Source organism: Limnobacter sp. (assembly GCF_043511195.1).
GTDB lineage: Bacteria > Pseudomonadota > Gammaproteobacteria > Burkholderiales > Burkholderiaceae_B > Limnobacter.
In genome coordinates, this window is the sequence record NZ_CP121330.1 from 1718965 (window position 1) to 1946576 (window position 227612).

The following is a 227612-nucleotide window of genomic DNA, read 5'->3' on the forward strand; positions in this document are numbered from 1 at the left end:
CGATAGTGTACCGGTATAGAATTTACGTATAACGCTGATCGATTCTTTGCTTTCTGCAACGGTGCGCTTAGTTCTTCGGCTGATCGCATTTTTTGCTCTGCGTTGCGCTTCAGCTAATAGTAGCGGGCTGTCGTGAGCGAATTTTCCTGATGCATCAGGCTGCATCGTTATGGCCGATATATCATTCTCCAAATCTGATTTTTTTGCATTGCAAGCGAGACAGGAATTTAAAATCAAGTTCCATGACTGATTCATTGAATTTTTAGGAACGAACCGTCTTCCAATCACGTGCTCAATGTTGAACCCTTTAGGTTTTAGCTGGACATAGCAATAAGGGCACACGACATTTCTTAGAACTGTCGCAACATCACCCCTAAAATGAGACTCCTCTGGCATGCAACCTCACATATCTACTTTCGCTAAATTCAAGCATCGCAAGTTGGCTTTTAGCGGAATTAGCTTTGATAAATGGTCAGGTTTGGTGATTTCTCATCTAGCCCAAACCAATTAGCGAACTGATAGTTCAATGTTTTTTCCAGTCCTTGCCAGCATGTCGACAAGTGCGTCAATGGTGAACTTCATAGATTTTTTATTGATCACATCTGACACGCGTGGACGTGATACTCCAAGAATTTCAGCGGCCTCAATTTGTTTTAGCTGATTGTCGTCAATCCACTTCGCCAGTTCACCCATTAACGAATTTTTGATTGCCAGCTTCTCGGAAATGATCCGCTGAGAGTTTGCTTTCAGGACGGAAGACTGTTCTGGACTGAATCCCAAATCCGCAAATACATTACCACCTGCTGGTGTGACATGTGCTGAGTTAGTTTCGATTGTCATTTTGATTTCCTTTCTGCCAAAACTGCTCGGTATCTGGCCGATGCAATGTCCTTGTCTTTCTTCGAAGTGGTCGACGTCTTCTTCCTGAAACAATGCAGCACGTAAACAGCCTCCGGGAACTTCGCTACGTACATTACCCTGAACCACCCATCATCTAGGTTAATTCGAATTTCTTTGGTCCCGGCTCCGACAACATCGAATGGCTTCCAATCGTCCGGGTCGAGTCCTGCTTGAATCAGGCTTAGTTGGTGGCCAGCTTCCTTCCGAGCGCTCTCAGTGAAGACAGCGTTGTCCTTGATGTCCGTAAGTGAGGAACCACGCCAGTCAATTGGTTTTTCATTCATTAAACACTTCTTCCTAGTGTATCAAATTTTATACATATTGCAAGATGCATCTAAATTGCTATCGTTTTTTAATCTCAGATAATTCATAAGTAAAGTGTTATCAAAAGCCTCAACGATCGTTGCCCCGAACCTGTATTGCATTGCCTCCTTACCGCAATTCTTCCAGTATCCGGTAGGCCAAGTTGTCCCCTCAATAGCGGTGTTCATCACGGCATGAGTTTCTTCCTTGGCCAGCTGTTCAGCAATCTGATCTCCGTTTTCAATTAGGTCGAGGATTCGCTCGCGTGATCGAATTGAAATGAACCAGGTGATCAGGAGGAATGCATCCTTCTTTGCGTTATCCTCAAGAACTTTAATGGATGCGAGGTCTAAGGGCCAGGTGATTGGATCGTGTATGGTTAGGAGAACGGATCGCATCTGCTTTGCTTGGTCGCTACTTCCCAGTGCAATTTCTACACAGCGTTTTGTAGCAGAAGTAAGTGCATCTTGACGTTTTTGCATTCTAATTTCTCCAGTTTGCTAAATATCGGGTTATTTCATTTCGTACTATCAAATAAATCTCGCGAGAATTCACCCAAAAAGGCCGTTTTTTCGCGGGAATCCCGCGACTCTTTTCTTTCTCAAATCATGCAAAAACTGGTTTAGCGAGAAATGTGCAAAAAAGCGGCTGTTTTTCGCGGGATTTCCGCGATTTCTTCATTCTCTGAAAATTTCACGGAAAACTCTCGCCGCGATGAAAGCAGTAACAACGATCTCCCAGCTAAGGCCGAGCCATTCAAAAGCTGAATTCATATCACCTTCTCAAAAAACTATCCAATTTGTCGGTTTGTTTGGATATTGGATCTGTCTTGAATCTACTACCAGTTTTCTTTCGAATTCGAATGCTTCTTTATACGAATGACAGGATCTGATGATGTGTCCGTCAAGCAGGACATCATAAACTCTCCACTTTTGAGAATGTTGCATTTGCCCCGATGTGTAGTTTTCTTCATTGTGTGCGTCGTGCGTAAACGAAAAACTCTCTTGCCTTATTCTGGCGATAATTTGGGTGTCCATGTTCGTTCCTGTGATTAAAAAGATTTCACCTTAACTGAATTCTGGAGCCTGTCAAATTAATATTAATTTTTAATAATTATTAAAATTGGCTATTTATGCTGAGTAGTTTTATAGATGTTTGTGATTAAGTATTATTTTTATTGATGCATACTTTTTTATTGATGCTTGACGGATAGATAATTATTTATTACTGTATTGACAGGGTTGGTTTTTGTGTTATACCCACAGATTTTTTGATGCTGTCAGACATTTTTCTGACCGGTGACCAAGGTGAAAACCCTCGGCGTGTCGAGGCCGCAGGCTCGAATTTCAATTACCACTGTGGTGGTCTTTAGCAACTTTAGTTGTGCACTATTCGGCCTTGGCCGCATTTCAATGCGATCAAGGCCACAGCCGCGATCGCTTCTTTCGGCGATCAGCATAAACCACGGTGCCAATGTTCACGAGAACATTGGCATCTCGTGGTCCTCATGATGCAACGCATGCAGACGTGGCCGCTTTTGCTTTTTGCGCACGAAAAATTACGGAACGCACCCGAGTGCATCCGGAATTTTTTGCCCGCAAATAAGCACATCGCTGTAGTCGCGTCACTTTTATTTTCGCGCAGCGAAAAAAAGTGACGCGACGCAGATTGCGCCGCGCCACCGCGCCAGCTCTTGCTGAGCGCGGTCAGACGAAAAGTGACGCGCGAGTTTTCGCGCCCGCTTTTCGCAATTCAGGCCGCTTTTTTAGCAGCCTTGTGCCAATCCGGCACACCCCAACTCGATCAGGAAAGGGTCCATCCCACCTGGTTGCCTATCTCGCTTTTTGTGAGATTTCTACTGCGTCCATTCGCATTTTTCGACCACCGGAGGAGGTCATTTTTAAGCGCAATTTTGCGTCAAGCAACCGTGCCAAGCACGAATGTCAGGCCAAGGAGGAGGTGGCCAAAGTAGTTGTGGAACCGCTGGTTTTAAAAAAACCGGTGCCGAGTTTCCCCGGATGGGGCTTTTTTGCAATAGGCAGAAAAGTTCGGACGATTTTAACAATTTGAAAATCGGACACGACCACAAATACATGCCCCCGCGCGAGATCACAAGGTAAGCGCCGCACATTTTCTCCAAGTAAGTCGTTTTTTGGTGGTCGAGGCCACGATTGGGGGGAGTGTTCGTGTCTAGTTTTTAAATTAATGATCGAATATGTTGAGGGGTTAAGATTAAGTGGTAAATGAAAAGAAAATGTCTTTAGCGAAAAGCGCCAAGGAGCTTGCGAGAGCTGCGGGTGGCTCTCACTCGACCGTGGACGCGCGAACCAGAATTATTATGCAGCTAGTTAATAATCTGAAGTTCGAACAAAATATACAAATTCGAAACATCTCTCAGCTAAAAGAAAAAAATATTGAGAATTGGTTGAGAAGTGGTCGAGAAAAAGGATTATCTCCCAGAACTTTACAAAATCGGCTCACGTCAGTCCGAGCGGTTTTGAAAGCGGCGGAGCGGTATGACACCATTTCCAGACTTGAAAATACAGCAAAAAAAGTTGGTTTTGCCGGGGCCTCCCGTGACGGTGTTCGAAAGCCACCTTCCGATCAGCAAATAAATCTGATGCTCTCTAAAGTGAATCATCAAGGTGTTCGTCTCTGTTTGGAAATGATGAATGAGTTTGGTTTGAGGCAGAAAGAGGCTGTTATGTCCGCCGCCTCCCTTGAGAAATGGCTCCGGGACATAACCAATGATCGTCATGGTCGTTTTCAGCTTATCCAGGGATCAAAGGGGGGAAGGCCCCGCGAGATTTGGCCCAATAATCCTCAGTATGCCTCCGCATTGGTTTCGAGGGCTATTGAGTATGCCCGCCAGAACGACGGGAAGCTGGTAGCTGGCGATTTAAAACGGGCGTTGGGGAAATTCAATAGGGAGAGCGCGAATGCTGGTTTCAAGGGGATCCACAGTCCCCATAGCCTTCGCTACGCCTTCGCGCAAAGAACGATCAGCCGCGTAACAGAGCAAGGCTGGGATAAGCGCTTGGCTTTGTCTTTTACCTCTCAAGTCTTGGGGCATGGGGACGGGCGGGGACGATGGATCGAGCAGGTGTATTCGAGGAGCTAATCCTGGTCGTACCAGTCAATTTGTGGGGGGTTGCGTGGATTCAAAAGTATGTTTTCCTATTCATACCTTTCAATTAGCTAAAGGATTTGAAATGCAAATTTTTAGATATTGCTTCGTTCCCCTGTTGTTTCTTGCTGGTGCGTGCGGGGAGAAAGTAGCCGACCTTTCTGAAGTGAAAACTGAACAAGTGATAGACAAGAAGCAAGCGGCAGCATTGAAGGCTATTAAGGAATATGAGGATTATTTAAAGAGCGACCAATACAAAATTGACCAGGAAAAGAAGCGGGCGCGGGTTGAGGCCCAGCGCCAACGGATGCGGGAATTTATGGAATATGACCCTGCTCAGACGAAAAAATCACAAGGAACTGAATAATGAAGAAATTGAACGTTTTTGTGTTGTCCGCCTTGACATTGGCTGCTGTGGCTTGTGGGGGTGGTGGCGACGGTTCTTCGCCAGGTATTGGAAGTGGGGCACAGGTAAACCTTTCGGAATATCGGTTAGATAGCAACAATAATCTTTTTTTGAATCGAAACAATGGGGAAAAGGTTTCTGGAATTGTCCTCAAAGAATTCCTTATTCAAGGGCAGGGCGTAAGCGGGAAAGGACTAGGTACGCCTTTTGACAGTGGTGTGCTTCAGGGTGACAGCGAAACGCTGGGAATTGCTCACTACCTGGTTCGAACCTTCGAGTTTGCACAGGCGAATTTTCCGAATACATTCTCGAACTCCCCGAATTGCGAAGCTGGGGGACCAAAGGCATTACCTGTGACCGTGACGGATGAAAACATGTCTGGTAGTTATAACAACGGAGACAGTGTAAACACTGGCACTTGCTCAAACTCAGATAACACACTTCAGTTTTTAGGTGGCTATGGCGTATCCGATCTCGCGTTTACCGGTACGGTTGCAGTGAATTCGGTTTACACGATTGGCGGAACATTCTTCACTGCTGGTGTGACTTCAGTGGGCAATGATTTCCAGATCGAAAGCACAGAGTCAGGGGCGGTTGGCATCACATCGGATGCAAGCAACGAAAAGATTGTAGAGTTCACTGGTAGTTATGGCACTGATTATTCGAACCTTGTTGGTGGTAGCTTCCAGCGGGTAGCGGGTAGTAGTCATCAAAATCGATCTATCACAGTGACCTACATGCCGGGAAGCACCTACCAGGTAGAGGGTGGTTACGATTTTGTTGGCAACTTTGATGCCGTGTTCAACCAAACGAATTCATCTTTCGAGTTCGGGGTTCGTAATTTTGATATTAGCGGTTCCGCACTGGATGGGGATGTGGACACTGGTTCGTTCGAGGTCAACGGTGCCGGAAACACAAAGCTTGTATTCACTATTCGCAATGACGGAACATTGATTTTTACTGCAGATGAGGACGGAAATGGCTCGGTGGATTTCACTAGCACACCTGTGCAGGTAAATACGGTTCTTCAAAACTTCACATTTTGAGGAGTGGTACTCGTTCATGTAAATGTCGAGCGCGTTTGCAAAACGCGCAAGCTGTTCACCTTGACTGCGTCCGATATCGTTTCTTAGTGATTCCTGTTGGACATAAAGCGTAGGCGGAGGTGTTAGCCATAGCAATAGTGGAGGTCAGAGCAACATTAGCAAAGGTAGAACCGGCGATTTTTCGCAGCATAGTGCGATTAAATCTATGTTCAAAATTTAAATTTGTCACGGGTGTGGCTTGTTATTTTTATATTCGTGTTGGGGTGAATGTGACGAAGCACGACCGCGAGTACGGTCACGGTCTGGAATTAGGGAGTGAGCGGTATGCGAGGCGCTTGGTCAGCTCGGGTATTAACGAACGAGGTTTAAATTTAATAGGTTTTTGCAAAAAATAAAGATCTACATTTTTAGCTTTGTGGCTCAATTGTTGTTGTTGAATAACTAAGTTTTAATTTCCAGCATGTTTGTGTAATGCTTGGTTAACAGTTGAAAAGATTAAATTAAAAATGTTTTCCGTAAGATTAGAATAAATGAATATCACTGTTGTGGTTAGCTAAATCAAATTATGTTGCTATTTGGAGTTCTTGATGTCCCTAAATATTTTCACCGGTGAGGTTGAGCGATTCCTCTTGACACCCAAACCAGAAGTTTTAGTTATTCGGGGGGAGTGGGGGATCGGCAAAACCTTCAGTTGGAAGAAACATATTCAGAGGATGGCGAAGTCTGGCTTGCCCACTAGCCGGTACTCTTACGTCACGCTGTTCGGTGTGAATTCCCTTAACGATTTAAAATTTCTAATTTTTCAGCAGAGCATATCAAACGAGACCGTTGGCACAGTAGCAAGCATCGAGTCCTTTAAGGAAAACGCTTCTGGGTTCTCAGAATCCTATGGTCGCAAAGGATTAGGAATTTTTGAAAAGCTCCCTTATGTTAGGGATTTTGTAACCGAAATTCGTTCCCTGGCTTTTTTGTCATTGAAAAACACTTTAGTTTGTCTTGACGATGTCGAAAGAAAGGGAAAGGATCTGGAACTACGAGAGATATTGGGGGTAGTCTCTCAGCTGAAAGAGGAGAAGGGCTGTAAGGTAGTGTTAATAATGAATCAGTCTGGGTTGGACCAAGAAAATGAAAAACAGTTTGAGAAGTATCGAGAGAAAGTCGTTGATGTAGAAATTACTTTTGCACCGACGACTCAAGAGTGCGCTTCGATTGGACTCGACGAGTTAGACGACTTGGACTCCAAATTAAAGCCGCTTGTGATAAAGCTTGGCATAAGAAATATTCGAATAATCTCAAGAATCAAACGATTAATACGTATCATTGCACCGCATCTGACTTCTTTTGAACCGGAAGTATTGCGCCAAGCAATCCATACCTTAACTGTCTTTACGTGGTGCTATTTGTCGGACGATTCCACATCTCCTAATTTCGAGTTTGTAAAGAGGGGTAGACTTGGACTTTTGGGACTAAACAATGATAAATCGACACCAGAACAAAAGGCATGGAGAAGCCTTTTACATGAATACGGCCTCATTACCATTGATGAATTCGATTTGGTGATTGCGGAAATTGTAGAGGCTGGGTACGTGAATGTTGAAAAGCTAAGTAGATCTGCAGCCACACTCAATCAACAAGTAGTTGCAGATAAGGGCGATAAGTCCTTTGGTGAGGCGTGGCGTTTGTATCATGATTCTTTTGACAATAATCAAGAGCAAGTCATAGCGATGATTTTTGAAAGGTTTAAGGAGAACGTAAAGTTCATCACCCCGCTCAATCTAAATGGCACCGTGACCCTTCTGAGAGAATTGAAGCGTGGTGATTTAGCGGACCAATGTATTGATCACTACGTCTTCCATAGAAAGGATCAACCCACACTGTTTGACCTAGATAACTATGCGTTTGCTGCAGACATAACAGACTCAACCATCATCGAACGATTTGGAAAGGAAATCGTTTCTTGCGAGCCTACACTACCCCTTCGAGATGTTGTGGCTCGAATATCCAGCATACGAGGATGGGGAAAGAAGGATATTGATGTCATGTCATCGGCTACAGAGAATGACTACTATGAATTATTCAAGTCTGAGAAAGGTGAACATCTTAGAAGTTATGTTAAAGCGTGCATTCAGTTCACCCAAATTGCTGGTGTTGGGGAGAGGGAGCGACTAATTTCAACTACAGCATTAGCAGCGTTGAAGAGAATCGCATCTGAAAGTGAAATTAATAGAAGGCGTGTCGCAAGTTATGGAGTTGAAGTTGATGCAACATAACTAGGTGTTCAAGGCGGATTAAGCAGACTGTGCTGCTACCGCTCCGCTGCTTCATCGCTTACTTTTCGTTAGAGGCTAAAAACTATGTTGCCCATCTTCGTCTGAAATTCATATTCCGATGATTGGTACGTGGAAATGGAGCAAGTCTGATTACGACACACCGCTTTTGTTTCACTTGCATGGAGTAAAGGCTAGTCTGAAGCTAGATGACTACGACGCTGGAAAACGTGATCGAGGGATGGTCTGGGACGCGCATCTGCTTTTGGAATTCACCAATCCACTTCCAGAGCTTGTCCGTGGGCTGAGGACCTCTGGAAAGCTAGCCCAGCGCGCGGCAGAAGAAATTTATGGTTACTACTTGCAGGTCCACGATCAATTCGAGGGAGTCTTACGTACTGCTGGCGGTGTTACCAACTTGATGCAGCAAGCTCCCATGTCGATTGAGGGCTTTTTCGAGAAAGAAGGAATCGGACGGAAGGGCTGTCAATGGTGTTTGGAAGGCGAGAAGCCGAAAACATTTTCGCCCAAAATCACCAAGAACCGCCGAAGCTTGAACCCACTTTTTCGCAGTGACCAAATAATTTCGAGAACGAAATGGCAGCGCCTCCAACTTGCCATCGACAATCAAGACTTTCCTGCACCCGAGATGCTAGAGTTGCTGCGAATTCGGTCACAATTGCAGTGGCGGCAGAAGAAGATACCAACCATCGAGGCAGCCATTCTGGTCGAAACACTATTGCGTGAATATGCCGAGAAGGTGCTTCTATCACTCGGCTTTAGCAAGAACCGAGTTAAAGCGCTTCGGGATGAACTAACATTCAATACGTTTCTCAATATTGTATTGCCCTTGTCACTGACACGCAGCGAGGCAAAAAGGATCGAAGAGAACATTCGCAAAGTCGACGTTCTGCGTAAGGTTCGAAATGACCTCGTTCACGGAAACATTCGAGAAGAAGATATCGATGAAAACAATGTCCGTAGCGGTATAGAAGGAGCGTTGGTCGTAGTCGCCTTCATCAGAAGGAAGATCAATCGTCCCTAAACCTGTCTTGGCATGTGCGCAGAGACGGGCCGTTCCCAGCGCTTTTTGCTGACTAGAGAGAGTTTTCCACAGCCCCAAGTTGATAAGAAAAAGTAGAAAGATGATAGAAAGCGAAAAATTCCATTTTTCATCAATGAAATCAGCATCATGAAAAGGGCGGGAGGAAAGCTATACCGATAATCCGGAACGCCATACCGACGGCACGGAATGCTATACCGACGGACACGGAACGCTATACCGTTGAGTTTGGCCAGCAATCTGCTGGCCCTTTGTGGAACGCTATACCGATGGCTGGAGCCAGATGGCAAGTTGAAGTCTGCCCTTTTTGCTGTCTTCAATCTTGTGTGTTGAAATTATTTCAAGCCGCTCTAGTTCTTTACATGCGTCCGTTAGCGCCTCTCGAAACTTACGCATTGGGCTCCTGTACTGCATTTTGTCCTTTAGCCAATCGAGGGCATACCTTTGAATGGGGTCGGCCGACGTTGCTACTAGCCGTTGTATGGTTTTGGCCATATCCTTACCACGTCTTATCCGCATCCTCTTATTGAAATCAATGAGACTGTATTCTCGGTTGCCAAACATTTGCACCCATCTTGGATCCAGTTTGTAACGGTATGTCTCTGACTGATCACAGTAGCTAAACTCAGCAATGATACGAAAAGACAGAGTTTTACCGATGCTGTATCTAGTTGTTCCGTCTTTCTTCTTTGCTTCAAGGAACATTGTTGCTTCAACAAGCGCTTTGATCCGGCGATGCAACCAATCGTATTGCTGCTTTCCTGTTCCGCGTTCGAGCTTACGTAAGACCTCAGCTCGAACAATCGGCACCAATGTACCAATTGGGAAAGGTTGAGCGAAGGCAATTAGCGCCATGATTAGGTCGCCATCTGCCTCGTCGAGTTGCTCGCCGGTGTATTCGATAACGCAGTCACGTCGAGTCACCATCGTGGCTTGTCGGTGAAAAATACGCCTCCCTTTTGCTATTGGTGCGAAAAGGCTCGATCGATTCAGGTGATTCGGAAATGCTCCTAATGAAAAGCCAGGAATCCAAAGCTCACGTTGTTTCGAGCAGGCCTCTTGTTCCAAATTCTCTTCTGCGTTCTGTGACCACTGCCTCACAAGATCAAGTGTTTGAGAGAAATCATTTCTGATAGCGTGTGGCTGGTGGCTCATTGACGCACCTCATTGCGTCGCGCTATCTCCTCTGCCTTCGTTGGTCTCCCGCGCCGCTTTCCGCCCATTTTTCTAATGCGTTCATCGGGAATGGGTACTTGTCGCTTACCAGTGGTGATGTAATGAACTAGGTCAATCAAGAGTACATGAAGGCCCAACCCAGGCTCTTTACGCACCCGGATTGGAAACACTTTTCGCAGAATTTGCGCCCGGATAGTTGGTTCATTTTCCCGCAGGATATCTGCTACCTGCTTGATATTGAGTACGGGGGGATATTCTGAATAATAGTAATTTACGAGCGTTGTTAGCTCGATTTTTTCATTTTTCATGTTCTTGCCTTTTTGAGGCGGCAAGGTGCGGCTTTGCTGGTTGAGCGAGAGTGTGGCAGCACCTCGCCTGATTCTATTTTCCGCTTCTGGAGCGGGCTAAAAAGACTCAGGCGAGGCTTGAACGTGGAGGGGGTGGGTATGGGCCTTGCGCCAGGCCGAGACATCCACTGGTATCGCAGTGTAGATTATTGAATGGTGTGGATCTGGCGAAAATCCTAGGCTTAAATAATGACAAAACAAATGCTTCAAATCTACTGGCTACTCGGTTTTGTGCCTTCAGTCCTTTTTTGGAAAACAACAACCACGTAAAAAGGACGCTTGAAAAAATTACGAATGAGCAAGAAACGCTCATGTCAAAGTTCGCTGAAGACTTGGCTAGTAGCCATATCAGCCCGAGCATTGCGCCGATAGCAACCCACTGACTCACCAGCACGCCGAACACAAAAATTAATGCCCTCGCGCCGGTGCGGCCTTGCAATTTTTGCTGATCAAGAAATCGAAAACTCACTTAGCCGTTTCCAATCTGTTGGCCAGTTTTTCCGAACTCAGGTGGGTGTACCTACTTAGCATGGTCAGAGTTTTGTGCCCGCTCACGGCTGCCATGTCGAGTACTGAAAAATCTCCCCGCTCAGCAAGCCGTGAAATACCCTCATGTCGGATGTCATGGAATGTAAAGTCATCAATCTCGGCGCGCTTTCTAGCGCCGTGGAATGCGTGAAGTAAGGTCAATCGATCCACTTTAAATACCTTTCCACCCAGCGAGCGCGGTATTTTTTGCAGTGTTTGAATTGCTATTGGGGATAGTGGCACTGAGCGAGCTTCGCCATTTTTTGTATCCCTTAGCATCACAAATTTTCGTTTCCAATCTATGTCTTCCCATTGCATGCTCAATAGTTCACCCTGACGCATGCATGTTTCTCTTGCAAGGGCAACCAAAGGCCAAAGATCAGCGTTTCGACTTTTCCGGCATTCTCTCTCGAATTCTGACCATTCCGCATCAGTCAATCGACGGTCGCGACTTTTGGACTCTGCTGGCTTTCTGATTTTCAGTACTGGATTTCCGTTAGGTAAGTTAATTCCACATTCCATTTCTGCAAATCCAAGAATCTTTGAAAGTAGGTAGAGCTCCTTGCGAACGGTAGTTCCCGAAACTACTTTTAGCCGTTCGTCTCTGTATTCTGCAATCAATCTCTGATCCAGGTCAGCTACTGACTTTTCACCCAGCTTTTCTTCTAAATGTTTTGCCTGAAATTTCCAAGCCTCTTTTCCGTCGGCTCTTTTTTTGTAGTGAAATTGCGCGTATTCGTTCTTAAATCGCGTGATGAGTTGACAGAGCGTCGTTCTCTCAGCTATTTTTAAGACACGATACACTCCGCGAACCATCGACGATTCAGTGTTTGAGGCCCATGCCTCTGCTTCGATTTTAGTTTCAAACGTGGCTGACTCTGTTGGAAAACCTTTTCGTCGCACTTGAGCTTGCCATTGCCCAAACCCTCTTTTTCTGATCGTTGCCATACGCCAATCCTCAAAAAATGTGCCAAAATTGTGACATAAAATTCAAATAATTATCGTAAGTATATGATATTAAATAAAAATAAACAAACCTAAGCGCGCCTGGAAAGCGTGTATAGGTTCATAGCCTATCGGGGGTTCGAATCCCCCTCTCTCCGCCAGAAATTACAAAAAGCCTTGAACTGTGTTCAGGGCTTTTTTCATTTCAGGGCGGCAGAGAAGCAAAGTCCCTGCGGACTTTGCGTGGGGGAGTCGAAGCTTTTCGCCTACGAGCGAAAAGCCGGGAGAATTGACACTACCAGTGACGCGTAAGCGGCGCGCAGGAGTGGCATAGGTGAGAAGCTTTGCCCATGCAAAGGGCAAAGCCGGGAGAATCGACCATGCAAGAGACGAACTTGAGTGAGGCTCGCGGCAGGGGCGCGTTAAAGTGGCAAACTAACGGTCATCGCTAGCAGCATTAATTCAGGAGCACCCCATGCCGAGCCCCAACAACACCCCCGTCAAAATCCAGGTTTGGACCGATTTTGTGTGTCCATTCTGTTTACTTGGCGAATCGATTATCGAGCAGGCTGTCGAAGGTTTGAATGTGGAACTGGAGTGGATGCCCTTCGAGCTGCGCCCCTACCCAACACCCACGTTGAAACCCGAAGATGAATATTTGCCGCGTGTGTGGAAGGCATCTGTTTATCCCATGGCTGAGCGTTTGGGTGTACCGATCAAATTGCCTACCGTGTCACCACAGCCATACACGCGCAAGGCGTTTTTGGGTTTGCAATATGCCAAGCAGCAGGGCAAGGGCAATGAATACACCACTGCGGTGATGAAGGCGTTTTTTCAGCAGAACAAGGACATTGGCGATACCCAAATCCTTAAAAGCATTCTTCAGGATCTCAACCTTGATCCCTCTGGTCTGGATGAATTCGTGAATTCTCCCCAATCCAATGCGCAGCACGATGCCGATCTTCAACACACCCAACAAATGGGCATTCAGGCGGTGCCTTCACTTTTGGTTGGAAATCAGTTTTTCTCGGGTGTACCCAATGTTCAAATGTTGCGTGAGGCAATTCAGCGCGCGCAAGGGTAGGGATACTTCGGGTTTTCCGGCATGGTGTGTGCGGGTTATCCTGTACGCCAAATCTGCACCCACCACAAAAGGTCACCATGAATTTATTTTCCAAGCTTCAGCAGCGTGCCGCTGAAGGCAAGCCCCTGCGCGTTGGCATGATCGGTGCCGGCAAATTTGGCTCCATGTATCTTTCTCAAGTACCGCGAACACCTGGCATTCACATGGTGGGCATTGCCGATTTGTCACCAGATCGAGCACGTGCTGCGCTTAAAAACGTGGGCTGGAAAGAAGAGACCTACAACGCGGCCACATTGGAACAGGCCGCCAAGCAGGGCAACACCGCGATTATTGACGACGGCATGAAGTTGATTGAGTCGCCTTTCGTGGACATTGTTATTGATTCAACCGGCAACCCGGCCGTGGGAATTGCCCATGTGCTGGCCTGTTGCGAGTTTAAAAAACACATTGTGATGGTGAATGTTGAGGCCGACGCGTTGGCGGGTCCTTTGCTGAAACGCAAGGCCGACGAAGCAGGAATTGTGTATTCACTGGCCTACGGCGATCAGCCTGCGCTGATTTTCGAGATGGTGGATTGGGCGAGGGCTGCCGGTTTTTCGGTGGTGGCCGCAGGCAAAGGCACGAAGTACTTGCCCACGTACCATGAAAGCACACCCGACACCGTGTGGAACCACTATGGTTTAACGGCCGAGGATGCAGCCAAAGGTGGCATGAATGCGCAAATGTTCAACAGCTTTCTGGATGGCACCAAAAGTGCGATTGAAATGGCAGCGGTGGCCAATGCCACGGGTTTGGCCGCGCCCAGCGGCCTGAAGTTTCCCGCTGTGGGTGTCGACGACTTGGCGCGAATCCTGAAGCCACGTGAACACGGTGGCATTCTGGATCAGCGCGGCCAGGTGGAAGTGATTTCCAGTGTGGAACGCGACACGCGCCCAGTGTTTAGGGATTTGCGTTGGGGGGTGTATGTCACCTTCGCGGCCGACAGTGAATACGTGGCCCGTTGCTTCAAGGAATATGGTTTGATCACCGACCCCAGTGGGCAGTATTCCAGTATGTACAAACCCTTCCACTTGATCGGGTTGGAACTTGGCCTTTCAGTGGCATCCATCGGTGTTCGGGGCGAGGCAACCGGCGCGCCCATTTGCTGGCATGGCGATGTGGTGGCCACAGCCAAACGGGATTTACAGGCGGGTGAAATGCTGGATGGCGAAGGTGGTTACACCGTGTACGGCAAGCTGTTGCCTGCGCAGGAATCGTTGGCCTTGGGCGGTTTGCCATTGGGCTTGGCACATGGTGTGAAGTTGCTGAAACCCGTGAAGGCGGGCCAGCCGGTGAGCTGGAATGATGTGGCGTTTGATGCCAATTCCACAGCGGTGAAATTCCGCCGTGAAATGGAGCAAAGCTTTAGTTAAGCTTCTTTGGCAAAACTCATTTTGCGAAAATCTGGTCCATGTTGGCAAAGGCCTTGAACTCAAGTGCATTGCCGCATGGGTCCATGAAGAACATGGTGGCTTGTTCACCCACCTGGCCTTTGAATCGAATGTAAGGCTCAATTACAAACTTGGTGCCCGCCGCTTTCAGGCGATCCGCCAGTTCATTCCACTGTTCCATGGTCAAAATGACACCAAAATGCTTGGCTGGCACGGCATGGCCGTCTACGCTGCTGTTGGCTTTGCACCCCACTTCTTCGGGTGCCAGGTGTGCCACCAATTGGTGGCCATAAAAGTTGAAATCCACCCAGTGTGGTGCGCTTCGCCCTTCCTCACAGCCAATGACTTCGCCATAAAATTTGCGGGCCACAGCAATGTCGGTGACCGGGAAAGCAAGGTGAAAGGGTTGAAGTGTGGCGTGTTTGGCTTGGGCTGAGGACATGTGAATTACCGGGAAATGAGTGGTTGGTCATTCGCACACTATAGGGTTGTTCGGGTTTCCCGGCCAATCGTGGAAACCCGAATATTACTGACACAGCTCAGAATGAATTACGGCGTCACAATGTTGAAATTGCCTGTGGCTTTTTCGAGCATGCCGAAGAACTGACCCAGTTTGATCGTGCTGCCATCGATTTTGGTTTGATCCGAAAACAGCAAGTCGGTGGCGCCAGCTTCACCGGTCATCATGTTCAGAAAGAATGGCTTGCTCAAGGTGAGCGTGGCCGCAGAGTTGTTCTCTGGTTTGCCTGCGCGGTGGTGCAACACACTGTTGTTGATGCGCAGCACGTAGCTTTCCTGTGTGTCTGAAAACACTAAATTAATTTGAATGTCTTCATCCTCGGCTTTCTCGCTGTTCAGTGAAGCCGCCATGGCTTCCAGAAAGCGCTCAGTGGGTGTGTGTTTCAGCATGTCGAGAAATGCCGTGCGTTTGAAGCCTTCTGTGTAACCGCCTTCGCGCAATTCAAGTGCACCCGTCAGGTAAAAATTGCGCCAGGGCGCAGACTCGGCCATGTAGCCCATCTGGTCGAAACTCTTGGCCAACAAGCCTTTGGCGCGTGCGTTCTCGGGTTCTGCGTACACGGCATGTTTCAACAACTCGGCTGCCCAACGGTACTCCCCTTTGTTCACGGCATCTTCGGCCTTGTTCAGCAATGCATCCATACCACCCGCTACATCGACATACCTTTTTGCGGCTTCAACCGGGGGCAGGGGGTTCAAATTGGCAGGGTTGGCATCGAACCAGCCCATGTAAAACTGGTACACCGCTTTGACGTTGTGCGACACGGTGCCGTAGTAACCGCGCCCGCTCAGGAAGCTGTTCAGGGCGGGTGGCATGGCCACTTTTTCCGCGATTTCCGTGGAGGTGTAGCCCGCATTCATGTGGCGCACAGTTTGGTCATGAATGAAGCGGTACACATCGCGCTGTTTTTCCATGAAGCTGCGCACGTTTTCAGCGCCCCACACGGGCCAGTTGTGCTGGTGAAACATCACCTCGGCATCGCCTGCATAGGCAATGGCCTCGTCCATGTAAGCAGCCCACTTCAGGGCGTCGCGCACCTTGGCACCGCGAGGGGTGTACAGGTTGTGCAGCGTGTGACCAAACAGTTCAGCACTGCCGAATGCCTTTAATGTGGGCAGATAAAATACAAATTCTGAAGGGGCCTCGCTACCCGGCACGTTGTGGAACATGAATTCAAGGCCATCGAGTACATGGGTTTCCTTGGCTTCTTTCACCACCAGTGTGGGCGGCAATATGCCCACCTTGCCATAGGCCACGGCTTTGCCCAAACCGTTGTCGATCAAGCCTTCAGGGCTGCGTGGCAGGCGCTTGCCGTACATGTAAATGGATCGGCGTGCCATGGCCATGCCCACCAGCAGGTTTTCGCTGGTGGCCTCTTCCATGAAGCCGATGGGTGCCACCACGGGCACCTTGCGTGTAGCAACTTCTTCGGCGCTGAGTACACCCAATGCACCGCCAAAGTGGTCCACATGGCTGTGGGTAAACACAATGGCAGTCACCGGTTTATCGCCCAAGTGCTTGCGCGCAAAGGCCATGGCTGCGCGCGCAGTTTCCTCGCTGGTCAGCACGTCAACTACAATCCAGCCTTTCTCGCCTTCAATCAGCGTCATGTTCGATAAATCGAAGCCGCGCAACTGGTAAATGCGATCAGCCACTTTGTACAAGCCAATCTGGTTGTTCAGGCTGGCTTGCCGCCACAGGCTGGGGTTCACTGTGCCGGGGGCCTTGCCTTCAATGAAATTGAATTCGTCGTAATCCCAGATAACCTCACCTTCGTCGTTCAGGACTTTGCCAGTGGGTTTGGCGATCAAGCCCTTTCGGGCATCGGCATTGTTGGCGGTGTCCACCAAATCTGTGTTCTCGGCAACTTGGGCATGAAATGCCTGCGTGTATTCGCTGGCTGCACTGTTGGGGTCGATGGGAGTGGGTACCTTGGAACAGGCTGCCAACAGGGCGAGCGCGACCAAAGCAGGGGTGAACCATGCTGTAGGTGATTTCATGCTGTCTCCGGAATATTTTTTGACTCTTCCTATTACAGCATAAAAAGTGGCACTGTGCGTGTCAGTAATCTAGTCGCTCATCAACTGAAGAATTTGTTGGTCGCCGTGATGACAAACACGGTGGCCAGAATGGCAGGGATCCAGAATGCAATGGCGGCATGGGTGTACCGTTCAAGCCAGCCGCCTGAGCCGCCACTGGCCATCTCTGCTGCCATATTGTGGCGCTTCCATTGCCATGTCACGAGCAGACAAATGAGCAGGCCGTTGAAGGGCAGTATGGTGTCGTAAAACACATCCACCAACACATCGAAAAGCGATTTGTTGGCCCCAGCGTAAAACGCAAATTCAGCAAGCCATTTCACCTGCCCAAAAGACAAAGCGCTGAATACGGCACCCACCAACACCCCCGTGATCACCAATGCCAAAGCCTTGTTGCGAGTCTGCCTGCTCTCGGCTTTCAATGCGGCCACGGGTACTTCAATGATGGACACCAGCGAAGTGATGGCCGCCACGAAGGCCAACAAAAAGAATGTTGCTGCAATAAAGCTGGCCATGGCATAACCAAACTTGGGCACCATGGCCATGAAAATATTGGGGAAGAACGAGAAGATCAAACCCACAGAGGAATCGCTGAGTTCGCTGGGGTTGGTGTTGGGGTAAATGGCGAAAATTGCAGGCAAGGTCATGAGGCCCGCCACCAGCGCCACACCTGTGTCGGTGCAGGCCAGCATTTTTGCAGATTGAACCAGGTTGTCTTGTTTGCGCAAATACGAGCCATAGGTGATCAAAATGCCCATGCCAAGCGACAGGGAAAAGAAGGCCTGCGACAAGGCACCGTTGACCACGCTCCAGGTAATTCGGTCCAGTTGCGGGGTGAAGTAGAACTTCAAGCCGGCGCTGGCGTTGGGCAGCGTGAGTACAAACACGGCCAAACCGATCAGCATGATGAACAACATGGGCATTAGCAGCCGCGAGGCTTTTTCAATCCCGTCGCGTACACCACCTTTCAGCACCAGAACCACCATGCCAATGACTGCTGCCAGGTAGGCAAATATCCATGGGCTGGTAATAAAACCGCCGAAATATACCGGTGTGGCCAGTTGGTCCAAGCGACCGGAAAGCACCACCAAAAAATATCCCAGTAACCACACAGTGAGCACGGTGTAAAAGACTGCGATCATGAAGGGCGTGATCAGTGACAGCGCACCTGCCAACACCCAGCCCTTGTGCCCTTTGGAAATTTCCCGGAATGCACCCAAAGGGCTTTTCCCCGTGGCGCGTCCCATGCTGAGTTCAGCGAGTATGAGCGGAAGGCAAATGGCCACCACGAAAAAAATGTAAAGTAACAGGAACGCGCCGCCACCATTTTTTGCAGCGGCTACGGGAAAACCAACCAGGTTTCCGATACCCACGGCTGAGCCGGCGGCCGCCAGTACAAAGCCGATTTTGGAACTGAACTGATCCGGGTTGTTTTGCATGGTGGCCTGTTTTCCTCAATATAAAAAGGACAAAAATTGGGACTGATTGCCGAATTATACGACCGTCATGTGTTGCCGACCTTGCTCGATTTCGCTTGCGGCATGAAAGCCATTAACAGGCAACGCCAAAAAGTGGTGCCCAAGGCCACGGGCAAGGTGCTTGAAATCGGCATTGGCACCGGCCTGAACATGCGCCATTACGATGCAACAAAGGTTGAAAAAATCATTGGCCTGGATCCCGCAATGCAAATGCATCGGTTGGCCAAAAAGCGCATTGCGCATACCGATTTGAGTGTTGAGCTGATGGGCTTGCCAGCCGAGACAATTCCTTTGCCCGATGCCAGCATTGACACCATTGTGATGACTTACACCCTGTGCACCATTCCCGAACCGGTACAGGCTTTGAAGGAAATGCGCAGGGTGTTAAAGCCTGGCGGTAAATTGCTGTTTTGTGAGCACGGAGTGGCCCCGGATGAAGCCGTGCGCAATACGCAAAACCGTTTGCAACCGGTGTGGGGCAAGTTGGCTGGTGGTTGTCACTTAAACCGCGATATTCCAGCTTTGTTGAAAGCTGGTGGCTTTCAAGTCAGTGAAATTGAAACCATGTATGTGCCAGGCCCCAAAGCATTCACCTACAACTATTGGGGCGCGGCCTATTCTGAAGCCAGTTAGACTTTTATTTGTGCCGGGTAGCCAGCATCGCTGATTGTTTTGACCAAAGTCGCTGCAGGCAAATTGCTCTGAATCTGAACCAGCTTTTGCGCCAGGTCAATTTGCACTGTTGCGGCCACGTCTTGCGCTTTTACTGCGCGTTCCACATTGGCGGCGCAACCGCCACATTTCATTTTTTCAACTGTAAGTTCAATCATTTCAAGTCTCCGGTTAGTTCAATACAACTGTAGTCTGAACCTTCCAATCATGGTAAGGTCAAGGCATTGACCTTGACATTATGGCAAGGTTGACAATGCTTCAATCAAATCGCAGAGAGCAAGCATGAATAATAAATCATCCAATACCATTGACATCGCTGTAGGCGGAATGAGCTGCGCTTCTTGTTCTGGCGCAGTTGAAAAAGCCCTGCTGGCCACACCCGGTGTGATCAGCGCCACCGTGAACCTGGCCACCGAGAAAGCACGCGTTCAACTAAGCAAACCAGAATTGCTATCCGCAGTGTTGGCTGCAGTCGAGAAGGCCGGTTATGAGGCCAAGCCAATTCAGGATACGCAGCAGTGGCCTCAACTTGCTGCGGGTGCAACACAAACCAGGCAAACCGACAAAGAGGGGCTGATGGTGCTTTGGGGTGCCTTGCTGACGCTTCCGCTGGTGTTGCCTATGGTGGGCATGTTATTTGACAAGCACCTCATGTTGCCTGGCTGGGTTCAATTGCTGTTGGCCAGCCCGGTGCAGTTTTGGCTGGGTGCGCGGTTTTATCGCGGCGCCTTAAAAGCCATTCAGAACCGAACCGGCAATATGGACTTGCTGGTGGCCATTGGTACATCGGCGGCGTTTGGGTTGTCGGCTTACATGATGGGAGAGGGCAACCCGCACTTGTACTTTGAGGCCTCGTCAGCCGTAATCACCTTGGTAATGTTGGGCAAATGGCTTGAAGCGCGCGCCAAGCGACAAACCACCGCAGCCATCGCAGCCTTGCAAGCATTGCGGCCCGACACCGCCACGGTGCTTCAGAACGGGCAGGAAGAAGTCTTGCCAATTGCCAGTGTGGCGGTGGGAATGCGGGTGGTCGTGAAACCCGGTGAGCGGATTCCGCTTGATGGCCATGTACTGGAAGGCGAGGGTCATGTGGATGAGGCCTTGATTACCGGAGAAAGCCAGGCTGTTGAGAAATCGCCAGGTAGTAAAGTGACCGGCGGTGCCGTGAATCTGGATGGACGCTTGTTGATTGAAGTAAGCGCGGTAGGCGCTGAAACCACATTGGCCAAAATTATTCGTTTGGTTGAAGACGCCCAAGCTGCCAAGCCCGATATTCAAAAATTGGTGGACAAAGTCAGTGCCGTGTTTGTACCCGTGGTGTTGATGATTGCAGCGCTTACATTGCTTTACTGGGTGTTCCTCGCCGAGGGCGGCAATCTTGAATTGGCAATTTTGAATGCCGTGGCGGTGTTGGTCATTGCCTGCCCATGTGCGCTGGGTTTGGCCACACCCACTGCAATTATGGCGGGCACTGGCGTGGCAGCACGGCATGGTATTTTGATTAAAGATGCACAGGCACTGGAGTTGGCCCACCGCATTAACACCGTGGTGTTTGACAAAACCGGCACACTGACCGAAGGCAAGCCTTCTGTGGGCGCCGTGGTGCCACTTAACACCAATGGCTTGAATGATTTGCTGGGCAAGGCCGCCGCCGTGGAGGCGGGCAGTGCTCACCCCTTGGCATCGGCCGTGTTGAACCATGCGAAGGATCAAGGTATTGCATGGCAAGTGGCCATGCAGTTGCAAGACAAACCTGGGCGTGGTGTCAGCGGCATTGTGAACGGCACACGTGTGTATGTGGGCACGGCGCGCTGGATGCGTGAATTGGGGGTCACTGATTCGGCTTTGAATACGGTTGCAACGGGCCTGCCCGACAATGCGCCCACCCACGCCTGGGTGGCTGAAGAAGACAACGGTCGTGTGGCATTGCTCGGTGCCCTTGGGTTTGGGGATGCATTGAAGCCGGGCGCCCATGCCGCTGTGAAAAATTTGAATATCTTGCAGGTGAAGTCGGTGCTGCTGACTGGCGATTCAAGGGCCAGTGCGCAACGTGTTGCGCAGGCGCTCGGTATCTCAGAGGTTCAGGCCGAACAGTTGCCCCACAACAAGAGCGAGGCAGTGGCGCACTATCGTCAACAAGGCCAGGTGGTTGCCATGGTGGGCGATGGCATCAACGATGCACCAGCGCTTGCTGCCGCCGATGTGAGTTTTGCCATGTCCAGTGGCACCGAAGTGGCCATGCACGCAGCTGACATTACGCTGATGCGGCCTGACCCGGCATTGGTGGCTCAAACCATTGACATCTCTCGGCGCACTTACAACAAGATCAAGCAGAATCTTTTCTGGGCATTTGTTTACAACGCGGTGGGCATTCCCCTTGCGGCCATGGGTTTACTGAACCCGGTGGTTGCGGGTGCTGCCATGGCGCTGAGTTCAGTCAGTGTGGTCAGCAATGCCTTGTTGCTGACACGCTGGAAACCCAAATTGTCAAAACCTGAAACGGTGGAGTCGTGAATATGTACGCTGAATGGACACGCAAGGAATGGTTCACCATTGGTGAGGCAGCCATGGAGTCGGGTATCACCGCCAAAATGATTCGTCACTATGAGCAGGTGGGTTTACTGCCCGAGGCCAATCGCACTGATGCGGGTTATCGACTTTACAACGATCGAGATCTGCATCTGTTGCGTTTTATACGGCATTCCCGAGACCTTGGTTTTTCAATCAAGCAAATCGAAGAATTACTCGGCCTGTGGCAGGACAAATCGCGCCCAAGCCGGGAAGTGAAAAAATTGGCGCAGTCGCATCTGAATGCGCTGGAGTCAAAAATTCGGGAATTGAATGCAATGAAGGCCGAGCTGGAGCGCTTGGTGCATTGCTGCAAGGGTGATTCCCGCCCGGATTGCCCAATACTCGAGGGCTTGGCAGCTGGGTAGCGCTTGAGTGCCTCCGGTGCTTACTGCACCAAAATCAGTTTTGAAGCATCTGTTGAATGACACTTTTCAATACGCGGGCAATGTCGTCGGCTTTCATGTGCGGATCGCGAATGGCCCGAATTTGCAGACCATCAAACAAGGCCATCAAGATGGTTGATTTCGCAGCAAGGCTGAATTCGCAGGGTGGCGAATCTTTCAATGGCTGAATGCCTTTGATCAGGTGGGTTACCTTTTCACGAATTACCGCGTCGGTGCATTGCACTGTCGCGGCAATTTTTGGGTTTCGTGCCGCCTCGGCCAAAATTTCCGTGTCCAGTTCACTGCGGTCAATGCGCCGTTGTACACCTTCGTCCACCGTGCCAAGCATGGCTTTCAGAATGTCTTTTTCACCCTGAATTTTTGCAATCCGCTCAAGCGCCTGGTCAAGGTCGCGCTTGACCATGGCTTCAATAATGGCTTCCTTGCTCTGAAAGTAATTGTAGATGTGGCCCGCACTCATGCCGAAGGACTTGGCAATTTCCGACATGCTGGCGCCGTGAAAACCACTTTTTCTGAAACATTCAGCAGCAGCATCCAGAATTTGTTGGCGGCGTAGTTCCGCCTTGCTGGTTGTGGTTTTAGCCTCGTTGATCATTGCTGATTCCTCCCGTTTGGTCGCCGCTTGCCAGGTCGACATTTTCTTCAGCCCGCTTTTTGCCAAACAGGCGAGTCACTATCACGAAGAACATGGGCACAAAGAAAATACCCAACACGGTTGCAGAAATGGTGCCACCCAATACACCGGTACCAATCGCATTCTGGCTGCCTGAACCTGCACCTGTCGAAATGGCCAAGGGCACTACACCCAGGCCAAAGGCCAGTGAGGTCATGATGATGGGGCGCAAGCGCATGCGCACCGCGTCGAGTGTGGCCTCCAGCAAATCACGGCCCTGGTCGAATTGCTCCTTGGCAAACTCAACAATCAGAATTGCGTTTTTCGCGGACAAACCCCCCGTGGTCAGCAAGGCGACCTGGAAGTAAACATCGTTGGCCAAGCCGCGGCCGCTGGCCGCCAGCAGGGCACCCACCACGCCCAAGGGCACAATCAGCATGACTGCAAATGGGATGGACCAGCTTTCGTACAGCGCAGCCAAACACAAGAACACAATCAACAATGACAATGCGTAGAGCAGGGGGGCTTGCGAACCGGATTGCCGCTCTTCGTATGACAAACCTGTCCACTCAATGCCCATGCCCTCTGGCAGGTTTTCAGCAATCGCTTCCATTGCATCCATGGCGTCGCCCGAGCTCATGCCTGGTGCCGCCTGCCCTTGAATTTCAACCGCAGGCAAACCGTTGTAACGCTCAAGGCGTGGCGATGCCATTGACCATTGAGCCGATGAGAAATTGGAGAAGGGCACCATCTCGCCATCGTTGTTGCGCACGTAGAATCTGTTCAAGTCCTCGGGCAACATGCGGAAAGGTGCGTCGGCCTGCATGTACACGCGTTTCACCCGCCCCCTGTCAAGGAAGTCATTGATAAAACTGCCACCCCAGGCCGAGGTGAGTGTGTCGCTAATTTCCGCAACACTTACACCGAGTGCACCCGCCTTGGCATTGTCAATATCGAGTTGGTACTGCGGTGTGTCGGCGGTGGCGTTGGGTCGAACACCAGCCAGCACCGGGTTTTTCGCGGCTTCGCCGATCATGCTGTTTCTGGCCTGCAGCAAGGCATCACGTCCCAGCCCTGTGCGGTCTTGAATGAACAAATTGAAGCCAGATGCATTGCCCAATTCCCGAATGGCCGGTGGTGCAAATGCAAAAGCTTGTGCTTCAGGCCAGCTTGCAAATTCTTTGGATGCGCGTTGAACGATGCCTGCCGCAGAGTTTTCTTTGCCGGGACGCTCGCTCCAGTCACGCAGGCGCACAAAGCCGATACCCGAGTTTTGGCCTGTGCCCGAGAAACTGAAACCTGCCACGGTGAACAGGGATTTCACGTTGTCGCCTTCCTGGTTCAGGAAGTAATCTTCCATCTTGGCCAGCACTTGCAGGGTTTGTTCTTGGGTAGCACCTGCGGGTAATTGCACCTGCGTGAAAAACACACCTTGGTCTTCGTCGGGCAGGAACGAAGTTGGCAGGCGGGTGAACATGAAGGCCGCAACCGCCAGCAAACCACCGTAAATAATCAGGTAGCGCCCCGACTTGTGCAGCATGCGCCCCACCATGCCTTGATAGCGGGCATTGCTGGAATCAAATTTGCGGTTGAACCAGCCAAAGAATCCTTTTTTATCTTGAGCATGACCCTTCTCAATCGGCTTGAGCATGGTGGCACACAGTGCAGGTGTCAGTACCAACGCCACAAGCACTGACAAGGCCATGGCCGATACAATCGTGATTGAAAACTGTTTGTAGATGACACCGGCTGAGCCTGGGAAAAACGCCATGGGTACGAATACAGCCGACAGCACCAAACCAATACCCACCAATGCACCGGTAATCTGATCCATCGATTTTCGTGTGGCCTCCAAAGGCGACAAACCTTCTTCTGCCATCACACGTTCCACGTTCTCAACCACCACAATGGCGTCGTCTACCAGCAGGCCAATGGCCAGTACCATGGCGAACATGGTTAGCGTGTTGATTGAAAAGCCGAATACTGAGAGCACCGCAAAGGTACCCAACAACACCACGGGCACTGCAATGGTTGGAATCAGAGTGGCGCGGAAGTTTTGAAGGAACAGGTACATCACGAGGAAAACCAGAATGATCGCCTCAATCAGTGTTTTAACCACGCCTTCAATCGAGATCTTCACGAATGGCGTGGTGTCATAGGCGACGTCCCATTCCATGCCCTCCGGAATCAGGGGGGTAATTCGCTCCATTCCTGCAATCACAGCCTCTGCTGTATCAAGCGCGTTGGCACCAGAAGCCAGGCGAATGCCGATGCCCGAAGCATTGCGACCATTCCAGCGCGGCAAAATATTGTAGTTTTCGCTGCCGTAGTCAATTCGTGCCACGTCTTTCAGGCGCACGGTTGCACCATCTTCAGTGGTTCGTAAAATAATCTGCTCGAAGTCTTTTGGTGTTTCCAGCAAAGTCTGTGCGGTAATTGTCGCCGTCAATGATTGGCCTTTCACCGCAGGGGCTCCCCCCAGCTCACCGGCTGAAACCTGTGCATTCTGGGCCCGCACTGCGTTGCGAATATCGCCTGGCGTTACCTTGAACTGGTTCATCTTGTCTGGGTTCAACCAAATGCGCATGGCATAAGGACTTCCGAATACCTGTACTTCACCCACGCCGCTGACCCGGCTGATGGTGTCTTGTACGTTGGTGGTAATGAAGTCGGCCAGTTCCGTTGAAGTGTAGGCACCATCGACAGCGGTAAAGGCAATCACCAGCAGGTAGCCCGCTGCACTTTTGGTGACCTGAATACCCTGACGTTGCACGGCATCGGGCAACAATGGAACCGCCAAACTCAATTTGTTTTGAACTTGAACCTGCGCAATGTCCGGGTTGGTGCCGGGCTCGAATGTGAGCTCAATTCGCAGTCGGCCGGTCGAGTCGCTGGTGGACTTCATGTAGCAGAATCCATCCAGACCGGTCATGCGTTGCTCAATCACCTGGGTGACCGAGTCTTGCAGGGTTTCAGCAGAGGCACCGGGGTAGGTGGCTTGAATGGTTACAGCAGGCGGCGCAATGGCGGGGTACTGCGCAACAGGCAAACTGAAAATGGCCAGCGCACCGGCCAGCATGATGACAATGGCGATCACCCACGCAAAAATGGGGCGATCAATAAAAAATCGGGACATGCTACTACTCCTGCCAGGCGTTGTTTACTTGTTCTCGGAGTCGGAAAGGACTTCAACTTCCTGACCGGCGCGAACTTTCTGGATACCTTCAACAATCAGGCGATCACCTGCCTGAAGGCCCTCGGCGATCAGCCATTGGTCGCCAATGGCTCTGGCGGTTTCTACACTTCGTTTTTCGACTTTGTTGTCCTGACCAACAACAAACGCTGATGGCGCACCGGTTGCATCACGCATGATTCCTTTTTGCGGAACCAGAATGCCGTTTTCGCGGATGCCTTCCTCAAGCGAGGCCCGCACATACATGCCGGGTAACAATTGCAGTTTCGGGTTGGGGAATACGGCGCGCAAGGTCACGGTGCCGGTGTTTTGGTCCACGGTCACATCGCTGAATTGCAGCTTGCCCTCTTGGGCATAGCTCGATCCGTCCTCCAGTTTCAATGTCACTTTGGCAGCGTCTTTTCCGGCGCTTTTCAGCACACCACTTTCCAGGTCACGTTTTAGCTGCAGTAATTCACTGGTCGATTGCGTCAAGTCAACATAAATTGGGTCGAGCTGTTGAATGGTGGCCATGGCATTGGCTTGCCCCTGCTGCACAAGCGCACCGGGGGTAATGCTTGACCGGCCAATTCGGCCACTGATGGGTGCGGTTACCTTCGTGTAGCTCAGGTTGATTTGAGCAGACTGAACCGCAGCTTTGGCTGAGGCCACATCGGCTTCAGCCTGCTTCAGTGCGGCAAACGCATCGTCACGTTCTTGCTGGCTGACTGCATTGAGTTTTGCCAGCTCTTGAAAGCGGTCGTTGCGAATTTTTGCACTGGTCCGGTTGGCCTCTGCTTTTTCAAGCATGGCTTTGGCGCTGGCGTATTCGGCTTGGTAGGTGGAAGCATCAATTTGATACAGGGAGGTACCGGCTTTTACATCGCCACCTTCCTGAAACTGACGCGCCTTGATGATGCCGTTGACCTGTGGGCGAACTTCGGCGATCAGGTACGGGCTGGTTCTGCCTGGTAATTGGGTGTACAGCGACACGGGTTTGGCCGCTACTTCAAAAATTCAAACTTTGGGCAATGCCGGCGTGGCCGCAGCATTTGCACCGCCTTCTTGACTGCCGCAGCCAGCCAGAGTTAACGTGCCAACAGTCAATAAAGCGCTGGTGGCTAGCGCCATTTTTCTTTTAATAATCATGGTACTACCTCGATATAAGCAATGCGGAAACAGTGTGTAGACAAGATGGCTGAATGAACGTTCATTTTTTCATTGAAGAAATTGTATGTCAATTCAGGGTAAACACCTGAGCAGGAACGGGATTTGCTCCAAAGCCATGTTGGGTTTCTAATGTGACAACAGCCTTCTATTTCAGGGAGAACTTTTTGGACCTTTCGTCAATCATGATTGTGGGTGGTGGTGCAGGCGGCCTGGAGCTGGCCTGCAAGTTGGGGCGAAAGCTTGGTCCAGACCGCGTTACCTTGGTCGATGCCAAGATGTACCACATCTGGAAGCCCTCGCTGCACGAGGTTGCAGCCGGTACGCTGGACATTCATCAGGAGGGTTTGTCCTATCCAATGTTGGCCCACAACAATGGTTTTAATTTTGTACTGGGTGCCATGGAAGGTTTGAATGGTCGTGACAGACAGGTTGAAATTGCAGCGGTTCGGGACGATGTGGGCGATGAGGTATTGCCCAGGCGCGTGTTGCAGTTTGGAACGCTTGTGATTTCTGTGGGCAGTCAATCGAATTATTTCGGTGTGAAAGGCGCGCAAGACTTCACTATTTCTCTGGATGGGCCGCAACAGGCCGAGAGTTTTCGCCTGAAAATGCTCAAACACTTGGCGACACTTGATTTGCGTAAAAAACTCGATCCGTCTGCAAGTCTGGACATCGTCATTATTGGTGCCGGTGCCACAGGCGTTGAGCTGGCCGCAGAGTTGCGCGAGGCCAGCCATGTGCATAGCCGTTATGGATTTAGCCGGATTGATGCTGCACGCGATGTGACCATTACCATTCTGGAAGGTGCGCCCAGTATTTTGCCCGTGCTACCCGAGAGCGTGTCCAGCGCAGCCTTGCGCCTTCTGGAGCAACGACACATTACGGTAGTCAACAACTGCAGGGTGGTTGAAATTTCATCCAAACAGGTAGAGGACGCCAGTGGCAATCGTTACAAGGCCGATTTGTGTGTGTGGGCCGCCGGTATTAAAGCACCCGGGTGGCTGGCCAATTTGGGTTTGCCAGTGAACCGCAACAACCAGCTGGAAGTGGAGGGCGATTTGCGGGTGAAAGGCGAGCAGCACATTTTTTCGCTCGGCGATTGCGCAGCCTGTGTGCAACCCGACGGCAGCATGGTGCCACCACGCGCCCAATCGGCGCACCAGCAGGCCGACTACATTTACAAAACAATTTTGAATGCAGAACGTGGCAAAGCCGCGCCCGGGAAACCCTATTTGTACAAAGACCATGGTTCGCTGGTGTCGCTGGGTTCGCGCAGTTCAGTGGGCAGCTTGATGGGTGGCTTGTTCAAGGCCAGCAGCATGTTTGTGGACGGTTTCTTTGCGCGCAGCATGTATGCAAGCTTGCACCTGATGCACCATTACGCGGTGCTTGGTGGCCTGAAAACATTCTTGTTGGCCATGGCTCGCTTTCTGTTGAAGCGTGCCACACCGTTGGTGAAACTGCATTAAAACTGAATCAGTGGGCGCGCAGATCATCAACGGCAAGTTTGCCGAAGTTCGGGCTTAACAGGTAGTGCACCAACTGCTCACCTGTTGTTTCCGGGCTGCTCAGCGAGTTGGTGTTTTTTAACTCGATGAAACGTTGTTTGTTGGGAAACAGCAATTCATCCGTTTCCCGAATTTGTGTTTGCATGCCAGTGTCGATGACGCCGGGTGCCAGGCTGCAAATGGCCACATTTGGGCTTTGGTCTTGTTGAACCGTCTTTGCATGCATGTCGAGTGCTGCCTTGGTGGCGCAATACACCGACCAGCCAGGGTAAGCGCTTTGCGCGGCCCCACTGGATACATGCAGTATTCGTAGTTTTTGATGACTTTGCATTTTTTGGGTGAGCAAGGCGCTCATGGCCAAAGGCACGGTGACATTGAGTTGTACGCTGCGAGAAATATCCAGCGTTGCCTGTGAACCCAGGGGGCCGATCGGAGACACCAGTCCTGCATTGTTGATCAACAGCAGTTGTGTTGTATTTGCAATGAAATCATTCAGATCACGGCTGGATTCCAGCCAATCAAGAGAGGCTGAACTGGCCAAATCAAGGCTTATTTGCTGCAAAAGCGTGGGGTATTGCAGTTCAAGCGCATCGCATTGTGAGCGGGAAATGCCCAAAACCGCATGCCCCCGTTCCAGCAATGCACGTGCAATACCCAATCCCAACCCTTTGCTGTGACCCGTCAAGATGGCTTTGATCATGGTTTTTGATTCAGTTTCAGAAACAGGATAGAGCTGGCCAGCAGCAAAGTGACCGCATTGGCGACCACGACAGGCCATTGTTGCACCAACAAGCCGTATACCAGCCAAAACAGCACACCCAAACAAAAACACGCGTACATGCCCAAAGAAATACTTCGGGTGTCGCGTGTTTTCCAGCAATACACCACCTGTGGAATGAATGAAAAGGTGGTCAGTGCTGCTGCCAGAAAGCCCAGTGTTTGGGCCCAATCAATTTGCATCAGTCAGCCTGGATTTTCTGGGCTGTTTCTTTGTAGGCAGCCAGGCGCCCACCACCAATGGCGATGGCCTTATTGATTGCCGCACGCGCTTCGTTTTTGCGGTCGAGCTTGATCAATGTTTCGGCCAGGTTGTTCCAGGCGTCCGCCATGTCGGGGTATACGCCCACTGCCTTGCGGTAGTGTTGCTCGGCTTCAACATAATTTTTGGCGCTGTAGGCCAGGTTACCCAAGCCAAAGTGAAACCACGGTTCGGTGGGCCATGCTCTTGCACCTTGCTGGTAGGCTTGGCCGGCTTTTTCAGGGCTGGAGCGCTCAAGTGCAACGGCCGAATTCAAGTAGCCTTGCGCATTCACGTAGGCGGGTGGCTCAACGGTGGTTTTAATCACCGTGAAGCCCCAGTTCTCGGAACGTTCCCAAAGTTTCAGGAAAGTCGCCACAGGGATCAGCTCACGTTCTTTGGGGCCGGATCGTAAAATCATGTTGTTGCTGCCAGGCTCGTAACCGATTACCACGGCGTAATGCCACTGTGGTGCAATGGGCAATGACAGATTCAGCAAAACCACCACTGGCGCGCCAGCATTCAGGGCGTTAAACAGCGCGGGTAGTTTGGGTTCTATCTGGTAGCTCAAGTAGCCCAAGCGGCGTGGTGCGGCCAGCATTTCAAGTTGCAAGCTACCTTGGCGACCCGGCAAATAAACCAGTTCAGCCAGTTTGTTGGGTTCAGTGTTTTCACCGGCGTGGTTAAGCACCATGGCCAGTGTGGATGGGCCACAATAAAACTCTTCCTGCGCGAAAAACGGCACATTTTTGAGTTCAACAGGGGCTTGAGTCTGGACGGTATTTTGAAGGTCTTGCGGGACTGTTGGCAAAATTGAACAAGAGGCCAACAGCCCTACAAGTACTGCTGAACCCGCCAAGCGGGTCCAGCCGGTACTAGAAAAACTTAATTTCATCGAACGGAACGGGTAAACGGGAATACCTTGGTCAATCCAAGAATGTCGGTTACCAACAAAATAATGAAGACAGTAAATAGTACACCAACAATGCCGGCACCTGCAGGTGCGTTTTCAATGTGAGCTGCCAGTTTCTGTGCTTCTTCTTCGGTCATTGAATCAACACGGGCCTTGGCTACCTCTGGGCTTACGCCATGAGATTGCAGGGCTTTGGCGATGTCTTCGCGATCAAAGAATTGCTTGAGTTCAGAGCGGTCTTGCTGGTGCATGGCCACTGCTTCCTCAGTGCTCACGATCGCTGCGTGGGCAGGTGCCACGATAAAGCTGCTTGAAAAGCTCAACAAAACTGCCATTGCCGTTGCGCGCATAGTTTTAGTCATTTTATTACTCCATCATTCTTGTGTGTGGGAAAGACCATCATAGAGTTAAACAAGCTTTATTGCTCGTTTATTCCGAGTCAACCAAACGAGGGTCGAAGCGTTTTAGTTGACATCACCGCAAGGAGGATTTGTGATGAAAACTCGATTGTTCAGAATTTTTTCGGCCAGTTTTGCTGTTTTGACTGGTCTTGCTCTGGCTCCCATGCAGGCGCATGCCGTCAATATATCAATTGGCGTGGGTGGGGAAGTGCTTCCCGGCGTGTATGGGTCTGTCAATATTGACAATGGGCGCTACCCGGCATTGGTGTACGGCCAGCCTTTGATTGTGACTCGCCCTTCGCGGATCCTGGCGCCAGTCTACTTGCACGTGCCACCCGGACATCTCAAGAAGTGGGGCCGTTACTGCGGTCGCTATGACGCCTGTTCACGCCCTGTGTATTTTGTAAGGTCTCGCGACTACTACGACTCCAGCCCGCGCTACATTGAGCAGCGATATGTGTATCGGGACCGCATCACCTACGTGGACCGCGGGGGCTATGATCGCCGTGACCACTACGACCGCCGCGATTACGACCGCCGGGACTATGATCGCCGTGAATACCGTCGCAACGACGATCGGCATGATCACCGTGGGCATGGCGGTAAACACTGGAAAAATGACAACCGTGGTGGTCATGGGCACGGAAAACATGGCCGAGGCCGGGATGATTAATCTGTAAGTTTTAAGTTTTGTTTTGCCTCTTAAAGTCGGCTTTATAGTCGGCTTTTTTTATGGTCTCCCGGATTGAAATAACAAATAAATCATTAAAAGAGCATCTTGTTTGTAAGTAAAAAACGGACACAATATTGGTGTAATTCTTTTCAAGCAATTGTTTGGTGGAGTTTGATTTAGATATCGCGATAATCTTCATCTACTTGAAAGATAAGTGAAATATTTTTCGTTTACCCAAATAAAAGGGTAAAATTGATCCTATTCATTCCTATTGTTCTCAGTGTTGAATGGCAAAGTGATTAAGTAAAAATTGGTTAACACCTTTTGACTAACCCATTCGACAAAGATCCCATCATGGAAATCAAATCCGATTTACGTCAGCGTGGTGCGCTCATGGTTGAGCTGGTGCTGACACTGCCCATTTTATTGGCCGTTGTTTTCGCGATTGTGGAGTACTCGGTGCTGTTGGGTGCCATGTTGATCATGAACAACACCACCAGTGAGGCAGCACGTCAAGCCACTGTGTATCGAAGCGGCTTCTCGGTCGGTGATTACGAGACCCTTGCACGAGATGCACTTGCAGATTTGTTGCCCGCGTATGTGGGGCCTTTTCGTGAAAGTGTTGTGCCATCTGTGAATTCTTTTGCCTGTGGCGATTCCACCTGCCTTCGAGTTCGCCTCGATTATCCCAATTACAGCCGTAACCCTTTGGTGGGCAATTCCTTCTTTATTCCTTTGCCCGAGAACTTGTCCGCCCAGTCCACAACACGTGTGGAGCCCAATGATGGTTAAGCCAAATTCACACCAATCACAACGCGGTGCCTATTCAATTTTGACCGTGTTTGTGCTCATGATGAGTGTGGGCGCCTTGGGCGTTCTTGCCGTGGGCCACACGGCTTGGGAAAAAACCCGCCTGCAGGGTGTTGCTGATCTGGTTGCTTTAACCGCTGCACGCCAAATGGCCAACGGCCCTGAGTTTGCTGAAGCACAAGCCATTGCACTGGCCAACGGCGTGAGTGAAGACGATGTGTTGACCATTGAGTGCATTATCGACAACGCACCCACCAACGATTGCGACAACTCCATCACCAGCAGGGTCCGCATTGTCCGCCCGGTTAACGGACTGTTTGTGTTTTTGCCTGACCGCGAGGTCGCTGTTCTTGCAGAGGCAACAGTGGCCCCGACAATAGTCGGTACGGTTGCGTCATCCCTGGCGTCGGTTAGCACCAGCCAGTCCGCTTTATTGAATGGCTTGTTGACTGCATTGGGTGGGGGGGCAATCAATTTGAATGTGGCCCAATGGGGCAGCCTGCTAAATAGCAATATTCGTGTTGATTTGCTGGCACTGGCCACTGAGTTGGGCGTTGGCAATGTGAATGACCTGCTCTCGCTGAACGTATCGGCGCTTGGACTACTCCAGGATGCGTTGTTGGTGGGCAATGCGACTGACGCCGAAAAAATGCCGGTTGAAGGATTGCTGAGTGCACTGAGTGGCCCATTGAACCGGGTCAATTTGTCGGTGGGCGATTTGTTGGCGCTGGACTTGTCGGGTCGAACCAACACGCCGCTGGAAGTCAATTTGGGTGAACTTATCCAAGTCACGGTGCTGAACTCAGTGCAGGGGGTGGGCTACGTTCTGCCTATTTCCTCAGGGCTTCTCAACCTGGATGTCGGAGTGAACATTCTCGAGGCGCCCCAAGTGTTTGTGGGTCGAAAAATGCCCTTCAAGGACCCAATAGCAAGTGCAAAAACCGCGCAAGTTGCCTTGAGTGTTCGTATTCGACAGCCTTTGAACCTGAATTTGGCGCTGATTAGTCTCAGTGCATTGGACATGCGCTTGCAGATGCGCGTGGCGGGCGGTTTGGCTGAGGTCAATCAATTGACATGCCGGTATCCTCGGGCTGAAAACAATGTTCAGATGACCGTGGTTCCCTCCGTGGCGGATGTCTGCATTGCGCAAAGTTCTGCAAACTTGAATACCACCGTTGGCGCGCTGAATTGCGGTGCGCCAGCGAACATTCTGAACGTCACCTTCTTGGGCTTGGTGAATGCGGGGGTCACCGCTGGTGCAAGCACAAGCCTTAGGGCTGATCCCGTCAACTTGAGTTTCGACGGTGTTGCTCCTTTCCAGGAAACAGTGGATCTTGATTTGGGTCAAACCCTTGGCAATTTGTTGTCAAATACCCAACTAAACTTAGGGGTCAACCTTCCTCTTGTTGGGCCATTGATACAAGCGACTGTGGATGCATTGGTCAATACGCTACTAATTGCTTTAAGGCCAGTTTTGAGTCCGATTCTCGGTGCTGTTGGGGACATACTGGATGGATTGCTTCAAGTTCTTGGTATTGATTTGAACAATGTGGTGGTCAATGTAGATTCCATGGATTGTCAAAGCGTGGTGTTGACCCGATAAAAGAAGGTTGCAACGGGACGGCGTTAATCCACGGGCACAGCTTCGATTTTTTGCAGGCCGTACACTGCAGCCAGGCCGGTACCTGCCAGCACGACCAGCCCCCCGATGAAAGTGTGCCAACCCACAGTTTCGTCCAGAAACAGATTGCCCCACAACACGCCAAATACGGGTGTCAAAAACGTCACGGTCAGCGCTGATGTGGGGCCAATGTCCATCACCAACCTGAAGTACAGCAAGTAGGCCACACCACTGCAAAGAATACCCACACCCAGAATGGCAAGCCAGCTACTGACTGCCGGTATTTGTTCGGGCAGGTTGAATGGCACAAAAGGCAGCAAAATGAATGAACCCAAAAGCAGGCAGCCAAATGCATTGGTTAGCGGATCAATGTCGTTGCCCAAATACTTTGCCATGTTTGTCGCAATGCCGTAGCAGGCTGCGGCACCCAGTGCGGCAGCCACACCCAGTTCTGCGCCTTCGGTATTCAATGTGGTTGCATCAAAGCCTACGATGATTGCAACGCCCACCAGGCCCAAAACAAGCCCAAGCAAGGCCATGGGGGCAGGCACAGCGCGGGTCCACACCAGTGCCACTAGTGCGGCCCATATTGGGGCTGTGGCGTTGATAATTACCAGCACCGATGCTGTTACGGTCAATGAGGCATAAGCCACCAAGGTGAAAGGCAGGGCAGAAGCGAACACGGCAATTGCAGCAATCAGCTTCCAGCGTTTTGCGACCTGGGTTTGTTTTCGGGTAATTGCGAACAACCCCCCAAGAAACACGGCACCAAACGCAACCCGAAGCGCCGCCATGAAAGCAGGTGCCATGTCGGCCGCCGCAATTTTGTAAAATACAAATGACGAGCCCCAGATCATGGACAGCAACAACAATCGTAGCGCACTGGCTTGACTCATGGTTTTCAGCAGGTAGTGAGTGAATGCGCAAGTATGCTGAAGTATTCAATGTTCGTGAGGCGACCCGAGAGCAATTCCCGAAACAATTGAATAATTTATTACGACTAATGTGCCTCGTCTTCCATTCGTTTTCTGAAGTCGATCGAGTCGCCATCGGCCAGTAGCTGAGTAATTTTTAGCGGTGCACCGTTGGCGTCAAGCGTAAGCAAGCCAACGCCGCTGCCATTGACCAGCCGTTCTCCACGGCTGCCGTGGTCAGGTTTGCGCGGCACTATCCGCATTTTGCGGCGTTTGGTGAACCAGTTCAGCGGTGACCAGGGCGCGTACAGCCACCGGTTCAAACGATCGAGAATGTCGAGCAGTTTGCGCGGAAATTCGTTTCGAAATCCGCTGCTGGTAATTTGCCAAATATTGGGGCTGTTTTTCTTGCTCCGAAGCTCGACCTCGTAAGCAAATGAGTAGTGCACGTCGCCCGACAAAATTACAAAATTTTGTGGTGTTTTTCCATGCCGAAACAGGTTCAACAAGGTGCTGGCAGCACCCCGGTGAGCCATCCAGTTCTCGGCGTCGACCATGAGCGGTTTGCCAAACCAGGTGAATACTTTCTGGATGGTTTCAATCAACTTGACCCCGAATATCGGTGCAGGTGAAACCAGCAACACTGCATCATGACCCAGCAACCTTTGCTGTAACTCCGACAGGGCCTCCCAGTCCATCAAGCCCGAGGGGTGAGCAGGGTTGAATTCTGAGCGCCAGCGATTGGTTCGCGTGTCGACCACCATCAGTGCTGGCTCAGTGTCCCACTTGTATTGCCAACTGCGGAAGGCAATCAGTTCAGTGATCAGTTCTTCATGCGCTTCTTCGCCGGGCAATTGAAGTGCTTCGTCGCAGCGATTCATCATGTCGTCGGAAAAGTTTTCCGGTGCATTGCCCCATGCCTGGCAGACAAGATAGGCCACCAGAGCATTGCCAACGATGCGGCGTGAAAATGGTTCACTGTAGGCAGTGGCTTCCCATTCTGCACTCAGGTTCCAGTCATCAGTAATGTCATGGTCGTCGAACATCATGGCCACAGGGATGTGGGCCATCAGGCGGTGTACGCAATCGAGTTCGGCGACAAATTCTTCCATGGCCTCAAGTTGCGCTTCATAGCGTTCAGCGAACTCGGTGGGCACGTCCACAGGAATGGTCATTTCTGTGTAGCGCCATGGGATGGGCGACCACACCAGCAGGTACATGGCCATGACTTCGGCCAGCGAAATAAGGTGATTGCGTGCATTGTCTGTGGTGAATACCGGTTTTTTTACACCTGTAAACAGCACCGTACGAATGTCTTTGTTGGCTTTTGTTTTGGGCAGCAACTGGTCGCGCGTGTAGTAATGCGGTTGCTCACGGTGAAGGGTGTGGCTGGTCTCCAACTGTGTGCCGGGCAGGTGTTCTGCGGGTGAATTCAATTCATCAAGCAAGCGGTGTATGGCCACCAGCATGGGGCCAGCCACATCGTCGGTGTAAATTTGATCGCCGCCCATCATCAATAGTGCCGGCCACTCGGTGGGTGTGTCAGCCAGTTCAAGCAAATGCTGGTCGGCCCGAACCAGTCCGTCGCCCGCAGATGTGCCTTCCTTGCGTGCGTAATGGGGCTTTCGACACGAGCCGTGCAAAACACTTTGAACCCGGCTGTGAATGACAAAGCCCAGCGTGCTTTTACCGGGATAAAGCAAGTGGGGGGATTCTTGGGTCAGGTTGATCCACTCACCGTCTGTGTCGTTTTTGTAGCTGAGTTCATAGCCCACCCAGCTGTCAGTGGGCAAGGGCATACTCAGGGGCAGATCGATCAAATGAACGTAGAAATGTTCTGCCACCTTCAGTTCACGGCAATGCCCGCGAATTTCATGCACTTGAGAATCGTGTTTGTCTGGAAACAGGGCAAGCCGCCATTGCACGGGCTTGGAGGTTGCCAACCACAGGGTAATTCGCTCGCTTTGCATGCGGCGCAATACAGGGCCGGCCAGAAGGGTGTTGATGCTCATACTGCGACTGGGGTGAGGTGGGGGAAAAATACACAATCCCTATCAACGTTTTACTATTAATTTGGTGGACAGCTTTCCTGCGCTTTGGCCTTGCTGCCAGCCTTTTGAATACACGCTTTCAATTGATCAAGGTTGGGCAAAGTTTTGCAGTGCGGTGTGTCGCTCAGTGCTTGTGTGCCATCAAAGCCGCAGGCGTAATAGGAGGTCACCGGGTTGACTGCTTTGTTGCTGACCTTGTTGCAGGCCGGCTTCAGGGTGTTGTTGATCCAGTCGTCGTAGCTGCGGGAATCATTTTCGAAGACCGCCTTGTCAGCATTCAGTTGGTCGGCTTGCAAATTGAAGGTGTTCACATCCTCGTTAAAACCATCCACCGCGTTCTTGTCCGGTTTGCCTGTGTTCAGATTTGTTTGCTGATTCCGCAGGGCAACACGTCGTTCGTTCAGTAGTTTTTCGCTGCCACGCAGGTCGCTGGCGCGTTGTTCAAGGGTGTTGAATCGTTTCAGGCCTTGTTGTTCAAGCTGCAGGCAGGTGCGCAATTCACTTTCGTCAACCAGGGGCGGGGTGGGGGTTTGGGCGTGTACCGTGTGGCTTGCCAACAGGATCAGCATTGCCCCGATATTGAGTTTCAGCATGGACATTGGTTTTGGCGAATCAGGTTACAACTGTTTGATGCTAGCAGATGACCCCTGCCTCGCCTTCTTGAAACCAGCAATAGGCAAATTAAATCACTTGATCAATTGATTTAATAAGTAGGAATAATTATCATTACTGTTCATTAAAAATTACGAGTGTTTTGTGAATGAACAAGGCTGGCGGCGTGAATCTTTGGGTAACTAATCGAATTTTGAGCGCACTGCTTGGCGGCTATGCATTTACCTGGGGCTTTGCTTGCTTAGGTATCGCTGGGCTGGCGGCATTGGGGGTCGATTTTCACGAGGCTGAAACCGGAATACTCATGCTGGCATTTTTGGTGTTTCTTGGCGTATTTCTGTGGGCATTTGCCTGCCGCAGTGTGGCCCGTGTATGGGCTGTATTGGCTGGGGGTGGGGCTGTGATGACTCTGTCGGCCTGGTTGATTCAACAAACCATGTTGTCTTGAAGGGGTAGTGGGGTGTTAAGTAATTTCCGTTTGTCCATGACTTGGGTGCACACCTGGTTTGGTTTGGTGTTGGGTTTTGTGTTGATGGTCTGTTTTTTCTTCGGATCACTGTCGGTGTTCGACCGTGAAATAGACCGTTGGGCCATTCCCGAAACACGCTTTGAAGCTCAGCCCATGCCCTCGTTTGACAATATATTGTTGCCCGCCTTGCAACAGCTTGAACCCGATGAGGTGGATTACGCCACGAACATGCCAAGGCTGCACGACCCAGCCAAAGGCGAAATGACTCCGCGCACTGAATTGCCTGTCGACGAATACTGGGCCTATGTGACCCACCGCGACCCCGTTTTGGCGGCTGGCGTGGGTTACGGTGTGCCACTGGCCAAAAACCCCGAGGATCACAATCACATTCACAAAAATGTGACGCTTGATCCGCGCACGGGTGCAGTGTTGCCAGACGACAAACTGAAAATTGGCAGCCACTGGTTTTACCCCATGCACTACAGCCTGCAGTTGAAGTGGAAAAATTTGGGTATCTGGATTGTGGGCTTGGCCGCTTTGATGATGCTTGCGGCGCTGGTCACGGGTGTCATCATGCACCGCAAGGTGTTTCGCGAATTCTTCACGTTCCGGCCCTGGAAGCGAACTCAGCGCGCAAGCCTTGATTTACACAACCTCACCGGTGTGGTGGCCTTGCCATTTCATTTCTTTTTTGCATTCACGGGTTTGGTCATTTTCGCCAGTTTTTATTTCTTGCCCGTGACCAGCACCATGCTCGATCCGCTTCACAAACAGCATGAAATTCACGAGGCTGCCTCCACTGGGTTGCCGCATGATGCTGCGGGTGTTCCCGGCACAATGAGCAGTGTGGATGCCATGGTTGAAGAGGCCAAGCGCCGTTGGGCAGACCGCGACATGGCCGGGGAAGTGGGATTCCTGGTGATGCACCATGTGGGCGATGCCAACAGTTATGTGAGCATTTACCGCGCAGGCAGCGACCGGGTTGCCTTGGTGGGAGAGGGTATTCATTTTAAAACCAGCACCGGGGAAGTGCTTAGTGAAGACCCGCCACGCACGCCTGTTTCAGAGGTGAATGAATTTTTGACAGGCCTGCATTTGCAGCACTTTGAACACTGGTTCCTTCGCTGGCTGTATGTGTTGGGTGGCTTATTGGGTGCTGTGTGTATCGCAACCGGCTTTGTTTTCTTTGTTGAAAAACGCAAGACTCAGCACGCAAAAAGTGGCAGCAATGCCAGCCGAGTGGTCGACTCGCTGGCAGTAACCACCGTAACCGGTATGGTGATGGCCGCAGTGGGCATGTTGGTGATGAATCGCATTTTGCCACCCGACATGTTGGGCAAAGCCGATTGGGAAAAAGCAGCTTTCTGGACCGTTTGGGCTTTGAGCTTTCTGCACGCTTATGTTCGCAGCGCACCCGTAGCGCTCGGCTTGTTCAACCCGGCCTGGCGCGAGCAATGCTGGGGCCTTGTGGCACTCAGCATTTCAGCTGTGGCGTTGAATTGGGCCACCACCGGAGATCATTTGATCAAGACTATTTTTACCGACGCCTATTGGCCCGTTGCAGGTGTTGATTTAAGCCTGTTGGCATGTGCCTTCATTGGTGGCTGGGCGGCGTTGAAACTTGCGCGGCGCGAGCGTGGCATACCGGCATTGACTTCAAAAGGCGAGAAGCAGACTGAATCCAAAGCGGGCGAGGTGGCCCATGCCTGAAGCACTTTATCTAACTGCCGCTGCCTTGCTCAGCATGGTGGGAATGGCTTGGCTGGCATTGTCCATGGACGTGCATTGGGCTCAAGTGAAGCAGATTCCATTGGCTGAAAGTCGTCCACCCCGCGTGGCACTGAAGGTGTTGGGTTACACCGCGTTGTTGGTGTCACTGGTGGTGTGTTTGGTGGCTGACAGGTCTTCGATTGCCGCGCTGGTGTGGATTATGTTGATGGTTGGGGCGGCTGTGGCGGTGGCCTTTGCGCTTGCCAACAGGCCGAGTGTATTGAAGGTGGTATGGCCTGTTCGCATTTCTTGATTCAATGAACTGAACGGTGTTCAACTATCGTCCAGTACGGCGTCAGCTGCCTGATTTGAACAGGAAGTGTGTTTGCAACTGTTTCCAGCACGTAGTCGGTGTTGTTCAGCGGGAACACTCCCGAGATCAGCAAATCAGCCACTGCTGGATCGCATCTTATAACGCCGGGCCTGTGCCGTTGTAGTTCTTTCAGGAAGTTGCAAAGCGATTGCCGTTCAGCAATCAACAGGCCTTTGGTCCAAGCATGCGCTGAATTTTTGATTGTGGCGGGAGTTCCCACTTTGTGTGAGTCAAATTGCACTGCCTCTCCAGCTTTTAGGCGCAAAGGCTGGGCGCCCAAAATTTTAGGACTTACTTCGACCATGCCTTCCTGAACTGCAACATCCACGGAACCCAAACTGTAGTGGCTGTGTCGCTTCACAGTAAAGCGTGTGCCGATGGCCCTGGTCACCCCTTCCCGAACCCGCACTTGCAACGGTGCCGGGTTGGTTGAACTTTGCTTTGCACTGAGCAGTTGTATTTCGCCGGTGTGCAGCACAACCTCTCGCACTTGCGATGTGAAATGAATGCCCACTGCGCTTGCTGAATTCAGGGTAAGCGAACTGCCATCGGGTAATTCGAGTGTTCGTATTTCACCTTTTGTAGTCCGATATTGAGCCAAGTGAATTTTGCTTTGCGGCGTATTGCTTAAGGCAAATGCGCTTGTGCCGGTGATCAGCAGAGCACCCACTGACTTCAACCACTGGCGTCTTCTTTGTAATTCCTGGTTGGCCAAGTGCTGCACATTGCGTGTCAACGCTGCCGGAATTTTGCTCAACTTGCCTAAGTTGTCAGTCAATTTATTCCAGGTTTCGGCGTGCGTTGGGTGAGCAATCAACCAAAGCTTAAAGGCTTCCTTGTCTTGCTCGCTGCATTCACCTGAACTGAGTGTGACTTGCCACTCCAGTGCTTGATCCAGCACTGCCTCTGGGATTTGTGTTGCCTGGCTATTCATTGCGAGTCCAGTTTTTCTATGGCGAGGTGGCAAGCCTTGAGCGCCGTAAACATGTCTTTGCGCACCGTGGAGAAAGAAATACTTAACTTTTTGGCAATTTCGCTGTAGGTGAGCTCGTCGAGCTGTGACATCAAAAACACGTCCTGGCTTCGTTGGGGCAAATTGCTCAGGGCGGCATCTACTGCAATCAGTGCCTCCAGAACCACGCGCTGTTCCTCAGGTGAGGGTTGTTGCCATTCGGGGTGGGCTTGCAGACTTTCCAGGTAGGCACGCTCTACGGCGATACGCCTGAAGCGGTCAATCATCAACCCTTTGGCGATTTGGACCAAATGGGCACGGCTGCTCTCGGGCGGTGGCGTATGCCCGTTTTGTAGAACCCGAATATAGGTGTCTTGAGACAGGTCAGCGGCTTGCTCACTGCACTGGGTTTTCTTTCGTAGCCACTGGAAGAGCCACGGTTGATGCGCTTCATACAGCGCATGAACCGAGCTTTTGAATGTGTCGACGGAAGAATAGGCCACAGTAGGTGATTCATTTAAACAATAATCATTCTCATTCTAATTCAATCTTCAAATTTTTCGCAAGTTGTGAATGTTTTGATGACACTTTTTGCATTTCATTCGGAATACCAATAGATGACCCGTTTGCAGGGGTGTTGAACCTTTTTGAATTTGTTGTAACCGAGGAGAAATTTGATGTCGACCCAAACCGGGCGCCTGGTGCGTTTTGCACGGCGTCGCTTACCTCACCTGCTTGCCGCAGCAATCGCAGGTGGTTCTGCGTTTGCCGCTATGCCGGTGATGGCCCAAGCTGCCAATACCAGTATTCAAAGTTTCAATATTTCAGGCGGTCAGCTGGACCGTGTCTTGAATGAATTCGCCGCAGCCAGCGGCGTGGTGTTGTCGGTTGATGCGGCAGTGACCGCGGGCAAACAAAGTCAGGGCTTGAAAGGTGAATACACGGTTGTCAGTGGCTTTCGGCAAATTTTGATTGGCAGTGGTTTACAGGCTGTTCAGCAAAGCAATGGAAGTTATTCCTTGCTGCTTGTACCTAGTGGTGCTGGTGCCAGCTCGGGGGCGTCCGTTCTGCCAAACGTACGGGTAGATACCACAGGTGAATCGGATTCCCCGGTTGGCCCCGACTTTGGTTATCGAGCCACACGTTCGCGGTCGGCCACCAAATCCGACACGCCACTCATCGAAACACCTCAGGCCATTTCCGTGATCACGCGTGATCAGATTACTGACCGCGACAACGTGACAGTAAGCGAATCTTTGCGCAATGTGGCAGGTGTTACTGCCAATGAATTTTTCGGCCGAAGAGGGCGCGATGATGTCATTATTCGCGGCTTCACCCAAAGCAATTTTTTGCTGCGCGATGGCTTGCGACAGTACACTTTGCAGTTTTTTGGCAATGAGCCCTGGGGTCTTGAGCGAATTGAAGTGATCAAGGGGCCAGCGTCGGTGTTGTATGGCCAATTGCCACCCGGTGGTTTGGTCAATGTGGTGTCCAAGCGCCCGCAGTTCACTGATTCCAGCGAGGTGTTATTGGGGTATGGGTCATATGACTCATTGCGCCTGGGGCTTGACTTAAACCGCCGTGCCAGTGAGAACAGTGATTTCGCCTGGCGTTTGAATGTGCTGCGATCTGAGGGCGAAGATGCAATTGATTTCGTGGATCGCGAACGCACCTATGTTGCCCCATCATTGACTTGGCAGCCTTCTGCCGCGACATCACTGACCTTCCTCGCGTTGGCGCAAGACAGCAAGCAGGTTCGTCCGGGTGCTCTGCCTGCCGTGGGCACATTGCTGCCCAATTCGAATGGGCAAATTCCACTTGAACGGTTTATCGGTGAACCCGAGTTTGAGGGCGATGGGGAACGTTTCCGCGAATTTCAAATTGGCTATGTGTTTGAACACAAGTTCAAGGAGGGTTTAAGTTTTCGCCAGAACTTGCGTCACTCCGATGCCCGCGTTGACTCCAAAATCATTTTCCCCGGTGCCTTGCAAGCCGACCAACGCACATTGACGCGGCGCCCCACCATATTCGATCAGGAAGTTCGATCTTTGGTTGTGGACAACCAGGTGGAATGGCAGTTTGGTGAAGGGCGCTTGAAGCATACCTTGATCGGTGGTCTCGATTATTTTGGCTACGACCAGGACCAAATCAGTTTGGGTGGAACGGTGGGTGCCATCGACCTGTTCAATCCAGTCTACGGCAGCCCTGTGACCATCACTGGTGAAACATTCAGCCTGCTGGAAAGTGGCAAACAATATGGTTTGTACTTGCAGGATCAAATGAAGCTGGATGAAAAATGGGTGGGTGTGTTCGGTTTGCGACGTGACGAAGTGAAGATTGATTCATTTGAGCGGTTAAGCGACACCCTGACAGTGACCGATGCCAGCAAAACCACCGGGCGTGCTGGCTTGCTGTACTTGGCCGACAACGGCTTGGCGCCGTACATCAGCTACGCCACCTCGTTTGTTCCAGTTGCGGGTGCTGATTTCTCAGGCAATCCATTCAAGCCCGAGGAAGGCGAGCAGGTGGAGTTGGGTGTGAAGTACGAGCCAGCTGGCAAGAATTTGTCCTTTACCGCCGCGGTCTACGATCTTGTACGCAGCAATGTCAGCACCACCGATCCGAACAATCCCGGGTTTAGCATTCAGGTTGGCGAGCAACAACACAAAGGCATTGAACTGGAAGCTGTGGGGCAAATTGCGCGCGGCATGAGTTTGTCCGCAAGCTACAGCTACATTGACGCCGAGGTGACGGTGAGCAACACGGGCAACCAGGGCAACAAACCCACTGTGGTACCGTTGCAAAACAGCAGTCTGTGGTTCAAGCATGATCTGCAAAATGCAGACTGGGCGGGTTGGTCTTATGGTGCAGGTGTTCGCTATGTTGGGCGTTCCTTTGCCGATGCAGCCAATACTTTGACCGTGCCCAGCTTCATGTTGTTCGATGCGGCCTTGTACTATCGCCTGGAGAACTGGCGTTTGGCTCTACACGCAAAGAACCTGACGGATGAGCGTTATATTTCATCTTGTTTCAGCACAGGTGCTGCCTGCTATCCTGGTGAGTACAGAACGGTGAGCGTGTCTGCGAACCTCGCGTTTTAAGTCAATCGAGAATCACTGAAACTTCAAGCAGGCGCTGCAAAGGTTTGCAGCGCCTTTCTTAATGCAGACTTGCTTGGGTTCTGCACATATACACACTGAATGCCGCGCTTCTTGCAGTGTTCCTTCACCCGAAAATAAGCTTCATGGCTTACGCAGCCAGACTGGCAAATTACCAGGTCGGCACTGTTCAGTTTTGCATCCAGTTGGGCAATGCCTTCTTCTTGCCCGCCATCGTGATGCATGAAAGTGGCACCACGGGTTTCCACGGTTTGCCTGTACAGTGGCACTGCCGATGGGCGCCCGCCGACACACAACACACAGCGATTTTCCAGCGGCTTGTTGCAGGGTTTTGTACAGGCGGGTGTTGAGGCCTCCGCGGGCTGAATGGCAAAAGCAGTGGGGCGTTTGGCCAACAAGGCTTCCAGTTCTTTCACGCGTGCGTGAATAGAGGACAATTCAAGCTGGTGGGCAGCTTTGAGCGAGGAAACCCGCGCACGCATAACTTCAACCTCGGCCACCAGTTCGCTGCTTGATTCCATGGGTTTGGTTGTTGCAATGTTCAATGCAAGTTGCAGTTTTTGCATTTCACCCTGTTGGCTGGCCAACTCGGTTTGCAATGCTGAAATGCTGTCTTGCTGGCGTTGTTGGGTTTGAGTGTGGGTGTTCTGCAGGGCAAGGTATTTTTCTTCCAGCTTTTTGTTGCTAGCCAGTGCTGCTTTTAATTGTTCTTGCAGCGCCGTTTTGTGCCGTTCGTGAGTTTGTCGTTCACAACCCGCCTGGTGTTGCAGCATGTGGGCATGGCCCAGCACTTCAAACTCCATGGCAGCATCGCAGCGGGGGTGACTTAACACGCTCCAGAACACGCCGGGAAAGTTGGCTGCTTCCTTGTGTTCAGTCCAGTGAGCCCACAAGGCCTCTCGGGTTTTCAGGCTTTGTACTGCGCGCAGCTCATGTTGAAACTTCATGTCGAGCTGTTCTTGTACCAATTTTCCAAAGGTCGATTTGGTTTTGCAGGCCACCACCACTGCACAATGTGTTTCATAGTCGCTGGCGCGGCTCTCCGTATGTTGCAAATGTTTGGCGGCCAGTTTTTTCACCACTGTCATCGGCAGGCAAATACCCACCACAGGGTATTGCGCGGTGCCACACATTTCCCACAGCCTTCGCCGTCTTGAGCCCACCGGGCTGGGTGTACCGTGAATGGTCGTTTTGACTGCGAACAGGGGTGTGGCGGCTTGGCCAAGATAGGGTTCGGGAGGCAAGGACATGATCAACTGAAATTATTGTTAATGATAATCATTATCAATAAATGCTGCTGTTTTGACAAGCAATACCCACCTGAAAAGTTCAGGTGGGCGAAAGCAATATTAAAAGTTTGTGCTGTAGGTCAAGTTAAATGAACGGCCAGCGCGTGGAGCAAAAGTTGAAATGTAGCCATCGTAGATGTTTTCATCCGTGAGGTTTGCACCGCTTAAGCGAACGCTCCAGTCGCCTGCATCATAAATGACACCGGCGTCCAGCTTGGTGTAGGAGGGCAACTCGACATCCGCTGCGGTCAAAGGACCGGCCGGGTCATTGGGCAGGCCAGATACGCGGGCGTCGGCGTAGCTTACACCTGCAGTAATGCTCCAGCGGGACAAACCAAAGCGACCCAGATTGAATTTGTTGAACAAACCAAATGCATTTTCAGGAACACCCGCGAGTTGATCGCCCACAGGCAGTCGATTGTCCTGGGTAATTTTGGCGTCAATGTAGTTGTAGCTGGCAATCATTTCCCAACCTGGCATCACTTCGCCGAACACCTCCAGCTCGAAGCCTTGGGATTGTTGTTCACCCACTGCAATATTGAAACCAATATTGGCAGGATCAGTCGTGGAAACATTTTGGCGTGTGTAATCAAACAGCGCTGCATTGATGGTCATTCTTGGTGTGAAGTCGTACTTCACGCCAATCTCGTATTGCTCACCTTCTTGAGGATCAAAGTCGTTGCCATTGATATCGCGCCCACTGTTGGGTGTAAAAGATTTACTCCAGCTGGCGTAATAAGAAACATCATCGCGTGGTTGCCACACAAGGCCTGCGCGTGGAGAAAATGCAGAGTCAGATTTTTCGGTTTTGGTGCTGCCTGCAACGCGGTCTTGGCTAAAGGTTTCCAGTTCATCGTATCGACCGCCCAACAGGGCTTTGAATCCATTGCCGAAGTCCATCAGGTCCTGAAAGTAAATGGCCTGCGTGTTGCTGCCAGAATCAGTACCCGGAAGCAACTCTACAATTGGACCGGTGGCCTGACCGGGATACTGTGGGTTGAAAATATTCAATGGTGTGTAAGGCGCCACGCGGAAGTTAAAGCCTGTGGTGATTTTTCCATATTCGAAACCGACCAGCCAGTTGTGCGCAATATTGCTGGTTTGCTCCAGGCCAGACAGCTCAGTTTGGGAAATTCGGGAACGATCATAAGACTCCACCTGCCGAACACGGCGAGTCAGCAAATTGGTTGTGGGGTCGTAGCTGGTGCCCTGAATGGTGCTGTCGTCGCTGTATACGTTGTTGGCATAAAAACCCTGGCGGAATTTCCAGCCGTTCTCCAGCTTGTGTGTAAAGTCGATGCGGGCCAGGTCGCGTGTCAGCTTGCCACCCGCACCCAATGGGTTGGTCGGGTCGCCAAGTTGAATGTCAGTTGGAAGTTTGAAAAAATCGGGATGGCGAATAAAAAATGGCTCACGTCCTGGGCGATCAATGTTTTGGGTCAGCAGTTCGAATTCAACCGTGGTGTCTTCGGAAATATCCCACGCCAACACGGGGCTGACCATGGTGCTGTTGCCACTCAACTGGTCTGCGAAAAAACCGTCTTTTTGCAAATCGGCGGTCAGTCGATAGCGAACACTGCCGTCTTCATTGAGCGAGCCTGTGCTGTCTAGGCTGGTGCCCAGCAGGCCAAAGCTGCCAATGGTCGTTTCAAGTGTTCTGCTGGTTTCAGCTTCAGGGCGTTTGGTCACAATATTCACCAGGCCCGACAGTGAGCCTGCGCCACCGTACAACACCGAAGCCGGGCCTTTCAAAAATTCAATGCGCTCAATGTTCACGGCTGATTGTGGTGTTTCAAACCCGCTTTCGCGAAAGCCGTTGTAGGCACTTGCCGCGCCTGCGGTGTTAAAGCCGCGCAGGTAAAAACTGATGGCGTAGGGGTTGCCTTGTACACCTTCCTTGTCCACGCCGGCAATGTAGTCGGCGATTTCGTCCAGTGCGCGAGGCGCCAAATCTTTAATGGCTTGTTCACCGATGACGGTGACCGATTGTGGCGTGTCGCGCAGTGCGATATCTGAACGTGTGGCTGTACTGCTTTGCGTGGCCCGGTAACCAATGACTGGGCCTGTTGCTGATTCCTGTTCTGCCTGTGCAGCCACGGACACGGTGGGCAGGGTGCCACCACTGCGCACAGGCGCCGCGCGCAGCACAAAGCCGCCACCTTGTTGTGTGCTGGCCTCAACTCCGGTGTTGCTCAAGATCATGTCCAGCGCAGCTTGGGTATTGAAATTACCCCTGGCACCCTGGCTTTGTTTGCCTGCCACCAAACCCTGGCTGTAACTGAGGTTCACGTTGGCAGTGCGTGCGAATTGCTCCAGTGCAGCACCCAGTGGGCCCGCCGCAATGTTGTAGCTTTGTTCGGCTTGCTGATTTGCAACGCTTGTCTGTGCGAAAGCAGGTGCATGCAAGGTGGTGCCCAGGCCGATGCTGAGCAGGGTGGCCTGTACAAGGCTTGCCAGCGGTTTCATGCGCAGGCCGTGAAAAGATTTGGATGTGTTCATTGAACGCTCGAAAAAGTCAGGGTGATTGAAATGAATAAATAGGGTTTCACCTCACTTGACGAGCGAAAACTCAAATCCCCTCAATGCTCACCCAGAATTGGGTGCGGTAAGTAAGCTTCAGCTTTTCAGTGCGCGCCAGAAATTGCAGTGTGTTGTCGATTTGCTGAATCTGGAAAATGCCGGAAACACGCTGGTCTGCAATGCCGGGGTGGCAACGTAAAATGCCGGTGCGGTAGCGGGCCAGTTCTCTGATCAAATCCTCAAGGCGCATGTTCTCGGCTGTGATCACACCTTCCGCCCAGCTTGCAGGATCGATTGCTGTGGTGTGCAGTTTTTCGGTGTGTGTTTTGCCAAGCCAGTGGTGTTCACCGGTTTGAACCAAGGCGGGCACAGTGCCACTGGCTGGAAACAAACGCACAGCGCCTTCCTGAACAGCCACTTTTGCACCGTCGTTGTACAGCCGTACCGTGAACCGGGTGCCGATTGCCTGAATTGGACCGAAAGGGGTATCTACAAAAAAAGGTCGCTTGCTGGGCTGGTTCACATCAGCCCCGGTGTCGATCCGAATTTCGCCACGCTGCAGCGTGATTCGGCGCGTAGGGCCAGTCAGGTGGGTACTCACAGCCGTATCGGTGTTCAAGGTCAGGGTGGTTCCATCACTTAAGCTTAGTGTGCGCTGCTCGCCCACCGAGGTGCTGACATCTGCAACCATGCGCTGCCAAGGTGTGTGGTCGCGCGCCAGCCACCCACTGCCAATTGCGAGTGCGCCAAAGCCAAGTACCTTCAGCACGCGCCGGCGTTGCTGTGTTTCCGCAAGGCGTTGTTGCTGAAGAGAGTTCAGGGTGGCGTGGGCAAGTTTGGCAGGCACCTTTGAATGCTCAACCTTGAATGCAGACACGCGTTGCCAGGCCTCTCTGTGCGAAGGGTGTCGTTGTAACCATTCAGTGAAACGGGCCAGCGTGGTTTCAGTGGGTGTGTTGTAGTGCAGCTTGACGGTCCAGGCGATGGCCTCGTCAACAATATGCTTGGGCAACATGTTCATGATTCAAACCGCAGGCTGTAGCATTGCTTCAAAGCCCTGGAAATATAGCGTTCTGCTGTGGCCAGCGACACCTGCAATTCCTTGGCGATTTGCGGGCAGGTGTAGCCGTCAAGCTGGGCCAGTAAAAACGCTTTCCGCACGGGTGGTTTCAGAGCATCCAGTACGCGATCGATTTCCATCAGTGTTTCAAGAAACATCAGTCGTTGTTCGGGGGCGGGTGTTTCTGCCTCGGGCATGGCTGCCAGCGTTTCCAGCCATGCCTTTTCAAGTGCACGTCTGCGCCAGTGGTCCACCATTAAATTTTTTGCAATGGTGGAAAGGTAGGCGCGTGGTTCTCCCAGCGGCTGTGTGTGCTGGCGGGTTAGAACCCGCATGAACACATCTTGGGCCAAATCGGCGGCATCGAAACTGTTACCCATTTTGCGCACCAGCCAGGATTGTAGCCAGGCATGGTGGTTGGTGAACAGGCTGCGTGGATCGGTATGGCTGGCCATGTTGTTCAACCTTTCCTGCCGAATCTGGACAGCACCATGGTGAGCACGCTGCCCACGCTGAACAAACCGAACCATTCAACCAGTGCATGCGAAAGTGTGTTGTTTGTTGTGAGTAAAAGCAGCGCGAAGACCAGCCACACAAAGCCTGCGCAACGCCTTACCGAGGGGCTGCCCAGGCGTTGAAGCAATTGGAATGCGGGATCGCGTTGGTGGCGATACATGCCACTTGCGATGAACGCGAGCGCACAACAAATTAAAATGAACGCGAGAGCCAACATGTCAGCCTTCCTTTTTGCGATGGCAATACCGGGCCAGCACCGCCAGCAGCATTGCTGTCAACAGGGCGGTGGCATCGAACCCGGCCAGCACCCAGTCCTGATGCATGTGCGCATTGAACAAGTGCCGTGTCGATGTTGTGGCCGCCAGCACTGGAAGCAGGGCGTAAAGCAATGCACCAGCAACACTTAGCCACAACACTGCTTTTTTGCTTGGCAAAACACTGGCCACGAGAATGGCGGCAAGCCAGGCGGAGAACAAACACACCACTTCCACTTCACTTCGGCCTGCATAGTCCGTTGGCAGCAGACGATTGGCCAGAAAGTAAACCGGCAAAGCCACCGGAAAACCCAGCACCACGCCCACGTTCACGGCTTGCACCCAACGCAGGTCTTTGCGTTGCGTGTTTTTCTTTTCTTTCTTCTGGCGAGACTTCACCCAATAGAACACACCGGTGGCCACCATGGCACAGCCCATCAAACCTGACACCACATACAACAGCCGAAGCCAGGGGCCTGCGTACAAGCCTTCATGCAAGCCCAGCATGACATCGCGAAATCCGCGTGCTGCCGATCCGGTTTGTGTGCGATGCAAAATCAATTCGCCTGTGCTGGCATTCAAGGTCACGATTTCTGCACTTCTCAACAATGATTCCGAAACACCTGAATTGAATGCAATTCTGCTGGCCTCATCGTTGGGCGCTTCCACTTCAATGCCCGAAATACGCTGCAGTGGCATGTGTTTTTCAGCTTCTTCCAGCAAGGCTGGAACGGGAAGCATGGCTGAGGGTGTTCCTGAAGGTTTTGCATCGGGCAGTGATACAAATACCTCGTGAAAAAATTGTTGTTTGTTGTCCTGCCCAGGGCCGTAGAAGGTGGAAATGATCCAGGGAAAACAAACAAACATCATGAACACCAAACCGGAGTAGGTGATCATGAGTTGAAAGGGCAGGGTGGTGACACTCATCAAATTGTGCATGTCGAGCCACGAGCGCGCGCCTTTCTTGGGCCGAAAGGTAAAAAACTCGGTGAAAATTTTCTTGTGAACGATAACGCCAGTCACAATGGCCACAAACATGAACAGGGTGGCCACGGTAACCACCCAGTCGCTGATGGTGCGCGGCAGGTAGTGCAGCTTCCAGTGCATTTGGTAAAGCAATTGCCCGCCTTTTGTTTCTCGCGTGGCGAATGGCTGGCCAGTGTGTATGTCGAGCAGTTCGGTTTTGCGTGCCCCTTCATCTGGCAGTTTCCAGTGCACTTGCAGGTAGGGTTGATTGCGGTTTTTCGGAAGCTGAATTAACCAGCTTTCAGCATTCGGCGCAACCGAATTCAAGTAATCAAAACTGGTTTGAATGGCTTGGCTCGGCTCTGAAACGTATTGTGCTTCGGGCAGTTCCGGTTTCATCCACCGGTCTATTTCCGTGTCCAGATAACCCAGCGTGCCGGTCACAAACATGAAGTACAACACCCAGCCCAACAGCAAACCGGTCCAGGTGTGAAGGGCAGACATGCGTGCGCGGAAAGACAGCTTCATAACAGGCCCCCGTGTGTGGCCCACACTGCCGCTCCGCTGATCAATAGTGCAGCAAAGGTCTCGAGGCTGAGTCGCTTCAATGACAGGCGTGTAAAAGCCCAGATAAAAACTGCGAGATAAATCAGGAACACAATTTCAATCGCAGTCAAAACCTGGGTGTGTCGTTGCCCCGGTAAAACAGGTGTGAGTAATATGGTTGCCCACATTGAAATGAAATAGCCCCCGATGGTCGCGATTAGCAGACGAACCGAAATATCGAAAGGTTTGCCGTAAGAAAGGGACTTCATGGGAGTGGAATTGAATTAAGTTGCATATAGCAATATTAATGATAATTATTTTTATTAAATGAAATGCATATTTCTGTTCAAACCAACGATTTATTTGATGTTTGTTTCAAGTGGGAGAAACAATGTTCCCGCTGCCGAGTGTGGCAGCGGGACGAGGCGGGGACTTACTGACGAATCAAATGATCAAATGCCGCCAGGGAGGCATTGGCACCTTCGCCCATGGCGATGATGATCTGCTTGTAAGGCGCTGTGGTACAGTCGCCTGCGGCAAACACGCCTTCCATGCTGGTGTGGCCTTTGTGGTCCACCACGATTTCGCCGTGCTTGCTCAATTCCAATGTGCCTTTCAGCCAGTCGGTGTTGGGCAGCAAACCGATTTGAACAAAAATGCCTTCCAGCTCAACCTGCTTTACTTCATCAGTTGCACGGTCTTTGTAGCTCAGGCCATACACCTTGGTGCCGTCACCGTTTACCTCGGTGGTCAGCGCATTCAAAATCACCCGCACATTTGGCAAGCTGTTCAGTTTTTTCTGCAGCACCGCGTCGGCTTTCAACTTGGTGTCAAATTCAAATAGGGTCACTTCTTTCACAATGCCGGCCAGGTCAATGGCGGCTTCAACACCGCTGTTGCCACCACCAATCACCGCCACGCGCTTGCCCTTGTAAAGGGGGCCATCGCAGTGGGGGCAATAGGCTACGCCTTTGTTGCGGTACTCGGCTTCACCGGGCACGTTCATTTCGCGCCAGCGTGCACCGGTGCTCAGAATAATGGTTTTGCTGGTCAGCTTGGCGCCATTTTCCAGCTCCACTTCAACCTTGCCATCCGCAAGTTTTTGCAAGGCTTTGGCGCGTTGCAAACTCATCACGTCAATGTCGTATTCCTTCACGTGTTGTTCCAGTGCAGCCACCAGTTTTGGGCCTTCTGTTTCTTTCACGGAAATGAAGTTTTCAATGCCGAGCGTATCCAATACCTGGCCACCAAATTTCTCGGTAAGCACGCCGGTTTTCACGCCTTTGCGCGCGGCGTAAATTGCAGCGGCAGCACCTGCTGGGCCACCGCCTACAATCAACACATCAAACTCGCCTTTGGCGTTCAGTTTGGCCGCGTCTTTTTCAGCAGCACCAGTGTCCAGCTTGGCGATAATTTCTTCCAGCGTCATGCGACCTGAGCCAAAACTTTCGTTGCTGTCACCTTGGGTGCCCTGAAACACGGTGGGCACGGCCATCACCTTGCGTTGCTCCACCAGTGGCTGGAACATGCCACCATCAATCATGGTGTGGCTGAAAGCCGGGTTCAGCGCGGCAATGGTGTTCAATGCCTGAACAACATCCGGGCAGTTGTGGCAGCTCAATGAGATCACGGTTTCAAAGTGACCGCCATTTGCGGGTGCCTGCAAACCCTTGATTTGTTCGATCACGTCTGCTTCCACCTTGGGTGGGTGTCCACCCACGTGCAGCAAGCCCAGTAGCAGCGATGTAAATTCATGGCCCATGGGCAAACCGGCGAAACGCACGCGGCCTTCTTCGCCTTGCTTGGCAATCGAGAAGGAGGGGCGCAGGTTGTAGTCGCCGTCTAGGCGCACGGAAACCTGGTTTGAACACTCTGCGATTTCTTGTACAAGCTGTTCCATATCGCGTGCTTTGTCGCTGTTGTCGAGCGAGGCCACCAATTCAATGGGGTGCCGCAGCATCTGCAGATAGGTCTTCAGTTGTTGTTTGATGTTTGCGTCGAGCATGGGGTACTCCGGGGGATGTTCTTCATGTGTTTTTGAACATGGGGCCGCTCCCTTGTGGGGAGCGGTTTACTACTACCAATTCAAAGGTGATTTGAATTTAGATCTTGCCAACCAGGTCCAGTGATGGAGTCAAAGCGGCGTCGCCTTCTTTCCACTTGGCTGGGCAAGCCTGGCCTGGGTTCTTGGCGATGTACTGGGCGGCTTGAATTTTGCGCTTCAGTTCAGATGCGTCACGGCCAATGCCCAGGTCGTGCACTTCCATGACCTTGATCACGCCCTGTGGGTCGAGTACGAATGTACCGCGCAGTGCCAAACCTTCTTCTTCAATCATCACGTCGAAGTTGCGTGTGATCTGGCCGGTGGGGTCACCGATCATTGGGAAGCGGATTTTACCGATTGTTTCTGTGGCGTCAGCCCAGGCTTTGTGGGTGTAGTGGGTGTCGGTGGACACAGAGAACACTTCCACGCCCATGGCTTTCAATTCTTCGTACTGGTCAGCCAGGTCGCCCAATTCAGTAGGGCATACGAATGTGAAGTCGGCAGGGTAGAAGAAGAAAACGGACCATTTGCCCAGCACGTCGGCTTCGGTCAGGTTGATTTCTTTGCCATTCCAGTATGCAGTGGCTTTGAACGGCTTGATTGTGGTGTTGATCAGAGACATTTGCAGTCCTCCAAAAAGTTAATGAACAGTAAGTAATTTAAATTCAAAGTGATTTTAACCAAAATTTTGTGCGATTGCAAAATATTATTGGAAAAATTCTAGAATAAATTTTCACTATCGTTCAGTGAACTTTTTATTGTTTGCTGCAAGTGATTAATGCAAAAGGGAATATGTCTGGCAGTTACATTCCATGCCACAAGCCTGAGCAATCTCTGTCCACGACTTCTCAATGTTGGCGACGACTACGGCAAAGGTGGGATCGATCTCGGAATGCTGTTTAAGCATGTTCAGGTTGTTGATGATCTTGCGTATTAACAAGTGCCTGCTTTTGCTTGCGGGGTGGTGCGGATCAAGACTTGATTGGGACCAAGCTGACATTAGAGAGAATGTGGCAGCAATAATTGCGAATGGATGGTGCGGTGCGGAAATTTTCATGGCACAGTTTTGTGACTGGTAATGGGCCGATCTTGACAGCGGTGCAAAATCTTGTCAATATAAACGAAAATAATTCTCATTAATAAAAATTTAAGCGCTGATTCAGCTTGGTTTTTCATGCACAGTGATAGCAATTCCACATTTCAGGAACACGCTCTGGATCTCGAGTTCGTTCATTGCTACGGCAAACATGTGGATTGGTTGGCGGGCTGGTTTCGACGTCGCTTAAGTTGCAATGACGTGGCCTGCGAGCTTGCCCAAGACGTCTTCGTGAAGTTGTATGAGCAGCGACAAAAGTTGCCAGCCATTCGTGAACCTAAAGCCTGGTTAGCCACAATGGCACATGGTTTGTTGGTTAACCATTACAGGCGGGCAGATCTGGAAAAAGCATATCTTGCTTCGTTGGCGGCTCATCCCTGCGAACATACACCTAGCCCAGAGCAAAAAGCCGTCTTGTTCGAAACACTGCTGGAGCTTGATCGATACTTGCGAGAATTGCCATGGAAAGTTCGCAAGGCTTTTTTGTTGGCTCAACTGGAAGGCAAAAAGCAGCAAGACATCGCGCTGGAATTGGGTGTTTCGTTGAGCATGGTCAAGAAATACATGGCCCAGGCGCAACAAAGCTGTCTGAACTTCGAGCAAGGTGCCAAACATCTTTCAAATATCAATCCAGAGCAGCGAATAGTGTCTTCCCGGGCCTTGGCAGCCATGCCGCGTTTCAGTCGCCGTGCCCTGCTTAAATCACTGGCTGTTTTGTTCGGTACCAGCGGGTTGTTTTATGGGTATCGTCGCAGCGATTATTCCGCGGACTTGCTAAGCGCCAAGGGCGAAATTCAAACTCACACCTTGCCCGACGGCAGTGAAATCACGCTTGATTCCGACACTGCGGTGGAACTTGCATTTACAACAACTCAAAAGTTGATTGTGTTACGGCGTGGGCGAATCATGATTCGTACAGCAGGTGTCTTTGATTCACAACAACCAAAACCCGTGGTGCGAACCCGGGAAGGATATGCCCAAGCCTTGGGCACTGTATTTTCTGTTGAACAAAAATTACGCACTACTAAAATCGAAGTGTTTGAAGACATGGTTCAATGGCAACCATTGATACAAGGCACAAGACACCTGTTGAAGGCTGGTGAGCAAGCGGAGTTTGGGTTTGATGGTCTAGTCATGCACGGCGAGCTTTCAGCAGACAGGGCAGCCTGGGTGCGTGGCCTGTATGTTGCCAATTCTGTTTCCTTGAAAACATGGGCCGCTGAAATCAGCCGTTACAGAGCCGCGCAAATTCATTGTGATGCCGCAGTGGAAAACTGGCTTGTCTCGGGTACTTTCCCGCTGAACAAGCCAGAAGTTGCCCTGGCCGCGCTACAGGACGCTTTGCCGGTCCAATTGATTCAGCACCACAAATTGGCTGCAAGCCCTGTGTTGTTGGTGGCTCGCGATCACACCCAATAAATTGTTGTCTATCACTGTACTTTTTTGTTTTTCAATTGACATATGGGTTGAACCTTTGTTTCAACCCATTTGGTGAATTGGAAAAATAATTATGTCTTCTTCATTTGCATTGCCCCGCAAGCTTTCTCCCGTTGTTTTGGGTTTGCACCTGGCCATGGCCGGTGTTGGTGGGGCCTCGTTTTTTGCAAGTGCCTCGGTGTTTGCCCAACAAAGCACAGTCAATATCCCGGCAGGGGTCCTTTCAGCGTCTTTGAATTTGCTGGCCCAGCAGCAAGGTGTGGTGTTGTCTTATGACCCATCTTTAACCAATGGTCTTCGCAATTCTGCCTTGACCGGTCAGTACACCTTCGAGCAAGCGGCCACGCAATTGTTGGCGGGTACTGGTGTGGCTTTGCAGCCAACATCGACTGGCTATACCTTGGTTAAAAATTCTCCAACTGGTGCCGCAACCTTGAAGGCAGTGACCGTAACCGCCGATGGCGAACCTGTGTACGGCGCACCTGCAGCAGCCGGTTTTTCTGCAAAGAATGCAAAAATTGGTGTTCTGGGTGAACGTTCATTGCGGGAAACGCCGTTCTCTGTGAATGTCATTTCAAGCGAACAACTTGAAAGTGCCAGTGTGAACAATCTCGCCAATCTGGTGCGGCTAGACCCTTCACTGACCAGTTCGTTCTCCGCGGTGGGTTACTACGACGCGGTGTCCATTCGCGGCCTAAGCTTGAACAACTGGACCAACTATTACAAAAATGGCCTGTTGTTTGCCAACCAGGCGAAAACCCCGTTTGAAAACATTGAGCGCGTGGAAGTGATGCGCGGCTTGACGGGTTTCTTGCAAGGTTTTGCTGCACCGGGCGGCGCGATTAACTATGTGACAGAGCGCCCAACACCAACTTGGCAGCGAAAGGCTGAAGTTGTTGTGGATGAATTTGGCACCTTCATGCCTGGTATCGATGTGGGCGGTCCATTGACCGAAGATGGTCGGGTAGGTATTCGGATCAATGCCGCTGGCGGGCAAGAAAATTATTTTGTAGATGAAGTTGAAACTGATCGCGGGTTTGCCTCGGTTGCGCTTGACTGGTTGGCCACAGACAGGTTGACCATACAACTCGATGCACAGGTAGACCAGCGTGAGGGCACCACCCAACCATCGCTTGAACTCAACACCAACGGGCAGGTTCCACAGGGTGTTGACCCATCGCGTTACCTGGGGCAACCCTGGGCCACGTACGACACATTAACCCGCGAATATGCACTGGCCGCTGATTTCAGAATCAACGACAAATGGAAGGCATCGTTCAAGATCAATGATGCACACCTGTATCGTGACGACTTCAGCGCGAATATCGGAAATATTCAACCCAATGGCGATTTTGACATTGAAGAATACAAATCGCCCGGTGAAACGCGTGATTCACGCAATATGGAATTTGCAGTTCGCGGCGACGTGAACTGGGGCACGGTGCGCCACGAACTGGCAGCCGGTTATACACAACGTAAACTGGTTGCCGCTTTTGGTGACGGCGTATTTCAGGTGGCCGGGACGTCGAATTTGTATAACCCAGTGATAATTCCCGACCCGATGACCCAGGCGCCCGACACTTATGTCGCGTTCGTGAATCGCGACAAGGGCATGTTTGTTTCTGATTTCATTACTTTTAATGACCAATGGCAGGCTTTGTTGGGCCTGCGCAGTTCAGATGTGGAGTTTTTCTCGGTTTTCAGCCCCACTGTGTACGAAGACACGGTAACCACGCCAACTATGGCCTTGATCTACAAGCCGGTGCCAAGTACATCAATTTACGCAAGTTACCTGGAAGGCCTGGAGCAGGGCGGTACCGCACCGAACACTGCGAACAACCGAAACGAGCAATTAGAACCAGTTACCGCTGAGCAAACTGAAGTCGGCATAAAAACCGAGTGGTTCAATGGCAGCTTAATCACTACAGCTGCCTTGTTTGAGACAGAAGTACCGCTGAGTTACCTGGACCAGGCCAGCAATGTATTTGGGTATTTTGGAATTCGCCGCCATCGTGGGCTTGAACTGACAGGTACTGGGGAAATTTGGGAAGGCGGGCGCATCAATGCCGGGCTTGTGGCGCTGGATGCGAAAGCATTGAATACCGGCACACCCGCCAATGATGGCAAGGTTCCGCAGGGCGTGGCGGAACGGCAGGCTACCTTGTGGCTAGACCAGGCCACCAGCGTGCAGGGTTTGACCGCACAGTTTGGTGTGCGCCACGCAGGCAAGCGCGCTTTGAACGCCAGTAATTCCGTTTTTCTTCCTTCATGGACTGTCGCCGACGTGGGCCTGCGCTACACCACAAAATTACAGGGCAAAAATGCAACAGTGGGTGTTCTGGTTCAAAACGTAACAGACAAAACTTATTTCAATGAAGGCACGTTTCGCAACATCTACTTTGGCAGCAAACGCGCTGTCAGCCTGACTGCAAGCCTGGAGTTTTAAGCCTGTATACCCTTTTTGTTGAATGCTCGTTAGAACTAGGTCGCCCGAATTTATTCAGACCTATTTTTAATCGGGCATTCAAGGAGATAGCGATGCACAAGAGAAAAACATTCATTCAATCCACATTGGCGGTTACCTGTGCGGCACTGTTCGTTGCAGCGTGTGGAGGCGGTGGCGGTGATTCTGCCGGAACGGGTACATTGCGTACCGCAATGACCGATGCACCGTCTTGTGGTTACGACAATGTCTTTGTGACCGTTGATCGCATTCGGGTGAACAACAGCGCCAACGCAGAGCCCGATGGTGCGGGCTGGTCGGAAGTGGTGCTGGAACAGCCGCGTCAAATTGATTTGCTTGATTTACAGAATGGCGTGATCGAGGAACTTGGCGAGGTCACCTTGCCTGTTGGTCGGGTGCAGCAGGTTCGTTTGGTATTGATGGACAATGCCACTGCCGATCCTGCCGACATTGAATTTGATCCCGACGCAGACCCAAGTCGCGCACCCAACCATGTGGTATTTAGCGCTGGTGGTTTCGAAGATTTGAAAACACCGAGTGGCGAGCAAAGCGGTGTGAAGATCAATGTGGGTATTGATGTGGCCGAGGGGGAGGTGGCCGATTTGCTGATTGATTTTGATGCATGTCAGTCGGTGGTAGAGGCCGGTGGCTCAGGCAACTTTTTGCTGAAACCGGTGCTCACAGCGATTCCCCGTTTGTCGTCGGGCGTGCGTGGTTCTGTGGCCGATGCCCTGGTGCCCGAGGGTGTGAGTGTTTCTCTTCAGCAAGATGGTGAAGTGGTTCGTGCCACTGCGCCAATCGAGTCAACAGACCTTGATGAGAACGGCAACTTCATTCTGGCGCAGGTTACGCCCGGCACCTATGATTTGGTGTTCACAGCGCCTGGTTTCGTCACCAAAGTGGTCACCGATGTGGTGGTACCCGAAGGCGAATTGGTGAATCTGGATCCAGATTCAACTACCGCGGTTGACGAGAATGAAATTGTGTTGCTGCCAGCAACTGTTGAAGGTGATGCGGTTGGTACAGTGACCAATACCGACGATATGAAGCCCGCCACTTTTGTGGACATTACGCAAACCTTGTCTGTGGGTGCCACAGTGCTGATCAATTCGGCTCAGCTGTCGTATGAAACGTTTGATTCGGCTGGCGTGGTGACCGGCATGGGAGACACGGCTGGCTACTCATTCACCTTGCCGGTGGATGCGCCTGAGGTAGCGCCGTACACATCAACTGGCACGTTCAACTTCACCATCGACACCGCAGTGGAAGGGGATTACATGGTCATGGCCATTGCCGAGCCCGTGGATTTAACACCGGTGGTACAAACTGCAGCAGCCAGTTTTGATCCCGGATTTGTGGGCACCGTAGATGCGCCTCGTGAAGTCATCACCAATGACTTCGATTTCTCAAGCGCACCAGCATCTTGATTATTCAACCCTGGTGTTGAGCCAGCCCCGCCCAAAGCAGATTAAACATGGTGTTGATCACCGTGGCTTTGGGCACCAGGGGCTGGGTTAACCACCACTTCGCCAGTTGTTCACCCGCGCCCGACAAGGCGTGGGCTGTGGCTACAATTTCTTCGTCAGACACCACACCTTTCAGATCACTCAGCAACGTTGCAATGCGATTGACTGTGTCAAAACGCAGTTGACTGGCTGCAACCGAGGCGGGTCCTGCCACTGCGGCACCACTGTCGTAGAGAAAACGAAACGCATCGCGCTCGCATTCAACAAAGGCAAAATAGCCCTCGATACCTCCACGCAAGCGACCTTGTAAACCTTCGCCTTTCAAGGCGTGATCAACAATGTAAGCATTGAGCACGTCGCGGGCTTTTTTCAGGCATGCCAGGTACACGCCGTCTTTGTTGCCAAACAGTTTGTACACCACTGGCCGGGTCACACCTGCAGCCTTGGCAATGTCTTCCATGGCCGTGCCTTGGTAGCCGCTTTCCACAAACATCCGTTGCGCAACATCGAGCAATTGACGCTCTCGATCCTCAGGTTTCATGCGGGTTTGCGCTTGTTTTAACATGTTTAACTCGTTGAATTTACAGTGGAAAAACTACACTAGACATATTACAACTTCTTAAATTAATCTTTGGTTACAGTAATGTAACCTAAGGGTCGAACACAAGACCCCACGCTAAAAGAGAGAGACATGAGGACGACAAACTGGGGTGGGGCCATTGTATTGGCTTGGGCTGTGCTATTGGGCGGGTGCATGGGTGATTCTGGTTCGCCCCAAACCGACAGCCCCACAATGACCAATCCCAACGAGGAAGAATCTGATACGCCTGTGGATTCAGACAATCCTGGTGATTCGGACGATGATGGCGAGGGTGACGGGAGTAACAGTGGTGGGGGTTCGCCACCCCTGTTTCCCAAAGACCCGGTTGTTCGAACCGAGCCAGCAGGAACAGGTGCAGCACCAGCGGGTGCCGAGCGTTGTGATCCACTGGACCCAGCTTATTGCCTGTTCCCGTTTCCAAACAATTACTTCACGACAGCCGACACCCAAACTGACACCAAAATGCGGGTGAATTTGAATGTGTTGGCCATGCCTAAAAATATTGTGGGCAAACCAATTGACCCCACAGACTGGAACCGCAACGACGGATTTTCTCCAGGACAGCCCATCTTGGCGCGCGTGCCTGGTCTGGATTTACAAAAAACGGGTGCTGTACCCATTACCCATATCGAAGCAAGTTTGCAGCGCAATCAGCCGATCGTATTGATCGACACGCTGACTTTGAAAAAGCAGCTGATTTGGGCTGAGCTTGATGCCAACACTACGCAAGGTCAATTGAATTTGCCCAGTGCTGAGCCCGGCCCGGCTCTGGTCATTCGTGTAGCCAAAAACCTGGAACCGGGTCGCCGTTACATTGTGGCCCTGCGCAACCTGAAAAACAGTGCGGGCGACAACATCGAGCCCGGTTCAGTGTTCAAAGCCTATCGAGATGGTTTGCCCTTGGCCAACGCGGCACAAAATGCGCGCAAGCCGCTGATGGAAAATATATTCAGTGTGTTGAGCATGGCCGGGGTTGAACGGGACAACCTTTACCTGGCCTGGGATTTCACAGTGGCCTCGGGTCGCAATCTCACGGAGCGCTTAATTCATGCGCGCGATGTATCCATTGAAGCCACTGCACAACAATCGCCCAACTTCACCATTGATGCCGTTATTGAAAACCCGGAAAACGGATCCGCCAGTGAAATTACCGCCCGTCGAATTCGGGGGCATATTGATGTGCCGTGTTTTCTCACCAGCCCCAATTGTTTGTCGGGCGGCACTTACAACTACCCACTGGTGCCCACGGGCAGCCCGGCCACCGCATTGCCCCAACGCAACCCGTTGACACCGAATGCCAGCGTGCCTTTCATTTGTTCAATCGCCCGCAAGAATCTGGATACCGGCGAGCCAGCGCGTGCCTCGTTGTACGGCCATGGTTTGTTGGGCTCGCGCGATGAAGGCAACACCTATGATTTGAATGTGCGGGCCATGGCCGAACGCCACAACTTTTTGTTCTGCATGGTGGACTGGGCAGGCTTGGCCACGGGCAACCAGCCTGACGACCCGGATGACAACCGCAAGTACGATCCATTCTGGGATGCAGCTGGTGGTGACCTGGCCAGCACTGTAGCGATGTTGGCCGATTTTAGTGGTTTTAACCGTTTAACCGATCGCCTGCAGCAAGGGTTCCTGAACTTCACAATGCTTGGGCGTGCCATGATTTCCGTGAATGGTTTTTGCACGCATCCTGCTTTTCAGAAAGACGGCAAATGCCTGATTGACCGCAGCGAACTTTTTTACGATGGCAATTCGCAAGGCGGCATCAACGGTGGACCCGTCACTGCCATTTCACCGGATATTCAAGCCGCGACACTGGGTGTGCCGGGCATGGCGTATTCCACCTTGTTGCAGCGGTCTGTTGATTTTGCACCGTATGCCCCGGCTTTTTACGAGGCTTATCCGGCCTCGCTGGATCAACAATTCATTCTTTCGCTGATTCAAATGCTGTGGGACCGGGGCGAGAACAATGGTTACGCCTGGAGTTTGGTGCCAGGCCGGGAGTTGCCCGGAACCCGCCCGAACAAGCGCGTGTTGCTGATCCCGGCGTTTGCAGATCATCAGGTGTACATGAACACTGCCGAGGTCATGGCACGCACCATTGAAGCGCCCTTGCAATGCCCGGCGGTGGTGGGTGGGCCTTCCGCCCAGCGCGGGCCAGCGGTGCTCAAGCAAGTGCACCCCGCAGTGCGTGCTGAACAGGAGCAGTTCCCGAATGTGTCGTTTGGTCGCAGGCACCCCGATGATCATCCTTATTTTGGTTTGCCCTGCATCAAAAAGTATCCCCATGTGGGCAATGCCCTCACCGTGTGGGACAGCGGCCCCATGACCAACGCCGATGGCTCGGCCAACCCCAATGGCAGTGCGCCCCCACCACTGGACAACCGGCCAATGGCCAGTGGTTACGGTGCCGATCCGCACGGGCATCCGAGAAATGAACAAAAAAATATGGACATGAAGGCTGCTTTCCTGAAAAAGCAGGGTGCATTGATTGATGTGTGCAACGGCATGCCTTGCAGCTCTCGCGGGTTCAACCCGTCATTGAAATAGTGGGGATGTGGCAATGAAAATAATTCAATGGAATGTGATGGGGCTCTGCCTGCTGTTGTCAGCGTGTTTGGGTTCGAACAACGACCCGGTGACCGCATCGAGAACCGACACCAATGAAAATTCCTCGCCGGTGATTGTGGGCCCGCCGCCTGGCAACGGTGGCGGCAATGGCGGGGGTAACGGCGGCGGGAATGGCGGTGGCGGTAATCCCAATTTACTCGACACTTCCCAGTTTCGTGCCGCATCGGCCAAGCGCAACATTGACCCAACACCCGCACAAATTCAGGGTGTGGTCACCAGCAGCACGCCCATTGTTGGCAAGTTGCAGCAATTCAACCTGGGTGGTTATGGTGGTTTTGAGTTCAATGGCCCTGAAGATTTTGTGAATTTTGACATTGGTGGTCCACCTGCCAACGGCATCGGTGATGGCACCTTCGTACGCGTGTTTGTACTTGAAGGGCAGACCGAACCAGCCAACCGTGTGGTGTTTGTCACCATCGACGCCATTGGCGCGGGCAATGTGATTCAAAACAAATTGAAAGCAGCGGTTGCGCAAGCTGCAAATGTGCCGCCCAACAACGTGTTGTTTGCCCAAACGCATTCGCATTCCGGTGCCGATTTGCAGGGGCTTTGGGGCGGTGTGCCGGCAAGCTGGTTGAGTTGCGAGCAGGCGGATCCGGCACAAGCCTGCGACCCGGCCTTGAAAGGTGGCCTGTATCAATTGGCTGCAGAAGCAGCTGCCGAGGCAGTGGCCAATTTGAAACCTGCTTACCTTGATTTTGCGCAAACAGTGCTCGAAGGTGAGGCCCGATTGAACAACTTCAGGCGCTGCGATCCCGATGACTCAAGAACGCCTGACCCCACGCTGACCCTGGTGCAAGCCCGCACGGCGCGTGGTGATGTGTTGGGGTCGGTGTTGAACTACTCGGCACACCCCACTGTCTTGAATTCCAGCAACCGCTTGGTTCACACCGACTGGGTGGGCGGTGCCTTGCGCACACTGGAGCGCAATTTCAATTCCACTGTGCTGTATTACAACGGAGCAATTGCCGATTCCTCACCGCGTGCGCCAGCGGCGAATGACCCTTATGAGAAAGCCAACGCCATGGGGGTGGCTGTGGCACAGGCGGCCATGAATACCTTGCCGACGCGCAAGAAGGTGGAGGGTGGTTTGTTGGTGAACCACGCCACAGCCTTTTTGCCGGTGACCAATCCTTTGTTTGTGGGGGCCGGTGGCTTGCGCAGTTTCAATGGTTATTACAACTTCACGCCGCTGGGCGAACAGTTGGCCGCCAACATTCCTGGTTATGAAAATTTTCCACAAGCAGCCTTGTACGCTGAAACACCTGTCAGCAGAATTCAGCTGGGGCAGGGCGAAGGCACAGTGCTGGAACTTGTAACGATTCCCGGCGAGGGCTCCAAAGGCATGGCAGATTCCATTCGCGCACGAAGTAGCAACCCGATGATGTTAATGGGCCTGACCCACAATTCGCTGGGTTATATCCTGACGGAAAACGAGTTTGGAAATGGCCTTTTTGAATGCCAGTCTTTCTACGAGGAAACGGTGTCGCTGGGGCCTTTTACAACCCCAGCGTTGAACTTGCAGGCTTACGATCCGCTGTTTGCGCCGTAAGCCGGCTTGGTATTCAGAACTTGGACTTGGCCTTGTCGAAGGCCTCTTTGATGTTGTCCCAGGCGCTGTTTGCACCATCCTTCAAACTTTCGAAGGCTTCAGCGCTGGCACCTTTCAATTCTTCAAGTTTCGAACGACCTTGGGCCAGTTTGGCTTCCAGTGCGTCGATTGATTCATTCAACTCTTGCTTGGCATCAGCTGACTTACCGTCGGCCTTGGCCTTGAGTTTGTCCAGGTCTGCTTTCCATTCGTCCAACTGGGCATTCAGTTTTGCCTTGTAGTGTTCGAGGTCTGCCATGGTGTGTACTCCTTCATGTTTAAAACTGGAAGTATTAGGGTAACAACACTTTGTGACTGAAAGTACGCTCATTCGAAGAGCGCTTACTCTAATCATGAATCGCGGCTGTTGAAATTGCTTATGATGTTGCTATCTATAGTGGGCGGCTCAACAACCGCAATGCAGTGAAGGGCTGTATCTTCCATGTCTTTGTTCGAAACCACTGAAGTATTGGTTTTTTTCAACGTGCTGTTGCAGCAGTTGGGTGCCCCTGTGCCTGCAGTTCCCACGATGATTCTGTCGGCCAGTTTGTCGGGGCAGTGGTCTGGCATTTTTTTGCTGGCTTTCGTGGCCACGTCTGCTTCGCTGATTGCCGACTGGGTGTGGTACCTCGCAGGGCGCTATTACGGTTACCGGGTCTTGGCAGTGCTGTGCAAATTGTCGATCAATCCTGAATCGTGTGTCAGTCAAACCGAGTCCAGGTTTCGCGTGTGGGGGCCTTGGTCACTGGTGGTGGCCAAATTCATTCCCGGTTTTTCGACCGTAGCGCCCCCTATTGCCGGTGCCGTGAAAATGCCAATTCTCAGCTTCACGCTGGCCTCGGCCTTGGGCGCGTTCTTGTGGGCCATGGCTGCCTTGTTGGCGGGCTGGCTTTTCAAGGAGCAAGTCAATTCGATCTATGCCGCATTGCAAGACAATCTGTTTATTGTGGGCGTGGTAGCTGCCCTGATTTGCAGTTTTTGGCTGATGTGGAAGCTGGCTCGAAGGGACGCTTTTCAATCTCGCCTGAAAATGCCGAAAGTGCCTGCCGTGGAAGTGCTGGCCTGGGTCAAAGCCGGGCAATCCAACCTGCGTTTAATCGATCTTCGCCCAGCCATTGTTCAGGAAGCTGAACCCATGGCAGGCTGGTTGCCCGCCAACGCCGAAAGTGCACTGGCTGCCGCACGCGCCTGGCCAAAATCTGATTTGATTGTGACCATGTGTGCCTGCCCCGACGATGTCAGCGCAGCACATGTGGCTGGGCTGTTGCGCAAGCAAGGCTACAAGCGAGCCAAGGCCATGCAGGGCGGATACGAGGCCTGGCTGGCCAGCAAGCAATCGAATTAAGCGTTTGGGCTCCACAGCCGCAATAATCGCCGCCGAATTCAATTCAAATTCCTGTAACCTTTGTGGCTTGCTTAGCGTAATAAGCCTTGTGACTTTTGTTTTATTCCAACTATTCATTTCATTACGGAACCTGACCATGCGTTTGTTGACCAAAGCCCTGCTCGGCGCTTTCAGCTTTGCCCTTGTTTCAACCCCCGTTATTGCCCAAGAGGTTATTCAATTTGGCGTGGGTCTGTATCAACCCGACAAAGACAAAAACGACGCAACTTACACCCCATTGGCCCAATACCTGGAAAAGAAGTTGGGCAAACCAGTGAAATTGCGCACCGTGAGCAGCTGGGAAGGGTTGGCGAAATCATTGGCCAACGGTGAAACCGACATTGCACTCATGGGCCCATGGGGCTATGTGCTGGCCAACAACGAAGCCAAGGCACAGGCTGTGGCCACTATTGAATACGAAGGCAAGCCAGAATACTTTGGCATCATGATCACGAATCCGAAAAGCGGCATTAAAAGTGTGGCTGATTTGAAAGGCAAAACATTTGCGTTCGGCGACAAAGGTTCTACATCGGGTTACCTGATTCCCTTCCATTACTTTCAAAAGCAGGGCATTAATCCTGACACCTATTTCTCGAAAGTGATCAACACCAGCCACCAGGCCATTCAAACCCAGGTCACCCAGGGTGCGATTGATGCAGGTGCCGATTACAACCGCAACCGCGATGCCATGATTGCCGACGGTCTGATCAAGGCCGAAGATTCAAAAATCATCTGGACTTCCGACCCCTTGCCCAACGATGCATTTGCCGTGAGCAGCAAGTTGTTCGAGGACAAAGCTTTTGTGGCCAAGTTGCAAGAGGCTTTGGTGGGCATTGGTGCCGAGCTGAAAAACCAGCCCAACCTGCTGCCCCCGCGCTACACAGGATTTGCGAAAAAAGACAACAGCTATTACAAGCCCATTCGTGATGCAGGCTTGGCCACCGGCCGCCTGCAGCCCAAATAAGGGAAGCGCTTTCACACCATGAATTGGATGCAGTTCAAGCTTCACTTGCGAGGCCGGCTCGGTTTTTTCGGGCTGGTTTTTTTGTATTCGCTCATTGTTTTTGCCTGCGTGTACAGCCTGGCCACGGCGGGTGATTTGACCATGGGCCGTAATCCTGTCGCCAACTTCATTAAAACTGCCACGGAGTTTGCACGCCCCAGTTTTGTGGATGTGTGGCTGGGTGACCCCACCTATGAATACACAAGCGACGATGGCACCGTACTGCGCACCGAGAACCGGCAAGAAGTTGAACAACGGTGGTTGGTGCAACTGGGCTTTGCCACCTGGACCACCTTCAAAATTGCCACGCTGGGCTCATTGTTGGGCGCTATTTTAGCCTTGCCTTTTGGTGTGCTCAGCGCAAAGAACATCAAGGCCCCCCGTTTGCTCACTGCATTGTCACGGCTGGTGCTGGACACGTCCCGATCCATTCACACTTTGGTATTCGGTTTGGTGTTGGTGGGCATTGTTGGCCTTGGCCCCACGGCGGGTATTTTGGCAATCGCCTTTCACAGCCTGGGCACTTACGGCAAGCTGTTCGCTGAATCCATTGAAACACTCGACATGGCTTCCATTGAAGCGGTAAAGGGTGTGGGCGCCAGCCCTTCTCAAACCTTTTTCTGGTCGGTGTGGCCCAGTGTGTTGCCGCAATGGGTCAGCAGCCACCTGTACCTGTGGGAATACAATATTCGTGATTCCACCATTCTGGGCATCATCGGTGCCGGTGGTTTGGGCCTGTTGATTTCCGAAGCGGTGTCGCTGTTTCAATGGGGCAGGCTTTCTACCATCCTGATCGTGGTGGTGCTCATGGTGACTGCATTTGATGCCATCAGCCGCAGAATTCGGACGGCCTTGCTATGAGCAGCAACATCATTGAAATTCAGGGTCTTGAAATGGTGATTGCCGGGCGGCGTATTTTGAAAGTGGACTCACTTCAAATTGCGCATGGCGAGAAGGCGGCCATTCTTGGACGCAATGGTGCAGGAAAATCCACTTTGCTGCGTTGTTTGAACGGATTCGTGAAGCCCACAGCCGGTCAAATTGTTGTCAATCAACGTGCTGTGTATCCGTTCAAGCGCGAGCGCGATTTACGTGCAGTGCGGGCCGAAGTGGGGCAAGTACTGCAAGGCTTGCATTTGGTTGCGCGTTTGAGCGCGATGGAAAACGTGCTGGTGGGTGGTTTGGCCCGCATGCCACGGTTGCGCAGTTGGGCACGTATTTTCACCACCGAGGAAACACAGCGTGCGCAGGCGGCATTGAAGGCTGTGGGCATGGCGCATTTGGCTGACAAGCGGGCCGACAAACTTTCCGGTGGCGAGCGGCAAAAAGTGGCCATTGCCCGCATGCTGATGCAACAGCCGCAATTGGTCTTGGCTGATGAACCCACTGCTGCGCTGGACCCAACCGCTGCCGATGAAGTGTGTGAATTGCTGGTGAAAGCCAGTGAAAAGGCCACGTTGATTACCGTGGTACACAATGTGAGTTTGGTGCCATTGTTGAGTCACCGGGTAATTGGTCTGAAGGCCGGTGAAGTGGTTCTCGATTGCGCCAGCCATGAGTTGACGCAAGAACAATTGAACAGTTTGTACGAGTAAAAGATGAACGACAGTGCCGGGCGCAGTTGCCCCATTCGATACCAATACGGTGCTGCAAAAATTGCGCAAGCCCCCTTGATTGCCTGCGATGTCTTGTACGTGGTGGGTGGTGTGTATGGCAATGCGCACGCGCTGGACACCATTGAGCAACTGGCCGCACATGAGACCGGTGAAGTTCGCATTTGTTTCAACGGTGACTTCAACTGGTTCAACAAATCGCCTGAGGATTTTGTTCACATCAACCAGCGCGTGTTGAAACACGATTGCATTCTGGGCAATGTAGAAGCCGAGTTGGGCGAGCCTTTGGACGTGGCCGATTGCGGCTGTGCTTACCCTGAGAATGTGGATCAAGGTGTGGTGGATCGATCCAATTTTATTCACACCGAATTAAAACGGGTTGCGCAACAGCAGCCCGACTTGTTGCATGCCTTGTTGCAAAAACCGTTCTTTGCCCGTTATGCCGTGGGTGGGTTGCGGGTGGCCGTGGTGCACGGCGATGGCGATTCATTGGCAGGCTGGCACTTTGATCCGGTGCATTTGAAACGCGCAGAGGAAGCAGGGTGGCGCGCAGGCTTGTTTGAAAAAGCGCAGGTGAATGTGTTCACCAGTAGCCACACTTGCAGTGCAGCTTTTCACATTGAGCCCTTGAAAAACGGGCAAACAGGTTTGATCAGTAACAATGGTGCGGCGGGCATGCCCAGCGCTGAAATGGACGGCCTGTTTACCCGCATTTCGGCCCAGCCTTTTTTAAACAGGGCACTTGTATTTCAGTCAATTCAGCTGCACGGCATGCACATTGAACAGATCCGTGTGCAGTTCAACCAGTCGGCCTGGCAGCAGCACTTTCTAAGCCAATGGCCAGAAGGCACTGCTGCGCACACCTCTTATTTCAAGCGAATCAGCGAGGGCGTTTAAACGGCACTCAATGCGTTTAAACACACGCCACTGAGCCATCCGAGCGTGGGTCGGCTGCGCCTTCCATCATGCCGTTGGGGTGGCGCACCACCGCACCCGCATGGCCCATGGTGTCGCTAAACGCCTCGGGCAATACTTCCAGCACATGGCCTGCATCTCGCAATTGTTGAACCAGGTTTTCATCAAACCGGTTTTCCAGTTTCAAGGTGGTGCTTTGTTCACCCCAGGTGCGGCCCAGTAACCAGCGCGGGGCGGTTACGGCAGTTTGCAATGCCTGATTGAACAGGGCGTAGCGGCTGAACACAGCGGCCTGTGTTTGCGGCTGACCTTCACCGCCCATGGTGCCGTACACCATGCTGCGGCCGTCTTTAAAACGTGCCATGGCCGGGTTCAGCGTGTGGAAAGGTTTGCGGCCCGGTTCAAGGCAGTGCAGTGCGTTTTCTTTCAATGAAAAACTGATGCCCCGGTTTTGCCACATCACACCGGTAGAGGGGCACACCACGCCTGAACCAAATTCCCAGTACACACTTTGAATAAAGCTGGCGGTGCGGCCTTCGCTGTCAATGCAACCCATCCAGATGGTGTCGCCTTGCCAGGGGTCTTGCGGCCAGGGCAGGGCTTGTCGCATGTCAATTTTCTTCGCGCGTTCAGCCAAGGCCTCGCGGGTCAGAAAATCGCTGGGGTTCACGGTCATGTAAGCCGGGTCGGTGCAATAGCGGTCGCGTACAAGAAAGGCCTGCTTGGTGCTTTCCACCATGCCGTGCAAATAATCAAAACCGTCGGCCTGCTGCACACCCAGCGTGTCGAACATGCCCAGAATCATCAGCGAGGCCATGCCCTGCGTGGGCGGCGTCATGTTGTAAATGGTGCTGTTGTTCAGCTCGGTTTGCAGCGGGGTTACAAACTGCGCATGGTGATTGTTCAAATCAGCAAGGCTGATCGGGCTGCCTACGCGGGCCAAATCTTCGGCCATGGCCTGGGCCAGTTCACCGCGATAAAAGTCATCCAGCCCCACCTGGCCCATGCGTGCCAAAGTGTCGCCCAATGTTTTTTGTTTCAGCACACTGCCTTCTGCAGGTATCTGGCCATTGGTCAAAAAATGTTCAGCGAAGCCGGGTGCCGTTGAAAGTTCATCAAACTTCACGCGGGTTAAACGTGCCTGGCTGCTGCTGACAGCAACGCCCTGGTGTGCATGGGTTACCGCATCGCTCATCAAGCGGCTCAATGGCAATTTGCCACCCCACTGTGTGGCCACTTCGTGTGCCTTGATCCATCCGCCCACAGTGCCAGCGGCAGTGAGCGCAGCCAACGGCCCACGATTGGGAATGGCATCAAAGCCCTGTTCGGTGTAAAAAGCGCGTGTGGCTTTTGCGGCGGCTTTGCCACAGGCATCAATTCCCATTGGTGCTTTGCCCGGTTCGCTGAGCAACCAGAAGCCATCGCCACCAATTGAATTCATGTGTGGGTACACCACGGCAATGGCAGCAGCGGCGGCAATCATGGCTTCGGCGGCATTGCCACCTTCTTTCAATACATCGCGGCCAGCTTGGGCAGCCAAATGATGGGGGGCTACAAATACGCCACCAAGAGCGCGTTTGGTGTGAATCATTTTTTATAACTCCTTTGGTGTTCAAACCAACACGCCGTAGAACATACGCACGGCGGTGATGAACAGAAAAAATGCAAATGCCATTTTCAGGCGGGCCGCAGTGGTTGCATTGGCCATGCGTGCACCCACAGGTGCCATCCACATGGTCATGGGTACAATCAGTGCAAAGCCGATTAAATTGATATAACCAATGGTCAATGGTGGCGTATTTTCAACGTTCCAGCCATTGAGTAAAAACCCGATTGCGCCGGGAATGCTGATGACCATACCAATGGCCGCAGCTGTACCCACAGCCCTGTGCATGGGCACATTGAATGCATTCAGAATCGGCACGCTCAAGGTGCCACCCCCAATGCCCATCAAGGTTGAAAAGCCACCAATGAAGGTTCCCATGATTTGCTTCACAGGACTACCCGGCAAACTTTCCGCCACGGGTTTGGCTTTGCTTCGAAATGCCATGTTGGCTGCCACCAAAAGTGCAATGCTTGCAAACACAACTGACAACACATCGCCCGACACATAACCACTTGCAAAACTGCCAATGATCACGCCGATGAACAAAGGCAGCACCAGGCTTTTGAACAGCGGTTCGTCCAGATTACCCTTGGCCTTGTGGCTTTTTGCCGAGATGAATGAAGTAGGAATGATGGTGGCCAATGAGGTGCCCACAGCCACATGCATTTTCACGCTTTCATCCACGCCCAGCAGCGTGAATAGGTGGTACAGCACCGGCACAATCACAATGCCGCCACCCACACCCAACAAGCCTGCCAGCAGGCCTGCGATAGTTCCAGTGATGGCAAGCGCCACCACCAACCCTGCCAACCACGGCAGGGAGTATCCACTTAACAATTCCATGAAAGCTCCTTGCCTTTATTACCAGCCAATGGCTTTGGGTAGCCATGTTGCGACCGATGGGAATACGAATATGACTGCCACAGCCGCGGCCTGCAACAGCACGAATGGCAGCACACCCACATAGATATCGCGTGTGGTAATGCCCGGCGGCGTAACACCCTTGAGAAAGAACAGTGCCCAGCCAAAAGGTGGAGTCAGGAAGGACATTTGCAAATTCATTGCAATCAAGATAGCCAGCCAAACCATGTCGGTGCCATAACCAATGAACACGGGCAGAAACATAGGCAGGGCAATGTAGGAAATTTCAATCCATTCCAGGAAGAATCCCAACACAAAAAGCAAAGCCATCAGGAAAAGCAGGGCACCCACCTCGCCGCCGGGGATCATGTCGAACAGGCTGTGCACCATGTCTTCACCGCCGAGTCCACGGAAGGCCAGGGCGAATGGTTGCGCACACAACAGGATGAAGTACACCATCGCAGAAATCGTCAAAGTGCCGTGCATGGTGTCCTTGAGCAGTTGCCAATTCATGCGCCCAAAACCAACTGCAATCAGCAGTGCACCCAGTGCGCCCATGGAAGCGGCTTCTGTGGGGGCTGCAACGCCACCTACAATTGAACCCAACACTGCGAAGACCAACAATACAGGTGGCAAAACGTCCCGAATCAGTTTTCTGCGTAGCTCGGCTTTGTTGATTTTCTGGCGTTCTTCCAGGGGCACAGCAGGCACCAGTTTGGGCATGAACATACCCAGCAGAATTAGGTAGGCGCAATAAATACCAGCCAACACCAAACCGGGAATGAGTGCTGCGGCAAACAGTGTTCCAACCGATTCACCCATGATGTCGGACAACAAAATGAGAACCAGACTGGGTGGAATGATTTGCCCCAAGGTGCCCGAGGCGCAAATGGTGCCGCAGGCCACACTGGGTGCATAACCACGCCGCATCAAGGTAGGCAAGGTAAGCAAGCCCACCGTAACTACAGTTGCGCCCACAATGCCTGTGGAAGCACCCATCAGCACACCCACCAGTACGATTGCCAGACCCATGCCGCCTTTCAGGCCGCCCATGGCGGTACCGATTGTGTCGAGCATGTCCTCGGCCACACGGCTTTTCTCCAGCATCACGCCCATGAATACAAACAGCGGAATCGCCAACAGCGTGTAATTGCTGACCACACCGTACAGGCGGGCAGGCATCAGGTTAAACAGCATGGGGCCAAAGCCGATATAGCCAGCGACAAAGCCGGACACTGCCAAGGCAATGGCCACTGGAATGCCGATGATCATCAGGCCTAAAAAGCCCGCGATCATGCCCAGCACAATCCATTCGTTTTCCATCACGCCACCTTTGCTTCTTTGATTTGCACAGCAGCTTGCAAAAGATTGGCAAGGCTCTGAATCATCAACAGGCCAAAGCCCAGGGGCAGAAATATTTTGAGCAGGTAGCGGTAAGGCAAGCCACCGGGGTCGGGCGAACCTTCAAGCATGTCGTAAGACTGAAGCACGTAGGGCACTGACAAATACACAATCACGAGGGCCACTGCAAAGGTGAGTACTGCACTGGCCAGATCAATCCAGCCTTTGCCGAGCGGACCAAACCGTTCATAGACAAAATCGACGCGCACATCGGCTTTGTGTTTCATGGCATAGGCAAGGCCGAATAGGGCAATGGGAGAAATCAGATGCCATTCAAGTTCCTGAAGGGCCACAGGACCAATTGAAAACAGATAACGAAGAATGACGTTGGCGGCTACGAGTAAAACGAGGGCAAGCACGCACAGGCGTGCAAGCCCCCCAACGAACTCGACAAATGCCTCGAGTTTGGGGATGGCTTGCTTCATGACAACAATCGCTTGTTAAAGGTTTAGGAAGGTTTTTTCGCTGAGTGCAGCCCAGGACTCATGCTTCTTTTTGAATGCCATGAACGAGGTGTGCACTTTCTTGGCCAAGGGGTCGGAGGCGGCCACGCTTTCCAGTGTGTCCATGGTGGCTTCTTTCAGCTTGTCCACAATGGGTTTGGGCAAGGCTTGCGCTTTCACGCCCTGGTTTTTCACCAGGTCTTCGAGCGCCTCGGCGTTCACCGATTCTGACCAGGCCAGGCTTTCCATCACACTGGCTTGCGCAGCCATTTGCACCATCATTTGCAAATCTTTGGGTAACTTGTCCCAGGCTTTTTTGTTGATCAGTAATTCGGTGACGTTGGTGGGCTCGTGCCAGCCGGTGGTGTAGTAGTACTTGGCCGCTTTGTGCAGGCCCAGGCGGCGATCCTGGAATGGTCCGACGAATTCAGCAGCGTCGATCACACCGCGCTCCAGCGCCGGAAAAATTTCACCACCGGGCAATAGGCGAACATTCACGCCCAATTCGCTGTACACCTTTCCAGCCAGACCAGGAATGCGCATTTTCAAACCATTCAAATCGCCAACCGTTTCAACAGGTTTGCGGAACCAGCCTGTCATTTGCACGCCTGTATTACCCATCGGCATGGCAGTCAAACCAAAGGGTGCATACACCTCTTGCCACAGCTTCATGCCATCACCGTGATACAGCCAAGCCATCATGCCTTGGGTGTTCATGCCAAAAGGCACTGTGGTGAAGTATTGCGCTGCAGGGGCCTTGCCCGACCAAAAGTAGGCGTTGGCCGCGTTCATTTCCACAGTGCCTGCGGACACAGCATCAAAGCCTTCCAGTGCGGGAATCAGTTCGCCAGCGGCGAAGTGTTGAATTTTCAGGCGACCACTCGACATCACTTCTACTTTCTTGCAAAAGTCGGTGGGGCTTCCAGGGCCTGCGACGTAAAAAGGCGAGCCAGGTGGGTAAGCATTGGTCATTTTCATGGTGACCTTTGCATTTTGTGCATTTGCAATACCGGGCACAGCCAAGGCTGCGCCACCTGCTGCTGCGGTGGCAGCACCTGAAATAAACTTGCGACGATCAATTGAGGTCATGGAACACACTCCTGCTGCTTGGAAAACAAAGGGTTCGCCGACCGCACAAATGGCGATCGGTCATAAGCCTTCTTTAGCGAAAGGTGTGCCAGCCTTGAGATATTTTAAGTAATTGAAAATAAATGATATTTTATGGATCAGGGTTTACCCTCTGTCGCGGTGTCATACCCCACAATGAAGCACGCAGAATGCTGAAAGGGATTCCATTTGTATACCTTTTGTTTACTTTTGGCGTCGAATCGATCGCAATTGATACATTGAAAAAATCAATCGGAATCAGATGGATTTGAAAACAGACACTTTGGTGTCGAATGTATTCATGCACCTAAAATGTGGCGCTGCACCACAACAGGGCTACCATTTTTACAAACGTGCGCCGCCTCGGCGGTGCTTCACGCGTTTCAACAGGTTCTTGCATTCCACTGAAATGATGTCGGGTTGACCGAAAAGATATTTCTGAGCGAAGGCCAAAAAGCTCTCTTGCGTGTCGGTCAATGTGTGAATGTGCAGGCTTTGTAAATCCGACATGATGTACAGGCTCGCCACCTCCGGTTGAGCGGCCAATTCATTGGCCACAGCCTCTATCACATGGCTTTTCACCTTTAGGTCGACGAAAGTGCTGGTTACCTTGCCAAGTTTCTCCGGGTTCACCACGGCTGTGAATTGCTCCACCGTGCCTTCCTCCAGCAAGGCTTGCACGCGCGTACGGGCATGGGCGCGTGAGCAGCCCAATTGACGCGCAATGTCAGCGAAAGACAACCTGGAGTCTTTAATCAGAAGGCTTAGCAGGGCAGCATCGAGTTCATTCATGGGAAATTCCGGTGTGGATTTGCCATGAAGGATGCAAGAGCTGTACCTGGCTTGTAAGTTGATTCAGCGAAGCAAGAGTGCAGGCACCTTGGTTGCTCTCAGCATGTCTTCAGTTTTGCTGCCAAAGAACAATTTACGCAAAGGCGAGTGCGTGTAAGCACCCATCACCAACATATCGGCCTGGTGAATTTCCAAACCCTGAATCATTTGGCTTACCACATCGCCCTGCACGTGGCTGAACTCGGTCGGCACGCCAGACTCACTCAAGGTTTGTGCGGCCTCCTCAAGCAGTTTGATCCCGCTGTTGTTCTTCTCGCCACACATCAGCAAGGTGCCTTTCATGCCTTTAAACAGTTGGCTTTGAAGCACGGTTTCAACACCGCGTTTGCTCACGGCGCTGCCATCGAATGCAAACAGGAAGCGTGCTGGTACTTTGAATTCGTCGTGAACCCCAAGCACAGGCTTGTTCAACGAACGCACCGCTGCTTCGAAAGTGCGGCCAATGTCGCGGTTCGATGCCTCTGATGTTTCACCACGCCTGCCAATGATTGCAATGCGTGTTTCGTTCTGAAGCTCAAGCAGGCAGTTCACCAGCGTGCCGTGCCGAAGCCGGGAATCGGCCTGCGCTACACCGTGATCGAGTGCGCGTTTTCGCAGTTCATTGAGAAACAGGCGGCCTTGGTCTCGGGCCTTTTTGGTTTTTTCACTGTCGCTGCTCAAAAGTTTGTTCAGCAAAGTTTCCTGTGCGTCAAACCCGATCGCCCCGCTGTGGTCTTCGCCGGAACCTTGTTCCAGGTGGCGGTCGATGGCATGCAGAAACTCGACAGGTGCATTGATCTGCCTGGAAACCCAACTTGCGCAATCCGCCACGGCAGTTGCATATCTGGAGCGGTCCACACAGGCAACAATTTTACGTTCTTCCATGTTTTTTCTCCTTAGTGGGCGCCCATGCGCTCCAGCGCATCGTCTTTGTCGTGAATGGCGAATTTGTCCACCAGCGTGCGGCTGGCTTCGTTCATGCCGATGACTTCCACTTCGGTGCCTTCCCGCTTGAACTTGATCACCACTTTGTCGAGTGCGCTGACCGCTGTGATGTCCCAGAAATGCGCGCGGCTGACATCAATCGTCACCTCATCAATCACTTCCTTGTAGTCGAATGAATTGATGAAAGTTTCGGCTGAGGCGAAAAATACCTGCCCGGCAATCATGTAGGTGCGGTTGCGTCCTTCATCCTGGGTGCTGGACTGCACACGCAGAATTCGGCCCACCTTGTTGGCAAAGAAAAAGCCCGACAGCAATACCCCCACCAACACGCCTTGCGCCAGGTCGTGGGTGCCCACGGTGACTGCGACGGTGGCCAGCATCACGACACTGGAGCTTTTCGGGTGTTCGCGCAGGTTCCGAATGGAGGCCCAATTGAAAGTACCGATCGACACCATGATCATGACCGCCACCAAGGCGGCCATTGGTATCAGCGCTACATAGTCGCCGATGAATACCACCATGATCAGCAGAAAAACCCCAGCGCATAAAGTGGACAAACGCCCACGCCCACCCGACTTCACATTGATGACCGACTGGCCAATCATGGCGCAACCGGCCATGCCGCCCAAAAAGCCTGCTGCAATATTGGACACGCCTTGGCCCACGCACTCGCGGTTCTTGTCGCTGGGCGTGTCGGTGAGGTCGTCGACAATTTGCGCGGTCATCATGGATTCAAGCAAACCCACCACAGCCAGGGTCAGTGAAAACGGAAATACGATTTTCAGTGTTTCAAGGGTCCAGGGCACGTCGGGCAAAAGGAACACGGGCAAGGAGTCAGGCAGTTCACCCATGTCACCCACCGTGCGAATGTCCAGCCCCACGGCAATGCTGAATGCGGTCAGCACCACGATGGCCACGAGTGGAGAAGGCACGGCTTTGGTGAGGTAGGGGAGCAAATAAATAATGCCCAGGCCCACAGCCACCATGGCGTACACATGCCAAGTCACGTTGATCAGTTCGGGCAGTTGTGCCATGAAAATAAGAATGGCCAGTGCGTTGACGAAGCCGGTAATCACAGAGCGCGAGACAAACCGCATCAACTTGCCCAGTTGCAACACACCCGCAAGAATTTGCAGAACACCCGTAAGCAGGGTAGCCACCAGCAGGTATTGCAGACCGTAATCTTTCACCAGGGTGACCATAACAAGGGCCATGGCGCCTGTTGCGGCGGAAATCATGCCGGGACGTCCGCCTGTAAAGGCGATCAGAACGGCAATCGAGAATGAGGCATAAAGGCCCACTTTCGGGTCTACGCCTGCAATGATGGAAAAGGCAATTGCCTCGGGAATAAGCGCCAGCGCAACAACAAGGCCAGCCAAAAGATCATTTCGGACGTTGGATAACCAGTCCGCACGGAAGTTCTTCATCATTTTTAATCAATCAATATTTTGGAAAAGCAGTGGGTGCCCGGCAACTCGGGGAGGCCAGACCAGTAGAAACTACGAATATGAACTTGAATTTTTACAAGGGTAGGGGCGGGATTTGTTAACAATGCAGGCGCGAAGGATAACCGCAAGCCAATGGGTGTGTCAAACCAGACCCAGGCATGTTAATTGACTAAAAATTCATCAACTTTTTAGATATGTTCTAATAGAGCCGTTCACGAAGTAAACAAATGGAGCAGTCACCATGTCGACAGAAACCGAAAATACCGAGTATGAACACACCGAACACAAGTTAACCTTGCGCAATTTGCAGGTCTCGGATTACCCAGATATCAAGCGAATCATGGAGGCGGTGTATCACAGTGCCGGTGGCGCATTGCCCGAGGCCAAGTTTCGTTCAATTCTGAAAACATTTCCCGAAGGGCAAATCTGTATTGAAGACGATGGCAAAGTGATCGCCGCCGCCTTTGCCGTGGTGGTTGATTACGACAAGTTTGGTGACAAGCACACCTACATGGAAATTACGGGCAACATTTACGCCACCACCCACGACCCCAAGGGCGATGTGTTGTACGGCATTGATGTGTTTGCGGATCCGGATTACCGCAACATGCGCCTGGGTCGCCGTTTGTATGAGGCACGCAAAGAGCTGTGCCAAAATCTGAACTTGCGCGCGATCATGGCGGGTGGTCGAATTCCCGGCTACAAAGAACACATGAAGGACATGTCGCCCCAGCAGTACATTGCGGCGGTGAAGCGCAAAGACATTTTCGACCCGATTTTGACTTTTCAGTTGAGTAACGATTTCGAAGTGAAGCAGGTGTTGAAAGGCTACCTGCCCGAGGACAAAGAGTCGCAGGGTTATGCCACGCTGCTTGAGTGGTTCAATTTGTATTTCGAACCAGAAAAGCCCATGTTGTTTGGTGCGCCCAAAACAACTGCAAGAATTGGTTGCGTGCAGTGGCAAATGCGCGAATTCCACAATGTTGAAGATGTGGTGAAGCAGGCCGAGTACTTCATCAATGCTTTGTCTGATTACCGTTGCGATGTGGCCTTGTTCCCCGAATTTTTCAATGCGCCCCTGATGGGCCTGGCTGGCAACGGCAATTCACTGGAGGCCATCCGCCACCTGGCCACCTACACGGATCAAATTCGCGACGAAATGAGTCGCATGGCGGTGAGCTACAACATCAATGTGGTGGCGGGGTCCATGCCGGTGATGGAAGACGGTGCGCTGTACAACGTGGCCTATTTGTGCCGCCGCGATGGCACAGTGGAAGCCCAGTACAAAATTCACCCCACACCGCATGAAAAGCGCGAGTGGATGATGGAAGGCGGCAGCAAGTTGAGTGTTTTCGACACCGACTTCGGCAAGATCGGCATTTTGATTTGTTATGACTCCGAGTTTCCGGAATTGTCGCGCGTGCTTGCTGACAAAGACATGCAAATTTTGCTGGTGCCTTTCTGGACCGACACCAAAAACGGTTACTTGCGTGTGCGCCGTTGTGCACAGGCCAGAGCCATTGAAAATGAATGTTATGTGGCCATTTCAGGCAGCTTTGGTAACCTGCCCAAGGTGGACAATGTGGACATTCAGTATGGTCAAACCGCTGTGTTCTCACCCTCTGATTTCGCATTCCCGCACGACGCCATCATGGCTGAAACCACACCCAACACCGAGATGACCCTGATTGTGGATGTGGATCTGGACAAACTTCAAACGCTGAAGAATGAGGGCTCAGTGCGCAACTACCTGGACCGCAGGCGTGACTTGTACAAGGTGGTTTGGCTAGGCGACAATTGAAGATTCAAACAAGGCCCCCAGTTTTGCAATCGCCACTGCGGTGTCGTCTGTCACCGGGTGGCCGCAGTTCAGGCGAATGCAATTTTTGTACAATCCACTGGCTGAAAAAACCGCCCCCGGCATGTAGGCTACCTTGCGGGCAATGGCCTTGTTGAACAGTGCCGTGGTGTCAATGTCGCCGGGCAGTTCAACCCACAACACAAAGCCGCCTTTGGGCTCAGAAATTCGGGTTCCCTTGGGGAAGTACTTCAGCACCAAACTACCCATGGCGCGCACCTGTGTTTCAAACTGCTGTCGCAGTGTTCGCAGGTGCCGCTCAAACGATCCTTTTTCAAGATAGTGCGCCACGGCCACTTGGGTAATCGGATTGGTCGAACCGCTGAGTATTCGTTTTTTCGACAACACCTGTGCGGCGTATTTACCACCGGCTACATAGCCAATACGAAGCGACGGACTCAGCGATTTCGAGAACGAGCCACACATTAAAACGCGGTCGCTTTGTTTGCCAGCCTTCAAGGGGCGTGGGCGAAACCGTTCGAAGTACAAGTCGGCGTACACATTGTCTTCCACAATCGGAAAGTCGTATTTCTCGGCCAACTCAAGCAATTTTTTGCGGTTGGTGTCGGGCATCACCGAGCCCATCGGGTTGCTGGCAGTGGGGCACACAATGCAGGCCGCAATGCGGGTTTGTTTCACTGCAATTTCCAGTGCTTCCAGCGACATGCCATGCTCCGGGCTGCTTGGAATTTCCAGCGCACGCAAACCCAGCGACTCGATCATTTGCAAGAGCAGGTAATAACCGGGCGATTCCACTGCAACAATGTCGTTGTGTTTGGCCACGCTTTGCAAGGCCAGGCTAAGGGCTTCTGTGCAGCCATCGGTGATCACCAGTTCATCGCGCTTTAACTTCATGCCCATTAACTCGAACCGTTGTTGCAGCTGCTGCACCAGTTCCGGCTGGTTGGGCTCCACATGGCTGCCCAGGGTTAGCAGGTCGGGGCGAGTGCGGTTAACCGTGGCATAGCTTCGGCGCAGGGTGGCAATGGGTAACAGCTCGTGTGCAGGGAAAGCCACGCCGAGTGGCGATACATCGTGTCGTGTGCTGCTTTTCAAAAGCATGGCGATTTGATCCGCCACTTCCAGGTTAACCGGGGGTTCCAGCACAATGGAGTCGGGCGCCTGGGTGCAGCTTTGAACGGTGGGTGCATTGCGGGCCTGCACGTAATAGCCCGATTTTGCCACTGGCTGAACATAGCCACGGTCTTCAAGCAGGTTCAATGCTTTTTGTACGGTGTCGATGGAGTAGTGCCATTGCTCAGACAATTTGCGGATGGAGGGCAGTTTGTACCCGGCTGCAAAGTGATTGTTTTCAATCAAGGCTTGCAGGTTCAAGGCCAGGGTTTCGTATTTGCGAGAAGTGGTGTCCACGGTTTAAACCTCGCTTTGCTTTTTCAGTTGCCACACCATGAACACACCGGCCACCATCAATGCCGCCGCCAGGTACAGCGAACCCCGGCAGGTGCCGGTGCGCTCGGCGATGATTCCGGCCAAAGCGGGTGCGGCAATTTGCGACACGCCATAACTCAATGTCATGCGTGCCATGGCCTTGCTGGGGTTGGCCGGAAATTGCCGGCCCGCAATGCTCAAGGTCAAATTCACGATGCCTGCAAAGGTGCCGCCAAACAGCACGGCGCTGACCATGTTGGCCCAGTAGCCGTCGATAAAACCAGCCATGAGAATCGAAATAATTTGCAAAATGTAGGCAAGTACCAGCGCTTCGAACACGCCGGTTACACGCGCAACGCGATCCCAAAAGAAAGAGGAGGGAATTGCGGCCAGCCCCACCACAACCCAAACCCATGGACCTTTGCCCTGTAGTTCGGGCAGGGTTTCTGCAATGGCCACAATGAAGGTGGCGCTGATCACATAGCCAAACCCTGCGCAAAAGTAGGCGCCCAACATCAACCGCATCCACTTGGTGCTGGGTGGTGGAACATCGGCCACCTGGGCCTCGGTGCTGCCGGCTTTGGCGGGTTGGGGCATCCAGATCCATGCCGGTACAAAAAACAGCACCCCCACCACACCCAATACCCACCACTGTTGGTCCCAGGCCAGGTGGTCGACCATGGCCATCACCGCCAGGCCAGACAACACCAGGCCCATACCAGCCCCGGCAAAGTGCAGGCCCAACTCGGTTTTCAGGTTCTGGCGGGCCAGCCAGTTCATGATCAAACCCGATGCGATCAACATGCCTGCCGTGCTGGACACGCCAGAAATAAAACGTAGAAACATCCACATGTTCACATCGGTGGTCAGGCCCATGGCAATGGTGCTGAGCACAGCCACGATCAAGCCCAAGCGGTACAGCAGGTATTTGTAAGTCAGGTTGCTGAGGGTGGAGGCCAACAATGCGCCGCTGATGTAGCCAATGTAGTTCACCGTGGCCAGCCAGCCGCCATCAAAGGCGCTTAAACCCGCCTGTTCCCGCATGATGGGAAGCAGGGGCGTGTAGGAAAAGCGTGCCAAACCCACGGTCAGAATGAGGGAGCAAATGCCTGCAGCAATGACTTGCCAGCGTTCTAATTTCATGGGGGCCACCCGCACAGAATTCTAGTTTCAAAAGCAGTACAGATTTTTTTAAATTTAATCTGTACTGCACATTATTTTATTATCCTGAATCTGTACTGAAATTGCAAAAGTTCTTACAGTGAGTGTTCCATTTTTACTCCACGAGAGGAGTTCGCCATGCAGCACTTTCAAGCAATCGCCTTGTTTGCGTTTTTAAGCATCATTACGCCCGGGCCCAACAACCTCATGATCATGACAAGCAGCATGAATTTTGGTGTTCGAAAAAGCCTGCCCCATTTCTTCGGCATCATCGTGGGCTTCCCTTTGATGCTGCTGGCCATGGGCCTGGGTTTGAATGCGGTGTTTGAAAGCCTGCCGTGGTTTCACACGGTGCTGTTGGTGTTTAGCCTGTTGATGATGGTGTATTTGGCGTGGCGAATTGCCAGCTTTTCACCGGCTGCAGATTCACTGAAGCCAGGTTCCAAGCCCCTGAGTTTTGTAAATGCGGTGCTGTTTCAATGGGTGAATCCCAAGGCCTGGTTCATGGCGACCGCTGCTGTGGCCTTGTTCCCTGCCAGTTCAAACGCACCCTTGCTGGATGTGCTCACTGTTGCCTTGATCATGGCCAGTGTGGGTATGGTGTGTGTGGGAGTGTGGCTGGTGTTGGGCGCACGCCTGCGAACATTCATCAACAGCCCTGCGCGCCTGAAGTGGTTCAATGGAACCATGGCTGCCAGCTTGGTGCTGTTTTTTGCATACAGCACCGCGCAGGCCGTGTAATTGATCAGGGCAAAGACAAACGCCAAATGTTCCACGTGGTGGTGCCGAACTGCCGCGTGAAGCTGCCCTTGTTGTAGGGCAATCCGTATCGCGCCGCCATGGCCTGTACCCGGGGTGACATTTCCGCATAGCGGTTGGCAGGAATGTCGGGGAACAGGTGGTGCTCAATTTGGTGGCTCAGGTTGCCCGACAAAATATGGAATAGCTTGCCGCCTGTGATGTTGCAACTGCCCAGCAACTGGCGCACATACCAGGCCGCGCGCGTTTCGCCTTCCACTTCTTCCTTCGTGAAGTGGTGCACACCTGCCGGAAAGTGGCCACAGAAAATAATCACATTCGACCAAATATTGCGAATGCCATTGGCAATCAGGTTGGCGATCACGGTGAAGCCTGTTGCAGCCAGCGCAATGTTCACAATGTCAAAGCCAAAGTAAATCGTGAATGGCAGGGTAACGGCCGCACCCAGCAAAGGCCAGCACACATAGTCTTTGAGCAATTGGTGGCGCACCTTCCAGCCAATACGTTTGAGCATCGGAATAATTTCCCTGAAACTTTTTTTGCCCGCCAGCAGCTTGTCCGCTTCCAGATCGTGCAAGGCCACGACCCACTGGAACATCATCATGAGAATGAAGTTAATCCCCGGGTTGAACAGGTACTTGGCATGCCAGCGCTGGTCGTCGGTTACACGCAGCACGCCGTAGCCAATATCGGGGTCTTTGCCGTGTACATTGGTCCACGTGTGGTGCACCACATTGTGGCTGTGCTTCCATTGGTCAGAAGGGCAGACGTTGTCCCATTCCCAGGTGTTGGATTGAATATTGGGGTCGCGCATCCAGTCGAACTGGGCATGCATGATGTTGTGCCCCAGCTCCATGTTCTCAATGCTTTTTGAAACCCCCAGCATGATCGCACCCAGCAGCAGCACTGCCCAGAATTGTGGCCAGCCCGTGAAGGTCCAGTCGCTCATGGGCAGCAGGAAAAAGCTGAGAAACACAACAATGCGCCCGGTCAGCATCAGTGTGCGCTGCCACTTGATCACTGAAAGAATGTAGGCGCGGTCTTTGCTACCCAGTGAGTCTGCAATTTCATTGCGTATGACGTCCATTTCGCGACCGAATTCTTCAATGTCGCTGGCGCTCAAATGTTTTGGCATGCCCATGTGTGTCTCCTGCTTACACTTCGATTTCTGCGTCGCCCACGGCAGCGCACACGCAAATCTGAATCACTTGCCCGGTTTCGTTAATCAGTGCGTTGGTGCGCAAGTCGCGTACACAACCACTGGCCAGCTTCACGTCGCAGCCATGGCAAATGCCCATGCGGCAACCATGCTCCGGGTTCAAGCCGGAATCTTCGGCCAGGCGAAGCAGGTTGGTTTCACCGTCTGAATTCGCGTTCACATTGCTGTTCAGGAATTTCACAACCCCGGTTTTTACCTCGGTTGGGACACCAGCCAACTGCGCACGAAAACGCTCGGTGTGTACCTGACGGCTTAGCCCTTCGGCTTCGTACAGCTGCTCGATAGAATCCAGCATGGTCTGCGGGCCGCAGGCGTACACATCGCGTTTGCGCCAGTCCGGGCAAAGCTGTTCCAGTTGTTCTTTCGAAAAGTGCGGGCGCTTGCCAGTGATTTCCTCTGGCTTTTGACCCGGTTCACGGGTGTGCACCAGGTTTAACTTGTACAGCTTTTGTCGATCTGCAACTTCTTTCAGTTCACGCCCAAAAATCACATCGTAGGTGTGGGGCGCATAGTGAATGTGCACGGTGTTGGGCATGCGTTCTTGCAGTACCAGGCTGCGCAGCATGCTCATAATCGGCGTAATGCCACTGCCTGCAGTAATGAATAGTGGCAGCACGGGTTGCGCATCGGGCAGGTAAAAATCGCCTTGTGGCACGCCAATCGGCACATAATCGCCCACTTTCAGTTTGCGCACCAAGTGGTGCGACATGCGGCCGTTGTCGATGGCTTTCACGGTGATCGTGAAGCAGCCGTCGTTGCGCTCTGGTGCGGAGCTGATGGAATAGGTTCGTGTGAAGTGTTGGCCGCCAATGGGCACGCCAATTCGCAAATGCTGGCCGGGGCGGTGGCTTCGCCAGTTCAGCCCGGGGCGCAGCGTAATGGTGCGTGAATCGGAGGTTTCGTCCCACACCGCTTCAACCCGGGCCTGTAAAGCATGTGTGCTCCACAGCGGGTTGACCAGTTCAATGTAATGGGAAGTTCGAAGGGGGAATGCAAAGGCGTCAGAGACTTTCGTCACGAGGCCAGTGATCTGTTTGAATAACGTGGGTCCTGCCTGAGCCTGCATTCTGTCTCCTCGTTTTTGTATTGTAAAACGAGTGTGCACTGAAACACATTGCAAGTCATTCCGCACTGCACCAGCAGTCGGTGTTTTTCTGACCTAGCGATTTCTGCCGTAAGCGTCGTGCGACGAAACCCACTCATCGGCCAGTATGGCCGACAACAAAGACAAATCGCCCGCAAGCACTGTAGCACCCACGATCTCCGACAGTTTTCGTGCTTTGCCTGTGCCCTCGCAGCCCAGCATTTTCAGGCATTCAGATTGTGTGGCCAACCCAGTTCCGCCGCCTTTTGTTGCACAAATTACGGAAGGCAATGTGACAGAAAAATACAAATCCCCATCGGCTGTAATATCCATGAACACCATGCCGGTGTGGCTTTCCACCACATTGGCCTCGTCTTGCCCGGTGGCAATGAACAGGGCTGCAATGCCATTGGCCGAGTGGGGGCCACTGTAGGCACTGCCCGCAAGTTGAGCACCAATGGCGCTGCGCTGGCGTTGCTTGAAAATCGTTTCAGGCGTGGTGCGGGCCAGGCGTTGCAGCACTTCACGCTGAATGGTGGCTTCTGCGATTACCCGTTTACCCCGGCTGTGCAACAAATTCATGTGGGAATGTTTTTTGTCAGTTTCTATCGCGCCGCTCAGCGCAAAGTAACTGATTGCTTCTGGTGAGTTTTTCAAAATCCACTGGCAGGCAGCGTGGGTGGCCTTGCCACACATGTTTTGCCCGGCTGCGTCGCCCGTGGTGTAGTTAAAACGTGTGTACACCATGCGGGCCACTTGCCAGGTTTGAATGTGTTCAAGTTTGCCAAAGCCTGTGGTTTTCTCTGCCTCGGCTTTCACGGTGAGCAGGTTTTCATTGATCCAATTTAAAAATCGTTTTGCAGCCCGCGCATCTTCAAATTCAAACAAGGGTGCGCGCTGCATGAATTCCTCAGCCACTGTTACTTTCACACCGCCCGATTCACTCACCATGCGCATACCACGGCTGTAGCTGGCCACCAGCGTCCCCTCCGTTGTCGCCATGGGCACGTAAAACCAGCCTTGCGCATGTTCGCCGTTGATCAGCACTGGCCCTGCAACACCCACCGGCATTTGCACCACACCAATAAAATTCTCGGTGTTGCTTTTCAGGCTTTCAGGGGGAAGGGAATAGGTGCCAGTGTGTTGCAGCGTGGCACCGGTTTGCTGCGTTAAAAACTCGCGGCGGGCCTTGGCAGCGTCTTCGGAATAATTGTCGTCAAATCGTGGAATGGGTGTGCGGGTCATCAGTGGTTTGCCTTTATTTGCGCTTGGATTTCGTGGTGCGTGTTACTGCTGCAATCGATTCCTCGTAACCACTCACCAGTTTGCCAATGTTTTCCAGTTTGGCCTTGAGCACATCGAGTTCCATTTGCGTGCGGTCCAGCTTCATGGTCAGGTGGGCATTGTCTTTTTCCAGACCCACCATGGCCTTGCTCAGCTCCCGGTTTTCCTGTTCCAGTTCTTTGTTGGCCTGGTACATTTTCAGCAGGTTGGCCTGCAGGCCTTTTACCTTGTCTTGAACGCCGTCCACAGTTTGCTTAATGCCACTTTCAAACTGGTTGACCTGCTCAACCACTGCATTGATCAAATTCCCGGCAGGAAGACTGGACGCCCTTTTTTGAGCCACTGATTTCAGTTTTCGCAGCGCGTTGCCGCCTTTTTGTGCCACACCCATGTTGTGTCTCCAGATTATTGTTTTTTGAATTTGCCAGCAAAGAGTATCAAGATTATGGAATTTGGTGGTGCAGAACCTTTCAATCCGGACAAACCGCCCTGTTCCGTTTGCTGTTTGATCGTTCGTTTGATATATTTTTAAATCAATCGATTGAATTAATTTTCCGGATTTTCCCATGCTTCAAGACACGCAGCAGTCGGCACGGCAAAAGCTGGTGCTGGCCGCACTCGCCACCTTCGCAGAGAAAGGCTATGAAGGTGCCTCGACACGCGAAATCGCTGAGAAAGCAGGTGCCAATATTTCCTCCATCCGCTATTACTTTGGCGACAAAGCGGGCCTGTACCGGGCCGCTTACACTGAGCCTTTGTGTGGCACACCGTTTGAGCAGGTCATTCCCGACCTGAACAGCACCGATGTGGACAAGGCGCTAAGGCAGCTTTTCAGGGATTTTCTGGAACCCCTGAAACACGGTGAAACCTTACGCCTGGTGATGAAATTGCATTTCCGGGAAATGATTGAACCCACAGGTGCCTGGGAGCATGAAATTGATGCGGAAATCAAGCCGCAGCACATGGCCTTGGTGAACATGCTGACCGCGTATTTTGGCTTGAACAAGCCCGACCTGGATATTCAGCGCCTGGCCTTCGCCATGATGGGCATGGCTGTGAATTTCTATGTGGCACAAGACGTGGTGGATGTGGTTTGTCCAAAGCTGATGGGCAGTGCACGAGCAATTGACACCTTGAGTGAACGCCTGGCTGGGTACGCCCGCGCCATGCTCGACAGTGAAAGCAAACGACGCAAACAGGATTGCAGCAAATGAAAATGTCTACGGTTTCGAAGAAATACCCGGCTGCCTTGTTGGTGCTTACTGTGTTGCTCAGCGCTTGTTCGTCGGGCACAGGGGAAGCCGAGACTGGCGCAGGCTCAGAAACGGAAGTTCCCGGCAAAGCCAGCTTGTCGGTTGAACTGGCTGCGGTGGAGGAAAAAGTCATTCCACTGAAAATGTCGGTGAACGGCAGCCTGGCTGCCTGGCAAGAGGCCATCATCGCATCGCAACTGAATGGTGTGCGCATTGACTCGCTTCGCGTCGAAGTGGGCGACAAGGTCAAGAAAGGTCAAACCCTGGCGGTGTTCGACCAACAAACCGTGAATGCCGATTTGGCACAGGCCCGTGCGGGTGTGGCCGAAGCGCAGGCGCTGTTTGATCAGGCCAAACTGAATGCAGACATGATTCGCAACATCACAGACCAAGGCGCAGTGAGCGCGCAAGAACGCAATCAGATTCTGGCCGCTGAAAAATCGGCCCAGGCCCGTTTGTTGTCCGCCAGGGCTTTGCAAACCCAACAGGAAATTCGCTTGCGCAACACCACTGTCACTGCGCTCGACGATGGCGTGATTAGCGCTCGAACCGCCACGCTGGGCGCAGTGCCCGCACCGGGGCAAGAGTTGTTCAGGCTGGTGCGCCAGCAACGCCTGGAATGGCAGGCTGAGGTCACTGATTCTGAATTGGCTCGAATTACCGACGGCATGGCGGTGACCGTGTTTAACAACGATCAAGCCCTGAAAGGCAAAGTGCGCACCATCAGCCCGGTGATCAATGCGCAATCGCGCACAGGCATGGTGTATGTCGATGTGCCCGGCGCCTATGCCAAAGGCCTGAAGCCCGGTATGTACCTGCGTGGTGAATTTGATCTGGGCGAGCAAACCGCCACGGTAATACCTCAAACAGCCGTCATTGAACGCGACGGGTTTACCTATGCCTTCACGCTGGACGAAGCCAGCAGCAAAGTGCAGCGCATCAAGTTGCGGGTGAACAAAGCACAAGGCGAATTCATCGAAGTGCTGGAAGGTTTGAAGCCGGGCGACAAAGTGGTGAAAGGCGGTGTGGCCTTTCTGGCGCATGGCGACTTGGTGAAGGTGGTTCAGTGAACGTTTCGACCTGGTCCATTAAAAATCCCATTCCTGCGGTGATGCTGTTTTTCCTGCTCACCGTGATGGGCCTGTACAGCTTTTCCAGCATGAAAATTCAGCAGTTTCCCGATATTGAACTGCCCACGGTGCTGGTCACAGCAAGCTTGCCCGGCGCATCGCCTTCACAGCTTGAAAACGATGTGGCCCGTAAAATTGAAAACTCGCTGGCCACACTGCAACAACTCAAACACATTTACACCAAGATTCAAGACGGCATTGTCAGCATCACAGTTGAATTCAATCTGGAAAAAGATACACAGGAAGCGGTCGACGATGTGCGTTCCGCGGTGTCGCGTGTGCGTGCAGATTTGCCAACTGATTTGCGTGACCCGGTGGTCAACAAACTGGAGTTAAGCGGCGCACCCGTGCTGGCCTACACCATTGCATCCACAGCGTTTGATGAAGAAGGTTTGTCCTGGTACGTCGACGACACCATTACCAAAACCCTGTTGAATGTGAAGGGCGTGGGCGCGGTAAGCCGGGTGGGTGGCGTGACGCGTGAAGTGGTGGTTGAGCTTGATCCCCTGAAAATGCAGGCCTTGGGCGTGAGTGCACTGGATGTGTCGCGCCAATTGCGCAATACCCAACTGGAAACGGCCGGTGGCCGGGCCGACCTGGGTGTGGGCGAACAACCTTTGCGCACCATTGCCACTGTGGACAATGCGAACCAGTTGAAAGAAATTTCGATTGTGCTTAGCAATGGTCGCCGGGTTCAATTGCCTGAAATTGCCACCATCAAAGACACCATTGCAGACCGGCGATCGGCGGCCTTGCTCAATGGTCAAGACGTGGTGGGTTTCGAGATTACCCGCAGCAAGGGTGCCAGCGAAGTAGAGGTGGGGCAGGGCGTTGAAAAAGCGCTCGCCGACCTGAAGGCGCAGCGACCCGATTTGACCATTGTTGAAGCCTTCAATTTTGTTGAGCCAGTGAAAGAAGATTTCAACAGCTCCATGAAAATGCTCTACGAGGGCGCGTTCCTGGCGGTGGTCGTGGTGTGGTTTTTCCTGCGCGACTGGCGTGCCACGTTTGTTTCAGCAGTGGCCTTGCCGCTATCAATTATTCCTGCATTCGCTGGCATGTATTACCTGGGTTTCAGTTTGAATGTGGTTTCGCTGTTGGCCATGTCGCTGGTGGTCGGTATTTTGGTGGACGACGCCATTGTGGAAGTGGAAAACATTGTTCGCCACTTGCGCATGGGAAAAAGTCCGCTGGATGCGGCCCGTGAGGCGGCCGATGAAATTGGCCTGGCCGTGATCGCCACCACATTCACCTTGATTGCCGTCTTCTTGCCCACCGCATTCATGAGTGGCATAGCCGGTAAATTTTTCAAGCAGTTTGGCTGGACAGCTGCTTTGGCAGTGTTTGCCTCGCTGGTGGTTGCACGCATGTTAACGCCCATGATGGCAGCCTACATGTTGAAATCAAAAGGCGAGGAGCATGAGAAGAATGAGCCCGGAAAACTGATGCGCCGCTACCTGGGCTGGGTACGCTGGGCGTTGGCTCACCGGCTTGTTACCTGCATTGCAGCCGGTGCGTTTTTCATCGGTTCGGTCATGTTGATTCCCTTGTTGCCCACCGGTTTCATTCCGCCCGATGATTTGTCGCAAACCCAGGTTTATATTGAACTGCAACCCGGCAGCACTTACGAGCAAACCCGCAAGGCTGCGGAAAAAGCGCGTGAACTGATTAGCAAGGTGGAATATGTCCGCAGCGTTTACACCACCATTGGCGGTGGTGCGGCGGGCACCGACCCCTTCATGATGACCGGGCAGGCCGAGGTGCGCAAAGCCACGCTTACTGTGCTTCTGGACCCCCGTGGTGAACGCGCCGTTCGAAAGCAGGTTACTGAAACACAAATGCGCGAAGCGCTTAGCAACCTGGCTGGCGTGCGCTACAAAGTGGGGCTGGGTGCTTCAGGCGAGAAGTATGTGTTGGTGTTGTCGGGCGAAGATGGCGAGGCACTGTCGAGAGCGGCCAGCGAGGTCGAGCGTGATTTGCGCACCATTGCGGGCTTGGGTTCAATTGCATCGAGTGCCGCACTGGTTCGTCCTGAAATCTGGATCAAACCCGACTTCGCCAAAGCTGCTGACCTGGGCGTTAGCACCGCAGCCATGGGCGAAACCTTGCGCGTGGCCACCGTGGGCGATTATGACGCCGCATTGCCGAAGCTTAACCTGCCACAACGGCAGGTACCCATTGTGGTTCGCCTGGACGACGAAGCCCGCAAGGACTTGAGCGTGCTTGAACGCTTGGCCGTTCCTTCCGCAAAACCGGGTGTGCCCAGTGTGCCTTTGAATCAGGTCGCCACTTTGGGTATGAATGCAGGTCCCTCGGTGATTGACCGTTACGACCGGGCCCGCAATGTGAACTTTGAAATTGAGTTGCAGGGGCAGCCTTTGGGCGACGTGACTGCGGCGGTTCAACAACTGCCCAGCTTTAAAAACCTGCCACCGGGTGTTGCCCAGCGAAACATTGGCGATGCCGAAGTGATGGAAGAACTCTTCGCCAGTTTTGGCCTGGCCATGCTCACCGGGGTGTTGTGTATTTTCGTGGTGCTGGTGTTGTTGTTCAAAGATTTTTTACAACCCGTTACCATTCTTGCCGCATTGCCACTCAGTTTGGGTGGTGCATTTGTTGGTTTGCTAATGGCTGGAAAAAGTTTTTCGATGCCCTCGCTGATTGGTTTGATCATGCTGATGGGCATTGCCACCAAAAATTCGATTTTGCTAGTGGAGTACGCCATTATGGCGCGCAATGAAAAAGGAATGAGCCGCCTTGATGCGGTGGTGGATGCCTGCCACAAGCGGGCTCGCCCCATCATCATGACCACCATTGCCATGGCCGCAGGCATGCTGCCCATTGCAATTGGCACGGGCGACGCTGACACCAGCTTCCGAAGCCCCATGGCCATTGCGGTCATCGGCGGCTTGATGACCTCCACTTTCTTGAGCCTCTTGGTGATTCCCGTGGTGTACACCTTGATGGATGATTTCGAGCATGGCATGAAGAATTTTTATCAAAAATTCGGTTCAATCTTTAAGCAGTCTGGAGCACGCAAAACATGACAGCAGCAGATCGGTGCACAACGCAGACCCACTTCGAACCTAAGCGTAAAACCCCTTAGGTAGATTTCTGCTGCGGCTATCCACCAATGCGGGAATACATCCAGCAGAGCATCCTCTGAAGTACTAGAAATATAACTTCAGGGGACATGTTTTGAACCGCCATAAACTACAACAATTTCTTTGGCCGCTGCTTCTGTTGGCAGTGGCTGCCTGTTCTTCGGAATCGGATGGTACCTCCGCCGGTACTTCTGGCACCAACACGCAGGCCTCGGGGTTGGCGTGCAACAGCAATGCCAATGCAGCCGATGGAGCACGCTGGATGTCGGCTTGGGGCGTTACTCATGTAACCGGTACTGCACCTTTGGACACCACAGTGCGAAACATTGCGCGGGTTACAGCCAGTGGCAACGCCATTCGGGTTCGATTCATTAACCTGAGCGATCAACCCATGCAAATCGGTGCGGCAGCAGTGGGCATGCGTGAGGGGGCAACGGGTGCCAACCTGAAATTGAATACCAGCAAGGCAATCACCTTCAATTGTGGGCAAACCAGTGCAACCATTCCACCGCAAACCGAGTCGTTTTACAGCGATCCAATTCAGTTCAAAGTCAACAACCAAGACGACTTGGCGGTGAGTTTGTATGTGAAAGGCGCGGACAACCCTGGTGAGTTTGGTGCCACATGGATTGAGTCTTACAAATTGCCTGATGGATCGGGCAACCAAACGCTCGAGGATTCAGGCGCGGGTTACGGCCTGATTGACGACAGCCGCTTTTCAACGCCCCCGGGCTTGCCACTCCTGTGCAATGGTTGCACGGTGTATGCGCTTCGTGACATTGAGGTGCTGACGAAAGATGCCAAGGGCGCCATGGTGTTTTTGGGCAGTTCCAGTTTTCATGGTTTTAACACCACTCAGAATGGTTTCAAGCGAGTGGGCGATTTGCTGTCTGTTCGCATGTTGAACGAAATCCCGGTTGGCCAACGCGACACCATTGTTAACCGTGGCATTGGCGGCGACACACTGCAAAACGCCAGTGCAACAAGGCTTGAGCGGGATGTGTTTGATACCGCGGGTGTAAGCTCGGTGGTGGTGTGGGTGACCAACGATTTATCCAGCCGAAGTGCTGATGAAATTATTGCCAATTACCAGGAGCTGATTGCGAAAGCCCATGCCAAAGGCATCAATGTATATTGCCCCACCTGGATTCCCGGTGCGCAATCGTTTCAGGCCAATTTGAGTGGCGAGCGCGCCAAGCTGAACGACTGGATTCTGAACAGCGGCGAATGCGATGGGGTTGCCGATTACAATGCAGAAGTGGAAGCCCCTGGTGGCCTGACTTTCTTGCCGCAATACAACAGTGGGGATTCCATTCACTCCAATGATGCAGGCCATGCCTTGTGGGCGGCTGCTACACCATTGGCTGAATGGGTCAAAAAGACGAAGCCTTAAGATTTGGCGCGTTTAACTTTAAATGCGGTGGTCCATTCGTTGTACAAGTATTTGAAAAAGGCACCGATCAGGGTCATGGAAGGTTTTGCTTCCAGCCCATCGGCCAGCCGGAATATTTGTTGGTAGTACCAGGCTTGCGCACCCAGCACATTGATTAATTTCAGCGGCAGTACCGGGCTGACTGGCGAAAATATACCTTTGTCAGTCAGTTTCAACATGTTCTCGAAATTCGCCGCGCGATCAATTTTTCCGTTCATCAATTGCTTGGGCGTATCCGGGTGTGTGCACAGCGGGCGACCCAGCCCGATCACATCGCAAACACCATCATTCAACGCTTCTTCCATGGCTTCGCGGCTTCTGAACCCGCCTGTCACCATCAAGGGCATGGTAGCCACTTCGCGAATTGCTTTTGCATAATTCAGAAAATAGGCTTCGCGTTTTTTGGTGCTTTCGCGCTGTGTGGGTTGCTCATCCTTTATGGAATCGGTCGCACCGGTGTGGCCCAGCAAACGCGGTTGCTCGTAGGTGCCGCCTGAAATTTCAAGCAGATCAATTTTTTCGGCGTTCAGCCACTTCACCACCTGCAAACATTCCTCATTGGAAAATCCACCTTTGCGGAAGTCATCTGAATTCAGCTTCACCGCAACCGGGAAAGCAGGGCCCACTGAATTGCGCACGGCGCGCACCGCTTCCAGCAAAAAGCGCGCGCGGTTTTCCAGGCTGCCGCCCCATTGGTCAGTGCGTTTGTTGGTAATGGGCGAAAGAAATGACGACAGCAAATAGCCGTGTGCGCCATGTACCTGCACACCCGTGAACCCGGCATCTTTTGCAATGCGGGCCACACGCGCAAAACGCTGAATCAGATCCAGAATTTCATCCTCACGCAGTGCCCGTGGTGGTGCGTAGTTGCCCAGCAACTCCAGTTGAACTTCAGACGGTGCCACCGGTTTCGTGGTGACGTAGCGTGGCGATTGCCGCCCGGCATGGGAAATTTGCATCCACAACTGGTTGCCGTTGCTGGTGCCTGCCTTGGCCCATGCACGCAGTGCGTCCATGCCTTCAGGGTCGCCATGTTCAGGGGCAGGGTCAATGGATACATTGCCGGGTCGTTCCAGAATATTCCGGTCAATCAACACATTGCCGGTAATCAAAATACCAGCACCACCTTCTGCCCAACGCTTGTACAAGGTGGCATGTCGTTCGGTGGCTTGAAGCCGGGCATTGGCCACACCCTCGGTCATGGCGGCTTTGCACAAGCGGTTTTGAATGACCACGCCGCATGGCAGTGTGAAGGGTTGTTTCAGTTCAATCGAGTTCATGGTTTAGCCAATCCAAAGCAGTGAAAGTGACAGGGCACCTGCATAAAAAACAGCCAGGGCCAGTGCGCCAGTAATTTGTTGAATAGTTGATTTTTTACCCAGTACATTCCACAGCCACAGTGCGCCAATCGCCAACAGCATTTCAGGAATCAAAGGGTAAATTGCAAAGCCCTGCACTTGGAGAACATCTTGTGCATGCCACAGGTTCATGGGCCGGGCTGCCCATTCCCAAATCAGGAAACCACCCAGCGACAGCATGGCCACCACGGGGTAGGGTTTGCGTGTGGCCAGTGCCAGCCAGCAGACCTGCCACAGCAACATAATCCAAAGTCCCATGAAATACAGCGGCACTGCACCGCCGAGCCGGGGAATTCCATGGTCTGGAAAAGTCAGGGTGCCCATGCGTTCAACCAGCATCCAGTCTGCGCAGGGCAGGGCGATCGACAAAGGCAATAAAAATTTCCACAGGCGCACCCATTCGCCATGACCCCGCAGTGCGCCAGCCAGGGGCAAGGCAATGTTGTAAGCCAGCGCAAACACCACCAAGGCCACACCCAGTGAATTACCTGACGTATTGAGCGCAACCGGAATTGCGATTGCAAAAAATGCAGCGTGAAACACCAATGCGTCGCGCACGCCTTTCGAGTCGACCGTGGTCATTGTCTGGCAGCGCCCCGTATCAATGCGTTCAATATATTGATGATTTCCTCACTCAATGTGGGAATGTCAGGCGGGTTCTCCAACGTCAGCCATTCAGCCAGCAATTCATTGATACCACCCACCAAAGCCACGCTTACCAGGTGATAATTTCGCTTGGGCAATTCTCCCTTCTCCGCCAAATTGTTCAGGTAAGCCTCGATCAGGCCAGCCATGTCGTGAATGGCCTCACGTCTGCGAGCTTCCATTTGCGGGCTGACACCGACCACCTCCAGCACTCCCACGCGTGCATGTCGGCTGTCTTCCAGGTAGTGGTGAACCATGGCGCTTACACCAAGGGGGATTTGTTCAGACAGGTTCAAGTTTGGTGCTGACATGGCCTGCAACACGCCAGCCCGCAAATCTGCGATGATGTTGTTGTACAGCGCACGCAGAATGGCTTCCCGGCTGTCAAACAGTTGGTAGAAGTGGCGTGCCGTTACCTTGGCTTCGCTGCACAAGGCTTCAATGGTGGTGCGTGCATAGCCTTGCCTTGCAAACAACTCCAGTGCTGTAGCCAGCAGGCGTTCTTTTCTTTCCTCGGCACGCTGCTCAGCGGCAACGCCCCCGTAAGCCCTTGTGGGTGTTTTGCTCATTCAGGTTTCACTTTTGACAAGATTTCTTGTCCAAATTATAGTGAGCTTGTTTCACAAAGCGCAACCACTGATAGGGTGCTTTCTTCCAAGGCACCGCCCCTGCGTCGCGCACGGGCAGTCTGGAATTCGGAAAATTTGTGTCGCCTGCCTAGTTACTTGATGTAGCTGCAGCAATAATCCACAGGCGTTTTCACTTTCAACTGAAACTTGGCATTGGCTGGTACTTCAAAGGACTGGCCGCCCTGAATATTTTTCCAGCTTTCACCGGGCAGGCAAACATCCATGTCGCCAGCCAGAATTTCCATGATTTCTTTTTCGGCGGTGCCGAATTCATAGTCGCCGGGCAGCATCACGCCCAGGGTTTTTTTCGTACCGTCGGCAAACAACACAGTGCGGCTGGTCACTTTGCCGTCGAAGTAAATATTGGCGGCTTTTACCACCGTCACGTTCTCGAATTGAGCCATTTGATTTCCCCTTATTGCAAAAAATTCGGATGCTGAATGATGCCTTAATTTCGGTGAAATACAGCCCCGGGCTTGCCAGAAAGTCCTGCTTTGCTGTGCGGGCAAAGCACCCCCCAAAATGGGTTGGTTTGTTGTTTTTTACAAAAACCCTTACAGCTTGTAAGTAAAAACCTTACAAATTAGGTATATTTGCTACCTACAAATGGTTAACCAAAAAGGGTTAATCAACCTGTGGCTCATTCCATTAAAGGTTTTGTATGTCGAACAACTTGCTTGAAAGCATGGACTCGCTTCCCGAATTGAACGCAATCGATTTGTCGCTGGCTTCCTCATTCATTCCGGGTGAGTTGTTTCAAAGCATTGTGTCATTGATCACGCAAATCGATTTGTCACTGTACGGCATGAACAGTCAATTTGATGCTGCGACCGCTGCAATTTTTCCGACTGATTTCTCTGATTTCTCCCAGTCTTCTTCGCCCATAAACTCCGCCGCAGCATTTGCAGAATCCATTGTGGTTCAGAACGCTGACTTTGCTTGATTCAAGGAAAACAACATGAACTTTGACAGCCCAGTAGTAGCCTCCGTGACCAATATTGACGGCGATGTATTTGTAAAGCGAAACGGCATTGAAGCGCCATTGCGTGAAGACATGGTGTTGCAAGCCGGTGACGTGTTGCGATCCACCAGCAACTCAATTGCAGTGCTCAGCATTCCCGGCACTCAGCAGCAAATCCCGGCGTTCCTGGAAATTTCCAATGGTGGCGTGGCCACTTTGGCCTTCGATCCCGATGTTGGTCCGAATGGGCAAGTGGTGATTTCATCCAATGCAGGTGATGGCCTGGGCAACGTCACACTGGTGTCTGAATTCGATGGCGAAAATCAGGCCGCTGTGCTGGACGGGCAAGAGGCCAACGGCGAAATGAGCGGCTTGTTCGGTGCTGGCTTGTTCGGCGCAGGTGCAGGCCTGAGTGCCTTGCCAGTTGCCGGTGCAGTGGGCGCCGCAGCCTTGTTTGCGGGGTCTGACGATGACAACAGTGGTGGCGGCAACAGCGGTAACACACCGGGTAACTTGCCTGCTGAAAATGCAGGTGGCCTTGCTGAAACAGTCAGCGATCTGACCAATAACCTTGGCGAATTGACCGAACCAGTGCCGGTGGTGGGCGACGTTGTGAATGCGGTTGGAAATGTAATTGAGTCCACACTGGTGGGCAACAACAACGGTGGCTTGAACGGCATTGTGACTGGTTTGACCGATGGCTTGACCACTGGCCTTGAGGGCACACCCCTGGCACCGGTGTCGAATGTGCTGGACACGGGCTTGGGTACCTTGACTGATCTTTTGGGAGTTGCGGCCAATCAGGTGAGTGGTTTTGGCGAAGGAACACCGCTGGCACCCGTGTCGGATTTGGTAGCCAGCTTGTTGGGAACCACTGGCCCCAACACCGATGATGGTGTGGGTGGTGTGGTTGGCACGGTGGTGAATGTTACCGACAGCGTGGGCCAGCTGCTTGAACCCGTGCCTGTGCTTGGTGATATCGCTGGCACACTGGGTGGTGTTGTTGATTCCGTGGCCACCGGCAACAACGAAGGCGGTTTGGGCGGCATTTTGAGTGGCTTGGGCGGTGGCCTTGAAGAAGGTTTGTCCTCAACGCCCCTGGCGCTGATCGGCGAGGGCGGCAACACCTTGTTGAATACGGTGGGTGGATTATTGGGCGGTGTCGGCGATTCTGTTTCATCGGTTGGTGCCAGCACACCTGCTGCACCGCTCACCAATTTGATTGGTGATCTTGCCGGTTCACTGGGGGGTGATGTCAGTTCTGCGTTGGCCAATATTCCGTTCCTCGGCGGCGCATTGGATGGTTTGACCAGTGGGCTAGGTGGCAGCAGTGTGTTGGGCGACATTCCGCTACTCGATGGTCTCACTTCGTCGATAAGCTCAAGCAGCGGCGCCGAGGGTGGCTTGCTCGGTGGCTTGCCACTGCTGGGTGATTTGACCAAAACCCTGGGATAAAACCAGGCCTGCACATACTTACATTGCTTATCAGAATATCTCGGTTGATGTAATATTGATTGGATTGCCAGACTCGGCCCACTTGATCTACGGACAGCCCATGAAAACCCGCATCACCGAGATGTTCAATATTCAATACCCGCTGGTGTGCCCCGGCATGACCTACGTGGCCAATGCCGATTTGGTTGCAGCCACTGCCAATGCAGGCGGGCTGGGCATTCTGGCCATTGGTCATTTGAATCCCGAACAAACTCTGGCTGAAATTCGCAAGGTGCGTAACCTGACCTCCAAGCCGTTCGGCATTGGTTGCGCCCTGATCATGCCTGGCGCGCTCGACAATCTTGAAGTGGCCCTGAACGAAAAAGTGCCTGTGATTAATTTCAGTTTGGGCAGCCCTGCGGATGTGTGCAAACGCGTGCACGATTATGGTGGCAAAGTCATCGCCACGGTGGTGAATGCCAAACACGCGCTGAAAGCCGAGCAGTCGGGTGTCGATGCCTTGTTGGTCACCGGCCATGAAGCGGCCGCACACGGTGGCGCAGTGACTTCACTGGTCCTGGTGCCTGCAATTCGGCAGGTCACAAAACTGCCCATCATTGCTGCAGGTGGTTTTGGCACAGGCGGTGGCGTTGTTGCTGCACTGGCACTGGGTGCCGATGGCGTGGCCATGGGCACACGCTGGGCTGCTTCCAAAGAAAGCCCGGTGCATGCCAACACCAAAGAATTGATTGTGAAAAAAGAAGTGGAAGAGACCATATACAGCAAGAACTTCGACAGCATTCCTTGCCGGGTCATGACCACACCCAATTCCAGAAAAGTGATGTCCAAAGCGTTCAATCCGGTTCGTGCCATGTGGCGTGCCTATTTGGCGGCACGGGAAATGAACAAGCCTTTGCTCGGTATTATCAAAGACGTATTCAAAATGGGATTGGAGCAAACGCTCACCGTAACCTTCTACGGTGCAGCAGTGCTTCAAATTAAAAAAGCCACCATTGATGGCAACCACACGCAGGGTGTGCAGTTGATTGGTCAGGTGCAGGGTCTGGTACAAGACGTGCCCTCAGTTGAAGAGCTGACTCAGCGCGTGATGAAAGAGATTGATGAAGCCTTGGCGCAAATCAATCTGCTGGCGGGAAATGCTTCGACGAGTACACCAGCCACATCCGAGAAAATCAGTCGCATCGCTTGACCGGAATTATCAATTTTTTGTCGGCATTGACGTGTTTCTTTTTGCCCGGCTTCCTCTATGATCAAGTAACAAAATCATAAAACTTGCCCCAAGCGAGTTTGAAATCAGGAGGAGCAGATGAAGACAGAGCACGACTACATCGTTGTGGGTGGTGGTTCCGGTGGCTGTGCCATGGCGGGTCGCCTGAGTGAAGACTCAACGCTTGATGTCTGCCTGCTGGAGGCAGGGGGTGAGGGCACCGGCAATCTCATCAATATTCCCAGCGGTGCGGTGGCCATGCTGCCCACCAAAATCAACAACTGGGCATTCGAGACCACACCGCAACCTGGCTTGAACGGCCGCAAAGGTTACCAGCCGCGCGGTAAAGCGCTGGGTGGTTCTTCAGCCATCAATGCCATGGTTTACATTCGCGGCACTGCTTCAGATTACGACCGTTGGGCAAACGATGAGGGTTGCGCAGGCTGGTCTTACAAAGACGTGCTGCCTTACTTCAAACTCAGCGAATGCAATGAACGAATTCGCGATGCCTACCACGGCAACAGCGGCCCCTTGAATGTGGCCGACCTGCGTTCTGATAACCCGTTTCAACAGGTTTATCTGGAAGCGGGCAAGCAGGCTGGCTTCAAAATCAACAATGACTTCAATGGTGCTGACCAGGAAGGTGTTGGTATTTATCAGGTCACCCAGAAAAACGGCGAACGCTGGAGCGCAGCGCGTGCCTACCTGTTCCCGCACATGCACCGAAAGAATCTGACTGTGCACACCAAAGCCATGGTTCAGCGCGTGTTGTTCGAGGGCAAGCGTGCGGTGGGTGTTGAAGTGTCCATCAACGGGCAAGTCGCCGTGTTGAAAGCGCGCAAGGAAATCATTCTGACTGCGGGCGCAATACAAACGCCGCAACTGCTGATGGTTTCTGGTGTGGGCGATTCCGCCGAGCTGGCACGCCAGGGTATTGATGTGATTCACCACCTGCCAGGCGTGGGCAAAAATTTGCAGGATCACCCTGATTTCATTTTTGGTTACTCGACCAAAAGCCTCGACACCTTGGGTTTGTCGCTTCGCGGTGGCATCCGCTTGCTGCGTGAAATTTTCCGCTACCGCAAACATCGCCGGGGTGCACTCACCAGCAACTTTGCCGAAGGTGGCGCGTTTCTGAAAACCAGCCCCGAATTGAAAGACCCCAATGTGCAATTGCACTTTGTGGTGGCCATGGTCGATGACCACGCCCGCAAAATGCACATGGGTCATGGCTTTTCTTGCCATGTGTGTTTGTTGCGCCCGCGCAGCCGTGGCAGCCTGACTTTGCAGGGCAACACCATGGACACGCCACCGTTGATCGACATCGGTTTTTTGAACGATTCGCGCGATCTGGATGAGTTGGTGGAGGGTTTCAAACTGACCCGCAAAATCATGCATGCACCCGCATTGGCCAAGTGGATTGTGAAAGACAAATTCACCGAGAATGTGCACACCGATGATGAAATTCGCGAGGTGTTGCGCAACCGGGTGGACACGGTGTACCACCCCACAGGTACTTGCAAAATGGGCACCGATTCCTTGGCAGTGGTCGATTCGCAGTTGCGTGTACACGGGCTTGAAGGCTTGCGCATTGTGGATGCATCGGCCATGCCCAGCCTGATCGGTGGCAACACCAATGGGCCAGTCATGATGATGGCTGAAAAGGCAGTGGACCTGATTCGCGGTGTGTCGCGCGTGCCTGCACTGGAGCAGGCCGAGCACAATGCAAGAGCGCGTCAGGAACACCTGGCTCAATCCCTGATTCCTCAACCGGTGTAATTGTTTAATGAATCAACCTTTTGAGTTTTTATTCAGGGTGCGCTACAGCGAATGCGACCCGCAAGGCGTCGTATTCAATGCCCGTTACGGTGACTACGTCGACTTGGCACTCACGGAATACATGCGGGCTGCCATGGGTGGCTACAACGAACTGGTGCACATGGGGTTTGAAACCCAAGTGGTTCGCTTGCTCACCGAATGGAAAACCCCTGCGCGATTCGACGATGTGTTAAAAGCGAGTGTGTACCCGAGCCATTTCGGCAACACCAGTTTCACTTTGACCTTTGAATTTATAAACGCCGGCACCAATGTTTTGGTGGCCACTGCACAAGCCACTTACGTGTTGGTGGACGCGAAAGAATTCACCAAGCAAACAATTCCGGCTGAAATAAAAAGCGCCCTGCAAGAGGGCGCTGTGGGCAAGCAGATCAACCAGGCTGGCTAATCAGGCTGCCAATGAATAACGTTGAATGACGCGTGCTCGCTTGCGGGGGTGAATGTTGATTTTCTGCGCATTCTTGCCAGCCACTTCCAGCAGCCTTGGGTTCATGATTGCAAACCATAGGGGTGGTACATAAGCCGCCAGAAACATGCCGAAGTAACCGGATGGCAAGCTGGGCAGTTCCGGAAAATCTCGCAGTGACTGATAGCTGCGTGCCGGGTTGGCATGGTGGTCCGAGTGGCGTTGCAACTGAAACACAACAAGATTGGATACCAGGTGGTTGCTGTTCCACGAATGGTGCGGGGCGCAACGCTCGTACTCGCCGTTGGGCAACTTCTGGCGCATCAGGCCGTAATGTTCAATGTAATTGGCGCTGGTCAACTGAAAGGCACCCCAAAAGGCAACCACAGCCAACACAGGCACCATGGGCCAGCCAAACATGGCAATCAGCGCTGTGTAAAGAATCACCGTCATTATCCCGGCCTGAAGCATTTCATTGCCCACATTCCAGCGGCTTTTTCCTGCGCGTTCCAGGCGTTCACTTTCCAGCTTCCAGGCGCGTTTGAAGGCACCAGGAATTTCACGCAGCATGAATTCATAAATGTGCTCACCCATGCGTGAAGTGGCCGGATCTTCTGGCGTGGCCACATCGCGGTGGTGCCCGCGGTTGTGTTCAATCGAGAAGTGTCCGTAACCACCTAGCGAGAGCGTAAACAGCGCCAGTGCTTTGTCCAGTTTGCGTTTTTTGTGGCCCATCTCGTGGCCCAGGTTCAAACCAAAACCCAGAAGTGAACCTGTGGTAATGGCCACTGCCAACCAGTGCAGCCAATGCAGGTCGTGCGTGGCCAGAAACACCACATTGAACAGGAATCCAAAAGTAATAATCGGCACCAGCAGGTAAGTGATTACGCGGTAGTAGGCTGTATCTTCCAACTGGGGTACGGCTTGCTCGGGCGGGTTTTGTTTGTCCTCGCCAAAAATGAAATCAAGCACGGGCAGGCCGATATAGAAAAATGCCAGAAACACCCAAAGCCATTGCGTGTGGCCGGTGTACAAATACATGATCGGGCCCAGCGGCGCTGCAAAGGGCGCAATCACCGAAAGCAGCCACAGGAATTTCTTGGGATCTTTGTATTGAGTTGCGGGCATTGTGTTTGACGTCATTTTTTGTGCACCGGGTTATTCAGGATGATTTCATCTTAGGCGCGCAAGGCGATGGACAACACCGCACAGGGTGGCATAAGATCGTCATAAAGTGACAAAAACAAAACCACACGAGACAAACACTTGCCCCAGTCCTTGCACGATTTCACTGCAGTCCTTTCGCCTGCGCTGCACCCGGTGTATGCGCGCTTGCTGTGTGCCGAATTGCAGCGGCGTGGCTTTGCGCCAGCCGACATTCTTGATGGTTTGCCCCTGAACTGGCAGCACCTGCATGAAAGCAACCAGTTCATGAGTTTTGATCAAATGCGGCAACTCATTGAGCGCGGCGTGCAGCTTAGCCAATGCCCCTGGCTTGGCCTGGAGGTGGGCTTGCGAACCCCGGCCTCTGCTCACGGCACCTTGGGTGCAGCCATGATCGCCAGCAAGAATTTGCCCAGTGCCATGTTGCTGTTGCAGCGCTATGCCGGTTTGCGCCAAAACCTGGCCAATTTGCAGTTTGAGCTTGAACCCGACTTTGCAGCCGTGCTGGAAGAGTGGGTGGACTTGGGGCCCGTGCGTGAATACCTGCACTGCCAATTGCTGGGTGGTTTGGTGCAGTTGTTAACTGCAATGACCGGGCAAGAGCTTCCACAACAGTTGCGCATTGAATGGCCGTTTGATGAACCCGCATGGGCGCATGAATACCAGCGCATTGCGCAGCACAACAGCTTTGGTTTTTCTCAATTGCGTGTGGTGCTAAACAGCACACTGGTGAACAGCCCAAGCCTTGCTGCCGATGACGAAGCCTTGCAGCGCCTTCTTCGCGACTGCGACTTGCAGCTTCAACGCTTGCAGCAGGGCGATACTTTGGCCCAGCGCGTGCGCATGCAGTTGCAGAAAACAGAAGGCCCCATGCCCACCTTGCAAACCATGGCCGCCAAAGAAAACCTGACCGAGCGCACCTTCATGCGGCACCTTCAGGCCGAGGACACCAGTTTTCAGCAATTGCTGGACGAGGTGCGGCAAGAGCGCGCCTGCTGGCTGCTGGCGAACACCCACAACACGGTCGAAGACATCGCCTATGCCTTGGGTTACGAAGATGCCTCCAATTTCAGCCGAACCTTCAAACGCTGGTGTGGGCAAACCCCCAAGGCGTATCGCCAGGAACATTCATCGTGAAAGTAGCAGGGTCACCATAAATAATTTCTTAATGACGTAATATTCAGCTAAATTCGTAATGTTTTTGATGAATCAACCACCGAGGAATTGAAATGCCAGCAGCATTGTCCAACCACGCGCACACCAAGCTACTCGAGCCATTGAACCTGGGTTTCACCACCTTGAAAAACAGGGTCATCATGGGGTCCATGCACACCGGGCTTGAAGAAGAAGCGCCCGAGAAGCTGGCTGCTTTTTTTGCAAGGCGTGCGCAAGGCGATGTGGGCTTGATGATTACCGGTGGTTTTGCAACCTCAGAAACTGCTGTGCTGTGGCCCGGAGCAGGCCGAATGACCAGCGAGCAAGATGCCACACGCCACCGCACGGTGACCGATGCAGTGCACGCCGCGGGCGGAAAAATTGCCATTCAATTGCTGCATGCAGGTCGACAGGCCTACAACGTGAACATGGTTTCGGCTTCTGCCAAGCAATCCCCAATTTTTCCATTTACACCGCGAGAGCTCACAGCTGCTGAAGTTGAGCAGGAAATTGATGGCTTCGCCAACTCGGCCGCGTTTGCAAAAATGGCGGGCTACGACGGTGTCGAAGTAATGGGTTCCGAGGGTTATTTGCTGAACCAGTTTTTGACCGAGCGCGGCAATGAACGCACCGATGAATGGGGTGGCACTTTCGAGAAACGCATGCGTTTTCCGCTCGAGGTGGTTCGCCGCATTCGCGCCAAAGTGGGGGTTGAATTCATTATCGTGTACCGCATGTCGATGCTCGATTTGGTGCCTGATGGTCAAAGTCTGGACGAAACACTGCTGCTGGCCCGCGAACTGGAGAAGGCCGGTGTCACCATTCTGAACACAGGCATTGGTTGGCACGAAGCAAAAATTCCAACCATTGCCACGCAAGTACCGCGCGGCGCATTCACCTGGGCAACCCGCAAAATCAAGGAAGTGGTGTCCATTCCAGTTGCAGCGTCGAACCGCTTGAACATGCCTGGTGATGCCGAGCGCGTGTTGCAAAATGGCGATGCTGACACGATCGCCATGGCGCGCCCGTTTTTGGCCGACCCGGACTGGGTGCTGAAAACCAAAGAAGATCGAGTCAATGAAATCAACACCTGCATTGGTTGTAACCAGGCTTGCCTTGACCATACCTTTGGCGGCAAGCGTTGCAGTTGCCTGGTGAACCCGCAGGCCTGCCACGAAACAGAATTGATTTTTGTGAAAACCACAGCGAAGAAAAAAGTGGCGGTTGTGGGTGCTGGCCCGGCGGGTATGTCGTTCTCGCTCACCGCTGCACAACGCGGCCATGCCGTAACGCTGTTTGATGAAGCGCACGAAATTGGCGGGCAGTTCAATATTGCCAAGCAAGTGCCCGGCAAGGAAGAGTTTCACGAAACCATTCGTTACTTCAGCACCATGCTGAACAAGGAAGGCGTGACATTCCAATTGGGCAAGCGTGTGAATGCGAATGATTTGAAAGAATTTGATGAAGTGATTTTGGCCACTGGCATTATTCCTAATGTGCCCAGCCTGCCCGGTGTTGAACATCCCAAAGTCATGGGTTATCTCGACGTGCTGAAACACGGTAAAGCTGTGGGTCAGCGCGTGGCCATTGTGGGTGGGGGTGGTATTGGTGTGGATACCGCCGAGTTTCTAACCCATCACGAAAGCGAGCAATCGCCTTCCACTAGCATCGACGATTTTTGCGAATTCTGGGGCATTGATCGCGATCAAAAAGCACGTGGCGGCATTGCCGGTGTCAAGGCCAATCCAGAAAAAGCCACACGCCAAATTACCATTCTTCAACGCAAGCCCAAGAAGATTGCAGGCCCCGGAAAAACCACGGGCTGGATCCACCGTGCAGCGCTTGAAGCCAAAGGCGTACGCTTGTTGTCGGGTGTGGAATACATCGGTGTTGAAGACGCCGGTTTGCGCATTCGCACCCCCGATGGCGCCGAACACTTGCTGGAAGTGGACAATGTAATTGTGTGCGCAGGCCAGCACCCGAATCGCGAACTGGAAGAATCGGTGCGCGCCTTGGGCATGCCGGTGCACATTATTGGTGGCGCTTTCAAGGCGGCTGAACTCGATGCCAAGGAAGCGATTAACCAAGGTGCCCGCCTGGCCGCCGTGCTGTAAGCAATCAGTGTGACCAACAATCACGTTGTTTTTCCCACCGCGTACACGCGAACGCTTGCGCGGGAGCAGGGGCTGGACCACAAAGGCCAGCTTCTGTTGTTGAAGGGCACGCGGCTGGCCCCGGCCGATTTGCTGGAGCTGAACAAGTACATTGATGCCGACACCCAGGCCGTAATTGTGCGCAACGCCCTGCAATTGAGCAACAACCCGGCCTTGGGTTTGCGCTGGGGTGCCAATCTGCATTTGTCTGCACATGGGCCTTTGGGTACTTTGATTGCGTCGTCACCCACCTTGGGCCATGCCTGGAAAGCCACCGAGAAATTTCATGACATTCGTGGTGGCTTCGCCCGCATGGAAGGCCACATTGCCAGCGATCACTTCGCAGTAATTATCAATATGGGCATTGCACTGGACGAAGTAGGGCGCTTTTTATGCGAGGCTGTGCTGGCGACCATGGTGAATCACCTGGGCATGATTATTGGAAATTCCCGCCCCGCATTGCGCGTGGAGCTGGCGTATTCTGCCCCAGCCTATGCCACGCAATACCCGGGGTTTTTGCATGCACCTTGCCTGTTCAACAAACCCAAAACAAAAATTGTGATTCCCCATGGCTTGGCCTTGATGCCCAATCCAATGGCCGACCCGGAAACCCACGCCATGGCCTTGGCGCGCTGCGAGCAACTGCTGCTTGAACAGCGCAGGCCCAGCAGCTGGTCGGCACGGGTTACCGAGCTGATTCGCGGCAACCCAGGCCAAATCTGGACTTGCGAGCAAGTGGCCAAGCACTTTCATTTGTCCTCGCGCACCTTGATGCGCTACTTGCGCGATGAGGAAACCAGCTATCAAACCCTGCGCGATTCTGAACTGGCCCGGCAGGCCAAACTCAGTTTACTGGTCAGCAATAACTCGGTTGAGTCGGTGGCGCTGAGCTTGGGTTATCAAGAAGTGTCGAACTTTCGCCGCGCTTTCAAACGCTGGTTTGGCATGTCCCCGATAGAGTTCATTCAGCGCAACAGGGTAAATTAAGACAAGCTGTCACTATTTACCCCCATTCTGTCCAGCTTTGCCCTCGCCGAATTTGGTTTGCCCACGCATGATGAATTCTCTTTATTGAATTCATCACAAGGCACGCATGTTCACCAATTACTTCAATGAAACGCATGAAGAAGTGCGCCGCAACATTCGGCGTTTTGTCGAGCGCAATATTCAGCCCCACATCAATTCTTGGGAAGAGGCTGGCACCTTCCCCCGCGAAATTTACAAACTGGCTGGCGATGCCGGCATTCTGGGCATTGGTTACCCAGAGGAATTCGGCGGCAATTCCGAAGGCGATTATTTCATGAGCCTGGTGGTCACTGAAGAACTGCTGCGTGCAGGTTCGGGTGGTTTCTTCTCCAGCTTGATGTCGCATGGCATTGCCCTGCCACCGATCGCCAAATGGGGTAGCCCCGAGATGAAAGCGCGCATTGTTCCCGAAGTGCTGAGGGGCGACAAAATCATCGCCTTGGCGGTGACCGAGCCCGGTGGTGGTTCTGATGTGGCCAACTTGAAAACACGCGCGGTGGATTGCGGCGACCATTACAAAGTGTCGGGTTCTAAAACCTACATTACCTCGGGCATTCGCGCTGACTATTACACCGTGGCCGTGCGCACGGGTGGTGATGGCTACGGCGGCATCAGCATGTTGCTGATTGAAAAGGGCACACCCGGCTTCACAACCGGCCAGCCTCTGAAAAAAATGGGGTGGTGGTGCAGCGACACAGCCGAGCTGTTTTTTGACAATGTGGTGGTTCCCAAGTCAAACCTGATCGGTATCGAGAACGGCGGCTTCATGATGATCATGACCAACTTCGAAGCCGAACGTTTGGGCCTGGCCTGCTACTCAAACACCTTGTCTGAATTGGCTTTTAATGAGGCGTTGGCTTATGCAAAAAACCGCAGCACCTTTGGCAAGCCCTTGAGCAAACACCAGGTGATTCGCCACAAGCTGGCCGACATGGCCACACAACTGGAAGCCAGTCGCGAATTCACCTACCGGGTTGCAGCGCGCATGCAGGCTGGCAAGCCCGCTTTGAAAGAAGTGTCGATGGCGAAAAACTTTGTCACGAAAACATCGGATTTCATCACTTACGAAGCCGTGCAGATTTTCGGTGGCATGGGCTACATGCGCGAAAGTTTGGTGGAGCGTTTGTACCGCGACAACCGCATTGCATCGATTGGCGGTGGCACTTATGAAATCATGAATGAAATTATTGGCAAGCAGTTGGGCTTGTAAAAAGTTAAAGGAATACATACACCATGTTGGCAGATTACCCCTTGAAGTACCTGGCCTTGCACTGGCCCAATATTCGGTCCATGGGTTGGGCCGCTATTCGCAATGCAACACCCATTACACGCCCTGGCACCTTACCGGAATTGCCTGTGCACCACAGCATGAATGTGCCTGCGCTGAACAACGAGTTGCTGGACCAATACATGGCCTGGACAGGCGCACCCGCCAATCGCTACAGCAGCGACATACCCGCGCATTTTTGCAGCCACTGGGCCATGCCCATGCTGGCGAAACTGGGTAGCCTTGCGCCTTACAATTTGCTGTCTATTTTGAATCAGGGTTTGCGCATGCAAATTCACAAGCCTTTGAACCGCAATGAGTCGATCGCGCTGCGTGGCAGTTTAGTGGATGTGACCGACGACGGTGACAAAGTGCGCATTCACACCCGCGTACAGGCCAGCAACCCCAGGGGCGAACTGGCCATGGTCATCGACAGTTATTCCACTGTGCCCCGTGCCAAACCTGCAGGCAAAAGCAAAACCGCCAAGCGCGAGGAATTCGAATTCACCACCGCTGGCCATTGGGATGCAGAAGAGGAAGACGGTTTGGCATTCGCCATGCTGACGGGCGATTTCAACCCCATCCACACCATGAAGGCAGTGGGCAAACGCACCCGCTTCAAAAGCTGTATTTTGCATGGCTTTGGGCAATTGGCCCGAACCTGGGAAGTGTTGAACAACGCTGGGCATTCGTTGGCGGATCTGGATGTGCGCTGGATTAAGCCACTGCCATTGCCAAGCCCGCACATGCAAGTGCAAACAAGCAACACGAAAGATGCCGAGGGCTACACGCAACTGCGTTTGGCTTCAGCAGACGGCACACTTCACATGGTGGGGCGTTTCAAATGAAGTCGATTCGCAAGGCAGTGATTATTGATGGTGTCCGCACCCCGTTTCTCGATTCGGGTGGTGCGTATTCCCAATTAATGACGTATGAACTTGGTGGCAAAGCCATCGCAGGCTTGATGAGTAAAACTGGCATTGACTCAAGCCGCGTGGACATGCTGACCATGGGCACGGTGTTGCATGAAATTGAAACCTCGAACGTGGCCCGGGAAAGTATGTTGAGTGCAGGGCTTCCCGCCACCATTCCGGCTTACACCACCTCCATGGCGGGTTTGTCGGCCAGCGTGGGCTTTGCCAACTTGTGCGACATGATTGCGCTGGGTCGAATTGATGTTGGCATTGCTGCCGGGGTGGAAAGTTTCTCTGACATTCCAATTCGCTACTCGCAGAAAATTCGCCGTGCTGCCATGAAGGTTCGCCAGGATTCTTCCGCCAAAAATATTTTGAAGAACCTGGCCAAGCTTCGCCCTTCGGATTTGAAACCTGAAATGCCCACCGGCACTGACTTCACCACGCGTAAAACCATGGGTGTGTGCGCCGAGCAAATGGTGAAAAAATTCAAGGTGAGTCGTGAAGATTGCGATGCATTCACCGTGCGCAGCCACAAGCTGGCCATTGAGGCGATGAACCAAGGCCATTTCGATGGCACCATTATTCCTGTACAGGTGCCCGGTTTTCAACAGCCCATTACACAAGACAACACACCGCGCGAAGACAGTAATATTCAGAAGCTCTCGACCATGCACACCATTTTCAGCAAAAGCGGTGTGATCACTGCGGCCGGTTCTTCCCGCTTCACAGACGGTTCAGCCGCCTTGCTGGTGACCAGTCAGGAAGCCGCCCAGGAAATGGGCCTGCAGCCTTTGGCTGAGGTGGTCGATTATCAATTGGCCGCCGTGAAAGATCTCGAAACAGAAATGTTACTGGGTCCTGCGGTTTCAATTCCTGAACTGCTGGCGCGAAACAAACTGAGCATGGCCGACATTGATGTGTGGGAACTCCACGAGGCATTCGCGGCTCAAATACTTGTGAATTTGGCGTGCATGCAGCGTGGCGAATTCGCAGAAGAGTATTACGGTGGTGTGGTGCCCGGAGAGTTGCCACTCGCTAAACTCAATACCTGGGGTGGCTCGCTTTCGCTGGGCAACCCGTTTGCAGCCACGGGCATTCGTTTGCTGACCACGGCTGCAAAAAGATTAAAGGCGGAAAAAGCGAAGTACGCTGTAGTATCCAGTTGTGCGGGCGGTGGATTGGGTGCCGCCATACTAATAAAAAATATGGAGAAAAACACATGAGTGCAGCGCAGTACGAAAAATTCGAAACCCTCCTGGATTGCCTGGACCATTGGGCTGCCGCACAACCGAACAAGGTTTATTTCACCCAGCCTTTCTCGGCCGAGAAAACCGTGGACTACACCTGGGCGCAAGTGGCCGACCAGGTTAACCGAATGGCAGCGTATTTGCAGTCGCTCAACTTGCCCGAGAAAACCCACATTGGAATTTTGGGCAAGAACAGCGCGCACTGGATCATGGCCGACCTCGCCATTTGGCGGGCAGGGCATGTGTCCATTCCTTTGTACCCCACGCTGAATGCTGAAACCGCTGAGTACGTGCTGGACAACAGCGATTCAAAAATGATCTTCATCGGCAAAATGGACGAGCTGTGGCGCGTGGTCGAGAAGGGAATTCCTGTTGACATGCCCACCATCACTTTGCCTTTGGCGCCGCAATTGGCCCACGCAAAAAAATGGGACGACATTGTTGCCAGCACTGCACCCACACAAAACCCCGTGAAGCGCAGCAAAGATGAAATGGCCACCATGCTGTATACCTCTGGCAGTACAGGCAAGCCCAAGGGTGTGATGATTTCGTTTAATGCCATGATCAGCGCGCTGCGTGGCACATCGAAGGTAATGACCTTCAACAGCACCGACCGCATGATTTCTTATTTGCCGCTGGCCCATGCCGCTGAACGCGCCATTCTGGAAACTGGTTCGCTGTTCTATGGCTTTCATGTGTACTTCTCGTTTGGGCTAGATAGCTTTATTCAAGACTTGCAACGTGCGCGGCCAACCCTGTTTTTCTCGGTGCCCCGTTTGTGGACCAAGTTTTACAACGGCATTTGCGGAAAAATTCCGCTGGGTGTGCAACACGTCATTTTCCGAATTCCGATTCTTTCGGCTTTGTTCAAAAAATTCTTGCTGAAAAAACTGGGCTTGTCCGAAGTGCGCATGGCGCTGAGCGGTTCAGCGCCTTTGGCCCCCGCGCTGATGTCCTGGTATCGCAACCTGGGCCTGGATTTGCTCGAAGGTTATGCCATGAGCGAGAACTTCGCTTACTCGCATTGCAGCCTGCCCGGCAAGGTGCGCGTTGGTTACGTGGGCAACACCTACCCAGGCGTTGAATGCAAGATTTCCGAAGTGGGCGAGGTGCTGGTAAAAAGCCCCTGCAACATGATGGGTTATTACAAGAATCCCGAACTCACTGCGCAGTCGTACACCGAAGACGGTTTCCTGAAAACAGGCGACATGGGTGTGGTCGATGAGCAAGGACGCTTGAAAATCACTGGCCGCGTGAAAGAACTTTTCAAGACCAGCAAGGGCAAATACATTGCGCCTGTGCCAATCGAGAACCGCTTGAACGGTCATGAACTGATTGAAGCCGTGTGCGTAACTGGCCCCTCGTTTTCAAAGCCTTTTGCCTTGGTGATGTTGCCGCTTGAGGAACACAAAAAAGTGGAACAAAACCCTTCTGAGGCTGCACGGGTTGAAAGTGAAATGGCTGAATTGCTTCAAAATGTAAATGATCAGCTTGAAGCGCATGAAAAACTGAGTTGCATTGTGGTGGTGAAAGATTTGTGGAGCATGGAAAACGGCTTCCTGACGCCCACCATGAAAATCAAGCGCAATGTGATTGAGGAGCACTATTTGCCCAAGGCCGAGTCCTGGGTGAAGATGAAAAAGTCGGTCGTGATTGAGCAGTAAGTCAGTATTTTTACAGGCCCCAATTTGAGTGGGTGGTAGGCACTAAATTGCTTCGGTATTCTTAAGTAGTTAACGCATATTTGCACAATCAATAATGTGTTAACTATCTGTTTATCAAGGTGAAACAAATAGCCGACTCAAAAAGGGGTGTTGTATGGGGTTTAGTCGTTTTTTCGGTGCCAGCGTATTGAGCCTGGCCATTTTGGCAGGCTGCGGCGGTGGCGGTGGTGACAGTAGTGCTCCTGCGGCCGGCGGCGGTGGTGGAACCACCACTTCAGGGCAGCTTACCAATTCTCCAATTGATGGCGTGGGCTACAGCGCAGCGCCCAGTGGCCTGACAGGCACCACTACAGGTGGTGGCATGTTCAATTTCCAGGCTGGCGACACAGTGACTTTCAACATTGCAGGCCTTGAAATTGACGTACCCGGTGGAACCCGAATTACGCCACAAACCATTGCTGAATCATTGGCTGCTGGTAACGCAGCCACGCAATCCAATATTCTTGCAAACCTGGCTACGCTGTTCCAAACATTGGACAACGACGGTGATCCCGAGAACGGTTCGATTGCCATTCGTGAAGGCGCCACTTTGGGTAATACGGCTGCCTTGTTGGCCAACCTGGACGAAGCTCCTGCAACTTTTCAGGGCGAGTTGAGCACAGCCATTTCCAGTGGCGAAGAACTGCGTGACGAGGGCGAACCTCCCCCTACAGTGGTTACAGATGTTGAGGCCATGCTGCGTTTTTACCGCAACGAACTGCAAGGCAACTGGCGTTTGGTCAGCTCGGTTGAAGAGGGTGTGACAACCACAACGAATGCGAACTACCAGGTGTTGTTGAGCTTTGATGTAGGCAATGCGAATGCGGCGGAAGACGGTATCGTGAATTCCTTTGTATTCTCCGAGTACGACATCACAGACTCGATGGATCCATTTGCTTTCATTGGTGTCGGCACCACCAACTACAACGGCGAAACCGGCGAGTTTCAGTTTACGTCCTTGCCCATGCGCAGGTTGGTCTCTGGCTTCAACAACTCTTCAACAGAGAATGATGCTGCATTTTTCACATCAAAAATTGTACTGAGTGGTAATCAGCTGGAACTGACGCTGATTGAAGACAACATCACCATTGTGGCCACCTTCGAGCGTTTCAACAGCGTTAAAGACAGCTTGGTTGGTACTTGGTACGAGGTGTTTGCGGAAGGCGATCCTGGGGTTACGCCCACTGCGGCTCCTGACAATGGTCGAGTAACTTTCGGTTCCGATGTTGCTTCCATCTTCTACTACTTCCTGCCCGGTTCGCGAGTGATGCTGGTGTTCACCGATCTCGATGCAGAAATGACTTCAGATGAAAGAAACGGTGTGGTGTTGGCAAACTATTCGTTGAACAGTACTGGGACATCACTTACATTCACAGACATTCTGCTAGACACGGTCAGTGTTGATCCGGTGAATAATCCCGCGTTGGAAGCGGGTTTAACCGTGGCAGTGAGTGCAGCAATGCTGAATGACACCAACCGTGAATTGACCGACTCAAGCGACCCGAATGAGACAGATGTCTTTACCATCTTCCGCATTCTTTCACTGAGCGAACGCGTGGGTGAATTTGAGCAAGCAGCGCCAGCCCCGTAGGCGAAGCCGCAATATGTAATATTTCGATTCGCAAAACGTTTCTTCAAAAGCCCGGAGTTTTCCGGGCTTTTTTTATGCCAGCGTGCCTTCGCGGAAGTCTTGCAAGGCCTGCCGAATTTCCTGTTCAGTGTTCATCACGAACGGGCCGTACTGCGCAATCGGTTCATTCAATGGCTTGCCTGCAATCAGCAAAGCCTTGGCATCGGCTGTTGCTTCAAATACCACGCCATCGCCTTCATTTTTCAAAATGGCCATGCGTTTGTCGCCAATGGTTTGACCACCAACCTTCACTTCTCCACGGTAAACAAACACCACCGCATTTTGTTGGGCGGGTAAGTTTTGCACAAACTGTGAACCGGCAGGCAGGTGCAAATCCAGGTACAAAGGTTCTGTGCCCTCGCGGCTTACTGCACCTTCCACACCGTGGCTATTGCCTGCAATCACGGTTACAGCCACGCCCTCCGGTGTAGTGAATTGGGGCAGATCGGCGTTGGTGAAATCGCGGTACCAGGGCGCGCACATTTTGTCTTTCGCAGGCAGATTCAACCACAGCTGAAACCCTTCCATTACACCTTCTTCCTGCTGCGGAATTTCACTGTGAAACACCCCGCGCCCTGCGGTCATCCACTGCACGCCACCGTTTTCCAGCAAGCCCCTGTTGCCCTTGCTGTCCTCGTGCAGCATGCGGCCCGCAATCATGTAGGTGATGGTTTCAAACCCACGGTGCGGGTGGTTCGGAAAGCCCGCAATGTAATCGTTGGGGTTGTCGCTGCCAAAGTTGTCCAGCATCAGGAAGGGGTCTAGCCTGCGCTGCAGGTTTTGGGTAATCACGCGGGTCAATTTCACGCCCGCGCCATCGCTGGTGGGCTGGCCCGTAATGATGTGTTCAACCGAGCGTGGATTGCTAACTGGTGGTGTGTGCTTTTCGTTCATACATACCTCTTAATGAACTGGTGAATATTTCAATTTTACCGCACACCACAAGCGCAAGAACACCTTGTGGAACAAACACTTCTGCAGGGTTTCCCTAATTTCATATTGCAGTGCAAAATAATTAACGCAATTGAATCAAGGGTTTGCCCTGTTTCTAAAAACGAACGCTCGTTTGAAATTTAGAGTGTTTTTCTAACGTTTACAGTTGTTAATGCCGTAAATGATTGATACATTGATCAGTGTCAACGTTAGTACCAAAGCATAAAAATAGCTGCAACCAAAGGAGTACACCATGAAAATTATTCCAGTGCGCCGTGACGTCAAAATCAACCTCGACGAGTCCCGCATCAACAACTGGCACGAAGCCGGTGAACACGTTACTCATTTCTTCAATGCCTTGTCCGTGTTGTTCCCGGCTGGCGAGCGCTTGTTCATGGACTCCGTGCGCGCTTACAAAGATCAGGTGACTGATCCTGACCTGAAAAAAGCCATTACTGCATTCATCGGCCAAGAAGCGCTGCACAGCCGCGAGCATGAGGAATACAACGAGATGATGGACCGCAGTGGTGTGCCCGCATTGAAGCTCGATAAAATGCTGTGGAGCCTGCTGGGTGGTTTGCAAAAAGGCTTGGGCAAAAAATTGTCTTTGGCTGGCACCATTGCGCTGGAACATTACACCGCCATCATGGCCGACGCCGTGTTGAAAGATCCAAAAGTAACTGGCGAGAAATCAAACGAAGGTTTCAAGCAAATGTGGCAGTGGCACGCATACGAAGAAACCGAACACAAAGCAGTTGCGTACGACGTGTGGAACACAGTTGTTCCCGACAATGTGTACAACCGCTTCATTCGTCGTTTCGGCATGGTGCTGGCCACCATCATTTTCTGGCCTGTCATTATGTACTTCCATGCACGCCTGGTATTCGCCGACCCCAACACCAAGGGCAAGCACCTGCAAGGCTACAAAGCCGTTGCCAAAATGTTGCTGGGCAAGGAAGGCATTTTCCGCAACGCGATGAGCGACTTCTTCGACTACTTCCGTGCCGACTTTCACCCCTGGGACCATGACAACAGCCACTTCATGAAAGAGATCGACGCTTTCGTGGAGAAGGTCAACCAAGCCATGCGCAACCCCAACCCCGAAGTGAAAAAAGCAGTGCGTGCACGCATGAGCAAAGCAGTGACCAAGGCACCAGTGGCTGCATAAAAACAATAATTTTTTCTTCCTGAAAGCCGGACCATTCGTAGCGGGGTGGTCCGGTTTTTTTATTTCCGCGAGTTTTTTAGTTCAGTTTTACCGCCCTTCAAATGAGGGTGGTTGATTTTTCTGTTTACCTGAGAGTAAAGTTGGGTGCAGGTTTCACCGTTATTTGTTTATTGAACAGTGAGCGGAGTCGAGAGGATTGCTTGCTGAGGCGCACTAATTAATTTACCTTTGATTAAAGTTTAAAAAAATTCGCGTAACAAACCGACCACTGCGCATTGCGTTGGGCATTGACAGGCTTGCTGTCCCGCAGGCTCGCTTAGGAGTGTCATTATAAAAAATCGATATTTAGGAGCTATCGCTCTCTTCTTTTTTAGCCTCAGTGCAAACGCTGAAATCCCTCTAAACGCTGCAGAACAAAAAATGGTCGCAGAGAGCAAGGTAGAGCCTTGGATATTTGAGAAAAATGAGGGTGGTCTTTGGGGATACGTTACACGCGCACTACACCGCGATTTTACACGACGCATCCATAACAATGGTGCAAATGCCAAGGAGGCTCCGCTTAAGGATGCTTGCGTGCGTGAAGTAAGTGGATCAATTTACAACTCATGCACCTATCCGATATCTGTAGCCTATTGCTTTCCAAATCTGCCAATTGAAGCGGGAAGGGATGGTCAATGCAAAGCAGGCCATATTCAAACAGGATTTATTAACGCTGGGGCATCCATTCTTCCTCATGCATGGAGCGACCCAGTTGATGTTGATTGGATGGCATGCAAACTCCCCAAAGTACCCGTTGACGCCAAATACATCTCTTCATCGCAAAAGACCACTGGAGCGTGTGGTTTGTTAAAGAACCCCAGCGTTCTGTTCTCTGACGAAGTGGTTAGTCGTTTTTCTAAGTAAGACCATTCGAGTACTACTTCGAAAAATCTGCTGTGAAATGAAGCCCGAGGAGCATACCTCAAGCATGAAAATGGAACAGACAAATAACCCGATGCATGGGGTAACTCTTGAAACCATGGTCGTAAAGCTTGTTGAGCACTACGGCTGGGATGAGCTCGCCAATCGAATCAAAATCAATTGTTTCAAGAACGATCCTTCCGTGAAATCCAGCCTGAAGTTTTTACGAAAAACGCCTTGGGCCAGAGAGCAGGTGGAGCAACTTTACCTCGCTACATTTGCAGCACAAACTGAAGTGCGAAAAAGTTAAGTCCTCTGTCGCGCGGTGTAATCACACCAAGCTACCATCCCCCCACAATTTATAACCTCCCATTCCTTCTCTTTAAGGTGCCTTTTTTTAATTATTGCCAATGAACAAAAAGGTAGTAGTATCAAGTATGTACTGAACAACCAAACAAAGGTATTTCAAAAAACCGCAACTTAGAATTTGCCACATACCTCGAACGCTGGACCTACTGTAAAGTGGGCATTTTGATGTTTGTTTAAAAAAGTTGGAGATGTGTCATGGTCAAACTCGCGTTGTTCGTTCGTCTTGAAGCCAAGCCAGGTAAAGAGAAAGAGGTAGAGAACTTTCTACTAAGTGGTCTACCCCTTGTTCAGGCAGAGCCAGCTACTACAGCTTGGTTCGGTATTCGCTTGGGGCCATCAACCTTTGGCATCTTCGATGCATTTCCAGATGAGGCCGGGCGACAAGCTCATCTTTCCGGCAAGGTGGCAGCTGCGCTGATGGAAAAAGCGGGTGACTTGTTCGCCACGCCGCCATCAATCGAAAAGGTCGATGTTCTTGCGGCAAAGCTGCCGGGCTGACCAGGCCCACCACACAATTCTAAGGACCGACTTCAGGCATGAGTGACGAGTAATCGAATAATCCCATGCATGGAGTCACGCTAGAAAATCTCGTCGTGAAGCTTGTTGAACACTACGGCTGGGATGGTCTTGCCCATCGAATCAGAATCAACTGTTTCAAGAACGATCCTTCCGTTAAAGCGCGGTGTAATCACACCAAGCAACCACCACCCCGCAATTTGTAACCTCCCGTTCCTTCTCTTTAAGGTGCCTTTTTAAATTCGTTTAAAAGGTGCCGCATGGCAGTTATCCCCAACCAGATTAATCACGTTCAAGTTCGATTTCTGTCATGGATTTGATAAAGACGTGTGGTCAGAAATGAATAACAAGCTGCGCTTTGGCTTTGATCTCACCTCGAACGAATCCCAACCTTCCCAGGAAGTTTTTTCAGGTTAATTTGAAAATCACTCAACAAGGCATAGAGGAGTTCGCACTTTTACAATAGCTGACGACCTTGACACCTGAACTGGTGCGATTAGATCTCCAACGCTGAAGGGCTCAAGAGTGAGCGAACCTACAATTTAGCAGTCGCTCAAAAGTCTTGTAATCTCGAAGTTGATCATCTTCAACTTCCAGTCAAAGAGAACAACGCCCAAATTGTTCAACCCGCAAGAAAAGAGTGTCTTGTACAAAACATCAAGACCTGCAAATTCGTAGTACTTGAAAACCCGAATGCAGACGGCTCTGAGCCCATTTATGAAATAGCTGCGTTCTCTGCGGTTTCGAGAAACTCAGCATTGATTGATCGCGTGGCCCGCGAGCTAATGCTGGACGGTCGGTTGATACGAGCCATCATGTATATGGAAACAACTCACGGTTATTACGATGCGCCGTTGGCGATTCTCGGGATGAACAAATCTGTTCTTCCGATGAATGTGAACGTGGAGTACTGGGGTAGCACATTTGGTAACCGCCAAGCTATGAATGATCCGTACAAGAACATCAGAGCTGGCGCAGAAATTCTCAAGCGGATTACCGCAAATGTTCCTCAGGGTACTTCGGTTCGTCACATAGCTACTTTGTACAACAACATCAATGCTCAACGTGTGAGTGATTACGGCGCCCGCGTAGAAAAAATCTATCTAGCACAACCATGGCTTCGGAAGGCAGAAAAATGAAACTGCTTAAAGGTAAGGCATTGATTGTGGCCATGGCATGTGGCCTCGTTCTGGCAAGCGTGATGATCGCTCTGGGTTTCTCACACAATTCGCAGTCGGAGTTTTATCTTTCAAGTGGCGGTATCGATTACAAATACTCTCTTGGCCTCTTCAGCCTTTGGTTTGTAATTGGCGCCATGGGAGGATTGTTGATGTATTTGTTGTTCAGCTTTCTGATGAAACTTTTCTCCCGATCAAAGTTGAATAACTTCTGATCAACTAAGCATGTAATCGTTCCAACAAAAAAGCCAGGCACTTTTCAGCACCTGGCTTTTCCATTTCTAACTGCTAAACAAACTTAAGCAGCTTTCACCTTCAAGCGCCATGCGTGCAGCAGTGGCTCGGTGTAACCGGCAGGTTGTTCCATGCCTTTGAACACCAAATCACATGCAGCCTTGAACGCGGCTGATGTTTCAAAGTTGCCAGCCATGGGCTTGTAAGCGGGGTCACCGGCGTTTTGCTGGTCAACCACGGCGGCCATGCGCTTCATGGTTTCCATGGCCTGGGCTTCAGTCACAATGCCGTGAAGAATCCAGTTGGCAATATGCTGGCTGGAAATACGCAAGGTGGCTCGGTCTTCCATCAGGCCCACATTATGGATATCAGGTACTTTCGAACAACCCACGCCCTGGTGTACCCAGCGAACCACATAACCCAAAATACCTTGGGCGTTGTTGTCCAGTTCCTGCTGCTTTTCTGCATCGCTCCAGTTGGTGTTGGTGGCCACTGGCACTTGCAATAAGTTGGCCAAAATGCCTGGGCGTTCTGCGTCGGCATCAATCTTTTCCAGCTCGGCTTGAACAGCCGCTACGCTAACTTGGTGGTAGTGCATGGCGTGCAGGGTTGCAGCCGTTGGGCTAGGTACCCAAGCGGTATTCGCACCAGCTTTGGGGTGGCCAATTTTCTGTTCCAGCATCGCCTTCATCAGGTCGGGCATGGCCCACATGCCCTTGCCAATTTGCGCACGGCCTTTCAGGCCACAGCTCAAACCAACCAGCACGTTGCTGCGCTCGTAAGCGGCAATCCACGCGCTGCTCTTCATGTCGGCTTTGCGAATCATTGCGCCTGCGTGCATGGCAGTGTGCATTTCGTCGCCAGTGCGGTCCAAGAAGCCAGTGTTGATGAATGCCACGCGGCTGGCAGCAGCAGCAATACAGGCCTTCAGGTTAACCGATGTGCGGCGCTCTTCGTCCATAATGCCCAGCTTTACGGTGCTGTCGGGCAGGCCCAGCAGCTTTTCTACATGGGTGAACAATTCGGCAGCAAAGCCCACTTCAACCGGGCCGTGCATCTTGGGCTTCACGATGTAAACAGAACCCTTGCGGCTGTTGCGAATGCCGTTCACGCCATTGCCTTTCAGGTCGTGCAAAGCGATGGTGGTGGTCACCACTGCATCCAGAATGCCTTCAGGAATTTCTTTGTTGTCGCCCCACAAAATGGCAGGGTTGGTCATCAAGTGGCCCACATTGCGCAAGAACAACATGGAGCGGCCATGCATGGTCACTTTCTCGCCATTCACGCCAGTGTAAACACGGTCGGCATTCAAGCCACGGGTGAAGGTTTTACCGCCCTTGCTCACGCTTTCTGTCAGGGTGCCTTTCAAAATGCCCAGCCAGTTTTTGTAAGCCACAATTTTGTCTTCAGCGTCTACGGCTGCAACAGAATCTTCCAAGTCCAGAATGGTCGACAACGCTGCTTCCAGCACCACGTCGGCCACACCGGCTGCATCGCTTGAACCAATCGGTGTTGAGCGGTTAATGATGATGTCGGCGTGAATGCCGTTGTTCACCAGCAATACGGAAGAGGGTGCTGCTGCGTCGTCTTGGAAGCCAACCAGTTGCACGGCATTCTTCAGGCCAGCAGTGTTGCCGTTTTGCAATTTAACCTGCAACTTGCCACCAGCCACTGCGTAGCCAGCTGCGTCTTTGTGTGAAGCGCCTTCCAGTGGGAAGGACTGGTCCAGGAAGTTGCGTGCAAACTCAATTACTTTCGCGCCGCGCACGGGGTTGTAGCCACCTGCGCGTTCTGCACCGCCTTCCTCGGAAATTACATCGGTGCCATACAGTGCGTCGTACAGGCTGCCCCAACGTGCGTTCGCAGCGTTCAGTGCATAGCGTGCGTTCAAAATGGGCACTACCAACTGGGGGCCAGCTTGTGTGGCCAGTTCGCTGTCTACATTGGTGGTTGTGGCTTGCACTTTGGCAGGCTGTTCAACCAAATAACCAATCTTCTTCAGGAATTCCTGGTAAGCGGCCATGTCGGCGATGGGGCCGGGGTTGGCTTTGTGCCAAGCGTCCATTTCCAGCTGAATGCGGTCGCGTTCGGCCAGCAAGGCGGCGTTCTTGGGCGCCAATTCGCTCACGATGGCGTCGAAGCCTTTCCAGAAACCAGCCTGATCAATGCCGGTGCCGGGCAGCACTTCATTGTTGATGAAGTTGTACAGTGGGGTGGCTACTTTCAAGCCATGCACGGTGGTGCGTTCTGTCATTTTGAAACCTCGAGCTGTTGGAATAGGTGATTAGCCTGTGATTGTAAAGGAATTGGGTATCATTCTGACATGCTTGGAATCGTCACAAGCGCGGATGATTAGTCATTTCATCTTTAACTTTTTTGCAAAACTCTGGAAAACCCCAATCCAATCATTGCAGCGTAGCGCTCCACGCCATTTCGATGCTGGTTACTATCTAGAAATCAACTCGGGGTAGACATGCGGACTTTTGATTACATTGTGGTGGGTGCGGGCACGGCAGGTGCTTTAATGGCCAACAGGCTGAGCGCCAACCCCAACAATTCGGTGTTGCTGCTGGAAGCGGGCGGCAAAGACAACTACCACTGGATCCACATTCCGGTGGGGTACCTGTATTGCATCGACAACCCACGCACCGATTGGCGTTTTAGAACCGAGCCCGATGCAGGCCTGAATGGCCGCTCGCTGATTTACCCGCGCGGCAAAACGCTGGGCGGTTGTTCCAGCATCAACGGCATGATCTACATGCGTGGTCAGGCCCGCGATTACGAAAGCTGGGCTGCCCAAACCGGCGATGACGCGTGGAACTGGGAAAGTTGTTTACACGACTTTCTGGCCCATGAAAGCAACTGGCGTTACGACAACCCGCATGCCGAATTGGCCGACACTGAATTGCGCAAGTTTCACAGCGGCCAGGGCGAATGGCGCGTGGAAAAGCAGCGTTTGCGCTGGGAAGTTCTGGAAGCCTTCTCGCAGGCGGCGCAGCAAGCGGGCATTCCGGCCAATGAAGACTTTAACCGTGGCAACAATTTTGGCGTGGGTTACTTTGAAGTGAACCAGCGCAGCGGCTGGCGGTGGAACACGGCCAAAGCCTTCTTGCGCCCCATCATGAAACGCCCGAACCTTACGGTGTGGACCCATGCGCAGGTTAAAAACTTGTCAATCGAGCGAAACCCAAGTGGCGAGCTGGTGTGCAACGGCGCAGTTGTGATCAAGGCTGGCGAAGAAGTGGTGGTGAAGGCTGTGCGCGAAACCGTGCTGTGCGCAGGCGCCATTGGTACGCCGCAAATTCTTGAACTGTCGGGTATAGGGCAGGGCAGTTTGCTGCAACAACACGGCATCGACGTGAAGCTCGACAAACCCGGTGTGGGCGCCAACCTGCAAGACCACCTTCAAATTCGCGCGGTGTTCAAGGTGCAAGGTGTTAAAACCCTGAATACCTTGGCCAACAGCTTGTGGGGCAAGGCTCAAATTGGCATGGAGTATGTGTTCAAGCGCAGCGGGCCCATGAGCATGGCACCCTCGCAACTGGGTGCTTTCACCAAAAGCAGTGCTGACCGGCCATACCCGAACATTCAATACCATGTGCAACCGCTTAGCTTGCCCGCGTTTGGCCAGCCTTTGCACAACTTCAATGCCTTCACGGCCAGTGTGTGCAATTTGAACCCCACAAGCCGTGGTGCTGTGCACATCAAGAATGGCAATTTCTCCGATGCACCTGCCATTTCTCCGAATTACCTCAGCACAACAGAAGACCAAAAGGTGGCGGCCGATTCCCTGCGCGTAACGCGCAACATTGCGCAACAACCCGCTTTGGCCAAGTACCAGCCCGAGGAGTTCAAGCCTGGTGTGGAGTTTCAAACTGATGAGGAACTGGTAAGGCTGGCCGGCGACATTGCCACCACCATTTTCCACCCGGTGGGCACGGCAAAAATGGGTGCAGCCAATGACCCCGCTGCGGTGGTTGATTCGCGCTTGCGCGTCATTGGTGTGAAGCATTTGCGAATTGCCGATGCCAGCGTAATGCCGACCATTACCAGTGGCAACACCAACAGCCCCACGTTGATGATTGCGGAGAAGGCAGCTAGGTGGATACTGAACGGGTGATTCAATTCTCGTGAGAGGTTTGGTCTTTCTTTTTGTTGCGAGTAACGTTGATTTTTAAATTCAATTTGTATCGTGATGCGATACAAGATACAATTTATGATCAGCAGTTTTGCACACAAAGGACTCGAGAAATTTTTTCGTTCGGGCAGCAAACGTGGAATAAACCCCGAGCATGCGGAAAAACTGCGACGACAATTGTTTAGGCTCGATGTGGCCAGTTGTCCTCAGGACATGAATATCCCCGGCTGGAAGCTGCATCGTTTGTCAGGTGAGCTGAAAGATCATTGGTCCATTTGGGTCAGCGGTAATTGGCGTCTAACTTTTCGCTTTCAAGGCAATGATGCTGAAGTTGTTGATTATCAGGATTACCACTGAGTGGACAGTCGATCAAAACATGAGCAGGTTTGAACAATTATGAGTAATATGCACAACCCCCCACATCCCGGGCTGACCATCAAGTTGGATGTATTGCCCTCTCTTGGTATTTCTGTGACCGAAGCGGCTTTGCAACTTGGTGTGTCCAGAGTCGCATTTTCCCGGATGATTAATGGAAAAGCAGCGATCAGTGCAGACATGGCGATCCGCCTTTCTCAATGGTTGGGTGGGGCGCCCGAGTTGTGGTTGCAGCAACAACTTCAATATGATCTTTGGCATGCCAAGCAGGCGAGTAAATCCAAAGTGCGCCGCTTGATTGCTGCCTGAATAGAGGAAGAAAATGAACGAAGTCATCATCAACAAAGAACCCGTTGAGCTATACAAAATCCTGAAGTTTCAGGGTTGGTTGTCCAGCGGTGGCGAAGCCAAGAACGTGATTGCCGACGGCCACGTGCTGGTCAACGGTCAAATTGAAACCCAGAAGCGCAAGAAAATTGTGGGTGGCGATGTGATCGAGTTTGACGGGGTGAAGTACACAGTTAAACTGGGTTAAGCGTTTAAGTTCTACGCGTTCTCAACAGTAAGGCAGTACGGTCATGGCAGTAAAAGACCAGGCAGTTTCAAATCAATCCCGGTGTGTTGAAGTGTATTTCGACGGCTCATGCCCCATGTGCCGCCGCGAAATTGCGGTGTACCAAAACATGACCCCCGATCAGCCCATTGCTTGGGTTGATGTGTCCAAACCCGAAACGCAACTTCCCCAAGGCCAGTCCAAAGAAAAGCTCATGGCGCGGTTTCACACGCAAACGGCGCAAGGTGAGTTGCTCAGTGGCGCGGCTGCCTTCGTGCATGTGTGGGCGCAATTGCCGGGCTGGCGGATGTTGGCTTGGCTTGCCAAAGTGCCGGGCATGTTGTGGGTGATGGAAAAGGCCTACAACGGTTTTTTGCCTGTGCGCCCGAAAATTCAGCGGTTCATTTTGAAATTCGACACCAGCCATTTGCCGCCAACATTGGTGGCCGATATTCGCACCGACCACGCTGGTGAAACCGGTGCGGTGTGGATTTACAAAGGCATTCTGGCGGTGTCCAAAGACCCGGAAATTCGCGCTTTTTCCAGTGAACACTTGCAAACTGAACAGCGCCATTTAAACGCAATGAATGAACTGCTGCCCGTGTTCAGGCGTAGCTGGTTATTGGTGCCTTGGCGCATTGCAGGATTCATCACAGGCGCTTTGCCAGTGTTGTTTGGGCAAGCTGCGGTGTACCGAACCATTGCCGCAGTGGAAACTTTTGTGAACCTGCACTACCAGGAACAAATCGAGAAGCTGAACGCATTAGGTACTCACCAAGCGCTCAAGGCGCAGTTGATTGAGTTTCAAATGGACGAATGCGCGCACCGCGATGAAGCCGCCGCAAAAACAACAAAGCCCGGCGGTTTGTTCGCCAGGCTTTGGGTGGGTGCCATTGGTACAGGCTCCAGGGTCGCGGTGACCTTGGCCCGCTTTATCTGAAAGGTTTAGCCAATCAAGCGGCCAGCGCCGGTTTTTGAACCTGGCGCACCAAGGCTTGCAAGCGCTTGCGCTGCAGGCGCATTTCAACTTCCATGGCCTTGAATTTCGCTTTGTACGCTGCCAATGTATCGCCGTTCTTAATGGCGTTTTTGGTGTCCTGGTACCAGGCTTCTTTCAGCTTGGCCCATTCTTGCAAGGCTTTGCTGTAGTGCTCATATTCCAGCGCCAAGCGGGCTTTCATGGCATCCACGTGTGCTTGCATGGTAGAAGGGTGGGCCAGCATTTTTTCTTCGGCACGCTTGAATTGCATCGCAATGCGTGCTTTTTCAATGGCGAATTTGTCGCAGCGCTTCAGGTTCTTGGTCAAACCTACATACGACAAACCGGCGATCAGCCATTTCGTGGGGTCAATGTGAAACCACTTAATGCCGTTGCGGTAGTCGTACTGAAACAGGTGGTGGTAGTTGTGATAGCCCTCACCGTAGGTGAAAATCGCCAGGAAATCGTTGTCGCGGGCTGTGTTTTCATCGGTGTAAGGGCGGCGACCCCAAATGTGCGCCAGCGAATTGATGAAAAACGTGGTTTGGTGGGACCACACCAGGCGGGCCAGGCCACCCAGCAGCACAACACCCCACAAATCGCCCACCAACAGGCCAAGCAACACTGGCAAGATGAAGTTGATGCCCAAGGCCAATGCGGTGTAGTGCTTGTGCTGGAACATCACCAGCGGGTCTTTCAACAGGTCGGGTGAATTGCTGAAATCTTCTTTGCCCGATTCATATTTGCGGATCATCCAGCCCATGTGCGAGAACCAGAAACCACGCTTGGCCGAGTAGGGATCATTTTCCGTGTCGTCCACATGGCGGTGGTGCGTGCGGTGGCCCGAGGCCCAAACCAGAACGCTGTTTTGAACGGCCATGGTGCCAAAGAACATCAGCACGAAGCGAACCGACCAATGCGCCTCGTAAGTGCGGTGCGCCCAAAGGCGGTGGTAACCGGCGGTAATTGAAATGCCATTCAGAATTGCCAATACAACGAACGACACCCAGGCAGCCGTGCTGTAGTCGTTGAACCAGGCGTAGGCCGGTACAAGAATGAGTGCAGCGATGGTGGTTCCAAACAGGGTGATTGCGCCGGGCCAGTGGATCGGGCTATTGGGGTCAACTCGAGTGGTCATTGAAGGTTGGTTTTTACCAGTTGGTTCAAAGGATGATGAATCATACTGATTCTTGGCCTTCTGATGAACCCCAATTTAAATATTTAATAATTGTTCTTATTTGTTGAGGTTCTGCCGCAACGAAATCGTAAATTTCGATGCGGCAAAAAGTAACACTTGTACACTGAGTGTCGGAAGTTTACCGGGGCACTTGTTAATTCGCGCCAGTCAGTTCACCGCCCAGAATGTCGATCAAACCGGGGATCAACTTGCGCAATTCGCCGGTCATCAAGTCAAAGTCCGAATCGAAGGCGTCGTCATCAGCGCTCAGGGCGGCTTGCTCCTTGATCACATCCAAAGGCGCAACCCGTTTTACCTGCAGGTTCTCATGCAGTACAAAAGAAACCTTGTCGGCCCAGGTCATGGCCAGTTTGGTTACATCCTTGCCACCCTTAATGTGTTTGGCAATTTCCTCGGCTTCCAGTGAATGCTTCACGTAGCGCACGGTGGCAGCCTGTTCGCCACGGCTTTTTAGTTCGCAGTCCTGGTCGATGGTAAAGGGTGGGGGGTTGTCATTTTCGGCCAGCCAGGCGGTCATGGCCACCGTGGGCGATGTTTTGGTTTTCACCAAGGCCATGGCCACACCTTCTACGCTTTTCATCAGAATGCCCACCAGTTCATCGGCTTTGGCGGGGCTGGCTGCATCAATCACCAGCCATTTGCCCTCAGTGTCGATCCAGGCATTGATCCGGCTGCGAATTGCGAAGGCACGGGGTAGCAACTCATCCGTCACGCCTTCCTTGATTTCTTTCATTTGCTTGCGGCCGGGCTTGTAACCCTCGCGTTCTTCAATTTCAGCGGCACGTGCCTTGGTGAACTGGTTGATCACCGTGCTGGGCAGCAGCTTTTTTTCCAGACCCAAAGAAATCAATAACTGCTTGCCACTTTTGTGTACAAAAGGCTCGCCTTCGGTTTTGGGAGAAACCCAGCCGCGTGTTTGTAAATCCATGCCGCCGCAGGCTTGCAGCGCTTGTTTGGCCAGTTTGTCTTCCAGCGACTCGGGTGTTTCTTCCCATTTGGTAAGGCGAAAGATGAACAGGTTTTTAAACCACATGCTTAGGATCCGTAGAGTAAAGATTGGGGCACGCAGTGTAACGCAAAACAAAGTTGCGGGTGATTTCAATTCCAGTACTATAAGGGCGATTTCTAACCTTCATTTGCGGAGATTCCTTGTTGCCCAGTTCTGGCTACGGCCCCCAACGCATTGTTTGCCTCACCGAGGAAACCACCGAATGGCTTTACCTGTTGGGTGAAGAACACCGAATTGTTGGTATTTCCGGTTACACGGTGCGCCCGCGCAAGGCACGCCTTGAAAAACCCAAGGTTAGCGCATTCCTTACCGCCAAAATTGATCAAATTCTGGCCTTGAAACCCGATTGTGTATTCGGCTTTTCTGATCTTCAGGCCGACATTGCCAGCGCCTTGATTCGTCATGGCGTTCAAGTCACGGTGTTCAATCAACGGTCTGTGCCTGAAATTTTCAGCATGATGTATCAGGTCGCAGCCATGGTGGGTGCTGCCGAGAAGGGCTTGCAGTTGATCGCCGACATTCAGGCGAAAGTAGAGGGCATCCGGGCGGAAACCCGCCAATGGGCAGTTCGCCCCAAGGTTTATTTTGAAGAATGGGATGAGCCGCCCATTAGTGCGATTCGATGGGTCAGCGAGTTGGTTGGAATTGCCGGGGGTGATGATTGCTTTCCCGAACTGGCCACGCAAAGTTTGGGTAAAAACCGAATTATTGCCGACAGCGCAGAAATTGTTCGTCGAAATCCCGACATCATCATTGGTTCATGGTGTGGAAAGAAGTTTCGCCCGGAAACCGTGGCTGCACGGGCAGGGTGGGGCGATGTGAATGCCGTGAAAAACAGGCAGATTGTCGAGGTGAAATCGCCTTTGATTTTGCAGCCCGGGCCTGCGGCACTTACAGACGGCTTGGCCGCCCTGCATGAAATCATCAAACAATGGCATTTCCTTGAAAAAAGGAATACCTTGTAATTTTTTACAGAAGTTGTAATGTTAAATGCCAAGGTGCGGAGGATTTCAGCATGAACGGACTCAACCTGACAAGGCCACGGCGTTCAACACGGATACTGGCGGTGATTTTCACCATGGTCGCTGTCTTGGTGATCAGCTTTTGCGCGGCAGTCATGTCGATTATTTACATGCATGCCGATGAAAATGGCATGGTTCCCAAGGCGTTTTCGCTTAGCAATCAGCTCTCGCAACCCGTGATTACTATTCTTCCGTCACAGCAGCCGGGTCCTGACGTGCCCGAGCGTTCGAAGCCCCAGTACCAAATTTAGAGGATGATTTTGTCCGGGTGCGGGCCGATTTCATGCCGATTGGGTTGAGCGTCCAGAATCGTGATCCGTTCAGGATCAAAGCTGGCGATAAAGTGGTGCTTGCCTTCCGGCGTGGTCGTAAAGGCAACCGGGTGCACCAGTACCGAGCACTGAAGCAAGTCGAATACCACTGGCAAATGTTCGGGACATTCCGGCATGAAGCGGAAGGGTTTGCGCCAGTCCACTTCGTCATCGGACAGGTTTTTAAAAGCGCTGCACGTTCTGTAAATGTCGGCAACCTCAGACACCACCTCTTTGGACACACGCGACAAATTGACAAACTGGGCGCCGGTGTCCTCTCCAATGTCTTCAAGATGAACCACGCCAGGTTTGCGAGGCGTTTCTATGCCCACGGTGATTGTGGCTGTTGAAAAATAATGTCCCGATTTTTGAGCCTGTGCCAATAGCTCGCCCAAGGCCATGTAGGCATTGCGGTTGCCATACAGCGCATTGAAGTAATTCTTCGGCATGCGGCCTGCAACCGGCAACTTGTAATCAGAAAGTTTCAACTGGCTGGGTGGGGCTTTGGGGCCGCTCCACACTGCAATCAGTTTGACCTCGGTGTATTCCATGTTGTGTTCATGACGCCATGTGTTTGTATTTGAGTGGATACTTTTGAATCAACAACTTCACTGCGTCTGTATCACTAAGCGGTGGCACCTGATTGCGTGCTCTGTACTCTTGATGAACAATATCCAGCCACAAGTAACACACCTCGGGTTCTTCCATTCCGCTGGACAGCATGTGATGCAGCCTTTCCAGCACAATGCCGACTTGCGGTGTGGCATTTCCAGACCCGTTTAGCCACCTGTAACCTGAACCCGCGCTGCGACCCAACAATTGACCAAATGTACTTTCAGTCACTTTGGTTTTTCCGAACACCCTTTGAAACATTTTGTAGGTGTCTTCCAGGCTGAGTTCATTGTTCAAAGGCACCAGAGACTCGTGGGTTTCGTACAGCCGTAAAATTAATGCAACGGTTGGATCTAGCAATTCATCGCTTGAGCTTCCCACCGCAGGGCGAACAATCGAATTGAATTTCGCCTGAGTACTAATGCCGAACAAGGCACACATTTTGGATACGGTTAAACCGTATTTCTGTTTGAACAGGTTGAGATAGGCACCTGTACGTGGTTTGTTTTTATTGTTAATTTGAGGCATGACGCGTGATAAAGCAATCTCGTTGGTTAGTAATGATACGGAATTCCGGCACTGAAATTGTAATTTGAGTTAAAAAAGAATATTTAACACAAATAGACAACGCACCATGTCGCTTCATGGTTGACTAAAAATCGTTCAAGTGAATGAAATAAATCACTTTTTTGAGTTCCAGTGCACCACTTTTTCTCGGATGTCAAAATGTACATGGCTGCGATAAATCCCAACCCCCCCGAATGCGGGGTACTGTAGGATTTTAGCCAATTGATCAATATTCACACCAATTGGTTTAATGTCCATGGCAAAAAACTGCCCACCGGCATCGGGTAGATGTCGGGAGTTTCTGGCGGCGCCTTCCACCACGGAATTGGTCTGTTGGGTTCGCAAACCCGAGGTAACTTCGAACACGGTGTAGGCATGGTGTTCAGCCAAAACCACCTGGGCCCATGCCGCCAGTTGCAACATTTCAATGTTGGGTATTCCAACACGATTTGCTCGAATGTCCCTTAACAACCAGGCCGCGGTGCGAAAACCTTCTTGTGTGCTGAAATCGATTTGAAAGCGGTCAGAACCACGCTGAACATCCAGCAGCGTGTAGCTTGGGGACTGTGTGGCCCATGCCAGTTTGTCCAGGTGTGTCACCAACATTGCCGATGAAACGCCGGCCAGGAATTGACGGCGGTTCATGTCTACTGAATAGCCGGGGGAGTGCATGTTTGGTTGCCGTTGTTGCAGCAACTACTGAGAATGGACAACTGAGCAGGCGGGTTGGCATTCGGGTTGTACACGCAGCGAATAAATGAGCTGCCAGCACCGCCATTTCCGCCGCCACTATTTGAGTCGACGGCGACAAAACGGTATCCCACCGGCGTGTCACTGAATGTCACTGTGGTGCACGCGAACTGGTCTTGAGTCCAGTTCAGGGTTTGGTTGCCCCGGCAAAAGTCAACATCGGCAATGGGGTTGCGTGTGTCAAAACGAGAGGCCAGTGCACCCACTCGAACTCCGGGCAAACCTGCGGGTGTTGTTGAGTCGGTTACTCGGTCACCATCAATGTCCAGTGCCACTGTGAAGTTGCCGCCAGCACTCACTGCAGGAGTATCGGCTAGCAATGTGACAAAACCATTGCCGCCCATGAAGCTCAGCATGTCGCCCGCAATGTCGCTGTCGAATTCGCCCGCAGTGGGATCTTGCGCGCCAATGGTGACTGCCTGGCTCAACGTAATGTAACCCTCAATGCGGCAGTTATCTGCTGCGACCGAACAGTTGGCCGGAAGCACGGACAGACGGGTAATAAATTGACCATTCGATGCAGCAGGGCGGTTCACAAAACTTGCAGGCAGCAGACCTACATCAATCAGGTTTTGCATTGTGGGAGTCAATTTGCTGCCTTCGTTACCATTGACCGGGTTCTCAGGAATGGTCACGTCGGTAATGCCGTCGTTGTTCAGGTCGACTCGCAAATCGCCTGGGGCGGACAGGCCACGCCGGTAAAGATCAGTGTAAGAATTCAGTGCGTTGCCAACCTGGTTAAGCTGGTCGGCTTGTATTTTTGCGACAGAAGATTTCGCAGAACGTGCTTGTTGCTGAACCACTGCGAAAGCAATGATTGCACTGATGATCAGCACCAGTGCCAATTCAATGCTGAGAAAGCCGGTGTGGTTTTTGTTGCTCTGTTTCAGTGAGTCAAGCATGTGCAAGCCGCCTTGATTCAAATGAACAAGGGGGCAATGCTGCCCCCTTGAGTATTTCAATTGATGTGATTAACGACGTGCAAAAACGAACGACAAAGTTGTAGTGTCGCCGACACAAACTTCATCAAGTGATGCCACTGGCAGTGAGCCGTTAACCGTATCTTGACCGTTAACCGATTGAACTTGACCAGATACGCTCAAAGAGATGTCCGCGCATTGATTAGAGGGTACATCGGGCCATGTCAACGTTACAGTTTCGCCATCGGCTGCGCCCGTCATTGTGATTTCACCAGCTCCGCTGTAGCTGTTTTTTGCCGGTACTGTGGCAACAGCGCTAGCTTCCAAAATAGCCAGTTGAATGGCGTTTGCCTCCGTGAACCCAGCATAACCAGTTGTGATCCCAACTTTTTGTTTGGTCTCAGTAATGACTTCTGTCAATTGCTTGATGTTGTCTTGAACTTCATTGCGACGCTGGTTATTTTGAAATGCAATAAATGCTGCAGCAGCAATAATCGCTGCAATGATCAGGCCGATTGAAACTTCAATCAGGGTAATACCGCTTTGTTTGCGGCGGGCATTCAGTGTGTGTGATGTCATCATTTTTGATTTCTCTCCGAAGGGAAATTGTGTAGTACGTGTTGGCCCAAGCATTCCGTATATATACCAACAGACGAATTAATTGTAGATTAAATGCGTGCTGTGTCAAGCACTTATTTCAACGCATGCGTTGCATTCTTTTCACAGGGTCCAGTTCTTCGGTCATGCTTTGGCTGATCGACAGTTGCCCCACGTACAAAAACACCACCACAGCCGCTGCAACGCTCAGTAAAACAGCATTCAAACCCTTGGCGGTGTTGCCAATTTCATTGCGAATGTCCTCACCACCCTCAGTGCCAAGCTGAATCAGAATTTTGTCGAATTGCGGGTTGTTTCTTATGGTGGTGGCCAGGCGAGCCAGCAGTTTCGGGCTCATCAATCCCTTGCTGAACGCAGGAATGTAATCGGTCGGAGCCACGTTCAAGTGGTTCATGATCTTTTTCAAATGCCAGCGCATCCACGGGTCGGCGTTGCGTTTCAGTGTGTCGAGTGCTGAAGACAGGGTGGCACCACTTTTCAACAACACCGCCAGTGAGGTGACCAACAAGCTGACCTGAAAGTCGCGGTAAATCGACAGTGGCAACAAAAACGGCGCAACCGGAAACAGCAAGAAGCCCCAGCCCTGTGGCACTTGCTCCAATTGGCTTCGCAAATTGCCTTTCCAGCGGGGCAGCGCGTAAGTAAATGCTGCGATAGTGCCAATGATACACAGCACAATCAAACCGCCATGAGAGGCAACAATTTCCGACACGATTCGAACTGACATGTTGAACGGTGTCCACACCTCAGGCGGTGCCACTTTCACAATAATTGGAATGGATTGCGTGGCAAGTACATAGCTAAAGCCCGCTACGCCCGGTATCAGTACCATGGGGGGAAATATCGCTTTCCAGATCACGCTTTTTGCATCTTTTTGCGATTTAATTGCGGCGGCCAAAGCACGCAGCGTACCTGGTTTGTCTTTGGCTTCATCCACGGCGGCAAGCATCATGCGGTCGTTCTGGGGCATAACCGCGCCCAGAATTTGACTGATCAAAAAGTCATCACCCAGGCTGAGTTTGCGAACCATCAGCTTCAACGCTGCTTCCCGGCTGCTGTTGCGTGTTCGCTTGTGGCGCGCAATTTTCAGTTCTTCTTCAAGGAAGGTTTTGAACTGTTCTTTGTTCTCAATCGACTTGGCGAGTTGCTCATAGAACGCCTCACGCTTGCCGCGAAAATCCATCAAGTTGATGGCATTGAACAGGTTGGTCAGTTTCTTTTTGAATGTCATGTTCAGGTGTAGCAGGCGGTTTCGGCGCGGTCAGCGTCGTTCATGATTTCGAATCGGTCAAAGCTGTCAAAACGTTCACAATGACGTGGATCCACTTCGCCCAGCAGTGCTTTGTACAGGGTGTGTTCAAACACGGTTTTGCCGTCCATGTTTTCCGATCGGAAATTGCCGTCCGATTTGGAACGGTAATACATCATGGCCTCGTAGTCCTTGCCTTGGCGTATCAGGTTCAGCCACTTTCGGTCGGGCGTTAAAATTTCAGCCACCACGCTTAGGCCTGCAGTTCCCCGGTGTTTGCAATGTGGGTAGCCACCCTGTTTCTTGAAATAAAACAGATCGCGTTCCAGTTGAAACCGGTTTTCCAGCGTGTCGAGCAGTTCAAACACATGCTCGGCGTCGGACATGCCTTGTTGATAAAGTCGACCACCTATTTTGCAGTGGGGGCACAGTTTGGGCACCAAGGCCTGGTAAACCAGCAAGGTCAAAATATTCGGGTTGGTCAGCACATCGCGACTCATCCCGATTTCCTCATTGGTCAGGCGGGGCACAATGCCCGAGATCAAATGCGCATGCACTGTACCGCAGGCCATGTGGCCTGTTTCAACAATTTGTTGGGCTGATATCGCAGTGGCCGGGTCACGAATTTCACCCATCAACACACAGCCAGGGTCGGCACGCATCAGGCCGGCAACCACCTCCGCATATTTCGCGGCTGAACCTTTGCGGTCCAGCAAATCGCGCTGAATCGGAATTTGGTGTACACCCCGAAGCGGATATTCCACGGGGTCTTCAATGGAATAAAAAGCATCGGTGCCATTGCCCGGATGGGTTTCAATAAAAGTTTTTAGCGTGGTGGTTTTGCCGGAGCCCGTAACCCCCGCAAAAATGATGGTGCCCGAAGGGGTGTTGGATGCGCTCTTTAACTGCTTCATGTGCGAGAGCGCATAGCCCAACTGTTCATAGCTAAGGGTTGGCGCATCGATGTCCACGTACAGCAAACGGCACACCACCTTGATGCCCGCCCAGCCGCGAATGGATTGATAACGCATGGCCACGCGTTTGCCACCCACTTCCCGTGCGGCGATCATGCAGTACAGGTTTTCGCCGACAGAAAACTGGCTGTTGCTGTTGGAGCCCTTGCCCGATGCGTTGTTGTAGGCCCAGGCCACGGCACGCTCAGCTTGAAGGGGGGTGTACACGCCGCCTTGCTGGTCGCGCAGAAATTCCAGTTCGCCGTCTACACGAAGTTTGACTTCAGCAATATTATTGACCACCTGCACGTGAATGTCGGTGGCTCTCTCCTGCACGGCCAATGCCACCCAGGATTCAAAAATTTCCTTGGCTTTGGACTGTGCCAAGGCGGGGTCTTCTTCCCCGTCGGTGTTGTCTGTTTTGGTTCTTGAGTTTTCGATCAGGTGTTCAATAACACCGCCGCCGCAGCCAATTTCCGGCCGTTCGAACGTAAATTTTTCAGCGATCAGTTTGCCGCGCAGGTGGGATATGAAAGGGCGGACCAGCGCAACTTTTTCAGCGTCGTACAAAATGATTGCACGTTTTACGCCGGTTTCAATGGCGCACACATGTTTTTCTACCGCCGCTGGCAGCTTCAACAAAGCCCCCGCACTGCCGTCCGTCAGTACGCGTGAAAACGCGGGCAACTCGCTGAGTTTTTCAACTTTCAGTGATTTGTCCGCCTGCGTGGCCAACACATTCAGTGCAGGATCTCTGTTCATGATCAAAACCTCACTTGCGCACCCACGGAGACATGCTGCGTGTTGCCGTTGCTTGCGATCAGTTCAAGTCCATTTTGAGTAATTCGTTTGATATTGAATTTTCCCAGTTGTTCGCCTTCACGAAGCGTGCGTACACTTCGGCTGGCTGTTTGTACTTCCGCTGTCATCGCGCCTGCTGTGCCGTATACGCCCAATAGCGTATTGGCTGAAAATGTACTCGCCGGTTTTCTTGCAGTGCGCACGGGTGCAGGCTCTTGCCTGGCCGGTGTAGCCGCAACCATCGCTGATTGGGGTTTGGTGCTTACACTGGTGCTTACGCTACCGCCTGCCTTCAACGCGGTTTGAAGCTCTTCACGCAGGGCCTGTTCTTCCTGCAGCCTTTGAATTTCAGCCAGTGTTTTGATATTCAGTGGTACAGAAACTCCATTGAGTTTGATGTTTTCAACGGGTGTTACCGCAGTTTTATTTTCAGCTTTGGCTTCTACTTTGACCGGTGTGTTTTCTTGCGCATGTACTCCGCTTAAAACCAGCAGACCAGCCGTGGCCAGAAGGGCCCGAGTCAAATAATTAGTACGCATAAAGTGCTCCCTTCAATGTCACCATCACGGCAGCATCCAGGTTTTTGGGTTCAATTTTCATCGAAATCTGATTCCAGTAAATTCCGGATTGGTAACGATCCAGAAAGTCTTTCATTAATGTCAGGCTGCCTGTCACCTCTGTGGCATGGCGATTCACCGACACGTTCGGTGGAATGCTCTTGAAGCCGGTGGGCCAGGTTTGGCCTTGCGTATCCACCTTGAACTGAATGCCGGCTTTTTGCCAGGCTTGTTGTTCCAGGTAAAGCAGCTCACTGGCTTCCTGTTTTTTTGGCAAGTCTTGTAATTGCTGAATTCCCTCGGGGGCCATCTCGTACGAGAACGAGAATTTCAACTTGTTGACGTCTTTGGGGTCTGGGCTACTTTGCTGATTGTTTAAAAAACTCACCAGCTCTTGCGTGTAACCCCCTTGCGATTGCCATTGGCTGGTGCACTTGCCCAGGTTGCACTGAATACTCTCCAGCAACCAGCCGCGCGCCATAAAAGGTTGCTCGCTCAACAGGTTCAGCATCTCGACGACATCGGTATTGGCCAAGCCCACATTGCGTTGGTCGGTCGCCAGCTTTTTCAGATACTGCGGTGTTTGTATATTGGACTGCGCCTGTTTCAGGCGTGCCTCGCGTGCGCTGGCTTCCAGGTACTCATTGCCGCCATACACTCCCCCTGCCAGCAACAAAACAACAGCAAGCATTCCCGATGTCTTGATCAGGTCTGTTGGCAAGCCAGTCAGTGCGTGTTTCTTGTTGAAGCTACCCAGCTGGGTTGCGATTTCAAGGGGCAGGGCACTGGGAAAAAGCTCGGAGGCATTGCTGTAGACATGGTATTCCGAGCTTTCAATCGACCCATTGGTGTAGGTGTTGACAGTGCTGAGCACCTCGGAATCGCTGCCGATGATGTCCATCGTCGGCGCGCCCTGTTCAATCACCACCAGTGCCAATTGGCCTTTCTTGGTTCCTTCTTCTATGCGAATGGCATAGATGGCGTGCTCTTGCTCATTTCGTGTGACCAGCATGGCAGCCAGGCTGTACACCTGGCTCGTGCGTTCTTCGTCTGAAATGTCAGGGTCAAAGTTGTACAGACCCAGGTATTCGTTCTGATTGCCTTTGAGCAGAATATGCTTGGTGGCGTCGATGCGGTCTGCAAATTCCCGAATATCGGCAATTCGTTTGCTGTAGCCGGAATGAGCCAAAGGCTGCCAGTTCAGGCCAGCAATGTAGGCTTTCTTGCCTACCTGATGAACTACTGCAGACTGCTCAGCCATGGTGTTGCCCCGCTATTTACAGCACCACCGCGCGTACAAGAACAATAAAGTTCTCGCGCATGGTCGACAGGTTGCGGGAACCACCAGCCAGCAGCGGCGCCTGTTCAGTCAGCTTGCGTTCCTTAAAGCCGGAAACATCGCGCGACAAACCGGTAATGGCCATGACTTCGCCGGGGCGAAGTGCAATGGTGTACTGGTCGGAAATACTGCTGGTGTTGGGTGTTTGAACGCGTTGCAAGGTTTCGCCAGAGCCTGTGGTAATTTCCAGCAGGCTTGTAAGGTCGGACAAGCTGATGCCCATTTTCAGCATGATGGTGTTGTTCTCCAGAATAAACGGCATGGCCGCAAACTGGTCACCAGTCGTGATTTCATCGGTCGTCAAACCGGGAACACCTGTACCGCCACCCAATGCGCCCGAGGAGGCTGGTTTGGTTTCTGACAAATAGCCCGTGGTGGTCAGGCGTGCCTTGCGCGCCCATTGGCTGTTAAGCGCCACCAGCGAAATAGGGCGATGCTGCACATTGTCGCCAATTTCGTTTAGCGCTTGCACAATGGCTGAACTGGCGCCGAATCGCTGATTGGTGGGGCTGTTTGGCAATCCTTGGCCAGGAATAAAACCCTGCAACGCCTCGGGAATGGTCAGTGCTATAAGACCGGCTTCGGGGGCCACCAGCGAATCGGGTGACAACACACCAATACCGTAGCGCTGAGACAGGCTTCTGAAAAAAACATCCCAATTCACACCCTGTTGATCATCTTTTTTGGACATCACCGAGTAAATATCGAGTTGTACATGCACCTGTTTCAGCATGTTTGCATTCTCGGCGCGGATCAGATTTCGCACTTGGGTTTGCATGTCACGGCTTGTTTTCACCATCACACGGCCCGTGCCTTCGGCCACAATCACTTCCGACCCGGGTACCGATGCCACCATGCGATTGATCACTTCCAGAATGCTGGCCTGGCCGTTGATTTTTCCTTTCTCGGACACGCTTAAATTTGAATTGCTTTGCACTTCGTTCCCGCGAACACGACCTTGCGTGCCGCTGCTCATGGCGTATTCATAGCCGTTGGGAAATGATGCCAACTCGTACATGGCGGTGGTGTAACGCATGATGACAATCGAGTTGTCCCGGTATTCCCAGGACAAGCCCAACTTGTCGGCGGTGTTGTTGAGGAAATCAATCAGTGTGCCGTCCCAATTCATGAACACGGCACCCACTGTGGTTTGCGGAGCCAGCGCAACGCTGTCCGTCACTGTCGGGGTGGAGGGGGGCGGTGCCGCTTCAGCCGGTGCATTGACCGGTGGCAACTGGCGTGCACCCCTGCGTGGCTCTGCGCTTACGGGCGCACTGAAAACATCTTGTTGAATCCGTACGGGAATGCCGACCATTTGAGTCAAGCGCGCAGCCACCATGTTCAAATCCACAGGGCGACCTTTGTCCGCGAAATTCATTTTGTAGGTTTCGTGGAAAACTGCCGGCAGTTTGTCATCGTCATTCACATGCACAAACGTGCTGCCAATCCAGCTTTTGCTGGCACGCTTCAGAACCTTGGCGTTTTGCTGTTGCCTGGCCTGTTCCTCGGCATACTGACTGCTGCCACGAAATGAACCGTTGGTTGGCAAGGTGCTGTTGACCTGATCAACTTTGCGGACTCCATTGTCGTTGTCCGCTTGTACTTCTGCACGGATCTGTGGGCCAGTACACGCTGCTGTTGCAAGGCACAGCAGTGCCGCAATTGCCGTACTAACCAATGTTCTGTTCAGTGGTGTCTTCATGTTTTATCGGCACTCTTCTTTTTGGTCGCCCAGGCGGGTAATGCGTAGCAGTGGTGGCTCGTTGTTGTACACACAAGCCTCCAGTGGGTATTCACTGTTCTTGATTCCTGGTGTTTCAAGTACTTGCTCTACTGCATACTCAAAAGTGCCAGAGAAGGTCGTGCCCGCTGCAATCATCACGTAGCGATCGGCATCCCAACGAAATGTGTAACCAGCCTCTTTCGCCCAGCGGCGAATGGCTTTGTCCAGTCGACCATCTTCAACACGCAATTCCCATTGAATGGCGCGTGGTGTCACCACCAGCCTTGCACTTTCCTGCTTTACAGGCAGAGCAGCCAGCTGTTCGGCTTCCCGAATAACTTTCGGTGGCAGGTCAACAATGAACACGTCGGAGGAAGGCGTTTGCATGGCCAGCTGAATGTTGCTGGTTTTGCTGGAGAGTGCGCTTGGTGATTTGGGTTCAAGAGCAGGCTGCGCCACTACAGCGATGTGCCTGGCTTGCGGCATGGGGTCGGGAGCGTTGTGCCTGGCCAGTTCAACATTGCGTGACAGCAGCTCATCGGCGAAATACGGGAGGTTCTCCTCACGTTTATCGACCACCGCTGAGTAAGTGGGTGCCGCCATTGCTACAGTGGCGCTTGTCTCCCCACTTGTTTCTCCGGTTGTGTTCCATGCCATCAGTACGATGGCAAGACCAAGAGCAAATTCCATATTCGTTTTACCTTTCTCGTTTGGATCGGTGTTTCAGCAGGTTTGCATTTTTTATTAATTCGAATATACATCAATATACGAAATATTTTCACATGCAGCAATCCCCAAATTATTCAACTGCTTCAGGGGCTTGTTGGCTGGCTCAAATCAATCTTGATAGATTGCTTCCAACCATTGCTTGCCTTCATGTGGGCTGTAGTGGACCAGAAGGTAGGCCGCTGTTTCAAGCACGGCCAGGCTGCAGGCTTGTGCCTCATCGAAAGCTTCATGATTGATCGCGTCATATTCATGAATGCAAACTTTCAATAGTTCGCCAATCAGGCGAGGCGTGGATTCGATGGTTTTAACCTTGGGGCGCAGTTCGGAATACGCTTTCATCAGGCCACGGAAATAGTGCCAGGTGCTGCCTTCAGTTTCGGCCAAGCCTCGGAGAATAAAGGGCAGGCTCAAATTCAGCAGGCCCGTGTCTTCAATGTGTGCTGCCAGTTCACTGTATTCACAGTCGTCGGGATCTACTGGATGATGCGCCCTGAAATATGCCATGCCGGTGGCGACCGGGTTGCGGGCAGAAAGGCCCGTGAGCATTGCTGCTGTTCTCTCGAATGGCTTTGTGTGTGCGACCATATTTTTCTTATTCACTCGTTGAGTTAATGAATACTTGCCCGAATTTATTTTGCGAACAAGTGTTGACTGAACAAATGTTTGAAAAAAATCACATTTTTTGTCATTTCATGTAACAGTACCTACAGAAAATGCGACAAATTCTGAGTATCAACTTGAGGTGATTCCCCAAGGTTCCTGATTTATAAAGGGTTTAATTTCCCTCTATATTTCATCCAGGTGATAAATTCGTTGCAAATTCCTGCAGTCCTCTCTGAGCTATTTTCGGTCTTTGGCCGTTTTTTGATGTATTCAGAACCCTCCCACCTAGGGTCCCCTCAATGTGGTCTTGAAACAATCACATCAAAGGGTGGGGGTGGGGGGGTAAAAAGAGGGGGATTAACGGGACAGCACCACTCTAAAGCGGGGGCTTCCATGGCGTACTTTGTCCAAGGCCTCATTAATTTGATCAAATGAGTACGATTCAACAATCGGCTCGATTTTGTGAAGACCCGCAAACTTCAACATGTCGGCGATCACCCGTGGGCTGCCCACTGGCGACGAAGAAATGGTTCGCTGTTGGCCCATCAATCCAAACACGCCAATGTCCAGTGGTTCCAGCACAGCACCCAGAAAGTGCAGCCGCCCCTTGGGGGCCAGGGTGGAAATGTAAGCGTTCCAGTCAAGCTTCACATTCACCGTCGACAAGATCAGGTCGAAAGATCCTGCGGCTTTTTTGAGTGCGTCGGGATCTTTGCTGTTCAACACATGGTGTGCGCCCATACCCAATAGCTCGTCGGTTTTGGATGGATTGCTGCTAAAAGCAGTGACCTCGCACCCCCAAGCCTTTAAAAACATCACGGCCATGTGGCCCAAACCACCCACGCCAATTACAGCCACTTTGCTTTGCGGCGAAATATTGAATTGCACCAAGGGGTTGTACACCGTAATGCCACCGCACAACAGCGGGCCAGCCGTGGCAGGGTTGACACTCGCAGGAATTTTGACAGCACTGATCGCTTGTGCGCGCACTTTGTCGGCAAAGCCGCCATGCCGGCCAACAATGGTGCCTTTGGCTGTGCTGCACAGGTTGTGGTCGCCGCCCATACACATTTTGCAGCTTTCGCAATAACCTGCGTGCCAACCCAGACCCACCACGTCGCCAATGGCCAAGTGGCTTACATGACTACCCACCTTGCTCACGCGACCGATAATTTCGTGGCCCGCCACCATGGGGTATTTGGCTCGGCCCCAGTCGTTGTCCAGCATGCTGATATCACTGTGACAAATACCGCAGTGGTCCACATCGATCTCAATGTCGAATGCGCTTAATTCGCCAGGGTCGTATTGAAAGGGTTTCAACGGGCCTTTGGCCTCGAAAGCTGCGTGTGCATTGATCATGATTAATTCCATTAAGGGACCAAAAAAAGGGGGGGTGCCTGTTTTTTATTTACTTTGATTTTGGATACAAATAGTATCCCCAAACCATTCCTGCCCCGGTTTTTTTACTGAAAGCATTGCGGGCATTTTTGAATGGAAAAAACTTCCTGTTCAGGAAAATAAAAATCAATTCTAAAAAGGTAAAAATAACATGAATAAATTTATTGCCCGTGCCGTTTTCGGCGTTGCAGTGCTGGGTGTTACAGGCTGTGCATCAATTATGTCCGGCAAAGAGCAGCAAATTTCCGTGAACTCCAATGTACGTGGCGCCACGGTTCTTATCAATGGTGCAGAGGTTGGAAAAACACCATTTATCGGAAAAGTCAGCAAGCCCAAAAATGGCGAAGGTAACGTGATTACATTGCGTGCAGACGGTTACGACGAGAAAACTGTTGCGGTTGAGACCACCATTGAGCCTACTTTTTGGGTGAATATTTTGACTGGCGGTCCATTTGGTTCTACGACTGATTACAGTTCTGGTGCCATGTACAAACTGGGCGACGGCAATTTCAACATTGACTTGATCAAATCGGGAAAGTAATCACGAGCGATTGTATCCCGGGCGTTAATTCATGGATCTTGATGCATTTTTCAAGGTTAGCCCGGGAGTGGTCTGTCGGTCATGGACCTTATTTAAGGTCTCTCTACAAAAAGACCCGAAGTTCCGAACAGACCTTTGACGACTGGCTCGCGCTCAAAAGGGCACTCATCGACGAATACTCGCCAGCAACACTTTTCGATCTTGCATGCTTGCTTTCTTATTAGCCCGTTCATGGCGGTTACAACTTCAGCTGGTTCTGTTACTTGTTACGTTTGTAAGCCCTGCTTGGGCCGGTGACATCAAAAACTATCCCAAGGCCAGCATTGTCTTTTCTGCAGCCAATCTGAATGATCCCGAAAGTGTTTTTGGTCATGTTTTTATCGTGTTTCACCACGAAATGCGGCCCGAACCCGACGATCCCGTTGTGGAGTTTTACGGGAACCTGAAAGACATCGACTACGCAATGGTTAAAACTGTGCTTAGCACGGTGCCTGGCCAGTACAAATTTTCTACTTACGCTGACAAACTCCGGCTTTATGATCAAGAGGGTCGGGATGTCTACGTTCGACCTTTAAGAAAAGAAATTGCCATTCCAGACTTGAAGACGAAAGTAAACGATGCACTTGGTCATCGTTTTGAATATGATTTTCTGAATATCAATTGCGCCTTTTACATTGAGTTGCTTCTTGTCCAGTCCGATGAGGTGTTAAGCAAGGGCTGGCGTATTCGACAACCCCTTGATGTCTACCTGAATTACGGAGATCGTGAAGGCGAGTTTGTCATTAGATCGGCGGATCGTTTGTTGGCTGAGTTTGAATCGGTACCCGATTGGCAACTGAATAAACAGGAAGGGCTCGAATATTTCTCTGCTTACAAAGCATTGGTCGATTCAAGTGTGAAGTCCGATCTGAATCAAGCTGCAAAGGTGTTGATGACAAGGTCTGAGCCCAGTTCTGGAGTGCTTGCGCCACGTGTATCTGAACGGCGCAGTAATCTTTACATGGCGGCTTCGTCGGGTGTATTGGATGTTTCCTACATGGCGTTTAATTCAGAAAACGCCTGGTTGACGGACCCATTGCCCAAGCCCAGTCAACTAGAAGTTGCTGAGGTCAGGGCACGATGTGTAACCCATGCAGATACAGACTGCATTTTTGGCGTTGCATTGTTCAATAATCGCACTTTTCCCGCAAATGGCTGGGGCAAGTCTAAAGTGCTGTCAAGTGGTGTCCGCCTGGATCAAGGTCCCCAAGCCAATGCTCAAATTGGCCTTGGCGGTGGTTTTGGTCGCGTTTTCGACCTGCCTGTATGGCTGGGGGTGGTCCCACTCGCTCAGGTGGATACCCAATATGGCGGCACGCTTGGGCTGACGGCATCGCTACTGCATGTTTCATCCGCTTTTCGAACTCACCTACAATTGGACTCCAATCCGAGACATAATCCCCTAGATAAAACACAAATAAATTTCTCGGTTACACACCAAGCCACTGGTTTATCCGTTCAATGGAACGATGTCGATAAGGGGGTGTTGGGTTACCGTCTGATTTTCTAGGGAGACAATTTTGCAAACCTATCGCCGTGCATGCCATTTGTGCGAGGCCATTTGTGGCCTGAAAATTGAAGTTGAAAACAATCAGGTTGTTTCCATCAAGGGCGATGAACAAGACCCGTTCAGCCGCGGACACATTTGCCCCAAGGCTGTGGCATTGAAAGACATTCAGGAAGATCCGGATCGATTGACCAAGCCGGTGAAGAAGGTCGATGGCCAGTGGGTAGAAACCACCTGGGAAGATGCAATCGAGCTGGCCTGTGAAGGCTTGTTCCAGGTGCAACAAAAATATGGTGCGAACGCTGTGGGGGTTTATCAAGGCAACCCCAACGTACACAACTGGGGCCTGATGACCCACAGCGCCAATTTTTTGGGTTTGCTGAAAACCCGCAATCGTTTCTCTGCAACTTCGGTCGACCAGTTGCCCATGCAGTTGTTGGGTTACTGGATGTTCGGGCACCAGTTGCTCATCACCATTCCCGACATTGACCACACCAACTATTTCCTCATGTTGGGCGCCAATCCGATTGCCTCCAATGGCAGCCTGATGACCGTGCCCGATGTGGCCAAGCGAATTAAAGCCTTGCAGGCGCGCGGCGGAAAACTGGTGTTGATCGACCCCAGAAAAACTGAAACCGCGCAGATCGCTGACAGCCACCATTTCATAAAACCGGCCAGCGACGCTGCCTTTGTGTTTGCACTGATCAACACAATTGTTGGCGAAGGCCTGACCCGCATGGATCGTTTGGCCCACCACAGTGAAGGCTTGTATGCCGCCTTGGGTGCCATTTCAAAGGTAACACCGGAAGTGGCGCAAGCTGAATGCGGCATTGATGCTGAAACCATTCGCCAAATTGCTCGTGATTTTGCCAATGCGGGCAAGGCAGTTGCTTATGGACGCATGGGTGCATGCACGCAGCGCCATGGCACCTTGGCGCAGTGGGGAATTCAGTTGCTGAATTTTGTAACAGGCAACACAGACCGGGTGGGTGGAAGCCTGGTGGCCAACCCCGCGCTCGACTTGATCGCTGCACCCAACAGCAAGCCAGGCAGTTATGGCCGCTGGCACAGCCGGGTTAGCCAAAAGCCTGAGGCCTTGGGCGAGTTTCCCAGCGCCATCATGGCCGAGGAAATTCAAACAGAAGGGGAAGGGCAGATCAAAGCGATGGTGACCATTGCAGGCAACCCAGTGTTGTCCACGCCCAATGGTCAGCAGCTAGACAAGGCCATAACCGGGCTTGATTTCATGGTGTCAGTGGATTTGTACATCAATGAAACCAATCGCCATGCCGATGTTATTTTGCCCACGACTTCACCCCTGGAACATGATCACTATGATTTGATCTTCAATATTTTTGGCGTGCGCAATCAGGCCAAGTACAGCGCGGCCACTTTGCCCAAACCTGAAGGCAGTCTGGATGACTGGGAATTGATGGATAAGCTGGCTGCCTGCTACAGCGCCAAACTTGGAAAACCAGCCCGGCCACTTATTGGCAGACGCCACATTCGCAGCAACAATTCCTGGATGCACAATTCAGAACGCTTGGTGAAAGGCAAAAACCGTTGCACCGCCATGGTAAATCCAGCCGATGCAGCACGCTTGAATTTGCAGGAAGGCCACAGCGTGCGGGTGCGTAGCCGCGTGGGCGAAATTACATTGTCCGTGGAAATATCAGAAGATGTAATGCCCAGCGTGGTCAGTATTCCCCACGGCTGGGGACACGACAAATCGGGGATTCGCTTGCAGGTGGCTGCTGCGCATGCAGGCGTGAGCTGCAACGATTTAACTGACGAACAATGGCTGGACGAGCCCAGTGGCAATGCAGCGGTGAACGGTGTACCGGTCACCCTGATTCCAGTGCCTTAGCCATTGGATATTAGCCAGGCTTTCTTTCCCACACGGTCATTTCTGCAAGGCTGTGCTGGTATTTGCGGGCAGTTTCGCGAATCACAAACGGAACATTCATTGGTTCCCGAACCTGTGTGAAATGGGGTGCAAGCACGGCTTGCATACCCTGCAACATGGTTTTGGGGTTTCCGTTTTCTTCAATTCCGCCGAGCCAGTTTTCTTTCGGGGTGTACTCAGTCAGCAGCGTGTAGGGTGAGCTGATCACCAACAGGCCGCCGGGCACTACGCGGTGGGGCATGTCGTTTAAAAATTCGGTGGGGTTGTTTACCCGGTCAATCAGGTTGCCCGCAAATATCAGGTCGTAGCCGGTGTGTTCTGGCCCCAGTTTGCAGGCGTCGCCTTGCGAGAACGCCACGCGTTGGTCACAACCACCATAATCAAAATCGCCAAGCGACACTTGCATGGCTCTACCCAAATCGCCTTCATCGTGCAGAAAGTAATTCAGCGTGTTGCCTTGTTGCAGTTGTTGTGCGGCATGAATAAAACGGGCGGAAAGATCGACACCAACGGTGGCATCGAACCCCAAGGCCAGCTCGAAAGTGCTTCGGCCAACGGCGCAACCCAGGTCGAGCGCTTTGCGGCGAGGCCGATTCCCCATGAATTCCAGGCAAAGTTGCGCACAGCGCACCGGATAGTTGGGAACATCAAAATAATCAATGCCGTAGTGAAAAGCCAGGTACTGGTTTAATAACTCGTCGGTTTCGTAAGGGTTGTACATATAGCCTTATTGGGCGCAGGTTCTAAAGCCGACAAACACATCGTTGCGGTCGGGTGTATAGGCTTGGCGGTAGGTGCCGCGAATGAGTATGGACGAAGTAGCACACGAGCCACCGCGCACCACTTTGTGGTCGCCGAATTGCAAAGTCGACATGAAGGGGTACATGTCCATGGTGAATCCGTCGTATGGGAAAAACAGGCTGTTGGTCCACTCCCACACGGTGCCAATCATTTGTCGGCAGCCAAACGGGCTGTCACCCTTGGGCAGGGCGTTTACTGGCAGCCTGGCCAGGTTGGTGCTGTCCATGTCGACCCAGTGTGCTTCCATGGTGTTGCCCCACGGAAACTTGTTGAACGTACCCTGTTCACGGTTACCCAACGCCGCAACTTCCCATTCAAACTCAGTGGGCAGGCGTCGCCCGGCGAACTTGCAATAGGCTTGCGCTTCCCAATAACTGATGTGTTTAACCGGTAGCTCGCCCTGAACAGGCAACCATTGGTCGAAGCAGCGTTCAAACCAAACACCGTTTTCATGTTTCCAGAACAAGGGGTGCCTGGCACCGCTGCCGTTGCGCCACTTCAGGCCCGCCATGCTCCAGTATTGGTCGTTCTCGTATCCACCAGCCTGAATAAAGGAAAGGTACTCGGCATTGCTCAGCAGGTTTTTCGAGATTCTGAATGCTTTCATGTCAATCACAAAGCCGGGCTTTTCATTGTCGAAACAGAAGTCTTCTGTTGCGAAATGTTCAGAATCGGGCGGCATACCAATGCGGTAGCGGCCTGCGGGAATTTCAATGTCTTGCGTAACAACTGCCTGCGCGGCCAATTCGCCCGTTTCACTGGTGGAGTAGGGGGGCGGCGCATAGCCCAGGCTTTGGCGCGCCCACACCATCGACTCAATGTGCATGTTCAGGTGAAAAATGGCGTACTTGTACAGATACAAATCACGGTCTGTCAGCGGTTTGCTTTCAATTCGCTGCCTTACCTTGTTGAAGGTGTCGTCAAAGTAGCGCAGGGTGTCGGGTTTATCCGGAAAAAGTCCTTCCTGCCAGCGGTCTTCGTGCCCCAGCTCGAAGGAATCCCAAATATCGTCCAAGGCGGGGTTGTACGCGGGTAGCTTGTCCAGGTTTTGCAGAATGAACCGTTCGAAGAAAAAAGCAGCGTGCCCAACTTCCCAAATGGGCGGGTTGATTCCCGGCAAATAAGGCACCTTGACCTGGTCTGCATTCAAGCTATTGAGTAATTCGAGCACGCGCTCGCGGCTTTGTTGTAAAGAAGCGAGTAAGGATTGCTTGTTATTCATCGTGGTGGTACTACTAATGGGTTACACATAATTATAGGTTACCCATGCCCATTAAATCGATATTGCGCACCTTGACTGTTGCATCCACCGCACTCTTGATCGCCAGCGGCAGTGCCTATGCCGAAAAGCCTGAGAAAGGAAACGGCAACCAAGGCAAGAACAAAGAACAAAATGAACAACGCGGGCAAAAGGAAAACCGCAATGGCGGTGGCAACGAGAAAGGCCAGCGTGCTGAAGGCCGAGATTCTGGCCGAGACGGTGGTGTGTCGGTGTCGTTTAACTTTGGCCGCACTGAAACCCGCATTGTGCGGGATTACTACGGTGGCCAGGTCGCCAAAGGCAAGTGCCCACCCGGGCTGGCCAAGAAAGGCAATGGTTGCCAGCCCCCAGGGCAAGCCAAACAGTGGCAAAAAGGCCGCGCCTTGGGCAGCGGTGTTCGCTATTACGACATTCCCAATGAATTGCGTATTCGCTTGCCTGTGCCACCCTTGAACCACAAATATGTTCAATTGGGCACAGACCTGCTGTTGATTGCGGTGGGTACAGCCATTGTGGTGGATGCGATTGACGGGATTTTCTAAACAATTGTTTTGAGTTTGATTGAACTGATTGCCTACTCACTTCACTTATGAAATTGATTGCAAGCCACCCCATTTGCAGCGTTTTGTTGGTTGCATTTTGTTTGGTGTTCTCGTCGCAAACCTTGGCTCGCGAAATCGAACCCAAGCCCATGCATTACGAGTTGCCCAATTGGTTCAAACAAACTTTTCTTGAAATTCCTGTTGATATTCAAGATGCACAGTCACGGGGCAAAAAGCTGTTGATTTTCTTTCATCTTGACGACTGCCCTTATTGTGCTTATCTGCTTCAGGAAAACTTTACGCAAGGTGCAAACCGGGAATTGATCGAAAGCAAGTTTGATGTTGTGGCGATTAATGTTCGTGGCGACTTGCCAGTGAACTGGATTGACGGCACGGTCTATTCTGAAAAACAGTTGGCCAGAAAGCTGGGTGTGTTTGCCACCCCGGCTGTGCTGGTGCTGGGGCCCAAACCCGAGGTAAGCAAGAAGATTATGGGTTATAAAAAGCCCGGAGTTTTTATGGAGCTTTTGGGCTTCGGTACACATTGAAATGCGAGCCTGAACATGCACATTGGTGAACTCGCAAAAAGCGCTGGTGCTTCCCGCAAGGCGATTTATTTGTATGAAGAATTGGGTTTGATACAAGCGCCACTTCGAAAGGGCAGTTACAGGGTGTATGCCCCCGAAACAGTGGATCAAGTAAAAACCATCAAATGCGCGCAATCGCTTGGTTTCAGGCTCAAAGAGCTTGTGTTGCGCAATTTCAGACACATACGTGAAGGGTGCGCAGGCTGCTGGTCACGAAGTTCGATTGCTCAGCCTTCCCAGGTTGAAATTTGATCCGATTCTCCTGTTTTGTGGCGTCAAACCTGTCGCTGTGAGCAGTTTGGGATCGGTCAAGAGTTCGCACGCAACAACCCGTGAGAAATGGCTGTCGCGTGCCTATTCTTATGGTTTTAAGGCTTGAATGGCGTCTTGGTCAGCCGCCCGGTGTTCTTCCTCTGTTCAACTTTCATCGCTAAATCCCATTCGAATCGGGCGAGTTCCAATTTTTGCACCTGTAGACTCATCAATCGCCACCGGTTGAATTTCTGTTCCAGCTTCCGCGTCAAAAAATTTCACCAGCTTTCCGCCACCCCGATACTTGCGGCCCCACGCACCAATCATGAACAACACAGGCAAAAAGTCCCGACCCGCCTCGGTCAACAAGTATTCCTCTCGCGGTGGGTGTTCGGAGTAGCGGTGCTTTTCCAACAATCCTTCTTCCGTTAACACCGACAAGCGCTTTGTCAGCATGGTGGGTGCAATACCCAGGCTTTTGCGGAAATGGTCAAAGCGGGTAATGCCCGCATGCGCGTCCCGCAAAATCAAAATGCTCCATGCGTCGCCTACAAAAGCAAGGCTTCGTGCGATCGGGCAGGGGTTATCCGAAATATTTTTACTGTCCATACTATTTTGATAGTGACTTTATTTAAAATTGCGGGTAAAGTGAGTTTCGTTTTGATAGTAACAACTTGCTGATCAGAAATCCACTGACATTTTGCACCCACGGGAGATTTAAATCATGAACAAGAACAGAGGGCCGGTTGCACTGGTAACAGGTGCGTCTTCCGGTATAGGGCTGGTCACCGCTCAAAAACTTGCAGCAGTTGGTTATCGAGTATTTGGCACCAGCAGGCGCCCAAGTGCCGACATGCAGCACTCGTTTGAAATGTTGCCGCTCGATGTCGACAAAGACGAATCCGTTGCGGCGCTGGTCAATCAAATCATTGAATCAACAGGCCGAATAGATTTGTTGGTGAACAACGCTGGTCGGGGTTTGTCTCCAGCCGGTGCGGAAGAGTTTTCTCTTGAGCAGGCTCAAGCCATTTTCAATACCAATTTTTTCGGTGTGGTGCGCACCACCAACGCGGTGTTGCCACACATGCGCAGTCAGCAAAGTGGCCGCATCATTAATATCGGTTCGGTGTTGGGTTTTTTGCCCATGCCTTACATGGCTTTTTATGCGGCAAGCAAGTATGCCCTGAAGGGGTATTCCGAATCACTTGATCACGAGCTTCGGACCATGGGCATACGTGTATCGGTAATAGAGCCAGCCTTTATGAAAACCGCCATTGAAGCGAATTCGACTCAGGCCGAATTTCCCATGGATGAGTATCAGGACATTCGAATTGAACTTCAACAGCGCTTGGCCAGAATGGTTGATACCGCAGAAAACCCTGCAGTGGTGGCCGATGCAATTCTGAAAGCTGCACAAGAACCCAAACCCCGCCTTGCTTACACAGCAGGTACAGCCGCCGCCCGCCTGAAAATGATGAGCAATGTGTTGCCTTCACGTTTTTTGGATGCTGGAATTCGTAAAAATTTAGGACTGAGAACACGATGAAACCATTTGCCCAACCCGAAACCAATTTGTTGAATCGCCCATTTGTATTGCCCAATGGTGTCGAGTTACCCAATCGCCTGGCCAAAGCAGCCATGAGTGAGGCACTTGGAACCTATGACAACCATGCCACATCAAAAATTGTTGAGTTGTATCGTCGCTGGGCCAAGTCTGGCATTGGCCTGATGTTCAGCGGCAATGTCATGATTGATCGCAAAGCCTTGGGCGAGCCGGGAAATATTGTGATCGAAGATGAATCTGATCTTCCAATATTGAAGCAATGGGCCAATGCCGCAAGGGAAGAGGGCGTTTCATTGTGGGTGCAGTTAAACCATCCGGGCAAGCAGTCGCCCAAGGGATTAAACCAATTCAATTTGGCACCCTCCGCCATTCCCTTTCGGCAGGATATGGCTGCATTTTTTCTCACTCCGCGCGAGGCCACTGAGGCGGAAATTCAAGACATCATTCAACGTTTCGGGCGCAGTGCAGCGATATGCAAAAAGGCGGGTTTTGGCGGTGTGCAAATTCATGGTGCACACGGTTATTTGATCAGCCAGTTCCTGTCGCCACATCACAACCAGCGAACAGACCAGTGGGGTGGTAGCGCGGAAAATCGTCGCCGGTTCGTTATGGCGGTTTATTCTGAAATTCGCCGTCAAGTCGGCCCCGACTTCCCTGTGGGTATCAAGCTGAACTCCGCCGACTTTCAAAAAGGTGGTTTTACTGAAGAAGAATCGATGGCCACCATTGAGACCCTTTCAGCCGCTGGAATTGACTTGATCGAAATCTCTGGCGGTACCTACGAGGCACCCGCCATGAGCGGTGTGGTTGAACAAACCAAAAAAGCGTCGACCTCCAATCGCGAAGCGTATTTTTTGAGCTTTGCGGAGAAGGTGCGAGCCCAGGTCAAAACGCCACTGATGGTAACGGGTGGTTTTAGAAGTTACGCGGGGATGAACTCAGCACTGCAATCGGGTGCACTCGACATTGTGGGTTTGGCACGTTTGCTGGCCATCGATCCTGATGCACCCAAAGCGCTGCTTGCTGGCCGCGACTGCAATTATCAGGTACGCCCCATTTCGACGGGAATCAAGGCAATCGACAAAATGGGCATTATGGAAATACTGTGGTACTCACGTCAGCTGAAGCGTATTTCTGAAGGTGGAAATCCGAGACCGAATGAAAGCGGATTGTGGGCGTTTCTTGCGTCCATCATCAAAAGCATTTGGGGAACGAACAGAACCAGGAGGTTGCGGGCTTGAATGAAAGAAAATAAAAAAGCCCAACTTTGGAAAGTTGGGCTTTTTTGTATTTGGTTGCGGGGGCAGGATTTGACATTAATCTACTAGGGTATGGCTTCTGCTTTGATAACGAAACTACGAATAGTATGCTTTGAGACAACCTGTTCCTTTGTCATGATTCGAGGGGCGGGTTCGTCACAGTTAAAAACGGTGAGGGATATGTGTGAAAGTTTCAGGTTTGTGATGTTTGTGGCTTGGGTGGTTACCTCTGCATTAGGCTTTGTCATGACATCATACGGTGTCATGCGTCAGAGCTTTTTTGATGCTTCAAGAGGGCGTGGGTTTGGCGAGGGAAGATATGGCGAAGGGGTGTATGGCGGCGGATTGTCAAGGTTGCAAGAACTGATAGTAAGGATTGGGATTGCTTTAAAGTTACTGCCTAAAGATCGCAATCTCAGTTTGACAGATCAGAAAAGAAATGCAGCGTTTACTGTAGTTGGCGTTTTTTTCCTAGCTTTGGCATTGATTTTAGATATCTTTGATAGATATTGTAATTTGTAAGCAAGATTATTGAAAAAATATCTTCAAGTAAAAATTCTGTAGCCGATGTAATAAACCACTAGACCTGACGCGACCCCTACTATTTTTCCATATTCTTTTGTGAATTCAACACCAACATACGCTGCAAGGCACAAGAATATCAACATCCCTAAAACTGTGCCTAGCCCCTTTCGTCCATCCTTTGAGCGAAGAGCACTTGCGATAATTAAGCCAAGTATCACGCACACTAAAATCAAGCCAAATGTACCGCCAGAGGCAGGCACAGAGTCTCCAGCGTAATAGTCATAGTTTCGTGCATTGGTATTGCCGCAAAGTACTAACGTCGAAAGACTACAAAATAAATATTTATTTAGAAGCAATTGATAATGTTCCCATTAATTACGCAAGTGGTATTGTTTCCCCTGTTTAAACTCTCAAGTTGGGTTCTATGGCTCTCATTTAGCTGGTTACTCATTTGCTGTAAGCCTTTCGAAATCGCATTCATGCGATTGCTGAACTCGATTGCTTTTTCGCTCTGATCCCGAGCAATGAGGTCGTTTTTGTAATTGTCCAGTCGAATTTTCATTTCAGATTGAAAAATTTCATTTTTGAATTCTTGTTTTTTTAAAAACTCTGAAACTGATATTTCTCTGGACAAAAGTTCTAATGTGAAAGTTTGATAACTTAAAAATCTATCTGCGATTGGTTCGCCAAGATATGCGTTGTTTGTACTAATTCTATCGATCGTTGAATTTAGACATTCACTATTTGCTAAAGAGTATTTACCGAATGCTATTGATTCATCTGGAGTGAGTATTGTGTTTCGATTAAGTGCTTCTTTGTATAGTGCTGGTTCCTTCTTCTTAGATGGAGCGATTTTTGTAGTTGCATAGCTGTATTCAGTAAGATAAATGTCTTTAATTTTTTCTTTGCATGCTTCGTGAGCGTTTTGAATGGTTTGCATTGTATTTATAAATGCTCGTGCCTCCCTTTCCGCAGGGGTTTGAACTGTTGCGCAACCCGTCAGTAAAATTAAACCGGTATATTTTGTTAAATTATTGATGATTTTCATATTTACACTCTTTGTGGCCGGATATTTCTTCAATCGTATTTTGGCGTTATACCATGAAAATTTAAGCTGCCGTGAATTCCTGAAATGCGCGCAGGCAGCGCTACCAATGGGGGAGCCGACATCCGCTAGTGGCCCCAGCCAGCTAGAGACCCGCCCACGGGTCGGCAGGATGTTGGGGGCGCAGCCCGTCGCCCAAGCCATAAGGCACGGGAAACCCGCTTGAGACAGCATTGGGCAGAATGCGCAATCAACTGGCGTTAGTGCGGCGTCCAGCAAGCACGAAAAGCGGGTTTCCCGCGCCTTTTCACCTGCGTCAGCAGAGAAAGGCGAAAGGGGCGACCTTTTTGTCCGGAATGCCCAGCGTCCAGCAGGGGCAAGGGTTCGAAGGGGCGTCCAGCCCCGAAAGAACCCGTTGACGGTTTCATTTTGCAGTTCGTTTATCTGTTCCATCCCCCTCGAACAAACTAACGCCAAGTAAAAAGTAGTGGCTACACCTCCGAAACAGGAGGTGCCATGATCACAAAAAACCCACGTAAAGTTGCCATTCTCAACCGCTTAAAAATTCTCCAGTTCGTAAATCGATTTGGTTGGCTTAGAACAAGAGACCTTGCTTGCCTTGTTTGGCTCCCGTCTCGAAGGGGCGATCCAGGTCAGCCGCCAGATTTTCTGCCAGCCTCGGTGACCAGTAGTGCGCTGAGAATGGCACAGCGCACAATTCGCTCACTTCTGGCGTCCGGCTTTTTGTTGCAGACCAAGGCTCCTGATGGCGCCCTGGTCTATAGTCTTTCTCAGCGTGGTGCTGATATTCTTCGGCAAACAGGGGTAGAGGCAAAGTCAGGAAAAGATCTGCTCAGGGCTCACAGCATCGGATATTACCGGCACCGCTGCATATCAAACGAAATCGGAATTTCTGCATGGTTGGCTGGGTGTAAGTTCACGACAGAGAACGAACTGGTTAGGGGTGATTGTCCGTATCTAAACAAGGCATTCGGGAAGGTGCCAGATGTTCTTGTTCGTCATTTTGACCATTGGTTCTGGATTGAAGTTGAGCGTAGTCGTAAGAATCAATCTGATTATCTTCGGTTATTGCATTGGCTTGAATCTATCAACACCAAGCCACAAGACCTGTTGACTGGATTCCCAAGCGCCAGTGTGAGGGTCATTTTTATTTGTCGAGACGCATTCGAGAAGAGGTTGCGGGCAGACTTAAAGAAGCGGGGATGGAGTGGGTCACAAATTGACACACTCATTTCCTTCAAGGTGTCGCTATACAGTTTTGAAGTCATACCATTAAGCTAAATTTCGAGGTCAGAATGGTGGGGTAGGGCGACCCACCATTCCAGCTTGGCGATTAACTTCGCACGATTCGAGCGCAACAGGCGCTCACAACCACCGCGCCCGTGGTTGTCTAAATATTCAGCAATTCTTTCTTGTCAGTTTCAAATTACAGCAAACTACTTGAGTACCACTGTTCACCCGTGGTCGGTGATCTGCTTCAAGATTCGGAATCGCTTTTCGCATTGCTTTCCAAAATTGGACGATATTAAGGACTCGAACTTGACCGTGTTTGCACCATTCCTGATATTCGTTATAAACAATACCTTTGGGTGTGTGTGCTTTATCACTGATTGTCACTGGCTCTTCCAAGAGCCAGGCATACACCGAGTCGCTTTCAGCACGATTTCGAAGTAGGGCTGCCTCCATTACCGCGGGAATTCTTGGCTCAAGCCTAAAACCTCTTTCCATTACCCTCGATAGCCCCTCGAGCGCCCAATTCAAAACCCCAGACAAATCCTCTGCAATGATGCGGTCAGCCAAAAATGGATCAATCTTGTCGGGCGCAACACGCTGTTCAAATGGAACGACTTCGATTCTGCGCCACACTCCATCACTGCTGTCCTTTATCGAAGGCAGCACATTACCCATTGCGATGATCCTTGCTGTAACACGGGTTGTAATAGCCGAGCGATGTTTTCTGTTGATTCTTAAAGTTTCGCCAGTAATGAGCGCTTTCAGCGTTTCTTCGTGCAGACCGAATGTTGGTAGTTCATCGCAGTAAAGCAAACTGGCCTCTACCGCTTCGGCCAGGCTGAATCCATCAAGATCATTCAGTCGAAGCGCTGCGATACTGCTATGCAGCGCTTTGACCACTCGCGCCAAACATGATTTTCCGTTTGCTCCACTGCCAATCCAAAGTTGCATTTTTCCGAGTGATAGCCCAGTGGCGAGGGTGGATCCAACATATTCCTGGACCCTATTCCGAACATCCGTATCTGGAAGAGTGTCCATGATGAACTTGTCGAAATAACGGGTATTACTTCGCTCCGGCTGGTACTCGCAAGTCAGCACATGCCGTATTCCATGCTCTTTTGATGGCGGCAAAATTTCAATGCCACTTGAGCCTATTCGTAAATACGCATTTTTGCAGGCAATGATTCTTTTATCAGTCTCTGGTACTGGTTCGACATGCCGGACCAAGGCCATAACGCACGCTCGCGCATTGATATCAGATGCAACAAACGATTCGTTGTTCACCAGCCACTTGTAAGCAGTGTCCGCGATGTCGCAATGCTGCACACGCTCAAATACATGTCCATTCCACTTGTAAAGCTCCTCTGCATGCTTAAAAAAGCTCTCCTGTTGCTCGATATATTTGACGAACTCATGCGGTTCAAAACGTTTGGTTTTTCTATTGCTGTCGTCGCTTTTGGCTGTGACGGACTCAACTGAAGCCTTATTGATCTTGAAGAGTTCTTTAATTTTTTCAATGAGTTTACGATTTGAAGATGTGGGGGTTGCTTTCATTTTTTCTCCTGTAAAGGAACCGTGTAGCAACCGCACATTTCTCAACTTACATGCTTGGAAACTTCAGCACGGCCAGTCCAAAAAAGTCCTTTAAGTGGCTCGCTGAGTAGACTGAGCAGGGTGAAATAACAGATAGTTTTCCTGAGAGAGGGTGTTTGTTTGGAAGCTGTTCTATTTGGTCGTGGACCCGATGCTGCTCACCCTAAAAGTGGGTGAAAATTGATTGAAATAAAAAAATAATTAGTGGTTTTATTCTAAAAATATAGAAACATTAAAACAGATATTTAAAAGGTATTAATCAAGTAACTTCTAGGATTTGTTGCTCAAATTTTACGTTTTTCGACAGAAAACGCCAAGTTCGTGAAAGGTCGTTGCCTATACGTCGCTCCAAAACAGCCACAGGGCAATTTCGATGAAAAAAGACGTAGTAACAGCAAGTAACAGCTCAGTGTTTGAGTCTGTTGAAAACCTAGTAGTTGAGATGCTTCTCAACAATTTAATTAATGAGTTTATGTCGACAAACGTCACAACCAAATTGGAGCAAAAAAATGATTAAGGCCATCGCATATTACCGATTCAGCACAGAGCGTCAGGATTCATCCTCTATCGACGCACAGCGCAGAAACTGCGAAAAATTTGCAGCGGAAAACGGTATCGAAATAGTTGAGTCTTTTGCTGATGAGCACATGAGTGGCTCAAATACTTTTAGGCCAGCGTATCAGGCCATGCTAAAAGCACTTCAAGATAAAGGTTACAAGGTGCTAGTGGCAAATGATCTGAGTCGCTTACACCGAGATATTGGTGATGAAAGTCAATTTTTTAAAAAAATGAATTTCCTCGATGTTAGTGTGCTAACCCCTCAGGGTTTCGACTCTAGCGATCCAAATGCTATGCAATACGTGCAATTTGGTTCCATGATCAATGAGTACCATCGCAAAATGGTTTCCTATCAAACGAAAGTTGCGCAAAAAGCTGCGTTGTCTCGCGGTGGAGTAGTGAGTGGCAAGTCATATGGTTATGACCATCGAAAAGATAGGGATACTCGCTTGGTCATAAGAGAAATAAATAAAAGTGAGGCAGAGGTTGTAAGGCAAATCTTTCGCTTGTTTGATGAAGGGCTATCACCTCTCTCGATTGCGGAGCATTTGAATGAAGCTGGAATTCCTTCTCCCAGAGGTGGCAAATGGAGACGCAGTACTATTCATGGCGATCCTAAAGATCATTCTGGAATCCTTAATAATCCTCTCTACAACGGTGTGGATTTTTATGGGAGAGGTTCTTGGCTGAGCAACCCCGATAATGGCAAACGTACACGAAAAGGGCAGCCGAGAGAAACCTGGCATGAAACGTTAGTACCACATCTGAGAATCGTTGATCCTGACCTCTGGGCACGTGTAAAAAAGCGCCAAGATAAGATTTCTCATAAATCGACCTTACAGAAAGCCTCTAAAGGTCCTAGAGCCGGTAATGGCGCAAATCCAAAGTATCTGCTCTCAGGGTTTCTTAAATGTAAAAGTTGTGGTGCGAATTTAACCTTGGTTAATGGAAGTAAGTATGGTTGCGCCAGTCGGAGGGATGTTGGGCGCAATTCATGTTCTTTCAGAAGCCTAGTAAAGAGAACAGAGATTGAAAAAATCGTAATCGAAAGTTTTAAGTCTGTCCTGAAACCAGAGGCATTGATTCCAGTTGTAAGGTCTAGATTCGTGTCTGCTCTAAAGGAAAGATCTAAAGTTGAGCCCTCCGTGACGCACATAAGGAAAGAGCTTTCTGCGGTTACCAAAAAAATTGCCAATTTAACGAACGGAATAAAGAAAGGAATTGATCCAAGCCTGTTTGTGGATCAACTGAATACTCTGGCGGCTAGGCAGAAGTATTTGACCAGTCAGCTTGCCACCAGTGGAAAGTTGTCATCTTTGTCTGAACTAGAGGCTTTGGCTGAAAAAGCGGCAGATCGCGTGCCGGAGATGTACAAAGCCTTCGCAGATGTACTGGTTACCAATATTTACAAAGCTCGTGAAGCTATAGGTTTGCTGTGTAATAACCAGATCGTGGTGAGTACTGATGTAAATGGTCAGATCAGAATTGAAAAAACCGCCCTGTTGGGCGGTTTTTTTCGTTTTTCGCTCGGTGTGCCAAAATTTTTTGATACACCGGAGATAAAGCTGGTTGCGGGGGCAGGATTTGAACCTACGACCTTCGGGTTATGAGCCCGACGAGCTGCCAGACTGCTCCACCCCGCGTCTGGTAAGAACGAAACTATAGCGGGTTTCCGCCTTGTGTGCAAGTGCACAAACGCAGTTCAACCCACAAACATCCCCTCAAAAACCTTTATCCTACTGAAACCACAAGAAAAATTCGCAGCAAAAAATGTTTAAAAAATTTCTGAAAGACCTTTCAAACAAGCCCGAGTTCATGCGCAGGGCCATGAATTTTTATGCACCATTGCGCGGTGCGGGCATTCATGTTCATCACATCAGCGCCAATTTCGACGAAGTTGAAGTGCACATGCCGCTCACGCGCCGCAATAAAAACATCATGGGAACTCAGTTCGGCGGCTCACTGTATGCCATGGCCGACCCCTTCTTCATGCTTGTGCTCATGAAGCGTTTGGGCAGTCACTACCATGTGTGGGACCAAGAGGCGAACATTCGTTTTATTGCGCCAGGCAATTCACTGGTCAAGGGCGTGTATCAAGTCAATGATCAAACGCTCAGTGAAATCAAGTCCAAAGCAGCCACGGGCGAAAAGGTATTGCACACATTCGAGGTCGACATTACCCACGCCGATGGCTCGGTTGTCGCACACGTCACCAAAGTGCTCTATATTCGCCTGAAGAAGCAACACCGTCCCAACTCCAACTAAAGTAGCAACATGTCAAAACCTGAATACGCCAACCTGCCCGTGTGGCCCGAAGCCGATACCCCCTGTGTGGGATTTTGTTCAACCAACCTTGGCGACGACGTTTGCATGGGTTGTGGTCGTACGCTCGACGAGGTTGATGGGTGGTTGTTCAAAAGCGATGAGGAAAAAGAGGCCGTCTGGAAGCGCATCCGCCAAGCGGGTGTTGGCTATCGTTGGGAAAGCTGAAATAGCAAGCGCGGTTGGTCTCTAGAGCGCATGCTCAGTTTTTAATCAAACAACCAAAAACTGCACAAAATCAACGGGCTGAAAATTTTATCCACAGCGAATCGGGAAGGTTTTCCCCGCCCAGTGTGGATAAGTTCCACAAGCCTCGGGGTAAGCCACAGTGGGGATGTTCAGCGCACCGAATCGGGGCACACTGTAAATGTCTCCGACCCTCCATGGGTTACTTTCAGATACGGCTCGCCCAGGTGAGCCGTTTTTTTTGAAATTAATTGTGTGATCAAGTGGTTGCTGATCGGTGGATAACGTGGTTACAATGCGCCATCGGTTTATAAAATGCCCGTCGCGCAACTCGTTTCACGCTGCGCCCCTGCACCCCGCTGGCAACAGCCACCTCGGCCTGCAGGACCAATCGGCACTATTTCCCTATCAACACCTGAATTTCTTAAAGTGAGTCCGCCTGGATGGATCCCCAGCGCGCTAAAAACATATTAGAAGCAGCTCTGCTGTGTTCGGTTGAGCCCATTGCGGTCAAAGAATTGATGCGTCTGTTCGACGATGCCATCGACGCCTCAGTGGTTACAACGCTATTGGAAGACATCCGCCGCGACTGGACCCACAAGGGTTTGGAGCTGGTGCAGGTTAAAACCGGATGGCGCTTTCAAACCCGAGATGACGTTAAACGTTACCTTGAGCAAATGAATCCTGAAAAGCCCCCGAAATACTCAAGGGCTACCATGGAAACCTTGGCAATTATTGCCTACAAGCAGCCGGTTACCCGGGGCGACATCGAATCCATTCGTGGTGTCACTGTGTCTACCCAGGTCATGAAAGCACTTGAAGATCGCGGCTGGATCGAGTCAATCGGTCACCGCGATGCACCGGGGCGCCCAGCACTTTGGGCCACAACGCCCCAGTTTTTAGCCGACCTTAATTTGGTCAGCCTAAGCGATTTGCCTGCACTGGACGATGAAAAAGACCAGCAGCTGGCTGATGAGTTACAAAAAGTCATTCCATTTGATGTGGATGACAGTGATACAGCGGAAAACGATGAGAACCAACAAGCGCAAAGCAACTGAAACACTCGATACCAACCCGATTCCTGAGCAAGTCATTGTCAGTGTCGACAGCGAGAGCCACGACATGGAGTGGGGCGAAGTACTGAATCAGGTTGAAGGGCTGAAGTCTGAAGAAAATGGTGGCGCAGGCAAGAATCGCAGCAAATTGAATGTGCGGCTCGATCCCGAGTTGGCGCCCAAGTTGCACAAGGTGCTGGCCGATTCCGGCATGGGTTCCCGCCGTGAAATGGAAGAACTGATTGTTGCTGGCCGGGTTTCGGTCAATGCTGAGCCTGCCCATTTGGGGCAGCGGGTGTTGCCCACCGATCAGGTCCGTGTGAACGGCAAGCTGATCCAGCGTAAAAACAAATCCAAGCCTCCACGCGTGCTCATTTATCACAAGCCCGCAGGCGAAATTGTCTCAATGGACGATCCCCAGGGTCGAGCCACCGTATTTCAGAAGTTACCCAAAATATCCAATGGCAAGTGGATTGCGGTAGGCCGTCTCGACTTCAACACCGAAGGCCTGTTGTTGTTCACGTCCTCGGGCGAGTTGGCCAACCGTTTAATGCACCCCCGCTATGAAGTTCAGCGTGAATATGCAGTGCGTATTCTTGGCGAATTGACCGAAGAACAACGCCAGCAATTGCTGACAGGTATTCAACTTGACGATGGCCCTGCCAAGTTTCTCTACGTCGATGCCGCAGGCGGCGAGGGCGCCAATCGCTGGTACAAGGTCGGTTTGAAAGAAGGGCGCAACCGAGAGGTTCGCCGAATGTTCGAGGCCTGCAAACTTACCGTGAGCCGTCTGATCCGCACCCGGTTTGGTGACATTTTGATGCCTTCCACGCTCAAGCGTGGTCGTCACATGGAAATGGAAGCGCTTGAAGCCATGTCGTACATGCAGTCCCTGGGCTTGAAGGTGGATGAGTCCGCCCAAGAAGGGGCCATTCGCCGTGACAAAAAGAACATTGGCTCGAAAAACAACAAACGCCGCAATGGTCAGCCCTTGATTGATCCAGGCCTTGCCTTCACCACGCCCACACAAACCTACCTCACGGTTTCCGGTGCGACAGCGGCGGCGGCTTTGAGCAATCAGAACAATTTGTCATCTGCCGGCGGCTCTGCTCGCCGTGGAAATGGTGGTGACCGCAATGGCAACAGGGCGGGTGCCAATGGCAACGCCAGTGCGCCTGCCGGTAAATTTGCAGGTGCGGGAAAGCGACCCGCCGGGCCACGTGGCGCAGGTGCCCGCACTGGTGGGCCTTCAGCAGGGGGTGGTCCAGGTCGAGGCAACGAAGCCGGAAACGGCGCGCCCCAGAAACCGCAGCAGCGCAGACGCAGGAAAGCCCCCACCATGTAGTTCCCCAAGCTGTAAATTACTTGAAAATAAAGGCAGTTTCGGTTATTCTCTGAGGCTGCCTGAGCGCCCACTCCAAAAAGGGTGTCTCAAATGAAGTGGGCTTACAGGCCCATTTTTTTTTGGTAAGGCGGTTTTGAAGCAAATTAAAAGACGAAGCAAGCGAATTAGTAAAGGCGAAGAAGCGAAGTGATCAATCCTGAAGAGTTTGTTGGCAATTCATGGTCTGGCGTGTGGTCAGAGTCCTGGGTAACGGAAGCCGACGCCGTGATTGTCTCGCTGGGTTTAGAGGTTGCGGATATCGAGCGTGAGGGCAATGGCCTGTTGCGTATCATGATTGATTCGCCAGCAGGTGTCACTGTTGAAGACTGCGAAAAAGTCAGTCACCAACTCACCCACCTGTTTACCGTCGAAAATGTCAACTACGAGCGGCTCGAGATATCCTCGCCGGGCGTGGATCGCGTGTTACGTCGCAAAAAAGATTTCGAACGGTTTTTGGATCAAGAGGTGTCCCTGAAGTTTAAGCGGGCCATCAACAATCAAAAACAGTTCAAAGGCGTATTGCAAAAAGGCAAAGAGCAAACCTGGGGAGTGTTGGTCACTCCCGACGGAAAAAATGCCGAGCCGTACTTGCTTGATTTTGAAATAACTGATTTGGCGGGTGCCCGTCTGGTCCCCCATCTAAAGTTTTAGGAGCCCTGGAATGAGCCGTGAGTTGCTTTTATTAGTTGATGCGTTGGCGCGCGAAAAAAATGTGGACAAAGACATCGTCTTTGGTGCGCTCGAATTGGCATTGGCTTCCGCAACCAAGAAGCGCTTCGATGAAGAAGTGGATGTTCGCGTGTCCATCGATCGCGACACAGGCGACTACGACACTTTCCGTCGCTGGGAAGTGGTCACAGAAGAAGACTTCTACGACCCCGCCTATCAAATGGTGTTAGACCAAGCCTTGAAGCATGACGAAGAAGCCGAAATGGGCGACTTCATCGAAGAAGAACTTGAGCCCGTTGAATTTGGTCGAATTGGCGCCCAAGCCGCCAAGCAGGTAATTCTGCAGCGCGTTCGCGACGCTGAGCGTGAGCAAATCCTGCAAGACTTCCTTGATCGTGGCGACAAAATTGTCATTGGTCAGGTCAAGCGCATGGAACGCGGCGATGCCATCGTTGAAAGCGGTCGTATCGAAGCCCGTTTGCCGCGCGATCAAATGATTCCCCGTGAAAGCCTGCGTCCAGGCGACCGTGTACGTGCCTACCTCTGGAAGGTAGATCGCTTGGCGCGCGGTCAACAAGTTATTTTGTCGCGCACATCACCTGAGTTCATCAAAGCATTGTTCGCCATGGAAGTCCCGGAAATCGAGCAAGGTCACCTGGAAATTAAAGGTGCTGCACGCGACCCCGGCATGCGAGCCAAAATTGCAGTATTGGCCCATGACCGTCGCATCGACCCCATCGGTACTTGCGTGGGTGTTCGTGGCTCTCGTGTTCAGGCTGTTACCCAAGAGTTGGGCGGTGAACGCGTAGACATCGTATTGTGGTCCGAAGACCCAGCCCAGTTTGTGATTGGTGCTTTGTCGCCAGCAACCGTTCAATCTATTGTTGTTGATGAAGACCAGCACGTGATGGAAGTGGTGGTTGACGAAGCCGAGCTGGCGCAAGCCATCGGCCGCAGCGGTCAAAACGTGCGTTTGGCCTCTGATCTCACCGGTTGGCAAATCAATATCATGACCCCCGAAGAATCGGCCAAGCGTTCCGAAGAAGAAATCGGCAAGTTGCGTGAGTTGTTCACCAGCAAGCTGGATGTCGACGAAGAAGTGGCCAACATTCTGATCGAGGAAGGTTTCACAGGCCTTGAAGAAGTAGCCTACGTGCCAATCGCTGAAATGCAGGAAATTGAAGCATTTGACGCCGATACTGTCGAAGCACTTCGCACCCGCGCCCGCAATGCTTTGTTGACCGAGGCCATTGCGCGCGAGGAAATAGTAGAAGGTGCAGGCGACCTGATGTCCATCGAAGGCGTTGATGGCGACCTGGTTGGCAAGCTGGCTGCTGCTGATATTTCAGACCGCGAAGGTTTGGCCGAGTTGGCCGTCGATGAATTGGTTGAAATTGCAGGAATTGAAGAAGACCGTGCTCGCGACATCATTATGAAAGCGCGCGCACACTGGTTTGAGTAATCCAAACCGCATTGAGTAGAGTCGAATCGGGCCACTCGGTCCGGTCAGTAAGGGAATTTGAAGGAATAGTAGATGACCAGTACCACAGTCGCACAGTTTGCAGCAGAGTTGAAAATGCCCGCCGATGTTCTTTTGGAGCAGCTGAAGTCTGCTGGCGTAAGCAAAACTTCTGAGGCAGATGCAGTTACTGAAGCGGACAAGGGAAAGCTTTTGGAAAGCCTGAGAAAGGCGCACGGATCTGAAAGCGGTCAAAAGAAAATTACCCTCACCCGCAAGCAGACCAGTGAAATCAAGCAAGCAGGCCCTGGTGGCCGTGCACGCACAGTTCAGGTTGAAGTGCGTAAAAAGCGCGTATTCGTGCAGCGCGCTGAAAAAGCAGGTGAAAGCGAGCCCGTTATGGAAGCTCAACTGGATCCGGCTGAACAGGCCCGCCGTGATGCTGAAACACAACGCCAGGCTGAATTGAAAGCGCGTCAGGAAGCGGAGCTGAAAGAAAAACAAGCCAAGCTTGAGCAAGAGCGTGAGCGCGAACTGAAGCTTCAGGAAGAAGCACGCCAGCGCGCCGAAGAAGAGCGCCTTGCCCATGAAGCGGTTGAACAGGCCAAGGCTGAAAACGCCAAACCTGCCAAAGCCGAAGAAGAAACTGATACCAAAGACGAAGCAGCCCAGGCAGCGCGTGCCGAGGAAGCCAAGGCCCGCGAACAACGCGCAGCCGATGCGCTGAAAGCAGAGCAAAAAGCCAAGAAAGCAGCCGAAGATGCGGCCAAGGCCAGTGCGAACCAAGAACGCGCTCGCAAGGCCGCGGAAGCTGAAGTTGCAGCAATTAACCGCATGATGTCCCAGCCCGCCAAGGTCATGAAGGCTGAAGAGCCTGTTGAGCCTCCCAAGGCTGCGGCAACCATTAAAAAGCCTGAGAAGTTGGCCACTGCTGCAGAGGATGACTCTGCAGGGCGTGCTCGCAAAGGTGTTCGCGCACCGGGTGCCAAGGAAGAGCCGGGCCGCCGTCGTGGTGGTTTGAAAACCCGAGGCGAAACTGGAGTTGGCCGCACTGGTGCGGGTGGCTGGAAAGGCCCGAAGGGCAAAAACAGTCGCCACAACCAGGAACAAAGCAACTTCAATCAACCCACCGAACCAGTGATCCGTGACGTTCATGTGCCGGAAACCATCACGGTGGCTGAACTTGCGCACAAAATGTCCGTGAAGGCCGCAGAGGTGATCAAGTGTCTGATGAAAATGGGCCAAATGGTCACCATTAACCAGGTGCTCGATCAAGACACGGCCATGATTGTGACCGAGGAATTGGGCCACAAGGCAATTGCTGCCAAGCTCGATGATCCAGAAGCCATGATCGAACAAGCTGGTGTGGCGCATTCTGAAGCGCCGTCAGTGGCTCGCGCACCAGTTGTTACCATCATGGGTCACGTTGACCACGGTAAAACCTCACTGCTTGATCACATTCGTAGCCAAGGTGGCCAGTGGTGAGGCCGGTGGCATTACCCAGCATATTGGCGCTTACCACGTGGAAACGGGCCACGGCATGATCACCTTCATCGATACACCGGGCCACGCGGCGTTTACAGCCATGCGTGCACGTGGTGCCAAATCAACCGATATCGTCATTCTGGTGGTCGCGGCTGATGATGGCGTGATGCCACAAACCATTGAAGCCATTCACCATGCCAAGGCAGCCAACGTACCTTTGGTGGTGGCGATCAACAAGATTGACAAGCCTGATGCAAATCCTGAGCGAGTCAAGCAAGAATTGATTTCTCACTCGGTTGTACCAGAGGAATACGGCGGTGATTCGCCCATGGTTCCTGTGTCTGCGAAAACAGGCCTGGGCATTGACGACCTTCTGGAGCAAGTGCTGCTGCAGGCGGAAGTGCTCGAGCTGAAGGCTCAGATCGAAGCCCCAGCCAAAGGCCTGGTTGTTGAGTCCCGCCTGGACAAAGGCCGTGGCCCAGTGGCCACAGTGTTGGTACAAAGCGGTACCTTGAAGAAAGGCGATGTGGTGTTGGCTGGTTCTGCATTTGGTCGCGTACGCGCCATGGTGGACGAAAACGGTCGTTCAATCGAATCCGCTGGTCCTTCAATTCCTGTTGAAATTCAGGGTTTGAGCGATGTGCCGGCCGCTGGTGAAGAAGTAATTGTGTTGCCAGATGAGCGCAAAGCCCGTGAAATTGCCTTGTTCCGTCAAGGCAAGTTCCGCGACGTGAAGCTGGCCAAGCAACAGGCCGCCAAGCTGGAGAACATGTTTGAACAAATGGCTGAAGGCGAAGTTAAACACCTGCCAGTTATTCTGAAAGCCGACGTACAGGGTTCACAAGAAGCCTTGTCGCATGCCTTGCAGAAGTTGTCTACCGACGAAGTGAAAGTGCATGTTGTGCACGCTGCTGTGGGTGGTATCAGTGAATCTGATGTCAACCTGGCGGTGGCCTCCAAAGCGGTGATCATCGGCTTTAACGTGCGTGCTGACCAAGGCGCCCGTAAAACAGCCGAGAACAACGGCGTGGATATTCGCTACTACAACATCATTTACGATGCCGTAGACGAGATCAAAGCCGCGATGACCGGCATGCTGACGCCTGACAAGAAAGAGGAAATCATCGGCAACGTTGAAATCCGCGAAGTGTACAAGATCTCCAAAGTGGGTTCTGTTGCAGGTTGTATGGTGACCGACGGCTTGATTCGTCGTGGTGCAGGTGTGCGCTTGCTGCGTGACAACGTGGTGGTGTGGACTGGCCAGCTGGCCTCGCTCAAGCGCTTCAAAGACGACGCCAAAGAAGTGCGCCAGAACTTTGAGTGTGGCTTGCAGCTGCACAACTACGACGACATCCAGGTTGGCGACATTCTGGAAGCATTTGAAGTGAAGGAAGTGGCCCGTACGCAGCTGTAATTGCTGCGTGGGTTTGAAAAGGAAAGTATGCGTCACAAGAAAAAAGCACCAGCCAGAGGAATTCGGGTTGCCGAGCAAATCCAGAAAGACCTGGCTGAGCTGATCCCCCGTGAGTTGAGAGACCCACGGCTTGGGTTTGTCACAATCACAGATGTGGAACTGACACCCGACTACGCCTATGCAACCGTGTATTTCTCAGTATTGACTGGTTCGGCGGAGACCACTGAAGAGGCATTGAATGACTCCTCAGGTTATTTGCGCAATTTGATTTTTAAAAAGTTGCACATTCACACTGTGCCTACCTTGCGTTTCAAACACGACCAATCGGTAGAGCGTGGGGCTGAAATGTCCCAGATCATTGACCGGGCGCTGAAAGGCGAGGGTGGTGGTGCCACAGATTCGGATGGTGGTGGCGACGGTGGCGGTGACTAAAAAGCAAAAACGTGCCTTGTCTGGTGTGTTGTTGTTCGACAAATCGACTGGTTATTCGTCCAATCAAGCTCTGCAAATCGTCAAGCGCCTGTACCGTGCTGAAAAAACCGGCCACACAGGTACGCTGGACCCATTGGCAAGCGGCTTGTTACCATTGATGTTCGGTGAGGCGACCAAGTTTGCGGCAGATTTGATCGACGCAAGCAAATCCTACCGAACCAAAGTGCGGCTGGGTTTTTCAAGCAACACCGGCGATGCCGAGGGTGAATTGACGAAAGTCAGTACCCGCGCGCTTGAAAGCATCACCGAGATTGAGGTAAAACAGGTGTGTGCGCAGTTTGTTGGGGAAATTCAACAGACGCCACCGATGTTTTCTGCATTAAAGAAAGACGGCAAGCCTTTGTACGAGTATGCTCGCGAAGGCATTGAATTGGACAGACCTGCTCGAACCCTTTTGATCCATCAATTGGATGTCATTAAAGTCGAGCACAATCAGCAAGATGGTGAACTTGGTTGCACCATTGAGCTGGAAGTAAATTGCAGCAAAGGCACCTACGTGCGCACCCTGGGCGAAGACATCGCCAAGGCATTGGGCACGGCAGGCTACCTCACCGAACTGCGGAGAACCGCGATTGGTGACTTGAAAGTGGAACGCGCGTACACCCTGGATGCACTCAAAGTGCTCGGTGAATCGGAAACCCCCTTTGACGCTTTGGATGCTGTGCTTTTCCCGGTGGATTCGCTTTTGGGCAGCCTGGGGAAAGTTGAATTGAACAATGAGTTTGCGCGGCGGTTTTCGCACGGGCAACGGTTGCCACTGGACTTGGTCAACGCCAAACCAGGGCGAGTGCGGGTGTACGGAGAAGCCCCCGCGCAGGATGTGAACACCGATGTAAGCAATACGGCCTTCAAAGGCAATTCCCTGTTTATGGGAACAGGCATTTTAGAAACGGATGGGAAGGGCGCCTTGCTTCGACCCGACAGATTGATTCAGGTAAATTTATGACACGCGCATTACGTAACGTTGCAATTATCGCCCACGTGGACCACGGCAAAACCACGCTGGTTGACCAACTCCTTCGCCAGTCTGGCACCTTCCGCGAGAACGAAAAGCTCGAAGAACGTGTGATGGACAGCAACGACATTGAAAAAGAACGTGGTATCACGATTCTTTCCAAGAACTGCGCAGTTGAATATGAAGGCACCCACATCAACATCGTTGACACCCCAGGACACGCCGACTTTGGCGGTGAAGTGGAGCGCGTGTTGTCGATGGTTGATTCGGTTTTGTTGTTGGTAGACGCCGTAGAAGGCCCAATGCCACAAACACGTTTTGTAACCCGCAAGGCATTGGCCTTGGGTTTGAAGCCCATCGTGGTAGTGAACAAAGTAGACCGTCCTGGCGCCCGCATTGACTGGGTAATCGATCAAACCTTTGACTTGTTCGACAAGTTGGGTGCAACCGATGAACAGCTGGATTTCCCGATTGTTTATGCTTCTGGTTTGAACGGTTTTGCTGGCGATACACCCGATTTGCGCGAAGGCACCATGCGCCCCTTGTTTGAAGCCATTTTGAAGTATGTGCCTGTGCGTGATGATGACCCCAATGGTCCCCTGCAATTCCAGATCACATCGCTCGATTACAACAGCTACGTGGGCAAGATCGGTATTGGCCGTATCAAGCGCGGTACGGTGCGGGTTGGCCAGCAGGTAACCTGTATCAACGGTCCAGACGGCACTCCATTTAATGGTCGAATCAACCAGGTGCTGAAGTTCCGTGGTCTGGAGCGTATTCAGGAAGAAGAAGCCCAAGCTGGCGACATTTGCCTGATCAATGGTATTGAGGAAATCGGCATTGGAACCACCATCTGCTCACCTGAAGCAGTAGAAGGTCTGGAAATTCCAGCGATTGATGAGCCAACATTGACCATGAACTTCATGGTCAACACATCTCCACTGGCTGGCCGTGAAGGCAAGTTTGTAACCAGTCGCCAGTTGCGTGACCGTTTGCAGCGTGAATTGAAAGCCAACGTGGCCCTGCGCGTTAAAGACACCGACGACGACACCGTATTTGAAGTGTCAGGCCGTGGTGAATTGCACCTGACCATCTTGCTGGAAAACATGCGTCGTGAAGGCTATGAATTGGCCGTGTCACGCCCACGCGTGGTGTTCAAGGAAGTTGACGGCGTGAAGTGCGAGCCCTACGAAATGTTGACCGTGGATGTGGAAGACTCACACCAGGGTGGCGTGATGGAAGAATTGGGTCGCCGCAAAGGTGACTTGCTTGATATGTCACCCGATGGCAAAGGCCGTGTTCGTCTGGAATACAAAATTCCAGCACGTGGTTTGATTGGTTTCCAGGGTGATTTCATGACCCTGACACGCGGTACTGGCTTGATCAGTCACGTATTTGATCAATACGCACCGATTCGCGAAGGTGGTTCTGCCGAGCGTCACAATGGCGTGCTGATTTCTCAAGACGATGGCGATGCAGTTGCTTACGCCTTGTGGAAGTTGCAAGACCGTGGTCGCATGTTTGTGTCACCAGGTGAAGCCTTGTACGAAGGCATGGTGATTGGTATTCACAGCCGTGACAACGACCTGGTTGTAAACCCCATCAAGGGCAAGCAGCTGACCAACGTTCGTTCATCGGGCACTGACGAAGCCGTTCGCCTGGTTCCTCCAATTCAAATGAATCTGGAATACGCAGTTGAATTTATTGCTGAAGACGAATTGGTGGAAATTACGCCGAAGAATATTCGCATTCGCAAGCGTTTCCTGAAGGAACACGAGCGCAAGCGCGCCAGCCGCGACGCAGCGTAAGCCGCAAGGTTGAATCTTAAAGGGGGCGTGGCTTTGGCCTCGCCCTTTTTATTTGTAAAATTCAAACCATGACTTTCAAACCCAGAACACTTTCTGTTGCCCCAATGATCGACTGGACCGACCGGCATTGCCGCAGGTTCCATCGAGCCATTAGCCGGCACACCTGGTTGTATACCGAGATGATCACCACAGGTGCCTTGGTATACGGCGATCGCAATCGTTTTTTGGCATTCAACGAGGAAGAGCATCCTGTCGCCTTTCAAATTGGAGGTAGCGACCCGGAACATCTGGCAGCGTGCGCAAAGTGGATCGAACAAGCGGGTTACGACGAATTGAACCTGAATGTGGGCTGTCCATCGGAGCGCGTGCAAAAGGGGTCTTTTGGTGCCTGCCTGATGGCTGAGCCTGATTTGGTAGCCGACTGCGTCAAAGCCATGCGGGATGCTTGCTCAATCGACGTCACGGTGAAGCATCGAATCGGGCTCGATTACGATGAAAGCGAAACCATGCTGTACGAATTTGTCGGCAAGGTGAGTGAAGCCGGTTGCAACACTTTCATTGTGCATGCACGCAATGCGGTGTTGAAGGGTTTGTCGCCAAAAGAAAACCGTGACATTCCACCCTTGCGTTATGAGGTTGTAAAGCGCTTGAAGCAGCATTTTCCGCATCTTCAAATTATTTTGAATGGCGGAATCACTACCGTGGACGCTATCAAAAGCCACTTGGATTGGGCAGACGGCTGCATGATTGGTCGAGAGGCGTATTCCAATCCCTGGTTACTGGCCCAGTTTGATGAAATCATTGGCCAACCCACGGATACAAGAACTCGTTTCAACGTGATTGATGAATTACGCGCCTACGCTGACCAGGAATTGCGCAAAGGCGAGAGCATTCGGAATATTACGAAATCCTGGCTGGGCTTGTTTCACGGGCAGCCGGGCGGCAGGCTTTACCGCCAGGTGTTGTCCGATTCAACCTTGCTGAAAGCCAACAATTGGCAGGTGGTTGAAGACGCTTTGGCGAAAATGCTCAAGCATGCTGCTTGAGTAGGCACTAAAGCAACACCAACTTGCCAGGGTTCAGAAGATTCTTTGGATCCAAAGCCTGTTTAATTGTTTTGAATGCCGCGTAGTTGCTTTTGCTGGTAATGTCCCGCAACAGTTCAGCCTTGAGTTGACCAATGCCGTGTTCGGCCGATACGGTGCCACCGCACTGCAAAATCGCGTTATGCACCAAGGTGTTTAACAAGCTTTGGTGTTGCTTCAGAAATTCCGCAGAGTCACTGGCTTTGGGTGCTGACAAGTTGAAATGCAGGTTGCCATCGCCAAGGTGGCCAAACAACACCGGCCGAACATCAACCCCATGTTCTGCGATTTCATTTAATGCGATATCGTGAAATACAGGCAATTGTGACACCGCACACGCCACATCGTGTTTCACGTTCAAGCCCTCTTTGGCCTGTGCTTCGGATATGTTTTCTCTCAAGGCCCAAAAAGTGTCAATTTCCCGCCCGCTTTGCGCAATTGCAATGTTGCGCACGCCTGGGAGTTCCTCGAGCAAGGCTTCCAGCGTTTTGGTAACCTGCTCGCGCAATGCGGTTTCGGGGCCCAAAGAGGTAAATTCCGCCAGTACATGGTCCTCCGCGCCCGGGCCAGTGGGTGCACGGCCTGGAAAATGGGTTTGAACCACCTCAATTGCATTGGCGTTCATCCACTCGTAGCTGCTGAGTTCGCCAAACAGATGGCTTTGAACAAACCCCAGCGCATCGACTGCAACTTGAATGTTGTCCACATTCAGCCAGGCCACACAACGGCTTTTGGGGGCAGGGTACACCTTCATGCACGCCGTGGTCACTATGCCCAGTGTGCCCTCTGAGCCAATCAACAAATGGCGCAAGTCGTAGCCGGTGTTGTTTTTGCGAAGTCCTCGCAAGTCACCACACAACTCGCCCTGTGCATTCACATATTCAAGACCCAGGCACAATTCTCGGGTATTGCCATAGCGCAGCACAGCCACACCACCGGCGTTGCTGGCCAAGTTACCACCTAAGGTGCAAGTGCCTTCCGAGGCCAAACTCAAGGGGAACAGGAATCCGTGGGCACTTGCATATTCCTGAATTTCATACAAGGTGTAGCCCGCGCTGGCGGTCAGTGTCAGGTTGCTTTCATCCAGCTTCAACACATCGCGAATTCGACCAGTTTTAAGCACCACATGCGGGCGCTTTGATGCGTCGCCCTCTGCTGTGGGTACGGCACCACCCACCAACCCCGTGTTGCCGCCTTGGGTGGAAATGGCGACGTTGAATTGGTCGCACACCTTCACAATGCCCTGAATCTGCGCAGCGTTCAGGGGTTCAAGCAGGGCCAGTGCGGTGGTTTGGTAGCGTTTGCGCCAATCGGTGCATGCGTGGGCAATGTCCGTGGTGTCGGTCTTGACCGTCAAGCCCGGCACCTGTTTGCGCAACTGGTCAAGAAATTCGTTCATGCCCTCAGGCTACCTTGGTTTTTGGCACTTTGTAAGTGCGCGCAAACACGCTGACGCTGGCAAAAAGTGCGATGGTCAGAAACACCTCTAGCCCGGCCATTAACTGAGAGGCAAGGGCGGGGTCGGAACTGGCCCGTGTTGCGCCTTCTGCAAAGTACAACCACACCAACAGAGAAGTAGCCTGATAGGTGCGTACGCGTTGTTTGAATATGCCTGGCACCACCAATAGCAAGGGCAATACCTTCAGAACCAGCCAGCTGCCACCCGGGCGAATCGGTGCAATAAACAGTTCCCAGGCCACGCACAAGGCGATCAGGGCCAACAGGCTGGTTACGCTCGCCCAGTAGGCTTTGCTGCGGGTTGAATTCATGTCGAGGGTGCTGCTCATCAGGGTTTATCCATGTGTTGTAGTGCCAGTGCTGCTTTTGCCAAACGCACGCCTTGCGCCCTGGCCAGTGCTTTTTCGTGTTCGGAAAGCGGGTTGTGTCCTTTTGTCCCGGCCCAATGGGTCACGCCGTAGGGTGTGCCGCCGGTGGTGGTGTCGTGCAAGGCCTGTTCGGAATAGGGAATGCCCAGCCACAACATGCCATTGTGAATCAGGGGCAAGGCCATGCTGGTTAACGTGGTTTCCTGGCCGCCATGCAAACTGCTGGTGCTGGTGAATACGCAAAACGGTTTGTTGATCAGGCCGCCTGCAAGCCAGTTTCCCACTGTGCCATCGATAAAATACTTCATCGCGGCCGCCATATTGCCAAACCGGGTCGGGGAGCCAAGTGCCAGGCCTGCGCATTCTTTCAAGTCTGCCGGTTCTGCGTAAGGTGGGCCATCCGCGGGGATGTCTGGTTCTGTTGACTCGCTGTTGGCAGACACCCCGGGTACTGTGCGAAGCCGCGCTGAATCGCCCTTGACTGAATCGACGCCCAACGCAATTTCACGTGCCAATTGTGCGGTGGTACCGTGGCGGGTGTAATACAAGACCAATACTTCAATCATGCTTAAGGGTTATCATGGGGGCTGTTGGAACCCCTATTGTATCGAAGCGCATGAGTTCAGCCGCACCTTCCGAAACAACTGAGACCAAGAGTTTCAAAACCGTCGGCAAACCCGTTGAGGAAAGCCAAACCCGCCGGGCCCGTTTTATGCGGGGTGCCCGTCGTGCATTCAGTGTGGCCGATGTGGAATTGTCCCCGCTGAATTTGCGCTGGTGGATTGCATTTACCCGCCTGGTCAGTCAGCGCATTAGCGAGCAACGTTTGCCCCAGGTGGCGGCCAGCTTAACCTTCACCACTGTGCTTTCGCTGGTACCCCTGGCCACTGTGGTATTGGCCATATTCACTGCATTTCCAATGTTTGACCGTTTGCAGTCTTCTTTGCAGGGTTATCTGATCGAGAGTTTTTTTCCGGAAACCTTGTCAGAAACCATTCTGACCTATGTCACACAGTTTTCTGACAAGGCGAAGGGGCTGACTGCCATTGGTATCGTGTTCTTGGTTATTACCGCATTGACCACCATGTTCACTGTGGATCGGGTGTTCAATCAGATCTGGAACGTGAAGCGTCAACGCTCGACTATCAACAAAGTGCTGTTGTACTGGGCTGTTCTGTCTTTGGCGCCAGTACTGATCGCTTTGAGTATCAGCGTATCGACTGCCTTGATTGGCGAGTCCATGAGTGGCATCAATCCAGTTCTTGGTGGTATGTTCCCGGCGCTGAATCTGATACCCCTTACCCTGACCGTGTTGGCGTTTGCATTCATCTATCGCGCAGTGCCCAATCGCGCAGTACATTGGAAAGATGCCTTGGTGGGCGGTGCGCTGGCAGCCATTCTGTTTGAAATTTCAAAGCGGGCCTTCGCGGCCTACATCACGCATTTCCCAAGTTACACCGCTTTATATGGCGCTTTGGCGGCGTTTCCAATCTTTTTGCTTTGGATTTACGTGAGCTGGATTATTGTGCTGCTGGGTGCTAGCACCGTGGCGGCGTTGCCAGTGGCCCGAACCGGCTACTGGAACCCCAGCAACCGCCCCGGTGAACGGTGGTTGCAAGGTTTGAGCGTGTTGGTTGAACTGGAAAAATCGCGCCAACAGGAAAAACCCGGCATGACCATGGAAGAGTTGAGGGTGTTTGCCAAAGTGCCACCTGATCAACTGGACGAGATCCTGAGCTTGCTGATAGACCATGGAGTGATTGGACTCTTGGCGATTGTAAGGGGTGATGATCGATTTGCCCTGATCTGCGACCCGGCCAATATCAGTGCAGAAGTGGTGGCAAAAGCATTGTGGTACGACCCTTCCTTGACGGCGGAATGGGCAGCCCGATTGCCACAATCTACGGCGAGACTTTCCGAGTTTCAGGAAGAATTTATTCGTCGGCCCCGCCTGTCTCAATGGCTTGAACTCGCGCCTTGCTAGGTGGGTGATGTCAACGGGAATCACTCTTCGGCGTTGGATTTGAACTTATTGTGAAAAAAGAGTGTCCATATCTACAAAAGAAGAGCTTACGTTTGGCACCCATAGGTGCTTTCTGTAAACTAAGCGTGACGAGCCAAAAGCTCTGACATTTAATAATATCAACACAGTCTGGAGCTGTTATGAGTAACAAAGGGCAATTACTACAAGACCCCTTCCTCAATTTGCTGCGCAAAGAGCATGTACCCGTGTCCATTTACCTGGTCAACGGTATCAAGCTTCAGGGCCAAATCGAGTCTTTTGATCAATACGTGGTTTTGCTGCGTAATACGGTAACCCAAATGGTCTACAAGCACGCAATTTCAACGGTTGTGCCTGGCCGTTCAGTTACATTCACCCCCGAGGTGAAGGAGTAAACTTATCTTCACTTTCCAATTTTTCCGCGGTTTGCAATGACGCGTAGTTCCCTGGTTGCACTTGACCTTGGTCAACACGAGTTCCGCGAAAGTGTCGATGAGCTGGCTCTACTGGCCACCTCTGCTGGTGCAGAGGTGATCGGCGTTTTCGTGTCTAAACGGCGTTCCCCCGACTCCGCAACATTCATTGGCTCTGGCAAGGTGCAGGAAATACTTGCGCATTGCGATGCAGAAGAGGTCGAGCTGGTGATATTCAATCACAGCTTGAGTCCTGCCCAGCAACGAAATCTTGAAAATGCCCTAGGGCGTCGCGCGATCGACCGCACCGGGCTGATTCTCGATATTTTTGCCATTCGCGCGCGCAGTTTCGAAGGCAAGTTGCAGGTCGAACTGGCTCAACTGCAGTACATGGCTTCGCGACTGGTTCGCGGCAACGCCAATTTGTATGGTCAGCAAGGTGGTATCGGCATGCGCGGGCCGGGTGAAACCCAACTTGAAACAGACCGTCGCCTGATCGGGGTGAAGGTCAAACAGTTGAAAACCCGTCTTGAAAAGCTGCAGAAGCAGCGCCAAACCCAACGCAGGCAGCGTGAACGCAGAGGGCAGTTCACGGTCGCAATTGTGGGCTACACCAATGCGGGCAAAAGTACGCTGTTCAATTCAATTACAAGCGACAAAGCCTATGCCGCCGATCAGCTCTTTGCCACTTTGGACACCACCACGCGTCGCGTTTGGCTGGCGCCCAAGATAGACATGGCACTTTCCGATACCGTCGGGTTTATTCGCGATCTGTCACATTCTCTTGTCGATGCGTTCAAGGCGACGCTTGAAAGTGCAGTACACGCCGATGTGCTGCTGCATGTTGTCGATGTGAGTTCGCAGGTTCGGCACAGTCAAATCGATGAAGTCAACAAAGTGTTGCACGAGATCGAAGCAGGAGATGTTCCGCAGGTGATCATCTGGAACAAAATAGACGCCTGCGAGCGTTCTGTGGAAGTCGAGCGCGACGGCAATGGTAAGATTTTGTCCGTGGCGGTGAGTGCACGCTATGGGCTTGGCATTCCTGAATTGAGGGAATGTTTGACTGAACTTGCAGGCAACTTCTATGCTCAAAGCAGGGGTGCAGACACGCAGTCAGATCAATTGCAGTGGGCCTGAACGTCAACAATTATTTTTTCAGCAGTAGGAACAAACATGTCAATGAATGATCCGGATTGGGGCAGAAATTCATCGGGTAATCAAAATAACGATGAACCCACAAAGCCTCAAGATCAAGACAACCGCCGTCCCGGAGGCCGTCAAGACGGCCCACCTGACCTGGATGAGCTGTGGCGCGACTTCAACAGCAGGCTGAATCGCCTGTTCGGCAAGAAGGGTGGCAATGGTGGTGGCCCGCGTGGCCCGGTTGGTGGCGGCAACGGTGGCCCCAGCATGGAAAATGCCGGCAAAGGGTTCACAGCCGTTGTTGTGGTTGCTGTGCTCGTTTGGCTAGCCAGCGGCTTTTACATCGTGCAAGAAGGTCGCGAAGGCGTGGTGCTGCAGTTCGGCAAATATCACCACACCTCAATGCCCGGTTTTCAATGGCGTTTGCCCTATCCAATTCAGTCGCATGAGGTGGTGAACTCCTCTCAGGTGCGCATTGTTGAAGTCGGGTATCGCAACGACGTGAAAAGCAAGGTATTGCGTGAAGCCCTGATGCTGACTGAAGACGAAAACATTATCGACATTCAGTTCGCGGTTCAGTATCGCCTTAAGGATGCTGGCGATTATCTGTTCAACACCATTGATCCGGATGAGTCCGTGAAAATGGCTGCTGAAACAGCCATTCGCGAGGTGGTTGGCCGAAGCAAGATGGACTTTGTGTTGTACGAGGGCCGAGAGCAAATTGCCCTGAATACAGCCGAGGTAATACAGGAAATTCTCGACAAGTACGGCACGGGTATTTTGGTCTCTAGCGTGACCGTTCAGGGTGTTCAACCACCAGAGCAGGTTCAGGCGGCATTTGACGACGCAGTGAAAGCCGGGCAAGACCGTGAGCGCTTGAAAAACGACGGTGAAGCATATGCCAACGATGTCATTCCACGTGCGCGAGGCAATGCAGCCCGTCTGCGGGAAGAGGCCGATGGTTACCGTGCACGCGTGGTTGCTCAATCCGAAGGTGATTCAGCTCGCTTTAAAGCCATTCTGACTGAGTACGAAAAAGCACCCAAAGTCACAAAAGACCGCCTGTACATTGATGCAATGCAAGAAATTTACACCAATGTAACGAAGGTCATTGTTGACTCCAAGGGGAACAGCCAGTTGCTGTACCTGCCTTTGGATAAATTGATCGAAAAAACTGGCGCATCAGGGTCGGAAGGCAATAGCGCAGCATCTGCTGCAGCTGCAGCCAAGGCCGCTGAGACCAGTCCATCCGCACCTCGCGGTGCAAACGATGGATTTGATACTAGTATTCGCGATGCCATGCGCAATCGTGACCGGGGAGCTCGCTAATCATGCCTAAAATATTTGTTGTTGTAGCGGCTGCGCTGATTGGCTTTTTTGTGGCCAACACCTGCCTTTATGTTGTAGATCAGCGCCAGTACGCCATTGTGTTTGCTTTGGGTCAGGTCGAGGAAGTGCGCCAGGAGCCTGGCTTGTATTTCAAGCTGCCAGCCCCCTTCCAGAACGTGATTTTTCTCGACAAACGGCTTCAAACCATTGATACACCAGAGCCAGAGCGTTTTATTACGTCGGAAAAGAAAAATCTGTTGATCGACTCTTACATCAAGTGGCGTATTGTTGATCCCCGCTTGTACTTCGTTCGTTTGAGCGGAGATTCTCGTTTGGCACAAAGCCGCATGTCGCAGGTGGTCAAGTCGGCCTTGAACGAGGAAATCACCAAGCGCACAGTACCTCAAATGGTTTCTGGTGAGCGCACCACCGTGATGGACACCGTGGTGGAAAAAGTGAAAGACGAAGCCACCGAGATTGGTGTGGAAATCGTTGACGTGCGCTTAAAGCGGGTCGATCTGTTGCCGGAAGTCAGTGAATCTGTTTTCCGTCGTATGGAAGCTGAACGCAAGCGGGTTGCCAACGATCTGCGAGCGACTGGTGCTGCAGAAGCCGAGCAAATTCGTGCCGATGCCGATCGCCAGGTGGTCGTAATTTTGGCCGAAGCATACAGAGAAGCACAAACAATCAAGGGGGAGGGTGATGCAAAGGCCGGTTCGATTTATAATGCCGCTTTTGGTCGCAATCCCGAGTTCTATTCCTTTTACCGCAGCCTGGATGCCTACAAGCAGTCCTTGACGTCCAAGTCTGATGTAATGGTGGTTGATCCGCAGTCCGATTTCTTCAAGTTTTTGCACAAAACGCAGTAACTTGGGCTTTCGTGCGCTTGCGTGGGTTAATCACCTTCGCTTGAAAGGTCTGGCTCAGGGAAAACTGATATGAGCGAGACCTTTTGGCTGGCTTTGGCCCTCGTGTTTATTCTCGAGGGTTTCATGCCTTTTCTTTTTCCGAAACAATGGAAAGAGACCTTTCTCAAGATTGCCTCGCTCACAGAAGGACAAATACGGTTTGTGGGGCTGGTGGCGATTCTCATCGGTATCACGCTTTTTTTGTTTTAAAACACTCGTTTAAGAGTTGGAATAGTCATGTCTGCTTGGCTTCTGCCAGAGTCTGTCGCCGATGTTTTGCCTTCCGAGGCTCGGCGTATTGAAGAATTGCGTCGGTCCTTGCTGGACCGTTTTCGCGTATACGGTTATGAGCTGGTGATGCCTCCCATGCTGGAGTACACCGAGTCTTTGCTCGGCAATGCGGATGCCTCGCTGAACCTGCAAACTTTCAAGTTGCTGGATCAGGCCAGTGGGCGCATGTTGGGCTTGCGGGCCGACACAACACCGCAAGTTGCCCGTATCGACGCTCATATTTTGAATCGCAAGGGCGTTACCCGCCTGTGCTACTGCGGACCCGTGTTGCACACGCAGGCTTTGGGCTTGCACAACACCCGTGAGCCGCTTCAATGCGGTGCTGAGCTCTATGGTTGCGGCGGCATTGAGGCCGACCTGGAAATATTGAATTTGGCTGTTGATACCCTGAATTTGTCCGGGTTGAAGGGTTATCGCCTTGCCTTGTCACACGCCGGCTTATTGGCCGCAGTGGTGGATGGAGAAGGTTTAAGTGACAACCTGATTCACAGTTTGCATGATTGCCTGGCTCAGAAAGATCGCCCGGCACTAGAGGCTTTGTTGAATGGCGTGTCCGCGACTTGTAAAGCCAATGTGCTGGCTTTGCTTAACCTGTATGGTTCGGTGGGTGGCGGCAATTGTGTATTGAATCGGGCTGCCGATAAGCTGCCACGGAACCCGAAAGTGGGTGCGGTATTGAATGAACTGCGCACCCTGATTGCCCGTTTGCAGGAAACTGTGTCGGCCATGCCTGCGTTAATTCTTGATCTGGCAGATTTGGCCAGTTTTGATTACCACAGCGGCCTTATTTTTTCTGCTTACGTAGAAGGGTGTCCCAACGCGATTTTGCGTGGTGGTCGTTATGACGATGTGGGTGCGGTGTATGGCCGTGCTCGTCCAGCCACTGGTTTTTCAGTGGATCTGCGTGAACTGGTGTCGTTGCAGGCAGTGCATTCCAAGCCCAAAACCGCCATTCGTGCGCCTTGGGTGTATGACACTGATTTGATGGCTGTCATTCGTGAATTGCGCAGTCAGGGTGAAGTGGTGCTGCAGTCGCTGCCCAACACCGCCCAAGAGGAAGAAGAGTTTGTATGTGATCGGCAGCTTGTACAGGCCAACGCCGTGTGGAAAGTGGTGCCGATTGGCATGAATCAGGAGAAATAGGAAATGAGTTTTCGAAACGTGGTTGTGATTGGTACCCAGTGGGGTGACGAAGGCAAGGGTAAGGTTGTGGACTGGTTGACAGACCATGCCCAAGGCGTTGTCCGTTTTCAGGGTGGCCACAATGCTGGCCACACGCTGGTGATTGGTGGCAAGAAAACCATTTTGCGCCTGATTCCTTCCGGCATTTTGCGCCCAGAAGTGCAGGTTTACATTGGTAACGGCGTTGTGCTGTCACCCGAGGCCTTGTTAAGCGAGATTGATGAGTTGCAAGCTGGTGGCATTTCAGTTGAAAGTCGCCTGAAAATCAGCGAAACCTGTCCCTTGATTCTGGATCACCACGTGGCGTTGGACAAAGCCCGCGAAGCCAAGCGTGGCGATGCGAAAATTGGCACCACCGGCCGCGGCATTGGCCCAGCTTATGAAGACAAGGCTGCCCGCCGTGCCCTGCGCGTTCAGGATTTGTTCAATCCCGAAAAATTCCGGGCCAAGCTGGATGAAGTGCTTCACTACCACAATTTTGTGCTGACGCAGTACCTGGGTGCTGAGCCCGTGGATGCCCAAGTGGTGTTCGACAAAGCGATGGCCCTGGCGCCCCGCATCAAGAACATGGTGGCTGATGTACCTACCTTGCTGCAAAAGGCCAATGACGAAGGTCAAAACCTGTTGTTTGAGGGCGCGCAAGGTGCATTGCTGGACATCGATCACGGTACTTTCCCGTTCGTAACCAGTTCCAACTGTATCGCCGGAGCAGCCTCTCCTGGCGCCGGGGTGGGTCCACAGCGCTTGCAGTATGTGTTGGGTATTACCAAGGCCTACGCCACGCGTGTGGGCTCAGGTCCGTTTCCCACCGAGCTGTTTTGCGACAAAGGCATGTACCTGGCCAAAAAAGGCAACGAATTTGGTTCAGTGACGGGTCGCCCGCGTCGTTGCGGCTGGTTCGATGCAGCAGCCTTGCGCCGTACCATTCAATTGAATGGTGTTTCTGGTCTGTGTATTACCAAGCTTGATGTGCTTGATGGCATGGAAACCATTCAAATGTGTGTGGGCTATGAATTGGCCGATGGCACCACAACCGATATTCTGCCGTTCGGCAGCGACAAGGTTGAAGGTTGCAAGCCGATATTCGAAACCTTCCCGGGTTGGAAGGGCACCACCTTTGGCGTGAAGAAGTTTGACGATTTGCCGGAAGAGGCAAAGGTCTACCTAAAGCGCATGGAAGCGGTGTGTGGTGTACCAGTCGATATGATTTCTACTGGCCCCGACCGCGACGAAACCATCGTGTTGCGCCACCCTTACAAAGCTTAAGCCGGCCACTCACGAGAATGAGCGGCAAGCTGCACATTGATTATGCGCAGTACCACCACCTGATTGATCAGGTGGTGAACGCTGTTCAAAATTCAGGCTTTCGCCCAGATTGTATTTTGGGTGTTTCCCGTGGGGGTCTGTTTCTGGCTGACGGCTTGTCCCGTTCACTGCGTAAACCCATGGCTGTGATTGCTGCATCTTCTTACCGTGATGAAGATGGAACCGCGCAGGGCGAGTTGCGTCTTTCAGCCAGTATTGCGTCTGTTTCACCAGTAAGTGGCAAGGTGCTTTTGGTCGACGATCTTGCTGACACCGGGCACACTTTGCAGGCCTTGTGTGGGCATTTGCGTACACATTGCCCCGGCATTGATGAGCTTAAAACCGCGGTGGTTTGGGTAAAGCCCGGGTCGGTTTTCAAGCCTGATTTTGCAGCCGAGTATCTCGATTCCGATATCTGGATCGTGCAGCCATTTGAAACTCGCGATTTCCACTGAATATCTGGTATTAACTCCCGTCAACAATGCCTTATTTATGGCCTAAAAAGGCCTAAAATCCGATGTGTTATCCTATGGGTCCAATTACCTGCCAAGGAGACCTCGGGACAATGTCTGTTTTACAAGAAGTAGCCGTGAAAAATTCCCCCTGTTTTTTCAAATTAGCGCCAGCTTGCGCACTCGCAATTTCCCTATTCAGTAGTCCGGTTAATGCCGCAAATGTGGTGTTGACGAATGGTGATCGCCTGACCGGCGAAGTCATCAAGCTCAGCGACAACATTCTCACCTTCAAGTCGCCCATGATTGGCGTCGTTGAATTGCCCTGGAAGCAGGTGCTGGAGTTGCAGTCCGACGAAGGTGTCACTGTAAAGCTTAAAAATGGTAGCGCTGCGAAGGGCAAGGTGACCTTAAGCCAGCAAGGCGAGTTGATCATTGATCAAGGCGATTTGGGACGCTCCAAGCCGCTACAGAAGGCTGACGTTGCCATGTTTAACCCACCTGTAGTTGATAACTCTGTGAAATACAGTGGACGGGCCAATTTGGGGGGTGTGTTTAACCGAGGCAATTCCGAAGATGAGGCCTTGAACTTTGATGCGGAATTTATCGCCCGCACACCTGAGAACAGATACACCCTGGCTGCCGAAGTCAACGAGGCTGAGTCCGCTGGCGTGACCACGACGTCGAACCGTTATTTGTTGACCCAGTACGATGCGTTTTTAAGCGAGAAAGATTACTTGTTTGTGAATGCAAAGGGAGAGCAAGACAAGCTGGCTGATTTGAATTTGAGAACCTCACTTGGTGCAGGTTATGGTTACCAGTTTTTTGAAACCGAACGTGCGAAGTTGTCCACTGAATATGGTTTGGCTTACATCAATGAAGATTACATTGTTGCATCCGATGAGTCTTTTCCCTCGCTAAGCCTCGGTTTGAATTACGAGCGCAAATTTTGGGACAAGCGCTTGGTGTTTTTCAACAACAATGATTTGTCGATCAGCCTGGAAGACACGGCTGATGCACTTTTCAAAACAAAAATCGGTTTGCGGGTTCCCATTGTTGAAAACGTGAACGTGGCCACGCAGCTGAATGTGGACTACGACAACATGCCGCCGCCTGGGGTTAAGAAAACCGACAGCAGCCTGATTTTCAGCGTGGGCTATGGTTTCTAAGTGAAATTATTAGCGAATTTGTGTTGCAGGCACCAGCGGCAATGCAAATTCGCAAAGCGCTTTGGAAATTCAGAATTAAAGCTGGGAAAGTGCTGTACACTGCGTTGAAACGCATAGGGAAGAAAATTGCTGGTGCCCAGGAGAGGACTCGAACCTCCACAGTGTTACCACCACTAGGACCTGAACCTAGCGCGTCTACCAATTCCGCCACCTGGGCACAGGTGCGAGCCGTGAATTCTAATGAAATAAATAAATTTGTCAATGCATAAAACAGAAATAAAAATCCCAAGTCGTGAAGACATCCTGGCTGTACTGCGCCAAGCGCAAGCCCCCTTAACCCGCGAACAGGTTTACGAGCACCTTAAACTCACCGAAGATCAAATCCCCATCATTGAAAAACGCCTGAATGCCATGGAGCGTGATGGCCAATTAATGCCCAACAGAAAAGGCATGTTGTTGCTTTCTACCAAACTGGATTTTGTGGCTGGCCGCGTGGCGGGGCATCGTGATGGTTTCGGTTTTCTGGTTCGGGACGATCGGGGACCCGACGCATTCCTTTCCCCGCGTGAAATGCAAAAGGTGTTGCATGGTGACCGTGTGTTGGTGCGAATTACCGGCACAGATCACCGCGGCAAACCCGAGGGCACTATTGTTGAAGTGACCGAACGCAAAACCAACCGCTTGGTTGGGCGCCTTGTTTCCGAGCGCGGCATTTTGTTGGTCATACCCGAAGACCAGCGCATTAAACACGACATTCTGGTATCGCCCAAAGACGTCGGTAATGCCACGCCGGGCAAGGTGGTTACAGTAGAAATTGTCGAGCAGCCTACGCGACATTCTCAGCCGATAGGTAAAGTAGCTGAAGTACTGGGTGAGCTGGACGATCCCGGTATGGAAATCGAAATTGCTGTGCGCAAATTCGATGTGCCGCATGAGTTCAATTTGATGACCATGAATCAGGCGGAAAGTATTCCGAATGAGGTAGAGCACAAAGATTTGAAAGGGCGTGTGGATTTACGCGATGTGCCTTTTGTCACCATCGACGGTGAAGACGCACGAGATTTTGACGATGCAGTGTATTGCACCCCATCGAACGACACCAAGGGCGGCTGGCGTTTGCTGGTGGCCATCGCCGATGTAAGTCATTATGTTTTGCCAGGCACACCGATTGACCAAGAGGCCACCAAGCGTGGTACTTCCGTTTATTTTCCGCGGCGGGTTATCCCCATGCTGCCCGAAAAGCTCTCCAACGGACTGTGTTCGCTAAACCCGGGCGTGGACCGCCTGGTGCTGGTGTGCGACATGATCCTTGGGCCCAAGGGTGCGATCAAGGCCTATCAGTTTTACAACGCCGTGATCCATTCATCGGCCCGGTTAACTTATAACCAAGTTTGGGATGCACTGACCGATCCGCAAAGCATGGCCGCCAAGGCCATGGGCTCAGGGTATGGCGACATTGAAAACCTGTACACGCTTTTCAAGGTGCTGTTTGAATCGCGCCAGCGCCGTGGCGCAATGGAAATTGACACGGTTGAAACACAGGTGATGCTCGATCCCGATGGCAAAATTGACAAGATTGTGCCCAAGCGCCGCAACGATGCGCACCGATTGATTGAAGAATGCATGCTAGCGGCCAACGTATGTGCAGCGGATTTCCTGGAACGCAGCAAACACCCCAGTTTGTACCGCGTGCACGAAGGGCCAACCGTTGAGAAATTGCAAAACCTGCGCGCCTTTTTGCGCTCGGTGGGTTTGACGCTGGACGGTGGCGATGACCCCACCAGCATGGACTATGCGAACCTGATGAAGAAAATTCAGGGTCGCCCCGATCAGGCCTTGTTGCAAACCATGATGTTGCGTTCCATGCAGCAGGCCATTTACACACCACATAACAGCGGCCACTTTGGCCTGGCTTATCCGGCTTATGCGCACTTTACATCGCCGATTCGCCGCTATCCAGATTTAATGGTTCATCGAAGTATTAAAGCCCTGTTGGCTGGCAAGCGTTACGTGCCTCTGCCACTGGACGAGCGGGAGTTCGAAGATTTCGACCCCAAGCGCCGTGTGGACAAGGCCGAGGAACTGGCTCGCTGGGATCAATCCGGTAACTGGTTTTCCTCTACAGAACGACGCGCGGATGAAGCTTCTCGCGATGTGATGTCCTGGCTGAAGTGTTTCTTCATGAAAGAACGCGTGGGCGATACCTTCCAGGGCCATGTATCGGGCGTAACAAGCTTTGGCTTGTTTATTACGCTTGATGCCCTTTATGTTGAGGGCCTGGTGCACGTGTCTGAACTGGGTACCGAGTACTTTCAGTACAGCGACAGCCTGCATGAATTGCGTGGCGAGCGCAGCGGTATTCGCTACCGGCTGACCGACCCAATCAACGTGCAGGTTTCACGGGTTGACCTTGATGCGCGCCGAATTGAATTTCGTCTGGTTCAGGGCGTGAAGTTCGAGAGTTTGATGCGAGATCCCGGTTCAGCCAAGCCGAATGGCAAGTCTGGCAACCGGCCCCAGCGGCAGCAGGGTCGCCGTACCAACCCCACTCAGCTACAGAATGCGGTGCAAGATGCGGGCAAAACAGCGCCTGTGCTGCCGCCCGAGGAAAGTACCAATTCACGGGGTGTTAATAAAAAACGCGCGGCTGACGAATCGCGTAGCAAAGCGGCTGCCGAGAAAAAACGCAAGGAAGAAATTCAAAAAGCCAAGCGTGTTGCCCGTCCCAAGCCCGCCACTGGGTCTAAAATGCGCACTGCAGCGAAAAAACCTAGATAAGCGGAGCGTATCAATTGGCCATTTTGTATGGTTTTCATGCCGTGTCGGCCCGGGTTAAAACAGCGCCGGCCAGCGTGGAAGAGGTGTTGGTTGACCAACACCGCAAAGACAAGCGAATGCAGCAGTTCATCGACAAGGTGAAGGCCGCAGGCGTGAAGGTAAGTGCAGCCGATTCCGATCGCTTGGAAAAAGCAGCAGGTCACAAACAGCACCAAGGTGTGGTGGCATTTGCCAAAGAATTGGTGAAAAGTAACGATCTGTTTGAAATCATTGATACCCACGGCAAGAACACCTTGCTGCTGGTGCTCGATGGTGTGACTGACCCACACAACCTGGGTGCTTGCCTTCGCAGTGCCGATGCCGCCGGTGTGCACGCTGTGGTGTTGCCCAAAGACAAATCGGTGGGAATCACCCCGGTGGTCTCGAAGGTGGCTTGTGGCGCAGCAGAAACAATCCCTGTGATCACCGTGACCAACTTGGCTCGCACGCTGGAAGAAATTCAGGATGCGGGCGTTTGGTGTATCGGCACGGCGGGTGAGGCCACAGATACACTTTATGACGCGGATTTGAACGGCCCCATTGCCTGGGTGCTTGGTGCAGAAGGCGATGGCATGCGCCGCCTGACCCGTGAAAAATGCGACCAGCTGGTACAAATTCCGATGATCGGCAGTGTTGAAAGCCTGAATGTGTCAGTGGCCAGCTCGGTCTGCCTGTTTGAAACCCTTCGTCAACGTCAATTTTCAAAATAAGAAACCTCGAAGCACCGCATGGAACAACTAACCCTGGATGCAACGCCACCTTCTGGCGACGACTCTGAAACGATTACGCTGGGCCTTTATGCCGAACGTGCCTACCTGGACTATGCTGTTTCCGTGGTCAAGGGCAGGGCATTGCCCGAGTGTGCTGATGGCCAAAAACCCGTGCAGCGGCGAATTTTATACGCCATGAATGAAATGGGTTTGGCCAACAATGCCAAGCCTGTGAAGTCGGCTCGCGTGGTCGGTGACGTATTGGGTAAATATCACCCGCATGGCGACCAGGCTGCCTACGATGCACTGGTGCGCATGGTGCAAAACTTCACCTTGCGCTACCCGTTAATCGATGGCCAGGGCAACTTTGGTAGCCGCGATGGCGACGGTGCTGCCGCCATGCGATACACCGAAGCCCGTTTGACACCCATCGCCAAGCTGCTGCTTGACGAAGTGGACATGGGCACTGTCGATTTTATTTCCAACTACGATGGCAGCTTTCAAGAGCCCAAGTTGTTGCCTGCGCGCCTGCCGTTTGTGTTGTTGAATGGCGCGTCTGGCATTGCAGTGGGTATGGCCACTGACATTGCACCGCATAACATTCGGGAAGTGGCCGCAGCCACGATCCACTTGATCAAGCACCCGAATGCCGACCTGGATACCATCATGGGCCATTTGCCTGCCCCCGACTTTCCGGGTGGTGCGCAAATTATTTCGCCTGCCAGTGCGATGAAAGAAATTTATGCGGGCGGCCGGGGTTCAATCAAGGTGCGTGCCCGTTGGGACATTGAAGAAATGGCCCGTGGCCAATGGCAGTTGGTGGTCAAGGAACTGCCACCGAACACCAGCACGGCCAAAGTGCTTGAAGAAATTGAAGAACTGACCAACCCCAAAGTGAAGGCTGGAAAAAAAGGCCTGAGCACCGAGCAGCAAAACCTGAAAGCACAGGTATTGGCCATGCTGGATGCTGTGCGGGATGAATCAGGCAAGGAAAATGCGGTGCGTTTGGTGTTCGAGCCGAAAAGCCGGAATGTGTCTGTTGAAGAGTTTTCAAACCTGCTGTTGAGCCACACCAGCCTGGAAACCAATACATCGATCAACCTGGTGAGTATCGACAATGCCGGTCGCCCCGGTCAGCGCGGTCTGATCGCCATGTTGCTGGACTGGATTGAATTCCGAAAAGTGTGCGTGACCCGCCGCAGCCAGCACCGCTTGGCACAGGTAAATGACCGAATCCACGTGCTGGAAGGTCGCCTGATCGCGTGGCTGAACATTGATGCAGTGATCAAGGTGATTCGTGAAAGCGATGAACCCAAGCCCGCGCTGATCGAGGCGTTCAAGCTGAGCGATCGCCAGGCCGAAGACATTCTTGAAATTCGACTGCGCCAATTGGCTCGTCTTGAAAAAATCAAGATTGAGCAGGAACTGGCCAAGCTGGGCGAAGAAAAAGCCGACCTGGAAGCCTTGCTGGCCGATGATGGCAAACTGAAAACCCGAATTATTGGTGAAATTCGCAAAGACACGGACACCTATGGCGATGACCGCCGAACCTTGATTGAAGAGGCCACCAAAGCCAGCATTGAGGTGAAAGTGGTTGAAGAACCCACTACGGTGATTGTTTCCCAGAAATTCTGGATTCGAAACCGCCAGGGTCACGGTCACGACGCCGCCCAATTCACCTTCAAGGTGGGCGACGCCCTGTACGCAGCCTTTGAATGCAAAACCACCGACAACACCTACTTGTTTGGCGCAGGCAACGCGCTGGGCAAGGTGTTCAGTGTGTCGGTTGCAGCCTGGCCGGGTGGCAGGGGCGATGGCATACCGGCGCAAAGCCTTGTTGAGCTTAATGGAGGCACTCTCAGCCACGCGTTGGCTGCACAGGCTACCCAGCCAGTGTTTCTTGCTTGCAGTGCAGCCTACGGCTTCTTGGCCGCTGCTGGCAATATGGAAAGCCGCATGAAGGCGGGAAAGCAGTTCATCAGCCTGAACCCTGGTGAAAAGCTGTTGCCACCTGTGTTGTTGATGCCTACAGACGACCGTGTGGCGGTGCTTTCTGAGGCCGGGCGTTTTCATGTGTTCATGCTGGAGGAGTTGAAGCAGCTTTCCGGTGGCGGGCGCGGTGTGCAGTTGTTGCCGCTTGATGACAAAGACTCCTTGGTGGCCGCAATTGCCTTTGGATCTGCGGATAGCCTGGTGGTTGCCGGTGTGGGCCGTGGCGGCAAAGATCGAGAGGAAGTGCTAAAGCCTGCTTTGCTGGCTGAACGCCTGGGTAAACGTGGGCGCAAGGGCAAAGAACTCGACATCAAGTTCAAAGCCGATACGCTGCGCAAAGCTGGTTAAAAAAAGCCCTTCGGGGCTTTTTTTTCGCCTTGAAATCTCTTGTGGAATCCCCATATATCGTCATCCGAAAATAGAACATGAAGGGAGCAAACAACATGGGTGCAATGAAGGAAACAATGGGTTTTCAAACAGAGGTCAAGCAACTTCTGCATTTGATGATCCATTCCCTGTATTCCAACAAGGAAATTTTTCTTCGCGAGCTGGTCTCCAACGCCTCCGACGCTTGCGACAAACTGCGCTTTGAAGCCATCAACAATGCCGGTCTGTTTGAAAATGACAGCGAGTTGAAAATTCGGGTGACCTTTGACAAAGAGGCCCGCACCATCTCGATCGACGACAACGGCATTGGCTTAAGTCGCGAGGACGCCATTGAACACTTGGGCACCATTGCAAAAAGCGGAACCAAAGAATTTTTCGGGAAATTAAGTGGCGACCAGCAAAAAGACGCCGCCCTGATTGGCCAGTTTGGTGTGGGTTTTTATTCCGCGTTTATCGTGGCCGACAAAGTCACCGTGCGCTCCCGCAGGGCAGGTTTGCCGGCCGCTGAAGGCGTTGAATGGGAATCCAAAGGCGATGGCGAATTCAGCGTGGAAGCCATCGAAAAAGCGGACCGCGGCACACAAATCATTTTGCACTTGAAAGCGGATGAAGATGAATTGCTTTCCGGCTGGAAATTGAAGAGCATTCTGACCAAGTACTCAGACCACATTTCCTTGCCCATTCAAATGCTGAAAGAGGAATGGGACGAAGAAGCCGGAGGCATGAAAGGCACGGCTGAATGGGAAAATGTAAACAAGGCCAATGCCTTGTGGGCGCGGTCCAAATCAGATATTTCGGCTGAACAGTACAACGAGTTTTACAAAACAATCAGCTTCGATTTTGCCGACCCCTTGGCGCATACGCACAACCGCGTGGAAGGTGGCCGTTCGGAATACACCTCGCTGCTGTACATTCCCGCCAAGGCGCCTTATGACTTGTGGGATCGCAATCAGCAAAAGGGCATCAAGTTGTACGTGAAGCGTGTGTTCATCATGGACGATGCTGAGCAACTGATGCCACCCTACATGCGTTTTGTAAAGGGTGTGATCGATTCTTCCGACTTGCCCTTGAACGTATCACGCGAAATTTTGCAGGAAAGCCGCGATGTAAAAGCCATTCGCGAAGGTTCAGTGAAAAAGGTGCTGGGCTTGCTTGAGGACATGGCCGCTAACGAAGCGGAAAAGTACACCACATTCTGGAAAGAATTCGGCCAGGTTCTGAAAGAGGGCATGGGCGACGACCCAGCCAACAAGGAGCGCATTGCCAAGCTGCTGCGTTTCGCCACTACGCAAAGTGAGGGCGACGCGCAAACAGTTTCCCTGGCTGACTATGTGGGCCGCATGAAGGAAGGGCAGGACAAAATCTACTACGTGACCGCTGACACCTATGCTGCCGCCAAGTACAGCCCGCACCTGGAAGTGTTCAAGAAAAAGGGTGTTGAAGTGTTGTTGTTGAGTGACCGGGTTGATGAATGGATGCTCTCCTATTTGCAGGAATTTGAAGGCAAGGAATTGCAAAGCTGTGCCAAAGGTGGCTTGGATTTGGGTGCCCTTGAGGATGAAAAAGACAAGGAAACCAAAAAGAAAGTTGAAGACGAGTTCAAGGATGTGCTGAAGAAGGTTGAAGACCTGCTGAAAGATCGCATCAAGGAAGCCCGTGTTACCTTGCGCCTCACCGACAGCCCTGCCTGTATCGTGGCAGACGAGGCTGGTATGAGCGAGCATTTAAAACGCATGTTGAAGCAGGCAGGTCAAAACGCGCCTGATACCAAGCCAATTCTGGAGCTAAATCCCGAGCATCCGTTCATTCAGCGTTTGAAAATTGAGAACAATCATTTCGATGAATGGGTAAATGTGTTGTTTGACCAAGCGGTGCTGGCTGAGGGTGGCCAGTTGGAAGACCCTGCAGGTTTTGTTCGCCGCTTGAACATGCTGTTGTTGACGGTTAAAGCCTGACAGGTTTGGCTGCTTGATTCTGCTTTAATGGCTCAGTGGCTGGGGCTGACTATTCAGTGCCCAGCCCAGCCTGCTTTGCAGGGCATTGGCCAGGTACAGTGATTGTTCAAAAAATCGCTGAACATACTTCAAATCAGCCTGTGTGACCAAAGTTTCTTGCCACCTTAACTGAAATTCAGCCTTGTGCCGGTCTTCCCACATGTAAGCGGGAAGGCGGACACGTTCCATCAGCGCATTGAACTGGCTGCATTCCTTTCGGATCCCCTCCAGATCGCAGTGTTCATCCTGTTCCATCACTCTGTGAATACAGGTAATTTCCATCATGCCTTGTTCGATCTGCTTGATTTCAAGCCAGGCATTGGGCGAACTTGACATGAGCTTCACGGGGTAGTTGTTCACTTGCTTGTCCTCATGATAGGGGCTTTTAAGTTGTCCCACCCAGGCGGCCAGGGCCTTGATTAAATCGGGGTCATGCAGTGCTGTCATGTAGAGGTTCCATTCAAGGGGGAATTTGAATTGAGTGCCTCAGAGTTTCAACTGGTTCCACAACAGACTATTGAAACGAAAAAGGTCACCCATCGCTGGGTGACCAAACAAATCCTGTAAACAGATGAGCGGGTTTACAGGCTAGAGGTGATCTGACCGTTCACAACTTTCACACGGTCACCAGACTGCCAGTTGGGAGCGCTGCTAAAGCTGAATACGTCTGAACCGCCAGCGTCGTACTGAACCACTACATCGTATTGCGTAGTCGAATTACGGTCTTTTTCAATTTTGTTGCCCAGCACAGCACCGCCGACTACACCAGCCGCTGTCGCCACTTTTTTGCCGCTACCGCCGCCAATTTGATTGCCCAGCAGGCCGCCCACCACACCGCCTGCTACAGCACCGATACCGGAGCCTTCACCTTGAACGGTACGCTGGCGAATTTCAACAACCCGACCACACGTGTTACAAGTGGCGGCTGCTTTTGTTGGGGCTGGTTTGGATGCTGCTTTCTTGGCAGCCGCCTCTTGCTTGGCTTTCGCTTCTTCTTCCAGACGTGCTTTTTCTTCCATCTGGGCTATTTCCTGATCGCTCATGTTGGCGTTGCTGCTGGGGAGCAGGCCGGTCATGGAGGCAATTGCGATACCGGCGGCCAAAATAATGGCAACGGCGGCAGTAATGATCAGGGGGTGAGTACGTTTGATTTCCATTTTCTTTCTCCACACGAAATGTGTATGTGCTGCTAATAACGGGGAGGGTCAGAAAAAGGAATACAAGGATTACTTACTAAGGTATCGCATTGCAGTTTCAAGCCCACCGACCGTGAGGGGGTGCATGCGGTGTTCCATGATATTTTGAATGATTTCAACGCTTTGGCGATATTGCCAAAGCCCTTCGGGTTCCGGATTAAGCCAGACGGCTTTCGGAAATCGATCAAGAAAACGACGCAACCACACTGCGCCAGCTTCCTTGTTATTGTACTCCACCGAGCCCCCCGGTTGCAGGATTTCGTATGGGCTCATTGTGGCGTCGCCCACGAATATCAGGCGGTAATCGCTGTTGTAGGTGCGCAGTATGTCGTGGGTCTGAAAGCGTTCACTGTGGCGGCGGTGGTTCTTTTTCCACAAAAAGTCATAGACACAGTTGTGGAAGTAATAAAACTCCAGGTGCTTGAATTCGCTTTTTGCTGCGCTGAATAATTCTTCTGTGCGCCGAATGTGGTCGTCCATCGATCCGCCCACGTCGAGCAGCATCAGTACTTTCACAGAATTGTGTCGCTCGGGGCGCATTTTTAAATCCAGCCAGCCCGCGTTTCGCGCAGTGGATTCAATGGTGTTGTCCAGATCCAGTTCTTCTTGTGCACCTTCACGCGCAAATCTGCGCAGTCGGCGAAGCGCTATTTTGATATTGCGGGTGCCAATTTCCAGTTCATCGTCGTAATCCTGGTACAGGCGCTGATCCCAAACTTTCACGGCACGGCGGTTGCGGCTCTCATCTTGTCCAATTCGAACACCCTCAGGATTAAAGCCGTTGTTGCCGAAAGGCGAGGTGCCGCCAGAACCAATCCACTTGCTACCGCCTTCATGGCGTTCCTTTTGCTCTTTCAGCAGCTCTTTCAAGCGCTCCATCAGCTTGTCCAGCCCGCCCATGGCTTCAATGGCTGCCATTTCTTCGGGCGTGAACTCGCGATTGAACCGCTTTTCAAGCCAGTCCTTGGGCAATTGAGCGAACAAATCCATGTTCTTTTCAAGCCCTTTGAAATAGCTGCCAAACACTTGATCAAACCGATCGAAAAAGCGTTCATCTTTTACTAGCGTGAGGCGGGACAAATGGTAGAAGTTGTCCAGGCTGGGCGTCATAAACTGCGCCTTCATCCCTTCAAGCAGGGTGAGGTATTCCCGCACGGTGACGGGAATCTTGGCGTCGCGAAGTTGAAAGAAAAAATCCAGTAACACAGCAAAAGCCTTAATTAGCGACCCTGGCGGGCCATGAACACCAAGCGATTGAACAGTTCAACGTCTTGCTCGTTTTTCAGCAATGCGCCGTGCATGGGGGGTATGGCTTCTTTGCCGTCTTTGGCTTGCAAGGCACTGGCTGGAATGTCTTCGGCCAGTAAAAGGCGCAGCCAATCAATCAACTCGGATGTGGTGGGTTTTTTCTTCAAGCCGGGCAGGGCACGAATGCCAAAGAAGCTGGCCATGGCCGCATCCAGCAACTCTTTCTTCAAATTCTTGAAGTGAACCGCCACAATGCTTTCCATGGTGGCTTTGTCCGGAAACTGAATGTAGTGGAAAAAGCAGCGGCGCAGGAACGCGTCTGGCAACTCTTTTTCGTTGTTCGATGTGATGATCACGATGGGGCGGTGCTTGGCCTTGATCAACTGCTTGGTTTCGTAGCAAAAGAATTCCATGCGGTCAATTTCACGCAGCAAGTCGTTTGGAAACTCAATGTCGGCCTTGTCGATTTCATCAATCAGCAGCACCACAGGTTTGTCACTCTCGAAGGCTTGCCACAACACGCCTTTCACAATGTAGTTTGCGATGTCCTTGACACGTTCTTCGCCCAGTTGCGAATCGCGCAGGCGACTAACCGCGTCGTATTCATACAAGCCTTGTTGTGCTTTCGTGGTGGATTTAATGTGCCACTGCATCAACTCCAGGCCCAGTGATTCAGCCACTTCCTCGGCCAACAGGGTTTTGCCAGTGCCGGGCTCACCCTTGATCAGCAAGGGGCGCTGCAAAGTAATTGCCGCATTGACTGCCAGTTTCAAATCGTCGGTTGCGACGTAGGTTTTGCTACCTTCAAAACGCATTTTTGTAATTCCTTGTAATTCAATATCGCCAGTGTAAGTGCTTTTTGGGGCTTATTTGCTGAATTTTTCATCCAATTTGGTGCTTTCGACTCGCTGTTCGTAGACTAAGTGCCCGATCAACCGTAAAATAGCAAGGTTTTTGCCCAGCGCCACCCATTACACAATATGGCGCGGCTGACCACCAATTACATTTGTTGACGAGAGAGCGAGATGAAACGTATCGGTTTGACTGTTCGCGCAATGCGCGCAATGAGCGCAATCGGCGCAACCGGCCTGTTGGCTGCGGTGGCTTTTGCTACCCCCGCAATGGCTGTCGAAGGCAACGCCGAGGCAGCGGCATCGAAGAAGTCCATGTGCATTGGCTGCCATGGTATTCCCGGTTACAAAGCCAGCTTCCCCGAGGTGTACAGCGTGCCCTATATTGCAGGCCAGAACGCAAAGTACATTGAAGCCGCGTTGATCGCCTACAAAAAAGGCGACCGCAAGCACCCCACCATGCGCGGAATTGCTGAAACGTTGACCGAACAAGACATCGCTGACCTGGCTGCGTACTACGCACAAGCCAAGTGATTTGCAACAAGGACCACTCAATATGAAAACTACATTCGCTATCGCTGCAGCCTTGTTTGCAGCATCATTTTCAGTTCAGGCGGCAGACATTGCCGCTGGCAAAGCCAAGGCCGAAGCCCAGTGCGCGGCTTGTCACGCTGTTGAAGGCAACTGGAACAAAACCATGGATCCTTCTTACCCCAAGCTTGCTGGTCAGCACGCGGACTACATTGCAAACACCTTGAAGCAGTATCAGAAGGGCGGACGCAATAATGCAATTATGGTGGGTATGGCTGCTGGTCTGAGCCAGCAAGACATCAATGATCTGTCAGCTTTCTTTGCCTCAGTTGAAGGTGATTTGTACCTGAAAAAGTAAATTGGTCTTTCGGGTTTCACCAAACCTGAAACATCATGAAACCCGCTTCAAGCTTCTCGGCTTAGGCGGGTTTTTTATTGGGTAGTTCGATTGGGCGGTTAAACTCCGCTGTGCTCAAGAATGCACTGAATGTAGTTTTCGCTGCTGAATGCGACGCCGTTTTTTTGCTGCTGATAAATTTGTTCAGCCAAACACTCAAACACCTGGTGGGCCGCTTTGTGGTCATCGCCCATTTTCTCGCACAATTTGACGAAGGCTGCCCGAATACCAGGCGGTTGATCAATACTGACTTGCTCGGCCACTGCCAGGTGCATGGACAGGTGCAGAAACGGATTGCTTTGGCCTGCCTCTACCGAGAAGTCCGCAGCAAGAATAGCCTCGGGCTCAGTGTCAAAAATTTCAAAGTATTCGGGGTGTTTGGTCATCCATTGCAAAGCCAGGCTTTCCGCCTCACTCAATGGTTCTTCCTTGTGGTATTTCTTCCAGCTGTTCAAGAAAAACAGTCGTGCTTGGTCGCGTGTGGGGTTGAACATGAAAGGGGCACCTCGTTTTATTGCATCTGTGGGCTATTAAACAGGCACAGACTGAGTCGATTGTTTCTTGGGGGCGTAACTACCGTGCCACCCTGGTTTAGCCATGCTGCTTGACCAAAAACACCAATCCATTCGGTAATCGGGAAATGGGTCAATACTGTGGCAATGTCGTTGTCGTCAGCGTGGCACATTTGGCTGCGCTCAAAACCAGCGAAAAGAATACCCACCTGCGGTGCCTGGTTGTCGAAATGCGCATTGACCGTGGGCATCCATTCGTGAATTTCCCGGTCAATCGCCTTGGGCGTTCTGTGGGCCAAGCGCACTTTTTGCCCTTTTAGTACGGGTGCAGCCAGTCCCAAAGTGCCGTCAGCATGAATTTCCATCACGGGTATCCAGCTTTCGCCTTTTTCGTGAACTACTTGCAAGCGCATACCCACGGGGCGGGGTTGTTCGTTTGGGCATTGAAGCGCTGTGGCAGCCTTTTCATTGCCCACACGAATCAGGAAAAGACCATTGCTTTCCGTCACCGTTTGATAGGGCCCCAGAAAGGTGAGTCCTTCTGAATTCAGAACCAAGGGGTTTTGTACCAATAACTGCGTTGCGCATATGGCTTCGCCGCTAAGGCGACCATGTTCAACACGCGGCATTTTCGCGTAATTTGCGCCGTACGACAACAAACCCAGGGTGTCGGCCTGTACTACGCTTGATTCTGGTTCGAAATCGGCCAGTGTCCAGTGGTCGGTCAGCACTTGCTCGTGCTCAACCATACACAGGTTCAATGCCGCATGCCCGGTCGGAATGTTGTCTTGCGGGGTTTCAAATTCTTTCCCAAACACTGCAACCAGAACGGTGGGTTCGTTGCTGTATACGCGGCCTTGACCCAACAAACCGGAGGCACAGCCACCCCAAACATTCATACAGTTGGTTTTGCTGACACACAGTTGTGCAAGATCTTGTAACAGAGGGGCGAAATGGGGTGTGCACAAAAGAATAACCCGGCTGATATAGTCGGAGTGCCGGCGTAAGCCCGCCTTTTCCACTGCGTCTTCAATCAGCGTAGCCGCGTCCTCAAGCCTGACCTCGGTAAACACTTGAACGCAAATTGCGTGGCTCATGTTGTTTTCTTTTTGAATTCGCACAAGTCCACGATACTACAACGAGTGCATTCCGGTTTGCGTGCTTTGCACACATAGCGTCCATGCAAAATCAGCCAGTGGTGTGCATTTAGCATGAATTCTTGTGGCACCAGCTTTAGCAGGCGTTTTTCAACTTCAAGTACGTCTTTTCCGGGGGCAATTCCAGTGCGGTTGCTGATCCTGAAAATATGCGTATCGACCGCCATGGTGGGTTGTCCAAATGCGGTATTGAGCACCACGTTGGCGGTTTTTCGACCCACACCAGGCAATCTTTCAAGTGCTTCCCGGTCCGCAGGTACCTCGCCATTGTGCTCGTCTCGCAAAATTTTGGCTGTTTGCACAAGGTGCTTGGCTTTTGATCGAAAAAGACCAATGGTCTTAATGTAATCCTCTACGCCCGCAACACCCAACGCTGCAATCGCCGCTGGTGTGTTGGCGACCGCAAACAGCTTGCGCGTAGCAATGTTCACACCTTTGTCCGTGGCTTGTGCACTCAGTAAAACCGCAGCAAGTAATTCAAACGCGGTTGAATATTCAAGCTCGGTTTTTGGTTCCGGGTTGGTCTGCTGAAAACGTTTAAAAATCTCGGTGCGTTTTTCTTTGTTCATGATGATTGTGTCTGTCGCCGTGCCCGCGCCCTGGCCAGCGCGGCCTGTACTACCGCTTTCTTCGCAGCAGCATCAGGGCTGGGGATGTCATCGAGTTCGTCCAGTTTGTGAATTGCCTTGGCTTCGAGTCTTTCCGACTGCTCGTCTTTTTGACGCATCAAGCGTATTTCCCCGGTCTGCATTCGCGCACGGGCCGCATGCGCCTGGGTTTGATCCCAAGCGCTGAATGCCGGTATGAACACCATGTCGATGCAGTCAACCGGACAGGGAGGAATGCACAGCTCACAGCCCGTGCAGAGTTCAGCCAAGACCGCATGCCTGCGTTTGCTGCTGCCAACGATGGCATCAACTGGGCACGCCTTGATGCACAAGGTGCAGCCAATGCAATGCTGGGGGTTGATGCTCGCAATGTGTCGCTCAATGGTTGAGCCGCAGTTGGGGTCTACAGGTTTTTCTGGAAGATTGAGAAGTGCAGACAATGCCGCAATGGTGGTCTCGCCGCCTGGGGGGCAACGGTTCAGGTCAGCCTCTTGTCGGGCCAAGGCATTGGCATAAGGCAAGCAGCCCTCAAACCCGCATTGTGTGCATTGGGTTTGAGGAAGTAGATCGTCTATCTGTTGTACAAGTTGCTCATGCATTCTTGGCTATGAATTCGCGGATTTTCGGGTAAACCTTTTCACGCCAACGGCGACCGCTGAAGATACCATAGTGTCCGCACTCCATGGCTTCGTAATGCTCTTTCTTGTCCGCAGGCAGGTTTTTACACAGCTTGAGTGCGGCTTTGGTTTGGCCTGGGCCTGAAATGTCATCGAGCTCGCCTTCAATGGTCAGCAGGGCAACGGTTTTTACATCTTCCGGTTTTACGTGGTGACCTCGAACTTCCCAGGTGCCCAGCGGCAAAGCATGGTCCTGGAATACGGTTTTGATGGTGTCCAGGTAGTATTCAGCCGGCATGTCCAGCACGGCATTGTATTCATCATAAAACTGGCGGTGGCTCTCAGCGCTTTCGCCATCACCCTCAACCAGGTGCATGTAAAAGTCGTAATGACTTTGCGTGTGTTTGTCGGGGTTCATGCTGACAAAGCCCAAGTGCTGTAAAAAGCCGGGGTACACGCGGCGCAGGTAGCCAGGGTAGGTGTGTGGCACGCTGTAAATCACATTGTTTTCAAACCAGGAGTAGGGCTTTTTCATGGCCAGGTTGTTCACTTCCGTGGGGCTTTCGCGGGTGTCAATCGGGCCGCCCATCATGGTCATGCTTTTGGCTTGTTTGGGGTCTTTGTTCGACGCCATCAGCGAGACCGCAGCCATAACCGGCACGGTGGGTTGGCACACTGAAATCAAATGTACATCGGGACCCAGCAACTGAATGAATTCGATGCAGTAATGTACATAGTCATCGAGGTGGAACTCACCTTCGGACAGGGGCACCATGCGGGCATCTACCCAATCGGTGATGAATACATCGTGGTCTTGCAACAGGGTTTTGACTGTGTCGCGCAGCAAGGTGGAGTGGTGGCCCGACAACGGCGCAAACACCAAAACCTTGGGCTGGGCTTTGAGGGGTCTGGATTCAGCAGGGATCATTTTCCGGAAATGGATCAGCTTGCAGAAAGGTTTGGTTTCAACGATTTCCTGGGCAATCGACACTTCACGGTCGCCGCATTTGACAGTGGTGATTCCGAAGTCGGGTTTTTCGTACTCTTTGCCCAAACGGTACATCAGCTCGAAACCAGCGGAAATTCGACGTGCCATCGGCAAATGGGCCAATGGGCTGAACGGGTTGCTGTACAGCTTGGAGCCAGCTTCGGCCCAGATGGTCATTGGGTTGAGTAGTGCGCGCTGGAATTCGTGCATTTGATACAGCATGGGGTGCCTCCGGCTTTATTAGGCGATTGTCATGGTTTGACAATGATGTGTCAGGGTACTAAAGATTATCGTGCAAACATTGTTGCATTGCAACATGTTTGAGTGATTCTTCGATTACCAGTAGTTTTCAACGGCAATTTCACCAGGGCTGTTTCGGCGTGCAGGGGAATAGCCTTTTGATTTCAATACTTTACGAATATCGGTGACCATCTCGGGGTTGCCACAAATCATGAAACGACTGCGTTCAATGTTGATGGGTAAACCAGTATATTCGGTCAAGGCACCTTGTTCCAGTAGCGTGGTAATTCGCTCGCTCAAACAGTTGTGGACTTTTTCACGGGTAACCACCGGCACATAAACAAACCGTTTTTTGACGTTGTCAATTAGTTCACTGAGCACTGGGTGTTCAACAAAACCATTGATCATCTCTTGATAGACCAGTTCTTCGGCTGTGCGGGCGCTGTGAACCAGCACAATGTTTTCAAACTGTTCCCAAGTGTGTGGGTCGTGAAGAATCGAAAGAAATGGTGCCAGGCCAGTACCTGATCCCAACAGCCAAAGGTCGTTGCCGGTTTCGAATCGTGCCGTGGTGAGGAAACCAAAGTTGGTTTTGTCGATGTAGATGGGAGATCCCACCTGAAGCTGGCTTAGGTGGCTTGTGAAAGCACCGTCGGGAACGACAATTGAGAAAAACTCGAGATGTTCATCAAACGGGCCCGACACCATGGAGTAGGCCCGCCAGATGATTTCAGGTTCGCCCGGCAATTGCAGGGTGTTGTCTACGCCCAGCCTTGCGAATTGCCCCGCGGTGAAGCGAAAGCCCGCTGGCCGGCTACAAGTGAAGGAAAACAATTTGCCCGGCACCCAGACACGTACGCTGGTAATTGTTTCCCGGGTGTATTTGTCTTCAACTTCACTCATTGAACTACTCGATTAGAACTGGCTCGAGGTTGATTATTTCTCAAGGTATTGCAACTTGTCTTGGACGTCTTTCCAGTCATCGGCGTCGGGCAGGTGCGCTTTCATGCGCGTGATACTTGGCCAGTCTTTGGCCAGCTCCACGTTCATGTCAATGAACTTGACCTGATCAGCGGGTACGTCTTCTTCGGCATAGATCGCATTGACAGGGCATTCAGGAATACAAACAGCACAATCGATGCATTCGTCGGGATCGATCACCAAAAAATTGGGACCTTCGCGGAAACAGTCGACTGGGCAAACATCCACACAATCGGTGTATTTGCATTTAATACAAGACTCGGTAACTACGTGTGTCATGGTGAAAATGATTGGTTAAGCAAGATAACAAGTCATTGTAATCGATTGGGCTGCATTGCACCTGAACCTCCGCTCGAATTTACCAATTGGCATGGGGCATACCCTAGGGGCGATTGCGGCGTGCTTTTTCTATAATGATTGTCACGAATACCTGTGTTGGGTAATAACTACTCGCGGCTTCGAGCCGCACTTAAAGGTGTACTTTGAGCCAATCTTTCAATGACGATGATCTGGATACCTCCGCGGCGCGGTCAGAAATTCTGAATCGGATTCGCAGCCTTCAATCCCGGCCTGAAACGATGCACGACAATGAAATGACTCTGGCCAAGAGTTATATGACCCGAAAAACCCGAGGCCCGGCACCCAGCCCGGTTGAACACGTGGTTGCCCTGTTTGAGGAAAAATCCAGGGCGATGCTGTGTACGGTGCAACGGGTAAAGTCTCTTGGCGAGGTGACTCAAGCTTGCGCTTCTTACCTTGCCGAGAATGAATTAGCCGGTACCGTTGCCATTTGGCCAGCATTGAATGAACTTGACTGGTCGGTTTTGCCGCATGAGAAGCGCCTTGGCGCACCCACCGGTGACGACTTGATTGGTATCAGCGCAGTGGCCTGTGCGGTGGCTGAAACCGGTACGCTGGTGTTTGCCAGCAAAGTAGATGAACCCGCAAGTACACACCTTTTGCCTGAAACACACATTGCAATTGTTCGTGATGACCAAGTGGTGCACACCATGGAAGATGCATTTGAGCTTTTGCGAAAAGAAGGGCGTGTCATGCCACGTGCGCTGAATTTTGTGTCTGGCCCATCGCGCACGGCAGACATTGAGCAAACAATTGTTTTGGGTGCCCATGGCCCCTATCGAGTGCATCTTATTCTGGTCGGTAAATAAGTATGCGCGACGATTCCCGGCGACGTTTTGTACAAAAGGCTTTGGTGGCAGGCGCTGCAGGAGCCATGGCGGCCCCTGTGCTTGCCCAGTCAGCGGCTTCGGTCAAAACAGCAAAGCCAATTGTGTTCAAGTTTCAGAGCACCTGGCCCACCAAAGACATTTTCAATGAGTTTGCCCAAGACTTTGCCAAAAAGGTGAACGACATGTCGGGCGGCGAGCTGCGTATCGATGTGTACCCCACCAACAGCATCGTGAAAGCGTTCGGTATTCAAAATGCCGTGCACAAGGGGCAGCTCGACGGCGGTCACGGAGTCCCCACCTATTGGCACGATCGCCATGCGGCGTTTTCCCTGTTTGGAAGTGGCCCGAGCTTCGGTATGAGTTCGAACCAGATTCTGGCCTGGTTTCAGTACGGTGGCGGTCAACAGCTCTACGACGAGTTGGTTCAAAAAGAAATGAACCTGAACATTCAGGGCTTTATGTACGGGCCTTTGACACCACAACCTTTGGGGTGGTTTAAAAATCGCATCGAGAGCATCAAGGATCTCGACAAAATGCGTTTTCGGGCTGTGGGGCTTGCAGCTGAGGTATTCAAAGAACTTGGCTTGATCACCACGGCCTTGCAACCTGCAGACATTGTGCCCTGGCTGGACAAAGGTTTGATTGATGCTGCGGAGTTCAACAACCCCAGTTCAGACCGCGCCCTGGGTTTTCCCAGCGTGTCTTCGGTGTGCATGATTCGCAGCTTTCATCAAAGCAGTGAAGTGTTTGAGGTTATTTTCAATAAACAGCGTTTTGACAGTTTGCCCTTTGCCATGCGTTCCATTATTCGGTACGCCTTGCAGGCCTCGTCAGCCGATCTAAGCTGGAAGGCCTCCGACCGGTTTTCAACTGACTACGAGGAAATGCGCCGCAAGCAGGGTGTTCGGTATTACGTCACACCCGATGATATTTTGAAGGCGCAGTTGACCGCGTGGCGTAAAATTATCGCCAGGGAATCGGCCAACAGTCGAATTTTCAAACGAATTATTGATTCTCAAATGCGCTTTGCCAAGCGAGTTGTGGGCTTTGAGAATGATCTGACACCTTCATCTAAAATGGCGTTCGATTTTTGGTTCTCTACCGTGTGAACTCGCGCTGGGTTAATATGCGGCTATAACACCTTCAAGAGTGAGCCGATATGTCTGATATTCATGCCCGCAAAGCACACAATTTAACCCTGGAAGAAGCCAGGCAAACTGCCCAAAAATTGGCTGATCAACTGCAAAAAGAATTCCAGCTGGATAGCCAATGGCAGGGCAACACCCTGAATTTCACGCGCTCTGGTGTGAAGGGCAAGCTTGATGTCACTGACAAAGACGTGACCGTTGATATTTCCCTGGGCTTTATGTTGAAAGCATTCAAGGGGAAAATTCAGGCTGAAATCGACAAAAATATCGACAAAATGTTTGCCTGAAAAAGCAGTTGACGTTCACTCAGGATTTCACGGCGAGAAAGTCGGCCACGCTGGGATAGCGCAGGCGGAATCCCAGTTTTCTCTGGTTCATTGATTCAATACGCCGTGATTCCGACATGAAGCTCCACATCATGGGGCTGACCATTTGTTTCACTTCTGCCCTTGAATAGCGGGGTGGGCGTGGCAGTTGAAATGCGTCGGCCACCAAGTCAAAGTAGTCTCCCATTTTGCTGGGTTTGGAATCGCAAGCGTTCAGTACCTCAAATACACCACCCTTGTAGTTTACCCAGCGGCTTAAACGGCCCAAATCCAGTTCGTGAATGTGGTTGGACCATGCGTCTTCATCGGGCAGCAAGGCGGGTGTGCCATTTTTAATTCGATCGATTGGCAAGCGGTTGTCACCATAAATACCCGGGGCACGAAGCAGGTGAACATGTACGCCAAGTTTTAAACCCATTCGCAGTTGTTGCTCGGCATGGACTCGCCGTTTGGCCCTGTCCGATTGTGCATTCAACGGTGTGTATTCGTTGATCCATTGCCCTTGCGCATTACCGTAAACGCCGGTTGTTGATACATAGCTAATGCGCGGTGCAGGTTTGTTGTACGCCTTTGCGCGCGTGGCGGCCCACAAAATCAGTTTCTTCAGTGTGTTGTCTGTTTGTATAGTCGAGTTGGGTGGTGCCATCCAGATAATTCGGTGCCCCAGCGCGATCAAACGCAGCAGCGAGCTTTTTGAATTCAGGTCAATGGCCAGTGGGCGAGCCTTGTGTGCCAAGATGGCGGCACGCTTTGCCTCAGTCTCCGCCCCAGGGCGATAAGTCGCTGTAAAATGTTGATCTGGAAAGGTTTGCAACAAGACCAAACCCACTTGCCCGCAGCCTGCAACGCTCACATTGCTTTGCCTGAAGCGACGGGGCAAACTGCGTTTGAAAAATAGCCCATCGGGTTTGTCGATGTCACGGAAAGTAGTTTGATGATTCACAACGTAGAAATTCTTCCCAGTCAAAAACAGTATGAATGCGAGTCTGATGACACTTTGTTGTCGGCAGCACTGCGCGCAAATGTCATTTTGCCATATGGCTGCAAAGACGGCGCATGTGGATCGTGCAAGGCTGATTTGATTGAAGGCCAGGTGGATTACGGCACCTACCAGTCGCGTGCGTTAAGCGAAGAAGAGCGCGTGCGCGGAAAAGTACTCACCTGCTGTGCAAAGCCCTTGAGCCCGGTGAAGTTGAAGGTACGAGAACTTTCCGGTTTGGGTGATATACCCATTAAAAAAATGCCTTGCCGTTTGCAAAGTATCGAGAAACCCGCGACCGATGTGGCTGTTCTCAAATTGCAATTGCCCGCCAATGAGGTGCTGCAATTCAATGCGGGGCAGTACATTGAGTTCATGTTGCGTGACGGGTCTCGCCGCAGCTATTCCTTGGCCAATGCGCCGTATCAGGAAGGTGGTATCGAGCTGCACATTCGACACATGCCAGGCGGTTTGTTCACTGATCGTGTATTCAGCACGATGAAAGAACGAGAGATTTTGCGTTTTGAAGGACCATTCGGTACATTTTTCTTGCGTGATGATTCTACAAAACCAGTGGTTCTGCTTGCCAGCGGTACTGGCTTTGCCCCCATTAAATCATTGCTTGAACAGGCTTTCTTTAAAAACAATACGCGCGACTTCGTATTGTATTGGGGGGCGCGAACCAAGGCAGATTTGTACATGCTGGATTTGCCAATGCAATGGACTGCCGAGTATTCAAATTTCAAATTTGTTCCTGTGCTTTCCGATGCCACTGCCGATTGCAACTGGGCAGGAAGAACCGGGTTTGTGCACCAGGCAGTGATTCAAGACTTTCCTGATTTGAGTGGGCACCAGGTGTATGCCTGCGGCGCACCCATTGTGATCGAGTCGGCCTAGCGTGATTTCACTGCGCAATGTGGCTTGCCCGACGATGAGTTTTACGCCGACTCATTTACGTCCATGGCCGATGCACAATAAATTCACTTCGATTTATTGCGACACTTGTCCCAGATAAGTTTCACGAATTCTGGGGTCATTGATCAACTCACTGGCCAGGCCCTCGTATTCGATCAAGCCTGAGTCCATCACGTAAGCGCGGTTGGCAAGTTGCAAGGCAATGTGCGCATTCTGCTCCACCAGCAAAATTGTCATGCCTTCACGGTGCACCTGTTCAATGACTTCAAAAATTTTCTCGACCATCAAGGGGGCCAGGCCCATGCTGGGCTCGTCCAGTAACAGTAACTTGGGTTTTCCAATTAAGGCGCGGGCCACCGCCAGCATTTGTTGCTCTCCGCCGCTCAAGGTTCCCGCGGATTGTTTCAGTCGTTCCTTGATGCGTGGGAACAGAGTCAGCATTTTCTCGAGATCAGCAAGAATTTGTGCCTTGGGTACACCGGCCTGAAGGCGTGTGTTGGCGCCCAGTTCAAGATTCTCAAGTACTGTCATTCGGGTAAAAATTCCTCGACCCTCGGGTACCAGGGCCAATCCGTTGGGCAGCCTTTGGTGCGCAGGCAGGGTTGTCAGGTCGATCGTTTCATTGAATCTGGCAGTGAGGGCTTGAAATGGCAGAAGGCCTGCAATGGCTTTCATGGTCGAGGTTTTGCCTGCTCCATTGCAACCGATCAGGCACACCAGTTCCCCCTGCTGTACCTGAAAACTTAAACCTTTGACCGCTTGAATACCGCCATAGGCCACTGTAAGGCCTTGAATGTGGAGCATGGCTTCAGCCATGGTGAAGCCCTCCCAAATAGGCTTCAATCACGGCAGGGTTCTGCTGGACTTGTACTGGTGTACCTTGGGCGATGACTTTGCCGTAGTCGAGCACAGTCACCTGATCACAAATGCCCATGACCAGTTTGACATCGTGTTCGATCAGCAATATCGATTTCCCGTCCTCTCGAATTTGAAGCAATAGCTCACGCAGTTTCAATTTCTCGCTTGCATTCATGCCCGCGGCTGGTTCATCCAGAGCAAGCAGTGCGGGTTCGCTGGCCAAGGCCCGTGCTATTTCCAGGCGTCGCTGATCGCCGTAGGACAATTGCCCCGCAAGGTGATTGCCGTAAGCGCCAATGCCAACGTAATTTAACCAATGCTCGGCCCGTTGTTGAATGTGTTGTTCCTCACGGCGCTGCGCCGGGGTGCGAAGCACCGCACCCAATACACCTTGACGTGTTTTGCCGTGCATCCCTACCGCTATATTTTCAAGCGCCGTCATGCTTTTGAACAAGCGGATGTTTTGAAAGGTCCGTGCCAGCCCCATACGCGCAATCACATGGGGTGAAGCTGGTTTGTAGACTTTTCCCTTAAATGCCAGCTGGCCGCCATCGGGCATATACAACCCTGTGATCAAGTTAAAACAGGTGGTTTTGCCAGCCCCGTTCGGACCGATCAGTCCGACAACTTCCCCTGCCTGAATGCTCAAGCTGACATCATCGACAGCTGCAATGCCGCCGAAACTTTTCTTAAGGTGAGTGGCGCTAAACAAAGTTGTGCTCATTTGCGTTGTGGCCAAAGCCCCTCAGGGCGATACAGCATTACCAAGACCATGGTGAGGCCGTAAATTAGAGAGCGCAGAATTTCTGCATCCAACAGCACGGTGCCAAATAAAAACTCTTGAACAGGGGTAACCACTTGTCGAAGAATTTCAGGGAAACCAGCCAGCAACAATGCGCCTAAAACTACACCTGGAATGTGGCCCATGCCACCCAGTACCACCATGCAAAGCACAATGATCGATTCCATCAAGCCAAAAGATTCCGGGCTGACAAAGCCCTGGAAGGCAGAGAACATGGCACCCGCAACACCACCAAACGAGGCACCCAGCGCAAAGGCCAACAGCTTCATGTTGCGGGTGTTGATGCCCATGGATTTTGCTGCGGTTTCGTCGTCTCGAATCGCTGTCCATGCGCGGCCAATTCGACTGTGTTGCAGGCGCATGCACACCACGATGATGATCAGCGTGAGTGCCAGAAACAAGTAGTAGTAAAGGTGAAGTGCTGGCACATCGATGCCGAAAATATCGACCGTGCGTGAAAAGCGAACACCTGCTATTTGAACAGGCTCAATCATGTTGATGCCCTGCGGACCATTGGTAATGTTGACAGGTGCATTCAGGTTATTCAAAAAGAGTCGAACGATTTCGCCAAACCCCAAGGTAACAATTGCCAGGTAGTCGCCCCGCAGTCGAAGCGTGGGGGCACCGAGCAGCACACCGAAAATTGCAGCGATCAATGCACCCAAGGGAATCATCAGCCAGATCGAAAGATGCAGGCCTTCTGGAAACAGCGCGGCAATGGTTTCGAAGTTATCCGTTAAATGGGGAGAGGCGAGCAAACCGTAAACATAAGCGCCTACTGCATAAAAAGCGATGTAACCCAGATCGAGTAACCCGGCAAAGCCAACCACGATATTCAGGCCCAAGGCCAGCATCACATATAGCAATGCAATGTTCAGGATGCGAACCCAGCTGTTACCAATTAAACCTGCTACCCAAGGCAAAGCAGCCAGTGCGATTGCAACCAGCAAAAATCCAATGATTTGTTGATGGCGGTTGGACAATTTGCTCATGCGCGATCCGACACCCTTTCGCCCAACAGACCGGATGGTCGAAGGGTGAGCACCAAAATCAACACGGCAAAGGCAAAAATATCCTGATAGTGAGAACCCAGAAAGCCGCCGGTTAATTGGCCCAAATAACCGGCACCAAGGCTTTCGACAATTCCCAAAAGCAGACCACCCAACATGGCGCCATAGATGTTGCCAATGCCGCCAAGTACTGCAGCCGTGAAGGCTTTTAGCCCAGGTAAAAAGCCCATGTAAAAATGGGCCACTGAATAATTGGCTGCCACCATGACACCGGCTACACCCGCCAAAGCTGCACCAATGACGAAGGTTGCGGCGATCACTGAATTTGCGTTGATTCCCATAAGACCGGCCAGTTGCGGATTCTCGGATGTGGCACGCATGGCCTTGCCCAGACGGGTTTTGTTCACTGTGTAGGTAAGGCCAAACATAAGCGCAGCCGACACCACAACAATAAGAAGTTGCACGGGGGTGATGGAAACAATCCTTTCATAATCGCTTTCTGCGATTGGTGCAAAGGTGTGTAAAACGATGGGGTCTGTGGGTAAGGTGGCTGGAAATATCAGGTAATTGCGCCCCCAAATAATCATGGCGAGAGTTTGCAAAATAATTGATACGCCGATTGCAGAAATTAAAGGGGCAAGGCGTGGTGCATTTCTTAAGGGACGGTACGCAAAGCGTTCAATTAAGAAGCTGACCAACATGCACACGGGCACTGCGCACAGTACGCCTACCAGGAAAAGTATCCAGCCAGGCGTTTCTGGAAATATGCCGACAAACACAGTAATGGCGCTGAAAGCGACCATGGCGCCGATCATGACGACTTCGCCATGTGCAAAATTGATCAAGCCCAATACGCCGTAAACCATGGTGTATCCAAGTGCCACCAAGGCATAAATACTGCCCAGCACCAAGCCGTTGATCAGTTGTTGCGCAAAAATATCCATGTACGCCAAAGCAGTTGAAATAAGGTGTGTCGGAAAAAGAATAGAGCAATTCGCGCGAAAGTACTGCGAAATTTTTCAGAAAGAAGTCAGTTAATTGACAGGCAAACCAATTACCGGTTTAGATGCTACATTGCATAAATCAATCATAAAAATAAGTTGGAGGTGGTCATGAACCTTTCCCGTTCCCGGCATTTGAAACAAGCCGTGTTGCTTGCACCCTTGTTACTGACGTTTACAGGTGGTATGGCCAGCGCCAAGGAAGTGTTGGTCAAGATTGGGCACATTGCACCGCTTTCCGGTCCGCAGGCGCACTATGGCAAAGACAACGAATCGGGCGCAAGGTTGGCAATTGACGATTTGAACAAAATGAAAATTCAGTTGGATGGCGGTACTGCCAAATTTCAGCTGATTGCAGAAGATGATGCCGCCGACCCGAAAACCGGTGCAATTGTGGCGCAAAAATTGTGCGACATGAAGGTCAATGGAATTGTCGGGCATTTAAACAGTGGCACTACAATTCCGGCTTCCCGTATTTACTACGATTGCGGCATTCCGCAAATTACTCCTTCGGCTACCACGCCAAAAATCACAAAACAGGGTTTTGAGTCTGTATTCAGGGTAATTGCGCACGATGGCGTATTGGGGGTTGCCTTGGCGAAATACGCGGTCGACGAGATGAAGGCAAAGCGCGTGGTGGTGATCGATGACCGCACGGGTTACGGGCAACCTTTGGCTGATATTTTCACCAAGCAACTGGAGGCCAAAGGCATCAAAGTACTTGGGCGGCATTACACCAATGACAGGGCCACTGACTTTGCAGCCATTCTTACTTCGGTCAAACGCGTGAATCCTGACGTGATCTTTTATGGTGGTATGGATGCGCAGGCAGGGCCCATGCTGCGCCAAATGAAGCAACTGTCCATCAAGGCCAAGTTAATTGGTGGCGACGGTATTTGCACGGCTGAATTGATGCGTTTGGGCGGAGACAACGTGGGCTCCAATGTATTGTGCGCCGAGGGCGGTATGGCCTTGAGCAAAATGCCGGGTGGCCCTGCATTTGAAAAGCGATTCAAGGCCCAATTCAAGACTGACATTCAGGTGTATGCGCCGTTTGTCTACGATGCAGTAATGACCATGGGCATGGCCATGAAAAATGCAAAGTCAGCAGATCCGAAAAAATATTTACCGAAGCTGAAAGACATACGTTACGACGGTGTAATTGGTACCATTGCCTTTGACGAAGTGGGCGATGTGCTAAACGCTGCGGTCACCTTGAATTCGTATGGTCCTCAAGGCAAGTTTCCTGTGAAAGTGGTGAACTGATTCGTGCACGCCAAATAAAAAAAGCCAAGGCGCAACACCTTGGCTTTTTTAAGATACACCGGAGAACTTCTTACAGAGTCAGTACCCAGGCCGCCAATTTCTTGGCTTCTTCTTCAGTTACGTTTTGAGCGGGCATGGGAACTGGACCCCAGGCACCCTTGGTACCATTTTTAATTTTACCGGCCAGCATTGCTTCTGCACCTGCTTGACCTTTGTACTTGGCAGCCACGTCTTTAAACGCTGGGCCAACTACTTTTTTCTGAACTTGGTGGCAGGCCAAGCAGGCTTTGCTCTTGGCCAATGCTTCATCGGCGCTGGCAGACAACGGTAGAGCAACCATGGTGGCTGCAATTGCCAAGACACCCATTTGCTTGATCATACTGAACTCCTCACTTTGTTACAGTTATCACATTAATAACGTCTCGGGCGTCATTTTGGCAGACAACACGGTTGTTTGTCATGTGAAACAGCATGGTTTTTATCCTTCTGGGCATCCTTTTGCTCACAATGAAACTTGGCGGTGTACATCCTGTTAGCAATTGGGAATGGTTTTCCATTGCGGTGCCTTTTCTCATGGCAATTTGTTGGTTTGAGTTTTTTGAGCCCTGGCTTGGTTTGGATGTTCGTCGACAACAATTCAGGATGCGCCAGTTGGAGGCAAGAATAAGGCATTTTCAAAACAAAAAACCCCGACGCCAGCGCCGGGGTTTTCCGTTTAGATAAAGCACAGAAGAGTTTTACAAATCCAGGTCGCCATCGGTTACGGCGCCCTTGCTGGCACTGCTGGCCAAGGCTGCAAACTTTGCCAGTACACCGGTTGTGTAGCGTGGCTTCGGCTTCACCCAGCTTTCGCGGCGCTTCGCCAATTCTTCATCGCTTACATTGATTTGTAGCAGCTTTTGGTGTGCATCCATGGTAATGGAGTCACCTTCATGGATCAGTGCAATTGGGCCGCCCACATAGGCTTCGGGTGCAACGTGACCCACCACCATGCCCCATGTGCCGCCTGAAAAACGACCGTCGGTGATCAAGCCCACTGTTTCGCCCAAACCCTTGCCGATAATGGCCGATGTGGGTGCCAGCATTTCAGGCATGCCAGGACCGCCTTTGGGGCCCAGGTAGCGAAGAATAATCACATCGCCGTCTTTGATCTTGTCACCCAGAATTGCGTCCATCGCGCTTTGTTCGTCGTCGAACACTTTGGCTGGGCCAGTAATTACCGGGTTTTTCAAACCAGTGATTTTCGCCACGGCGCCTTCAGGCGCCAGGTTGCCCTTCAGAATGGCCAGGTGGCCTTGCTTGTACAGGGCTTTTTCAATCGGCATGATTACGTTTTGATCGGCGCGTGGCACTGAAGGAATGTCAGCCAGTGTTTCCGCAATGGTTTTGCCGGTAATGGTGATGCAATCGCCATGGAGCAAGCCAGCGTCCAGCAAAACTTTCATGACCTGTGGAATACCGCCTGCATCGTGCAGGTCAGTGGCCACATATTGGCCAGACGGCTTCAAGTTACAAATTACAGGCGTACGCAGGCGAACACGTTCGAAGTCTTCGTAACTCCATGCAACATCGGCGGCTTTGGCAATTGCCAAAAAGTGCAGCACCGCGTTGGTGGAGCCGCCGGTTGCCATCAAAACAGCCACGGCATTTTCGATCGATTTTTTGGTGATAATGTCGCGGGGCTTCAAGTCGTTGCGCACAGCCTCGATCAGCACCCGGGCGGATTCGGTGGTGGAAGTCACCTTTTCAGCATCAATATTGGACATGGTGCTGGAATAGGGCAGGCTCATACCCAGCGCCTCGAATGCCGAGCTCATGGTGTTGGCGGTGTACATGCCACCACAAGAACCCGAACTTGGGCAGGCGTTTTTCTCAATGCCCTTGAAGTCTTCTTCGCTCATGCGGCCTGCAGTGAACTCACCCACAGCCTCGAAAGCCGACACGATGGTCAAATCCTTACCCTTGTAGCGCCCGGGCTTGATGGTGCCGCCATACACAAAGATGGCCGGAATGTTCATGCGGGCCATGGCCAGCATGGCGCCTGGCATGTTCTTGTCGCAGCCACCGATTACCAGCACGCCGTCCATCCATTGTCCCTGTACTGCGGTTTCAATGCAGTCGGCAATGACTTCACGGCTTACCAGGGAGTACTTCATGCCTTCGGTGCCCATGCTCATGCCATCGGAAATGGTGGGGGTACCGAAAATTTGTGGATTGCCACCAGCTTCCTTGACGGCTTTCACCGCGGCATCGGCCAGGGGCTGCAATCCGCTATTACAAGGTGTAATGGTGGAGTGGCCGTTGGCAATGCCAATCATGGGGTTGTTGAAGTCTTCGTCTTTGTAACCCATGGCGAAGTACATGGCGCGGTTGGGCGAACGGGCCACGCCCTGGGTGATGTTCTTGGAACGTCGATTGATGCTCATTGCAAAAGCTCGCAGGTGGATTTGGATTCAAAACGAGAATTTACCATTTTATGATGCTCCGCTGGGTACAGGAAGGTGCTCATTCATCAAAGGGTAGTCCCTAGGGCAGTACAATTGAACGGTTTTTTACATTCCGGGCATTCCATGTTTGTACATCCTGAATTCGATCCCATTGCGCTCTCGATCGGCCCTGTGGCCATTCGCTGGTACGGTTTGATGTATTTATTGGCCTTTGTGGCCTTCATCATGCTGGCCAAGCGACGGTTACACCTGTTTCCAGCCATCAAAATGGCTGATGTAGACAATATGCTGACCTGGGCAGTGTTGGGGGTTATTTTGGGTGGCCGGTTGGGCTATGTATTTTTCTACAAGCCCGACTATTACATGGCCAACCCAGGCGAAATTCTCGCAATTTGGGAAGGCGGCATGTCGTTTCACGGTGGCTTTCTAGGCGTGTTGCTGGTTTGTTTTTTGTATGGCACCTACAAAGGCTGAAAGTTTTTCGATGTCATGGATTTCGTTGCGCCGGCCGTACCCATTGGCTTGGCCCTTGGCCGCTTGGGCAACTTTATTAATGGTGAGTTGTGGGGTCGCCCTACAGACGGTTAGTGGGGAGTGGTGTTTCCCCAAGCCGGCGACGCCATTGCACGCCACCCTTCGCAGTTGTACCAAATGAGCCTGGAGGGCATTGCCCTGTTCATCGGGCTGTGGTGGTTTGCAAGCAAGCCACGTCCGCGTGCGGCTGTATCGGCCTGGTTCTTGATCGGTTATGGCGCCGCCCGCTTTGTTGTTGAATACGCCCGGGAGCCAGACCGCTTTTTGGGTATTTTGTCCTTGGGCTTGTCGATGGGGCAGTGGTTGTGTGTACCCATGATTTTGAGCGGTTTTGCCTTGTTGGCCTGGTCAAGAAACAAACCGACAGGGCTTGAGACCATGACTGCACTTGAAGCTGCCCAAGCCAAGGTGGGCAAGGGCAGTAAGCGAAGCAAGTAAGAGCGGGGCTGCTTAAAAGCCGGTAACGGCTTTGTAAATCATGGACAAAGCAATAAAGGCCAGTAGCAAGGCGAAAATGCGTTTGATCTTTTTAACCGGCAGCGTGTGTGTCAGTTTTGCACCATAGGGTGCAAACAGCACACTCATGGCAGCTACGCAGGCCACCGCGGGCAAATACACATACCCCAATGAACCGGCGGGCATGTCTTGCAAATGTTGACCATTGATTACATAGGCAATACTTGAAAATACTGCGATGGGAAAGCCCAATGCAGCAGAGGTGGCAACCGCATTGCGCAGGTTGATGTTGCTCCACACCATGAATGGCACTGACAAGAAACCGCCACCTGCACCCACGATGGCCGATGCCGCACCAATAACGCCACCAACAGCAGCCAGCCCGGGCTTGCCCGGTAATGTGCGTGTGGGTTTGGGTTTCTTGTCCGCGTACATTTGATAAGCGGAAAAAATGACAAACGCGCCAAACACCAGGGCCAGTTCTTTGGTGGGCAAATATGACACCACCTTGGAACCTACGAATCCGCCAACCAGAATGCCTGGTGTGAGGAATTTCACGATGTCCCACCGTACCGCACCTGCCTTGTGGTGCGCGCGCATGCTGGAAATGCTGGTGAACATGATAATGGCCAGCGATGTGGCGATTGAGGAGTGCACCACATGGTCTACGGGTACGCCTTGGCTAACCATGAGGAAGGTGAGAAAAGGTACCAGCAGCATGCCGCCACCAATGCCCAGCAAGCCAGCCAGCACGCCGCTGACTACCCCTAATACAAGCAGTGAAACTATAAAAACCGGATCGAACATGGTGATTGGAATACTTTGTTAAGCTGAAATGAATAAAAAAAGAGGCGATTGAACGTGGGTTCAATCGCCCCGGTGTGGGGTCTCTGCCGATGCCATACTGGCCCGATCCCTGAACCTAAGGTTCAAGTGGGTCGCAGTATTAGGGTCTTTAGGTTTCCCTGACTAAGAGGGAATCACACCGACCCTGAAAAATCCGCAACCGGGATCACAAATATTGGTTCACGGAATGCTGGCCAATACAGACACGGCAGAGATAAAGCAAAATTCTCTATTCGAACAAATCAACGTTCTTCGGCTTGTTTGGGTTTGTGCTGTTCAAACTGCCGTCGACCACTTGCTCGATAGCCTCGATTTTACGCTCAATCGTCTCAATGTCCAGTCCTAAAACCGGGTTAGAAGGATTACTTCCTACGAGCGATTCATGCGCGATCTGTAAAGCGGCCATGACTGCGATTTTATCGAGTCCCACCACCTTGCCGGTGTTGCGAATGCTCGACATTTTGGTTTCTACAATATTTACGGCTTGCTGCAAGGCAGCTCGCTCTTCGGGTTTGCAGGCAATGCGAAATTCCCTGCCCATGATCTTGACGTCAAGTGCTTCCAATTATTCCTCCGAATTCAATTCAAGTTCAGGGAACCATTGGTTCAGCATTTGGTTAATTTGACCCTGTGCGTGATTCACTTTCTTTTGGAGCTGTTCATTTTCCCGGCGCAGGGCTTCAATTTGGTCCTTGCCCGATTTTTCTTCATGCCGGCTTTGCTCGAGAGCTTTGGCCAGGCTGGATACTTTGACTTGAAGTTCGTCGAGTTTCGCAAGCAGTGATTGCGTCATTGGCTGGCTCCGTCTTCGGGTAATAAGTCCCGAGGGTTGCTGTTATTGGTATTTTAACTTGACTATACAGTTGCTTACAGCAATCTACTACAGTTTCGCTTTAGGTTAAAACAAAGTTTTCAAGCCCAACACGTCTTGCATGTCAAACAATCCTTTTTCATGCCCAATCAAAAACTGGGCTGCACGAATTGAGCCTTGTGCATAGGTCATGCGGCTTGATGACTTGTGGGTAATTTCAATGCGTTCACCAATGCCGGCAAACAGCACAGTGTGATCGCCCACAATGTCACCACCACGGATCGTCGAAAAGCCTATGGTGCCAGTCTTGCGCTCACCGGTAATGCCTTCGCGGGCAAACACACCCACGTCTTGCAGGTCCACGCCCAAGCCTTTGGCAACAACTTCACCCATGCGCAGTGCCGTGCCGGACGGCGCATCGACTTTTTTGCTGTGGTGGGCTTCTATCACCTCAATGTCGTAACCTTGAGCCAATATTTTTGCAGCCACTTCAAGAAGTTTGAATGTCGCGTTTACCCCAACCGCCATGTTGGGCGACCACACCATGGCCACTTTTTCTGCAGCCTTTTTAAGTGCTTCCAGCTGTTTGGGTTCAAACCCGGTGGTGCCGATGACCGCTTTCACATTGTGTTTTTCACACAGTGCCAAGTGTTCAAGCGTGCCTTCCGGGCGTGTGAAATCAATCAAGATCTCGGCATTCGACAAAGCGGTGTCAGGATTGTCGGTCACCAGTACGCCTGATGAAATACCCATAAAGTCACCGGCATCACGACCAATGCCGGGTGAGCCAGCCTGGTCAAATGCGCCGGCGAGCTCGCAGCCGGGGTGGTTCAGAATGGCTTCGATCAGTGTTTTGCCCATGCGCCCGCTGGCGCCGGCAATTGCAATTTGAATTGGCTTGGTCATGGCTTTTTATTTAAGTACGGGTGCGCGGTCTGTGCCACCCACTGCGGATTCCGAATCTTTAATGTCCTCGGCTGGTTTTTCAGAGGGCAAGGGTTCTGTTGGTACTTTGGTATTGGCGTCGGGCCCCAACAGGTCAGTTGGACTTGCGGGCAGATTTTCACCGCCGTGGCGTGCCACGCGCTCGTTCTCGAAAATCACGGTGTAGCGGGATTGAGTGGACTGCCCGTCGGCGCGCAACAATCGGTAAATATAGTCCCATCGATTCGAATGAAACGCGTCATTCAACAAAGGCGTGCCGAGAATAAAGCGTACCTGCTCTTTGGTCATTCCCACTTGCAGCTTGGCAACGTCTTGTTGGGTAACGAAGTTGCCTTGTTGAATATCAAACTTGTAGGGTTTGACAAAAGAGGGCACGTAGTTGTCCGGAATGAATGAACACGCGGAAACCCCTAGGGCCAAGGTCGAGCAAAGAATCAAATTCAGTCGTAAAATACGCATTGTTTTGTGAATTCGCATGTGAAGTGGGAACAGAGTACCTTATTCGGTGCGCTAACATGTCCTGCAAAGGCGTTATCATAAGCTACTTGAACTCGATTAAGCCTCAGAATGGTACCAAACTCATGACTACAGCAACGGATCTAAAAAGCATTGGTTTAAAGGCAACGCTGCCGCGGATGAAAATTCTGGAATTGTTCCAGAGCGGGCAACATCGCCACCTGAGCGCTGAAGACGTTTACAAGCTATTGCTACAAGAAGACCTGGACATTGGCTTGGCCACTGTTTACCGTGTTCTAACGCAGTTTGAACAGGCCGGTTTACTGGCTCGCCAACATTTTGAGACTGGCAAGTCGGTGTTTGAGCTCAATGAAGGTGCTCACCATGACCATTTGGTGTGCGTGCAATGCGGCAAGGTGGTTGAGTTTTTTGACGAAGAAATCGAGCGTCGCCAAAATATGATTGCCAAAGACCGTGGGTTCGAGCTGCATGACCACGCACTTTCCCTGTACGGCTCCTGCACCAAAAAAGACTGCGAGAACCGACGCAAGTAAGGTTTTCCCAAATCAAATCAATTGTTGGCCGAGACGATCATTTCATGCGCAGCAGTGCGCGTGGCCTCGGTGATTATCTGTCCACCCAGCATTCTTGCAATTTCTTCTACCCGTGCCTTGGCTTCCAGTTGCACAATTTTCGAGCGTGTTGTTTGCGCTGAAATGTCTTTGCTGACCTGGAAGTGATTGTGGCCTTGTGCTGCCACCTGGGGCAAATGGGTAACACACAGCACCTGTTTGTTTTTGGCCAAAAGGCGCAGGTAGCGCCCCACGGTTTCAGCCACCGCACCGCCAATGCCGCTGTCCACTTCATCAAAAATCAAAGTAGGAACGGGGGTGCTTTCAACAGTGTTGACGGTAATCGCCAGGCTGATTCGCGCCAGTTCACCACCCGATGCGACTTTTTGGATGGCTTGGGGTGTCACGCCAGGGTGCCCGGCCACGCGGAACTCGATTTGGTCACTGCCCTTGGGGGAGGGTTCGCCCTTGGCGACATCCACCACAAAAACACCCCCTTGCATACTCAGTGTTTGCATCGATTCTGTAACCCGTGTGGACAGGGTTTGCGCTGCGTTTTTGCGTGCTTTATTTAATTCGTTGGCCAGTTTTTCATAGGCTTGGCGGGCTGCATTGAGTTCTTTCTGAAGCTTTTCAAGATCGAAACCTTCTTCGAGTCCTTTGATCTCTGCTTGAACACTTTCCATTTCAGTGTGCAGTGTTTCCGGTTGAATGCGTAGTTTCCTTGCCGTTTCATGCCAAAGCGACATGCGTGCTTCGACTTCGGCCAAGGTGTCTGGATCAAGATCGCTGTGTTTCAAGTAGTGGCCCAAATCGTAGCTGGCCTCTCGAACCAGTATTTCGCCTTCGGATAGCGTTTTCACTACGCCCTCAAGAGCCGGGTCGCGGGTACTTAAGTGGCTTAGTTTTTCGATTATGTGGGTAAGTTGGTCGAGCAGGGCATTTTCATTTTGTGACAGCACGTCACTTGCATGTTGGGTGCCCTCGATCAATTCTGCGCCATGGCTTAAACGGTCAAAATCGCTGCTTAGAACTTCCCATTCGCCTGCTTTTGGGGCTACTTTGCTTAACGAGTCTAGTTTCCATTGCAGGTTTTCGATGCGTGCGGCCCTGTCTTCCTGACTACTCTGAGCTTGCTTCAGCGCCTTTTCCGCATTTTTCAACACAGAATAAGTTTGCGCGGTGGCCTGAACCAGGGCGCTGTGCTGACCGAAGTCATCGAGCAGGCGAAGTTGCTCACCCGGCTTAGCCAGCGTTTGAAAAGCATGTTGACCATGAATGTCGATCAAGGTTTCGGACAACTCTTTCAGTGTGCTGGCAGGCACGGGTGTGCCATTGATATAAGCCTTGGATCGGCCATTCGATTCAATGGCACGTCGCAAGTGCATTTCGCCCTCGCTGCAGTCAATCGATTGCTCATCGAGAATGGCTTTGGCGGCGGGGTTAATCTCGAACACCGCAGTGATATTGGCGCGCTCACAACCTTCGCGAACCTGTGATGCATCAGCACGCGCGCCCAGGCAAAGCGACAGGGCATCAATCAAAATTGATTTGCCAGCGCCGGTTTCACCAGACAGCACAGACATGCCTGGTTCAAAGTGCAAGTCGAGTTTGTCGACGATAACGAAATCCTGAATGGTCAAACTACTTAGCATGGCCGCTGTCTCTAAGTCCTCGAGTTTTGTGGGGGGCTTCTGTGGGGCTTGCACTCCAGTGCAGTTTTTGCCTCAACATTGCAAAATAATCATAGCGTGCCGGGTGCAAAAGCCGGATGGGGTGTGGTGACACCTTAATCCGAATTTGGTCACCTACTTTTGCTCGACCGTTGAACTGCATGTCAAAGTGCACGCCGGTTTGCTTGCCGCCCGTCACAATGATGTCAATTGTGCTGTGTTGGGGCAGGGCAATGGGGCGATTGGTCAGCGCATGCGGAGCCACCGGCACAATCAGCAGGCCAGCGAGGCTAGGGTGAAGTATGGGGCCATCGGCTGAAAGTGCATACGCAGTTGAGCCTGTTGGCGTCGAGATAATCAGTCCGTCTGCGCGCAAGTCGTACATAAACGTGCCGTCTACCTCTACACGCAGCTCAACCATGCCGCCCACAATGCCACGGCTGATCACAATGTCGTTCAGGGCAATGTGATTCTCAACGACTTTGCCTTGCCTTAAAATTTGACCCTCAAGGTAGGCGCGGTTTTCTGACACAGACTGCCCGTTGATGGTGTCAATCAATGTGGGGTCGATATCGTCCAGGCGAATGTCAGTGAGAAAACCCAGGCGTCCTTGATTAATTCCAATCAAGGGAATGTTGGAATCGGCCAGTTCTCGGGCCGTGCCCAAAAAAGTGCCGTCACCGCCAATAATGACTGCAATTTTTGCTTTTTTCTTGATCAGGGACAAATTCGCAAATTCGAAATTGGCTTGATCATATTCAGGCTTCGAGTTTTTTGACGAACTTCCACTTAACATGGAATCGCAAACCAGTACGTGGAATGCATTGGCGGCCAGCAAGTCAACAACGCTTCGCCAAATGGCCTGTTTTGGGGAGGCGCCATGTTTGGCAAACACAGCAATGCACATCCCTTTCTGTTTCGGCATTCTTGATTCCCTGTTTTTGTCGTAAAGTGAAGCCTGAGACCCAATCGTATCGCAACACGCATTTGAAGTGACATTGATGATAGACGAACGCGCCCGTTCCATATTGAAAACATTGGTTGAAAGGTACATCACAGAGGGCATACCGGTGGGTTCAAGGGCTTTGTCCAAGTACTCCACACTGGATTTGAGTCCTGCAACCATTCGCAATGTGATGGCGGATCTCGAGGAATTGCGCCTGGTGGTCTCGCCACACACTTCGGCAGGCCGAATGCCCACGCCGCAGGGTTACCGTATGTTTGTGGATTCTTTACTCACGGTAAAACCCTTGGCGATCGATGTTCAAACCGCTTTGAGTGGTGGTATCCAGCGTGAGGACCCCAACCGCGTTCTGAACAAGGCGGTGAATTTGCTGTCCAGCCTTTCGTCGTTTGCCGGGGTTATTACCGCACCGAGAAAAGCGGCACTGTTTCGTCATGTTGAATTTTTGAGTTTGTCTGATCGAAAGGTGTTGCTAATTATCGTGACGCCCGATGGGGATGTGCAAAACCGTATCCTGATTGTTGAAAAGCCTTACACCCAAAGCGAATTGACCATGGCTGCGAACTTTTTCAACCAGCATTTCGCGGGTTTGAGTTTCCAGCAGGCCAAACAAAGGTTGTCGGAAGAGTTGCATCAAATTAGCCAGGACATCAGCAAGTTGATGCAGGCTGCGGTGAATGCAGGTACGGAAGCTGAGGAAAGTCAGTCTGACGGGGTCTTGCTTTCTGGCGAACGCAAGTTGTTGGACGTGTCGGATTTATCGACCAATATGGAAAGGCTGAAAAAGATGTTCGGTGTGTTTGAACAGCGAACATCCTTGCTGCGTCTACTTGAAAGTTCAAACCGCGCTGAGGGAGTGCAAATTTTCATCGGTGGCGATTCAAGCCTGGTGCCGATGGAGGAAATGAGTGTGATTTCAGCGCCTTACCATGTCAATGGTGAGGTGGTGGGCACCTTGGGGGTGATCGGCCCGACACGCATGGCCTACGAACGATTGATTCCGATTGTGGACATCACATCGAAGCTGGTGTCATCGGCTTTGTCGGATCCAGAGTAGGGCGAGCCACCCCGACAGCCAGCTTTGGGTATACTTTCAGGCTTGATGTTCAATAGGTAGTACCCATGCGCACCGAAGCCCCATTTCGTCACGGCACGCCCCAGAAAACAGCGGTTTTACTCGTCAACCTAGGCACCCCGGACAACGCAGACACGCCGTCCCTGCGTCGCTACTTGAAAGAGTTTTTATCAGACCCGCGCGTGGTTGAGATTCCCAGGTTGATCTGGTGGATTATTTTGAACTGCATTATTTTGCAGCTTCGCCCCAAGAAATCAGCGGCCAAATACGCCACCGTGTGGACCGATGAAGGTTCGCCGCTGCTGGCGATCGGCAAGCGCCAAGTGAAAGTTCTGAGCGAGGCATTCAAGGCTCGACGCTGGGACGTTCGGGTTGATTTGGCCATGCGTTACGGCAATCCCTCTGTGGCAAGCCGAATGGATCAGCTTCGCAAAGACGGCTACGACCGGGTGCTGGTGTTTCCTTTGTATCCTCAGTATGCGGCGGCCACCACAGCTTCGGTATTCGACGCCGTATTCGATTGGGCCAAGCCCGTGCGCAATATCCCCGAATTGCGATTGGTAAAGCACTACCATGACCACCCCGCTTATATTCATGCCCTTGCTGAAAGCGTGCGCAAACACTGGCTAGCCAATGGCAAACCCAATTTTGATCAGGGCGATGTGTTGCTGTTCAGCTTTCATGGTGTGCCAGAAATGACTTTGCTGAAAGGCGACCCCTATCACTGCGAATGTTATAAAACCGCACGGTTGCTCGGTGAAGAATTGGGGCTGGAAAAAGGCAATTACCGGGTTACCTTTCAAAGCCGGTTTGGCAAAGCCAAGTGGCTTGAGCCCTACACCGACAAAACTTTGCAAGCCTTGGGGCAGGCCGGTACCAAGCGAATCGATGTAATGTGCCCCGGCTTCATGGCCGATTGCCTTGAAACACTTGAGGAAATTAACCAGGAAGGCCGCGAAGATTTTCAGCATGCTGGTGGTGGCGAGTTTCATTACATCGCCTGCCTGAACGACAGTGATCTGTCTGCAGCCATGTTGTCGGAAATCACTGCGCAACACATGCAAGGCTGGCCTGTGGACATGGGTTACGAAGAATCCATGGCGCAAGAGCTTGCCGAGAGCCGCAAACTGGCTTTGGAGATGGGTGCTCAATAATCCCTATTGGGAAAATGGTAAATATTGCTGCTTGGGGGCTTGAAATTCGCGTTCAAGTCCCCATTTGTCGAACAGAGTAGGGGTGACAGGTAAAGACTTGTCGCCTCTTTTGAATTTTAATGGAGGAAAAGACATGTCAGAGCCCACTGGAAAGCCGACCACAGACGAGCAAGCGTCTGCCCAGGCCCCAGAAGGTCAGCAGCACGGCGCGCAGACCCAAAATGAAACCGAGCAGGTGGTACAACAAGAAGCGCCCCAAGACGAAATATCAGTTTTGAAGGCTGCTTTGGAGAATGCGCACCTTGAAGTTGAGAAGTCCAAAGAGGTTTACCTTCGCTTGGCCGCTGACATGGAAAACCTTCGTCGCCGCACGCAAGAAGACGTCGCCAAAGCGCACAAGTACGCTATCGAGTCGTTTGCAGAATCATTGGTGCCAGTTCGCGACAGTCTCGAAATGGCCTTGGCTGTTGAAAATCAAACCCCCGAAGCTCTGAAAGATGGCGTGGCCGCAACTTTGCGCCAACTCGAGGCTGCTTTTGAGCGCGGCAAAATCGTGGCGTTGAACCCAATCGGCGAAAAATTCAACCCCAATCAGCACCAGGCAGTGGCCATGGTTCCGGGCAGTTCAGTTGAGCCGGCCGTGGAGCCTAACCATGTGGTTGCGGTGTTGCAAAAGGGCTATTTGATTAATGACCGCGTGCTGCGCCCGGCCTTGGTCTCAGTTGCACAATAAGTTGCGCAATAAATTTTACAAAGTGGGTTGAAAAACCCCTTGAACTGAAGGGCTTTAGCCCCATATCAGGCTTAACAGAACATTACTGAATTTAGAAATCACGGAGAAATTCATGGGAAAGATTATTGGCATTGACTTGGGTACCACCAATTCTTGCGTAGCAGTATTTGAAGGCGGTGGCTACAAAGTCATCGAAAACTCGGAAGGTGCGCGTACAACCCCTTCCATCATCGCCTACATGGAAGACGGCGAAATTCTGGTGGGTGCGCCTGCCAAGCGCCAAGCTGTGACCAACCCAAAGAACACTCTGTACGCGGTGAAGCGTTTGATTGGCCGCAAATTTGAAGATGCAGAAGTGCAGAAAGACATCGACATGATGCCTTTCACCATCATGAAAGCCGACAATGGCGATGCATGGGTTGGTGTACGTGACCAAAAACTGGCGCCCCCACAGGTGTCAGCAGAAGTGTTGCGCAAAATGAAGAAAACCGCTGAAGATTACCTGGGCGAAGAAGTGACTGAGGCTGTAATTACCGTGCCTGCTTACTTCAACGACAGCCAGCGCCAAGCCACCAAAGATGCAGGCCGTATTGCAGGCCTGGATGTAAAGCGCATTATCAACGAACCCACTGCCGCTGCCTTGGCTTTCGGTATGGACAAGGCAGAGAAGGGCGATCGCAAGATTGCCGTGTATGACTTGGGCGGCGGTACATTCGACGTGTCCATTATCGAAATTGCTGACATCGACGGTGAAAAGCAATTTGAAGTGTTGTCGACCAACGGTGACACATTCCTGGGCGGTGAAGACTTCGACCAACGCATTATTGACCACATCATCGACGAGTTCAAAAAGAACAACGGTGTTGATTTGTCCAAAGATCCAATCGCTTTGCAGCGCATTAAGGCTGCGGCCGAGCGCGCGAAGATCGAGCTGTCTTCTTCACAGCAAACAGAGATCAACGAGCCCTACATTGCGATGGCCAATGGCGCCCCTGTGCACCTGACCACCAAGTTGAGCCGCTCCAAGCTGGAAGCGCTGGTTGAAGACCTGATTACCCGCACTGTTGAGCCCATGAAAATGGCCTTGAAAGACGCTGGTGTGTCCACCTCGCAAATTGATGACATTATTTTGGTGGGCGGTATGACCCGCATGCCAAAAGTTCAGGAAGCAGTGAAGAACTTCTTTGGCAAAGAACCGCGCAAAGATGTGAACCCCGATGAAGCTGTGGCTGCCGGCGCAGCAATTCAGGGTTCCGTGCTGAGTGGTGATCGCAAAGACGTGCTGTTGTTGGATGTGTCGCCGTTGTCCTTGGGTATTGAAACCATGGGCGGCGTGATGACCAAGATGATCGAGAAAAATACGACCATCCCGACCAAGTTCAGCCAGGTATTTTCGACTGCCGATGACAATCAGCCTGCCGTGACCATCAAGGTGTTTCAGGGTGAGCGCCAAATGGCGAACGACAACAAGAGCTTGGGCGAATTCAACCTGGAAGGTATTCCACCCGCACCACGCGGTGTGCCACAAATTGAAGTGACCTTTGACATTGATGCAAACGGTATTTTGCACGTGTCTGCAAAAGACAAAGGCACTGGCAAAGAAAACAAGATTGTGATCAAGGCCAACTCGGGTTTGTCTGAGGACGAAATCCAGAAAATGGTGAAAGATGCCGAAGCCAATGCGGCCGACGATGCCAAGCGCCGTGAACTGGCTGAAGCCAAGAACCAGGCCGATGCGCTGGTGCACAGCACCCGCAAGAGCCTGGGTGAGTATGGCGACAAGCTGGAAGCGGGCGAGAAGGAAAAAATTGAAGCGGCATGCAAGGCTTTGGAAGAGGCAGCCAAGGGCGAAGACAAAGACGCCATTGATGCCCGTACCAAAGAGTTGGCCGAATCAGCCCAGAAACTGGGTGAGAAAATGTACGCCGACATGCAAGCCCAGCAAGCTGCAGAAGGTGCCGCTGCCGGTGCCAACCCAGGTGATGCTGAGCAGCAGTCTTCTTCCAAGAAAGATGATGCAGACGATGTAGTGGATGCTGACTTCAAGGAAGTGAAAGACAAGTAATGTGGGTTGCGGGGCGCCTTGCGGGGCCTCGCTTGAAACCAAGGGCACACTGGCTGGCTGCAAATTTTGCGGTTTTTCAGTGAAGCCCTTTTTGTACGAATAAAAGCAGTGTTTAACAAACCGCTGCATGAATTGAGACTGACATGGCAAAACGGGACTTCTACGAGATTTTGGGTGTACAAAAAAATGCCACAGACGATGAGCTGAAAAAAGCCTATCGGAAAATGGCCATGAAGTATCACCCTGACCGCAACCCCGATAGCAAGGATGCTGAGGCCAAATTTAAAGAAGCCAAAGAAGCCTATGAAATGTTGACTGATTCCAAGAAGCGTGCGGCTTATGATCGCCACGGCCATGCGGGTGTTGACCCCAACATGGGTGGCGCTGGTGCTGGAGGTTTCTCGGATTTCTCAGACGCTTTTGGCGACATTTTTGGTGATATTTTTGGTGGTCGCGCTGGTGGAGGCGGATCTCGCCAGTCGCAGATGTACCGCGGTTCAGACCTGAAGTACAACATGGAAATTACGCTGGAGCAGGCAGCCAAGGGTTTCGATACGCAAATTCGTGTTCCGGTGTGGGACAACTGCGGTACCTGTTCCGGCAGTGGTGCAAAGCCCGGTACCAAGCCTGAAACCTGTTCCACCTGCGGTGGGTCGGGTGCGGTGCGCATGACGCAAGGCTTTTTCAGTGTTCAGCAAACCTGCCCGAAGTGCCACGGCACGGGCAAAATGATTCCTCACCCCTGTCACGATTGTGAAGGTTTGGGTCGCAAGAAAACCAACAAAACACTGGAAGTGAAAGTACCTGCCGGTATCGACGATGGCATGCGAATCCGTTTGAGCGGCAAGGGTGAGCCTGGTGTGAACGGTGGCCCAGCGGGTGACTTGTATGTGGAAGTACACCTGAAAGAACATGCTGTTTTTCAGCGTGATGGTGACGACTTGCATTGCGAAATGCCGGTTTCATTTGCCGCTGCTGCGCTGGGCGGCACCATTGAAGTGCCCACCCTGGGTGGCAAGGCGTCATTTGATATTCCTGAAGGAACACAGACCGGAAAAACATTCCGTTTGCGTGGCAAGGGCATCAAGGGCGTGCGTTCTTCATATCCAGGCGATTTGTTCTGCCACATTGTGGTGGAAACCCCGGTGCGTTTGTCTGAACGTCAGAAAGAATTGCTCAAGGAGTTTGAGCAGTCTTGCACAGCAGATGGTGACAAGCATTCACCACGGGCGAAGGGCTGGATGGACAAGGTGAAGGACTTCTTCGGCTAACTGGCAGCATTGCAGTTAGTGCGTGGCTGCTCGCTAGTTTCGAGTGCCACATCACCTTGCCTAAGCAATGCTTCTTTATCCGGCTTGATGCTTCTTGCTCGGGGCATGCGAAACGCTTTGGCGTCTTCGCATCGATTCCTGGCGGAACCGCCCCTCGCTGTGAATCCGCCGGGAAGCCTTGCAAAGCCGGCAAGGCGGTGTAGCACTCAAATCTAACATCGCGCGCAGTAATCTGGCTGTGCATGCTACTGAGTAAGCGCTGTGAATAAGTGTGTGCTTTAGGCTGGAATGATGCTTTCAGCGCCACTACCACCCGTGGCCTCATAGCCAAGACGCACATAGATGGGCGCAAACGGCTCAGCTTGGGTTACCTTCACCAAGCCCTCGCGGGTCAATTCAAGCATCGCAATGAAGTTGACCACCACCACGGGCACGCCGCGCTCGATATCAAACATGTCAAAGAACTCAACGAATTTTTGAGTTTGAAGGCGACGCAGAATCATGGTCATGTGCTCACGCACCGACAATTCTTCACGTGAAATGGTGTGGGCTTTCACCAGCGAGGCCCTGCGCAATATGGCTTGCCAGGCGTCGCGCAATTCGTCAGGGTTTACATCGGGAAAGCGCTCAACCGTGTTGGGGTCATGAAAGGCGTGCGCAATCCAGAAATCTCGGCCAACCAGCGGCACTTTGTCGAGGTCTTGGGCCGCCAGTTTCATTTGTTCATATTCAATCAGGCGG

At 51.8% G+C, this 227612-nt stretch carries 214 protein-coding genes, 2 tRNA genes, 1 other RNA gene and 3 pseudogenes (2 of these 220 only partly in view); 113 read left to right on the plus strand and 107 right to left on the minus strand.

Features of this window, described 5'->3' with window-relative positions; all coding sequences use genetic code 11:
- The 4 genes from P0D43_RS08240 to P0D43_RS08255 all read right to left on the minus strand — a co-directional run.
- Positions 1 to 396 carry the beginning of an HNH endonuclease gene (locus P0D43_RS08240; RefSeq protein WP_394672131.1) on the minus strand. Its footprint begins 546 nt before the window's first position, so 396 of the gene's 942 nt are visible here — the first part of the coding sequence; the start codon lies at positions 394 to 396; its stop codon lies beyond the left edge, outside the window.
- A 111-nt stretch (positions 397 to 507) separates the two neighbouring features.
- A complete protein-coding gene (locus P0D43_RS08245; RefSeq protein WP_394672132.1) occupies positions 508 to 840 on the minus strand; it encodes a helix-turn-helix domain-containing protein in 333 nt (110 codons plus the stop codon).
- A complete protein-coding gene (locus tag P0D43_RS08250) occupies positions 837 to 1184 on the minus strand; it encodes a type II toxin-antitoxin system RelE/ParE family toxin (RefSeq protein WP_394672133.1) in 348 nt (115 codons plus the stop codon). The genes P0D43_RS08245 and P0D43_RS08250 overlap by 4 nt, the downstream gene beginning before the upstream one ends.
- Positions 1185 to 1205: 21 nt before the next feature.
- Positions 1206 to 1685, minus strand: coding sequence for a hypothetical protein (locus P0D43_RS08255; protein ID WP_394672134.1), 480 nt, complete (start codon positions 1683 to 1685; stop codon positions 1206 to 1208).
- A gap of 1186 nt (positions 1686 to 2871) precedes the next feature.
- On the opposite strand from P0D43_RS08255, the gene P0D43_RS08260 reads away from it, so the two are divergent.
- The 6 genes from P0D43_RS08260 (at position 2872) to P0D43_RS08285 (ending at position 9094) form a co-directional block, all read left to right on the plus strand.
- Complete coding sequence (locus P0D43_RS08260; RefSeq protein WP_394672135.1) at positions 2872 to 3273, plus strand: hypothetical protein; 402 nt, start codon at positions 2872 to 2874, stop codon at positions 3271 to 3273.
- Positions 3274 to 3457: 184 nt separating this feature from the next.
- Entirely contained in the window at positions 3458 to 4324 is an 867-nt protein-coding gene (locus P0D43_RS08265) for an integrase domain-containing protein (RefSeq protein ID WP_394672136.1), read from the plus strand.
- Positions 4325 to 4358: 34 nt separating this feature from the next.
- A complete protein-coding gene (locus P0D43_RS08270; RefSeq protein ID WP_394672137.1) occupies positions 4359 to 4697 on the plus strand; it encodes a hypothetical protein in 339 nt (112 codons plus the stop codon).
- Positions 4697 to 5782, plus strand: coding sequence for a hypothetical protein (locus tag P0D43_RS08275; RefSeq protein WP_394672138.1), 1086 nt, complete (start codon positions 4697 to 4699; stop codon positions 5780 to 5782). Before P0D43_RS08270 ends, P0D43_RS08275 begins: the two co-directional genes overlap by 1 nt.
- 587 nt (positions 5783 to 6369) lie before the next feature.
- Positions 6370 to 8052, plus strand: coding sequence for a hypothetical protein (locus tag P0D43_RS08280; protein WP_394672139.1), 1683 nt, complete (start codon positions 6370 to 6372; stop codon positions 8050 to 8052).
- A gap of 118 nt (positions 8053 to 8170) precedes the next feature.
- Positions 8171 to 9094, plus strand: coding sequence for a hypothetical protein (locus P0D43_RS08285; protein ID WP_394672140.1), 924 nt, complete (start codon positions 8171 to 8173; stop codon positions 9092 to 9094).
- Positions 9095 to 9373: 279 nt separating this feature from the next.
- Here P0D43_RS08285 and P0D43_RS08290 read toward each other — a convergent pair whose 3' ends face one another.
- The 3 genes from P0D43_RS08290 to P0D43_RS08300 all read right to left on the minus strand — a co-directional run bounded on the left by P0D43_RS08290 (position 9374) and on the right by P0D43_RS08300 (position 12111).
- Entirely contained in the window at positions 9374 to 10267 is an 894-nt protein-coding gene (locus P0D43_RS08290) for a plasmid-related transcriptional repressor protein (protein ID WP_394672141.1), read from the minus strand.
- Positions 10264 to 10596 carry a hypothetical protein gene (locus tag P0D43_RS08295; protein WP_394672142.1) on the minus strand — a complete coding sequence of 111 codons (333 nt, stop codon included), beginning with the start codon at positions 10594 to 10596 and terminating at the stop codon, positions 10264 to 10266. Before P0D43_RS08295 ends, P0D43_RS08290 begins: the two co-directional genes overlap by 4 nt.
- Before the next feature lie 504 nt (positions 10597 to 11100).
- The gene (locus tag P0D43_RS08300) at positions 11101 to 12111 is read right to left on the minus strand and encodes a site-specific integrase (RefSeq protein ID WP_394672143.1); all 1011 of its coding nucleotides are present in this window, start codon (positions 12109 to 12111) and stop codon (positions 11101 to 11103) included.
- A gap of 472 nt (positions 12112 to 12583) precedes the next feature.
- On the opposite strand from P0D43_RS08300, the gene P0D43_RS08305 reads away from it, so the two are divergent.
- Both P0D43_RS08305 and P0D43_RS08310 read left to right on the plus strand, forming a co-directional pair.
- Positions 12584 to 13192 (plus strand): DsbA family protein, encoded by a 609-nt coding sequence (locus tag P0D43_RS08305; protein ID WP_394672144.1) that lies wholly within the window; start codon positions 12584 to 12586, stop codon positions 13190 to 13192.
- Positions 13193 to 13269: 77 nt separating this feature from the next.
- Entirely contained in the window at positions 13270 to 14604 is a 1335-nt protein-coding gene (locus tag P0D43_RS08310; protein WP_394672145.1) for an NAD(P)H-dependent oxidoreductase, read from the plus strand.
- 16 nt (positions 14605 to 14620) lie between these two features.
- On the opposite strand, the gene P0D43_RS08315 is transcribed toward P0D43_RS08310, so the two are convergent.
- The 3 genes from P0D43_RS08315 to P0D43_RS08325 form a co-directional block, all read right to left on the minus strand.
- Positions 14621 to 15064, minus strand: coding sequence for a VOC family protein (locus P0D43_RS08315; RefSeq protein WP_159568471.1), 444 nt, complete (start codon positions 15062 to 15064; stop codon positions 14621 to 14623).
- A gap of 107 nt (positions 15065 to 15171) precedes the next feature.
- A complete protein-coding gene (locus P0D43_RS08320; RefSeq protein WP_394672146.1) occupies positions 15172 to 17142 on the minus strand; it encodes an alkyl/aryl-sulfatase in 1971 nt (656 codons plus the stop codon).
- Positions 17143 to 17222: 80 nt separating this feature from the next.
- The gene (locus P0D43_RS08325; RefSeq protein ID WP_394672147.1) at positions 17223 to 18620 is read right to left on the minus strand and encodes a sodium-dependent transporter; all 1398 of its coding nucleotides are present in this window, start codon (positions 18618 to 18620) and stop codon (positions 17223 to 17225) included.
- A 36-nt stretch (positions 18621 to 18656) separates the two neighbouring features.
- On the opposite strand from P0D43_RS08325, the gene P0D43_RS08330 reads away from it, so the two are divergent.
- Entirely contained in the window at positions 18657 to 19292 is a 636-nt protein-coding gene (locus P0D43_RS08330) for a class I SAM-dependent methyltransferase (protein ID WP_236550788.1), read from the plus strand.
- Here the strand turns inward: P0D43_RS08330 and P0D43_RS08335 are convergent.
- Positions 19289 to 19489, minus strand: coding sequence for a heavy-metal-associated domain-containing protein (locus P0D43_RS08335; protein WP_159568474.1), 201 nt, complete (start codon positions 19487 to 19489; stop codon positions 19289 to 19291). The two genes, P0D43_RS08330 and P0D43_RS08335, sit on opposite strands and share 4 nt — an antisense overlap.
- A 124-nt stretch (positions 19490 to 19613) precedes the next feature.
- On the opposite strand from P0D43_RS08335, the gene P0D43_RS08340 reads away from it, so the two are divergent.
- Together P0D43_RS08340 and cueR are read left to right on the plus strand one after the other, a co-directional pair.
- Positions 19614 to 21845, plus strand: coding sequence for a heavy metal translocating P-type ATPase (locus P0D43_RS08340; RefSeq protein WP_394672148.1), 2232 nt, complete (start codon positions 19614 to 19616; stop codon positions 21843 to 21845).
- 2 nt (positions 21846 to 21847) lie between these two features.
- Positions 21848 to 22267 carry a Cu(I)-responsive transcriptional regulator gene (gene cueR, locus P0D43_RS08345; RefSeq protein ID WP_159568475.1) on the plus strand — a complete coding sequence of 140 codons (420 nt, stop codon included), beginning with the start codon at positions 21848 to 21850 and terminating at the stop codon, positions 22265 to 22267.
- Between the two features lie 34 nt (positions 22268 to 22301).
- Here cueR and P0D43_RS08350 read toward each other — a convergent pair whose 3' ends face one another.
- The 4 genes from P0D43_RS08350 to P0D43_RS08365 are packed head-to-tail and all read right to left on the minus strand — an operon-like array spanning position 22302 to position 27240.
- Positions 22302 to 22901, minus strand: coding sequence for a TetR/AcrR family transcriptional regulator (locus P0D43_RS08350; protein ID WP_159568476.1), 600 nt, complete (start codon positions 22899 to 22901; stop codon positions 22302 to 22304).
- Complete coding sequence (locus P0D43_RS08355; RefSeq protein ID WP_394672149.1) at positions 22885 to 26055, minus strand: efflux RND transporter permease subunit; 3171 nt, start codon at positions 26053 to 26055, stop codon at positions 22885 to 22887. Before P0D43_RS08355 ends, P0D43_RS08350 begins: the two co-directional genes overlap by 17 nt.
- 24 nt (positions 26056 to 26079) lie before the next feature.
- The gene (locus P0D43_RS08360; protein ID WP_394673716.1) at positions 26080 to 27108 is read right to left on the minus strand and encodes an efflux RND transporter periplasmic adaptor subunit; all 1029 of its coding nucleotides are present in this window, start codon (positions 27106 to 27108) and stop codon (positions 26080 to 26082) included.
- Positions 27109 to 27240, minus strand: a complete 132-nt coding sequence (locus tag P0D43_RS08365; protein WP_394672150.1) for a hypothetical protein — start codon at positions 27238 to 27240, stop codon at positions 27109 to 27111. It lies immediately after the preceding gene.
- A 185-nt stretch (positions 27241 to 27425) separates the two neighbouring features.
- Between P0D43_RS08365 and P0D43_RS08370 the strand changes: the two genes are divergently transcribed.
- The gene (locus P0D43_RS08370; RefSeq protein ID WP_394672151.1) at positions 27426 to 28730 is read left to right on the plus strand and encodes an NAD(P)/FAD-dependent oxidoreductase; all 1305 of its coding nucleotides are present in this window, start codon (positions 27426 to 27428) and stop codon (positions 28728 to 28730) included.
- A 7-nt stretch (positions 28731 to 28737) separates the two neighbouring features.
- Here P0D43_RS08370 and P0D43_RS08375 read toward each other — a convergent pair whose 3' ends face one another.
- Genes P0D43_RS08375 through P0D43_RS08390 form a run of 4 tightly spaced genes read right to left on the minus strand, consistent with a single transcriptional unit; the run spans position 28738 to position 31062 of the window.
- Entirely contained in the window at positions 28738 to 29469 is a 732-nt protein-coding gene (locus tag P0D43_RS08375) for an SDR family oxidoreductase (RefSeq protein WP_394672152.1), read from the minus strand.
- A complete protein-coding gene (locus P0D43_RS08380) occupies positions 29466 to 29729 on the minus strand; it encodes a SemiSWEET transporter (RefSeq protein WP_159568480.1) in 264 nt (87 codons plus the stop codon). Before P0D43_RS08380 ends, P0D43_RS08375 begins: the two co-directional genes overlap by 4 nt.
- Positions 29729 to 30682: a PA2778 family cysteine peptidase gene (locus tag P0D43_RS08385; RefSeq protein ID WP_394672153.1), complete on the minus strand. Its 954-nt coding sequence runs from the start codon at positions 30680 to 30682 to the stop codon at positions 29729 to 29731. Before P0D43_RS08385 ends, P0D43_RS08380 begins: the two co-directional genes overlap by 1 nt.
- Positions 30679 to 31062, minus strand: coding sequence for a PA2779 family protein (locus tag P0D43_RS08390; protein ID WP_341237867.1), 384 nt, complete (start codon positions 31060 to 31062; stop codon positions 30679 to 30681). The genes P0D43_RS08385 and P0D43_RS08390 overlap by 4 nt, the downstream gene beginning before the upstream one ends.
- A gap of 133 nt (positions 31063 to 31195) precedes the next feature.
- On the opposite strand from P0D43_RS08390, the gene P0D43_RS08395 reads away from it, so the two are divergent.
- The 3 genes from P0D43_RS08395 to P0D43_RS08405 all read left to right on the plus strand — a co-directional run bounded on the left by P0D43_RS08395 (position 31196) and on the right by P0D43_RS08405 (position 34187).
- Positions 31196 to 31774: a hypothetical protein gene (locus P0D43_RS08395; RefSeq protein WP_394672154.1), complete on the plus strand. Its 579-nt coding sequence runs from the start codon at positions 31196 to 31198 to the stop codon at positions 31772 to 31774.
- Between the two features lie 324 nt (positions 31775 to 32098).
- The gene (locus P0D43_RS08400; protein WP_394672155.1) at positions 32099 to 32566 is read left to right on the plus strand and encodes a TadE/TadG family type IV pilus assembly protein; all 468 of its coding nucleotides are present in this window, start codon (positions 32099 to 32101) and stop codon (positions 32564 to 32566) included.
- Positions 32559 to 34187, plus strand: coding sequence for a hypothetical protein (locus tag P0D43_RS08405; RefSeq protein ID WP_394672156.1), 1629 nt, complete (start codon positions 32559 to 32561; stop codon positions 34185 to 34187). The genes P0D43_RS08400 and P0D43_RS08405 overlap by 8 nt, the downstream gene beginning before the upstream one ends.
- Positions 34188 to 34210: 23 nt before the next feature.
- Here P0D43_RS08405 and P0D43_RS08410 read toward each other — a convergent pair whose 3' ends face one another.
- From P0D43_RS08410 to P0D43_RS08420, 3 genes are all read right to left on the minus strand, one after another.
- Positions 34211 to 35101: a DMT family transporter gene (locus tag P0D43_RS08410; RefSeq protein ID WP_159568484.1), complete on the minus strand. Its 891-nt coding sequence runs from the start codon at positions 35099 to 35101 to the stop codon at positions 34211 to 34213.
- A gap of 104 nt (positions 35102 to 35205) precedes the next feature.
- Positions 35206 to 37131, minus strand: a complete 1926-nt coding sequence (locus P0D43_RS08415) for an alkaline phosphatase D family protein (RefSeq protein WP_394672157.1) — start codon at positions 37129 to 37131, stop codon at positions 35206 to 35208.
- Between the two features lie 56 nt (positions 37132 to 37187).
- On the minus strand, positions 37188 to 37763 hold the full coding sequence (locus P0D43_RS08420; protein ID WP_341237862.1) for a hypothetical protein: 576 nt from the start codon (positions 37761 to 37763) through the stop codon (positions 37188 to 37190).
- 167 nt (positions 37764 to 37930) lie between these two features.
- On the opposite strand from P0D43_RS08420, the gene P0D43_RS08425 reads away from it, so the two are divergent.
- From P0D43_RS08425 to P0D43_RS08435, 3 genes are read left to right on the plus strand one after another with little or no spacing between them, the layout of a single operon-like run.
- On the plus strand, positions 37931 to 38230 hold the full coding sequence (locus tag P0D43_RS08425; protein ID WP_394672158.1) for an iron uptake protein: 300 nt from the start codon (positions 37931 to 37933) through the stop codon (positions 38228 to 38230).
- 12 nt (positions 38231 to 38242) lie between these two features.
- A complete protein-coding gene (locus P0D43_RS08430; RefSeq protein ID WP_394672159.1) occupies positions 38243 to 39961 on the plus strand; it encodes a PepSY-associated TM helix domain-containing protein in 1719 nt (572 codons plus the stop codon).
- Positions 39954 to 40274: a DUF3325 family protein gene (locus P0D43_RS08435; RefSeq protein ID WP_394672160.1), complete on the plus strand. Its 321-nt coding sequence runs from the start codon at positions 39954 to 39956 to the stop codon at positions 40272 to 40274. The genes P0D43_RS08430 and P0D43_RS08435 overlap by 8 nt, the downstream gene beginning before the upstream one ends.
- 1 nt (position 40275) lies before the next feature.
- Here P0D43_RS08435 and P0D43_RS08440 read toward each other — a convergent pair whose 3' ends face one another.
- The gene (locus P0D43_RS08440; protein ID WP_394672161.1) at positions 40276 to 41268 is read right to left on the minus strand and encodes a FecR domain-containing protein; all 993 of its coding nucleotides are present in this window, start codon (positions 41266 to 41268) and stop codon (positions 40276 to 40278) included.
- Positions 41265 to 41789, minus strand: a complete 525-nt coding sequence (locus P0D43_RS08445; protein WP_394672162.1) for a sigma-70 family RNA polymerase sigma factor — start codon at positions 41787 to 41789, stop codon at positions 41265 to 41267. Before P0D43_RS08445 ends, P0D43_RS08440 begins: the two co-directional genes overlap by 4 nt.
- A 174-nt stretch (positions 41790 to 41963) precedes the next feature.
- Between P0D43_RS08445 and P0D43_RS08450 the strand changes: the two genes are divergently transcribed.
- Positions 41964 to 44387 carry a TonB-dependent siderophore receptor gene (locus tag P0D43_RS08450; protein ID WP_394672163.1) on the plus strand — a complete coding sequence of 808 codons (2424 nt, stop codon included), beginning with the start codon at positions 41964 to 41966 and terminating at the stop codon, positions 44385 to 44387.
- A gap of 23 nt (positions 44388 to 44410) precedes the next feature.
- On the opposite strand, the gene P0D43_RS08455 is transcribed toward P0D43_RS08450, so the two are convergent.
- From P0D43_RS08455 to ahpC, 8 genes are all read right to left on the minus strand, one after another.
- Entirely contained in the window at positions 44411 to 45655 is a 1245-nt protein-coding gene (locus P0D43_RS08455) for a DUF2325 domain-containing protein (RefSeq protein WP_394672164.1), read from the minus strand.
- A 99-nt stretch (positions 45656 to 45754) separates the two neighbouring features.
- A complete protein-coding gene (locus P0D43_RS08460; protein ID WP_394672165.1) occupies positions 45755 to 48193 on the minus strand; it encodes a TonB-dependent siderophore receptor in 2439 nt (812 codons plus the stop codon).
- Positions 48194 to 48263: 70 nt separating this feature from the next.
- Positions 48264 to 49235, minus strand: a complete 972-nt coding sequence (locus tag P0D43_RS08465; protein WP_394672166.1) for a FecR domain-containing protein — start codon at positions 49233 to 49235, stop codon at positions 48264 to 48266.
- Positions 49232 to 49729 (minus strand): sigma-70 family RNA polymerase sigma factor, encoded by a 498-nt coding sequence (locus P0D43_RS08470; RefSeq protein WP_394672167.1) that lies wholly within the window; start codon positions 49727 to 49729, stop codon positions 49232 to 49234. The genes P0D43_RS08465 and P0D43_RS08470 overlap by 4 nt, the downstream gene beginning before the upstream one ends.
- A 5-nt stretch (positions 49730 to 49734) precedes the next feature.
- The gene (locus P0D43_RS08475; protein ID WP_394672168.1) at positions 49735 to 50007 is read right to left on the minus strand and encodes a DUF3325 family protein; all 273 of its coding nucleotides are present in this window, start codon (positions 50005 to 50007) and stop codon (positions 49735 to 49737) included.
- 1 nt (position 50008) lies between these two features.
- Entirely contained in the window at positions 50009 to 51538 is a 1530-nt protein-coding gene (locus P0D43_RS08480) for a PepSY-associated TM helix domain-containing protein (protein ID WP_394672169.1), read from the minus strand.
- 451 nt (positions 51539 to 51989) lie between these two features.
- Positions 51990 to 53561, minus strand: a complete 1572-nt coding sequence (gene ahpF / locus P0D43_RS08485; protein WP_394672170.1) for an alkyl hydroperoxide reductase subunit F — start codon at positions 53559 to 53561, stop codon at positions 51990 to 51992.
- Between the two features lie 97 nt (positions 53562 to 53658).
- Positions 53659 to 54222, minus strand: coding sequence for an alkyl hydroperoxide reductase subunit C (gene ahpC / locus P0D43_RS08490; protein WP_159568490.1), 564 nt, complete (start codon positions 54220 to 54222; stop codon positions 53659 to 53661).
- 552 nt (positions 54223 to 54774) lie between these two features.
- On the opposite strand from ahpC, the gene P0D43_RS08495 reads away from it, so the two are divergent.
- The 3 genes from P0D43_RS08495 to P0D43_RS08505 all read left to right on the plus strand — a co-directional run bounded on the left by P0D43_RS08495 (position 54775) and on the right by P0D43_RS08505 (position 60024).
- A complete protein-coding gene (locus P0D43_RS08495; protein ID WP_394672171.1) occupies positions 54775 to 56115 on the plus strand; it encodes a sigma-70 family RNA polymerase sigma factor in 1341 nt (446 codons plus the stop codon).
- 91 nt (positions 56116 to 56206) lie between these two features.
- Entirely contained in the window at positions 56207 to 58579 is a 2373-nt protein-coding gene (locus P0D43_RS08500; RefSeq protein ID WP_394672172.1) for a TonB-dependent siderophore receptor, read from the plus strand.
- Between the two features lie 92 nt (positions 58580 to 58671).
- The gene (locus P0D43_RS08505; RefSeq protein WP_394672173.1) at positions 58672 to 60024 is read left to right on the plus strand and encodes a DUF4382 domain-containing protein; all 1353 of its coding nucleotides are present in this window, start codon (positions 58672 to 58674) and stop codon (positions 60022 to 60024) included.
- 4 nt (positions 60025 to 60028) lie between these two features.
- On the opposite strand, the gene P0D43_RS08510 is transcribed toward P0D43_RS08505, so the two are convergent.
- Entirely contained in the window at positions 60029 to 60628 is a 600-nt protein-coding gene (locus P0D43_RS08510) for a TetR/AcrR family transcriptional regulator (RefSeq protein ID WP_341237103.1), read from the minus strand.
- Between the two features lie 126 nt (positions 60629 to 60754).
- Between P0D43_RS08510 and P0D43_RS08515 the strand changes: the two genes are divergently transcribed.
- On the plus strand, positions 60755 to 63214 hold the full coding sequence (locus P0D43_RS08515) for a hypothetical protein (RefSeq protein ID WP_394672174.1): 2460 nt from the start codon (positions 60755 to 60757) through the stop codon (positions 63212 to 63214).
- 13 nt (positions 63215 to 63227) lie between these two features.
- On the plus strand, positions 63228 to 64847 hold the full coding sequence (locus tag P0D43_RS08520) for a neutral/alkaline non-lysosomal ceramidase N-terminal domain-containing protein (RefSeq protein ID WP_394672175.1): 1620 nt from the start codon (positions 63228 to 63230) through the stop codon (positions 64845 to 64847).
- A gap of 13 nt (positions 64848 to 64860) precedes the next feature.
- On the opposite strand, the gene P0D43_RS08525 is transcribed toward P0D43_RS08520, so the two are convergent.
- Positions 64861 to 65145: a coiled coil domain-containing protein gene (locus P0D43_RS08525; protein ID WP_159568495.1), complete on the minus strand. Its 285-nt coding sequence runs from the start codon at positions 65143 to 65145 to the stop codon at positions 64861 to 64863.
- A gap of 183 nt (positions 65146 to 65328) precedes the next feature.
- On the opposite strand from P0D43_RS08525, the gene P0D43_RS08530 reads away from it, so the two are divergent.
- From P0D43_RS08530 to P0D43_RS08550, 5 genes are all read left to right on the plus strand, one after another.
- Positions 65329 to 66231 (plus strand): VTT domain-containing protein, encoded by a 903-nt coding sequence (locus P0D43_RS08530; protein WP_159568496.1) that lies wholly within the window; start codon positions 65329 to 65331, stop codon positions 66229 to 66231.
- Between the two features lie 136 nt (positions 66232 to 66367).
- On the plus strand, positions 66368 to 67234 hold the full coding sequence (locus P0D43_RS08535) for a phosphate/phosphite/phosphonate ABC transporter substrate-binding protein (protein WP_341237099.1): 867 nt from the start codon (positions 66368 to 66370) through the stop codon (positions 67232 to 67234).
- Between the two features lie 18 nt (positions 67235 to 67252).
- Positions 67253 to 68134, plus strand: coding sequence for a phosphonate ABC transporter, permease protein PhnE (gene phnE / locus P0D43_RS08540; RefSeq protein WP_394672176.1), 882 nt, complete (start codon positions 67253 to 67255; stop codon positions 68132 to 68134).
- Positions 68131 to 68868: a phosphonate ABC transporter ATP-binding protein gene (locus P0D43_RS08545; protein WP_394672177.1), complete on the plus strand. Its 738-nt coding sequence runs from the start codon at positions 68131 to 68133 to the stop codon at positions 68866 to 68868. The genes phnE and P0D43_RS08545 overlap by 4 nt, the downstream gene beginning before the upstream one ends.
- Before the next feature lie 3 nt (positions 68869 to 68871).
- Positions 68872 to 69783, plus strand: coding sequence for a hypothetical protein (locus tag P0D43_RS08550; RefSeq protein WP_394672178.1), 912 nt, complete (start codon positions 68872 to 68874; stop codon positions 69781 to 69783).
- 16 nt (positions 69784 to 69799) lie between these two features.
- Here the strand turns inward: P0D43_RS08550 and P0D43_RS08555 are convergent, their stop codons facing one another.
- The 8 genes from P0D43_RS08555 to P0D43_RS08590 all read right to left on the minus strand — a co-directional run bounded on the left by P0D43_RS08555 (position 69800) and on the right by P0D43_RS08590 (position 78425).
- The gene (locus tag P0D43_RS08555; protein ID WP_394672179.1) at positions 69800 to 71392 is read right to left on the minus strand and encodes a gamma-glutamyltransferase family protein; all 1593 of its coding nucleotides are present in this window, start codon (positions 71390 to 71392) and stop codon (positions 69800 to 69802) included.
- 21 nt (positions 71393 to 71413) lie between these two features.
- Positions 71414 to 72250 (minus strand): sulfite exporter TauE/SafE family protein, encoded by an 837-nt coding sequence (locus P0D43_RS08560; RefSeq protein ID WP_394672180.1) that lies wholly within the window; start codon positions 72248 to 72250, stop codon positions 71414 to 71416.
- Between the two features lie 18 nt (positions 72251 to 72268).
- The gene (locus P0D43_RS08565) at positions 72269 to 73591 is read right to left on the minus strand and encodes a TRAP transporter large permease subunit (RefSeq protein ID WP_341237094.1); all 1323 of its coding nucleotides are present in this window, start codon (positions 73589 to 73591) and stop codon (positions 72269 to 72271) included.
- Positions 73591 to 74094 carry a TRAP transporter small permease subunit gene (locus P0D43_RS08570; RefSeq protein WP_394672181.1) on the minus strand — a complete coding sequence of 168 codons (504 nt, stop codon included), beginning with the start codon at positions 74092 to 74094 and terminating at the stop codon, positions 73591 to 73593. The genes P0D43_RS08565 and P0D43_RS08570 overlap by 1 nt, the downstream gene beginning before the upstream one ends.
- 15 nt (positions 74095 to 74109) lie before the next feature.
- Positions 74110 to 75201 carry a TRAP transporter substrate-binding protein gene (locus P0D43_RS08575; protein ID WP_394672182.1) on the minus strand — a complete coding sequence of 364 codons (1092 nt, stop codon included), beginning with the start codon at positions 75199 to 75201 and terminating at the stop codon, positions 74110 to 74112.
- A gap of 363 nt (positions 75202 to 75564) precedes the next feature.
- Positions 75565 to 76011, minus strand: a complete 447-nt coding sequence (locus P0D43_RS08580; RefSeq protein ID WP_341237091.1) for an Lrp/AsnC family transcriptional regulator — start codon at positions 76009 to 76011, stop codon at positions 75565 to 75567.
- Between the two features lie 63 nt (positions 76012 to 76074).
- Positions 76075 to 76935, minus strand: a complete 861-nt coding sequence (locus P0D43_RS08585) for a universal stress protein (RefSeq protein ID WP_394672183.1) — start codon at positions 76933 to 76935, stop codon at positions 76075 to 76077.
- 11 nt (positions 76936 to 76946) lie between these two features.
- The gene (locus tag P0D43_RS08590) at positions 76947 to 78425 is read right to left on the minus strand and encodes a SulP family inorganic anion transporter (RefSeq protein WP_394672184.1); all 1479 of its coding nucleotides are present in this window, start codon (positions 78423 to 78425) and stop codon (positions 76947 to 76949) included.
- 259 nt (positions 78426 to 78684) lie between these two features.
- On the opposite strand from P0D43_RS08590, the gene P0D43_RS08595 reads away from it, so the two are divergent.
- Positions 78685 to 80244 carry a bifunctional GNAT family N-acetyltransferase/carbon-nitrogen hydrolase family protein gene (locus P0D43_RS08595; protein ID WP_341237088.1) on the plus strand — a complete coding sequence of 520 codons (1560 nt, stop codon included), beginning with the start codon at positions 78685 to 78687 and terminating at the stop codon, positions 80242 to 80244.
- Here P0D43_RS08595 and P0D43_RS08600 read toward each other — a convergent pair.
- Together P0D43_RS08600 and P0D43_RS08605 are read right to left on the minus strand one after the other, a co-directional pair.
- Positions 80230 to 81672: a PLP-dependent aminotransferase family protein gene (locus P0D43_RS08600; RefSeq protein WP_341237087.1), complete on the minus strand. Its 1443-nt coding sequence runs from the start codon at positions 81670 to 81672 to the stop codon at positions 80230 to 80232. The genes P0D43_RS08595 and P0D43_RS08600 overlap by 15 nt on opposite strands.
- Positions 81673 to 81675: 3 nt before the next feature.
- Complete coding sequence (locus tag P0D43_RS08605) at positions 81676 to 82833, minus strand: YbfB/YjiJ family MFS transporter (protein WP_394672185.1); 1158 nt, start codon at positions 82831 to 82833, stop codon at positions 81676 to 81678.
- 156 nt (positions 82834 to 82989) lie between these two features.
- Here P0D43_RS08605 and P0D43_RS08610 point away from each other — a divergent pair, with 156 nt between their 5' ends.
- Positions 82990 to 83592 (plus strand): LysE family translocator, encoded by a 603-nt coding sequence (locus P0D43_RS08610; RefSeq protein WP_341237085.1) that lies wholly within the window; start codon positions 82990 to 82992, stop codon positions 83590 to 83592.
- Between the two features lie 4 nt (positions 83593 to 83596).
- Here P0D43_RS08610 and P0D43_RS08615 read toward each other — a convergent pair whose 3' ends face one another.
- The 4 genes from P0D43_RS08615 to P0D43_RS08630 all read right to left on the minus strand — a co-directional run bounded on the left by P0D43_RS08615 (position 83597) and on the right by P0D43_RS08630 (position 87588).
- A complete protein-coding gene (locus P0D43_RS08615) occupies positions 83597 to 84751 on the minus strand; it encodes a fatty acid desaturase family protein (RefSeq protein WP_394672186.1) in 1155 nt (384 codons plus the stop codon).
- A 13-nt stretch (positions 84752 to 84764) separates the two neighbouring features.
- A complete protein-coding gene (locus P0D43_RS08620; RefSeq protein ID WP_341237083.1) occupies positions 84765 to 85895 on the minus strand; it encodes a ferredoxin reductase in 1131 nt (376 codons plus the stop codon).
- 93 nt (positions 85896 to 85988) lie between these two features.
- The gene (locus tag P0D43_RS08625) at positions 85989 to 87158 is read right to left on the minus strand and encodes a hydroxymethylglutaryl-CoA reductase (protein ID WP_394672187.1); all 1170 of its coding nucleotides are present in this window, start codon (positions 87156 to 87158) and stop codon (positions 85989 to 85991) included.
- Between the two features lie 13 nt (positions 87159 to 87171).
- Complete coding sequence (locus P0D43_RS08630) at positions 87172 to 87588, minus strand: hypothetical protein (RefSeq protein WP_341237081.1); 417 nt, start codon at positions 87586 to 87588, stop codon at positions 87172 to 87174.
- Positions 87589 to 87763: 175 nt separating this feature from the next.
- Between P0D43_RS08630 and P0D43_RS08635 the strand changes: the two genes are divergently transcribed.
- The 4 genes from P0D43_RS08635 to P0D43_RS08650 all read left to right on the plus strand — a co-directional run bounded on the left by P0D43_RS08635 (position 87764) and on the right by P0D43_RS08650 (position 94077).
- Positions 87764 to 88411, plus strand: a complete 648-nt coding sequence (locus P0D43_RS08635; protein ID WP_159568511.1) for a CerR family C-terminal domain-containing protein — start codon at positions 87764 to 87766, stop codon at positions 88409 to 88411.
- Positions 88408 to 89520 carry an efflux RND transporter periplasmic adaptor subunit gene (locus tag P0D43_RS08640; protein WP_394672188.1) on the plus strand — a complete coding sequence of 371 codons (1113 nt, stop codon included), beginning with the start codon at positions 88408 to 88410 and terminating at the stop codon, positions 89518 to 89520. The genes P0D43_RS08635 and P0D43_RS08640 overlap by 4 nt, the downstream gene beginning before the upstream one ends.
- Complete coding sequence (locus P0D43_RS08645) at positions 89517 to 92627, plus strand: efflux RND transporter permease subunit (protein ID WP_394672189.1); 3111 nt, start codon at positions 89517 to 89519, stop codon at positions 92625 to 92627. The genes P0D43_RS08640 and P0D43_RS08645 overlap by 4 nt, the downstream gene beginning before the upstream one ends.
- 151 nt (positions 92628 to 92778) lie before the next feature.
- Positions 92779 to 94077: a GDSL-type esterase/lipase family protein gene (locus P0D43_RS08650; RefSeq protein ID WP_159568514.1), complete on the plus strand. Its 1299-nt coding sequence runs from the start codon at positions 92779 to 92781 to the stop codon at positions 94075 to 94077.
- On the opposite strand, the gene P0D43_RS08655 is transcribed toward P0D43_RS08650, so the two are convergent.
- From P0D43_RS08655 to P0D43_RS08670, 4 genes are all read right to left on the minus strand, one after another.
- Entirely contained in the window at positions 94074 to 95396 is a 1323-nt protein-coding gene (locus P0D43_RS08655) for an NADH:flavin oxidoreductase/NADH oxidase family protein (RefSeq protein ID WP_394672190.1), read from the minus strand. The two genes, P0D43_RS08650 and P0D43_RS08655, sit on opposite strands and share 4 nt — an antisense overlap.
- 3 nt (positions 95397 to 95399) lie before the next feature.
- Entirely contained in the window at positions 95400 to 96056 is a 657-nt protein-coding gene (locus P0D43_RS08660; protein WP_394672191.1) for a DUF6989 domain-containing protein, read from the minus strand.
- Complete coding sequence (locus P0D43_RS08665) at positions 96053 to 96688, minus strand: TetR/AcrR family transcriptional regulator (RefSeq protein WP_394672192.1); 636 nt, start codon at positions 96686 to 96688, stop codon at positions 96053 to 96055. Before P0D43_RS08665 ends, P0D43_RS08660 begins: the two co-directional genes overlap by 4 nt.
- 152 nt (positions 96689 to 96840) lie before the next feature.
- Positions 96841 to 97152: a pyrimidine/purine nucleoside phosphorylase gene (locus tag P0D43_RS08670; RefSeq protein ID WP_159568519.1), complete on the minus strand. Its 312-nt coding sequence runs from the start codon at positions 97150 to 97152 to the stop codon at positions 96841 to 96843.
- A 257-nt stretch (positions 97153 to 97409) separates the two neighbouring features.
- On the opposite strand from P0D43_RS08670, the gene P0D43_RS08675 reads away from it, so the two are divergent.
- From P0D43_RS08675 to P0D43_RS08695, 5 genes are all read left to right on the plus strand, one after another.
- The gene (locus P0D43_RS08675; protein ID WP_159568520.1) at positions 97410 to 97691 is read left to right on the plus strand and encodes a hypothetical protein; all 282 of its coding nucleotides are present in this window, start codon (positions 97410 to 97412) and stop codon (positions 97689 to 97691) included.
- A 15-nt stretch (positions 97692 to 97706) separates the two neighbouring features.
- Positions 97707 to 99164, plus strand: a complete 1458-nt coding sequence (locus P0D43_RS08680) for a hypothetical protein (protein ID WP_394672193.1) — start codon at positions 97707 to 97709, stop codon at positions 99162 to 99164.
- A 100-nt stretch (positions 99165 to 99264) separates the two neighbouring features.
- Complete coding sequence (locus P0D43_RS08685) at positions 99265 to 100353, plus strand: NAD(P)H-dependent flavin oxidoreductase (protein WP_394672194.1); 1089 nt, start codon at positions 99265 to 99267, stop codon at positions 100351 to 100353.
- 117 nt (positions 100354 to 100470) lie between these two features.
- Positions 100471 to 102150 carry a GMC family oxidoreductase gene (locus P0D43_RS08690; protein WP_394672195.1) on the plus strand — a complete coding sequence of 560 codons (1680 nt, stop codon included), beginning with the start codon at positions 100471 to 100473 and terminating at the stop codon, positions 102148 to 102150.
- Positions 102151 to 102157: 7 nt separating this feature from the next.
- Positions 102158 to 102595 carry an acyl-CoA thioesterase gene (locus tag P0D43_RS08695; protein ID WP_394672196.1) on the plus strand — a complete coding sequence of 146 codons (438 nt, stop codon included), beginning with the start codon at positions 102158 to 102160 and terminating at the stop codon, positions 102593 to 102595.
- Here P0D43_RS08695 and P0D43_RS08700 read toward each other — a convergent pair whose 3' ends face one another.
- Positions 102596 to 103756, minus strand: a complete 1161-nt coding sequence (locus P0D43_RS08700; protein ID WP_394672197.1) for an alkane 1-monooxygenase — start codon at positions 103754 to 103756, stop codon at positions 102596 to 102598.
- Between the two features lie 123 nt (positions 103757 to 103879).
- On the opposite strand from P0D43_RS08700, the gene P0D43_RS08705 reads away from it, so the two are divergent.
- The 8 genes from P0D43_RS08705 (at position 103880) to P0D43_RS08740 (ending at position 114836) form a co-directional block, all read left to right on the plus strand.
- A complete protein-coding gene (locus P0D43_RS08705; RefSeq protein ID WP_394672198.1) occupies positions 103880 to 104914 on the plus strand; it encodes a helix-turn-helix domain-containing protein in 1035 nt (344 codons plus the stop codon).
- Between the two features lie 92 nt (positions 104915 to 105006).
- On the plus strand, positions 105007 to 107046 hold the full coding sequence (locus P0D43_RS08710; RefSeq protein WP_394672199.1) for an FAD-dependent oxidoreductase: 2040 nt from the start codon (positions 105007 to 105009) through the stop codon (positions 107044 to 107046).
- A 9-nt stretch (positions 107047 to 107055) separates the two neighbouring features.
- Positions 107056 to 108072, plus strand: coding sequence for an AraC family transcriptional regulator (locus tag P0D43_RS08715; RefSeq protein WP_159568528.1), 1017 nt, complete (start codon positions 107056 to 107058; stop codon positions 108070 to 108072).
- Between the two features lie 106 nt (positions 108073 to 108178).
- Positions 108179 to 109321 carry an acyl-CoA dehydrogenase family protein gene (locus P0D43_RS08720; protein ID WP_394672200.1) on the plus strand — a complete coding sequence of 381 codons (1143 nt, stop codon included), beginning with the start codon at positions 108179 to 108181 and terminating at the stop codon, positions 109319 to 109321.
- A 23-nt stretch (positions 109322 to 109344) separates the two neighbouring features.
- Positions 109345 to 110226: a MaoC family dehydratase gene (locus P0D43_RS08725; protein WP_394672201.1), complete on the plus strand. Its 882-nt coding sequence runs from the start codon at positions 109345 to 109347 to the stop codon at positions 110224 to 110226.
- Positions 110223 to 111518 (plus strand): thiolase family protein, encoded by a 1296-nt coding sequence (locus tag P0D43_RS08730; protein WP_394672202.1) that lies wholly within the window; start codon positions 110223 to 110225, stop codon positions 111516 to 111518. Before P0D43_RS08725 ends, P0D43_RS08730 begins: the two co-directional genes overlap by 4 nt.
- Positions 111515 to 113206: an AMP-binding protein gene (locus tag P0D43_RS08735; RefSeq protein WP_159568532.1), complete on the plus strand. Its 1692-nt coding sequence runs from the start codon at positions 111515 to 111517 to the stop codon at positions 113204 to 113206. Before P0D43_RS08730 ends, P0D43_RS08735 begins: the two co-directional genes overlap by 4 nt.
- 154 nt (positions 113207 to 113360) lie before the next feature.
- Positions 113361 to 114836: a hypothetical protein gene (locus P0D43_RS08740; protein WP_394672203.1), complete on the plus strand. Its 1476-nt coding sequence runs from the start codon at positions 113361 to 113363 to the stop codon at positions 114834 to 114836.
- Between the two features lie 72 nt (positions 114837 to 114908).
- Here the strand turns inward: P0D43_RS08740 and P0D43_RS08745 are convergent, their stop codons facing one another.
- Positions 114909 to 115769, minus strand: coding sequence for a pirin family protein (locus P0D43_RS08745; protein WP_394672204.1), 861 nt, complete (start codon positions 115767 to 115769; stop codon positions 114909 to 114911).
- Positions 115770 to 116061: 292 nt separating this feature from the next.
- Here P0D43_RS08745 and P0D43_RS08750 point away from each other — a divergent pair, with 292 nt between their 5' ends.
- The 7 genes from P0D43_RS08750 (at position 116062) to P0D43_RS08780 (ending at position 120154) form a co-directional block, all read left to right on the plus strand.
- Positions 116062 to 116976, plus strand: a complete 915-nt coding sequence (locus P0D43_RS08750) for a metal-dependent hydrolase (protein WP_394672205.1) — start codon at positions 116062 to 116064, stop codon at positions 116974 to 116976.
- 420 nt (positions 116977 to 117396) lie between these two features.
- Positions 117397 to 117879, plus strand: a complete 483-nt coding sequence (locus tag P0D43_RS08755; protein ID WP_394672206.1) for a hypothetical protein — start codon at positions 117397 to 117399, stop codon at positions 117877 to 117879.
- A 64-nt stretch (positions 117880 to 117943) separates the two neighbouring features.
- Entirely contained in the window at positions 117944 to 118186 is a 243-nt protein-coding gene (locus tag P0D43_RS08760) for a VF530 family DNA-binding protein (RefSeq protein WP_394672207.1), read from the plus strand.
- Between the two features lie 254 nt (positions 118187 to 118440).
- Positions 118441 to 118743 carry a putative quinol monooxygenase gene (locus P0D43_RS08765; protein WP_138518211.1) on the plus strand — a complete coding sequence of 101 codons (303 nt, stop codon included), beginning with the start codon at positions 118441 to 118443 and terminating at the stop codon, positions 118741 to 118743.
- Positions 118744 to 118808: 65 nt separating this feature from the next.
- Positions 118809 to 118967 carry a VF530 family DNA-binding protein gene (locus P0D43_RS08770; protein WP_138518210.1) on the plus strand — a complete coding sequence of 53 codons (159 nt, stop codon included), beginning with the start codon at positions 118809 to 118811 and terminating at the stop codon, positions 118965 to 118967.
- A gap of 552 nt (positions 118968 to 119519) precedes the next feature.
- Positions 119520 to 119900, plus strand: coding sequence for a hypothetical protein (locus tag P0D43_RS08775; protein ID WP_394672208.1), 381 nt, complete (start codon positions 119520 to 119522; stop codon positions 119898 to 119900).
- The gene (locus P0D43_RS08780) at positions 119876 to 120154 is read left to right on the plus strand and encodes a hypothetical protein (protein WP_394672209.1); all 279 of its coding nucleotides are present in this window, start codon (positions 119876 to 119878) and stop codon (positions 120152 to 120154) included. The genes P0D43_RS08775 and P0D43_RS08780 overlap by 25 nt, the downstream gene beginning before the upstream one ends.
- Before the next feature lie 83 nt (positions 120155 to 120237).
- On the opposite strand, the gene P0D43_RS08785 is transcribed toward P0D43_RS08780, so the two are convergent.
- Positions 120238 to 122427 (minus strand): malate synthase G, encoded by a 2190-nt coding sequence (locus P0D43_RS08785; protein WP_394672210.1) that lies wholly within the window; start codon positions 122425 to 122427, stop codon positions 120238 to 120240.
- Positions 122428 to 122646: 219 nt separating this feature from the next.
- Between P0D43_RS08785 and P0D43_RS08790 the strand changes: the two genes are divergently transcribed.
- From P0D43_RS08790 to P0D43_RS08810, 5 genes are all read left to right on the plus strand, one after another.
- The gene (locus P0D43_RS08790; protein ID WP_394672211.1) at positions 122647 to 124293 is read left to right on the plus strand and encodes a GMC family oxidoreductase; all 1647 of its coding nucleotides are present in this window, start codon (positions 122647 to 122649) and stop codon (positions 124291 to 124293) included.
- A gap of 96 nt (positions 124294 to 124389) precedes the next feature.
- Positions 124390 to 124668 (plus strand): type II toxin-antitoxin system RelE/ParE family toxin, encoded by a 279-nt coding sequence (locus tag P0D43_RS08795; RefSeq protein WP_394672212.1) that lies wholly within the window; start codon positions 124390 to 124392, stop codon positions 124666 to 124668.
- Between the two features lie 48 nt (positions 124669 to 124716).
- Positions 124717 to 124995, plus strand: coding sequence for a HigA family addiction module antitoxin (locus P0D43_RS08800; RefSeq protein ID WP_394672213.1), 279 nt, complete (start codon positions 124717 to 124719; stop codon positions 124993 to 124995).
- A gap of 13 nt (positions 124996 to 125008) precedes the next feature.
- Positions 125009 to 125221, plus strand: coding sequence for an RNA-binding S4 domain-containing protein (locus P0D43_RS08805; protein ID WP_040513673.1), 213 nt, complete (start codon positions 125009 to 125011; stop codon positions 125219 to 125221).
- A 43-nt stretch (positions 125222 to 125264) separates the two neighbouring features.
- Positions 125265 to 126179, plus strand: a complete 915-nt coding sequence (locus P0D43_RS08810; RefSeq protein ID WP_394672214.1) for a demethoxyubiquinone hydroxylase family protein — start codon at positions 125265 to 125267, stop codon at positions 126177 to 126179.
- Positions 126180 to 126192: 13 nt separating this feature from the next.
- On the opposite strand, the gene P0D43_RS08815 is transcribed toward P0D43_RS08810, so the two are convergent.
- On the minus strand, positions 126193 to 127356 hold the full coding sequence (locus tag P0D43_RS08815) for an acyl-CoA desaturase (RefSeq protein WP_394672215.1): 1164 nt from the start codon (positions 127354 to 127356) through the stop codon (positions 126193 to 126195).
- Positions 127357 to 127549: 193 nt separating this feature from the next.
- Positions 127550 to 128449, minus strand: coding sequence for a recombination-associated protein RdgC (locus P0D43_RS08820; RefSeq protein ID WP_394672216.1), 900 nt, complete (start codon positions 128447 to 128449; stop codon positions 127550 to 127552).
- A 116-nt stretch (positions 128450 to 128565) separates the two neighbouring features.
- On the opposite strand from P0D43_RS08820, the gene P0D43_RS08825 reads away from it, so the two are divergent.
- Positions 128566 to 129390, plus strand: a complete 825-nt coding sequence (locus tag P0D43_RS08825; RefSeq protein WP_394672217.1) for a cobalamin-binding protein — start codon at positions 128566 to 128568, stop codon at positions 129388 to 129390.
- A 50-nt stretch (positions 129391 to 129440) separates the two neighbouring features.
- Entirely contained in the window at positions 129441 to 129698 is a 258-nt protein-coding gene (locus P0D43_RS08830; protein WP_394672218.1) for a hypothetical protein, read from the plus strand.
- On the opposite strand, the gene P0D43_RS08835 is transcribed toward P0D43_RS08830, so the two are convergent.
- The 13 genes from P0D43_RS08835 to P0D43_RS08895 form a co-directional block, all read right to left on the minus strand.
- Positions 129695 to 130309: a hypothetical protein gene (locus P0D43_RS08835; RefSeq protein ID WP_394672219.1), complete on the minus strand. Its 615-nt coding sequence runs from the start codon at positions 130307 to 130309 to the stop codon at positions 129695 to 129697. The two genes, P0D43_RS08830 and P0D43_RS08835, sit on opposite strands and share 4 nt — an antisense overlap.
- 7 nt (positions 130310 to 130316) lie before the next feature.
- Complete coding sequence (locus P0D43_RS08840; RefSeq protein WP_159568556.1) at positions 130317 to 130898, minus strand: hypothetical protein; 582 nt, start codon at positions 130896 to 130898, stop codon at positions 130317 to 130319.
- Between the two features lie 153 nt (positions 130899 to 131051).
- The gene (locus tag P0D43_RS08845) at positions 131052 to 131582 is read right to left on the minus strand and encodes a YcbK family protein (protein WP_394672220.1); all 531 of its coding nucleotides are present in this window, start codon (positions 131580 to 131582) and stop codon (positions 131052 to 131054) included.
- A gap of 2 nt (positions 131583 to 131584) precedes the next feature.
- Positions 131585 to 132589, minus strand: a complete 1005-nt coding sequence (locus tag P0D43_RS08850; RefSeq protein ID WP_394672221.1) for a hypothetical protein — start codon at positions 132587 to 132589, stop codon at positions 131585 to 131587.
- A gap of 69 nt (positions 132590 to 132658) precedes the next feature.
- Positions 132659 to 133189 (minus strand): type 4 pilus major pilin, encoded by a 531-nt coding sequence (locus P0D43_RS08855; protein WP_394672222.1) that lies wholly within the window; start codon positions 133187 to 133189, stop codon positions 132659 to 132661.
- Positions 133190 to 133304: 115 nt separating this feature from the next.
- Positions 133305 to 134456, minus strand: a complete 1152-nt coding sequence (locus tag P0D43_RS08860; RefSeq protein WP_159568559.1) for a type II secretion system F family protein — start codon at positions 134454 to 134456, stop codon at positions 133305 to 133307.
- 2 nt (positions 134457 to 134458) lie between these two features.
- The gene (locus tag P0D43_RS08865; protein WP_394672223.1) at positions 134459 to 136189 is read right to left on the minus strand and encodes a GspE/PulE family protein; all 1731 of its coding nucleotides are present in this window, start codon (positions 136187 to 136189) and stop codon (positions 134459 to 134461) included.
- A 2-nt stretch (positions 136190 to 136191) separates the two neighbouring features.
- Positions 136192 to 136767, minus strand: coding sequence for a hypothetical protein (locus P0D43_RS08870; RefSeq protein WP_394672224.1), 576 nt, complete (start codon positions 136765 to 136767; stop codon positions 136192 to 136194).
- Complete coding sequence (gene pilO2, locus P0D43_RS08875) at positions 136757 to 138046, minus strand: type 4b pilus protein PilO2 (RefSeq protein ID WP_394672225.1); 1290 nt, start codon at positions 138044 to 138046, stop codon at positions 136757 to 136759. The genes P0D43_RS08870 and pilO2 overlap by 11 nt, the downstream gene beginning before the upstream one ends.
- Before the next feature lie 16 nt (positions 138047 to 138062).
- Positions 138063 to 139826: a type II secretion system protein GspD gene (locus P0D43_RS08880; protein ID WP_394672226.1), complete on the minus strand. Its 1764-nt coding sequence runs from the start codon at positions 139824 to 139826 to the stop codon at positions 138063 to 138065.
- Positions 139827 to 139829: 3 nt separating this feature from the next.
- On the minus strand, positions 139830 to 140537 hold the full coding sequence (locus tag P0D43_RS08885) for a TcpQ domain-containing protein (RefSeq protein ID WP_341237857.1): 708 nt from the start codon (positions 140535 to 140537) through the stop codon (positions 139830 to 139832).
- A 147-nt stretch (positions 140538 to 140684) separates the two neighbouring features.
- Positions 140685 to 141161 (minus strand): hypothetical protein, encoded by a 477-nt coding sequence (locus tag P0D43_RS08890; RefSeq protein ID WP_341237858.1) that lies wholly within the window; start codon positions 141159 to 141161, stop codon positions 140685 to 140687.
- 375 nt (positions 141162 to 141536) lie between these two features.
- A complete protein-coding gene (locus P0D43_RS08895) occupies positions 141537 to 142538 on the minus strand; it encodes an NAD(P)-dependent alcohol dehydrogenase (protein ID WP_236550794.1) in 1002 nt (333 codons plus the stop codon).
- Between the two features lie 190 nt (positions 142539 to 142728).
- On the opposite strand from P0D43_RS08895, the gene P0D43_RS08900 reads away from it, so the two are divergent.
- The 3 genes from P0D43_RS08900 to P0D43_RS08910 all read left to right on the plus strand — a co-directional run bounded on the left by P0D43_RS08900 (position 142729) and on the right by P0D43_RS08910 (position 146531).
- A complete protein-coding gene (locus P0D43_RS08900; RefSeq protein WP_394672227.1) occupies positions 142729 to 143118 on the plus strand; it encodes a PEGA domain-containing protein in 390 nt (129 codons plus the stop codon).
- 205 nt (positions 143119 to 143323) lie between these two features.
- Positions 143324 to 144667, plus strand: a complete 1344-nt coding sequence (locus P0D43_RS08905) for a DUF4105 domain-containing protein (RefSeq protein WP_394672228.1) — start codon at positions 143324 to 143326, stop codon at positions 144665 to 144667.
- Between the two features lie 10 nt (positions 144668 to 144677).
- Entirely contained in the window at positions 144678 to 146531 is a 1854-nt protein-coding gene (locus P0D43_RS08910) for a molybdopterin oxidoreductase family protein (RefSeq protein WP_394672229.1), read from the plus strand.
- A 10-nt stretch (positions 146532 to 146541) separates the two neighbouring features.
- On the opposite strand, the gene P0D43_RS08915 is transcribed toward P0D43_RS08910, so the two are convergent.
- Positions 146542 to 147291, minus strand: a complete 750-nt coding sequence (locus P0D43_RS08915; RefSeq protein WP_341238194.1) for a putative 4-mercaptohistidine N1-methyltransferase — start codon at positions 147289 to 147291, stop codon at positions 146542 to 146544.
- Positions 147292 to 147297: 6 nt separating this feature from the next.
- Positions 147298 to 148593 carry a selenoneine synthase SenA gene (senA, locus tag P0D43_RS08920; RefSeq protein WP_394672230.1) on the minus strand — a complete coding sequence of 432 codons (1296 nt, stop codon included), beginning with the start codon at positions 148591 to 148593 and terminating at the stop codon, positions 147298 to 147300.
- A 44-nt stretch (positions 148594 to 148637) separates the two neighbouring features.
- Here senA and P0D43_RS08925 point away from each other — a divergent pair, with 44 nt between their 5' ends.
- Genes P0D43_RS08925 through P0D43_RS08935 form a run of 3 tightly spaced genes read left to right on the plus strand, consistent with a single transcriptional unit; the run spans position 148638 to position 150013 of the window.
- Positions 148638 to 149174, plus strand: a complete 537-nt coding sequence (locus P0D43_RS08925; RefSeq protein WP_159568571.1) for a hypothetical protein — start codon at positions 148638 to 148640, stop codon at positions 149172 to 149174.
- A 47-nt stretch (positions 149175 to 149221) separates the two neighbouring features.
- Entirely contained in the window at positions 149222 to 149722 is a 501-nt protein-coding gene (locus P0D43_RS08930) for a thioredoxin family protein (protein WP_394672231.1), read from the plus strand.
- 15 nt (positions 149723 to 149737) lie between these two features.
- Positions 149738 to 150013 (plus strand): MerR family transcriptional regulator, encoded by a 276-nt coding sequence (locus P0D43_RS08935; RefSeq protein ID WP_394672232.1) that lies wholly within the window; start codon positions 149738 to 149740, stop codon positions 150011 to 150013.
- Between the two features lie 165 nt (positions 150014 to 150178).
- Here the strand turns inward: P0D43_RS08935 and P0D43_RS08940 are convergent, their stop codons facing one another.
- Positions 150179 to 150622 carry a winged helix-turn-helix transcriptional regulator gene (locus tag P0D43_RS08940; protein ID WP_394672233.1) on the minus strand — a complete coding sequence of 148 codons (444 nt, stop codon included), beginning with the start codon at positions 150620 to 150622 and terminating at the stop codon, positions 150179 to 150181.
- A 115-nt stretch (positions 150623 to 150737) separates the two neighbouring features.
- Between P0D43_RS08940 and P0D43_RS08945 the strand changes: the two genes are divergently transcribed.
- The 3 genes from P0D43_RS08945 (at position 150738) to P0D43_RS08955 (ending at position 153358) form a co-directional block, all read left to right on the plus strand.
- Positions 150738 to 151559, plus strand: a complete 822-nt coding sequence (locus tag P0D43_RS08945) for an oxidoreductase (RefSeq protein ID WP_394672234.1) — start codon at positions 150738 to 150740, stop codon at positions 151557 to 151559.
- A complete protein-coding gene (locus P0D43_RS08950; protein WP_394672235.1) occupies positions 151556 to 152818 on the plus strand; it encodes an NADH:flavin oxidoreductase/NADH oxidase family protein in 1263 nt (420 codons plus the stop codon). The genes P0D43_RS08945 and P0D43_RS08950 overlap by 4 nt, the downstream gene beginning before the upstream one ends.
- Before the next feature lie 264 nt (positions 152819 to 153082).
- Positions 153083 to 153358: a hypothetical protein gene (locus tag P0D43_RS08955; protein WP_394672236.1), complete on the plus strand. Its 276-nt coding sequence runs from the start codon at positions 153083 to 153085 to the stop codon at positions 153356 to 153358.
- 349 nt (positions 153359 to 153707) lie between these two features.
- Here P0D43_RS08955 and P0D43_RS08960 read toward each other — a convergent pair whose 3' ends face one another.
- The gene (locus tag P0D43_RS08960) at positions 153708 to 154859 is read right to left on the minus strand and encodes a hypothetical protein (RefSeq protein WP_394672237.1); all 1152 of its coding nucleotides are present in this window, start codon (positions 154857 to 154859) and stop codon (positions 153708 to 153710) included.
- A 63-nt stretch (positions 154860 to 154922) separates the two neighbouring features.
- Between P0D43_RS08960 and P0D43_RS08965 the strand changes: the two genes are divergently transcribed.
- On the plus strand, positions 154923 to 155708 hold the full coding sequence (locus tag P0D43_RS08965) for a hypothetical protein (protein ID WP_394672238.1): 786 nt from the start codon (positions 154923 to 154925) through the stop codon (positions 155706 to 155708).
- Between the two features lie 117 nt (positions 155709 to 155825).
- Here the strand turns inward: P0D43_RS08965 and P0D43_RS08970 are convergent, their stop codons facing one another.
- A complete protein-coding gene (locus P0D43_RS08970) occupies positions 155826 to 157214 on the minus strand; it encodes a phage/plasmid primase, P4 family (protein WP_394672239.1) in 1389 nt (462 codons plus the stop codon).
- 548 nt (positions 157215 to 157762) lie between these two features.
- On the opposite strand from P0D43_RS08970, the gene P0D43_RS08975 reads away from it, so the two are divergent.
- Complete coding sequence (locus P0D43_RS08975) at positions 157763 to 159421, plus strand: recombinase family protein (protein WP_394673717.1); 1659 nt, start codon at positions 157763 to 157765, stop codon at positions 159419 to 159421.
- Here P0D43_RS08975 and P0D43_RS08980 read toward each other — a convergent pair.
- Positions 159378 to 159454 (minus strand) — tRNA-Met (locus P0D43_RS08980). The genes P0D43_RS08975 and P0D43_RS08980 overlap by 44 nt on opposite strands.
- A 127-nt stretch (positions 159455 to 159581) precedes the next feature.
- On the opposite strand from P0D43_RS08980, the gene P0D43_RS08985 reads away from it, so the two are divergent.
- The 11 genes and pseudogenes from P0D43_RS08985 to dusA all read left to right on the plus strand — a co-directional run bounded on the left by P0D43_RS08985 (position 159582) and on the right by dusA (position 172086).
- Positions 159582 to 160076 (plus strand): YiiD C-terminal domain-containing protein, encoded by a 495-nt coding sequence (locus P0D43_RS08985; RefSeq protein WP_394672240.1) that lies wholly within the window; start codon positions 159582 to 159584, stop codon positions 160074 to 160076.
- A 9-nt stretch (positions 160077 to 160085) separates the two neighbouring features.
- On the plus strand, positions 160086 to 160301 hold the full coding sequence (locus tag P0D43_RS08990; RefSeq protein WP_159568748.1) for a DUF1289 domain-containing protein: 216 nt from the start codon (positions 160086 to 160088) through the stop codon (positions 160299 to 160301).
- A gap of 461 nt (positions 160302 to 160762) precedes the next feature.
- Positions 160763 to 161377, plus strand: a complete 615-nt coding sequence (gene scpB, locus P0D43_RS08995; RefSeq protein WP_159568747.1) for an SMC-Scp complex subunit ScpB — start codon at positions 160763 to 160765, stop codon at positions 161375 to 161377.
- Positions 161349 to 162719 (plus strand): 23S rRNA pseudouridine(2605) synthase RluB, encoded by a 1371-nt coding sequence (gene rluB / locus P0D43_RS09000; protein WP_394672241.1) that lies wholly within the window; start codon positions 161349 to 161351, stop codon positions 162717 to 162719. The genes scpB and rluB overlap by 29 nt, the downstream gene beginning before the upstream one ends.
- Positions 162720 to 162905: 186 nt before the next feature.
- Positions 162906 to 163409, plus strand: coding sequence for a ribosome maturation factor RimP (rimP, locus tag P0D43_RS09005; RefSeq protein WP_236550802.1), 504 nt, complete (start codon positions 162906 to 162908; stop codon positions 163407 to 163409).
- Positions 163410 to 163419: 10 nt separating this feature from the next.
- On the plus strand, positions 163420 to 164889 hold the full coding sequence (nusA, locus tag P0D43_RS09010; RefSeq protein WP_341237666.1) for a transcription termination factor NusA: 1470 nt from the start codon (positions 163420 to 163422) through the stop codon (positions 164887 to 164889).
- A 72-nt stretch (positions 164890 to 164961) separates the two neighbouring features.
- A pseudogene (gene infB, locus P0D43_RS09015) lies at positions 164962 to 167785 on the plus strand (translation initiation factor IF-2).
- Positions 167786 to 167812: 27 nt separating this feature from the next.
- Entirely contained in the window at positions 167813 to 168217 is a 405-nt protein-coding gene (gene rbfA, locus P0D43_RS09020) for a 30S ribosome-binding factor RbfA (RefSeq protein WP_341237667.1), read from the plus strand.
- Positions 168189 to 169223 carry a tRNA pseudouridine(55) synthase TruB gene (gene truB, locus P0D43_RS09025; RefSeq protein WP_159569653.1) on the plus strand — a complete coding sequence of 345 codons (1035 nt, stop codon included), beginning with the start codon at positions 168189 to 168191 and terminating at the stop codon, positions 169221 to 169223. The genes rbfA and truB overlap by 29 nt, the downstream gene beginning before the upstream one ends.
- Positions 169220 to 171040, plus strand: coding sequence for a translational GTPase TypA (typA, locus tag P0D43_RS09030; RefSeq protein ID WP_394672242.1), 1821 nt, complete (start codon positions 169220 to 169222; stop codon positions 171038 to 171040). The genes truB and typA overlap by 4 nt, the downstream gene beginning before the upstream one ends.
- A 68-nt stretch (positions 171041 to 171108) precedes the next feature.
- A complete protein-coding gene (gene dusA / locus P0D43_RS09035; protein WP_394672243.1) occupies positions 171109 to 172086 on the plus strand; it encodes a tRNA dihydrouridine(20/20a) synthase DusA in 978 nt (325 codons plus the stop codon).
- Positions 172087 to 172093: 7 nt separating this feature from the next.
- On the opposite strand, the gene P0D43_RS09040 is transcribed toward dusA, so the two are convergent.
- The 3 genes from P0D43_RS09040 to wrbA are packed head-to-tail and all read right to left on the minus strand — an operon-like array spanning position 172094 to position 174517.
- Positions 172094 to 173524: an FAD-binding oxidoreductase gene (locus P0D43_RS09040; RefSeq protein ID WP_394672244.1), complete on the minus strand. Its 1431-nt coding sequence runs from the start codon at positions 173522 to 173524 to the stop codon at positions 172094 to 172096.
- Between the two features lie 4 nt (positions 173525 to 173528).
- Positions 173529 to 173912 (minus strand): DUF2069 domain-containing protein, encoded by a 384-nt coding sequence (locus P0D43_RS09045; RefSeq protein ID WP_394672245.1) that lies wholly within the window; start codon positions 173910 to 173912, stop codon positions 173529 to 173531.
- On the minus strand, positions 173912 to 174517 hold the full coding sequence (wrbA, locus tag P0D43_RS09050; protein WP_394672246.1) for an NAD(P)H:quinone oxidoreductase: 606 nt from the start codon (positions 174515 to 174517) through the stop codon (positions 173912 to 173914). The genes P0D43_RS09045 and wrbA overlap by 1 nt, the downstream gene beginning before the upstream one ends.
- Positions 174518 to 174567: 50 nt before the next feature.
- Here wrbA and P0D43_RS09055 point away from each other — a divergent pair, with 50 nt between their 5' ends.
- The 10 genes from P0D43_RS09055 (at position 174568) to P0D43_RS09100 (ending at position 184148) form a co-directional block, all read left to right on the plus strand.
- Positions 174568 to 175935, plus strand: a complete 1368-nt coding sequence (locus tag P0D43_RS09055; protein WP_159568737.1) for a YihY family inner membrane protein — start codon at positions 174568 to 174570, stop codon at positions 175933 to 175935.
- 179 nt (positions 175936 to 176114) lie between these two features.
- Complete coding sequence (gene hfq / locus P0D43_RS09060) at positions 176115 to 176348, plus strand: RNA chaperone Hfq (protein WP_008248719.1); 234 nt, start codon at positions 176115 to 176117, stop codon at positions 176346 to 176348.
- A gap of 36 nt (positions 176349 to 176384) precedes the next feature.
- A complete protein-coding gene (hflX, locus tag P0D43_RS09065) occupies positions 176385 to 177506 on the plus strand; it encodes a GTPase HflX (RefSeq protein WP_394672247.1) in 1122 nt (373 codons plus the stop codon).
- A 36-nt stretch (positions 177507 to 177542) separates the two neighbouring features.
- Positions 177543 to 178841, plus strand: coding sequence for an FtsH protease activity modulator HflK (hflK, locus tag P0D43_RS09070; protein ID WP_159568735.1), 1299 nt, complete (start codon positions 177543 to 177545; stop codon positions 178839 to 178841).
- A gap of 2 nt (positions 178842 to 178843) precedes the next feature.
- Complete coding sequence (gene hflC / locus P0D43_RS09075; RefSeq protein ID WP_394672248.1) at positions 178844 to 179710, plus strand: protease modulator HflC; 867 nt, start codon at positions 178844 to 178846, stop codon at positions 179708 to 179710.
- Positions 179711 to 179779: 69 nt separating this feature from the next.
- The gene (locus P0D43_RS09080; protein WP_008248713.1) at positions 179780 to 179959 is read left to right on the plus strand and encodes a DUF2065 family protein; all 180 of its coding nucleotides are present in this window, start codon (positions 179780 to 179782) and stop codon (positions 179957 to 179959) included.
- A gap of 27 nt (positions 179960 to 179986) precedes the next feature.
- Positions 179987 to 181183, plus strand: a complete 1197-nt coding sequence (locus tag P0D43_RS09085; RefSeq protein WP_159568734.1) for an ATP phosphoribosyltransferase regulatory subunit — start codon at positions 179987 to 179989, stop codon at positions 181181 to 181183.
- Between the two features lie 3 nt (positions 181184 to 181186).
- Positions 181187 to 182488, plus strand: coding sequence for an adenylosuccinate synthase (locus P0D43_RS09090; protein WP_159568733.1), 1302 nt, complete (start codon positions 181187 to 181189; stop codon positions 182486 to 182488).
- Between the two features lie 17 nt (positions 182489 to 182505).
- Positions 182506 to 182982, plus strand: coding sequence for a phosphoribosyltransferase (locus P0D43_RS09095; RefSeq protein ID WP_159568732.1), 477 nt, complete (start codon positions 182506 to 182508; stop codon positions 182980 to 182982).
- A gap of 110 nt (positions 182983 to 183092) precedes the next feature.
- On the plus strand, positions 183093 to 184148 hold the full coding sequence (locus tag P0D43_RS09100; RefSeq protein WP_341237674.1) for a DUF481 domain-containing protein: 1056 nt from the start codon (positions 183093 to 183095) through the stop codon (positions 184146 to 184148).
- A gap of 130 nt (positions 184149 to 184278) precedes the next feature.
- On the opposite strand, the gene P0D43_RS09105 is transcribed toward P0D43_RS09100, so the two are convergent.
- Positions 184279 to 184365: transfer RNA gene (locus P0D43_RS09105), tRNA-Leu, on the minus strand.
- 44 nt (positions 184366 to 184409) lie between these two features.
- On the opposite strand from P0D43_RS09105, the gene rnr reads away from it, so the two are divergent.
- From rnr to htpG, 4 genes are all read left to right on the plus strand, one after another.
- A complete protein-coding gene (gene rnr / locus P0D43_RS09110; protein ID WP_394672249.1) occupies positions 184410 to 186926 on the plus strand; it encodes a ribonuclease R in 2517 nt (838 codons plus the stop codon).
- Between the two features lie 14 nt (positions 186927 to 186940).
- On the plus strand, positions 186941 to 187675 hold the full coding sequence (rlmB, locus tag P0D43_RS09115) for a 23S rRNA (guanosine(2251)-2'-O)-methyltransferase RlmB (RefSeq protein WP_008248701.1): 735 nt from the start codon (positions 186941 to 186943) through the stop codon (positions 187673 to 187675).
- A gap of 18 nt (positions 187676 to 187693) precedes the next feature.
- Entirely contained in the window at positions 187694 to 190015 is a 2322-nt protein-coding gene (parC, locus tag P0D43_RS09120; protein WP_394672250.1) for a DNA topoisomerase IV subunit A, read from the plus strand.
- Positions 190016 to 190110: 95 nt separating this feature from the next.
- A complete protein-coding gene (gene htpG / locus P0D43_RS09125; RefSeq protein WP_341237286.1) occupies positions 190111 to 192009 on the plus strand; it encodes a molecular chaperone HtpG in 1899 nt (632 codons plus the stop codon).
- A 24-nt stretch (positions 192010 to 192033) separates the two neighbouring features.
- On the opposite strand, the gene P0D43_RS09130 is transcribed toward htpG, so the two are convergent.
- The 4 genes from P0D43_RS09130 to P0D43_RS09145 all read right to left on the minus strand — a co-directional run bounded on the left by P0D43_RS09130 (position 192034) and on the right by P0D43_RS09145 (position 195307).
- Positions 192034 to 192495, minus strand: a complete 462-nt coding sequence (locus P0D43_RS09130) for a hypothetical protein (RefSeq protein WP_159568727.1) — start codon at positions 192493 to 192495, stop codon at positions 192034 to 192036.
- A 134-nt stretch (positions 192496 to 192629) separates the two neighbouring features.
- Positions 192630 to 193205: a glycine zipper 2TM domain-containing protein gene (locus P0D43_RS09135; RefSeq protein ID WP_341237280.1), complete on the minus strand. Its 576-nt coding sequence runs from the start codon at positions 193203 to 193205 to the stop codon at positions 192630 to 192632.
- 69 nt (positions 193206 to 193274) lie between these two features.
- Positions 193275 to 194450 (minus strand): VWA domain-containing protein, encoded by a 1176-nt coding sequence (locus P0D43_RS09140; RefSeq protein ID WP_341237279.1) that lies wholly within the window; start codon positions 194448 to 194450, stop codon positions 193275 to 193277.
- A 14-nt stretch (positions 194451 to 194464) separates the two neighbouring features.
- The gene (locus P0D43_RS09145; protein ID WP_159568724.1) at positions 194465 to 195307 is read right to left on the minus strand and encodes a MoxR family ATPase; all 843 of its coding nucleotides are present in this window, start codon (positions 195305 to 195307) and stop codon (positions 194465 to 194467) included.
- A gap of 306 nt (positions 195308 to 195613) precedes the next feature.
- Here P0D43_RS09145 and P0D43_RS09150 point away from each other — a divergent pair, with 306 nt between their 5' ends.
- Positions 195614 to 195877, plus strand: a complete 264-nt coding sequence (locus tag P0D43_RS09150) for a c-type cytochrome (protein WP_236550839.1) — start codon at positions 195614 to 195616, stop codon at positions 195875 to 195877.
- Positions 195878 to 195899: 22 nt separating this feature from the next.
- Positions 195900 to 196232, plus strand: coding sequence for a cytochrome c (locus tag P0D43_RS09155; RefSeq protein ID WP_159568723.1), 333 nt, complete (start codon positions 195900 to 195902; stop codon positions 196230 to 196232).
- Positions 196233 to 196330: 98 nt separating this feature from the next.
- Here P0D43_RS09155 and P0D43_RS09160 read toward each other — a convergent pair whose 3' ends face one another.
- The 7 genes from P0D43_RS09160 to fdxA all read right to left on the minus strand — a co-directional run bounded on the left by P0D43_RS09160 (position 196331) and on the right by fdxA (position 201653).
- A complete protein-coding gene (locus P0D43_RS09160) occupies positions 196331 to 196765 on the minus strand; it encodes a DUF1841 family protein (protein WP_159568722.1) in 435 nt (144 codons plus the stop codon).
- Between the two features lie 17 nt (positions 196766 to 196782).
- Positions 196783 to 197880: a hypothetical protein gene (locus P0D43_RS09165; RefSeq protein ID WP_159568721.1), complete on the minus strand. Its 1098-nt coding sequence runs from the start codon at positions 197878 to 197880 to the stop codon at positions 196783 to 196785.
- The gene (gene nth / locus P0D43_RS09170) at positions 197877 to 198509 is read right to left on the minus strand and encodes an endonuclease III (RefSeq protein ID WP_394672251.1); all 633 of its coding nucleotides are present in this window, start codon (positions 198507 to 198509) and stop codon (positions 197877 to 197879) included. The genes P0D43_RS09165 and nth overlap by 4 nt, the downstream gene beginning before the upstream one ends.
- The gene (locus tag P0D43_RS09175) at positions 198506 to 199147 is read right to left on the minus strand and encodes an RnfABCDGE type electron transport complex subunit B (RefSeq protein WP_394672252.1); all 642 of its coding nucleotides are present in this window, start codon (positions 199145 to 199147) and stop codon (positions 198506 to 198508) included. The genes nth and P0D43_RS09175 overlap by 4 nt, the downstream gene beginning before the upstream one ends.
- Positions 199140 to 200375 carry a polyhydroxyalkanoate depolymerase gene (locus tag P0D43_RS09180; protein ID WP_341237277.1) on the minus strand — a complete coding sequence of 412 codons (1236 nt, stop codon included), beginning with the start codon at positions 200373 to 200375 and terminating at the stop codon, positions 199140 to 199142. Before P0D43_RS09180 ends, P0D43_RS09175 begins: the two co-directional genes overlap by 8 nt.
- Before the next feature lie 114 nt (positions 200376 to 200489).
- On the minus strand, positions 200490 to 201296 hold the full coding sequence (locus P0D43_RS09185) for a ferredoxin--NADP reductase (RefSeq protein WP_159568717.1): 807 nt from the start codon (positions 201294 to 201296) through the stop codon (positions 200490 to 200492).
- A 33-nt stretch (positions 201297 to 201329) separates the two neighbouring features.
- Positions 201330 to 201653, minus strand: a complete 324-nt coding sequence (gene fdxA / locus P0D43_RS09190) for a ferredoxin FdxA (protein WP_394672253.1) — start codon at positions 201651 to 201653, stop codon at positions 201330 to 201332.
- A gap of 203 nt (positions 201654 to 201856) precedes the next feature.
- Here fdxA and P0D43_RS09195 point away from each other — a divergent pair, with 203 nt between their 5' ends.
- From P0D43_RS09195 to P0D43_RS09205, 3 genes are read left to right on the plus strand one after another with little or no spacing between them, the layout of a single operon-like run.
- Positions 201857 to 202543, plus strand: coding sequence for a lactate utilization protein C (locus P0D43_RS09195; RefSeq protein ID WP_236550800.1), 687 nt, complete (start codon positions 201857 to 201859; stop codon positions 202541 to 202543).
- Positions 202544 to 202545: 2 nt separating this feature from the next.
- On the plus strand, positions 202546 to 203673 hold the full coding sequence (locus P0D43_RS09200) for a TRAP transporter substrate-binding protein (RefSeq protein ID WP_159568715.1): 1128 nt from the start codon (positions 202546 to 202548) through the stop codon (positions 203671 to 203673).
- Positions 203674 to 203723: 50 nt separating this feature from the next.
- Complete coding sequence (locus P0D43_RS09205) at positions 203724 to 203999, plus strand: polyhydroxyalkanoic acid system family protein (protein ID WP_159568714.1); 276 nt, start codon at positions 203724 to 203726, stop codon at positions 203997 to 203999.
- A gap of 19 nt (positions 204000 to 204018) precedes the next feature.
- Here P0D43_RS09205 and P0D43_RS09210 read toward each other — a convergent pair whose 3' ends face one another.
- Positions 204019 to 204981 carry an SDR family NAD(P)-dependent oxidoreductase gene (locus P0D43_RS09210; protein ID WP_341237275.1) on the minus strand — a complete coding sequence of 321 codons (963 nt, stop codon included), beginning with the start codon at positions 204979 to 204981 and terminating at the stop codon, positions 204019 to 204021.
- Between P0D43_RS09210 and P0D43_RS09215 the strand changes: the two are divergent.
- Positions 204973 to 205995 (plus strand): annotated as a pseudogene (locus P0D43_RS09215) (CDP-6-deoxy-delta-3,4-glucoseen reductase). The gene P0D43_RS09210 and the pseudogene P0D43_RS09215 sit on opposite strands and share 9 nt — an antisense overlap.
- A gap of 12 nt (positions 205996 to 206007) precedes the next feature.
- Here P0D43_RS09215 and P0D43_RS09220 read toward each other — a convergent pair.
- From P0D43_RS09220 to P0D43_RS09235, 4 genes are read right to left on the minus strand one after another with little or no spacing between them, the layout of a single operon-like run.
- Positions 206008 to 206748, minus strand: a complete 741-nt coding sequence (locus tag P0D43_RS09220; RefSeq protein WP_394672254.1) for an ABC transporter ATP-binding protein — start codon at positions 206746 to 206748, stop codon at positions 206008 to 206010.
- Positions 206741 to 207514, minus strand: coding sequence for an ABC transporter ATP-binding protein (locus tag P0D43_RS09225; protein WP_159568710.1), 774 nt, complete (start codon positions 207512 to 207514; stop codon positions 206741 to 206743). Before P0D43_RS09225 ends, P0D43_RS09220 begins: the two co-directional genes overlap by 8 nt.
- Positions 207511 to 208584, minus strand: a complete 1074-nt coding sequence (locus tag P0D43_RS09230; RefSeq protein WP_394672255.1) for an ABC transporter ATP-binding protein — start codon at positions 208582 to 208584, stop codon at positions 207511 to 207513. Before P0D43_RS09230 ends, P0D43_RS09225 begins: the two co-directional genes overlap by 4 nt.
- On the minus strand, positions 208581 to 209546 hold the full coding sequence (locus P0D43_RS09235) for a branched-chain amino acid ABC transporter permease (protein ID WP_341237271.1): 966 nt from the start codon (positions 209544 to 209546) through the stop codon (positions 208581 to 208583). Before P0D43_RS09235 ends, P0D43_RS09230 begins: the two co-directional genes overlap by 4 nt.
- Positions 209547 to 209714: 168 nt before the next feature.
- Between P0D43_RS09235 and P0D43_RS09240 the strand changes: the two genes are divergently transcribed.
- The gene (locus tag P0D43_RS09240) at positions 209715 to 210869 is read left to right on the plus strand and encodes a branched-chain amino acid ABC transporter substrate-binding protein (RefSeq protein WP_394672256.1); all 1155 of its coding nucleotides are present in this window, start codon (positions 209715 to 209717) and stop codon (positions 210867 to 210869) included.
- 70 nt (positions 210870 to 210939) lie between these two features.
- On the opposite strand, the gene P0D43_RS09245 is transcribed toward P0D43_RS09240, so the two are convergent.
- On the minus strand, positions 210940 to 211248 hold the full coding sequence (locus P0D43_RS09245) for a c-type cytochrome (RefSeq protein WP_159568707.1): 309 nt from the start codon (positions 211246 to 211248) through the stop codon (positions 210940 to 210942).
- Between the two features lie 92 nt (positions 211249 to 211340).
- Here P0D43_RS09245 and P0D43_RS09250 point away from each other — a divergent pair, with 92 nt between their 5' ends.
- Positions 211341 to 211592: a TIGR04438 family Trp-rich protein gene (locus P0D43_RS09250; RefSeq protein WP_159568706.1), complete on the plus strand. Its 252-nt coding sequence runs from the start codon at positions 211341 to 211343 to the stop codon at positions 211590 to 211592.
- 14 nt (positions 211593 to 211606) lie between these two features.
- On the opposite strand, the gene ilvD is transcribed toward P0D43_RS09250, so the two are convergent.
- On the minus strand, positions 211607 to 213295 hold the full coding sequence (gene ilvD, locus P0D43_RS09255) for a dihydroxy-acid dehydratase (RefSeq protein ID WP_394672257.1): 1689 nt from the start codon (positions 213293 to 213295) through the stop codon (positions 211607 to 211609).
- 144 nt (positions 213296 to 213439) lie between these two features.
- Between ilvD and lgt the strand changes: the two are divergent.
- A pseudogene (lgt, locus tag P0D43_RS09260) lies at positions 213440 to 214288 on the plus strand (prolipoprotein diacylglyceryl transferase).
- 12 nt (positions 214289 to 214300) lie between these two features.
- Here the strand turns inward: lgt and P0D43_RS09265 are convergent.
- The 6 genes from P0D43_RS09265 to P0D43_RS09290 form a co-directional block, all read right to left on the minus strand.
- Complete coding sequence (locus P0D43_RS09265) at positions 214301 to 215113, minus strand: sulfite exporter TauE/SafE family protein (protein WP_159568704.1); 813 nt, start codon at positions 215111 to 215113, stop codon at positions 214301 to 214303.
- A 76-nt stretch (positions 215114 to 215189) separates the two neighbouring features.
- Positions 215190 to 215370: non-coding RNA, 6S RNA (gene ssrS, locus P0D43_RS09270), on the minus strand.
- Positions 215371 to 215381: 11 nt separating this feature from the next.
- Positions 215382 to 215717: a cell division protein ZapA gene (locus P0D43_RS09275; protein ID WP_159568703.1), complete on the minus strand. Its 336-nt coding sequence runs from the start codon at positions 215715 to 215717 to the stop codon at positions 215382 to 215384.
- Positions 215718 to 215945 (minus strand): hypothetical protein, encoded by a 228-nt coding sequence (locus P0D43_RS09280; protein WP_159568702.1) that lies wholly within the window; start codon positions 215943 to 215945, stop codon positions 215718 to 215720.
- Positions 215946 to 216050: 105 nt separating this feature from the next.
- Positions 216051 to 216857, minus strand: coding sequence for a 4-hydroxy-tetrahydrodipicolinate reductase (dapB, locus tag P0D43_RS09285; RefSeq protein ID WP_341237283.1), 807 nt, complete (start codon positions 216855 to 216857; stop codon positions 216051 to 216053).
- An 18-nt stretch (positions 216858 to 216875) separates the two neighbouring features.
- Entirely contained in the window at positions 216876 to 217283 is a 408-nt protein-coding gene (locus P0D43_RS09290) for an outer membrane protein assembly factor BamE (protein ID WP_201301407.1), read from the minus strand.
- Between the two features lie 206 nt (positions 217284 to 217489).
- Here P0D43_RS09290 and fur point away from each other — a divergent pair, with 206 nt between their 5' ends.
- Positions 217490 to 217918: a ferric iron uptake transcriptional regulator gene (gene fur / locus P0D43_RS09295; protein ID WP_159568700.1), complete on the plus strand. Its 429-nt coding sequence runs from the start codon at positions 217490 to 217492 to the stop codon at positions 217916 to 217918.
- A gap of 17 nt (positions 217919 to 217935) precedes the next feature.
- Here the strand turns inward: fur and recN are convergent, their stop codons facing one another.
- Complete coding sequence (gene recN, locus P0D43_RS09300; protein ID WP_341237269.1) at positions 217936 to 219591, minus strand: DNA repair protein RecN; 1656 nt, start codon at positions 219589 to 219591, stop codon at positions 217936 to 217938.
- Entirely contained in the window at positions 219581 to 220534 is a 954-nt protein-coding gene (locus P0D43_RS09305; protein WP_159568698.1) for an NAD(+)/NADH kinase, read from the minus strand. Before P0D43_RS09305 ends, recN begins: the two co-directional genes overlap by 11 nt.
- A gap of 79 nt (positions 220535 to 220613) precedes the next feature.
- On the opposite strand from P0D43_RS09305, the gene hrcA reads away from it, so the two are divergent.
- The 5 genes from hrcA (at position 220614) to dnaJ (ending at position 226871) form a co-directional block, all read left to right on the plus strand.
- Positions 220614 to 221630 carry a heat-inducible transcriptional repressor HrcA gene (gene hrcA / locus P0D43_RS09310; protein WP_394673718.1) on the plus strand — a complete coding sequence of 339 codons (1017 nt, stop codon included), beginning with the start codon at positions 220614 to 220616 and terminating at the stop codon, positions 221628 to 221630.
- A gap of 65 nt (positions 221631 to 221695) precedes the next feature.
- Positions 221696 to 222802, plus strand: coding sequence for a ferrochelatase (gene hemH / locus P0D43_RS09315; RefSeq protein ID WP_341237267.1), 1107 nt, complete (start codon positions 221696 to 221698; stop codon positions 222800 to 222802).
- Positions 222803 to 222935: 133 nt separating this feature from the next.
- Positions 222936 to 223535 (plus strand): nucleotide exchange factor GrpE, encoded by a 600-nt coding sequence (gene grpE / locus P0D43_RS09320; RefSeq protein WP_159568696.1) that lies wholly within the window; start codon positions 222936 to 222938, stop codon positions 223533 to 223535.
- 112 nt (positions 223536 to 223647) lie between these two features.
- Complete coding sequence (dnaK, locus tag P0D43_RS09325; RefSeq protein WP_394672258.1) at positions 223648 to 225600, plus strand: molecular chaperone DnaK; 1953 nt, start codon at positions 223648 to 223650, stop codon at positions 225598 to 225600.
- A gap of 143 nt (positions 225601 to 225743) precedes the next feature.
- A complete protein-coding gene (gene dnaJ, locus P0D43_RS09330; RefSeq protein ID WP_159568694.1) occupies positions 225744 to 226871 on the plus strand; it encodes a molecular chaperone DnaJ in 1128 nt (375 codons plus the stop codon).
- A 278-nt stretch (positions 226872 to 227149) separates the two neighbouring features.
- Here the strand turns inward: dnaJ and P0D43_RS09335 are convergent, their stop codons facing one another.
- Positions 227150 to 227612: the 3' portion of a segregation and condensation protein A gene (locus P0D43_RS09335; protein ID WP_394672259.1), read on the minus strand. Its footprint extends 416 nt past the window's final position; only the last 463 of its 879 coding nucleotides appear in the window; the start codon falls outside the window, past its right edge; the stop codon is at positions 227150 to 227152.

What these genes read in the sequence shown, in the direction of transcription:
- P0D43_RS08580 (WP_341237091.1), bottom strand. Translation starts at nt 76,011, where the DNA reads ATGAATGAACTCGATGCTGCCCTGCTAAGCCTTCTGATTAAAGACTCC.
- P0D43_RS08320 (WP_394672146.1), bottom strand. Translation starts at nt 17,142, where the DNA reads ATGAAATCACCTACAGCATGGTTCACCCCTGCTTTGGTCGCGCTCGCC.
- rbfA (WP_341237667.1), top strand. Translation starts at nt 167,813, where the DNA reads ATGCGTCACAAGAAAAAAGCACCAGCCAGAGGAATTCGGGTTGCCGAG.
- P0D43_RS08795 (WP_394672212.1), top strand. Translation starts at nt 124,390, where the DNA reads ATGATCAGCAGTTTTGCACACAAAGGACTCGAGAAATTTTTTCGTTCG.
- wrbA (WP_394672246.1), bottom strand. Translation starts at nt 174,517, where the DNA reads ATGATTGAAGTATTGGTCTTGTATTACACCCGCCACGGTACCACCGCA.
- P0D43_RS09100 (WP_341237674.1), top strand. Translation starts at nt 183,093, where the DNA reads ATGTCTGTTTTACAAGAAGTAGCCGTGAAAAATTCCCCCTGTTTTTTC.
- P0D43_RS09240 (WP_394672256.1), top strand. Translation starts at nt 209,715, where the DNA reads ATGAACCTTTCCCGTTCCCGGCATTTGAAACAAGCCGTGTTGCTTGCA.
- parC (WP_394672250.1), top strand. Translation starts at nt 187,694, where the DNA reads ATGGAACAACTAACCCTGGATGCAACGCCACCTTCTGGCGACGACTCT.
- grpE (WP_159568696.1), top strand. Translation starts at nt 222,936, where the DNA reads ATGTCAGAGCCCACTGGAAAGCCGACCACAGACGAGCAAGCGTCTGCC.
- P0D43_RS08570 (WP_394672181.1), bottom strand. Translation starts at nt 74,094, where the DNA reads ATGAAGCAAGCCATCCCCAAACTCGAGGCATTTGTCGAGTTCGTTGGG.
- P0D43_RS08970 (WP_394672239.1), bottom strand. Translation starts at nt 157,214, where the DNA reads ATGAAAGCAACCCCCACATCTTCAAATCGTAAACTCATTGAAAAAATT.
- P0D43_RS08560 (WP_394672180.1), bottom strand. Translation starts at nt 72,250, where the DNA reads ATGGAATTGTTAAGTGGATACTCCCTGCCGTGGTTGGCAGGGTTGGTG.
- P0D43_RS08640 (WP_394672188.1), top strand. Translation starts at nt 88,408, where the DNA reads ATGAAAATGTCTACGGTTTCGAAGAAATACCCGGCTGCCTTGTTGGTG.
- P0D43_RS08455 (WP_394672164.1), bottom strand. Translation starts at nt 45,655, where the DNA reads ATGTCCTTGCCTCCCGAACCCTATCTTGGCCAAGCCGCCACACCCCTG.
- P0D43_RS08905 (WP_394672228.1), top strand. Translation starts at nt 143,324, where the DNA reads ATGCTTGCTTTCTTATTAGCCCGTTCATGGCGGTTACAACTTCAGCTG.
- P0D43_RS08545 (WP_394672177.1), top strand. Translation starts at nt 68,131, where the DNA reads ATGAGCAGCAACATCATTGAAATTCAGGGTCTTGAAATGGTGATTGCC.
- dusA (WP_394672243.1), top strand. Translation starts at nt 171,109, where the DNA reads ATGACTTTCAAACCCAGAACACTTTCTGTTGCCCCAATGATCGACTGG.
- P0D43_RS08410 (WP_159568484.1), bottom strand. Translation starts at nt 35,101, where the DNA reads ATGAGTCAAGCCAGTGCGCTACGATTGTTGTTGCTGTCCATGATCTGG.
- typA (WP_394672242.1), top strand. Translation starts at nt 169,220, where the DNA reads ATGACACGCGCATTACGTAACGTTGCAATTATCGCCCACGTGGACCAC.
- P0D43_RS08280 (WP_394672139.1), top strand. Translation starts at nt 6,370, where the DNA reads ATGTCCCTAAATATTTTCACCGGTGAGGTTGAGCGATTCCTCTTGACA.
- P0D43_RS09150 (WP_236550839.1), top strand. Translation starts at nt 195,614, where the DNA reads ATGGCTGTCGAAGGCAACGCCGAGGCAGCGGCATCGAAGAAGTCCATG.
- nusA (WP_341237666.1), top strand. Translation starts at nt 163,420, where the DNA reads ATGAGCCGTGAGTTGCTTTTATTAGTTGATGCGTTGGCGCGCGAAAAA.
- P0D43_RS08735 (WP_159568532.1), top strand. Translation starts at nt 111,515, where the DNA reads ATGAGTGCAGCGCAGTACGAAAAATTCGAAACCCTCCTGGATTGCCTG.
- P0D43_RS08425 (WP_394672158.1), top strand. Translation starts at nt 37,931, where the DNA reads ATGAACAAGGCTGGCGGCGTGAATCTTTGGGTAACTAATCGAATTTTG.
- P0D43_RS08520 (WP_394672175.1), top strand. Translation starts at nt 63,228, where the DNA reads ATGAAAATAATTCAATGGAATGTGATGGGGCTCTGCCTGCTGTTGTCA.
- P0D43_RS08265 (WP_394672136.1), top strand. Translation starts at nt 3,458, where the DNA reads ATGTCTTTAGCGAAAAGCGCCAAGGAGCTTGCGAGAGCTGCGGGTGGC.
- P0D43_RS08505 (WP_394672173.1), top strand. Translation starts at nt 58,672, where the DNA reads ATGCACAAGAGAAAAACATTCATTCAATCCACATTGGCGGTTACCTGT.
- phnE (WP_394672176.1), top strand. Translation starts at nt 67,253, where the DNA reads ATGAATTGGATGCAGTTCAAGCTTCACTTGCGAGGCCGGCTCGGTTTT.
- P0D43_RS08720 (WP_394672200.1), top strand. Translation starts at nt 108,179, where the DNA reads ATGTTCACCAATTACTTCAATGAAACGCATGAAGAAGTGCGCCGCAAC.
- P0D43_RS08630 (WP_341237081.1), bottom strand. Translation starts at nt 87,588, where the DNA reads ATGGGTGTGGCACAAAAAGGCGGCAACGCGCTGCGAAAACTGAAATCA.
- P0D43_RS08765 (WP_138518211.1), top strand. Translation starts at nt 118,441, where the DNA reads ATGGTCAAACTCGCGTTGTTCGTTCGTCTTGAAGCCAAGCCAGGTAAA.
- P0D43_RS08880 (WP_394672226.1), bottom strand. Translation starts at nt 139,826, where the DNA reads ATGAAGACACCACTGAACAGAACATTGGTTAGTACGGCAATTGCGGCA.
- P0D43_RS08395 (WP_394672154.1), top strand. Translation starts at nt 31,196, where the DNA reads ATGAAAACTCGATTGTTCAGAATTTTTTCGGCCAGTTTTGCTGTTTTG.
- P0D43_RS08595 (WP_341237088.1), top strand. Translation starts at nt 78,685, where the DNA reads ATGTCGACAGAAACCGAAAATACCGAGTATGAACACACCGAACACAAG.
- P0D43_RS08985 (WP_394672240.1), top strand. Translation starts at nt 159,582, where the DNA reads ATGTTTAAAAAATTTCTGAAAGACCTTTCAAACAAGCCCGAGTTCATG.
- P0D43_RS08965 (WP_394672238.1), top strand. Translation starts at nt 154,923, where the DNA reads ATGATCACAAAAAACCCACGTAAAGTTGCCATTCTCAACCGCTTAAAA.
- P0D43_RS08605 (WP_394672185.1), bottom strand. Translation starts at nt 82,833, where the DNA reads ATGAAATTAGAACGCTGGCAAGTCATTGCTGCAGGCATTTGCTCCCTC.
- P0D43_RS09200 (WP_159568715.1), top strand. Translation starts at nt 202,546, where the DNA reads ATGCGCGACGATTCCCGGCGACGTTTTGTACAAAAGGCTTTGGTGGCA.
- P0D43_RS08890 (WP_341237858.1), bottom strand. Translation starts at nt 141,161, where the DNA reads ATGGTCGCACACACAAAGCCATTCGAGAGAACAGCAGCAATGCTCACG.
- P0D43_RS08310 (WP_394672145.1), top strand. Translation starts at nt 13,270, where the DNA reads ATGAATTTATTTTCCAAGCTTCAGCAGCGTGCCGCTGAAGGCAAGCCC.
- P0D43_RS09205 (WP_159568714.1), top strand. Translation starts at nt 203,724, where the DNA reads ATGTCTGATATTCATGCCCGCAAAGCACACAATTTAACCCTGGAAGAA.
- fur (WP_159568700.1), top strand. Translation starts at nt 217,490, where the DNA reads ATGACTACAGCAACGGATCTAAAAAGCATTGGTTTAAAGGCAACGCTG.
- P0D43_RS09250 (WP_159568706.1), top strand. Translation starts at nt 211,341, where the DNA reads ATGGTTTTTATCCTTCTGGGCATCCTTTTGCTCACAATGAAACTTGGC.
- P0D43_RS08690 (WP_394672195.1), top strand. Translation starts at nt 100,471, where the DNA reads ATGAAGACAGAGCACGACTACATCGTTGTGGGTGGTGGTTCCGGTGGC.
- P0D43_RS08730 (WP_394672202.1), top strand. Translation starts at nt 110,223, where the DNA reads ATGAAGTCGATTCGCAAGGCAGTGATTATTGATGGTGTCCGCACCCCG.
- P0D43_RS09245 (WP_159568707.1), bottom strand. Translation starts at nt 211,248, where the DNA reads ATGATCAAGCAAATGGGTGTCTTGGCAATTGCAGCCACCATGGTTGCT.
- cueR (WP_159568475.1), top strand. Translation starts at nt 21,848, where the DNA reads ATGTACGCTGAATGGACACGCAAGGAATGGTTCACCATTGGTGAGGCA.
- P0D43_RS08495 (WP_394672171.1), top strand. Translation starts at nt 54,775, where the DNA reads ATGCACAGTGATAGCAATTCCACATTTCAGGAACACGCTCTGGATCTC.
- P0D43_RS08450 (WP_394672163.1), top strand. Translation starts at nt 41,964, where the DNA reads ATGTCGACCCAAACCGGGCGCCTGGTGCGTTTTGCACGGCGTCGCTTA.
- P0D43_RS09280 (WP_159568702.1), bottom strand. Translation starts at nt 215,945, where the DNA reads ATGACGCAATCACTGCTTGCGAAACTCGACGAACTTCAAGTCAAAGTA.
- P0D43_RS09185 (WP_159568717.1), bottom strand. Translation starts at nt 201,296, where the DNA reads ATGAGTGAAGTTGAAGACAAATACACCCGGGAAACAATTACCAGCGTA.
- P0D43_RS09085 (WP_159568734.1), top strand. Translation starts at nt 179,987, where the DNA reads ATGTCTGCTTGGCTTCTGCCAGAGTCTGTCGCCGATGTTTTGCCTTCC.
- P0D43_RS08305 (WP_394672144.1), top strand. Translation starts at nt 12,584, where the DNA reads ATGCCGAGCCCCAACAACACCCCCGTCAAAATCCAGGTTTGGACCGAT.
- P0D43_RS09225 (WP_159568710.1), bottom strand. Translation starts at nt 207,514, where the DNA reads ATGAGCACAACTTTGTTTAGCGCCACTCACCTTAAGAAAAGTTTCGGC.
- P0D43_RS08530 (WP_159568496.1), top strand. Translation starts at nt 65,329, where the DNA reads ATGTCTTTGTTCGAAACCACTGAAGTATTGGTTTTTTTCAACGTGCTG.
- P0D43_RS09165 (WP_159568721.1), bottom strand. Translation starts at nt 197,880, where the DNA reads ATGAGCCACGCAATTTGCGTTCAAGTGTTTACCGAGGTCAGGCTTGAG.
- P0D43_RS08295 (WP_394672142.1), bottom strand. Translation starts at nt 10,596, where the DNA reads ATGAAAAATGAAAAAATCGAGCTAACAACGCTCGTAAATTACTATTAT.
- P0D43_RS08975 (WP_394673717.1), top strand. Translation starts at nt 157,763, where the DNA reads ATGATTAAGGCCATCGCATATTACCGATTCAGCACAGAGCGTCAGGAT.
- P0D43_RS08955 (WP_394672236.1), top strand. Translation starts at nt 153,083, where the DNA reads ATGACATCATACGGTGTCATGCGTCAGAGCTTTTTTGATGCTTCAAGA.
- rnr (WP_394672249.1), top strand. Translation starts at nt 184,410, where the DNA reads ATGCATAAAACAGAAATAAAAATCCCAAGTCGTGAAGACATCCTGGCT.
- P0D43_RS08585 (WP_394672183.1), bottom strand. Translation starts at nt 76,935, where the DNA reads ATGGAAGAACGTAAAATTGTTGCCTGTGTGGACCGCTCCAGATATGCA.
- P0D43_RS09145 (WP_159568724.1), bottom strand. Translation starts at nt 195,307, where the DNA reads ATGCGTTTTGAAGGTAGCAAAACCTACGTCGCAACCGACGATTTGAAA.
- P0D43_RS09045 (WP_394672245.1), bottom strand. Translation starts at nt 173,912, where the DNA reads ATGAGCAGCACCCTCGACATGAATTCAACCCGCAGCAAAGCCTACTGG.
- P0D43_RS09135 (WP_341237280.1), bottom strand. Translation starts at nt 193,205, where the DNA reads ATGGAAATCAAACGTACTCACCCCCTGATCATTACTGCCGCCGTTGCC.
- P0D43_RS08820 (WP_394672216.1), bottom strand. Translation starts at nt 128,449, where the DNA reads ATGTGGTTTAAAAACCTGTTCATCTTTCGCCTTACCAAATGGGAAGAA.
- dnaJ (WP_159568694.1), top strand. Translation starts at nt 225,744, where the DNA reads ATGGCAAAACGGGACTTCTACGAGATTTTGGGTGTACAAAAAAATGCC.
- P0D43_RS08515 (WP_394672174.1), top strand. Translation starts at nt 60,755, where the DNA reads ATGAGGACGACAAACTGGGGTGGGGCCATTGTATTGGCTTGGGCTGTG.
- P0D43_RS09160 (WP_159568722.1), bottom strand. Translation starts at nt 196,765, where the DNA reads ATGTTCAACCCCACACGCGACCAAGCACGACTGTTTTTCTTGAACAGC.
- P0D43_RS08275 (WP_394672138.1), top strand. Translation starts at nt 4,697, where the DNA reads ATGAAGAAATTGAACGTTTTTGTGTTGTCCGCCTTGACATTGGCTGCT.
- P0D43_RS08380 (WP_159568480.1), bottom strand. Translation starts at nt 29,729, where the DNA reads ATGCAAATTGATTGGGCCCAAACACTGGGCTTTCTGGCAGCAGCACTG.
- P0D43_RS08990 (WP_159568748.1), top strand. Translation starts at nt 160,086, where the DNA reads ATGTCAAAACCTGAATACGCCAACCTGCCCGTGTGGCCCGAAGCCGAT.
- P0D43_RS08660 (WP_394672191.1), bottom strand. Translation starts at nt 96,056, where the DNA reads ATGACCACGGTCGACTCGAAAGGCGTGCGCGACGCATTGGTGTTTCAC.
- P0D43_RS08325 (WP_394672147.1), bottom strand. Translation starts at nt 18,620, where the DNA reads ATGCAAAACAACCCGGATCAGTTCAGTTCCAAAATCGGCTTTGTACTG.
- P0D43_RS08745 (WP_394672204.1), bottom strand. Translation starts at nt 115,769, where the DNA reads ATGAACGAAAAGCACACACCACCAGTTAGCAATCCACGCTCGGTTGAA.
- P0D43_RS08575 (WP_394672182.1), bottom strand. Translation starts at nt 75,201, where the DNA reads ATGACCTCAATTGATCGTCGCAAGTTTATTTCAGGTGCTGCCACCGCA.
- P0D43_RS08780 (WP_394672209.1), top strand. Translation starts at nt 119,876, where the DNA reads ATGGCTTCGGAAGGCAGAAAAATGAAACTGCTTAAAGGTAAGGCATTG.
- P0D43_RS08960 (WP_394672237.1), bottom strand. Translation starts at nt 154,859, where the DNA reads ATGGAACAGATAAACGAACTGCAAAATGAAACCGTCAACGGGTTCTTT.
- P0D43_RS08925 (WP_159568571.1), top strand. Translation starts at nt 148,638, where the DNA reads ATGCCCATTAAATCGATATTGCGCACCTTGACTGTTGCATCCACCGCA.
- P0D43_RS08830 (WP_394672218.1), top strand. Translation starts at nt 129,441, where the DNA reads ATGAACGGACTCAACCTGACAAGGCCACGGCGTTCAACACGGATACTG.
- P0D43_RS08470 (WP_394672167.1), bottom strand. Translation starts at nt 49,729, where the DNA reads ATGGCCAGCCATACCGATCCACGCAGCCTGTTCACCAACCACCATGCC.
- P0D43_RS08440 (WP_394672161.1), bottom strand. Translation starts at nt 41,268, where the DNA reads ATGAATAGCCAGGCAACACAAATCCCAGAGGCAGTGCTGGATCAAGCA.
- P0D43_RS08915 (WP_341238194.1), bottom strand. Translation starts at nt 147,291, where the DNA reads ATGTACAACCCTTACGAAACCGACGAGTTATTAAACCAGTACCTGGCT.
- P0D43_RS08930 (WP_394672231.1), top strand. Translation starts at nt 149,222, where the DNA reads ATGAAATTGATTGCAAGCCACCCCATTTGCAGCGTTTTGTTGGTTGCA.
- P0D43_RS08245 (WP_394672132.1), bottom strand. Translation starts at nt 840, where the DNA reads ATGACAATCGAAACTAACTCAGCACATGTCACACCAGCAGGTGGTAAT.
- P0D43_RS08315 (WP_159568471.1), bottom strand. Translation starts at nt 15,064, where the DNA reads ATGTCCTCAGCCCAAGCCAAACACGCCACACTTCAACCCTTTCACCTT.
- P0D43_RS08290 (WP_394672141.1), bottom strand. Translation starts at nt 10,267, where the DNA reads ATGAGCCACCAGCCACACGCTATCAGAAATGATTTCTCTCAAACACTT.
- P0D43_RS08950 (WP_394672235.1), top strand. Translation starts at nt 151,556, where the DNA reads ATGAAACCATTTGCCCAACCCGAAACCAATTTGTTGAATCGCCCATTT.
- P0D43_RS09175 (WP_394672252.1), bottom strand. Translation starts at nt 199,147, where the DNA reads ATGCATGAGCAACTTGTACAACAGATAGACGATCTACTTCCTCAAACC.
- P0D43_RS08620 (WP_341237083.1), bottom strand. Translation starts at nt 85,895, where the DNA reads ATGCAGGCTCAGGCAGGACCCACGTTATTCAAACAGATCACTGGCCTC.
- nth (WP_394672251.1), bottom strand. Translation starts at nt 198,509, where the DNA reads ATGAACAAAGAAAAACGCACCGAGATTTTTAAACGTTTTCAGCAGACC.
- P0D43_RS08665 (WP_394672192.1), bottom strand. Translation starts at nt 96,688, where the DNA reads ATGAGCAAAACACCCACAAGGGCTTACGGGGGCGTTGCCGCTGAGCAG.
- P0D43_RS09180 (WP_341237277.1), bottom strand. Translation starts at nt 200,375, where the DNA reads ATGCTGTATCAAATGCACGAATTCCAGCGCGCACTACTCAACCCAATG.
- P0D43_RS08895 (WP_236550794.1), bottom strand. Translation starts at nt 142,538, where the DNA reads ATGATCAATGCACACGCAGCTTTCGAGGCCAAAGGCCCGTTGAAACCC.
- P0D43_RS08375 (WP_394672152.1), bottom strand. Translation starts at nt 29,469, where the DNA reads ATGATCAAAGCCATCTTGACGGGTCACAGCAAAGGGTTGGGATTGGGT.
- P0D43_RS08850 (WP_394672221.1), bottom strand. Translation starts at nt 132,589, where the DNA reads ATGCTTGACTCACTGAAACAGAGCAACAAAAACCACACCGGCTTTCTC.
- P0D43_RS08555 (WP_394672179.1), bottom strand. Translation starts at nt 71,392, where the DNA reads ATGATTCACACCAAACGCGCTCTTGGTGGCGTATTTGTAGCCCCCCAT.
- P0D43_RS08300 (WP_394672143.1), bottom strand. Translation starts at nt 12,111, where the DNA reads ATGGCAACGATCAGAAAAAGAGGGTTTGGGCAATGGCAAGCTCAAGTG.
- P0D43_RS08340 (WP_394672148.1), top strand. Translation starts at nt 19,614, where the DNA reads ATGAATAATAAATCATCCAATACCATTGACATCGCTGTAGGCGGAATG.
- P0D43_RS08480 (WP_394672169.1), bottom strand. Translation starts at nt 51,538, where the DNA reads ATGAAGCTGTCTTTCCGCGCACGCATGTCTGCCCTTCACACCTGGACC.
- P0D43_RS08940 (WP_394672233.1), bottom strand. Translation starts at nt 150,622, where the DNA reads ATGGACAGTAAAAATATTTCGGATAACCCCTGCCCGATCGCACGAAGC.
- P0D43_RS08615 (WP_394672186.1), bottom strand. Translation starts at nt 84,751, where the DNA reads ATGGGCATGCCAAAACATTTGAGCGCCAGCGACATTGAAGAATTCGGT.
- P0D43_RS09090 (WP_159568733.1), top strand. Translation starts at nt 181,187, where the DNA reads ATGAGTTTTCGAAACGTGGTTGTGATTGGTACCCAGTGGGGTGACGAA.
- P0D43_RS09305 (WP_159568698.1), bottom strand. Translation starts at nt 220,534, where the DNA reads ATGCCGAAACAGAAAGGGATGTGCATTGCTGTGTTTGCCAAACATGGC.
- P0D43_RS08535 (WP_341237099.1), top strand. Translation starts at nt 66,368, where the DNA reads ATGCGTTTGTTGACCAAAGCCCTGCTCGGCGCTTTCAGCTTTGCCCTT.
- senA (WP_394672230.1), bottom strand. Translation starts at nt 148,593, where the DNA reads ATGAATAACAAGCAATCCTTACTCGCTTCTTTACAACAAAGCCGCGAG.
- P0D43_RS08670 (WP_159568519.1), bottom strand. Translation starts at nt 97,152, where the DNA reads ATGGCTCAATTCGAGAACGTGACGGTGGTAAAAGCCGCCAATATTTAC.
- truB (WP_159569653.1), top strand. Translation starts at nt 168,189, where the DNA reads ATGGTGGTGGCGACGGTGGCGGTGACTAAAAAGCAAAAACGTGCCTTG.
- P0D43_RS08710 (WP_394672199.1), top strand. Translation starts at nt 105,007, where the DNA reads ATGCCAGCAGCATTGTCCAACCACGCGCACACCAAGCTACTCGAGCCA.
- P0D43_RS09155 (WP_159568723.1), top strand. Translation starts at nt 195,900, where the DNA reads ATGAAAACTACATTCGCTATCGCTGCAGCCTTGTTTGCAGCATCATTT.
- P0D43_RS08285 (WP_394672140.1), top strand. Translation starts at nt 8,171, where the DNA reads ATGATTGGTACGTGGAAATGGAGCAAGTCTGATTACGACACACCGCTT.
- P0D43_RS08475 (WP_394672168.1), bottom strand. Translation starts at nt 50,007, where the DNA reads ATGTTGGCTCTCGCGTTCATTTTAATTTGTTGTGCGCTCGCGTTCATC.
- P0D43_RS09080 (WP_008248713.1), top strand. Translation starts at nt 179,780, where the DNA reads ATGAGCGAGACCTTTTGGCTGGCTTTGGCCCTCGTGTTTATTCTCGAG.
- P0D43_RS08460 (WP_394672165.1), bottom strand. Translation starts at nt 48,193, where the DNA reads ATGAACACATCCAAATCTTTTCACGGCCTGCGCATGAAACCGCTGGCA.
- P0D43_RS08610 (WP_341237085.1), top strand. Translation starts at nt 82,990, where the DNA reads ATGCAGCACTTTCAAGCAATCGCCTTGTTTGCGTTTTTAAGCATCATT.
- P0D43_RS08845 (WP_394672220.1), bottom strand. Translation starts at nt 131,582, where the DNA reads ATGAACCGCCGTCAATTCCTGGCCGGCGTTTCATCGGCAATGTTGGTG.
- rluB (WP_394672241.1), top strand. Translation starts at nt 161,349, where the DNA reads ATGAGAACCAACAAGCGCAAAGCAACTGAAACACTCGATACCAACCCG.
- P0D43_RS08835 (WP_394672219.1), bottom strand. Translation starts at nt 130,309, where the DNA reads ATGGAATACACCGAGGTCAAACTGATTGCAGTGTGGAGCGGCCCCAAA.
- P0D43_RS08785 (WP_394672210.1), bottom strand. Translation starts at nt 122,427, where the DNA reads ATGACAGAACGCACCACCGTGCATGGCTTGAAAGTAGCCACCCCACTG.
- P0D43_RS08550 (WP_394672178.1), top strand. Translation starts at nt 68,872, where the DNA reads ATGAACGACAGTGCCGGGCGCAGTTGCCCCATTCGATACCAATACGGT.
- P0D43_RS08870 (WP_394672224.1), bottom strand. Translation starts at nt 136,767, where the DNA reads ATGCGTACTAATTATTTGACTCGGGCCCTTCTGGCCACGGCTGGTCTG.
- P0D43_RS08770 (WP_138518210.1), top strand. Translation starts at nt 118,809, where the DNA reads ATGCATGGAGTCACGCTAGAAAATCTCGTCGTGAAGCTTGTTGAACAC.
- P0D43_RS08565 (WP_341237094.1), bottom strand. Translation starts at nt 73,591, where the DNA reads ATGGAAAACGAATGGATTGTGCTGGGCATGATCGCGGGCTTTTTAGGC.
- P0D43_RS08810 (WP_394672214.1), top strand. Translation starts at nt 125,265, where the DNA reads ATGGCAGTAAAAGACCAGGCAGTTTCAAATCAATCCCGGTGTGTTGAA.
- P0D43_RS08500 (WP_394672172.1), top strand. Translation starts at nt 56,207, where the DNA reads ATGTCTTCTTCATTTGCATTGCCCCGCAAGCTTTCTCCCGTTGTTTTG.
- ahpC (WP_159568490.1), bottom strand. Translation starts at nt 54,222, where the DNA reads ATGTCTCTGATCAACACCACAATCAAGCCGTTCAAAGCCACTGCATAC.
- P0D43_RS08625 (WP_394672187.1), bottom strand. Translation starts at nt 87,158, where the DNA reads ATGACCCGCACACCCATTCCACGATTTGACGACAATTATTCCGAAGAC.
- fdxA (WP_394672253.1), bottom strand. Translation starts at nt 201,653, where the DNA reads ATGACACACGTAGTTACCGAGTCTTGTATTAAATGCAAATACACCGAT.
- P0D43_RS08675 (WP_159568520.1), top strand. Translation starts at nt 97,410, where the DNA reads ATGTCGAACAACTTGCTTGAAAGCATGGACTCGCTTCCCGAATTGAAC.
- P0D43_RS09235 (WP_341237271.1), bottom strand. Translation starts at nt 209,546, where the DNA reads ATGGATATTTTTGCGCAACAACTGATCAACGGCTTGGTGCTGGGCAGT.
- P0D43_RS08525 (WP_159568495.1), bottom strand. Translation starts at nt 65,145, where the DNA reads ATGGCAGACCTCGAACACTACAAGGCAAAACTGAATGCCCAGTTGGAC.
- P0D43_RS08695 (WP_394672196.1), top strand. Translation starts at nt 102,158, where the DNA reads ATGAATCAACCTTTTGAGTTTTTATTCAGGGTGCGCTACAGCGAATGC.
- hfq (WP_008248719.1), top strand. Translation starts at nt 176,115, where the DNA reads ATGAGTAACAAAGGGCAATTACTACAAGACCCCTTCCTCAATTTGCTG.
- scpB (WP_159568747.1), top strand. Translation starts at nt 160,763, where the DNA reads ATGGATCCCCAGCGCGCTAAAAACATATTAGAAGCAGCTCTGCTGTGT.
- dnaK (WP_394672258.1), top strand. Translation starts at nt 223,648, where the DNA reads ATGGGAAAGATTATTGGCATTGACTTGGGTACCACCAATTCTTGCGTA.
- P0D43_RS09220 (WP_394672254.1), bottom strand. Translation starts at nt 206,748, where the DNA reads ATGGCTGAAGCCATGCTCCACATTCAAGGCCTTACAGTGGCCTATGGC.
- hemH (WP_341237267.1), top strand. Translation starts at nt 221,696, where the DNA reads ATGCGCACCGAAGCCCCATTTCGTCACGGCACGCCCCAGAAAACAGCG.
- P0D43_RS08755 (WP_394672206.1), top strand. Translation starts at nt 117,397, where the DNA reads ATGGTCGCAGAGAGCAAGGTAGAGCCTTGGATATTTGAGAAAAATGAG.
- P0D43_RS08390 (WP_341237867.1), bottom strand. Translation starts at nt 31,062, where the DNA reads ATGACTAAAACTATGCGCGCAACGGCAATGGCAGTTTTGTTGAGCTTT.
- P0D43_RS09265 (WP_159568704.1), bottom strand. Translation starts at nt 215,113, where the DNA reads ATGTTCGATCCGGTTTTTATAGTTTCACTGCTTGTATTAGGGGTAGTC.
- P0D43_RS08465 (WP_394672166.1), bottom strand. Translation starts at nt 49,235, where the DNA reads ATGAACATGTTGCCCAAGCATATTGTTGACGAGGCCATCGCCTGGACC.
- hflK (WP_159568735.1), top strand. Translation starts at nt 177,543, where the DNA reads ATGTCAATGAATGATCCGGATTGGGGCAGAAATTCATCGGGTAATCAA.
- P0D43_RS08635 (WP_159568511.1), top strand. Translation starts at nt 87,764, where the DNA reads ATGCTTCAAGACACGCAGCAGTCGGCACGGCAAAAGCTGGTGCTGGCC.
- P0D43_RS08510 (WP_341237103.1), bottom strand. Translation starts at nt 60,628, where the DNA reads ATGTTAAAACAAGCGCAAACCCGCATGAAACCTGAGGATCGAGAGCGT.
- P0D43_RS08335 (WP_159568474.1), bottom strand. Translation starts at nt 19,489, where the DNA reads ATGATTGAACTTACAGTTGAAAAAATGAAATGTGGCGGTTGCGCCGCC.
- P0D43_RS08250 (WP_394672133.1), bottom strand. Translation starts at nt 1,184, where the DNA reads ATGAATGAAAAACCAATTGACTGGCGTGGTTCCTCACTTACGGACATC.
- P0D43_RS08420 (WP_341237862.1), bottom strand. Translation starts at nt 37,763, where the DNA reads ATGCTGAAACTCAATATCGGGGCAATGCTGATCCTGTTGGCAAGCCAC.
- hflX (WP_394672247.1), top strand. Translation starts at nt 176,385, where the DNA reads ATGACGCGTAGTTCCCTGGTTGCACTTGACCTTGGTCAACACGAGTTC.
- P0D43_RS09095 (WP_159568732.1), top strand. Translation starts at nt 182,506, where the DNA reads ATGAGCGGCAAGCTGCACATTGATTATGCGCAGTACCACCACCTGATT.
- P0D43_RS08405 (WP_394672156.1), top strand. Translation starts at nt 32,559, where the DNA reads ATGGTTAAGCCAAATTCACACCAATCACAACGCGGTGCCTATTCAATT.
- pilO2 (WP_394672225.1), bottom strand. Translation starts at nt 138,046, where the DNA reads ATGGCTGAGCAGTCTGCAGTAGTTCATCAGGTAGGCAAGAAAGCCTAC.
- P0D43_RS08945 (WP_394672234.1), top strand. Translation starts at nt 150,738, where the DNA reads ATGAACAAGAACAGAGGGCCGGTTGCACTGGTAACAGGTGCGTCTTCC.
- P0D43_RS08935 (WP_394672232.1), top strand. Translation starts at nt 149,738, where the DNA reads ATGCACATTGGTGAACTCGCAAAAAGCGCTGGTGCTTCCCGCAAGGCG.
- P0D43_RS08680 (WP_394672193.1), top strand. Translation starts at nt 97,707, where the DNA reads ATGAACTTTGACAGCCCAGTAGTAGCCTCCGTGACCAATATTGACGGC.
- P0D43_RS08805 (WP_040513673.1), top strand. Translation starts at nt 125,009, where the DNA reads ATGAACGAAGTCATCATCAACAAAGAACCCGTTGAGCTATACAAAATC.
- P0D43_RS08350 (WP_159568476.1), bottom strand. Translation starts at nt 22,901, where the DNA reads ATGATCAACGAGGCTAAAACCACAACCAGCAAGGCGGAACTACGCCGC.
- ilvD (WP_394672257.1), bottom strand. Translation starts at nt 213,295, where the DNA reads ATGAGCATCAATCGACGTTCCAAGAACATCACCCAGGGCGTGGCCCGT.
- P0D43_RS08700 (WP_394672197.1), bottom strand. Translation starts at nt 103,756, where the DNA reads ATGACGTCAAACACAATGCCCGCAACTCAATACAAAGATCCCAAGAAA.
- P0D43_RS08590 (WP_394672184.1), bottom strand. Translation starts at nt 78,425, where the DNA reads ATGATGAAGAACTTCCGTGCGGACTGGTTATCCAACGTCCGAAATGAT.
- P0D43_RS08815 (WP_394672215.1), bottom strand. Translation starts at nt 127,356, where the DNA reads ATGACCACTCGAGTTGACCCCAATAGCCCGATCCACTGGCCCGGCGCA.
- P0D43_RS08800 (WP_394672213.1), top strand. Translation starts at nt 124,717, where the DNA reads ATGCACAACCCCCCACATCCCGGGCTGACCATCAAGTTGGATGTATTG.
- P0D43_RS08415 (WP_394672157.1), bottom strand. Translation starts at nt 37,131, where the DNA reads ATGAGCATCAACACCCTTCTGGCCGGCCCTGTATTGCGCCGCATGCAA.
- P0D43_RS08740 (WP_394672203.1), top strand. Translation starts at nt 113,361, where the DNA reads ATGGGGTTTAGTCGTTTTTTCGGTGCCAGCGTATTGAGCCTGGCCATT.
- P0D43_RS08860 (WP_159568559.1), bottom strand. Translation starts at nt 134,456, where the DNA reads ATGACATTCAAAAAGAAACTGACCAACCTGTTCAATGCCATCAACTTG.
- P0D43_RS08760 (WP_394672207.1), top strand. Translation starts at nt 117,944, where the DNA reads ATGAAAATGGAACAGACAAATAACCCGATGCATGGGGTAACTCTTGAA.
- P0D43_RS08255 (WP_394672134.1), bottom strand. Translation starts at nt 1,685, where the DNA reads ATGCAAAAACGTCAAGATGCACTTACTTCTGCTACAAAACGCTGTGTA.
- P0D43_RS08355 (WP_394672149.1), bottom strand. Translation starts at nt 26,055, where the DNA reads ATGTCCCGATTTTTTATTGATCGCCCCATTTTTGCGTGGGTGATCGCC.
- P0D43_RS08750 (WP_394672205.1), top strand. Translation starts at nt 116,062, where the DNA reads ATGAAAATTATTCCAGTGCGCCGTGACGTCAAAATCAACCTCGACGAG.
- P0D43_RS08790 (WP_394672211.1), top strand. Translation starts at nt 122,647, where the DNA reads ATGCGGACTTTTGATTACATTGTGGTGGGTGCGGGCACGGCAGGTGCT.
- ahpF (WP_394672170.1), bottom strand. Translation starts at nt 53,561, where the DNA reads ATGCTCGACGCAAACATCAAACAACAACTGAAGACCTATCTGCAGATG.
- hflC (WP_394672248.1), top strand. Translation starts at nt 178,844, where the DNA reads ATGCCTAAAATATTTGTTGTTGTAGCGGCTGCGCTGATTGGCTTTTTT.
- P0D43_RS08385 (WP_394672153.1), bottom strand. Translation starts at nt 30,682, where the DNA reads ATGAAATTAAGTTTTTCTAGTACCGGCTGGACCCGCTTGGCGGGTTCA.
- P0D43_RS08855 (WP_394672222.1), bottom strand. Translation starts at nt 133,189, where the DNA reads ATGATGACATCACACACACTGAATGCCCGCCGCAAACAAAGCGGTATT.
- htpG (WP_341237286.1), top strand. Translation starts at nt 190,111, where the DNA reads ATGGGTGCAATGAAGGAAACAATGGGTTTTCAAACAGAGGTCAAGCAA.
- P0D43_RS08435 (WP_394672160.1), top strand. Translation starts at nt 39,954, where the DNA reads ATGCCTGAAGCACTTTATCTAACTGCCGCTGCCTTGCTCAGCATGGTG.
- P0D43_RS08900 (WP_394672227.1), top strand. Translation starts at nt 142,729, where the DNA reads ATGAATAAATTTATTGCCCGTGCCGTTTTCGGCGTTGCAGTGCTGGGT.
- P0D43_RS08685 (WP_394672194.1), top strand. Translation starts at nt 99,265, where the DNA reads ATGAAAACCCGCATCACCGAGATGTTCAATATTCAATACCCGCTGGTG.
- P0D43_RS08365 (WP_394672150.1), bottom strand. Translation starts at nt 27,240, where the DNA reads ATGATTATTAAAAGAAAAATGGCGCTAGCCACCAGCGCTTTATTGACT.
- P0D43_RS09130 (WP_159568727.1), bottom strand. Translation starts at nt 192,495, where the DNA reads ATGACAGCACTGCATGACCCCGATTTAATCAAGGCCCTGGCCGCCTGG.
- P0D43_RS08655 (WP_394672190.1), bottom strand. Translation starts at nt 95,396, where the DNA reads ATGAACTCGATTGAACTGAAACAACCCTTCACACTGCCATGCGGCGTG.
- P0D43_RS08725 (WP_394672201.1), top strand. Translation starts at nt 109,345, where the DNA reads ATGTTGGCAGATTACCCCTTGAAGTACCTGGCCTTGCACTGGCCCAAT.
- P0D43_RS08865 (WP_394672223.1), bottom strand. Translation starts at nt 136,189, where the DNA reads ATGAACAGAGATCCTGCACTGAATGTGTTGGCCACGCAGGCGGACAAA.
- recN (WP_341237269.1), bottom strand. Translation starts at nt 219,591, where the DNA reads ATGCTAAGTAGTTTGACCATTCAGGATTTCGTTATCGTCGACAAACTC.
- P0D43_RS08885 (WP_341237857.1), bottom strand. Translation starts at nt 140,537, where the DNA reads ATGGAATTTGCTCTTGGTCTTGCCATCGTACTGATGGCATGGAACACA.
- P0D43_RS08840 (WP_159568556.1), bottom strand. Translation starts at nt 130,898, where the DNA reads ATGCCTCAAATTAACAATAAAAACAAACCACGTACAGGTGCCTATCTC.
- P0D43_RS09040 (WP_394672244.1), bottom strand. Translation starts at nt 173,524, where the DNA reads ATGAACGAATTTCTTGACCAGTTGCGCAAACAGGTGCCGGGCTTGACG.
- P0D43_RS09230 (WP_394672255.1), bottom strand. Translation starts at nt 208,584, where the DNA reads ATGAGCAAATTGTCCAACCGCCATCAACAAATCATTGGATTTTTGCTG.
- P0D43_RS09055 (WP_159568737.1), top strand. Translation starts at nt 174,568, where the DNA reads ATGAGTTCAGCCGCACCTTCCGAAACAACTGAGACCAAGAGTTTCAAA.